Annotated in this window: 179 protein-coding genes, 1 tRNA gene, 2 pseudogenes and 3 riboswitches (1 of these 185 running past the window's edge); of the genes and pseudogenes, 101 read left to right on the forward strand and 81 right to left on the reverse strand. The window is 70.2% G+C overall.

The window, feature by feature from the left end; genetic code table 11:
* Positions 1-9: 9 nt before the first annotated feature.
* Genes AB0K60_RS20215 through AB0K60_RS20225 form a run of 3 tightly spaced genes read right to left on the reverse strand, consistent with a single transcriptional unit; the run spans position 10 to position 1,259 of the window.
* Positions 10-189: a DUF397 domain-containing protein gene (locus tag AB0K60_RS20215; RefSeq protein ID WP_364056835.1), complete on the reverse strand. Its 180-nt coding sequence runs from the start codon at positions 187-189 to the stop codon at positions 10-12.
* Positions 176-514: a DUF397 domain-containing protein gene (locus AB0K60_RS20220; RefSeq protein WP_364056838.1), complete on the reverse strand. Its 339-nt coding sequence runs from the start codon at positions 512-514 to the stop codon at positions 176-178. The genes AB0K60_RS20215 and AB0K60_RS20220 overlap by 14 nt, the downstream gene beginning before the upstream one ends.
* The gene (locus AB0K60_RS20225; RefSeq protein WP_364056841.1) at positions 405-1,259 is read right to left on the reverse strand and encodes a helix-turn-helix transcriptional regulator; all 855 of its coding nucleotides are present in this window, start codon (positions 1,257-1,259) and stop codon (positions 405-407) included. The genes AB0K60_RS20220 and AB0K60_RS20225 overlap by 110 nt, the downstream gene beginning before the upstream one ends.
* 438 nt (positions 1,260-1,697) lie before the next feature.
* Between AB0K60_RS20225 and AB0K60_RS20230 the strand changes: the two genes are divergently transcribed.
* Positions 1,698-1,961 (forward strand): hypothetical protein, encoded by a 264-nt coding sequence (locus tag AB0K60_RS20230; RefSeq protein ID WP_364056844.1) that lies wholly within the window; start codon positions 1,698-1,700, stop codon positions 1,959-1,961.
* Complete coding sequence (locus AB0K60_RS20235; protein ID WP_364056847.1) at positions 1,949-2,491, forward strand: ATP-binding protein; 543 nt, start codon at positions 1,949-1,951, stop codon at positions 2,489-2,491. Before AB0K60_RS20230 ends, AB0K60_RS20235 begins: the two co-directional genes overlap by 13 nt.
* A gap of 279 nt (positions 2,492-2,770) precedes the next feature.
* On the opposite strand, the gene AB0K60_RS20240 is transcribed toward AB0K60_RS20235, so the two are convergent.
* The 3 genes from AB0K60_RS20240 to AB0K60_RS20250 are packed head-to-tail and all read right to left on the reverse strand — an operon-like array spanning position 2,771 to position 8,834.
* Positions 2,771-3,877: an AAA family ATPase gene (locus tag AB0K60_RS20240; protein ID WP_364056850.1), complete on the reverse strand. Its 1,107-nt coding sequence runs from the start codon at positions 3,875-3,877 to the stop codon at positions 2,771-2,773.
* Positions 3,871-5,727 (reverse strand): DUF1998 domain-containing protein, encoded by a 1,857-nt coding sequence (locus AB0K60_RS20245; RefSeq protein ID WP_364056853.1) that lies wholly within the window; start codon positions 5,725-5,727, stop codon positions 3,871-3,873. The genes AB0K60_RS20240 and AB0K60_RS20245 overlap by 7 nt, the downstream gene beginning before the upstream one ends.
* Positions 5,724-8,834 carry a helicase-related protein gene (locus tag AB0K60_RS20250; protein ID WP_364056856.1) on the reverse strand — a complete coding sequence of 1,037 codons (3,111 nt, stop codon included), beginning with the start codon at positions 8,832-8,834 and terminating at the stop codon, positions 5,724-5,726. Before AB0K60_RS20250 ends, AB0K60_RS20245 begins: the two co-directional genes overlap by 4 nt.
* A gap of 113 nt (positions 8,835-8,947) precedes the next feature.
* Here AB0K60_RS20250 and AB0K60_RS20255 point away from each other — a divergent pair, with 113 nt between their 5' ends.
* The 4 genes from AB0K60_RS20255 to AB0K60_RS20270 all read left to right on the forward strand — a co-directional run bounded on the left by AB0K60_RS20255 (position 8,948) and on the right by AB0K60_RS20270 (position 12,920).
* Complete coding sequence (locus AB0K60_RS20255; RefSeq protein ID WP_364056859.1) at positions 8,948-10,411, forward strand: sigma-70 family RNA polymerase sigma factor; 1,464 nt, start codon at positions 8,948-8,950, stop codon at positions 10,409-10,411.
* A 373-nt stretch (positions 10,412-10,784) separates the two neighbouring features.
* The gene (locus AB0K60_RS20260) at positions 10,785-11,165 is read left to right on the forward strand and encodes a YciI family protein (protein WP_364056862.1); all 381 of its coding nucleotides are present in this window, start codon (positions 10,785-10,787) and stop codon (positions 11,163-11,165) included.
* Positions 11,147-12,388: a DUF6596 domain-containing protein gene (locus tag AB0K60_RS20265; protein ID WP_364056865.1), complete on the forward strand. Its 1,242-nt coding sequence runs from the start codon at positions 11,147-11,149 to the stop codon at positions 12,386-12,388. Before AB0K60_RS20260 ends, AB0K60_RS20265 begins: the two co-directional genes overlap by 19 nt.
* Before the next feature lie 154 nt (positions 12,389-12,542).
* Positions 12,543-12,920 carry a hypothetical protein gene (locus tag AB0K60_RS20270; protein WP_364056868.1) on the forward strand — a complete coding sequence of 126 codons (378 nt, stop codon included), beginning with the start codon at positions 12,543-12,545 and terminating at the stop codon, positions 12,918-12,920.
* A gap of 138 nt (positions 12,921-13,058) precedes the next feature.
* Here AB0K60_RS20270 and AB0K60_RS20275 read toward each other — a convergent pair whose 3' ends face one another.
* The 6 genes from AB0K60_RS20275 to AB0K60_RS20300 all read right to left on the reverse strand — a co-directional run bounded on the left by AB0K60_RS20275 (position 13,059) and on the right by AB0K60_RS20300 (position 18,016).
* Complete coding sequence (locus AB0K60_RS20275) at positions 13,059-13,490, reverse strand: PPOX class F420-dependent oxidoreductase (RefSeq protein WP_364056871.1); 432 nt, start codon at positions 13,488-13,490, stop codon at positions 13,059-13,061.
* A gap of 179 nt (positions 13,491-13,669) precedes the next feature.
* Positions 13,670-14,530: a zinc-binding dehydrogenase gene (locus tag AB0K60_RS20280; RefSeq protein WP_364056874.1), complete on the reverse strand. Its 861-nt coding sequence runs from the start codon at positions 14,528-14,530 to the stop codon at positions 13,670-13,672.
* An 80-nt stretch (positions 14,531-14,610) separates the two neighbouring features.
* Entirely contained in the window at positions 14,611-14,790 is a 180-nt protein-coding gene (locus tag AB0K60_RS20285; protein ID WP_364056877.1) for a hypothetical protein, read from the reverse strand.
* A 52-nt stretch (positions 14,791-14,842) separates the two neighbouring features.
* Positions 14,843-15,616 (reverse strand): 3-ketoacyl-ACP reductase, encoded by a 774-nt coding sequence (locus AB0K60_RS20290; protein WP_364056880.1) that lies wholly within the window; start codon positions 15,614-15,616, stop codon positions 14,843-14,845.
* Positions 15,613-17,085: an NAD(P)/FAD-dependent oxidoreductase gene (locus tag AB0K60_RS20295; RefSeq protein WP_364056883.1), complete on the reverse strand. Its 1,473-nt coding sequence runs from the start codon at positions 17,083-17,085 to the stop codon at positions 15,613-15,615. The genes AB0K60_RS20290 and AB0K60_RS20295 overlap by 4 nt, the downstream gene beginning before the upstream one ends.
* Positions 17,086-17,158: 73 nt before the next feature.
* A complete protein-coding gene (locus AB0K60_RS20300) occupies positions 17,159-18,016 on the reverse strand; it encodes an alpha/beta fold hydrolase (protein ID WP_364056886.1) in 858 nt (285 codons plus the stop codon).
* Positions 18,017-18,190: 174 nt separating this feature from the next.
* On the opposite strand from AB0K60_RS20300, the gene AB0K60_RS20305 reads away from it, so the two are divergent.
* The 9 genes from AB0K60_RS20305 (at position 18,191) to AB0K60_RS20345 (ending at position 30,688) form a co-directional block, all read left to right on the forward strand.
* Positions 18,191-19,039, forward strand: a complete 849-nt coding sequence (locus AB0K60_RS20305) for an IclR family transcriptional regulator C-terminal domain-containing protein (protein WP_364056889.1) — start codon at positions 18,191-18,193, stop codon at positions 19,037-19,039.
* A 283-nt stretch (positions 19,040-19,322) separates the two neighbouring features.
* Positions 19,323-21,095, forward strand: a complete 1,773-nt coding sequence (locus AB0K60_RS20310; RefSeq protein WP_364056892.1) for an iron ABC transporter permease — start codon at positions 19,323-19,325, stop codon at positions 21,093-21,095.
* Positions 21,096-21,126: 31 nt separating this feature from the next.
* Positions 21,127-22,242 (forward strand): extracellular solute-binding protein, encoded by a 1,116-nt coding sequence (locus tag AB0K60_RS20315; protein ID WP_364056895.1) that lies wholly within the window; start codon positions 21,127-21,129, stop codon positions 22,240-22,242.
* Between the two features lie 38 nt (positions 22,243-22,280).
* A complete protein-coding gene (locus AB0K60_RS20320) occupies positions 22,281-23,390 on the forward strand; it encodes an extracellular solute-binding protein (RefSeq protein WP_364056898.1) in 1,110 nt (369 codons plus the stop codon).
* A gap of 25 nt (positions 23,391-23,415) precedes the next feature.
* Positions 23,416-24,585: an ABC transporter ATP-binding protein gene (locus tag AB0K60_RS20325; RefSeq protein ID WP_364056901.1), complete on the forward strand. Its 1,170-nt coding sequence runs from the start codon at positions 23,416-23,418 to the stop codon at positions 24,583-24,585.
* Positions 24,586-24,969: 384 nt separating this feature from the next.
* Entirely contained in the window at positions 24,970-26,805 is a 1,836-nt protein-coding gene (locus AB0K60_RS20330; protein WP_364056904.1) for an NAD(P)/FAD-dependent oxidoreductase, read from the forward strand.
* Between the two features lie 29 nt (positions 26,806-26,834).
* Positions 26,835-28,274, forward strand: a complete 1,440-nt coding sequence (locus AB0K60_RS20335) for an aldehyde dehydrogenase family protein (protein WP_364056907.1) — start codon at positions 26,835-26,837, stop codon at positions 28,272-28,274.
* 106 nt (positions 28,275-28,380) lie between these two features.
* Positions 28,381-29,439: an alcohol dehydrogenase catalytic domain-containing protein gene (locus tag AB0K60_RS20340; protein ID WP_364056910.1), complete on the forward strand. Its 1,059-nt coding sequence runs from the start codon at positions 28,381-28,383 to the stop codon at positions 29,437-29,439.
* Between the two features lie 100 nt (positions 29,440-29,539).
* Entirely contained in the window at positions 29,540-30,688 is a 1,149-nt protein-coding gene (locus AB0K60_RS20345; protein ID WP_364056913.1) for a saccharopine dehydrogenase NADP-binding domain-containing protein, read from the forward strand.
* A gap of 26 nt (positions 30,689-30,714) precedes the next feature.
* Here the strand turns inward: AB0K60_RS20345 and AB0K60_RS20350 are convergent, their stop codons facing one another.
* A complete protein-coding gene (locus tag AB0K60_RS20350) occupies positions 30,715-31,881 on the reverse strand; it encodes a helix-turn-helix domain-containing protein (RefSeq protein ID WP_364056916.1) in 1,167 nt (388 codons plus the stop codon).
* Between the two features lie 211 nt (positions 31,882-32,092).
* On the opposite strand from AB0K60_RS20350, the gene AB0K60_RS20355 reads away from it, so the two are divergent.
* From AB0K60_RS20355 to AB0K60_RS20400, 10 genes are all read left to right on the forward strand, one after another.
* On the forward strand, positions 32,093-33,547 hold the full coding sequence (locus AB0K60_RS20355; RefSeq protein ID WP_364056919.1) for a 4-hydroxyphenylacetate 3-hydroxylase N-terminal domain-containing protein: 1,455 nt from the start codon (positions 32,093-32,095) through the stop codon (positions 33,545-33,547).
* Positions 33,548-33,579: 32 nt separating this feature from the next.
* On the forward strand, positions 33,580-34,587 hold the full coding sequence (locus AB0K60_RS20360) for an amidohydrolase family protein (protein ID WP_364056922.1): 1,008 nt from the start codon (positions 33,580-33,582) through the stop codon (positions 34,585-34,587).
* 34 nt (positions 34,588-34,621) lie between these two features.
* A complete protein-coding gene (locus AB0K60_RS20365; protein ID WP_364056925.1) occupies positions 34,622-35,638 on the forward strand; it encodes a hypothetical protein in 1,017 nt (338 codons plus the stop codon).
* The gene (locus AB0K60_RS20370; RefSeq protein WP_364056929.1) at positions 35,635-36,291 is read left to right on the forward strand and encodes a 4-carboxy-4-hydroxy-2-oxoadipate aldolase/oxaloacetate decarboxylase; all 657 of its coding nucleotides are present in this window, start codon (positions 35,635-35,637) and stop codon (positions 36,289-36,291) included. Before AB0K60_RS20365 ends, AB0K60_RS20370 begins: the two co-directional genes overlap by 4 nt.
* Before the next feature lie 9 nt (positions 36,292-36,300).
* The gene (locus AB0K60_RS20375) at positions 36,301-36,960 is read left to right on the forward strand and encodes an RraA family protein (RefSeq protein ID WP_364056932.1); all 660 of its coding nucleotides are present in this window, start codon (positions 36,301-36,303) and stop codon (positions 36,958-36,960) included.
* The gene (locus tag AB0K60_RS20380; protein WP_364056935.1) at positions 36,960-37,604 is read left to right on the forward strand and encodes a dimethylmenaquinone methyltransferase; all 645 of its coding nucleotides are present in this window, start codon (positions 36,960-36,962) and stop codon (positions 37,602-37,604) included. The genes AB0K60_RS20375 and AB0K60_RS20380 overlap by 1 nt, the downstream gene beginning before the upstream one ends.
* A gap of 33 nt (positions 37,605-37,637) precedes the next feature.
* Positions 37,638-38,696, forward strand: coding sequence for an alcohol dehydrogenase catalytic domain-containing protein (locus AB0K60_RS20385; protein WP_364056938.1), 1,059 nt, complete (start codon positions 37,638-37,640; stop codon positions 38,694-38,696).
* Between the two features lie 194 nt (positions 38,697-38,890).
* Positions 38,891-40,348, forward strand: coding sequence for an aldehyde dehydrogenase family protein (locus AB0K60_RS20390; RefSeq protein WP_364056940.1), 1,458 nt, complete (start codon positions 38,891-38,893; stop codon positions 40,346-40,348).
* A 55-nt stretch (positions 40,349-40,403) separates the two neighbouring features.
* The gene (locus AB0K60_RS20395; RefSeq protein ID WP_364056943.1) at positions 40,404-41,387 is read left to right on the forward strand and encodes a flavin reductase; all 984 of its coding nucleotides are present in this window, start codon (positions 40,404-40,406) and stop codon (positions 41,385-41,387) included.
* A gap of 32 nt (positions 41,388-41,419) precedes the next feature.
* Positions 41,420-43,123: an FAD-dependent oxidoreductase gene (locus AB0K60_RS20400; protein WP_364056946.1), complete on the forward strand. Its 1,704-nt coding sequence runs from the start codon at positions 41,420-41,422 to the stop codon at positions 43,121-43,123.
* 328 nt (positions 43,124-43,451) lie between these two features.
* Here the strand turns inward: AB0K60_RS20400 and AB0K60_RS20405 are convergent, their stop codons facing one another.
* The 8 genes from AB0K60_RS20405 to AB0K60_RS20440 all read right to left on the reverse strand — a co-directional run bounded on the left by AB0K60_RS20405 (position 43,452) and on the right by AB0K60_RS20440 (position 61,460).
* Complete coding sequence (locus tag AB0K60_RS20405) at positions 43,452-44,261, reverse strand: HpcH/HpaI aldolase/citrate lyase family protein (RefSeq protein WP_364056949.1); 810 nt, start codon at positions 44,259-44,261, stop codon at positions 43,452-43,454.
* Positions 44,246-45,031: a 2-oxo-hept-4-ene-1,7-dioate hydratase gene (gene hpaH, locus AB0K60_RS20410; RefSeq protein WP_364056952.1), complete on the reverse strand. Its 786-nt coding sequence runs from the start codon at positions 45,029-45,031 to the stop codon at positions 44,246-44,248. Before hpaH ends, AB0K60_RS20405 begins: the two co-directional genes overlap by 16 nt.
* 9 nt (positions 45,032-45,040) lie before the next feature.
* Positions 45,041-46,159: a 3,4-dihydroxyphenylacetate 2,3-dioxygenase gene (hpaD, locus tag AB0K60_RS20415; protein ID WP_364056955.1), complete on the reverse strand. Its 1,119-nt coding sequence runs from the start codon at positions 46,157-46,159 to the stop codon at positions 45,041-45,043.
* 62 nt (positions 46,160-46,221) lie between these two features.
* Complete coding sequence (hpaE, locus tag AB0K60_RS20420; RefSeq protein WP_364056958.1) at positions 46,222-47,754, reverse strand: 5-carboxymethyl-2-hydroxymuconate semialdehyde dehydrogenase; 1,533 nt, start codon at positions 47,752-47,754, stop codon at positions 46,222-46,224.
* Positions 47,751-48,491, reverse strand: coding sequence for a GntR family transcriptional regulator (locus AB0K60_RS20425; RefSeq protein ID WP_364056961.1), 741 nt, complete (start codon positions 48,489-48,491; stop codon positions 47,751-47,753). Before AB0K60_RS20425 ends, hpaE begins: the two co-directional genes overlap by 4 nt.
* A complete protein-coding gene (locus AB0K60_RS20430; protein ID WP_364056964.1) occupies positions 48,488-49,990 on the reverse strand; it encodes a fumarylacetoacetate hydrolase family protein in 1,503 nt (500 codons plus the stop codon). Before AB0K60_RS20430 ends, AB0K60_RS20425 begins: the two co-directional genes overlap by 4 nt.
* Positions 49,991-50,186: 196 nt before the next feature.
* Positions 50,187-53,258: a right-handed parallel beta-helix repeat-containing protein gene (locus tag AB0K60_RS20435; RefSeq protein ID WP_364056967.1), complete on the reverse strand. Its 3,072-nt coding sequence runs from the start codon at positions 53,256-53,258 to the stop codon at positions 50,187-50,189.
* A gap of 57 nt (positions 53,259-53,315) precedes the next feature.
* Positions 53,316-61,460, reverse strand: coding sequence for a putative T7SS-secreted protein (locus tag AB0K60_RS20440; protein ID WP_364056970.1), 8,145 nt, complete (start codon positions 61,458-61,460; stop codon positions 53,316-53,318).
* A gap of 223 nt (positions 61,461-61,683) precedes the next feature.
* Here AB0K60_RS20440 and AB0K60_RS20445 point away from each other — a divergent pair, with 223 nt between their 5' ends.
* Positions 61,684-62,514, forward strand: coding sequence for a hypothetical protein (locus AB0K60_RS20445; RefSeq protein ID WP_364056973.1), 831 nt, complete (start codon positions 61,684-61,686; stop codon positions 62,512-62,514).
* A gap of 148 nt (positions 62,515-62,662) precedes the next feature.
* Positions 62,663-62,968, forward strand: a complete 306-nt coding sequence (locus tag AB0K60_RS20450) for a hypothetical protein (RefSeq protein ID WP_364056976.1) — start codon at positions 62,663-62,665, stop codon at positions 62,966-62,968.
* A 259-nt stretch (positions 62,969-63,227) separates the two neighbouring features.
* Here AB0K60_RS20450 and AB0K60_RS20455 read toward each other — a convergent pair whose 3' ends face one another.
* The 3 genes from AB0K60_RS20455 to AB0K60_RS20465 form a co-directional block, all read right to left on the reverse strand.
* Positions 63,228-67,898, reverse strand: coding sequence for an FtsK/SpoIIIE domain-containing protein (locus AB0K60_RS20455; protein WP_364056983.1), 4,671 nt, complete (start codon positions 67,896-67,898; stop codon positions 63,228-63,230).
* A gap of 328 nt (positions 67,899-68,226) precedes the next feature.
* The gene (locus AB0K60_RS20460; protein ID WP_364056986.1) at positions 68,227-69,948 is read right to left on the reverse strand and encodes a hypothetical protein; all 1,722 of its coding nucleotides are present in this window, start codon (positions 69,946-69,948) and stop codon (positions 68,227-68,229) included.
* Positions 69,945-70,550, reverse strand: a complete 606-nt coding sequence (locus AB0K60_RS20465; RefSeq protein ID WP_364056989.1) for a sigma-70 family RNA polymerase sigma factor — start codon at positions 70,548-70,550, stop codon at positions 69,945-69,947. Before AB0K60_RS20465 ends, AB0K60_RS20460 begins: the two co-directional genes overlap by 4 nt.
* 291 nt (positions 70,551-70,841) lie before the next feature.
* On the opposite strand from AB0K60_RS20465, the gene AB0K60_RS20470 reads away from it, so the two are divergent.
* Positions 70,842-72,206, forward strand: coding sequence for an RICIN domain-containing protein (locus tag AB0K60_RS20470; RefSeq protein ID WP_364056992.1), 1,365 nt, complete (start codon positions 70,842-70,844; stop codon positions 72,204-72,206).
* A 743-nt stretch (positions 72,207-72,949) separates the two neighbouring features.
* Here AB0K60_RS20470 and AB0K60_RS20475 read toward each other — a convergent pair.
* Together AB0K60_RS20475 and AB0K60_RS20480 are read right to left on the reverse strand one after the other, a co-directional pair.
* Positions 72,950-73,084 (reverse strand): hypothetical protein, encoded by a 135-nt coding sequence (locus tag AB0K60_RS20475; RefSeq protein ID WP_364056995.1) that lies wholly within the window; start codon positions 73,082-73,084, stop codon positions 72,950-72,952.
* Positions 73,085-73,223: 139 nt separating this feature from the next.
* Positions 73,224-73,991 carry an IclR family transcriptional regulator gene (locus AB0K60_RS20480; RefSeq protein WP_364056998.1) on the reverse strand — a complete coding sequence of 256 codons (768 nt, stop codon included), beginning with the start codon at positions 73,989-73,991 and terminating at the stop codon, positions 73,224-73,226.
* Positions 73,992-74,096: 105 nt separating this feature from the next.
* Here AB0K60_RS20480 and AB0K60_RS20485 point away from each other — a divergent pair, with 105 nt between their 5' ends.
* The 14 genes from AB0K60_RS20485 (at position 74,097) to AB0K60_RS20550 (ending at position 87,569) form a co-directional block, all read left to right on the forward strand.
* A complete protein-coding gene (locus tag AB0K60_RS20485; RefSeq protein WP_364057001.1) occupies positions 74,097-74,744 on the forward strand; it encodes an ABC transporter permease in 648 nt (215 codons plus the stop codon).
* Complete coding sequence (locus AB0K60_RS20490) at positions 74,737-75,708, forward strand: ABC transporter ATP-binding protein (RefSeq protein WP_364057004.1); 972 nt, start codon at positions 74,737-74,739, stop codon at positions 75,706-75,708. The genes AB0K60_RS20485 and AB0K60_RS20490 overlap by 8 nt, the downstream gene beginning before the upstream one ends.
* Positions 75,698-76,426 (forward strand): ABC transporter permease, encoded by a 729-nt coding sequence (locus tag AB0K60_RS20495; protein ID WP_364057007.1) that lies wholly within the window; start codon positions 75,698-75,700, stop codon positions 76,424-76,426. Before AB0K60_RS20490 ends, AB0K60_RS20495 begins: the two co-directional genes overlap by 11 nt.
* A gap of 20 nt (positions 76,427-76,446) precedes the next feature.
* Positions 76,447-77,391: a glycine betaine ABC transporter substrate-binding protein gene (locus AB0K60_RS20500; protein ID WP_364057010.1), complete on the forward strand. Its 945-nt coding sequence runs from the start codon at positions 76,447-76,449 to the stop codon at positions 77,389-77,391.
* A 2-nt stretch (positions 77,392-77,393) separates the two neighbouring features.
* Positions 77,394-77,891: a formaldehyde-activating enzyme gene (gene fae / locus AB0K60_RS20505; RefSeq protein ID WP_364057623.1), complete on the forward strand. Its 498-nt coding sequence runs from the start codon at positions 77,394-77,396 to the stop codon at positions 77,889-77,891.
* The gene (locus AB0K60_RS20510; RefSeq protein WP_364057013.1) at positions 77,888-78,997 is read left to right on the forward strand and encodes a mandelate racemase/muconate lactonizing enzyme family protein; all 1,110 of its coding nucleotides are present in this window, start codon (positions 77,888-77,890) and stop codon (positions 78,995-78,997) included. Before fae ends, AB0K60_RS20510 begins: the two co-directional genes overlap by 4 nt.
* Positions 78,994-80,448 (forward strand): aldehyde dehydrogenase, encoded by a 1,455-nt coding sequence (locus AB0K60_RS20515; protein WP_364057016.1) that lies wholly within the window; start codon positions 78,994-78,996, stop codon positions 80,446-80,448. Before AB0K60_RS20510 ends, AB0K60_RS20515 begins: the two co-directional genes overlap by 4 nt.
* Positions 80,445-81,341: an NAD(P)-dependent oxidoreductase gene (locus AB0K60_RS20520; RefSeq protein ID WP_364057019.1), complete on the forward strand. Its 897-nt coding sequence runs from the start codon at positions 80,445-80,447 to the stop codon at positions 81,339-81,341. The genes AB0K60_RS20515 and AB0K60_RS20520 overlap by 4 nt, the downstream gene beginning before the upstream one ends.
* 17 nt (positions 81,342-81,358) lie before the next feature.
* Positions 81,359-82,465 (forward strand): iron-containing alcohol dehydrogenase, encoded by a 1,107-nt coding sequence (locus AB0K60_RS20525; protein ID WP_364057022.1) that lies wholly within the window; start codon positions 81,359-81,361, stop codon positions 82,463-82,465.
* Positions 82,459-83,820, forward strand: coding sequence for an NAD-dependent succinate-semialdehyde dehydrogenase (locus AB0K60_RS20530; RefSeq protein WP_364057025.1), 1,362 nt, complete (start codon positions 82,459-82,461; stop codon positions 83,818-83,820). The genes AB0K60_RS20525 and AB0K60_RS20530 overlap by 7 nt, the downstream gene beginning before the upstream one ends.
* A 412-nt stretch (positions 83,821-84,232) precedes the next feature.
* Complete coding sequence (locus AB0K60_RS20535) at positions 84,233-84,295, forward strand: putative leader peptide (protein WP_364057625.1); 63 nt, start codon at positions 84,233-84,235, stop codon at positions 84,293-84,295.
* Positions 84,296-84,373: 78 nt separating this feature from the next.
* On the forward strand, positions 84,374-85,660 hold the full coding sequence (locus tag AB0K60_RS20540) for a dicarboxylate/amino acid:cation symporter (RefSeq protein ID WP_364057028.1): 1,287 nt from the start codon (positions 84,374-84,376) through the stop codon (positions 85,658-85,660).
* Between the two features lie 260 nt (positions 85,661-85,920).
* Positions 85,921-86,622 carry a siderophore-interacting protein gene (locus tag AB0K60_RS20545; protein ID WP_364057031.1) on the forward strand — a complete coding sequence of 234 codons (702 nt, stop codon included), beginning with the start codon at positions 85,921-85,923 and terminating at the stop codon, positions 86,620-86,622.
* Between the two features lie 248 nt (positions 86,623-86,870).
* Positions 86,871-87,569, forward strand: a complete 699-nt coding sequence (locus AB0K60_RS20550) for a hypothetical protein (RefSeq protein WP_364057034.1) — start codon at positions 86,871-86,873, stop codon at positions 87,567-87,569.
* Positions 87,570-87,651: 82 nt separating this feature from the next.
* Here AB0K60_RS20550 and AB0K60_RS20555 read toward each other — a convergent pair whose 3' ends face one another.
* The 4 genes from AB0K60_RS20555 to AB0K60_RS20570 all read right to left on the reverse strand — a co-directional run bounded on the left by AB0K60_RS20555 (position 87,652) and on the right by AB0K60_RS20570 (position 90,579).
* Complete coding sequence (locus tag AB0K60_RS20555; protein ID WP_364057037.1) at positions 87,652-87,966, reverse strand: hypothetical protein; 315 nt, start codon at positions 87,964-87,966, stop codon at positions 87,652-87,654.
* Between the two features lie 132 nt (positions 87,967-88,098).
* The gene (locus AB0K60_RS20560; protein WP_364057040.1) at positions 88,099-89,289 is read right to left on the reverse strand and encodes a helix-turn-helix transcriptional regulator; all 1,191 of its coding nucleotides are present in this window, start codon (positions 89,287-89,289) and stop codon (positions 88,099-88,101) included.
* Positions 89,290-89,482: 193 nt separating this feature from the next.
* Positions 89,483-89,944: a VOC family protein gene (locus AB0K60_RS20565; protein ID WP_364057043.1), complete on the reverse strand. Its 462-nt coding sequence runs from the start codon at positions 89,942-89,944 to the stop codon at positions 89,483-89,485.
* Positions 89,941-90,579, reverse strand: a complete 639-nt coding sequence (locus AB0K60_RS20570; RefSeq protein WP_364057046.1) for a DinB family protein — start codon at positions 90,577-90,579, stop codon at positions 89,941-89,943. Before AB0K60_RS20570 ends, AB0K60_RS20565 begins: the two co-directional genes overlap by 4 nt.
* A gap of 59 nt (positions 90,580-90,638) precedes the next feature.
* Here AB0K60_RS20570 and AB0K60_RS20575 point away from each other — a divergent pair, with 59 nt between their 5' ends.
* From AB0K60_RS20575 to AB0K60_RS20585, 3 genes are all read left to right on the forward strand, one after another.
* A complete protein-coding gene (locus AB0K60_RS20575) occupies positions 90,639-91,640 on the forward strand; it encodes a YafY family protein (RefSeq protein ID WP_364057049.1) in 1,002 nt (333 codons plus the stop codon).
* A 388-nt stretch (positions 91,641-92,028) separates the two neighbouring features.
* Positions 92,029-93,333, forward strand: a complete 1,305-nt coding sequence (locus AB0K60_RS20580; protein ID WP_364057052.1) for a hypothetical protein — start codon at positions 92,029-92,031, stop codon at positions 93,331-93,333.
* Positions 93,330-94,319: a DUF6569 family protein gene (locus AB0K60_RS20585; RefSeq protein WP_364057055.1), complete on the forward strand. Its 990-nt coding sequence runs from the start codon at positions 93,330-93,332 to the stop codon at positions 94,317-94,319. Before AB0K60_RS20580 ends, AB0K60_RS20585 begins: the two co-directional genes overlap by 4 nt.
* Before the next feature lie 380 nt (positions 94,320-94,699).
* Here AB0K60_RS20585 and AB0K60_RS20590 read toward each other — a convergent pair whose 3' ends face one another.
* Genes AB0K60_RS20590 through AB0K60_RS20600 form a run of 3 tightly spaced genes read right to left on the reverse strand, consistent with a single transcriptional unit; the run spans position 94,700 to position 95,707 of the window.
* On the reverse strand, positions 94,700-95,026 hold the full coding sequence (locus AB0K60_RS20590) for a DUF1048 domain-containing protein (RefSeq protein WP_364057058.1): 327 nt from the start codon (positions 95,024-95,026) through the stop codon (positions 94,700-94,702).
* Between the two features lies 1 nt (position 95,027).
* A complete protein-coding gene (locus tag AB0K60_RS20595; protein ID WP_364057061.1) occupies positions 95,028-95,384 on the reverse strand; it encodes a DUF1048 domain-containing protein in 357 nt (118 codons plus the stop codon).
* A complete protein-coding gene (locus AB0K60_RS20600; RefSeq protein ID WP_364057064.1) occupies positions 95,381-95,707 on the reverse strand; it encodes a PadR family transcriptional regulator in 327 nt (108 codons plus the stop codon). Before AB0K60_RS20600 ends, AB0K60_RS20595 begins: the two co-directional genes overlap by 4 nt.
* A gap of 271 nt (positions 95,708-95,978) precedes the next feature.
* On the opposite strand from AB0K60_RS20600, the gene AB0K60_RS20605 reads away from it, so the two are divergent.
* The 4 genes from AB0K60_RS20605 (at position 95,979) to AB0K60_RS20620 (ending at position 98,665) form a co-directional block, all read left to right on the forward strand.
* Positions 95,979-96,395 (forward strand): DUF1048 domain-containing protein, encoded by a 417-nt coding sequence (locus AB0K60_RS20605; protein WP_364057067.1) that lies wholly within the window; start codon positions 95,979-95,981, stop codon positions 96,393-96,395.
* Positions 96,392-97,156 carry an ATP-binding cassette domain-containing protein gene (locus AB0K60_RS20610; protein ID WP_364057070.1) on the forward strand — a complete coding sequence of 255 codons (765 nt, stop codon included), beginning with the start codon at positions 96,392-96,394 and terminating at the stop codon, positions 97,154-97,156. The genes AB0K60_RS20605 and AB0K60_RS20610 overlap by 4 nt, the downstream gene beginning before the upstream one ends.
* 28 nt (positions 97,157-97,184) lie before the next feature.
* On the forward strand, positions 97,185-97,946 hold the full coding sequence (locus AB0K60_RS20615) for an ABC transporter permease (RefSeq protein WP_364057073.1): 762 nt from the start codon (positions 97,185-97,187) through the stop codon (positions 97,944-97,946).
* Positions 97,947-98,098: 152 nt separating this feature from the next.
* Positions 98,099-98,665: a dihydrofolate reductase family protein gene (locus AB0K60_RS20620; protein WP_364057076.1), complete on the forward strand. Its 567-nt coding sequence runs from the start codon at positions 98,099-98,101 to the stop codon at positions 98,663-98,665.
* A 350-nt stretch (positions 98,666-99,015) separates the two neighbouring features.
* Here AB0K60_RS20620 and AB0K60_RS20625 read toward each other — a convergent pair whose 3' ends face one another.
* Positions 99,016-100,740, reverse strand: coding sequence for a hypothetical protein (locus AB0K60_RS20625; protein WP_364057079.1), 1,725 nt, complete (start codon positions 100,738-100,740; stop codon positions 99,016-99,018).
* On the reverse strand, positions 100,697-102,262 hold the full coding sequence (locus AB0K60_RS20630; protein ID WP_364057082.1) for a BTAD domain-containing putative transcriptional regulator: 1,566 nt from the start codon (positions 102,260-102,262) through the stop codon (positions 100,697-100,699). The genes AB0K60_RS20625 and AB0K60_RS20630 overlap by 44 nt, the downstream gene beginning before the upstream one ends.
* A 266-nt stretch (positions 102,263-102,528) precedes the next feature.
* Between AB0K60_RS20630 and AB0K60_RS20635 the strand changes: the two genes are divergently transcribed.
* The 9 genes from AB0K60_RS20635 to AB0K60_RS20675 all read left to right on the forward strand — a co-directional run bounded on the left by AB0K60_RS20635 (position 102,529) and on the right by AB0K60_RS20675 (position 113,514).
* The gene (locus AB0K60_RS20635) at positions 102,529-102,921 is read left to right on the forward strand and encodes a metalloregulator ArsR/SmtB family transcription factor (protein ID WP_364057085.1); all 393 of its coding nucleotides are present in this window, start codon (positions 102,529-102,531) and stop codon (positions 102,919-102,921) included.
* Positions 102,896-103,375 (forward strand): SRPBCC family protein, encoded by a 480-nt coding sequence (locus AB0K60_RS20640; protein ID WP_364057088.1) that lies wholly within the window; start codon positions 102,896-102,898, stop codon positions 103,373-103,375. Before AB0K60_RS20635 ends, AB0K60_RS20640 begins: the two co-directional genes overlap by 26 nt.
* Positions 103,376-103,899: 524 nt before the next feature.
* Complete coding sequence (locus tag AB0K60_RS20645) at positions 103,900-104,916, forward strand: hypothetical protein (protein WP_364057091.1); 1,017 nt, start codon at positions 103,900-103,902, stop codon at positions 104,914-104,916.
* 53 nt (positions 104,917-104,969) lie between these two features.
* Positions 104,970-107,738, forward strand: coding sequence for a metallophosphoesterase (locus tag AB0K60_RS20650; protein ID WP_364057094.1), 2,769 nt, complete (start codon positions 104,970-104,972; stop codon positions 107,736-107,738).
* Between the two features lie 92 nt (positions 107,739-107,830).
* The gene (locus tag AB0K60_RS20655) at positions 107,831-108,334 is read left to right on the forward strand and encodes an NUDIX domain-containing protein (RefSeq protein ID WP_364057097.1); all 504 of its coding nucleotides are present in this window, start codon (positions 107,831-107,833) and stop codon (positions 108,332-108,334) included.
* Between the two features lie 9 nt (positions 108,335-108,343).
* Positions 108,344-109,576 carry an aminotransferase class III-fold pyridoxal phosphate-dependent enzyme gene (locus tag AB0K60_RS20660; protein WP_364057100.1) on the forward strand — a complete coding sequence of 411 codons (1,233 nt, stop codon included), beginning with the start codon at positions 108,344-108,346 and terminating at the stop codon, positions 109,574-109,576.
* Positions 109,577-109,710: 134 nt separating this feature from the next.
* Positions 109,711-111,372, forward strand: coding sequence for an NUDIX domain-containing protein (locus tag AB0K60_RS20665; RefSeq protein WP_364057103.1), 1,662 nt, complete (start codon positions 109,711-109,713; stop codon positions 111,370-111,372).
* A gap of 182 nt (positions 111,373-111,554) precedes the next feature.
* Entirely contained in the window at positions 111,555-112,910 is a 1,356-nt protein-coding gene (locus tag AB0K60_RS20670; protein WP_364057106.1) for an ATP-binding protein, read from the forward strand.
* The gene (locus AB0K60_RS20675; RefSeq protein ID WP_364057109.1) at positions 112,867-113,514 is read left to right on the forward strand and encodes an RloB family protein; all 648 of its coding nucleotides are present in this window, start codon (positions 112,867-112,869) and stop codon (positions 113,512-113,514) included. The genes AB0K60_RS20670 and AB0K60_RS20675 overlap by 44 nt, the downstream gene beginning before the upstream one ends.
* 86 nt (positions 113,515-113,600) lie before the next feature.
* Here the strand turns inward: AB0K60_RS20675 and AB0K60_RS20680 are convergent, their stop codons facing one another.
* The gene (locus tag AB0K60_RS20680; RefSeq protein WP_364057112.1) at positions 113,601-115,229 is read right to left on the reverse strand and encodes an MFS transporter; all 1,629 of its coding nucleotides are present in this window, start codon (positions 115,227-115,229) and stop codon (positions 113,601-113,603) included.
* Between the two features lie 302 nt (positions 115,230-115,531).
* Between AB0K60_RS20680 and AB0K60_RS20685 the strand changes: the two genes are divergently transcribed.
* Positions 115,532-116,677, forward strand: a complete 1,146-nt coding sequence (locus AB0K60_RS20685; RefSeq protein WP_364057115.1) for a TetR/AcrR family transcriptional regulator C-terminal domain-containing protein — start codon at positions 115,532-115,534, stop codon at positions 116,675-116,677.
* A gap of 110 nt (positions 116,678-116,787) precedes the next feature.
* On the opposite strand, the gene AB0K60_RS20690 is transcribed toward AB0K60_RS20685, so the two are convergent.
* Together AB0K60_RS20690 and AB0K60_RS20695 are read right to left on the reverse strand one after the other, a co-directional pair.
* Positions 116,788-117,051 (reverse strand): IPT/TIG domain-containing protein, encoded by a 264-nt coding sequence (locus AB0K60_RS20690; protein ID WP_364057118.1) that lies wholly within the window; start codon positions 117,049-117,051, stop codon positions 116,788-116,790.
* Between the two features lie 258 nt (positions 117,052-117,309).
* The gene (locus AB0K60_RS20695; RefSeq protein WP_364057121.1) at positions 117,310-117,705 is read right to left on the reverse strand and encodes a hypothetical protein; all 396 of its coding nucleotides are present in this window, start codon (positions 117,703-117,705) and stop codon (positions 117,310-117,312) included.
* A 586-nt stretch (positions 117,706-118,291) separates the two neighbouring features.
* On the opposite strand from AB0K60_RS20695, the gene AB0K60_RS20700 reads away from it, so the two are divergent.
* On the forward strand, positions 118,292-119,308 hold the full coding sequence (locus AB0K60_RS20700) for a hypothetical protein (RefSeq protein WP_364057124.1): 1,017 nt from the start codon (positions 118,292-118,294) through the stop codon (positions 119,306-119,308).
* Positions 119,309-119,390: 82 nt separating this feature from the next.
* Complete coding sequence (locus AB0K60_RS20705) at positions 119,391-119,714, forward strand: multidrug efflux SMR transporter (RefSeq protein WP_364057127.1); 324 nt, start codon at positions 119,391-119,393, stop codon at positions 119,712-119,714.
* Positions 119,715-119,754: 40 nt separating this feature from the next.
* On the opposite strand, the gene AB0K60_RS20710 is transcribed toward AB0K60_RS20705, so the two are convergent.
* Positions 119,755-121,293, reverse strand: a complete 1,539-nt coding sequence (locus AB0K60_RS20710; protein ID WP_364057130.1) for an ABC transporter substrate-binding protein — start codon at positions 121,291-121,293, stop codon at positions 119,755-119,757.
* A 217-nt stretch (positions 121,294-121,510) separates the two neighbouring features.
* Between AB0K60_RS20710 and AB0K60_RS20715 the strand changes: the two genes are divergently transcribed.
* Both AB0K60_RS20715 and AB0K60_RS20720 read left to right on the forward strand, forming a co-directional pair.
* Complete coding sequence (locus AB0K60_RS20715; RefSeq protein WP_364057133.1) at positions 121,511-123,484, forward strand: nitrate- and nitrite sensing domain-containing protein; 1,974 nt, start codon at positions 121,511-121,513, stop codon at positions 123,482-123,484.
* Positions 123,481-123,846 carry a DUF742 domain-containing protein gene (locus AB0K60_RS20720; RefSeq protein WP_364057136.1) on the forward strand — a complete coding sequence of 122 codons (366 nt, stop codon included), beginning with the start codon at positions 123,481-123,483 and terminating at the stop codon, positions 123,844-123,846. Before AB0K60_RS20715 ends, AB0K60_RS20720 begins: the two co-directional genes overlap by 4 nt.
* Here AB0K60_RS20720 and AB0K60_RS20725 read toward each other — a convergent pair.
* The 7 genes from AB0K60_RS20725 to AB0K60_RS20755 all read right to left on the reverse strand — a co-directional run bounded on the left by AB0K60_RS20725 (position 123,824) and on the right by AB0K60_RS20755 (position 131,906).
* Positions 123,824-124,858, reverse strand: a complete 1,035-nt coding sequence (locus tag AB0K60_RS20725; protein WP_364057139.1) for an ABC transporter ATP-binding protein — start codon at positions 124,856-124,858, stop codon at positions 123,824-123,826. The genes AB0K60_RS20720 and AB0K60_RS20725 overlap by 23 nt on opposite strands.
* On the reverse strand, positions 124,855-125,634 hold the full coding sequence (locus tag AB0K60_RS20730; protein WP_364057142.1) for an ABC transporter ATP-binding protein: 780 nt from the start codon (positions 125,632-125,634) through the stop codon (positions 124,855-124,857). The genes AB0K60_RS20725 and AB0K60_RS20730 overlap by 4 nt, the downstream gene beginning before the upstream one ends.
* The gene (locus AB0K60_RS20735) at positions 125,631-126,548 is read right to left on the reverse strand and encodes an ABC transporter permease (RefSeq protein WP_364057145.1); all 918 of its coding nucleotides are present in this window, start codon (positions 126,546-126,548) and stop codon (positions 125,631-125,633) included. Before AB0K60_RS20735 ends, AB0K60_RS20730 begins: the two co-directional genes overlap by 4 nt.
* Positions 126,545-127,573: an ABC transporter permease gene (locus tag AB0K60_RS20740; RefSeq protein WP_364057148.1), complete on the reverse strand. Its 1,029-nt coding sequence runs from the start codon at positions 127,571-127,573 to the stop codon at positions 126,545-126,547. Before AB0K60_RS20740 ends, AB0K60_RS20735 begins: the two co-directional genes overlap by 4 nt.
* Before the next feature lie 4 nt (positions 127,574-127,577).
* A complete protein-coding gene (locus AB0K60_RS20745) occupies positions 127,578-129,158 on the reverse strand; it encodes an ABC transporter substrate-binding protein (RefSeq protein ID WP_364057151.1) in 1,581 nt (526 codons plus the stop codon).
* 74 nt (positions 129,159-129,232) lie between these two features.
* The gene (locus tag AB0K60_RS20750; protein WP_364057154.1) at positions 129,233-130,816 is read right to left on the reverse strand and encodes a hydantoinase/oxoprolinase family protein; all 1,584 of its coding nucleotides are present in this window, start codon (positions 130,814-130,816) and stop codon (positions 129,233-129,235) included.
* The gene (locus AB0K60_RS20755; protein ID WP_364057157.1) at positions 130,809-131,906 is read right to left on the reverse strand and encodes a DUF917 domain-containing protein; all 1,098 of its coding nucleotides are present in this window, start codon (positions 131,904-131,906) and stop codon (positions 130,809-130,811) included. Before AB0K60_RS20755 ends, AB0K60_RS20750 begins: the two co-directional genes overlap by 8 nt.
* Before the next feature lie 150 nt (positions 131,907-132,056).
* Here AB0K60_RS20755 and fdhA point away from each other — a divergent pair, with 150 nt between their 5' ends.
* Together fdhA and AB0K60_RS20765 are read left to right on the forward strand one after the other, a co-directional pair.
* On the forward strand, positions 132,057-133,280 hold the full coding sequence (fdhA, locus tag AB0K60_RS20760) for a formaldehyde dehydrogenase, glutathione-independent (RefSeq protein ID WP_364057160.1): 1,224 nt from the start codon (positions 132,057-132,059) through the stop codon (positions 133,278-133,280).
* 583 nt (positions 133,281-133,863) lie between these two features.
* Complete coding sequence (locus AB0K60_RS20765) at positions 133,864-135,984, forward strand: tetratricopeptide repeat protein (protein WP_364057163.1); 2,121 nt, start codon at positions 133,864-133,866, stop codon at positions 135,982-135,984.
* On the opposite strand, the gene AB0K60_RS20770 is transcribed toward AB0K60_RS20765, so the two are convergent.
* Positions 135,899-136,348, reverse strand: a complete 450-nt coding sequence (locus AB0K60_RS20770) for a hypothetical protein (RefSeq protein WP_364057166.1) — start codon at positions 136,346-136,348, stop codon at positions 135,899-135,901. The genes AB0K60_RS20765 and AB0K60_RS20770 overlap by 86 nt on opposite strands.
* Positions 136,345-137,577 (reverse strand): hypothetical protein, encoded by a 1,233-nt coding sequence (locus tag AB0K60_RS20775; RefSeq protein ID WP_364057169.1) that lies wholly within the window; start codon positions 137,575-137,577, stop codon positions 136,345-136,347. Before AB0K60_RS20775 ends, AB0K60_RS20770 begins: the two co-directional genes overlap by 4 nt.
* 589 nt (positions 137,578-138,166) lie before the next feature.
* Here AB0K60_RS20775 and AB0K60_RS20780 point away from each other — a divergent pair.
* From AB0K60_RS20780 to AB0K60_RS20790, 3 genes are all read left to right on the forward strand, one after another.
* Complete coding sequence (locus AB0K60_RS20780; protein ID WP_364057172.1) at positions 138,167-141,262, forward strand: BTAD domain-containing putative transcriptional regulator; 3,096 nt, start codon at positions 138,167-138,169, stop codon at positions 141,260-141,262.
* Positions 141,263-141,405: 143 nt separating this feature from the next.
* A complete protein-coding gene (locus AB0K60_RS20785) occupies positions 141,406-142,125 on the forward strand; it encodes an HNH endonuclease family protein (RefSeq protein ID WP_364057175.1) in 720 nt (239 codons plus the stop codon).
* Positions 142,126-142,316: 191 nt separating this feature from the next.
* The gene (locus AB0K60_RS20790; protein ID WP_364057178.1) at positions 142,317-144,527 is read left to right on the forward strand and encodes a transglycosylase domain-containing protein; all 2,211 of its coding nucleotides are present in this window, start codon (positions 142,317-142,319) and stop codon (positions 144,525-144,527) included.
* Positions 144,528-144,842: 315 nt separating this feature from the next.
* Here the strand turns inward: AB0K60_RS20790 and AB0K60_RS20795 are convergent, their stop codons facing one another.
* From AB0K60_RS20795 to AB0K60_RS20825, 7 genes are all read right to left on the reverse strand, one after another.
* Positions 144,843-145,283, reverse strand: coding sequence for an SRPBCC family protein (locus tag AB0K60_RS20795; RefSeq protein ID WP_364057181.1), 441 nt, complete (start codon positions 145,281-145,283; stop codon positions 144,843-144,845).
* Positions 145,284-145,311: 28 nt separating this feature from the next.
* Positions 145,312-148,893 (reverse strand): UvrD-helicase domain-containing protein, encoded by a 3,582-nt coding sequence (locus AB0K60_RS20800; RefSeq protein ID WP_364057184.1) that lies wholly within the window; start codon positions 148,891-148,893, stop codon positions 145,312-145,314.
* Between the two features lie 44 nt (positions 148,894-148,937).
* On the reverse strand, positions 148,938-149,117 hold the full coding sequence (locus tag AB0K60_RS20805; RefSeq protein ID WP_364057187.1) for a hypothetical protein: 180 nt from the start codon (positions 149,115-149,117) through the stop codon (positions 148,938-148,940).
* Positions 149,118-149,426: 309 nt separating this feature from the next.
* Positions 149,427-150,653, reverse strand: coding sequence for an MFS transporter (locus AB0K60_RS20810; protein WP_364057190.1), 1,227 nt, complete (start codon positions 150,651-150,653; stop codon positions 149,427-149,429).
* Between the two features lie 140 nt (positions 150,654-150,793).
* Complete coding sequence (locus tag AB0K60_RS20815) at positions 150,794-151,456, reverse strand: protein-L-isoaspartate(D-aspartate) O-methyltransferase (protein ID WP_364057193.1); 663 nt, start codon at positions 151,454-151,456, stop codon at positions 150,794-150,796.
* Positions 151,446-152,552 (reverse strand): CapA family protein, encoded by a 1,107-nt coding sequence (locus tag AB0K60_RS20820; protein WP_364057196.1) that lies wholly within the window; start codon positions 152,550-152,552, stop codon positions 151,446-151,448. The genes AB0K60_RS20815 and AB0K60_RS20820 overlap by 11 nt, the downstream gene beginning before the upstream one ends.
* A 309-nt stretch (positions 152,553-152,861) precedes the next feature.
* On the reverse strand, positions 152,862-153,506 hold the full coding sequence (locus AB0K60_RS20825) for a hypothetical protein (RefSeq protein ID WP_364057639.1): 645 nt from the start codon (positions 153,504-153,506) through the stop codon (positions 152,862-152,864).
* A gap of 278 nt (positions 153,507-153,784) precedes the next feature.
* Here AB0K60_RS20825 and AB0K60_RS20830 point away from each other — a divergent pair, with 278 nt between their 5' ends.
* Both AB0K60_RS20830 and AB0K60_RS20835 read left to right on the forward strand, forming a co-directional pair.
* The gene (locus AB0K60_RS20830) at positions 153,785-154,324 is read left to right on the forward strand and encodes an ATP-binding protein (protein WP_364057199.1); all 540 of its coding nucleotides are present in this window, start codon (positions 153,785-153,787) and stop codon (positions 154,322-154,324) included.
* 199 nt (positions 154,325-154,523) lie between these two features.
* A tRNA-Lys gene (locus AB0K60_RS20835) sits at positions 154,524-154,598 on the forward strand.
* A gap of 63 nt (positions 154,599-154,661) precedes the next feature.
* On the opposite strand, the gene AB0K60_RS20840 is transcribed toward AB0K60_RS20835, so the two are convergent.
* Entirely contained in the window at positions 154,662-158,396 is a 3,735-nt protein-coding gene (locus AB0K60_RS20840) for an AAA domain-containing protein (protein ID WP_364057202.1), read from the reverse strand.
* The gene (locus tag AB0K60_RS20845; protein WP_364057205.1) at positions 158,393-158,905 is read right to left on the reverse strand and encodes a hypothetical protein; all 513 of its coding nucleotides are present in this window, start codon (positions 158,903-158,905) and stop codon (positions 158,393-158,395) included. The genes AB0K60_RS20840 and AB0K60_RS20845 overlap by 4 nt, the downstream gene beginning before the upstream one ends.
* A gap of 389 nt (positions 158,906-159,294) precedes the next feature.
* On the opposite strand from AB0K60_RS20845, the gene AB0K60_RS20850 reads away from it, so the two are divergent.
* Positions 159,295-161,640 (forward strand): SpoIIE family protein phosphatase, encoded by a 2,346-nt coding sequence (locus tag AB0K60_RS20850; RefSeq protein ID WP_364057207.1) that lies wholly within the window; start codon positions 159,295-159,297, stop codon positions 161,638-161,640.
* Between the two features lie 27 nt (positions 161,641-161,667).
* Here the strand turns inward: AB0K60_RS20850 and AB0K60_RS20855 are convergent, their stop codons facing one another.
* A complete protein-coding gene (locus tag AB0K60_RS20855; protein ID WP_364057210.1) occupies positions 161,668-164,040 on the reverse strand; it encodes a hypothetical protein in 2,373 nt (790 codons plus the stop codon).
* Between the two features lie 189 nt (positions 164,041-164,229).
* Here AB0K60_RS20855 and AB0K60_RS20860 point away from each other — a divergent pair, with 189 nt between their 5' ends.
* Positions 164,230-166,428, forward strand: a complete 2,199-nt coding sequence (locus AB0K60_RS20860) for a tetratricopeptide repeat protein (protein WP_364057213.1) — start codon at positions 164,230-164,232, stop codon at positions 166,426-166,428.
* Between the two features lie 185 nt (positions 166,429-166,613).
* Here the strand turns inward: AB0K60_RS20860 and AB0K60_RS20865 are convergent, their stop codons facing one another.
* Complete coding sequence (locus AB0K60_RS20865) at positions 166,614-167,183, reverse strand: SEFIR domain-containing protein (protein ID WP_364057216.1); 570 nt, start codon at positions 167,181-167,183, stop codon at positions 166,614-166,616.
* A gap of 158 nt (positions 167,184-167,341) precedes the next feature.
* On the opposite strand from AB0K60_RS20865, the gene AB0K60_RS20870 reads away from it, so the two are divergent.
* The 3 genes from AB0K60_RS20870 (at position 167,342) to prfH (ending at position 172,963) form a co-directional block, all read left to right on the forward strand.
* Positions 167,342-171,043, forward strand: a complete 3,702-nt coding sequence (locus AB0K60_RS20870) for an NB-ARC domain-containing protein (protein ID WP_364057219.1) — start codon at positions 167,342-167,344, stop codon at positions 171,041-171,043.
* A gap of 160 nt (positions 171,044-171,203) precedes the next feature.
* On the forward strand, positions 171,204-172,358 hold the full coding sequence (locus tag AB0K60_RS20875; protein ID WP_364057222.1) for an RNA ligase RtcB family protein: 1,155 nt from the start codon (positions 171,204-171,206) through the stop codon (positions 172,356-172,358).
* The gene (gene prfH, locus AB0K60_RS20880) at positions 172,355-172,963 is read left to right on the forward strand and encodes a peptide chain release factor H (protein WP_364057225.1); all 609 of its coding nucleotides are present in this window, start codon (positions 172,355-172,357) and stop codon (positions 172,961-172,963) included. Before AB0K60_RS20875 ends, prfH begins: the two co-directional genes overlap by 4 nt.
* Before the next feature lie 62 nt (positions 172,964-173,025).
* Here prfH and AB0K60_RS20885 read toward each other — a convergent pair whose 3' ends face one another.
* The 4 genes from AB0K60_RS20885 to kdpF are packed head-to-tail and all read right to left on the reverse strand — an operon-like array spanning position 173,026 to position 177,793.
* The gene (locus tag AB0K60_RS20885; RefSeq protein ID WP_364057228.1) at positions 173,026-173,904 is read right to left on the reverse strand and encodes a potassium-transporting ATPase subunit C; all 879 of its coding nucleotides are present in this window, start codon (positions 173,902-173,904) and stop codon (positions 173,026-173,028) included.
* Positions 173,905-173,907: 3 nt separating this feature from the next.
* Positions 173,908-175,983: a potassium-transporting ATPase subunit KdpB gene (kdpB, locus tag AB0K60_RS20890; RefSeq protein ID WP_364057627.1), complete on the reverse strand. Its 2,076-nt coding sequence runs from the start codon at positions 175,981-175,983 to the stop codon at positions 173,908-173,910.
* 59 nt (positions 175,984-176,042) lie between these two features.
* Entirely contained in the window at positions 176,043-177,704 is a 1,662-nt protein-coding gene (gene kdpA, locus AB0K60_RS20895) for a potassium-transporting ATPase subunit KdpA (RefSeq protein WP_364057231.1), read from the reverse strand.
* Positions 177,704-177,793, reverse strand: coding sequence for a K(+)-transporting ATPase subunit F (gene kdpF / locus AB0K60_RS20900; protein ID WP_364057234.1), 90 nt, complete (start codon positions 177,791-177,793; stop codon positions 177,704-177,706). The genes kdpA and kdpF overlap by 1 nt, the downstream gene beginning before the upstream one ends.
* A gap of 395 nt (positions 177,794-178,188) precedes the next feature.
* Between kdpF and AB0K60_RS20905 the strand changes: the two genes are divergently transcribed.
* From AB0K60_RS20905 to AB0K60_RS20920, 4 genes are all read left to right on the forward strand, one after another.
* Positions 178,189-180,765: an ATP-binding protein gene (locus AB0K60_RS20905; protein ID WP_364057629.1), complete on the forward strand. Its 2,577-nt coding sequence runs from the start codon at positions 178,189-178,191 to the stop codon at positions 180,763-180,765.
* Positions 180,762-181,430 (forward strand): response regulator, encoded by a 669-nt coding sequence (locus tag AB0K60_RS20910; protein ID WP_364057237.1) that lies wholly within the window; start codon positions 180,762-180,764, stop codon positions 181,428-181,430. The genes AB0K60_RS20905 and AB0K60_RS20910 overlap by 4 nt, the downstream gene beginning before the upstream one ends.
* A 102-nt stretch (positions 181,431-181,532) precedes the next feature.
* Positions 181,533-181,739, forward strand: a riboswitch (cobalamin riboswitch).
* A gap of 131 nt (positions 181,740-181,870) precedes the next feature.
* Positions 181,871-184,276, forward strand: a complete 2,406-nt coding sequence (locus AB0K60_RS20915) for a ribonucleoside-diphosphate reductase subunit alpha (RefSeq protein WP_364057240.1) — start codon at positions 181,871-181,873, stop codon at positions 184,274-184,276.
* 26 nt (positions 184,277-184,302) lie between these two features.
* Positions 184,303-185,298: a ribonucleotide-diphosphate reductase subunit beta gene (locus AB0K60_RS20920; protein ID WP_364057243.1), complete on the forward strand. Its 996-nt coding sequence runs from the start codon at positions 184,303-184,305 to the stop codon at positions 185,296-185,298.
* 207 nt (positions 185,299-185,505) lie between these two features.
* Here the strand turns inward: AB0K60_RS20920 and metE are convergent, their stop codons facing one another.
* The gene (metE, locus tag AB0K60_RS20925; RefSeq protein ID WP_364057246.1) at positions 185,506-187,731 is read right to left on the reverse strand and encodes a 5-methyltetrahydropteroyltriglutamate--homocysteine S-methyltransferase; all 2,226 of its coding nucleotides are present in this window, start codon (positions 187,729-187,731) and stop codon (positions 185,506-185,508) included.
* 116 nt (positions 187,732-187,847) lie between these two features.
* Positions 187,848-187,988, reverse strand: a riboswitch (cobalamin riboswitch).
* Between the two features lie 202 nt (positions 187,989-188,190).
* Positions 188,191-188,315: riboswitch (cobalamin riboswitch) on the forward strand.
* A gap of 202 nt (positions 188,316-188,517) precedes the next feature.
* Here metE and AB0K60_RS20930 point away from each other — a divergent pair.
* The 6 genes from AB0K60_RS20930 (at position 188,518) to AB0K60_RS20955 (ending at position 195,813) form a co-directional block, all read left to right on the forward strand.
* Complete coding sequence (locus AB0K60_RS20930; RefSeq protein WP_364057249.1) at positions 188,518-189,540, forward strand: ABC transporter substrate-binding protein; 1,023 nt, start codon at positions 188,518-188,520, stop codon at positions 189,538-189,540.
* Positions 189,537-190,625: an iron ABC transporter permease gene (locus AB0K60_RS20935; RefSeq protein ID WP_364057252.1), complete on the forward strand. Its 1,089-nt coding sequence runs from the start codon at positions 189,537-189,539 to the stop codon at positions 190,623-190,625. The genes AB0K60_RS20930 and AB0K60_RS20935 overlap by 4 nt, the downstream gene beginning before the upstream one ends.
* Complete coding sequence (locus AB0K60_RS20940; RefSeq protein WP_364057254.1) at positions 190,598-191,419, forward strand: ABC transporter ATP-binding protein; 822 nt, start codon at positions 190,598-190,600, stop codon at positions 191,417-191,419. The genes AB0K60_RS20935 and AB0K60_RS20940 overlap by 28 nt, the downstream gene beginning before the upstream one ends.
* A 673-nt stretch (positions 191,420-192,092) precedes the next feature.
* Positions 192,093-193,418 (forward strand): YcaO-like family protein, encoded by a 1,326-nt coding sequence (locus AB0K60_RS20945; protein ID WP_364057256.1) that lies wholly within the window; start codon positions 192,093-192,095, stop codon positions 193,416-193,418.
* Positions 193,419-193,456: 38 nt separating this feature from the next.
* Positions 193,457-194,479, forward strand: a complete 1,023-nt coding sequence (locus AB0K60_RS20950; protein ID WP_364057259.1) for an LLM class F420-dependent oxidoreductase — start codon at positions 193,457-193,459, stop codon at positions 194,477-194,479.
* On the forward strand, positions 194,476-195,813 hold the full coding sequence (locus tag AB0K60_RS20955) for an MATE family efflux transporter (RefSeq protein WP_364057262.1): 1,338 nt from the start codon (positions 194,476-194,478) through the stop codon (positions 195,811-195,813). The genes AB0K60_RS20950 and AB0K60_RS20955 overlap by 4 nt, the downstream gene beginning before the upstream one ends.
* A gap of 54 nt (positions 195,814-195,867) precedes the next feature.
* Here the strand turns inward: AB0K60_RS20955 and AB0K60_RS20960 are convergent, their stop codons facing one another.
* The 4 genes and pseudogenes from AB0K60_RS20960 to AB0K60_RS20975 all read right to left on the reverse strand — a co-directional run bounded on the left by AB0K60_RS20960 (position 195,868) and on the right by AB0K60_RS20975 (position 198,526).
* Positions 195,868-196,650 carry a MucR family transcriptional regulator gene (locus AB0K60_RS20960; RefSeq protein WP_364057265.1) on the reverse strand — a complete coding sequence of 261 codons (783 nt, stop codon included), beginning with the start codon at positions 196,648-196,650 and terminating at the stop codon, positions 195,868-195,870.
* A gap of 2 nt (positions 196,651-196,652) precedes the next feature.
* A pseudogene (gene tsaD, locus AB0K60_RS20965) lies at positions 196,653-197,456 on the reverse strand (tRNA (adenosine(37)-N6)-threonylcarbamoyltransferase complex transferase subunit TsaD); the annotation flags it as partial.
* A gap of 289 nt (positions 197,457-197,745) precedes the next feature.
* Positions 197,746-198,087, reverse strand: a pseudogene (locus AB0K60_RS20970) (NAD(P)-dependent oxidoreductase); the annotation flags it as partial.
* Between the two features lie 289 nt (positions 198,088-198,376).
* Positions 198,377-198,526 (reverse strand): hypothetical protein, encoded by a 150-nt coding sequence (locus AB0K60_RS20975; protein WP_364057268.1) that lies wholly within the window; start codon positions 198,524-198,526, stop codon positions 198,377-198,379.
* 132 nt (positions 198,527-198,658) lie between these two features.
* On the opposite strand from AB0K60_RS20975, the gene AB0K60_RS20980 reads away from it, so the two are divergent.
* Positions 198,659-200,152, forward strand: coding sequence for an aldehyde dehydrogenase family protein (locus AB0K60_RS20980; RefSeq protein ID WP_364057270.1), 1,494 nt, complete (start codon positions 198,659-198,661; stop codon positions 200,150-200,152).
* A gap of 148 nt (positions 200,153-200,300) precedes the next feature.
* On the opposite strand, the gene AB0K60_RS20985 is transcribed toward AB0K60_RS20980, so the two are convergent.
* Positions 200,301-201,221, reverse strand: a complete 921-nt coding sequence (locus AB0K60_RS20985) for a methyltransferase domain-containing protein (protein WP_364057273.1) — start codon at positions 201,219-201,221, stop codon at positions 200,301-200,303.
* A 109-nt stretch (positions 201,222-201,330) separates the two neighbouring features.
* Between AB0K60_RS20985 and AB0K60_RS20990 the strand changes: the two genes are divergently transcribed.
* Positions 201,331-201,537, forward strand: coding sequence for a TOBE domain-containing protein (locus tag AB0K60_RS20990; protein WP_364057276.1), 207 nt, complete (start codon positions 201,331-201,333; stop codon positions 201,535-201,537).
* Positions 201,538-201,943: 406 nt separating this feature from the next.
* Positions 201,944-202,198 carry a hypothetical protein gene (locus AB0K60_RS20995; RefSeq protein ID WP_364057279.1) on the forward strand — a complete coding sequence of 85 codons (255 nt, stop codon included), beginning with the start codon at positions 201,944-201,946 and terminating at the stop codon, positions 202,196-202,198.
* Between the two features lie 52 nt (positions 202,199-202,250).
* On the opposite strand, the gene AB0K60_RS21000 is transcribed toward AB0K60_RS20995, so the two are convergent.
* A complete protein-coding gene (locus tag AB0K60_RS21000) occupies positions 202,251-203,714 on the reverse strand; it encodes an aldehyde dehydrogenase family protein (protein WP_364057282.1) in 1,464 nt (487 codons plus the stop codon).
* Between the two features lie 246 nt (positions 203,715-203,960).
* On the opposite strand from AB0K60_RS21000, the gene AB0K60_RS21005 reads away from it, so the two are divergent.
* The gene (locus tag AB0K60_RS21005; RefSeq protein WP_364057285.1) at positions 203,961-204,488 is read left to right on the forward strand and encodes a PadR family transcriptional regulator; all 528 of its coding nucleotides are present in this window, start codon (positions 203,961-203,963) and stop codon (positions 204,486-204,488) included.
* A 105-nt stretch (positions 204,489-204,593) separates the two neighbouring features.
* On the opposite strand, the gene AB0K60_RS21010 is transcribed toward AB0K60_RS21005, so the two are convergent.
* Positions 204,594-205,463: a LysR substrate-binding domain-containing protein gene (locus tag AB0K60_RS21010; RefSeq protein WP_364057288.1), complete on the reverse strand. Its 870-nt coding sequence runs from the start codon at positions 205,461-205,463 to the stop codon at positions 204,594-204,596.
* Between the two features lie 73 nt (positions 205,464-205,536).
* On the opposite strand from AB0K60_RS21010, the gene AB0K60_RS21015 reads away from it, so the two are divergent.
* The 3 genes from AB0K60_RS21015 to AB0K60_RS21025 are packed head-to-tail and all read left to right on the forward strand — an operon-like array spanning position 205,537 to position 208,436.
* Positions 205,537-206,964 carry a form I ribulose bisphosphate carboxylase large subunit gene (locus tag AB0K60_RS21015; RefSeq protein ID WP_364057291.1) on the forward strand — a complete coding sequence of 476 codons (1,428 nt, stop codon included), beginning with the start codon at positions 205,537-205,539 and terminating at the stop codon, positions 206,962-206,964.
* A gap of 12 nt (positions 206,965-206,976) precedes the next feature.
* A complete protein-coding gene (locus AB0K60_RS21020; RefSeq protein ID WP_364057294.1) occupies positions 206,977-207,402 on the forward strand; it encodes a ribulose bisphosphate carboxylase small subunit in 426 nt (141 codons plus the stop codon).
* On the forward strand, positions 207,399-208,436 hold the full coding sequence (locus tag AB0K60_RS21025; protein WP_364057297.1) for an AAA family ATPase: 1,038 nt from the start codon (positions 207,399-207,401) through the stop codon (positions 208,434-208,436). Before AB0K60_RS21020 ends, AB0K60_RS21025 begins: the two co-directional genes overlap by 4 nt.
* Here the strand turns inward: AB0K60_RS21025 and AB0K60_RS21030 are convergent.
* The 4 genes from AB0K60_RS21030 to tkt all read right to left on the reverse strand — a co-directional run bounded on the left by AB0K60_RS21030 (position 208,363) and on the right by tkt (position 214,628).
* On the reverse strand, positions 208,363-208,683 hold the full coding sequence (locus AB0K60_RS21030) for a DUF5313 family protein (RefSeq protein ID WP_364057300.1): 321 nt from the start codon (positions 208,681-208,683) through the stop codon (positions 208,363-208,365). The two genes, AB0K60_RS21025 and AB0K60_RS21030, sit on opposite strands and share 74 nt — an antisense overlap.
* A gap of 23 nt (positions 208,684-208,706) precedes the next feature.
* Positions 208,707-211,316, reverse strand: coding sequence for an NADH-quinone oxidoreductase subunit G (locus AB0K60_RS21035; protein WP_364057303.1), 2,610 nt, complete (start codon positions 211,314-211,316; stop codon positions 208,707-208,709).
* Between the two features lie 343 nt (positions 211,317-211,659).
* Positions 211,660-212,610: a phosphoribulokinase gene (locus tag AB0K60_RS21040; RefSeq protein WP_364057306.1), complete on the reverse strand. Its 951-nt coding sequence runs from the start codon at positions 212,608-212,610 to the stop codon at positions 211,660-211,662.
* A 5-nt stretch (positions 212,611-212,615) separates the two neighbouring features.
* Positions 212,616-214,628, reverse strand: a complete 2,013-nt coding sequence (gene tkt, locus AB0K60_RS21045; protein ID WP_364057309.1) for a transketolase — start codon at positions 214,626-214,628, stop codon at positions 212,616-212,618.
* A gap of 124 nt (positions 214,629-214,752) precedes the next feature.
* Between tkt and AB0K60_RS21050 the strand changes: the two genes are divergently transcribed.
* The 4 genes from AB0K60_RS21050 to AB0K60_RS21065 all read left to right on the forward strand — a co-directional run bounded on the left by AB0K60_RS21050 (position 214,753) and on the right by AB0K60_RS21065 (position 219,027).
* On the forward strand, positions 214,753-215,415 hold the full coding sequence (locus AB0K60_RS21050) for a response regulator transcription factor (protein ID WP_364057312.1): 663 nt from the start codon (positions 214,753-214,755) through the stop codon (positions 215,413-215,415).
* Entirely contained in the window at positions 215,412-216,764 is a 1,353-nt protein-coding gene (locus tag AB0K60_RS21055) for a GAF domain-containing sensor histidine kinase (RefSeq protein ID WP_364057315.1), read from the forward strand. The genes AB0K60_RS21050 and AB0K60_RS21055 overlap by 4 nt, the downstream gene beginning before the upstream one ends.
* Before the next feature lie 269 nt (positions 216,765-217,033).
* On the forward strand, positions 217,034-217,996 hold the full coding sequence (gene glpX, locus AB0K60_RS21060; RefSeq protein WP_364057631.1) for a class II fructose-bisphosphatase: 963 nt from the start codon (positions 217,034-217,036) through the stop codon (positions 217,994-217,996).
* A gap of 5 nt (positions 217,997-218,001) precedes the next feature.
* Complete coding sequence (locus AB0K60_RS21065) at positions 218,002-219,027, forward strand: class I fructose-bisphosphate aldolase (protein WP_364057318.1); 1,026 nt, start codon at positions 218,002-218,004, stop codon at positions 219,025-219,027.
* Between the two features lie 11 nt (positions 219,028-219,038).
* Here AB0K60_RS21065 and AB0K60_RS21070 read toward each other — a convergent pair whose 3' ends face one another.
* The gene (locus AB0K60_RS21070) at positions 219,039-219,662 is read right to left on the reverse strand and encodes a MarR family transcriptional regulator (protein WP_364057321.1); all 624 of its coding nucleotides are present in this window, start codon (positions 219,660-219,662) and stop codon (positions 219,039-219,041) included.
* 491 nt (positions 219,663-220,153) lie between these two features.
* On the opposite strand from AB0K60_RS21070, the gene AB0K60_RS21075 reads away from it, so the two are divergent.
* The 5 genes from AB0K60_RS21075 to AB0K60_RS21095 all read left to right on the forward strand — a co-directional run bounded on the left by AB0K60_RS21075 (position 220,154) and on the right by AB0K60_RS21095 (position 225,276).
* Positions 220,154-220,303, forward strand: a complete 150-nt coding sequence (locus AB0K60_RS21075; protein WP_364057324.1) for a hypothetical protein — start codon at positions 220,154-220,156, stop codon at positions 220,301-220,303.
* Between the two features lie 199 nt (positions 220,304-220,502).
* Positions 220,503-221,132 (forward strand): DUF998 domain-containing protein, encoded by a 630-nt coding sequence (locus AB0K60_RS21080; protein ID WP_364057327.1) that lies wholly within the window; start codon positions 220,503-220,505, stop codon positions 221,130-221,132.
* An 877-nt stretch (positions 221,133-222,009) separates the two neighbouring features.
* On the forward strand, positions 222,010-223,239 hold the full coding sequence (locus AB0K60_RS21085; protein WP_364057330.1) for a glycosyltransferase: 1,230 nt from the start codon (positions 222,010-222,012) through the stop codon (positions 223,237-223,239).
* Complete coding sequence (locus AB0K60_RS21090; protein WP_364057333.1) at positions 223,211-223,915, forward strand: response regulator transcription factor; 705 nt, start codon at positions 223,211-223,213, stop codon at positions 223,913-223,915. Before AB0K60_RS21085 ends, AB0K60_RS21090 begins: the two co-directional genes overlap by 29 nt.
* Positions 223,916-223,965: 50 nt before the next feature.
* Complete coding sequence (locus AB0K60_RS21095) at positions 223,966-225,276, forward strand: HAMP domain-containing sensor histidine kinase (RefSeq protein WP_364057336.1); 1,311 nt, start codon at positions 223,966-223,968, stop codon at positions 225,274-225,276.
* Positions 225,277-225,295: 19 nt separating this feature from the next.
* Here the strand turns inward: AB0K60_RS21095 and AB0K60_RS21100 are convergent, their stop codons facing one another.
* The 5 genes from AB0K60_RS21100 to AB0K60_RS21120 form a co-directional block, all read right to left on the reverse strand.
* Positions 225,296-226,033: an XRE family transcriptional regulator gene (locus AB0K60_RS21100; protein WP_364057339.1), complete on the reverse strand. Its 738-nt coding sequence runs from the start codon at positions 226,031-226,033 to the stop codon at positions 225,296-225,298.
* Positions 226,034-226,102: 69 nt separating this feature from the next.
* Complete coding sequence (locus AB0K60_RS21105; RefSeq protein ID WP_364057342.1) at positions 226,103-226,858, reverse strand: glucose 1-dehydrogenase; 756 nt, start codon at positions 226,856-226,858, stop codon at positions 226,103-226,105.
* On the reverse strand, positions 226,855-228,855 hold the full coding sequence (locus AB0K60_RS21110) for a dehydrogenase E1 component subunit alpha/beta (RefSeq protein ID WP_364057345.1): 2,001 nt from the start codon (positions 228,853-228,855) through the stop codon (positions 226,855-226,857). The genes AB0K60_RS21105 and AB0K60_RS21110 overlap by 4 nt, the downstream gene beginning before the upstream one ends.
* The gene (locus tag AB0K60_RS21115; RefSeq protein WP_364057348.1) at positions 228,852-230,432 is read right to left on the reverse strand and encodes an AMP-binding protein; all 1,581 of its coding nucleotides are present in this window, start codon (positions 230,430-230,432) and stop codon (positions 228,852-228,854) included. Before AB0K60_RS21115 ends, AB0K60_RS21110 begins: the two co-directional genes overlap by 4 nt.
* A gap of 4 nt (positions 230,433-230,436) precedes the next feature.
* Positions 230,437-230,686, reverse strand: partial view of a mycofactocin-coupled SDR family oxidoreductase gene (locus AB0K60_RS21120; protein ID WP_364057351.1) — the end only. The gene runs 611 nt beyond the window's last position; only the last 250 of its 861 coding nucleotides appear in the window; its start codon lies off the right edge, out of view — the gene reads right to left on this strand; the stop codon is at positions 230,437-230,439.

Here is a 230,686-nt window from a genome sequence, read left to right on the forward strand (position 1 = left end):
GTGCTGCTCTTACGCCATCTCATCGGCGCGTACCTCAACGATGAACTGTCGCCAGGTGTGGTAACTGATCAGCAGTGTGGGTCCTGTGGGGTTCTTGGAGTCCCGTATGCCGATTCGACCGGAGGGGAAACGGGCGGCCTCGACGCAGTTACCCGTGTCGCCGCTGTAGCTGCTCTTACGCCATCTCATCGGCGCGTACCTCAACGATGAACTGTCGCCAGGTGTGGTAACTGATCAGCAGTGTGGGTCCTGTGGGGTTCTTGGAATCGCGTATGCCGACTCGACCGGAGGGGAAACGGGTGACTTCGACGCAGTCACCGTTGTCGCCGCTGTAGCTGCTCTTGCGCCACGAAGTAGAGGCGTGAGGATAGGGTATTGCATTAGTTTTGTGCATATTCAGCACTTTAGAGCCCCTTTGCAGTGGTAGCAATGAGCTCCATCGACTCCTTTGTCGGGAGGGCCGATGCCCGCAGGTGATTGAAGGCGAGAGCGTACTTGCGAACCGCGTCCGCATGCTCCAGGTACAGGCCTCCGGTCAGGTTCTCCAGGTAGATGACCTCGGAAACGCCAGGGCTCGGGAACTTCAGGGTCGTGAACGGACCGAACATGCCGGTGGTGGCCCCGGCGTTGAAGGGGAGGATCTGGATCGTGACGTGCGGCAGGGATGCCATCTCCATGAGGTGGTGGAGCTGGTCGCGCATCACCTTGGGACCGGCGACCTGCTGGCGGAGCACGGCCTCGCCGAGTATGGCCCACAAGCTCACGGGCTCGTCGCGCGTCAAGATGGCATGCCGCGCGGTTCTGATCTGGACGAACTTGTCCACCTCGTCGTGGTGCTCCCACACCTTGCTGGCACCGACCACCGCCTGGGCGTACTCCTTCGTCTGCAGGAGACCGGGGACGACCTGGTTCTGGAATGTGCAGATCTCCCGGGACGTCGTCTCCAACGTGACGAGGTCGGCGAACGGGTGGTTGAGGGTGGCTCCATAGGCGTGCCACCAACCGCGCTCCCGGGCGGTCTTGGCCAAGGTGATGATGGCCTTGCGCTGGTCGGGGTCGTGGAACTCGTACAGGTCGAGAAGGTCCTGGATGTCGCCCCAGTGGGCGCGGACCATGCCGTTCTCGATTCGACTGATCTTGGACTGGGGCCAGCGCATGCGCTCGCTCACGTCATCGATGGTGAGGCCGGCCTGCTTTCTGATCTTAAGCAGGGCGCTGCCGAGCCACTTGCTCCGAATTGTGTAGTAGGTCTTGGTCATCGGGCACTCCGGGGGTCTCTGTATCGGTCAACAAGGCTCCGAGCGAGCAAGGTTTGAGCGCAAAGGGCTTGCGGCGCTGGAAGCCTTCGGCCATTGTGGCAGATGTGCTCACTGATCGTGTCTGAATAAGCGCAGAACGTGAGTAACTTGTCCGGGTCTGGGCGGTAGACGACCGAAAACCGCGCCTCGGTAGCCGCGTGGCCAGGCCATCGATCAAATCGAGTGAAAGGCTCCGAGATAGTGCGAACCATGCGGGAGGCCGACGGCGTCTATGACGAGGCGCCTGTTGTTCGCCGCCGGGCGGTAGTGGCGGGGGAGTTCGCCGGGCGCGGGGTGCCTGCTCCCCTCGGTGGTGGCGGTTCCGAGGAGGCTACGCGAGGCTCCGGTGGTTATTCCGGGAGTGTTCGCGGCGGTGAGCCGGGGGCCCGCTCGCGCGAGATGGCGGAGCGGTTTCAGGACTGGATCGTCTGGTACGGCCGTTCCACCGGCAGATGGTGGGCCTTGCCGCCCACGTGGTGCTGGTACGCCAGAGGGCTCGTCGAGGCGGGCAGCCCCGAGGAGCTGGCCGACCGGATTCGCCAGGTCGAGCGGGCCCGGCCGCGGTTCGACCGGGGCAGGGGTCGGCCCTCGCGGAGGGTACGGCCCGGCGGCAGGCCGGCGAGGGGCGCGGGCCTGGAGGCGGACGGGCGGTGCTCGGCGTGAAGGGGGCGCTGGCGCAGGTGACGACGCGGGTGCGGGGGATGGGGCTGGCCGTCGAGGCGGTCGTGGCCCGGTTTCGGCGGGGGCGCGGGGACGTGGTGGGTACGGCGGTGCCGTACCGGCCAGGGAAGCCGGGGCGGGGGCCGTTGACGGTCAGTCAGGGGTTCGCGGCGGTGCCGGAGCAGGTCAAGGCGGCGCGGGAGTTCGTGCGGGACCTCGTCGGGGAGGCCCACCCGCGCGAGTACGACATCCTGCTGGTGACCAGCGAGCTCGCCGGCAACGCCGTCCAGCACGGCGGGCGGGGTGCGCTGGCCGGGCAGGAGTTCGTGGTGTCGGTGACGTTCGGCGATGGCGCGGTCGTCGTCGCGGTGCGGGACGGCGGGGTGACGGGCATCCCGCACGTGAAGGCGTACGATGAGGACTCGACCGGCGGGCGGGGGCTGGCGCTGGTGGAGATGGTGTCCCAGCGGTGGGGCTTCCAGCGGGACTCTACCGGCACGGTGGTATGGGCCGAACTGGACGAGCGGGATTGACATGAGCGGGGGCGGCGGTGGCAGTAAGGGGCCGCGGGTCATGCCGGCTCGGCTTCAGAGCTTACAGGCCAGCGCCGGGGCGGACCCTTGGCTGCTGTTCCCCATCGCGTACTGGACAGTGCCGAGCCGGTCGTCCCGTCCCAGGGATCATGGTGCTCGTGTCCAACTGGCAGTCGGTGGTGACGGGCGGCCCTCGCCTGGACCGTTTTCTCCGGCGGGCGTCACTGACGCCCGCCGGAGCTTCCTGCCGGGAGTCGGCCGGACGGTTCCCGCTGCGGCCTAACTAGACAAGATCTGGCGGGCGAGCGAATGCTCCGGTATCGGAGCGAACATCCGCGGTTCCTGGTCGCCGGCGTAACAGATGTAGAGCTCCCCGCGTGTCCTTGTGATGAGCACGTAGTACAACATCTTTAGCTCGACACTGGTCGGATCACCCGCGTCCAAATGTGCATCTGGGACGATCACACTGTCGAATTCCAGGCCCTTGACACTCGCTCGGTTTACCAGTCGAAGACCGGGGCGATCGTGGTCCACCTTCTTATACCGCGCGTCCCCCGCCGCGCCGACATAAATCTGCGGTCGCAGGCCGGGACGCATCCGCTCGAGCTCCGCTAGCAATTCCTTCTGCTCACGGGTGTACTTGGTTATCACGCCGATCTTGAACTTGGGGTGGTTCTCTGTATAGCGGGCGAGCCAGCGCGCGAACGGGCGGCGTGCTTCCGTGCGCTGCAGCAGTACTGGAACAGGTCCGTCCTGATGCGGCAGCGGCGGCTGGTGGAGTCCCGGGTAGAAGTGGCGGGCGAGCTCCGCGACTGGGCGAGGGTTCCGTAGATTGGCGCTGATCTCGAGCCGGCCGCATCCGCCAAGGGCCCTTTCGATCTCCTCTAGCGTTGATTGCGTACTGGTGATGCGCTGGTACTCGTCGGCGAACGCGGTCACGTCCATACCGAGAACCCTGCACAGACTGAAAAACTCCTGTGGGAGGTCCTGCGCCTCGTCGATGACAAGGACATGGCCACGTCGTCCGGTGTTGTGCACGGCAGCGGACATCAATCGGGACCAGTCGAAGGAACCAATCCTCGCTCCGCCGAGCGACTCACCCGTGGCCTGCCGGTACCAGGCATGCATCCACCCATGAAAGGTCATGATCGGTAATGATGCGCCGAGCCGTATTCCGATGGCATTCAGGAGTTGTTCGAGCAACTTCGAATGCGCGATCAGCGTCACGGGGCGGCCCACGATCTCTAACGCGGCGGCATGATGGATTGCTAGCAGGCTCTTGCCGGATCCAGGCGGTCCGCTCACCAGATGGTGGCCAGGCTCCGTGAGTCGGTCCAGCACGGCGGACTGCTCGGCGAACAGATTGAGATAGCCGGTGGTCACCATGCACCGACCTGGTGCGCCGCCTCTTCCCGAGCCGCCTGGATAACGGGTTCGAAGAATCCCGGAACCCCTGAGCCGCCGACTACCATCACCCGGTCGAGGAGGATGTTGCCCACCTCGCAGCTTGTCTCGGATATGAGCGTGCAGGAGTGGCAGGCGGCGCGGTTCAGGTTGCCGTACCCTTGGCCGCCGTGCTCTGAGCACAGCGGGTCGGCTGAGCACCAGGCGGCCTGCTCCAAGAGCCGCAGGAGAAGTTCGGGAAGTAGGTCGGGTTCCCCCTGGCGTGCAAGACCGCCCAGTGTGCCTGCCGCATCACCCGAGGCGGTGTAAATAAGCAGCCCATACTGATGGCTACCGCCGCTCGCCGCGGAACGTCCGTACACTCGCTCGCGCAGAGACGCGGCGCTGTACCCGGACTCGAAGGACAGTTGCCGGACGAGAAGATGCCCCAGTGTGTGCAGCAAAGGCAACCGGGGTAGCAGCCGGGGCCCGGAAAAGGTTCCAATTCGGTCCCGTTGGTAAGACTTCGCTAGATCCGCTTCCATACCCGCGGTGCGTGCACGAACCTCAGGATGGGCCTCCCACTGCCCAAGTAGTTCTTCATCCAAGGTCAGGAAGATTCCTTCGCCGAACACCTCAACGGCAGGCAGCCAGCGCCAGCGTCCCGAGGAGTCCACCGGAATCATACGGCCCTCTGGTGAGACCCTGCTGAAGCCCTGGAGCGCGCGGACCTCACGAAGTCGTTCGGCCACCACGACTCGTGAAAGCCTCGCCTCGAGCTCGCTCCACGGGGACCCTGGCGATGAGCCCATGCTGACCTCATGGATGACGAAATTCTCGCTGCGCGCGGCCTTGCCAGCAGTGAAAGCGGACCACTCGCCCCAGCTCAGGTCAGGCCCTTCTTCAATGGGTGCGGATTCGGCTGTAACGGTCTGACCGCTTTCTTCACCCATCAGTTGTCTGACGAGTGATGGATCGGCCTTGGCCACCTCCGCAATGATCAGGATTAGGTTATCCGCTCCAGGTGCGTCGGGCGATTGGCACAGCGTGCCGAAGAACGGATGTTCCCGGACTCGCCGCGTGACCTCGTCCTCGACTACCTCGGGCACAGGAGGGGCCGGAATGTCGAGCGCCGAATGGACGACCGGGTAGTAAACGTTACCCGCAGTTCGCTGCACGATCTGGATGCGCTCTCTGCAGTCCACCCGCTTGTTGAAGCGCTCCCAAGGATTACGGCCGCAGCAGCGCATCTTTTGCGTGCCGAGGATATCGAGGAGGTCCCTCTGCGCCGCCGTGCACTCCTCGTGTCGGCATCGCACCGTCAGAGCCTCAAGACCGGTCGCGTTCTCCCCGGCCTCAAAGCTCAGCGCCGTGGGCCCTGGGCACTTATTGCGTTCCTCCGTAGTGAGTTGGGAGTGCGCCCAGTACCACCAATCGACGTCGCCCAGATGCCCGGCTTCGCAGATCTGCACGAACCGCATCGGGGTGAGTTTGTGCCGAGGGCTGCAGAAAGCACAGTAGGGCGGATGCCCGAACCTCTCGTCCTGGACCCGCCAATGCGTCATTCGGCGGCACGATCCGCAGAAGAGCCAGGCTGGGAAGCGAACGAACGCGGGGCCGGACGCATCGGGGACGTCGTAGTCAGCGACCGGCGCTTGTAATGGCGCCCACAAGCCAGTGACCTTCAGCTTCCGTTCCAGCCGAGGCGCATGGATCCGTTCCAGGTTTCGTGGCGCCGGCCAGTCGGCGATCCCAGCCGCGACGAACGATTCGCCTTGGACGTCAAATATCGCGCCCACGCCGAAAGGTACGACCGTCTGAGCCTGGCGGACGCGTAGTTTACGGGTGCTCATTCCTCGACCCCCTTCACGATCACCTGGCACTCACGGTCAACGCTTCGCATGGAATGCTGTGCCTCCCACCTGCCGCCGGGCCGGTCGAAGTTCTTGAGCAGGCTCACCTGCGCCTTCCCTGCGGGCTTGTAGTGCAGGCGTTTGCCCGCCTGCCTCGCCTGCTCGGCCGCGTCCAACCATTCCCGGCGAAGTACGTCGAGGTCGGCCCGTACCTCGTCGGCGGCCGATGAATCCGCCCTGGCCACCCATCGGATGAGCCGGGACGTGATCTCGGCCAGTTCGTCGGCATGATGAAGGACGTCGCCGGCCTGGTCGTCCGCTGATAGGCCGAGGCCGTGCCGGACGAGAATCACCAACGCGGCATGCAGCGCCCGGCGACGGGATGGGATCGACCACGGCGTCACGCTGGTTGGTTCGACATGCTGGTAGAGCGCCTGGTGGTAGGTGCCGAATGTTTCGTAATGCGAGCGGTCACGTGATCGGGTCGCGTTGAGGAAGGTGACCACAAGTCCGGGGACCCCGTGCCGTCCAACACGGCTGCTCGCCTGGATGTACTCCGCGGTCGCCTTGGGTTGGCCGAGCATGAGCATCAGCGCGAGCCGCTTTACGTCCACCCCGACTGACAACATATTGGTACAGACGACCAAGGAAACGCTGTCAGGGTCTTCGAGACTCAGTTCGAGACGGTCCAATAGTTTGGGTTGCTCGGATCTGTCGAGGTTGCTGGACAGTTCTTCGACCTGGTGTTCAGGCAATTCACGGCGGCTTCCCGGCGAGCCGAGGCCGCGCAGATGAGCGGGGATCTCGTCTCCGGCAGCGGTACGGGTCCTACCGAGCTCCCGCATGCTGTGGTGGTAGGCGACAAGCGTCCAGTAGTCGTCCCGGTGCTCCTCTGGCAGTCGCATAGGAGCATGCAGCATGGTGGCTGCGGTCACCGCCGTTGCGCGGCCCGCCGTGTGACCCTGTGCCATGACGCCGACGTACTTGCGTCCCGGAACGGTGTCGTCCGGTTCGGCGAAGTAGGAGTAGCGGGCATCCAGTCCTGCGGAGGGGAACAGTTGGACGTCGCGACCGTAGAGCGCACGAATTTGTTCCCCCGCACGTCGGATCGTCGCGGTGGACGCGATGATTTTCGGCCCGCGGGTTCCTTGCCGTGAACACAGTTCGAGCACGGCCGCCTCATACAGGCCCATCGTGGTTCCGAGCGGGCCGGTGAGCAGGTGCAACTCGTCCTGAATCACCAGGGACGGTGGCAGGTGCTCGCCACCGAACAGTCGTCCCGCGTCAGGTTCCCAAGCTAGCCGGGCGAACTTGTCCACGGTGCCGAGGACGAACGTTGGCGGGTCTTCGTAAAGATGCTCGTCGACCACCGCCACCGGCAGCCCCCGTTGGTGGAAGCGGCACTCCTCCCTCGGGCACAGAAACTGGAAGGACGTGTTGGTGGTCCGTACCCCGTAGTCGCCAATGTGGGGGGACTTGGCAGTGGGCATGATTTGAGTACCGCACCATGGGCATCGGTCGAGGATGAAGACGTCCTTCGGCCTCGCGGCCTCGCGCTGCTGCCGGAACTCTTCGTGCGCGTTGGCGTACGTGTTGGCAGTGGTGCCGCTGCCGACCCATAGCCCGATGCTGAACCGGCCTCCCGGAATCGCCGGGTCTTCCTTCTCCCGGAGGTACTCCAGGGCACAGATCGTCGTCGCGGCGCGTTGAAACTGCTGAGTGGTCAGGAGGCTCAGCGTGTACCGGCTGATCACGGCGGTTCCACCGCCGTTGTCCCCGTGCCGCAGTCTGCGGAGGATCATCTCGAAGGCGGCTAGGAAGAGGTATGCCTCTGTCTTGCCACCGCCTGTGGGGAACCAGATCAGGTCCACAACGTCGCGGTCGGAGTGGGACTCGTCGATCAGCCCGCAGACCGACAGCAGGAAGAATCCGAGCTGAAACGGGTGCCATGCCGCATCAGGCGAGGGCTCCGGATCCAGGGGAACGGCCTCGGAACGCGAGCGTCGGCGGCCCCCCAGGTCCCGTGCCGAGTGTCGCATCTGGAGCGCCATCGCTCGGTTGGCTAGTCGGAAAGCGCGAAGCGCTTGGCCGGACGCGTCGGCGAACAATGCTTCCGCCCCAAGCTCCATCCTGCGGACGGCGGTGTCCAGCCTGTCGAGGATGCGCTCTGCCGCCTTCTTCGCCCCTGAGGGCACGTCAATCGTGCGCTGCGCCTGGCACCACTCCCGATAGCCGCCGATGAAGTCCATGATTTCGGCGCGCAGCTGGGACTTCGCCACACTTGGGTCGGAGAGGTGCGCGAGCTTCAGCACCGATAGCCCGGATGACCCGGCAGGTCTGATCGCCGGCACCTCGGCCTCCGGCATCATCTGAGTCCGAAGCCCGACCACCTGGCCGTGATCGACAATTTCATCTACCGCGCAGCTGTGGCCGACAGCGCGCGTCACCACATGCCTGTACTGCAGGCGCAGCTCCTGCTCTTCCAGGTCGCGGCTGGTCAGCCGGATGCTCGGGTACTGCAGGAGGTCGCCTCCGATCGGCCTGACCTCCAGGGAGACCTGGAAGAGCATGTCGTCCCATCGGGACTCGTGATCCTCTGTGGCCTTCCTGGCGTTGACCAGCGCGACGGTTACCAGCCGCTTGCCCGCGAACGAACGCCACCGCAAACGTATCTGCGCCCGGGCGTCCCAGATGTCCTCCTCGACCTGCCCGGGTTTGAAGGTCTTCTCGAAATCATCCAACGGGATGCGCTGCCACTTCCTGACCTTGCCTCGCCGTGTCTCGTAGCGAGCGCCCCGGCAGATCAGTGTCAGCTCATCGGCGTCGGTGTAGAAGGACATTCCCATCGAGGAGGGCAGCCAGGCGTTGGCGTCTGGGACGGTGTCCTCCGCGAAGCGTGTCTCCTCGGATGCCTCTTCCGGAGCAGCACCCGGCTCGGTCACCTCGGCGCCCCTGGTCAGGGTCTGCTGCCTATCGGTGTCCTGCGGATAAAGCGTGCCCATCAGGTAACGCCGGTTGGGTGGTTCCTCGATGAGTTCTGTGAGCCCTCCGACTGGTCCGATCAGCTGCTGCCGGAGGTATCCCAGTAGCTGCTCACGTGACGACATCCGGTCCCCTCCAACCTCATCCGGATAACCGGATGCTAACAGAGCTCACACAAGTGCTTGACGTGAAACGTGCGATCTCGTGAATGTCGGTGCGCTATGGCAGTGTCGTTGGTATGACCGTTGACATGCCATCGGTACGGCCGGGTGAGCCGGGTCTTCGCCGGGCCATGGCACGCGTCCTTGAGCAACTTCGAAGCAGCGCCGTAGACGGCGCTGTACCCTTTGGTGCCTTTGAGGTTGCCGCCGAGCAGATGAGGCTTACGCCGGAAGCGTGCGAGCGCTTCATCGCGGCGCTGGCGGATCTGGGCCTGCGGGTTGCCACTCCCAAATCCGCCGCCACGGTCGCGCAGCCCGACCGCTCGGAGCGCGCGCTGGCGCTGGTACGCCGCCATATCCGTACGGACCATGTAACCCGAGTGCAATTGGAACGTTTTGGCGCGCTGGCCGGCCTAGATGCCGAAGAGATCGCGTCACTGCCCAATCGTGCGAGGAAAGCCGGGATCGCCGTCCTGAGTGAGGAACCGGCCTCCGCACGGCAAGAACCCGTCATCACCACCGGATGCGGCCCCGAGCCCACCCCCCGCGAGCCCACCGGCCCCATACCCGACTTGCACCATGCTGTCGTGGCAGCGCGGCGCCTCATCAGCGGCGACCGGTTCCGCGCTAATCCCGGCAAGCGCCTCCTTAGCGCAATCGAAGAGGTTGGGCTAAGTGTCCTGCTACGCGGTGGCGTCGACCGCGCGGACGTCGAACCGACCGACGAAGAACTCGCAGCACTGCCCGCCAATGACCTTCGCCGGATCGCCCGCGACACCTTCGTCCTGCACAACACAAGGTTGGTGTACAGCCTGGCATCAAACTATCTCGGGCAAGGCCTTGAGGAGGCGGACCTTGTCCAGCACGGAATCCTCGGCCTCATCCGTGCCACCCGAAAGTTCGACCCATACTCGGGCAATAAGTTCTCCACCTACGCCACCTGGTGGATAAGGCAGGCGATCACCCGGGCGATCGCCGACGAGGGCACGGCCATCCGTATCCCCGTCCACATGTACGAAAAGATGCGCAAGGTTGCGGGTACGGAGTCAGCACTGCGGCGAGCTGGTAAGCCAGCCACTGCGGTTGATGTGGCGTTCGCCAGCGGCCTGGGCGTCCGCGAAGTAGACGAGGTGCGCGCCCTCAGCAGGGTCACCGACTCGTTGGACCGAATCATCGGAGACGGGGCACACCTGGGTGACTTTCTGTCCTGGTCCACCCCCACTCCGAGCCCAGAAGAAATCTTGGAAGGGATGTTCTCCAGAGAGGTTGTCAAGCAATGGCTGGCTCCTCTTTCTGACAAAGCGGCAGACATCCTTCGCCGGCGCTTTGGCCTCGACGGTGACGAACCTCAGACCCTTGAACAGATCGGTAACCATTACGGCGTGACCCGTGAGCGCATCCGGCAGTTGGAGGCAAAGGCCCTGGAGCAGATCCGTGAGCAACTGCCCGAGGAACTCAGCAACCGTCTGCCCGCTCACCTGCGCACAGATCCCAAGGAAAGGGCTCCGAAGGCTCGCAAAAACGCAGGTAGACCTAGGTAGGCCGCGTCAGCGCACGTCCCCGACGGGCTGCGCCACAGGTTCGATCAGGTGCCGCGCCGTCGGTCGGCCACCCCGGGTTTCGATGCCGTCGCCTGGCGAAGGTGCGTACAAATGGCGCGGCGGGTGTCTGTTCACCCATTCCTGACTCGTCATCATCATGCCGGGCGCGATGGCGGCCCGGTGGAGCGCGAGACAAGGGTACGAAAGTGGGCACGATTAGCGTTTTCGAGCGTCTGCCCGGTCCGACGGCATGCAGGCGCCGGGGCGGACGGGGCGAGGAGAACGCGTCGGCCTGACGCTCCAAGAGGCGATCACCCCCACGACCGGCGTGGTGATCGCGCTACCGGATGAACTGACGGGAAGGAGTCGGAACATGCGTTACATGCTGCTGTTTCATTACGGCGAGGAGAGCGAGGAGTCGATCGGGGCCGAGGCGATGGAGGCCGGGGCGCAGGCCATGTCGAGTTACGCCGCGACGCTGGAGCAGGCCGGGATCCTGGTGAGCGGCCAGATTCTGCAACCGTCGGCCGGCTCGACGACGCTCACGCTGGTCGACGGGGAGACGCGCATCCAGGACGGGCCGTTCGCCGACACCAAGGAGCAGCTCGGCGGCGTGATGGTCATCGACGTGCCGGATCTCGACGCCGCCCTGCACTGGGCCCGGCAGGCACCGCCGCTGACGTGGGGCGGCACCGTGGAGGTACGCCCCGGCGCCGTGCACATCAAGGGCGGGATGTGGGTTCCGTCGGCGTAACCGGCGGCGACGCCAACAAGGCCGCGAGCGTCGCCGAGCGCACCGCGCGGGCCTCGTACGGCCGGCTGGTCGCCCTGCTGGCCGCGCCGACCGGCGACCTCGAACTCGCCGAGGACACCCTGGCGCAGGCGTTCGAGCAGGCGCTGACCCTGTGGCCGCGCGACGGTGTGCCGGACAACCCAGAAGGCTGGCTGCTCACGGTCGCACGTAACCGGCAGCGGGACCTGTGGAAGTCCGCCGCACACCGTTGCAACCGGCCGCTGGAGGCGGTCGCCGACGACGCCGCACCGCCGCTGGACGAGCTCGACCCGGACCGCATCCCCGACCGGCGGCTGGCCTTGCTGTTCGTCTGCGCCCACCCGGCCATCGCCGCGAACGTGCGCACGCCGCTGATGCTGCAGGCCGTACTCGGGTTCGACTCGGAGCGGATCGCGCGGGCGTTCGCGGTGCCCGCGGGGGCGATGTCGCAGCGGCTGGTCCGGGCCAAACGGCGGATCAGGGACGCCAGGATCCCCTTCGTCGTGCCGGGGCGGCAGGCCATGGCCGAGCGGTTGCCGCCGGTGCTTGAGGCGGTGTACGGCTGCTACGCTCTGGCCGCGCCGGAGTGGGGGGACGGGGAGTCGCTCGCGGGCGAGGCCCGGTACCTGGCCGTCACGATCGCGACGCTGCTCGGCGACGAGCCCGAGGCGTGGGCGCTCGCGGCCCTGATCACCCTGGCCTCGGCACGCGCCGTGGCCTCCGGCGATCGCTACCTGCCGCTGCAGGACCAGGACCCGGGCGACTGGGATCGCCGCCTCATCGCGGAGGGCGAGACCTGTCTCCGCCGTGCCGAGCGGCCGGGCCGGGCGCCGGGGCGGTTCCAGCTTGAGGCGGCGATCCAGGCCGTGCACTGCGACCGGGCCCGGACCGGCGTCACCGACTGGGACGCGTTGCGCACCCTCTACACCGCCCTGGTCGCGATCGCGCCGAGCCTGGGCAGCCGGGTCGCCCACGCGGCCGTCATCGGCCGGACCGACTCCCCGGAGGCCGGGCTGTCGCTGCTGGAGGCGCTGCCGCCCGAGCGGGAGTGGTTCCAGCCGTATCACGCGACGCGCGGCGATCTGCTCGCCCGGCTCGGACGACGCCGGGACGCGGTGGCCGCCTACGGTCAGGCGTCCGGGCTCAGCACGGATCCGGCGGTCCGGGCCTTCCTGGTACGGCGGGCCGAGGAGCTGTCGCGCTGACCGGTGGCTATCGCGCGGTCGGTACGCGTCGCCCGTGACGTTGCGCGACGAGTCGCGGGCGACGGTACGCGGTCCGGCGTACCCGGGCCGCATCCGAGCGGGGAATGGTCGCCGGCGCCGGAATCGGCGGCCATTCCCCGCGTATCGTCCAGGTGTGGACACTAATTCGTCGCCGCGCGTCCTCGTCATCGGGCTCGACCCGTACCGCGTGCCCGGCCCGTGGGACACCGAGCCGGTGGCCAAGGCGATCGAGGCGGGACTGGCCAAGTTCGCCGAACATGGCGTGGGCGTCGAGACCTGCCTCATCGGCCTCGACGGCGGCGACGACGTGGAAACGGTCGTCGGTGACGCGCTGCGCGCCCACCCGTGGGAGTGCGTCGTCATCGGCGGCGGCCTGCGACACTCGGACGATCAGATCGAACTGCTCGAGCAGGTGATCAATCTGGTCCGGCGGCACGCGCCCGACGCGGCCATCGCGTTCAACAGCACCCCGGCCACCACATACGAGGCCGCCGCGCGTTGGCTCGGATGACCACGGCCGACGACGTGGTTCGACCATCATTCTCCGCGGATTAGGTGGCCGCACGCGCAGTCAGTTGACGGGGGGAGTTGACGGGCTGCTCTCGCTGAGCCCGACGCATCGCATCTCCCGCCTGGTCTCCGGCTCACGTCACCGGATCTTGGCGCCGTACACGTGGTCGACCGTCATTTTCATGAGCACCCTGCGGTCGGACACCATGACCGACCGGTACTCGTCCCAGTCCGGGTGCTCCCCGGCCGCCTTGCGGTAGTAGTCCACCAGGGCCTCGACCTCGGGGCCGTGCGGGTCGGTTCCCGGTCCGATGAGGGTCGCCGTGCCCTCGGCGGTGGCCCATGAATAGCCGTCGGGGCTGGTGACCTCCAGGGTGGCGCGCGGGTCACGGCGCAGGTTCGCCGTCTTGGCGCGGCCTTCGGTCATCGAGACGTAGAGGACCTCGGCGTCTCGGTCGTAGAAGGGCATGACGGGGGAGAGCTGGGGGCGGCCGTCCGATTTGATCGTGGCGAGGACGGCGAGACGGCTCTCCGCGAGCAGCGCGCGTGGGTCGAAAGATGCGTCGGTCATATCCGGTAGCAAGTACGGCCGGATGTCGGCTATTCCCTGCTCTCCGGCGCTGCCGTTGGGCCTGTCCGCATCAGGCCAGCGCCAGGCTGTGCCACGTCCATCGAATCACGGCCGCTCCCCGCGGAGAACTGCGGCGATGAGCCCGTATACGCTCCGTACGTCCTGTATCCGCCGTCGTGTCAGTCGCCGATGCGGGCGACCAGGCGGCCGTCCGCGGTTCCTTGGGAGAGCCGCGCGAGGCCCTCCGGGATTTCGGCGAACGAGATGGTGGTGATCTTCGGCGTGAGCCGGCCCGACGCCATGTGGTCGTACACCGCTTTCAGGTCCTCCATGGTCCCGCCGAGCGTGGGGATGAGGGAGACCTGGTTCATGATCATCGTCCAGATGCTGATCGTTGCTTGCTTCTTCGCCATGCCGGCCTGTACCACTCGCCCGCCGACGCGGACGGTCTCGATGGCCGCGGCGGTCGTCGTGCCGAAGCCTGCGAAGTCGACGATGACGTCGAGCTGCTCGTCGGCGAGCTCGGTGATGTCCTTGACGACCTTGATCGCTCCGAACGCGATGGCGAGTGGCCAGGTCTCTTCCTTGATCTCAGCGACGTAGACGTCGGCTCCGGCGAGCGCGGCGATGCGCGTGCCAATCTGCCCGAGCCCGCCGAACCCGAGGATCCCGATCTTCACGCCCGGACCGGCCTGGCCCACGGCGATCACGGCGTGATGCGCGGTCGCGCCTGCGTCGGCGGCCAAGGCCGCCTGCTCGAACGACAGGGCATCCGGCATACGCAGGAGCACGTCAGGGCGGGCGGTTATCTTGTAGGTGAAGCCGCCATCACGCATGATTCCCGGCACCGAGTCGCCGATGTTGGCGATGCCCACCCGATCGCCGACGCTCCATCCCTCCACGCCCTCGCCGATTTCGGCGATGACGCCGGCGACCTCGTGTCCCAGGGTCACCGGCGGCGGCGCGGGCAGGGGGTAATCGTCTTCCTCCAAGAAGCCGACGTCGGAGTGACACAGCCCCGCGGCCTTGATGTCCAGCACGACTTCTCCGGGCCCCGCCGTGGGCTCGGGGACCTCGTTGAGCATGAGCGGCTGGTGGGTTGCGACGAACTGCCAGGCCTTCATCGCGGCTGCTCCGTCGACGACGCGGCGACCGAGAGGCGGGAGCGGTGGTGCTGGTCGACCGGCTCGGCCGGGGCGTTGCGACTCGCCGCAGTGACCTCATGGCCACGGCCGGCGGCCGCGCGCGCGATGGCGGAGCCGACGTGGTCGGTCCCGCCGGGGAGGGTGACTGTGGTCATTCGTTCGTCTCCTTGTCTCGATCGGGAAAGTCGCCGTCACGTGTGCTGGGCATCAGCGGACCTGGGGGATGGTGACACCGCCGGCCACCCAGACGGACTCGCCGGTCGTATAGGGCAGGCCTCCGGTAGCGAGTGTGACGACTGCCTGCGCCACGTCCTCGGGCGTGCCCCAACGCTGCTGCGGCACCGCTTCGCGTACGATGTCGTCGATCCGCGTCGCGGCGCCCGCGGTCATGGGCGTGCGGATGAACCCCGGCTTCACCTCGTGAACGTGGATGCCATCACCCGCGAGTCGCGCGGCGTACAGCTGGGTCATTTTGCCGATCGCGGCCTTGCTGATCGCGTACTGCGCGCGATCGAAGGACGCGATGTGGCTTGCCATCGAGTTGATGCTCACGATGCTGCGGTAGTGCGGGGACGATCTGCAGATCATGTGCCGGGCGACCGCCTGTGTGAGAAAGAACGTGCCACGGAGATTCACCGAGAGCGATCGGTCGAAGTCGGCGGGCGCAACGTCCAGGATGTCGGTGGGCGGGCGTACGGCGATGCCGGCATTGTTCACGAGGGTGTCGATGCGTCCGAAGTCTGCGACGATTCGCTCGACGGCGGCCTCGTGGTCCTCCACCCGCGCGATGTCGAGTGTGTAGTAGCGGAAGCCGTCGGGCAGCCGACCGCCCGTCGTCCCGGCCTCCGTATCGGCCAGATCGACCACAGCCCCCACGAACCCCTGCGCATGCAACCGGTCGACGATCGCGCGCCCGATTCCCCGGAGGCCTCCGGTCACGAGCGCGACCGGAGGTCCGGCAGTCTGCGGGTCGGTGTTCACGCGGCGCCGCCTCGGGCCTCCACGCGCCCGTGAGCGGCAAGCTCGACATGGTACGGCTCGGGGTCGAAGGTGCCGTTCTCCTCGCGGAAAGCGTGCATGAAGTCCGGCCAGATCACCGTGAGCGCACCGGAGCGAGGGTCGACGTACCAGTTGTGGCAGCCGCCGTCGGTCCAGACCGTGCCCTCGCTGCGCCGCCTGACGTCGGCGACATAGGCCGACTCCGCCTCCTTGGTGACCTCGAGCACTTCCGCGCCGTGGGTGTGCGCGAACTCGAGCGCGCCCATGAAGTAGTTGATCTGCGACTCGATGATGTAGATGGCCGAAAGGTGGCCGCTGCTGGTGTTGGGGCCGTTCAGGATGAAGAGGTTCGGGAATCCGTGTGTCGTGTTCGACGCATAGGCAATCATGCCCTCGCACCACGAATCGGCGAGCGAGATCCCGTCGTGTCGGAACACATGGTTCGCGAAAAGCGGCTGGGCGGCCTCGAAGCCGGTCGCGAAGACGATCACGTCCACCTCGAAGGCGTTGCCGGCAGCGCTGATCGCCTGGCCGCCGTCGATCCGAGCGAGCGCCGACGTCTCCAGGATGACGTGATCCTCCTGCAGAGTTGCGTAGTACTCATCCGAATTGAGCAGCCGCTTGCAGCCGATCTCGTAGTCCGGAGTCAGCTTGGCCCGAAGCTCGGGGTCAGGAACGCTGCGCTCCAGATGATCGAGGGCCTTCTTCCGTGCGGCCTCCAGGTATGCCGGCACGCCGCGGCGAGCGGCGAAGTTCGCCTCCGCGAGCCAGAACATCTCCGTGCGAAGCTCACGCAGCGTCTCGGGGCTCCGCGACCACAGACGCTTCTCCGCCTCCGTGTAGACGGGGTTCGGCGCGGGGCTGATGTATGGAGGGGTGCGCTGGAAGACCACTACCTGCGACGCGACCTTCGCCAGTTCGGGAAGCAACTGGATTCCCGATGCGCCGGTGCCGATGAGTGCGATGCGCTTGCCCTCCAGCGGCACATCGTGGTTCCACCGTGCCGAGTGGAAGAAGTCGCCGGTGAAGGTCTCGATACCGGGGATGTCAGGGAGGCGTTCGTCCGCCAGGTGCCCACAGGCCAGCACGACGAAACGGGCCGAGTATGTCGCGCGAGGAGTCTCGACGATCCAGCGTTTGGCGACGTCGTCCCACGTCGCGCGCTCGAGGGCCTCGCCGAAGCGCAGGTGCGGATACAGTCCCTCCTCGCGCGCGGCCGTGACGAGGTACTCCTGAATCTCCCGGCCCGGCGCCCGGACGCGCGACCAGTCCGGGTTCAGCCGAAACGAGAACGAATATATGTGTGAGGGGACGTCGCAGGCGACCCCCGGGTAGGTGTTGTCGCGCCAGGTGCCGCCGACCTCGTCGGCGCGCTCGATGATCACAAAGTCCCCGATCCCCTTGCGCTTGAGCTGGATGCCCGTGCCGATTCCGGCGAACCCGGCGCCCACGATGAGGATCTCGGTGCTGATGGGAGTTGCTGTGGTGTTCGACATGGTCGTCTCTCCGATCGAATGGGCCGTGTCAGGGCTGAGCGGGAGGGATTTTGGTTCCCGCGGCATGCTTGTCGGGGTGCGCGAGGAAGTTGTTGACGACGCTGAGCAACTCGGCGGGTCGCTCGACGAGCACCGAGTGGCCTGAGGCGATCTCGGTGTAGCGTGCGTCGGGAATCGCGCCGAACAGCGCGAGGCTGTGATGACGCGGGACCATGAGGTCGTGCGTCCCCGCCACCACGAGCGTCTTCGCCGTGATGTTCCCGATGCGGTCGGAGATGTCGATGTTGCGATTCAGGTCCATCTGCATCGCGCCGAAGGCACTGGGCCTTCCGGGGGGAGCGACGGCGTCCATTTCGGCAGGCGACCGCTTGGCGAGGAATGGGACGCCGAAGGCGAACAGCCGGGAGTATGTCTTGAGAGCCTCGGGATCTCCTGCCTTCCGGAGGAACCGGTAGAGGTCGTTGCGCAGGAGCTGGTGGTGGTCCGTCTTGATCCAGCCGGCGACGAGCACGAGTCGCGTGACGCGTTCCGCGTGGTGTGCGGCGAAGGACGCGGCGATGACCGATCCGAGGGAGTATCCGAGAAGGGCGATCGGCCCCTCGGGGAGCACCGCGGCCACCACCGCGCTCAGTTGCCGCTCGAGGTGGTCGAGTGTGAGTTCGGTCACGCCCGCAGGCTCGGCGAAGTCGAACGAGACGACCTGCTGCCGTGCCGCGATCATGGGGAAGAGGAAGCCGAAGTGTCGCTCGGTGGATCCTCCGGTTCCATGGACGAGGACAAGCGGAGGGCGTGTCGGATGAGGTTCGCCCGAGATGAAATAGCGGACATCCGCGCCATCGATGCTGACCACGCCTTCATCGACGCGTGTTGTCAGGTGCACAGACATTCGCGCGCTCCTTATGCATGATGCGTCCACTCATTGGACAGGGGTCGCAACTTCGAGGTAGCGTCGCGCTGGTCCCGTATTTGCGAACGGCCACCGCGACCTTGTCCTCTAGATCACCATTTGCGCAGTTGCGTAAACGGTATGTTACCTAGGTAATCAGCATGTGACCATCGGGTGGCGGTCGATGTCAACAAGGGCGTCCACTCACCGGACGCACATGGGCGTGATGCCGTGATCTTGGGGGTGGGAGTGTCGGCACATTCGTCGTCAGACTTGACGCGCAAGGTCGTGAGGATTCTGAGCGCGCTGGCGCAGCGAGGCGAGCGGGGCGTAAGGCCGGTGGACATCGCGCGCGTCACGGGGATCCCGCGGCCGACGGTCTACCGCATTCTGCGCGAGCTCATGGATTCGGATTTCGTCGCCAAGGCGGAGTCCGGGACGTATGCGCTGGGGCCTGCCGTCTTCGAGCTCGCCCTCAGCGCCCCGACGCCGATCCTCGATATCTCGCGACTCCGGGACGTGGCGCAGTCGCTCGCCAATCGCTGTGGCGACACCGTGTACGTCGCGGTGCGGCAGTTCGACGGCGTGAACTACATCATTCGGGCCGAGGGCAGCTATCCACTGCAGACCCACGTCCCGGTAGGAACGAGTCGGGGGTTGGCGAACAGCTTCACCGGCATCGCGCTGCTGTCATCCGTCGACGCGGAGCGGCGCGAGCTCGCGATCGCTCGCCGTGTCGCGGGACTCGCGGACGATGAGGCCAGCGCCTTGCGAGCCCAGCTCGACGATCTCATCGGCCAGGTGAGGACGCGCGGATACTGCGCCGTACCGGAGATCGTGCTGGCCGGAGTGTCAGGAGTCGCCACTCCGATCCGCACTGGAGGCGGGTCTCCCTACGCTGCCGTATCGATATCGGCCGCGAGCGCGCGGATGCCACCGGAGCGTATCGAGTTACTCGGGCGCCTGCTGCTCGCAACCGAGAGAGAGATGCGGCCGTGCTTCGCCGCGGGCGGGCGGCCGTAGCCGGGACATGCGTCGTGTCGACGCGTTGCGCTCCGCGCTGTTCATCTCACGATCGGCGATGACGGCCTTCACCTGACCGACAGGCGGGACGAGGCCCGCCGGCCGAAACGGTGGCATCGGGGACCTAGGGATGCGACACCGTGTCGGAAAAGGGTGCGGGAAGGTTGAACGGCGGGCGGATACGTGTACCTGCGGCATCTTCATAGCATGAGCCGCCAAACAAGGCTGTTTACCGTGCGACCTGCGTGGATCGGCAGCCAGGTAGGACCAAGAGGTTGTTGACTTGAGCAGATCCGATTTCGCCGCGGACCGCGCATCGTCCATCCTGCGCAGGATCACGGGCAGATCGCTATGGAGCGTGTTCGTCATCGCTCTCGGGCTCGTCTTCGTGCTCCCTGTGTCGATGATCGTGATCGGTGCCTTTCGAGACGGGCTGCCGTCACAGAACATGCCCTTCACGGTCGACGGGCTCGTGCAGGCGTTCACCTCCGAGGCGACGTGGAGCACCTTCCTCAATTCTCTCATCCTCGTCGTGGTCTGTGGATCGATCTCGACGATCTTGGGCGCATTTTTCGCCTGGATCGCGGCGAATACGAACGTCCCCCTGCGCCGTTGGCTCACGCCCCTCATGGTGATCAATCTGTTCGTGCCGCCGTTGTTCTACACCTTCGGGTGGATCATGCTGGGCAACGCTCAGAACGGCCTCATCAACCAGTTCGCGCGCCTGCTCGGAGTTCAGGGGACGCTGATCGATATCCAGTCGTGGTTTGGCCTGTTCCTCACGATGTCGCTGGGATTCGTGCCGTTCGCCTATCTGCTGATGCAGGGTGCCTTCCTCAATCGTGACCAGTCGCTCGACGAGGCGGCGAGCATCAGCGGCGCCGGCGCCTTGCGCACCTTCTTCACGGTGACCGTGCCTTCCATCGCGCCCGCCGTCACCGGGGCCGCCACGCTCATCATGGTCTTGGTCTTCCAGGCATTCGAAGGTCCTCAGCTGCTCGGACGTCCGGCCAACATCTACGTCTTCTCGACACAGATCTACCGCTACATCCGCGACGAGACGCCGAGCAAATACACCGCCGCGTTCGCGCTCGCTCTCGTCGTGATCGCTCTGGTGATCATACTCTTCCTCGCACAGCGTTTGCTGCTGCGCGGCCGCAGCTTCACGACGCTCACGGGCAAGACGTCGCGGCGCGAGCCACACCAGTTCGGCCCGATCCGATGGGTCTTCACGGCCGTGATCGTCCTCTTCCTCGTCCTGAACCTCCTCCTGCCCCTAGGCGCGGTGGTCCTCGGGTCGCTGCAGCCGATCTTCGGCGTCTGGGGTCGCCTCAGCTTCGACAACTACGTGCATGTGCTCAGCGATCCACGGCTCAGCACCAGCCTCTCGCTCACCGCGTGGGTCGCGATCGGCGGCGGGCTGGTGTCGATGGCCGTCGCCACGCTGACCGCGTACGTGGTGCTCAGGCGTCGCGGATTCCTCAAGCACTACACGTCGTTCGCGGTTTGGATCCCCTGGGCGCTCCCCGGCATCGTCCTCGCGCTCGCATACCTCTTCACAGTCCTGACGGTTCCCGGCCTCGGTCAGCTCTACGGCACCTCGACCCTGATGACGGCGGTCCTCGTCATCGCGACCATCCCGCTCTGCAGCCGCGTCGCCGAAGGGGCGCTGGTGCAGCTTGCGCCGGAGCTCGAGGAAGCGGGCAAGATGTCCGGCTCCGGACCTCTGCGCGTCCTCGTCACGATCGTGTTGCGCCTGGTCATCCCGAGTTTTGTCGCCGGCTGGTTCCTCGCCGCTCTGTTCATATCCGGCAACCTGGCCATCCCCACGCTTCTGGCACCTCCTGGGGTCCAACCGGTGGCGCAAACGGCGTTCCAGCTGTTCCTGCTGGGTGATCTGGCATCGGGAGCCGCACTATTCATGATCATCCTTACCGCCGCGGTCGTCGTGGTCGCGATCGGTGGCGGGGCGATGGCCCTGGGGCGCCGTCTGGAGCGTCGCCGTGCCGCCGAGGAGCCCGTGCCAAGTGGCGCAGCGACGAAGAGCGTCGAGTAGTACCCCGCCCCACCAAGCGAGAGGAACAACAATGTTCACAGCACCCACCCGAACCCGCATAGGTGCGGGGCTGACCGGGCTGGCCGTTGCGGCGATGCTCGCCCTGAGCGGTTGCGCCTCGTCCGCCCCTGCCAACAGCGGCAAGCCCATCCAGTTGGCCGGAGCCAGCGCGGAGGTCAACACCTATATCAACGAGCTCTATCAGAAGGCCCTTGACTCCGGGAAGACGTCCATCGTCCTGTACGGCCCCGCGGTCAGCACCGACGCCGCGTTGTACGAGGCCTTCAGCAAGCGCTTCCCAGGCATCACCTTCGTGCCGCAGGATTCCCCCGACTCGCAGACCTTCACCAAGCTGCAGGTCGAGGCCGAGAGCGGCTCACGAGCGGCCGACCTGTTCGCCGGTGGTTCGTCGAGCATTGTCCAGTTCGTCCGTGAGAATCCGAACATCTGCAAGGTCCCGGATATCCGCACGGCAAGTGATGGACTCATCACATACTCCGACAAAACAGCGCTGCTGTATTACAAGCTCACCTCGTTCGTGTTCGTCTACAACACCAACCTGGTGTCGGAGGATGAAGCGCCGAAGTCGTGGAACGACCTCCTCGACCCGAAGTGGAAGGGCAAGCTGGAGATGGGCGACCCGACCGTTCCGAGCGGCGCCCGCCACATCCTCACTCAGCTACTCGTTCCGGAGTCGGCGGACAAGTGGGGCGAGGCCTATGTCGAGAAGCTCGCCACACAGGACGTCAACATCGCGGAGAGCGAACCGACGATCCCTGCCGACATCGCCTCCGGCCGCTTCCCCGTGGGCATCTTCGTGTACAGCGGGTTCTATGCCGCGCAGAAGGCGAAGGGCGCCCCGATCAAGGCGGTCTTCCCGCTCGAGGGCGGCGGGACCTATTTCGGCAATTCGGGCATCTGCACCATCACCGACTCGCCAAACGCCGATGCCGCGACGCTCTTCCTGAACTGGCTCTTCAGCAAGGAAGGGCAGGCCGCGCTCATCGCCGACCCCAACTCGTACTCGCATCTGATCAAGTACACGGGTGATCTGCCGCTGCCCCGCGAATTCGATCCCCTCCCGGACGGTGCCGACCCCGACGCGATCAAGAAGTACGGGCCGGTCATCGACCGCATCTTCCGATAACCCCCTTGTGCAGGGCACCATTCAGAGAGGAAGCCGGGATGCGACCTGACATTCGGCTGGCTACCGCCGTGATCGCGCTCGCGTCTGCCTTCGCGCTCGCGGGCTGCGCCGGCACCGGGCCGACCACAAGCGGCGCGCCCATCGAGGTGCCCGGCGCGTCGCGGGAGGGCAACGCCTTCATGAACGATCTGTACCGGCGCGCGACCGACTCGGGCGCGACACAGGTCGTGGTCTACGGAGCGTCGCAGAGCACATCGGCCGGCATGTTCGCGAAGTTCTCCGAGCGGTTCCCTGGCATCACCATCGTCCCGCAGGACGCAGCGGACTCGCAGACGCTCACCAAGCTGCAAATCGAGGCGGAGAGCGGCAACCGCCTGGCGGATCTGTACGCCGGCGGCATCAGCTCCGTGACGCGGGTCGCCGAGGTCCCGAATGTCTGCGCCAAGGCGGACGTGCGTACGGCACCGGCGGACTTCGAACTGCCGTACTCCAGCGGCGGTCGCGTCTTGGCGTACAACATGCGCTTCTTCGGTTTCGTCTACAACACCAAGCTCGTGGCGGAGAACGAGGTGCCGCGTACGTGGGCGGACCTGCTGGATCCCAGGTGGAAGGGAAAGCTCGTGATGGGCGATCCCACGGTGACCGGAGGCCTGCGCTACCTGCTTACCGGCCTCCTGGTCCCGGAATCCGCGGATAAATGGGGTGAGGAGTACCTTAAGAAGCTCGCGGCGCAGGAGCCGAACATCTCTCAGAACGAGCCGACGGTGCCGGCGGACGTGGCGTCCGGACGCTTTCCCGTGGGGGTCGGAGTCTACAGCGGCTACTACGAGGCGCAGAAGGCCAAGGGAGCGCCGATCGGCATCGTGTTCCCCCTCAAGGACGGAGGCAACTTCCTCAGCCGTTCGGGGCTGTGCGTCATCAAGGACGCTCCCCACGCCGACGCGGCGCTCCTCTACGTGAACTGGCTGTTCTCGCCTGAGGGCCAGCGGGTGCTGGCGGAGGTGGACAACGGCTACGGTCTGGTGCCGGGTTCGCCCGGGCCGTCGGGTGCGCCGCCGCTCGATGAGCTGGAGAAGCTGCCTCCCACGAACACCGATCCCGAATACAACGCGCCGTACTTCGCCATCATCGACCGACTGTTCCAGTAGCGCCGCACACGAAAGAGCTCTGCAGATGACCGACGTTCTCGTCTCCGGCCTCACGAAGTACTACGGCACCAAGCCGGCTCTTCGTAGCCTTGACCTCTCGATCGGATCGGGTGAGTTCGTGACTCTTCTCGGGCCTAGCGGGTGCGGCAAGACCACGACGCTGCGATGCCTCGCCGGCCTGGAACGACCCACCGCGGGCAAGATCACGCTGGGTGGGCGGGTCGTCGTCGACACTGACCGCTCCCTGTTCGTTCCGCCCGACAAGCGCCATGTCGGCATGGTGTTCCAGAGCTACGCACTCTGGCCGCACATGAACGTCGCGGAGAACATCGCCTACCCCCTCAAGGTGGCGCGGGTGCCACGGCCCGAACGCGTTTCGCGCGTTCGTGAGTTGCTCGAAGCGGTCGGCCTGACCGCATTCGAGCGACGCCAGGTCACCGCGCTCTCGGGCGGCCAGCAGCAGCGCGTCTCTCTCGCGCGAGCGCTCGCGGCTCGACCCGGAATCGTCTTCTACGACGAGCCGCTGTCCAACCTGGACACGAAGCTGCGCTATCAGATGGGGCAGCAGGTGCGTTCGCTGCACAATCAGTTCGAGACCACTTCGGTGTACGTCACGCACGACCAGGAGGAGGCGATCACGCTCTCCGATCGGATCATCGTGATGAACCATGGGTTGATCGAACAGGAGGGAACGCCGGAGGAGATCTACGATCGGCCACGTTCGGCCTATGTCGCCGACTTCATGGGATTCCAGAACATCGTGCGCGGCACAGTGATCGAACGCGGCGATGAGCGCGTGGGTGTGCGACTGCTCGACAGCGAGATCGTCCTCGGCGCCTATGCCGATGCGGACCTCTCCTTGCCCTTGGGCGCCGAGGTGACAGTGGCGTTCCGCGCGGAACACGTTCGCCTGGCTCCCGCGGGCTCGGTCGCCATCGGCCGTGTTCGCGGCACGATCAAGAGGACTACGTTTGTGGGCAGTGGCTACAACCTCCTGGTCGACGCACGCGGCACGACCATGCGTATTCGCATCGCGCGCAGCGAACTCGACAGCCACGACCTGTCCACCCCGGCGCCGGGGGAAGAGATCTCCTTCGACGTCAATCCCCGGCGAGCCCTCATCGTGGCGGATGAGGCGGGCATGAGCAGGCCCCACGCGACGCAAGCAGTCCGCCTACCCGCACCCATCCGCTAGCACCCTCGCGATACGACGCCGTGTCGGGGACACCGCGGGCACGAGCGTCGGCGATGCGTGAGCGCGGCGGGCGCTGCTTTCCGACACCGTGCAGGAACCGGCCCGCCAATCGTCGGACCTCTGTCTGAGGAACGCCACGTAGGCGCGGCCTACGCTGAAAGGAACGGACAATGTCGTCCTTTCTGTCCGGTCCCCATCCGGTTTAATGGCATCCCGCGTCGCGGGCATGTCTGTCTGCCATTCAGACTCGTCGGCGAGATCGACTGAGCGAACGCAGCCGGAGACGGGTGACGCGTGACCAGACGACCGTTCCACGATCGACGTCCATGAGTTCCGACGCCCCGCACAGCCCATAACAGACATCAAGCCAAGAGAGGAAAGCTCATGACGGAAGGCATCCCCGTCGGTGGTGGCAAGGAGCTCGGCTTCGACCCCGCATGGCTGCGGGAGAAGTACCGGGAGGAGCGCGCCAAGCGCATTCGTCGCGACGGGAACAGGCAGTACCAGAAACTTGAAGGAGAGCTCGCCCGCTTGAACTTCGACCCCTACGTCGAGCCCGGGTTCACGCGCGAGCCGATCGTCGACGCGGTCGACGTCGTGATCGTCGGCGGGGGGTACGGGGGCCTTCTGACCGGAGCCGCTCTTCGCCGAGCCGGGGTGGAGCGAATCAGGATCATCGAGCGCGCCGGCGACGTTGGCGGCACGTGGTACTGGAATCGATATCCCGGCGCGGCGTGCGACATCGAGAGCTACATCTATCTGCCGCTTCTCGAGGAGGTCGGCGGCATGCCGGCCAACAAGTACGCGACGGCTCCTGAGATCTGGGAGCACACCAAGAAGATCGCCCGGAAGTTTGATCTGTACCGCGATGCCCTGTTCCAGACCGGAGTGACCGAGGCGGTCTGGGACGAGGAGAGCGAGACCTACACGGTGCGGACGAACCGCAACGATGTGATCCAAACCCGGTATCTGATCACGGCCACCGGCTCGCTGGCTGAGCCGAAGCTACCGGGCATTCCCGGCATCGCCTCCTACAAGGGGCACATGATCCACAGCAGTCGCTGGGACTACGACTACACCGGCGGTGACCATACCGGCGGACTGAGCAAGCTGGCCGACAAGCGCGTGGCGGTCATCGGCACCGGAGCAACGGCCGTCCAGGTCATCCCGCACCTCGCCGAAGGCGCCCAGGAGCTGTTCGTCTTCCAGCGGACGCCTTCGTCGATCCACGTGAGGGCGGATCGCCCCACCGATGTGGAGTGGTTCAACAGTCTCCCCAAAGGCTGGCAGAAGGAGCGCATGGACAACTTCACCAAGGCGTTCCATGGCGTCCCCGTGGACGTTGACCTCGTGAACGACGGCTGGACGCAGTCGTTCTTCGACGCGGCCAGCGCCGCGGCGTACGGAGACATCACCCCGCATCAGCTGGCCAACTACATGAAGATGGAAGAGGCGCGCGCCCGCGTCGATGAGGTCGTCCGCGACCCGAGGACCGCGGAGGCGCTCAAGCCTTGGTACAACTTCTTCTGTAAGCGCCCGTGCTTCCACGACGGCTACTTGGACGTCTTCAACCGGGACAACGTGACCCTGGTCGATACGGACGGCCGCGGCGTCGAACGCATCGACGAGACCGGGCTCTGGTTCGGCGGCGTCCACTACGAGGTCGACTGCATCGTCTTCGCCACCGGGTTTGAGGTCGGCACGAGCTTCCGTTCTCGTACCGGCTTCGATGTTCGCGGCCGAGGCGGCGTGACACTCGACGAGTACTGGAAGGACGGATTCCGTTCGCTGCACGGGCTCGCCGTCCACAACTTCCCGAACTACTTCTTCGTCAACAGCCTGTCTCAGGCGGGGCTCACCGCCAACTTCGCTCACATGCTCAGCGTGCAAGCCGAGCACCTCGGCTACATCTTCAGCGAGGCGAACAAGGACTCGGTGAAGACGATCGAGGTGACCGAGGAGGCGGAGGAGGCGTGGGTCCAGGAGATCATCCGGGTGGCCACCGACAACGCCATCGGCGCGCAGAACCTGGCCTTCCAGGAAGAGTGCACGCCCAGCTACTACAACAACGAAGGTCAACTCTCCCTCCTCGCGGTTCAGAACGGGCCCTACGGTCTGGGGGCCGTCGCCTTCATCGACGTGCTGGAGGACTGGCGGCGGACCGGTGCCCTGCCGGGGCTTTCACTCACACCCGCTCCCGTCGTCGCGGCGGCGCCGTGAGCTGACCGCGACCACGAGACACGTACGGCATGAAGGAGATCGCGATGATTGAACGGAAGGCGTTCTACATCGGAGGAGCGTGGGTGCCGCCGATCGATGGCGGCGTCACCGAGGTGCGCAACCCCGCCACCGACGAGATCGTGGGGCTCTCTCCGTCGGGGACCGTGGCGGACGTGGACGCCGCGGTCGCCGCGGCGCGGGCGGCGTTCCCGGCTTGGGCTGCGACTCCGGCCACGGAAAGGATCGCCATTCTCGACCGCGTCCGAGACGGGCTGCGCGCGCGCAACGACGAGATCGCCGATCTGATCAGCGATGAGATGGGTGCGCCGAGAGCCTTCTCGCGCGGTGCGCATGTGAAGATGGCGGTGAGCAACTTCGACTTCGCGGCACGGGCGATGGAGGAGCTCCTCTCGGAGGGGGAGGAGGCGATTGGGCCGACCCTCGTCGTTCGCGACCCGGTCGGCGTGGTCGGTGCGATCACGCCGTGGAACTTCCCGCTGCATCAGATCTCGGCCAAGGTCGCGCCGGCGCTCGCGGCCGGTTGCACCGTGGTCCTCAAGCCGAGCGAGGTCGCACCGCTGAGCGCCTATGTGCTGGCCGACCTGTTCGCCGAGGCCGGTCTTCCCGGTGGGGTGTTCAACCTCGTCGGTGGCCCGGGCCGGGTTGTCGGTGAGCGCATCGTCACGCACCCCGACGTCGACATGGTCAGCTTCACGGGATCGACGCAGGCGGGCAGGCGGATCGCGGAGCTCGCGGCGCAGGGGCTGAAGAAGGTCGCGCTGGAGCTCGGCGGGAAGAGCGCCAACATCGTGCTCGAGGACGCCGACCTCTCGGTAGCGATACCCGCGGCGCTGAAGCAGTGCTATGCGAACACGGGGCAGGCGTGCGCGGCACTCAGCCGTCTCCTCGTGCCACGCTCCATGCTGGCAGAAGTGGAGCGACTCGCGGCGGAGGCCGCGGCGACATGGACCGTCGGATACCAGACCGACCCGTCGGCGAAGCTCGGTCCGGTGGCGTCGCCCGACCAGCAGAAGAGCGTCTTGGGCTTCATCGAGTCCGGTATCGCCGAGGGTGCCCGGCTCATAACCGGCGGCCCGACCCCGCCGATCGACACCGGCGCGTTCGTATCGGCGACGGTGTTCTCCGACGTCAGTCCCGACATGACCATCGCGCGCGAGGAGATCTTCGGCCCGGTGCTGTCCATTATGCCGTACGACACGGTGGACGAGGCGGTCGAGATCGCGAACTCCGTCCCCTACGGGCTCTCCGGCGGTGTCTGGTCCGCGGACCGCGACCGCGCGGTGGCCCTCGCTCGACGCCTCCGCACCGGGCAGGTCGTCATCAACGGCGAGCCGCTGAACCTGCGGGCACCGTTCGGCGGCTATGGACAATCCGGTCTCGGCCGCGAGTACGGCCGGTACGGGCTGGAGGAGTTCTTCGAAATCAAGTCCCTGCAGGGTGCTGTCTGAGCGGCGTACGGGCGGAGCCGCTCCGGTCCTGCGCCGCCGGAGGCGTGAGCGGGCTTCCGGAGCGTGGATTCCGGTGTCGTCGGATGTTGAGTGAAGGGAGCCGTTCATGCTGACGGCATGGTTCGCAGGCCCAGGCGAGATCGATGTGCGCGAGGTGGACGACCCGGTCATCCTCGATCCGCGGGACGCGATAGTGGACATCACGTACGCCGGCATCTGCGGTTCGGACCTATGGGGATATCGCGGGCTCCTGCCGCGACCGGCGGGGAGCATCGGGCACGAGTTCATCGGTCAGGTGCGCTCGGTGGGGGAGGACGTCCGCTCTGTCAGCCCCGGTGACAGCGTCATCGCTCCCTTCACGTACTCGGACGGTACCTGCTCCGAGTGCAGACGAGGGCTTCATCCGCATTGTGCGAATGGCGGGCGATGGGCAAAGGAGGTGCCCGGCGCTCAGGCCGAGCGCATCAGGGTGCCCTACGCAGAGGCCACGCTTGTGAAGCTTCCGTGGGATACCCCCAGCATCGACTCTGCCCTCGCCCGCAGGCTCCTTCCGCTCACCGACGTCTTCGCGACGGGAACCCACGGGGCTTCGCTTGCCAATGTCGGCGACGGCGATGTCGTCGCCGTCGTGGGTGACGGCGCGGTGGGGATCTCGGCCGCCATCGCATCCGCCCGACGGGGTGCCGCACGCGTCATCCTCTTCGGTGAGCAGGAATCCCGCCTCGCGGTCGCGGCCCGGGCCGGCATCGAGACCGTGCACATCACTCGGGGAGACAACGTGGCCGAACGGCTGCGCGCGCTCAACGACGGCGTCCTGGCCGACTGCGTCGTGGAGTGCGTCGGCCTCCAAGCGGCTTTCGACAGCGCGCTCAGCCTGGTGCGCCCCGGCGGGTCGATGGGTTTCGTCGGCGTACCGAACGGCGTGGATCGGCTGCAGCCGATGCGGATCTTCGACAACCAGACCCGACTCGCCGGCGGGGTCGCGCCCGCGCGACGCTACCTGCGGCAGTTCGTCGACGACACCGCGGCCGGGCGTCTCGACGTATCGTCGCTGGTCGACTCGGTGGTGCCGCTTGCGGAGATCGCCGCCGGCTACGAGGCGATGAGCGGCGGCACCTCGCTCAAGGTCATGGTCGACATCGCGTCGAGCGTGTCTGCGCAATGAACGATGCGGCCACGGACGCGGATTCGACCCGCGAGGTGCTCGTCGTCGGGGACAGGGATCCTGCGGTCGCGCGAACCTCTTTCCGCGAGAAGGCGATGTCATGAAGTTCGACATTGTGGTCTTCGGCGCCACCGGGTACACAGGCAGGCTGGTCGCCGAACACCTCGCGATGCGACACGCGTCAGGTGAGCAGTTCACCTTCGCACTGGCCGGGCGCTCCCTCGAAGCGCTCGAAGCCGCCCGCGAAGCGGCGGGCGCGCCGCCGGACACGCCGCTGCTCCTGGCCGACGCTGCGCGCCCGGCAACCCTGCACACCCTTGTCGCGAATACACGCTCGGTCATCACGACGGTAGGTCCGTATCAACTGTATGGCTCTGAACTCGTGGCGGCCTGCGTAGCGAGCGGGACCGACTACCTGGACCTGTGCGGCGAGCCTGGATGGATGCGGCAGATGATCCAGACCCATCACGAGAGCGCCGTTGCGACCGGCGCGCGCATCCTGTTCGCGTGCGGCTTCGACTCCGTCCCGTCCGAGATCGGGGTCTGGCTGTGTCAGCGGACCGCGCGCGACGTGCTGGGCGCGCCGGTGCCCAGGATCAAAGGCAGGGTGCGCAGATTCCACGGCGCACTGTCGGGCGGGACGGCCGCCACCATCCGGGCAACGATGAGCGCCATCGAGTCCGCCCCGTCGCTCGGCAGACTGCTGACCGACCCGTTCGCATTGACTCCCGGCTTCCAGGGGCCACCCCAGCCGACGGCCACCGAACACGAGGACGATTCTGATGTGGGGCCGACCGAGCCCTTCATGCTGGGCGCGATCAACCGCATGAGCGTCCACCGATCGAACCTTCTGCAGGGGCACGCTTACGGAACCGACTTCGTATACGACGAGATGGCTCTCGTGGGCGCGATTTCCTCCCCGGTCGAGGGCGTACCCTTCGCAGCGGGCGAGGGACCGACTCGACAGCAGCGCGACGAGGGCTCGTTCGATCTGCTCTTCATAGGAAAGGCTGCCGACGGAAGGCAGGTCCGGGTCTCTGTCAGCAGTGACAAGGACCCCGGCTACGGCTCAACGGCCCAGATCATCGGCGAGACCGCGCTGTGCTTGCTCCACGCGCCCGACGTCCCCGGCGGCATGTGGACACCTGTCGCCGCCCTTCAGGACCGTCTTCTGCGCCAACTGCGGCAGCACACCGCTCTTGTGTTTCGATGTCGAGCAGCCCTGGACGATATAAGCGTCCAGAGATGAGCGGCCGGCCTTCTTGGCGGTTGGTCTCAGCGGAGCCGTGCGAGCGTGGCGACACGGAGCGCCGTGTGAAGCTCTCGCCGAACCCGCCCGTCCGAGAGATCCGCCCCGACGATCTCACGGATCCGGTCCAGTCGGTAGTAGAGGGTGCTGCGATGGATGTGCAGGGTCCGTGCGGTCCGCTGTGCGTCGGCTCCGTTGTCGAGGTAGGCCTCCAGGGTCGCCGCCAGGTCGGCCCCGCTTGAGACGCGGAGCAGGTGCTGAATGCCATCGGGCAGATCCTTCATGGTCATCTGCTCAACCGGCAGCTGCGCCAGCAGGCGGTCGATGCCGAGGTCGTCCCAGACCGCTGTAGGCCCGTACCGCTGTGGATCAAGAGCGGCCGCTCGAAGGGCGATATGCGCCTCCCTCCGCGATTCGTGCACGTCCACGAGTCGGGCTCTCGGGGATCCGCCTCCTCCTCGCGCGCCGGGAAACCACAGACTGTTGATCAAATCCAGGAGCCGTTGTGAACTGACCTCGTCCGGAATGATGAGTACCCCGGTGCCGTCGATCACCGTCCTCAGCGACGTGCGCGAGGCGATCGACGAGATGCGGGAAAGCGCGCGTTCCACGATGAGGCGGGACGCCGCCGCATCGCGGCTTTCGAGGTCGCCGACGGCGAACACCATCACCGAATAGACGGTCGAGGAGGAGATGAGCCCGGATTTGAGGAGCCGGTCCGCGACCATCTCGCGCTGGTGCGCGTCGCCCTCCAGCAAGCGCGTCGTGAGTCGCGCGACGCGCTCGGCTCCGTCGCGTTCCTCCGCCGCGCGCGCGGCGAGATGCGCGCCAAGCTCGGCGCGGGCCTCCTGCACCGCGGGGGCGTCGCGGTCCTCGGCTCGTTCGTCGGCGTCGGGCACGTAGGACACGTAGCCCGTCACCTGACCCTGGTATCGCAGCGCGGCGACCACTCGCGGCGGCGCGCCGCCGATGACGGGGATGAGGACCGCTCCGGGCGCCCGGTCGGCGCCGTGCTCTTTGATCAGCGCCTTCGCCCGCTCGGAACCCTTCCGCGAGAGGATTATGGATAGCCGAGCGGTGTCGACCTCTCCCTCGTGCACGCTGAACGCGACCACATTGAAGTCGGCATCGAAGACGATCACCGGCCGTCCTATGCGATCGGCCAGATCCTGCACGCGGCCGTCAATGGTCATTTATCGACTCGCCTCCTCGGGCAGCCAGCCCGCGCATTCTACCTTCTCTCCGACACAGTGTCGGACGGACGTTCGCGAGCTTCGCGCACGCGCCCGATGATGCGCGGGGCGTCGGAGCCTAGCGTCATAGGCAACAAACGCCGCCGTGCCTGCGGCGCTGCAACAAGCGCCGCCGTGCCCGCGGCGCGACGACGTCACACAAGGGAGCACGATGGTCCTGCAGGCCACGACAGCTCAGGGGCTTCAGACCGGGGATCGCTATCGCGAAAGCCTGGATGACGGCCGCGAAGTATGGATCGACGGCACGCGAGTCGCGAACGTCGCCGATTATCCCGCCTTCAAACCGGCGGTGGATCTGTTCGCCGACCTCTTCGATCGACGGCGTGCGGATCCTGAGACGCTGGCGCTGAACACGTTTCGTTCGCCACAGACCGGCAACCTCATCAGCCAGTCGTACTCGCTGCCACGCAACGCTGAGGAACTGCGTGCGAAGTTCCGTGCGACCGAGTGGTGGATGCGGGAGAGCCTGGGTCAACTGGGGCGGTCGCCCGACTTCATGTCCAATGTCGTAGTCGGCATCTGGGACTACCACAAGGAGCTCGAGGGCAACCGCACGGGCTTCGGCGAGAACGCCAAGAACTATCACGCCTTCGCCAGCGAGAACGACCTGGTCCTTACCCACGCCCTCGGCGATCCCCAGATCGACCGCAGCGCCAGCCCGCTCGACGACCCGGATCTGGCGCTGCGCGTCGTGAAGGAGAAGGCCGACGGCATCGTCATCCGAGGCGCCAAGCAACTGGCGACCCTCGCACCGTTCTCGCACGAGGTACTCGTGTACCTCAATGCCGTGACGGCGCAGAGGGGCGCCGAGGAGTTCGTGCTGTGGTTCGCGCTGCCGCTCAACGCGCCGGGACTCACCATCCTGTGCCGGGAGCCGCTCGCACGGCCGGACCGCGCGAACATCCTCGCGGCGGCCTACGACGAGCAGGACGCGATGTTGATCTTCGACGACGTGCTCGTGCCGTGGGATCGCGTGTTCCTGCTCGGGGACGGCCTGCTCGCCGCCAAGGGCCTGACGCGGATCAACGCATGGAGCATCCAGTCGACGCACATCCGCTTCCATGAACGCCTGCGGCTCTTCGCGTCGGTCGCCGCGATGGTCGCGAACGCGATCGGCGTCGACTCGTTCCGTGGCATTCAGGAGGATCTCGGGGAGATCATCTCCTACGCCGAGACGCTGCGTCTCGCCATCGCCGGCGCGGAAGTGCTCGCCGTCCGGACGCCGTCGGGCCTTCTGGCGCCCACGGCGAGCCAAGGTCTGGGCTATTGGTCGGCCGAGATATCCGGCCGGGTCGTGGAGATCATCCGGCGCATCGGGGCGAGCGGATTCGTGATGCAGCCGTCCGAGCGCGATCTGGCGAGCCCCGAGCTGCGTCCGGCCCTCGACAAGTACATGCGAGGCCACGAGATCGGTGTCGCCGAGAAGTCGCGGCTGTTCCGCCTCGCCGCCGAGCTCGTGAATGACGGATTCGGGCTGCGGCAGGAGATGTACGAGTACCTCCATCGCGGCGACCCCGGAGCGGGGCGCACCCGCCTCCTGCGCGCGTACGACCGCAGCGAGGTGGACGAGAAGGTCCGCGAGATCATCTCCCGCCCCGTCACCTGAACGCGAGCGCGAAAGTCTCAAAGAGGAGCACCATGACGATTGTCGACATCCACGGACACGTCTCCGCGCCGGACAAACTGTACGCCTGGAAGGCGAATCTGCTGTCGCATCGCGGCGCGCACGGACTCAGGCCCCCCGCCCTGTCGGACGACGCGATCCGCGAGGCGTACCTCGCGCCGAACGACAGCTTCGGCAATATCTCGCACCTCGCGCATATCGACGGAGCCGGCGTCGATATCCAACTCCTCTCGCCGCGCCCCTATCAGGCGATGCATTCAGAGCGGCCGGCCGCGATCGTCCGCGCGTTCACGGAAGAGGTCAACAACGTCATCCACCGCTCCTGCGAGCTCTTCCCCGGCCGGTTCCGAGGCATCGCCGGTTTGCCGCAGAGCCCCGACCTCAAGGTCGAGGAATGGGTCGGCGAGTTGCGCCGAGCCGTCACCGAGCTCGGCTTCGTCGGCGCCAACCTCAACCCCGACCCGTACGAGGGTCTCCAGGTACCGCCGGCGCTCGGCGAGCGCTACTGGTATCCGCTGTACGAGGCACTCGTCGAACTGAACGTCCCGGCGATCATCCACTCGGCCGGTTGCCGTCCGCCGACGCGCGAACCGTACTCGCTGCACTTCATTCAGGAGGAGACGGTCGCGGTGTGGAGCCTGCTCTCCTCGAACGTGTTCAAGGACTTCCCCGACCTGAAGATCGTGGTGACGCACGGCGGCGGGGCCATCCCCTACCAGGTCGGCCGCTTCCTGCCGAGCGGAGTGCGCAGCGGCGCGACGCCGTACCTGGACAAGCTCCGCCTGCTCTACTTCGACACCTGCCTCTACACCCGCGACGCCATCGAACTGCTCCTCAAGACGGTCGGCGTCGACCGTGCCCTCTTCGGCACCGAGAAGCCGGGGACCGGGTCGCAGATCGATCCCGAGACCGGACGCTGGTTCGACGACATCCATCTGCTCATCGATGACATCGACTGGCTGACGACCGAGCAGCGGGAGGCGCTGCTGCACGGCAACGCCCAGTCGCTTTTCAAGCTCTGAGACACATTCGAGTCCTCCACGAAAGGAAACCATCGTGGCGCAGGTCGTCGGAGCCTTCGGCAGCTCCCACGGGCCACAGCTCAAGGTCTCGCCACCCGAGGAATGGCACCAGCGCGGCAAGGCGGACCGCCAGAACAAGGCGCTCTGGTATCGGGGCAAGACCTACGATTTCGAGTCGCTCAAGGCGGAGCGCGAGGACTTCTCTCGCGAGATCACCGACGAGGTCTTCGCCCGGCGATGGGATGCCACGCAGTCCGCGTTGGACGACCTCGGGCGCCACGTGGCCGAGTGCGAGTACGACGTCCTCGTCATCGTCTCCAGCGACCACAAGGAGATCTTCGGAGACGAACTGCTGCCGCCGTTCGCGATCTACTGGGGCGAGACGGTCGATCACGTGCCCTTCGACGAGGAACACCTGAGGTCCATGAGCCCGGGACTCGCGAAGGCGGCGCTCGGCGACGTGCCGGACAGGCGTATCACCCGGCCCGTCCACTCGAAGCTGGCCGCCCACCTCATCGGCTCGACGCTCGACCAGGGCTTCGACACGGCGGCATCGAAGGCGCTTCCCCCGGGACGCTACAAGAACTCGGGTCTTCCGCACGGCTGGGGCTTCATCTACCAGCGCATTCTCGGGCAGGAGTGCACCATCCCGCAGGTGCCCGTGTTCATCAACACGTTCTGGGAGCCGACCCCGCCGTCGGCCGCCCGCAGCTACGACTTCGGCGTGGCGCTGGGCAAGGCGATCCTCGACTACCCGGAGGACATCCGCGTCGGCCTCGTCGCCTCGGGCGGGCTCAGCCACTTCGTGATCGACGAGGAGCTCGACCGTGCCTTCCTCAAGGCGCTGGAGGAGCATGACGTCGATTACCTGCGCTCGCTCCCGGCGAACCTGCTCACCGCCGGAACCTCGGAGCTGCGCAACTGGATTGCCGTCGCGGGCGCCGCGAACGCCGTGGGGCTGAAAGTCGAGAACACCGTCTACGAGCCGGGCTACCGCACCGAGGCCGGAACCGGCAACGCGTTCGGCTTCGTCACCTGGGTCAAGGCATGACCGCGAGCATTCCCCAGAGGCTGGCGGCGCTCGACAGCTGCGCGATCTCCGACGCCCTCGACACGCTCGGCCTCCCAGGGGCCGTGACGGGCATCCACGGGATCACCCTGCCGGAGGCGACCTGTTTCGGGCGGGTGCGGACGGTCCAGGCCGGACCGCGTACGGCCGACGGGCCACAAGCGCACATCGCCGCCGCCCTCGTCGATGAGGCGGCCGAGTCCGATGTGATCGTCATCGCCAATGACGGGCGCACCGACGTGTCGTGCTGGGGCGGTCTGCTCGGCAAGGCGGCCGTGCGGCGTGGCGTCGCCGGGGTGATCGTGGACGGCGCTTTCCGAGACGTCCAGGAGAACGCCGACCTCGGCCTGCCGGTCTTCGCCAAGGCGGCCGTCGCCGTGAGCGCTCGCGGGCGCATCGTGCAGCACTCGATGGACGAGCGGGTCGCGATCGGGGGCGTCGTGGTCGAGTCCGGTGACTGGGTGATCGCGGATCGCAGCGGAATCGCGTTCATCCGCAGCATCGACGCCGAGCGCGTGGTCGCGCTCGCGGAGAAGATCGCCGGCCGCGAGGCGCGCATGCTCCTCGCGGTCACGAACGGCAGTCCGGTGGCCGAGGTCATGCACGACTCGAAGTTCCCGACAGCCGACGACTGAGGAAGGCCAGTGACCACGACAACGAAGCGCGAGGGCGTCTTCGCACCATCGACAGCGACGCTGTCGGACGCCCTCGACCGCCTGGGCCGAGACGGGAGCATCCTGGGGATCGGGCCCTTGACCAACGGGCAGCGACTCTACGGACGCGCCTACACCGTGAAGTACGTCCCTGCGGGACACCCGCCGGGAACGGTGGGCGACTATCTCGACGATGTCGGACCCGGTCAGGTCGTCGTGCTCGACAATGACGGCCGTGTCGACGCGACGGTATGGGGCGACATCCTCACGGCGCTGGCCCACGTCAAGGGGGTGTCCGGAACCGTCATCGACGGCGTGAACCGTGATGTCGCGAAGGCGCTCGAACTCGGCTACCCGGTGTACAGCCGCGGCCGGTACATGCGCACCGGGAAGGATCGGGTCGAGGTCGCCGCGGTACAGATCCCCGTGAACATCGGCGGGGTGAAGGTCAGCCCAGGTGATCTTCTTGTCGGCGATGACGACGGCGTCGTGCGTATCCCGCGCGACGTTGAGGACGAAGTCCTGCGACTCGCCGCGGAGATCGATGCGCGAGAGGACGCGATCCTCGCGGCGGTGCTCGCCGGAGCGAGCATCGCCGAGGCGCGGGAAGCCCATGGCTATCACACTCTTCAGCGTCGAGGCGGGCACTGATGGCGGACGAGGTCGACATCGTCCGGCTTCTCGAATGGGGGTCTGCGACTCTCCACGAGTCGTGCCCTGTTCCCAACGCCCTGCCCGCCACGATCCGGCCGGCCTGGCCCGGCGCTCGTGTCGCGGGGCGGGCCTTCCCGGTCACCGTGGCGCCGGGCGACAACCTGGCGCTCCATTGGGCGATCGTCCTCGCCGCGCCGGGTGACGTGATCGTCGCGGACGCTCACGACGCGGTGCACGGGCACTGGGGAGAGGTCATGGCGGTCGGCGCTCGGTCGCGGGGCATCGCCGGGCTCGTCATCGCCGGCGGGGTACGCGACACCCTGCGACAGGCCGAATTGGGGTTCCCGGTGTTCAGCAGTTCGGTCACTGTGCGCGGCACCGCCAAACGCTGGTCGGGGATCCAGGGGAAGCCCGTGGTATTGGGCGGCGTCCGCGTCTCCCGCGGCGACATCATCGTCGCCGACGCCGACGGGGTCGTCTCCATCCCGGAGTCGTCGTACCAGGAAACCGTCGAGCGCGCTTCGGCGCGCACGGCGAAGGAGTCTCAGATCATGGCCGCGCTTCGCGCGGGCTCGACGACCCTCGATGAGTATCGGCTTCGCGAGATCGACGACCGGTCGGCGACGCCCGAGTTGATGTGACGGCCGTCGCGGGACGATGAAAGGAATCCGCGCATGCTGGGAGTAGTCCTCAGAGCTCCGCATGAGATCGGTCTCGAACAGGTCGCAGACCCCGAGATCAAGTCGGACACCGACGCGATTCTCAGGGTGACGGCGACGGCGATCTGTACCAGCGACGTCCACTACGTCGAAGGCTTCTTGCCCATTGAGGCGCCTTTTCTCCTCGGTCATGAGTTCGTTGGGATGGTCGAGGAGGTCGGCAGCCGGGTACGCAGTATCAAGGTCGGAGACCGGGTCGCCGTCACTCCCTATGCCTGGTGCGGCGGATGCGAACTGTGTCGCAAGGGAATGGAGGCCTGGTGTCCGAACGGCGCCTTATTCGGCAGCGGGAAGGGCTGGGGCGATCTCGCGGGTGGGCTGTCCGAGTATGTACGGGTGATCAACGCCGACACCGCGTGCGTTCCGGTGCCGGCCGGAGTTCCTGACGAGCAAGCGGCTGTCGCCGTCGACGCGTTCGCAACCGGGCTCTTCGCGATCGAGCAGTGTGATCTGCGGCCGGGCCAGACCGTCGCCATCTTCGGGGCGGGGCCGATCGGCCTCAGCGCCGTCCAGGCCGCGGCATTGCACAGCCCTGCTCGCATCTTCCTCGTGGATCTCCTCGACAGCCGGTTGGAGCTGGGAGCGAAGATGGGCGCCACCGACGTCATCAACTCCGCACGGCTCGATCCCGTCGACGTGATCAGGACCGTGACCGACGCGGGTCACCCGTTCCTGAGCGGTGTGGATGCCGCCGCCGACTGTGTCGGTCTGGAGACGACGATCGACCAGGCCGCCAAGTCCATCACGAAGGGAGGAGTTCTCTCCATCGTGGGCGTGCCCAAGCCGGGGGCATGTGGCTTCGACCTGCAGTCGGCGCAGTTCGCGAACCTTACGATCAAGATCGGCATGACGGGGCAGCGCAATCTTCCAAGGATCCTCGGCCTTCTGGAGCGAGGGCAGATCGACCTCGCTCCGCTGGTGACCCACGTGCGGGATCTGAAGGACTTCGAGGATGCGTTCGCCATGTTCGCCAACCACGCCGACGGTTGCCTGAAGGTCGTGCTCAAGCCATGAGCCGCGGCACGTACTGCCGGCGGCGGGGAAGCCTTGCCGTCGACGACGCCACCGCGAAGATCGTCTGGGGTCGGGTCGTCCGACAGTGTGTCGGACAATCATGGAGGGGTTTCCGTTGATACGACGTTGGGGAGCCGGTGCCGCTCCGAGTACGTTTCAGCAGGCAGCACTGCGCTCTCAACGAGGAGGTCCCGATGACGTCACTCGGTGACACCGAGGTCCGATTCGGGCCTCTGCCGACCGAGGAGTGGGGCAACGGGTCCGGTTCGATCACACGAGTCGTCGACGCCGCCACGGGGGAGAGCATCGGCAGCGTCATCCTCGCGACCGAGGCCGACGTGGAAGCCGCGGGCAGGATCGGCGCGGCCGTGCAGCCCTCGTGGGCCGCGACATCGTTCCGGAGCCGCATCGAGATCCTTCGCCGCGCGGAACGCGTACTCGAGGATGTACGCACGGTTCTTCGGCCGCTGATGATGCGGGAGACCGGCGCCCTGCGCGGCAAGGCGGATCACGAGATCGACAAGACGCTCGACGAGTTGCGGGCCGCGGCGAACCTGCCGGACCTGCCCTACGGCGAACTGCTTCCGCACGACGATTCCTCGGTGCTCAGCATGGCCCGACGGGTTCCCGTTGGCGTCGTCGGTGTCATCGCTCCATGGAACGCGCCGCTCATGCTCGCGATGCGCTCGATCGCCCCCGCCCTCGCCCTCGGAAACGCGGTCATCCTCAAACCCGACGTGAAGACGGCGCTCAGCGGTGGAGCCGTGATCGACTACATCTTCCGGGAAGCAGGGCTCCCGGATGGAGTGCTCCAGATCATCCCCGGCGGCCCCGATATCGGGGAGGCGCTCGTACGGTCCCCCCACACGGACATGATCTCCTTCACCGGATCCTCAGCCGCCGGCCGCCAGGTCGGCGAGGTCGCCGGGGGACTCCTCAAGCGCGTCGTACTCGAACTCGGCGGGAACAACGCGTTCATCGTGCTCGATGATGCGGACCTGGACGACGCACTCGTCCATGCGCAGCGCGGCACCTTCTCGCATCAGGGGCAGATCTGCATGGCCACCGGCAGGCACCTCGTACACGAATCGATCGCCGACGAGTACGTCAGGCGCCTGACCCGGTACGCGGAGTCGCTCCGCGTCGGCGACCCGACGAGCCCGGGCGTGACCATGGGGCCACTGATCGACGTCCGCCAGGCGAATCGGGTTCAGGCGGTGATCGACGAAGCGATCGCCGACGGAGCGATGGTGAAGACAGGCGGACGCCATGATGGGCCGTTCTTCGCACCGACCGTCCTCGACAACGTCGGCGAGGCGAACGCCGCCTTCCAGGCGGAGATATTCGGACCCGTGGCCGCCATCACGCGCTTCGCCACCGATGACGAGGCGATCCGGCTAGCGGGCGCTTCGTCATACGGGCTCTCGGCTGCGATACATACCAGGGATCTCGGCCGAGCCCTGAGGATCGCCGGTCGGCTTCGTACCGGGATGATCCACATCAACGGCCAGACCATCAACGATGCGGCCCATGTCCCCATGGGCGGGATGGGACAGTCCGGCAACGGGGGCCGCTACGGCGGCCACTGGAACCTGGACGAGTTCACCTACTGGCAGTGGGTGACGTCCCGCACGCCGCCCGGAAATCACTAGGTTCGAGCGTCCCAGGCGATCAGTCCGCCGAACAATGAGTCACCGAGGGCAGACCATGTCACAGATTCAGGCGGCCGGCAATATCGATGACTTCCGGCAAGCCGCCGGCCGGTTCGCGTCCGGAGTAACGGTCGTCACGACCCGCAGCGGCCGCCTTCTCTATGGTGTGACGGCGACGTCGTTCGTTTCGCTGTCACTCAACCCGCTGCTCGTGTCGGTGTCGATCAACGTCAAGAGCCCCATTCTTCCCCATGTCGCCAACAGCGGTGTGTTCGCGATCAACGTCTTGGCGCGCGAGCAGGAAGCCGTGTCCCGCTACTTCGCGACCCGCGGGCGCGGGCACTCGCTCGATCGGTTCGACCACCTCGACTCCCATGCCGAGGCCACGGGCGCGCCCATCATCGACGGATCACTGAGTTGGTTCGATTGCAGCGTGTACGAAACCCTCCAGGGCGGCGATCACGTGATTCTCGTAGGGGAGGTCGCTGCGGCGGGGGGCACCAGCGGCGAGCCGCTACTGTACTGGTCGGGCGGCTACCGGGAACTCGATCGCGGCAGCGAGGCCCAGGCGACGACGTCGGACGAGCAAGGTATCGAGCGGTTCGCCGACGCGCTTTCCGTGCAGCTGCACATGCAGGGCATGAGCGTGCAGGACCTGCTGGAAGCGCAGGTTGCCGTGGAGCCCGCCGCCGCGGCGCTCGCCGCGCGCGTGCGTGACGACGAGCAGATCCGGGAGCTGCAGGCTCTCGTCGACAGTGCTTCTCAATGCCACGAAGACCCCGAGAAGTTCAACCCGATCTCGCTGGAGTTCCACTCGCGTATCGGACTCGTCAGCGGAAATGCCGCGATCGCCGCGTGCGTGCGGGCGCTCTCGCGACCACGGCACGCGGTCTACTCCGCGCGGACGACCGCCGACCGGGCACGTCGAATCACGCAGAAGCATCAGGAGATCGTGAACGCCATCAGGGACGGTGATGAGGAGCAGGCACGCCGGCTCATGCTGGAGCACCTGGGGACGATCGCGCGCGGGATCGCCTGAACGTCAGGCCCCGAGTCAGCATTGGAAGGACCATGACCGCACCGCTTGACACCGACATCATCATCGTCGGCGGCGGCCCCGTGGGGCTGACCGCCGCAATGGACCTGAACAGCCGAGGCGTGAGGTCCCTCGTGATCGAGTCACGCCGCTACCTCGAGGCCCCGAACGTGAAGTGCAATCACGTGGCCTCGCGGACGATGGAGCGATTGCGTCGCCTCGGCGTCGCGGACCAGGTACGGGCGGCGGGACTTCCGTCCGACTATCCGCAGGACATCGCCTTCCGGACAACGATGACCGGGATCGAGTTCGGCCGCATCCCGATCCCCTCGACCGCGCGGCGCCGCTCCGACCCGGTGGGACCGGACGCGGACTGGGCGACCCCCGAGCCGCCGCACCGCGTGAACCAGAAGTACCTGGAACCGGTCCTCATGGCGCACGCCGCGGGCCTTCCGCTGGTGACGCTGCTCAACGAGACCCGCTACCTCGACTTCGAGCAGGACGAGCACGGGGTCTCGGCACGGATCGTGGATCGCGATGGCGTGGAGCGGACGGTCCGCGGCCGCTTCCTCATCGGTGCCGATGGGGGGCGCTCAGCGGTGCGGAAGAAGATCGGCGCGACGTTCCGTGGCGACCCGGTGCTGCAGCGCGTGCAGTCGACCTGCATCCGCGCGTCGGGCCTGTACGAACTGATGCCGGGAGAACGCGCGTGGGGCTACTACATCTTCAATCCGCGACGCAACGGGCACGTCTACGCCATCGACGGCAAGGGGACATTCCTCGTCCACAACTACCTGACGCCCGAGGAGGACGACGGCTCGGGGGTCGACCGCGACGCCGCGATCCGCACGATTCTCGGAGTCGACTCGTCGTTCGACTACGACGTGGTGTCGAAGGAGGATTGGATCGCGCGCCGTCTGGTCGCTGACCGTCTGAGAGACCGCCGCGCGTTCATCGCCGGAGACGCCGCCCATCTCTGGGTGCCATATGCCGGGTACGGCATGAACGCTGGCATCGCGGACGTGCTTAACCTTACGTGGGTACTCAGTGCATACATCGCAGGCTGGGGCGACGAGGGCATCCTGGATGCGTATGAAGCGGAACGCCTGCCAATCACCGACCAGGTCTCGCGGTTCGCCATGGCGCACCAACGCAAGATCGCGCAGAGCGACGTCCCGCTCGAGATCGAAGACACGACGGTGGCCGGGCAGGTCGCTCGCCGACGTCTCGGCGAGCAGGCGTACGCGCTGAACGTGCAGCAGTTCGCGGCGGCCGGCCTCAACTACGGCTACTCGTATTCGCGTTCGCCGATCATCGCCTATGACGGCGAGTCCGCCCCCGCGTACACGATGGGGTCCTACACACCCTCGACGGTCCCCGGCTGCCGCGCGCCGCACTTCTGGCTGGCGGACGGGACGTCTCTGTACGACGAACTCGGGAAGGGCTACACCGTGTTGAGCCTCGGCGACCCCGCAGAGCTTCGGGGTCTCCTCGATGCCGCGGACGCTGTCGGTGTTCCGCTGAAGGTGATCGACATCGATCGAGCGCTCGCACCGGCCACGTACCGGCACAACTACCTCATCGTGCGCGACGACCAGCACGTGGCCTGGCGTGGCGATACGGCGCCGAAGGATCCCGGGGCCCTCCTCGACCGCCTTCGCGGTCGGCTTCCGGCGCCCGTCAGCGGGGAGCCCGGCGACATCGTGGCGGTCGACGCCGTCGCGGCCGGCACGGCTTAGGCTCGCGCGATCGCCGGGCACCACCATGGCCATTGAGGGCAGGGTCGAGTTCGAGCCGGTGGACCGGTGCTGTTCAGCGTGACGGTGCTCGCGCTGATGCCGCCCGTCCTGTTCACGATCGAAGCGCCCGACGACGACCCCGCCCCGATGCCGCGAACCCGGTGCCGGACCAGTTCCGCGATTTCGCCGTCTATCGGCATGTCCACGGGTGTGGCATGCCGGTAGACGGCGAGATCTTTTTCGCCCTCGTCGATCGCAATGCTCGTCGGCGTGGTGCGGTGGGGCGGCGGGAGGACGGTCTTCCTCGCGCCGCTATGGTGCGCGCGGGTCAGTAGCCCGCCCTGGATGGAGCGGGCGGCTTGGGAATGAACGCACTGCTGAGCGCCTCCGAACCGCGCGCCAGCAGTGACACATCAGCACCGACCAGGATGAACGACGCGCCGGCGTCGAGGTAGTCGCGGGCGGTCTCCGGGTCGAAGGCGTTCACGCCGACAGGCTTGCCCGCCTTGCGTACTGCCTCGAAGGTGCGCCGCACGGCGGCGGTCACGTCCGGATGGGTCTGTCGGCCGAGCACGCCCATCGACGCGGCGAGGTCGGAGGGGCCGACGAAGACGCCGTCGACGCCGTCGACGGCCGCGATCTCGGCGGCCGCTTCGACGCCTTCGATCGTCTCGATCTGCACGAACAGCGCGACCAGCTCGTTCGCGCGCTCGAGATATCCGTCGATGCGGCTCCAGCGTGCGGCGCGGGCAAGCGCGCTGCCCACGCCGCGGACGCCGTCGGGCGGATAGCGTACAGCGCGCACCAGTTCGGCCGCCTGGACGGCGCTGTTCACCATGGGGATCAAAAGGTTCTGCGCGCCGAGGTCGAGCAGCTGCTTGATGATGACGGTGTCGCCCACGGGCGCGCGCACGAGCGGGGTGACCGGGTAGGCGGCGATGGCCTGCAGCTGGGCGAGCGTCGACTCGAGCCCATTGGGGGAGTGTTCGGTGTCCACGAGCAGCCAGTCCAGCCCCGAGCCGGCGCAGATCTCGGCGACGAGCGGGCTGCCCGAGCAGATCCACATGCCGATCTGGGCCCGATCTGAGGTGGCCAGGCGATCCCGGAACGTGGGTGTCGGTGTCAGGTGAAACGGCATGCGATCGTCCCCAATGCCCCGTAGTCGGCGAGGACCGTGTCGCCGGGGTGAACCCACATGGGCCGGGTGAACGATCCCGCGAGGATGATCTCGCCGGCCTCCAGGCGGGTGCCGTGCTGCGCGAGCTTGTTCGCGAGCCAGGCCACACCGTTCGCGGGATGATTCAGCACCGCCGCCGCGACGCCGGACTCCTCGATCGTCTCGTTGCGGTACAGCAGGGCCGAGACCCACCGCAGATCGACCTGGCCGATGGCGACGGGGTTGCCGCCGTAGACCATCGCGCCCATCGCCGCATTGTCGCTGATCGTGTCGACGATGGTGCGCCCCTGCAGCTCGATGCGCGAGCTGAGGATCTCCAGCGCCGGGACGACGTACTCGGTCGCGCGCAGCACGTCGAACAGGGTCACCTGGGGTCCTTCGAGCGGGTCGGCGAGCACGAAGGCGAGCTCGACCTCGATGCGCACGTTGGAGAACCGCCCGTGCTCGATGACCGCGCCGTTCTCATAAACCATGTCGGCGAAGATCGCGCCGTAGTCGGGCTCGCTGATTCCGGTCGCCGCCTGCATGACCTTCGAGGTGAGGCCGATCTTGCGGCCGACGGGCCTTCGGCCGGCGGCGATGCCGCGCTCGCGCCAGATGTTCTGCACGGCGTAGGAGTCCTCGATGGTCATGTCGGGGTGCCGCGCCGTGAGCAGCGGCACGGTCGTGCGCTCCTCCTCCGCGCGTCGCAGCTCGTCGGCGATCGCCGTGAGCGTGCCGGTGTCGAGCATCCGCGTCTCCTAGAGCTGATGGCCGAGCTTGTACTCGCCCTGCTTCCAGCTCGGTAGCTGATCGGCCGCATCATCGGGACGGGTGTAAGAGAAGCCGTCGGCGCCGATCGTGACGGCCATCTCGCTGTCATCCGTGCGGGCGATGATGGGCTGGGGGTTGCCGTCGAGGTCGAGCACGGCGGACGCCTCGGTGTACCAGCTGGGCACGACCGGGTTGCCCCACCAGTCGCGGCGCTGGTTATCGTGCACGTCCCACGTCACGGTGGGATTGTCGGGATCGCCGGTGTAGTAGTCCTGCGTGTAGATCTCCACGCGGTGGCCGTCGGGGTCGCGCAGGTACAGATAGAACGCGTTCGACACGCCGTGACGTCCGGGGCCGCGCTCGATCGCGTCGGAGCGGCGCAGGGCGCCGAGCTTGTCGCAGACCGCGAGGATGTTGTGCTTCTCGTGCGTCGCGAACGCGACGTGGTGCATCCGCGGGCCGTCGCCGCCGGTGAACGCGGCGTCGTGCACGGTCGGCTTGCGCCGCATCCACGCCGCGTAGACGGTGCCCGCTTCGTCCTGGATGTCCTCGGTGACGCGGAAGCCGAGATCCTTCATGTAGGCCACGGCGCGCGGCACGTCCGGGGTCACCTGGTTGAAGTGATCCAGGCGCACGAGCGCACCCGGGGTGTAGAGGTCGTAGCGCCAGGTGAGGCGCTCGACGTGCTGCACATCGTGGAAGAACTCGTACGGGAAGCCCAGCGGGTCTTCCACGCGCACGGAGTCGCCGATCCCCTTCACGAAGCCCTCCGCGCGGCGCTCCACGCGGCATCCCAGCTCGGTGTAGAACGCTACGGCCTTGTCGAGGTCCTCCGGCGTGCGCACCCGGAACGAGAACGCGGCGACCGCCGGGATCGGGCCCTTGCGCAGCACGAGGTTGTGGTGGATGAACTCCTCGAAGCTGCGCAGGTAGATGGTGTTCTCGTCCTCCGCGGTGACGACGAGGTCGAGCACGTCGACGTAGAACTCGCGGCTCGCGGCAAGGTCGGTGACGACCAGTTCCATGTACGCGCAGCGCACGATGTCGGGCGGCGGCACGGTCGGGGTGGGGATCGGGTTGCCGGCGTGCTGGTTGATGGTGTTCATGTTCCGCGTCCTTGCATGTGTGGTGTCGGATGCGTGCGGGGTGTGTCAGTGGGCCGGGTGTGTCAGTGGGCCGAGGTGGCGGCCTTGCCGAAAGTGGGGTTGTGGGGCTTGCCCAGCGAGACGTGCACCGCCTGCTGGTGGGTGTAGAAGTCGATCGAGCGGTAGCCGCCCTCGTGTCCGAGGCCGGAGGCCTTGACGCCGCCGAACGGGGTGCGCAGGTCGCGCTCGTTGTTCGAGTTGAGCCAGACCATGCCGGCCTCGATGCTCTGCGCGAAGTTGTGCGCCCGGGTCAGATCGGTGGTCCACACGTAGGCGGCGAGCCCGTACTTCACGCCGTTCGCCAGCGCGAGCGCCTCCTCGTCGGTGTCGAACGGCGTGATCGCCACGACCGGGCCGAAGATCTCCTCCTGGAAGATGCGCGCCTCCGGCCGCACGTCCGCGAACACGGTCGGGGCGACGTAGTTCCCGGTCGGGAACCCCTCGGGGCGCCCTCCGCCGGCGACGAGGCGACCCTCGGTCTTGCCGATCTCGATGTAGCGCATGACCTTCTCGTAGTGCTCGGGATGCACCAGCGCCCCGACCTCGGTCTTCGGGTCCTGCGGGTCGCCGACCACGACCCGCGACGCCTGCGCGGCGTACCGCTCGACGAACTCGTCGTAGATCTCGCGCTGCACCAAAATCCGGCTGCCCGCCGTGCAGCGCTCGCCGTTGAGCGAGAATACCCCGAAGATGGTGGCATCGATCGCCGTGGCGAGGTCGGCGTCGGCGAACACGATCGCGGGCGACTTGCCGCCGAGCTCCATCGAGAGCCCCTTCAGATAGGGGGCGGCGTTGCCGAAGATGATCTGCCCGGTGCGGCTCTCCCCGGTGAAGGAGATGAGCGGCACGTCCGGGTGCTTCACGAGCGCGTCACCGGCCTCCTCGCCGAGGCCGTTGACGAGGTTGAAGACGCCCTGCGGTAGCCCCGCCTCCTCGAAGATGCCCGCCCACAGCTGCGCCGACAGCGGCGTGAACTCGGCGGGCTTGAGCACGACGGTGTTCCCGGTCGCGAGCGCGGGGGCCAGCTTCCACGACTCGAGCATGAACGGCGTGTTCCACGGCGTGATGAGCCCCGCGACGCCGATCGGCTTGCGGTTGACATAGTTGATCTGACGGCCCGGCACCTTGAACGCGTCGTCAACCTGGGCGACGATCAGGTCGGCGAAGAAGCGGAAGTTCTCGGCCGCCCGGCGTGCCTGCCCGAGGGCCTGGGTGATCGGCAGTCCGGAGTCGAAGCTCTCCAACTCGGCGAGGCGGGCGTCGCGCGACTCGACGATGTCGGCGATGCGGTGCAGCACGCGGGAGCGGTCCCGGGCCCGCAGCCGAGGCCACGCGCCGTCGGTGAAGGCACGGCGGGCCGCCGCGACCGCCGCATCGACGTCCGCCTGCTTGCCGGCCGCCGCGCTCAGGTAAGGCTCGTTGGTGGCCGGGTCGAGCACCTCGAACGTCCCGCCGCCGACCGAGTCGACGAAGGCGCCGTCGATGTAGTGCCGGATGCTTGTGGGGAGACCTTCGGGCACGCGACGTGTTGCGGCGGTGACGAAGGTGTCGGTCATGTCGTGCCTCCGGAGGCAGGTGGAGTGGATGAGGATGCCGCAGAGGCGCTATCGGGATTCTTGGCGGCGATGAAGGCGTCCAGCGTCGCCCAGCGGTGGCGGCGGGCGGCCAGCTCGATCTCAAGCGGATCGGCACCCTCGGCGATGAGCCGCAGGATGTGTTTGTGCTCCTCCACGGAGTGGTGGGCGCGTCCGGGCACGAACGCGAACGTCGAGTCGCGGATCCCTGACAGGCGCGACCAACCGCGGTGGACCAGATCGAGGATGTGCGGATTGGGGCAGGGCCCGTACAGAATCGAGTGAAACTCCTGGTTGAGCGCGGTGAACGTGCGCGCGTCGAAGTAATCCAGCAGGGCGATCATGCGGTCGTTCACCGCCCGCGCCCGGTCAAGGTGCTCCCCCGTCAGCAGCGGTGCCGAGAGCGCGGTGGCGACCCCCTCGATGACCCCTAGGGTCTGCATCGTGTGGATGTACTCGGTCTCGTCGACCAGGGCGACCTGTGCGCCGACGTTGCGCTCGAAGGTGACGAGCCGCTCGGCTTCGAGACGGCGGATCGCCTCGCGCACGGGCACGACGCTCATCTGCAGGTGCTCGGCGATCGTGGCGAGCACGAGCCGGTAGCCAGGCCCGTACTCATGCCGCGCGATGCGCTCGCGGATCCACTCGTATGCCCGCTGCGACTTGCTCTGCCCTGCCCCGGGGCCGCCCGCGGGCGGGGTCGCCTGCACGTCCGTCATGCGGGCCCCGCATTCTTCGCGGCGTCATAGGCGGCCCGCCACTGCGCGTTCAGGGGGAACAGGCCCTCGACGGGGTGGCCCGCCGCAACCTGCTCCGCGATCCAGGCGTCCTCGTCCTCCTGCGCCAGCGCGGCATCGGCGACCTCCGCGGCGAGACCGGGCGGGATGACGATCACACCGTCGGAGTCGCCGACGATCACATCCCCCGGTTGCACGGTTGCGCCGCCGCAGGCGATCGTTACATCGACGTCCCACGGCACGTGCTTGCGCCCTAGGACGGCCGGGTGCGCGCCTTGGGCGAAGACCGGTAGCCCGGTCTTGATGACCGCGTCGACGTCGCGAACGCTGCCGTCGGTGACGACGCCGGCGGCGCCGCGGGCGCGGGCTCGGAGCGCGAGGATGTCGCCGAGCGTTCCCGACCCGGACTCGCCGCGGGCTTCGATGACGATGACCTCCCCGTCGCTGACGGTGTCGAATGCCCGCTTTTGGGCGTTGTAGCCGCCGCCGTGGCTGCGGAACAGATCCTCGCGGCCGGGCACGAACCGCAGCGTCTTCGCGGTGCCGACCAGCCGAGTCCCGGGACGCAGGGCGTGCACGCCCTCGATCGAGACGGCGTTGAGTCCCCGCTTGCGCAATTGTGCGGACAGGCCGGCGACGGGCACGCGCAGCAGCTTTTGCCGGAGCTCGTCGCTCAGGCCGTCAGGGGAGCCCGGGGCGGTGGTCTCCGGGGTCGTCGGCTCTGGCGGAAGCCCGGCCGCTTCCCGCGAGCCCCACGCCTCGGCGCGCTGCAGGTCGTTGACGGTCGGCTGGAAGCCGATGCCGGTGAACGGGGTCTTGCCTTGGAGCACGGTCGTGACGAGCCGCCCCGACGACGGCGTGTCCGGCGCCGTTGGGGCGTCTACCTCCACTTCCACCACGTCACCGGGAAGGACCACGCTCGACCCGGCCGGGGTACCGGTGAGGATCACGTCGCCCGTTTCGAGCGTGAAGTGCTGTGAGAGATCCGCGACGAACTGGGCGAGCGGGAAGATCAGCCCCGCCGTGGTGTCGTCCTGCACGAGTTCGCCGTTGACCCAGGTGCGCACCCGCAATGCACCCGGATCGATCGTCTGCGCATCGATGAGGGCCGGGCCCAGCGGCGTGAACCCGTCCCCGCCCTTCGAGCGGACGTTCGAGCCCTTGTCCGCTTCACGCAGGTCGTAGAGACCGAAGTCGTTCGCCGCGGTGACGGCGGCCACATGTTCCCAGGCGCGCTCCAGCGGCACCCATCGCGCCGGCTTGCCGATGACGAGGGCGATCTCGCCCTCGAACGCGAGCAGCTCGGTGCCGGCCGGGCGTTCGATCGTCCCGCCTGAGACGCCCACAGAACTCGCGGGCTTGAAGAAGTAGGACGGAGACGCGGGACGGCGTCCACGCTGATCCGCGCGTGATGCATAGCTCAGGTGCACCGCAACGATCTTGCCCGGCCGCTGCGGCACCGTCGTCATGTCGAAACCCATCCGCACTCTCCGTAGATCATATCTGAAATCATATACGATTACAGAGCGAATGCAAGGAAGGACCTTGAACCTACACCCGCCTGCCCGCGCACCCCTCGACGCCCGCACGGTTCGGCGTGCCCTGGATGGTGAACATCGGGCAGCGGCGTAGCCGGTCTCGGCCGGCGCCGCCGCGCCGTACCCGCGGCCCGCCCGCTCAGGCGGGGGTGTCGAACGGCGGCAGGTCCTCGATCTCCAGTACGACCAGCTGCCCGGGGGTGGGGTCGGCCAGCTCGGCGACCCGCTGGGCCTGCCGTTCGGTCATCTCCTGGAAGACCTGGCGGGCGAACCGGCCGTTGCCGAAGCCCACGTCGCGCGGCATCCGCTCGAACAGGCCGAGCAGCTTCTCGCGTGCCGGATCGCTCAGCTCGTAGCGGTGCTGCTGCGCCTGGTGTTCCACGATCGCGACGAGGTCCTCGGACGCGTAGTCCTGGAAGAGCAGGGTGCGGGTGAAGCGGGAGGCGAGGCCGGGGTTGGCGGCGAGGAAGCGGTCCATGTCGCCCGGGTAGCCCGCGGCGATCACCACGAGGTCGTCGCGGTGATCCTCCATCATCTTCACCAGCGTCGCGATCGCCTCCAGGCCGAAGTCGTTGCCGACGCCGACGGGCACGAGCGAGTACGCCTCGTCGATGAAGAGCACCCCGCCGAGGGCGCGGTTGACCGCGGCGGCCGTCTTCGGCCCGGTGTGGCCCACGTACTCGCCGACCAGGTCGCGGCGGTCGACCTCCACCAGGTGCCCGCTGCGCAGCAGCTTCAGCGCCGTCAGGATCCTGCCGTACAGGCGGGCCACCGTCGTCTTCCCCGTGCCCGGGTTGCCGGCGAAGATCAGGTGACGGCTGAGCGGCGGGGCGGGCAGCCCCGCCTCCTTGCGGCGTTGCACCGCCTGCATCAGCTTCACCAGCGAGCTGACGTCGTGCTTCACCCGCTCCAGGCCGACCAGGCCGTCGAGCTCTTCGAGCAGCTCTTCCAGGGTCTCCTGCGGCGGCTCCGGCGGCGCGTCCGACCGGCTCCCCGCCCCCTGCGGTGGTACGGCGGGCCCACCCGGCGAAGGCACCGGCGAAGCCGTCGGCGTACCGGCGTCAGCGGCCGGGGCCGGAGCGGGCGGCGTCGGCGAGCCCGTGGCGGGCGCCGTGTCGGAGCCGAAGGTGCAGTCGTCGAAGGTCGGGATGGCGCCGTCGTCGCGGCCCACGGCCTCCGCGCAGTCGCGGACCCCGCAGCGGCGGAACACGGGGTCGGACCCGGCGCCGATGTGCAGCGCGGGATACTCGGCCCGCACCACGTCGCAGGAGGTGAACACGCCGCCCGCGCCGTGCGCGACATAGATGCCGTTCTTGGCGGGCCGTTCCACGCGCAGCCCGGTCACGGTGGGCCGGGCGTCCGTCCACACCACGAGGCCACAGCCCGCGCTGTCCGCCACGCTGCCGCCCTCGATCCGCGCGTCCGCCCTGGTGTTCACCACCACGCCCGCCGCCCCCGACCGCACCACCCGGATGCCGTCGAGCACGGCGCCGCCGCCCTCGGCGACCTCCACGCCCACGTGGCCGGCGTTCGTCACCGTGCAGTGCACGATCTGGGCGGTCCGCGGCGAGGCGAGCAGCAACCCGCTGCCGGAGTCGGCCACCCGGCAGCCCACCACCGTCGCGGTCGCCTGCTCGGTGACCGCGATCCCGCTCATCGCGACACCCGAGATGCCGCAGTCGCTCATCTCCAGGCGGGTTGAGCCGGTCAGGTGTACGCCGTGCTCGGCGCCGCCCCGCACCCGGCAGTCCGACAGTACGGCGACCGCCGTACCGGACAGGTGGACCGAGCTGTAGCCGCAGCGGTCCAGGCGACAGTCGACCAGCTCAACGCGGGCGGCGTCGGCGGCGAGCAGGCCGTTCGCCGACGCCGCGATGATCGCGCAGTCCCGGGCGGCGAGGCGCCCGCCGTCGCGTACCGCCAGGCCGGTGACGGTGCCGGTGACGCGGCAGTCGACCAGCTCGGCCTGTGCGTTGCCGGTGACGTGCACCCCGGCCTCGCCGACCGTGTCCAGGCGGACGTCGTCCGCCGCCGCCTGGGAGCCGTCCTCCAGCAGCAGGCCGGACCGCCCCGGCCGGTGCAGGATGGATGAGGCGAGCCGGAGCCGGGCGTTGCCGCGCAGCCGGATGCCGGAGCCGGTGGTGCCGTCGAGGCGCAGCCGTACCACGTCGAGCTGGGCGGTGCCGGACAGCACGATGCCCGTGCCCTCGACCGCGGTGATCGCCACGTCCTCCACCCGGGCCCGGGCTTCGCCGGTCAGGTAGAGCGCGGCCTGGCGGGCGCCTTCGAGGACGCAGCCGCGCAGCAGCGCGGCCGTGACCACGTGCGGCGAGCCGCCGGGCTCGGTGAGATCGTCCCAGGTGGGGAAGTTCGGGCCGGTCTGTGCGGCGCGGGGGGCGTCGACCGCGCTCGGCCCGGCTCCGGTCCGCGTGTCGGCCGGTCCGATTCCGTTCGGGTGAGCCATCCAGCCGGGTCCGGCTTGGCCGGTCGCGTCCGGTGCGGGTGGTGCGGGTGGATCGGCTCCTGGCCGTCCTGGATCGGCGTGGTCGGCGGCGTGCATGTTGGCGGCCTCGCCGGCGTGGGCGCCGAGCTGGGCTGCCGCTTTCGATTGGTCCGTGATGCTCGGTGCGGTTCCGAGGGGTGCGGTCGCGACCGGGTCCGCTCCAGGCCACCCGCCTCCCGCTCGGTCGCCCTGCCGGTTCCCGTCGTCGTTGCCGTTGTGAACGGCATTGGGCGACGGCGGTCCGGTTCGGTCGTCCGGGTTCGGGTCGGCTCCGGCGGGGGTGGCCGTGCCGTACCGGGTGGCCGGGTCGGGGGTCGGGGCGGGCGGCGGGGTGCGATGGCCTTGGATCTCGATTCGGCCGCCGCTCACCGTGCAGGCGGTCATCATCAGGCCCGCGCCGGGGGCGACCTGCACCGCCGGGCCGTCCGGGTCCGAGCCGCGTACCAGCAGCCCGTGCACCACGCACTCCCGACCCGTCGTCACCAGCGCGGGACCGCCCTCCGCCGGGGCGGTGAGGGTGACGCTGCCGGGGCCGTCCGCCGGGGCGAGGGCGATCCGCCGGTCCAGCACCACGGTCTCGGCGTAGTGCCCGGCCGCGACCAGCACCATGTCCCCGGGTGCGGCGGCGCGCACCGCGTCCGCGATCCGGCGATGGGCGCCGCGCCCTTTGGGGGCGACGGTGAGGGTGCGGGCTTGCGGAGATGCCATTGTCTTCCTTGCTGCTGTGGGGTTCTCGGGGCGCTGCTGTGGGTTGTCGGGGCGCGGTTACGCCGACGGCGGTGGCGGCGGGGGCGGGGCCGGCTGGAGCAGGTGCGGTATCCACGCCTGTCGTAGCGCCGGGGCCAGCCAGATGTTGCCGATGGCCTTCTCCAGGAGCTTGAAGGGCGCCTGCGCCAGGTAGTCGGTGAGGCCGTACCGGTGGATCTGCCGTCCGTTCGCGCCGTAGAGGACGGCGGTCTTGAGCGCGCCCGCGCCCGTCGCCACGGTCAGGCCGCTCAGCGCGTGGATGCCGCCGACGGCGAGCGCGTCCGCGCCGCTGAACACCTTGGATGTGCCGTTCGTGGAGACGCCCCACACGGCCGCGTTCATGGCGCCGTTGACGAAGTTGGTGATCGGGCTGAGCAGCGTGTTGAAGGTGTAGTCGTAGATGCCGCCGCGCCAGCGGGGCGGGGACTCGTTGCCGGCCCACTCGTTGTGCCAGTGCTTGTCGGAGTTGAACGGCCGCATGTTGGGGTGCTTGCCGCTGTCGATGTTGCCGAGGATTCCCTTGGTGCCCGGGCTCCAGGAGAACGGACGGTCGTTGAGCAGCGTGGTCGCGCCGGTCTTGATGCCGCTGGTGACCGCCGCGTTCGCGAGCGACTTGAGCGCGTCCTGGCCGGTGAACGGCTTGTTGTTGATCGCGGCGATGATGCCGTTGATGGCGAGGTTGATGCCGAACTCCAGCAGGAACTCCTGGCTGAACTCCAGCAGCATCTTCTTGCCCTGCACCTTCCAGTACGGCTCGTACGCGGCCTCGCCGAGGCCGACCTTGCCGCCCTGCGCGTTCGGGACCGGATGGACGCCGTCGATCGCGGCCTGGAACCGCGGCACTTCGACGGACGCGCTGCCCTGCCACGGCAGGCGTTCCAGTTCGCGAATCCGGCGGGCCCAGCCGCGGAACTCGGTGGCCCAGCCGCGGTAGTCGTACCCGTTGCCGACCAGGCGCAGGTTGTTCGGGCCCCCTTCGAAGATGAGGCCGTTCGCGGTCCGCTGGGCGGTGATGTTGCCGTTGCCGTCGTACACCCGCCACTGGCTCCGCCACGGCTCCTTCTCCAGGAACGTCCCGTCCGGCAGCCGGGTGCGCTCGCGGACCACCGCGTTCTGGTCGAACTCCTTCCAGGTGCCCGCCACGGGGGGCCTGCCCGGGTCGGTCCAGTACTCGCGGATGCGCAGCGGGCTGCCCGTCCAGTCCAGGTGCAGCGGCACCTCCCGGATGACCCGCTGCGGGCCGCCGTCCGCCGGCCGGAACACGTCCCGGTAGTGGTTGCCGTCCCCGACGTACCGGTCGTTCCAGGACCGGGTCTGCGGATCCCACCACTGCCGGACCTCGATGCCGTCGCCGTACGAGACCGGATTGCCGTTCCGGTTGAACTTCTGGACCCGCCAGGTCTCCTGCCCGGCCTCGTCGGTAATGCGCCAGTACCGCACCTGTTCGCCGTTCGCGAGCATGTCGATGCCGCGGATCGCCCGGTTGCCCTGGAAGTCGCGGAACGAGTCGTCCCAGCGGTGCAGTCGGGCGTCGGAGCCGCGGAAGGAGAAGCGCTCGCCGCTGACCGTACCGCCCTGGCCGTCGGGGGCCGTCCACCGCCACGAGCTGGAGTCGATCTTGCCGGTTCCGGTGACGGGCACGCCCCCGTCCGGCCAGATGTCCTGGCGGCCCACGATGCGGCCGTGGAAGTCGGTTTGCACCCAGCGGGTGTCGGGGTTCAGGTGCCCGCCGCCGGCCTGCCAGTTGTACGGCGTGTGGTGCTCGCGTACCGAGCCGTCGGCGAAGCCCTCGCGGGTCACCCGCCATCCGCCGTTCTCAAAGGACACATCCTGCCAGACCGGACCGCCGTTGCCGCCATCCCCCGGAATCCGGTAACCCCTCTGGTCGCTCGCCTGCCACGGGATCGCCCCTTGGACGGGCGCGTTCTGGGCGGGTGGGGCCACACCGTCGCCGACCTTCAGCTTGCCGCCGTCGTACAGCTTCATCTCGGCGTAGACGAAGGTGCCGTTGTTGCCGAGGTCGATCACGTTGCCGTTCTGGCTGTTGTAGCGGAAACCGTTGGTCGTGACGTTGCCGTGCGTCCTCTCCCAGGTGGAGATCTGCACGTGTGTGTCGTACTTGAGGTGGTGGTAGGCGCCCTGCGGCGTGTCAGCGCCGATGAGGTACTTCCGCACCGTGTACGGCGGGCGCTGTTCCGTCCAGCGCTCGACTTTGAGCACTGTGCCGCCCACCTGCTCGGTGGAGGCGGTCACCTTGCCCTGGGGTGAGTGCTGCGTCCAAGTGTCGCGCCTGCCCGCGGCGGGGTCCCAGTCGTACTCCCGGTAGTTGCCCACCTTGTCCGGCCCGTGGAACTTGCCCCACTGCTCCTGCACCACATTGCCGCCCAGGCGGTCGGTCCAACCGCCATCGGCATGCCAGGTGCGGGGGCCTTGCGCGAGCCTGCCGCCGGTGTGGTCGAAGCGGTGCCACGTCCAATTGCCGTCCGGGCCCTTGATCGCCAGGACATAGCCGGGATCCCTCCCCGTGATACCGACACGGAAGTGATGAACCTTCCGCTCGATCCCATGAACTCTCTGGAAGTCCGTCCACGAGAGGCCCGATTCGTCGAATCTGCGGACGCCGTGGCCGATCAGATCGCCGGCGTCGTTCCACGTGACCCACGTGGCTGCGCGGCTGGTGTGACCGAAACCGACGGTGTCCGTGCGGCGGAACGCGTCCAGCACCCCACCCCCACTGCCGTCCGGGAGGATCCGCCGCTCGAAGATCTCGATCTTGTTGTCCACGCTGCCGAGCAGGCGGATGTGCGTACCTTCGCCGGAGACCTTGACGATTCCCTTGTGGAACTGGCCGGACCCGGAAGGCGCCAATGTTCCGTCGTCGAGCATCTCCATGCGTTGCCAGGTGGCGGTGCCGTTCGGACCGGTGTAGTCGATTTCGTACATGAACCGGGTCGGCTTCCCGTCCTTGAGCACGTTGACGCCCAAACGCTCAAGCTCACCCGCGTTGTTGAAGATCATGTACTCCCTATTGCGCAACCCGTTCGTCGTAAAGGTGACCCTCATAGAGCCGCCCAGGTCGACGACACTCAGATGCGTCTGCGGTGTGCCAGTGGCGTCAACGACCCGCATACCCCCCTGCGGCGACCGCTGAATCCACAGGTCCCCCAGCCCGTTACCGCCCCTGATCTGGACGTTCTGCGGTACGGCGGCAACCACAACCTCATCCACGTCCGCATCATTGGCGCCAGGCGCGTCGTCCGCGGCGTGGCTGCCGTGGCTGCTGGGCGGCGGGTTGTCGGCGGGGCGGCTGCTGGACGGCTGGTTGTCGATTTGGACGGAGGGGCGTTCGCTGTCTGCTCCGCTTGCTGTGGGCAGGTCGGCGTCGTCGGCGACGGTGCCGGTGGGTGGTGGGTTGTCGGTGGGGTGGGTGGTGGTGTGGCTGGTGGATGGTGGGTTGTCGATTTGGACGGAGGGGCGTTCGCTGTCTGCTCCGCTTGCTGTGGGCACGTCGGCGTCGTCGGCGACGGTGCTGGGCGGGGGCTGCTCGGTGGTCTGGCCGGTGCTGGTTGCTGGCGGCGTGGTGTCCTCGGGGTGCCCGCCTGTGGTTGTGGGCGGCGTGGAGTCGCCGGTGGCAGGCGGTGCGGTCTCGGTGGTCCGGCCGGTGCTGGTGGCAGGTGGCGTGGTGTCGCCGGTGGCAGGGGGTGCCGTGTCGGTGGTCTGGCCGGTGCTGGTTGCTGGTGGCGTGGTGTCCTCGGGGTGCCCGCCGGTGGTTGTGGGCGGGGTGGTGTCGCCGGTGGCAGGGGGTGCGGTCTCGGTGATCTGGCTCGTCCCGGTGGCGGGCGGTGCGGTGTCGGTGACCTGGCCGGTGCCGGTGGCGGGAGGCGTGGTGTCGGTGGTCTGGCCGGTGCTGATTGCTGGTGGCGTGGTGTCCTCGGGGTGCCCGCCTGTGGTTGTGGGCGGCGTGGAGTCGCCGGTGGCAGGCGGTGCGGTCTCGGTGATCTGGCCGGTGCTGGTTGCTGGTGGCGTGGTGTCCTCGGGGTGCCCGCCGGTGGTTGTGGGCGGCGTGGTGTCGCCGGTGGCAGGGGGTGCGGTCTCGGTGATCTGGCTCGTCCCGGTGGCGGGCGGTGCGGTGTCGGTGACCTGGCCGGTGCCGGTGGCGGGAGGCGTGGTGTCGGTGGTCTGGCCGGTGCTGATTGCTGGTGGCGTGGTGTCCTCGGGGTGCCCGCCTGTGGTTGTGGGCGGAGTGGAGTCGCCGGTGGCAGGGGGTGCGGTCTCGGTGGTCTGGCCGGTGCCGGTTGCTGGTGGCGTGGTGTCGCCAGTGGCAGGCGGTGCGGTCTCGGTGGTCTGGCCGGTGCTGGTTGCTGGTGGCGTGGTGTCCTCGGGGTGCCCGCCTGTGGTTGTGGGCGGGGTGGTGTCGCCGGTGGCAGGGGGTGCGGTCTCGGTGACCTGGCCGGTGGCGGTGGCAGGCGGCGTGGTGTCGGTGACCGGGCCGGTGCCGCTGGTCGGGGCGGGGTCTGGGGTCGCGGGAGGGGTGGACACGGGCGAGGGCGATGGTGACGGGACGCTCGCCGCGTTGTCGGCCGCGTGCCCGACGTCGGCTGTGGAGCCTGCCACGTTGGGGGTGGTGACGTTCGTCCCTCGGCCACTGCCGCCGTTGTCGAGGAGGGAGAGGGCCGAGCTTACGGGGTCTGCCTGCGTTGCGGGCGGCGGGGTGTCGGTTTGGATGGAGGGGGGTTCGGTGCCCGTTCCGCTTCCTGCGGGCATGTTGGCGTCGTCGGTGAGGGTGCCGGTGGTGGTGCTGGGCGGGGGCGTTTCGGTGCCTATGTTGGTTCCGGTGCCGGCTGGTGCGCCGGTACCCGTTTCGGCCGTGGTGGAAGGGACGCTGGTCGGGGCGGGGTCTGGGGTCGCGGGAGGGGTGGACGCGGGCGAGGGCGATGGTGACGGGACGCTCGCCGCGTTGTCGGTCGCGTGCCCGACGTCGGCTGTGGAGCCTGCCACGTTGGGGGTGGTGACGTTCGTTCCTCGGCCGCTGCCGCCGTTGTCGAGGAGGGAGAGGGCCGAGCTTACGGGGTCTGCCTGCGTTGCGGGCGGCACGGTTGTGGAGGAGGGCGTCCCGGAAGGCACTTCGGTTGCAGGCGGTACAGAGGTCTGGGTCGCGGTTGTGCCGGGGGTTGGGGTGGGGGCGTTGTGCGTGATTGTCGATGTAGTGCCGGTGTTGCCGGGCTGGGGGATGTTCTGGGCTGCGGTTGGGGGCAAGTTGGGCGTAGTGGTGCCGGTCGGCGTGGGTGTGGGGTTGGTGGTGGCGGTTGTGCCTGGGGTTTGGGTGGGGGTGTTTGGCGTAGTTGTGGATGTAGTGCCGGTGCTGCCGGGGTGGGGCAGGTTATGGGCTGCGGTTGAGGGGGTGTAGGCGGCGCCTGTTGTGGTGTGAGCGGCGGGGTTGGTTCCGGGGTGGGGGATGTTGTGGGCCGCGGTTGACGGCAGGTAGGGGGTGGTGCCGGTCGGCGTAGGTGTGGGGTTGGCGGTGGCGGTTGTGCCCGGGGTTGGGGTGGAGGCGTTGTGCGTGATTGTGGCTGTAGTGCCGGTGTTGGTGCCGGTGTTGCCGGCCTGGGGGATGTTGTGGGTCGCGGTTGGCGGCAGGTTGGCGGCGGTGGTGCCGGTCGGCGTGGGTGTGGGGGTGGTGGTGGCGGTTGTGCCGGGGGTTGGGGTGGGGGCGTTGTTTAGGTGCGGGACGGTGCGTGCTGCGGTTGGCGGCAGGTTGGGGGCGGTGGTGCCGGTCAGCGTGGGTGCCGGGTTGGTGGTGCCGGTCGGCGTGGGTGCCGGGTTGGTGGTGCCGGTCGGCGTGGGTGTGGGGTTGGTGCCGGTGGTTGTGCCGGTGGGCGGGGTGAGGGTGTCCAGTTCCAGGTCGGTGCGAGCCGCCGATGACGGTGCGTAGGTGTCCAGGTGGAAATTGATTCGGTTGGCCGTGAGGACATTGGTTGTGGCGTCGGTGATGTTGCTGAGGGGCGGCGGGCTGGCGAGCAGGTTTAGGGCGGTCTGCGGGTTGGGGGTGAAGGCCAGGTTGAAGAGAGCGGCGGATGCGCCGCCGGGGACGGTCAGGTTGCCGGTGGCGTGAACGGGCGTGACCTGGGGCGGGGCGGCGGATGTCAGCAGGTTCGGGTCAAGGGTGCCGGGCGAGGTCGGGTTGGGTATGGCCAGGTCGGTCGTGACGTGTAAGGAGGTGACCTGGTTCAAGGGCTGCGATGACGTGGCGAGGTTGGCGATGTCAAGGCCGGTGGCCTGCGGTGTGCCGGCGAGCGCTGGAGCGTTGAGCGGGTTGGCGTTGGCGAGGGGCGTGTTCACGTTGAGGGCGGCCGGGTTGAGGCCGATGTCGCCATGTACGCCGGTCGACGTGAACGTGAGATTGCCCAGGTCGCCGGAGCGGATCGCGTTCAGTTCGCGGATCGGCATGTCGAGGAGCGCGTCCAGATTGCGGAGCGCTTCGGGCGCCATCGCCAGGTTGTCGGCCAAGGGGGTCGTCACGCTGGTGACGTTCGGCACGTTCGTGGCGAGGTCCGAGCTGCCGTACGAGTTGAACGTGGGGGTGTTCAGGGATGGCCCTGCGGACAGGTCGCCGAGGCCGGTGAACGACGGTCCGCTGGTGAGACCGCTTCCGTTGCCGAACTGGGGCCTGGGGATGTTGGTGGGCGGCCCGGCCCAGTCGCCCAGCCGGACGGTGGCGAGTTGGTGGCCGGGCATGTCGACGAGTGCGTTGATCTGGCCCGTCGCCAGCGGTGGCAGGGAGATCTGGGAGAGACCGCGGCCTCCGTTGATCTGACTCGCCGCCAGCGGCGGCAGGGAGATCTGGGAAAGACCGCGGCCTCCGTTGATCTGGCCCGACGCCGGCGGTGGCAGGGGGATCTGGGAGAGACCGCGGCCTGCGGCGGCCAGCAGCGGGGTGCCGTAGACGTTACGGCCGAACAGGCCGCGTTCCACGAAGCCGATCCGCAGCGCACCCCGGAGCCCATGGGCGCTGATTTCCCCGGCGTCGACCGGCAGCACCAGGCGTAGCCATCTGAAGCCGCCGAAATTGTTCACGGTGAAGTGCCACACCGTGCGTGCGCCGTTGGCGGTGAAGCCCGAAATCGCGCGTGCGGCGTTCAATGTGTACGACGGGAAGTTGCGGACGAGGCCGGGGACGGCCCGGAAGCCGTTGGCGATGAGGAAGCCGCCGGTGTGCAGGCCCGAGCCGATGGTGTTCGGCAGGTTGCTGAAGGTGCTCGGCAGGTTCTTGAAGGTGTTCACCACCCAGATCGGGCCCTGTCTGGTCCAGGTGCCGACGAACGACGCGAAGCCCCTCAGTTCAGGCAGGAATTGGAAGGAGCCCCTGCCGAGGTTGAAGATCAGGTTACGGCCGAAGTTGACGGCCGCGTTCCAGGCCTGCTTGGCGCCCTGCCAGGTGAGCTTGCCCGCCTTGCCGAGCAACTGAAAGATCGGAAACGCCCTCGTCGTCGGCGCGATGATCCCCAGGACGGAGAGGAAGAGGCCCAGCAGGTCGGCCTTGCCCTGGGCGAAGTCCACGGCCGTCTTGATGAGGAGCGTCAGGTTGACGCCGATCGCCAGCAGCGCGACCGGGCCACCGAAGATCAGCGCGGGCAGGATGAGGGCGATGGCGATCCACTGGAAGATCTCCCAGAACTTCTCGCAGTCGGAGACCGGCGGCTTGATGCTCCCCGCGGCATTGCGCACCGCCGTCGCGGCCGTCTTGGCCGCCTCCGCTTGGGACTCGCCGGCGCGCCTTGCGACGTCGGCCAGTTCATCCCGGCGTGTCTTGTCGTCCTGGCTGAGGCCGCGCCCCTCCGACAGCGCCTGATCGGCCCGGAACTGCTCGTCCTGCATGCGGTCGGCGTAGGTGCCGAGCGCCGTGGCCGCCGAATTGAAGGCCTGGCCGAAACTCTGCACGAACTCGCGCAACGGGCCGTTGATCTTCTCGCGCAGCGCATCCGCGGTCTTCCCGACCCAGGCGTCGTTTGTGTTGTTCAGTACGGCGGTGAGCGCCTCGTCGATTTCGGTGGCGACCCCGGCCAGGTCGCTCATGGCCTTCTTGAGCTCCCTGATCTTCTCGGGGTCACCCGGGGTCGGGTCACTGGTAAGACCGAGGACGTCCCAGTCGGTGGGACGAGGCATCCCGCTGCCCCTCCGTTCCCTTGTACGCAGGGCCGACGACCACTGGCCTTTGCCTGGCCTTTGTCCGCTTGCGTCAAGACCACGATCGAGGGGAGGGCCGGGTTCACTGAAACGTTCTGAAAACGCCAGTGAACCTAGGCCTCCGCACGATCGTGGACAGGTCGTACGTCACGTTCTGCCGGAACGCTGTCCGGCGGACGATCGCCGCGCTTCCGGAGGCATCGTGAGCAACTTCGCGCTCGACTACGGCACCCTGCACGAGGCGAGGAAGGACCTGCACGACCTGGCCAACCGCATCGGGCCGACGTTGAAGGACAGCGTGTTCGAGGACATGGGCTCCGGAACAAGCGACGTGGCGGGTGCCTTCGGCAACGATGAGCTGGACAGAGCCTTCCGCACTTTCTACCGCGTGGCCAGCGGCCCGATGAGCGACGCCGAGGACCGGCTCAGGAAGCTCGGTGACATGTTCGGCGGGGTCGCGGACAGCTTCTTCAACACCGACGCCGAGATCAGCCAGGGCTTGGGCGTGATGGGCGGCCGCCTGGGGCTCAGCGAGTGGCGGAGAAAGAAGGCCGCGTGGGACTTCCGCAACGCGAACAGCGACAAGTGCGTCCCCGACGCGAACGGGAAGATGCCGGACTTCTGCTCGGCGACGGACCCTGGTCCCCCTCCGACCACCTTCACCGTCAAGGGCGAGAACGGGCAAGTGGACACCGTGCTCACGCTCGACCAGAACAACAACGTCACCAAGGAGACGACGACCGTCACCCACGACAACCAGAAGTACACGTCCGTCACGACCTACAGCGAGGACGGCAAGTCGTACACGACGGTGACCACTTACGCGGACAACACCACGGCAACCTCCACCACGACGTACGGCGCCAACCCCGATTCCTACACCACCGAGACCGTCAACGGGGACGGCACCAAGAGCACCACCGTGGTGGAAGTCAAGGAGGACGGCAGCGGCACCATGACGGTCACCGACGCCGAGGGCAACAAGACCACATACCAGCGCAAGACCCGCTGGGAGCTGTGGACAAAGGTCTGACGCGAGGTCTCACGCGAGGTCTCACGCGAGGTCCGACGCGAGGTCTGATGCCGCCCACCTCGGCGCCGCCTCTTCCGTTCCCGGCGTACCGGGACGAGCCCGCAGAGCACTCTTCCTCCCCTCTGATAAATGCAAAGAAAGGTGAGTCATGGCCGATATCGCATTGGATTACGAGAAAATCGAGGCGACGTCGAAGGCGCTGGACGAAGCCGCCGACACCATCAACCCGATGCTCTCGACCCTCCAGACCAAGGTCTCCACGCTGCTCGAAGGCGGTCTCGTCTTCCGACAGTCGAGTCCGGCCATGGAGGAGGCGTACAACAAGTTCAACACCAACCTCACGGGCGCGATTGAAGGCATTAAGGGCTTCGCCAAGCAGTTCCGCGAAATCAAGTCCCAGTTGGACAACATGGACAGCGAGTGGGCGAAGAACATCCGCAGCTCCGGTAACTGAGCGGTAACCACATCGTCGAGCATGTACGGCGGGTGCGACCGGCCGCGGCGCCGGGTCGCACCCGCCGCTTGTCATGCGAACCGGCACCGGCCGCGAGTCGGGAAGGTGCTCCGCCTCGGCCCGCGCGAGCGCCACCGGGCGGGCGCGGGCCCTGTACGGCGGGGTACAGCGGGCTGTACGGGGGGCTCGGCGCGGGCTGTACGGGGGCCGTACGGGGCACGCTCCGCCTCGCGGCCGGTTCGTCGTGCCCCGCGGCGGCTCAGCCGGTGCGCAGGACCGTGAGCGGCACCTGGACCGCCATCAGCTCGCCGTCCGGAGAGGTCGTCCAGCCCCGGCCGGGGGGCGGCGTGGTGCGGATCAGGTGCCCCGGGATCCGCGCGCCGATCCACTCGCCCTCGGTGAAGGACTTCGGCGCGAGCAGCAGGCCGCGCCGGGCGCGTTTCGCCGCCGTCACCCAGCCGCCCATCGCCACCTGCATCGACTCCGTCGGCGCCGCGTACAGCAGGCCGAGGCCGCGGTCCCGGCCGGACACCGCGATCTCCTTCAGGAAGCGGTCGCAGTTGGGCATCGAAAGCAGGTCGGCGTCGTCGATCACGACGACGCGCGGCCCCGGCAGCGCCTCCAGCGCCTGCGCCACCTGCTCGTCGGACGGGTCCGGGTCGGTGAGCACGCGCGCCTGCGGGTGCCGGGCGAGGGACCGCAGCGGCGAGTCCCGGGGCGTCAGCACGACCAGCGACGTGCCGCCCGCGAGCAGCGAGACCGACAGCGCCCCCAGCGTGTTGCTCCGCCCCGTCCGGGGCGGCCCGAGCACGGCGAACACCGACCCCCAGCTCGCGAAGTCGACGCCGATCGGGCCCGCCTCGTCGCCGCCCATGCCGAGCAGCCCCCACATGGGCCGCCGCAGCTCCGCCGGGACGCGCTCGTACGCGACGGCGAAGTCCACCGACCGGGGCAGCGCCGTCACCTGGAACGGCCGCCGCTCCGCCGGCACCTTCGCGTCCCGCTGCGCCGCCTCGGCGCCGATCTCGCGCAGCGCCTCCACCTGCTCCTGCCCGGCGGTGCCGGGGGCGAGCAGCGCCACCTGCGTCTCGGTGCGGCTCAGCACGTGCCAGCCGCGGCCGGGCGGGATCGACGACGGCACCGCCGACGGCAGGAGGCCGATGACGGTGTAGTCGGACCGGTCGCCCTGCCGCAGCAGCAGCTTGTGGTCGTTGTGCGCGGCGAGCCGGCCGCCGAGCAGCGACCGCTCCGACGTCGCCACCACGTGCACGCCCATCGCCGCGCCCTCCCGCAGCAACCGGATGACCAGGTCCATCGGCCGGCCGTTGTCGTACTCCTCGAGCACTGCGGAGATCGCGTCCCACCCGTCGATCAGCACCAGGATGTGCGCGGGCCGCTCCCGGGGCGGCAGCGCCGCCCGCAGCTCGTTGAGCCCGGCGACGCCGCGCTCGCTGCACCGCTCCTGCCGCGCGGTGAGCTCGGCCGTCAGGCGGTTCAGCAGCCGCTCGACGCGCTCGGTGTCGTGCCGGGACACCACCGCGCCGCAGTGCGGCAGCGGCTCCAGCGCGGCGAGCCCGCCGCCGCCCGCGTCGATGCCGTAGATGTGCACGTCCGCGCTGCTCGTCGTACGGGCGGCCGATCCGGCGATGGTGCGCAGCACCTGGGTACGGCCCGCCCGCGGCGCCCCGATCACGTACAGGTGGCCGAACGTGGCGAGGTTCACGGTCGCCACCCGGCGTTGCTGCAGTTGCGGCACGTCCTCCAGCGCGTACGGGATCGGCCGTACGCCGCCGGCGGGAACCCGCTCGCCGACCGGCGGCAGGTCGTCGAGCAGCACCTGCTCGGCCAGCGGCGGCAGCCAGGGGCTCGGCTGCGGCACGAAGTCGTCGAGCCGCTCCGCCGCCTCGCGGATCGCCGCCACCAGCGCCTGCAGGTCGGTCGGCGGAAGCTCGGTCGGCACCGCCGGGTCCGGCGCCGGGGAGTTCGGGGCGGGCAGCGACGCCGGTCGGCCGAGGCCGCTCCAGGACAGCTCGGCCGCCCGCACGTCGGCGCGCCGGGTGGGCCGTTTTCGCCCGGCGGTGTCGGGGCGTTCCGCGCCGACCCACGCCGACTGGAACGGCATCGCGCTGCGGGGGCCGAGCCGTACCAGGGCGCGGCCCGGTGTGGTCGGCGAGATGTGCACGGCCTCGCTGGAGTCGATGATGTCCGTGCTCTCGGCGGAGTCCGTCACCCGCAGCGCGATGCGCAGGTTCGTGTTCGCGCGGATGTCGTTGGTGACCGCTCCGGCGGGCCGCTGCGTGGCGAGCACGAGGTGGATGCCGAGCGAGCGGCCCCGCTGCGCGATGCTGATGAGGCCGGGCACGAAGTCCGGCACCTCCCGTACCAGCGTGGCGAACTCGTCGATGACGAGGATGAGCCGCGGCAGCGGCGGCAGCGACGGGTCCATCGTCCGCTTGGCCTGGTAGTCGGGCAGGTCCTTGGCGGCGGTGTCGGCGAGCACGTGCTCGCGGCGGCGCAGCTCCGCCGCGAGCGACTCCAGCGCCCGCTTCACCAGGTGGGAGTCGAGGTCGGTGACCATGCCGAGGGTGTGCGGCAGCTCGGCGCACTCCCGGAACGCGCTGCCGCCCTTGTAGTCGACGAGCACGAAGGTCATCTCGTCGGGCCGGTTCGCGGCGGCGAGCGACGCCACGAACGTCTGCAGCAGTTCCGACTTGCCCGACCCGGTGGTGCCCGCCACCAGCCCGTGCGGGCCGTCCCGCACCAGGTCGAGCACGAGCGTGCCCTCGTACCCGGTGCCGATCGCGAAGGACGTGGTGCCGGGCCGCCGCCACCGCCGCAGCAGGGTCTCGGGCCTCGGTGGCTCCAGGTCGATCAGTTCGAGCAGCCGGACCTGGCGGGGCAGCCCGGTGTCGTGCTCCGGGCTCACGTCCCGGATCGGCGCGAGCGCCCGCGCCACCTGCTCGCACCAGGCGGGATCCACCAGATCGGCCCGTATGCCGGTGATGTCCGGGGCCCCGGTACGGCGCAGCGTCAGCCAATGCCTCTCGGCGAGCACGACCACGCCGCACTCCTCGGGGAGCAGGCGCTCCATTTCGTCCAGGCAGATGCTGAACACCCGCACCCGCGGCCCGTCGGTGAGGATCTGCACCATGCCGGGCACGTCGCGCAGCCGCCGCGCCCCGTCCATGATCACCAGCACGTCCGGGTCGGTGAACATCGCCTTGCCCATCGACGAGCCGAGCGCCCGGGCGCGCGCCTCGACCTGCGCCACCAGCTCGTTCACCCGGTTGGCCACCGACTCGGGGTCGTTGCCGACGGCCAGCACGGGGCCGCCGGGCGCGGTGGCCCGCAGGTGCGGCAGCCACCGCACCCACTGCCAGTCGTCGGCCCGGCTCGGCTCGGTGAGCACCACCACCCGTACGTCGCGCGGGCTGTGCAGGGCGGCGGCCTGCACCACCAGCCAGCGGGCGAGGGCCTGCACCTGGGCGCGGCCACCGGCGACGCCGAGGACGCCGTCCTCGGGGATCTCCACGCCGATCGGCACCTCGGGGATGTTCCAGCGCACCACCCGGTGGTTCTCGTCCCGGGCCGGATCATCGATCTCCTTCACCGACGGCTGGTCGACCGTGCCGAGCCGCAGCAGCAGGTGGTCGAGGTCGCCGCGGCGGCGCTCCCACAGCCTGCCGCCCGGACCGCACGCGGTGAGCGCCACCGTCGCCGGGTCGGGGCCGGCGATGCCGCGCACCCGCCGCTCCTCGGCCGCGGCCTCGCGCACCTCGATCTCCAGCGCGGCCCGCCGTCGCCGGTAGTCCGCCAGCGCCGTCTCGTACTGCTTGCGGTTGCCCCGCCGCCCGGCGATCCAGTTGGCGACCGCCATCATCGGGGTGAACAGGACGAACGTCAGGTAGAAGTACGACTGGAACACCCAGACCAGCACGAGGCCGAGCACCACGGGGGAGATCATCAGCAGCAGCGGGAACGGCTGCCGGTGCGACCGGGTCGGCGGCGAGGGCAGGCGCATCCGACCGGCGTCGAGGTGCGGCGCGATGCGGGGCGGTCGGTTGTAGTCCACGCCGATGCCGTCGGCGGAGGGCACCACGGCGGCGTCGGGCTCGACCGGCTCGGACAGGCGCAGCAGGGCGGTGCCGACGACGAGGTCCTCGCCCACGGGCCACTCGGTGGCGCCCGCCGGCAGCCACGGTTCGGCCCCGCCGTCGTCACCGCCCTCGATGCCGTCATCGGTGCCGCCGATGTCGCTACCGGTGCCGCCATTGATGTCGTCAGCGTCGGCGACGAGCCAGTGCCGGTCGGCCGCGGCGCGAGTGTCGGTGGGCGGGGACACCGCGCAGGACCGCACCACACCGGCCCACGTCTCGTCGTGGTCGCCGAAGTGGTGCCAGTACGCGGAGCCGTCCGGACGCACGGTCACCCACAGTCCGCCGGTGGGCACATCCTCGCCGCTGAGCCGGATGACACAGGACGGGTCCGAGCCGATCTCGTGGCCGCCCGGGGTGAGCCGCCACGTCCGCCCCGCGCCCGGACCCGCCACCACGTGGATCTCGGCCACGATCGGGGCACCGGCCGCCGCGCCGTTCTCCCGGACCCGGTCCGGTTGCTCGGCAGGTCCGCCGAGCCCGAGCACGGCCCCCGGGCGGATGCCCGACTCCGTCACGCGCGTGTCCGGAGCGAGCGGCCGCGACCCCAAATACAGGGTGCGGGGCGGGGCGGCGACGGAACCGGCACCCGGGCTCCCGGCGGTGCGCCCGGCGGCCCCGGCCAGCGCCGGGTCGCCCTCGGCGAGGCCGCGGTCGTCCGGCCTCCGCTCCAGGGCCGCGGCGAGCTCGGCGACGGTGGCCTGCGGGGGCAGCGAGAGCAGGTGGTCGCGGCGGCGACCGTCGCTGCTGTCGGTGGTGGTGACGGTGAGGTTCACCGAACTCCTCCACATGGGTCCGGTCCGTGGCCGGGCGTGACCGGCCGGTGGTGTGGTGGACGGCGTGCCACCCGCCTGGGTCGCGGCCGGGCGGGTGGCATGGGCTCATCTCGACGGGTTCGCTCCCGGGCGGCGGGGATGGCGAAGGATGCGGAACGGCCGAGAGCCGTGATCCGCAGCCCCCGGCCATCCGGTGGCGTACGGACCTGGAGCGGTAATCGAGCACACATCTGAATCCCTCCTCTGAGCTTCGCGGCCGGGGCACGGCGCCAGAGCCGGCCCGGCTCGCGGGGCGGGCGGTGTCGGGGCGCGAGCCGGGCCACCCCGATCAGGGGCCGGGATGCTGACCGCCGCCGCCGGAGGAGGACACCCCGGCGGGCCGGGCCGGCGCCCGCGTTTCACCGAGGTCGTCGTCGGCCGAGCCACCGGTCGCGGCGGCGCCACCGCCGTCGGGTGAGGTGCCTTTGGGCGCGGCCGTGCCTCCGCTGGCCGGGGGAGGTGGTGGCGCGGTGCCGGAGGGTGGGGGCAGTGCCGGGCCGCCGTTCGGTGCGGCCGGGTTGCTGCCGTCGGGTGAGGTGCCTTTCGGTACGGGCGTGCCTCCGCTGGCCGGGGGAGGCGGTGGTGCGGTGCCGGAGGGTGGGGGCAGTGTCGGGCCGCCGTTCGGTGTGGCCGGGTTGCTGCCGTCGGGTGGGGTGCCTTTGGGTATGGCGGTGCCTCCGCTGGCCGGGGGAGGCGGTGGTGCGGTGCCGGAGGGTGGGGGCAGTGCCGGGCCGCCGTTCGGTGCGGCGGAGGCGGAGGTCGGCCCGCCCGCGCGCTGCGCGCCGCGGATCGACGCGGCCAGGGTGGGTTCGGTCAGGTCGCCCTCGGCGCCCGGCGCGCGCCGGAACCCGGCGGCCGGTCTGGCGTTGCCACCGGGCGGGGCCGAGCCGTGGGGTACGGCGGAAGCGAAGATCGGCCCGGCGGCGGGTGGCGCGCCGAGGGCCGGTGCGGCGAGCCCCGGATGTCCCGGGGTCCAGTGGGGCGAGGGGGCCGGTCGTGCGGCCCGGCCGGGTGGGGCGAGGGCGGGTTCCACCAGGTCCCCGGCCGTGTGCTGCGGCGTCGGATACGGCGGCAGCTCGCCGAAGACCTCCGCCACGGCCTCGGGGAGGGCGAGGGTGTCGGCGTACAGGGGTATGCCGTGCACCAGCACCCCGCCGTCCCGAGCCGTCTCGACCAGCCGCGCGGTCCCGCGCGCCTCGCCGGCGATCAGCCGCGCGCCGCCCGTGGGGCGGCGGCCGGGCGGGGCGGCGGCGCACACGGCGAAGGCGGGCTCGCCGGGGGTGGCGCGGCGCTCGGCGGCGGCGAGGGCGGCGACCGGGTCGGGGCCGCCGTAGTGGTCGTGCACGCCGTCGGCGACGGTGAGCGCCCCCGCCGGGAGGCGGGCGTCGAGCTGGGCCGCGATCGACTGCAGCACGGCCCTGGCGATGCGCGGCTCGCCGCCGACCGACACGGTGGCGGGCCCGCGGATGAGGTCGAGCAGCGCGACCAGCACGCCGTACTCCAGGTCGACGCCGAGCGCCACCAGCAGCGGCGGCGCGGTCCGGGACGTGGCACCGTGCCTGGGCCCGGCGGCCCCGGGCACGTCCGCGCGGTCGATCCACCACAGCAGCGGGTCGAGCTCGTCCACCACCCACGGCTCGCCGGGCTGCGGCGGCTCGCCGGGCGCGCCGCCGACGAAGACGCCGACGACGTCGGCGCCGAGCAGCACCCCGTACGCCTCCAGCCCGGGTGCGACGGCCTCGGCGCGCAGCATCGCCTGCTCGGCGTCGGTCCACGCCTCCGGCTCGGTGAGCAGTTCGGTGAGCAGCCGAAGCTGCCGCCGGTGCCGCCTGCGGGTCCGGGCGGGCGCGGTGAGCGCGGCGACGGTGTGCCGGATCTCGCGGGCGACGGCGCGCCGCACCACTCGCCAGCCGCCGTAGCGGCGGACCGCGAGGTGCGTCAGCACGATCGCCAGGATCAGCAGGCCCAGCATGCCGAGGAGCGTGGGCAGCATCGGGCGCGCGGGGGTCACGCCGCGTCCCGGCGGGAGATCAGGCGCTGGCGGAGCATGCGCAGGCCGTGGTGGTTCCGGGACTTGATGGTCCCGCTGGGCACGCCGAGGGCGCGGGCGGCGTCGTCACCCGTCCAGTCGAGCAGGTGGACGTAGACCAGCGTGTCCCGGTGCGGTGCCGGCAGGGCGCGCAGCGCCTCGACCACGAGCCGCCGGTCGAGGGCGCGCGCGGCCTCGTCGGGAATGACCTGCAGGGCGGCGAGGTCAGCGGCGACGCCGACGGGTACGGCGCGGCTCCGCCGCCGGTCGTCGATTACGAGGTTGCGGGCGACCCGGAACAGCCACATCCGGATGGGCCGCTCCCGCCAGTCGAGGTGGTGCGCGGCCTGCCAGGCGCGCAGCAGGGTCTCCTGGACGACGTCCTCGACGAGGTGGGTGTCGTGTCCGGCGAGGCTCGCGACGAACCGGTGCAGGCTGTCGCGTTCCGCCAGGAGCAGACTCTCCCACCGCTCCGATGCCGGTGACTCGCCGTCGGCTCGTGGCCCTGGTGGGCCGTCACCGTCTCGGCCGTCGTCCGCAGGGCCGTACGGCTCACTGCTCCTGCCAGGCGCGTTCGTCGTCATGTACGCGACCCATCCCCCGCGGTGGACACATGTGGCATTGACTGCGAAACGGCGCTCAAAGTTAGGGTGATCAGTTTGCGCGAAGATCACTGGAAGGTGAACGGTTGGTGATCTTTGCGTCCCGGTCGCTCCGGTACGGCGCAGCGGAACGTTCCCAAATTGTCAAGGCGCGAGTAAACCCGGGTGTTCGTCATCGGTTAACCAAGACATTCACTGTTGTTCATGTGACGGAAGGGATCAATGAGACAAGGTTTCTCCCCGGCAACCTCAACTGATCGATTGGAGCTTCTCGTGCATCCGACCGGCTCCCGGAAACAGTCCGGCCTGCCGTCCGAGAAACACTCCCGCGGTCGCTTCGCCGAGACCTTCGCCAGGCACACCCCCGAACCGCCGCGTGGCACGGTCCCCGTGACCCGGATGTGGACCGTGATGGCGGGTGCGGCGACCCTGGCCCTGGCCATGTTCGTGGCCGGTTCCGTCGTCTCCGGCGGCATCACTCTGACCAGCGGAGTCTCCGCCACGGGGCAGGCGCCCGATCCCGGGCGGAACGCCGCCGCGGTCGGCGCCCCCGGCCAGGCCGGCCCCGCGTCCCAGAACCAGAGCGACCCGCGCGGTGCCCCCGCGTCCGTCCGTCCCACGTTCGGCACCGCCGCGCCCTCGGCCGGGACCACGACCGGGCCGTGGGCGGAGCAGCCGCTGATCGCGCTGCCGTCGGCGACCCCGTCGCCCGACGGCCGTTCGATCGGCCTGGGGCCGATGAACACGATCAACGTGCAGCCGCCCGTGGTCCGGACGGTCACGGCCACGCCCTCGACGGCGGCCACGACGGCCACAGCCACCGCCACCGCCACGGCCCCCGCCGCGGCCACCACCAAGGCCACGCCCGCCGCCAAGGCCGCCGCCCGGTCGACGTCGCCCGCGCTCAAGGTAGGCCCGGCGACGCCCACGGCCGCCGTGACATCACCCGTTCCCACGGCCACGGTGACCGTCACCTCGACCCCCACCCCCAGCGCCACCTCCGTCACCACGGTGACCACCACCGTGACCCCGACCCCGCGGCCCACGACGGAGCGGGACAGTGACGGGTCCCGCGAGCGGAGCGGGCAGGGGAACGGGGCCGAGCCGCAGGCGAAACCCTCCAGCGAGAAGCAAACCGATGAGCAGGGGAAGCCGTCGGGCGAGCAGGGGAAGTCGACCGGCGAGCAGGAGAAGCCGTCGGGCGACCAGGAGAAGAAGCCCGAGGGCCAGAACACCGGTAACGACAGCGGCAGGCCCTTCGTGAAGTCCGTCCATGGCGTGCGGCTGGTGAGCCTCGCCTCGAACCAATGCGTCGACGCAGGCCGAGGCACCGACGGCACCCCGCTCACCCTGCAGCCGTGCTCGGGCGCGGCCTCGCAGCGGTGGGTGTTCCACCAGGACGGCACGATCCGCAGCAGCTCCGGCCTGTGCATGGACGTGGCGATGGCCAACACCGCCGACGGCACCACCATCCAGGTCGCCAACTGCAACAACGGCCCGGCCCAGCGCTTCGCGATCCAGGACGGCAGGCTCCAGTACCCGGCCGCGAGCAAGTGCGTGGACGCCAGGGCGAACGCCGCGTCGCTGCAACTGTGGGGCTGCGCGGACAGCGCCACCCAGAAATGGCGCAAGGCGTGACCCACACGCCGTGGCGAATAACCGCTCGACCGGCGCCGGGCGTGCCGTGCCGCCGCGCTTCTCCGCAATGAACCGGGTGAATCCTCGCGCGGTGGCATCCGCCGCCGGAAAACGCCGACGCCGTGCGCCGGAAACCTCGGCGCACGGTGCCGGTGAATAGCGCGGTCAAAAAAGACAAAAGGGCCGCCCCGACGCCGAAAGGCGCGGGGCGGCCGCGGTCTGTGCGGGCGTGATTCTCTCCGGGGCGTGGTTCGGCGAGCCCGTCCCCGCGGTGGAGCCGACGCCTGTGGTGCCGTCGGCGTGCCGGGGGCGTGCCAGGTGGAGGTGAAGCCCGGCGCGGATCGGGCACGGCGAATAGGAGGGTGGGGTGTCCACCCTCCTCTCGGTGTCAGGTCAGGCCGCCGGGGTCAGGTTGCCGGTGTGGAGCAGGATGTTCGGCGAGCCGGAGCCCGGGGTGGAGCCGACGCCTGTGGTGCCGTCGGCGTGCCGGGTGGAGGTGAAGCCCCGCGCGGATTGGCCACGGCGAACAGGAGGGTGGGGTGTCCGCCCTCCTCTCGGTGTCAGGTCAGGCCGCCGGGGTCAGGTTGCCGGTGTGGAGCAGGATGTTTGGCGAGCCGGAGCCCGGGGTGGAGCCCACGACTGTGGTGCCGTCGGTGTGCCGGGGGCGTGCCGGGTGGAGGTGAAGCCCCGCGCGGATCGGGCACGGCGAAAAGGAGGGTGGGGTGCCCACCCTCCTCTCGGTGTCAGGTCAGGTTGCCGGTGTGGAGCAGGATGTTCGGCGAGTCGGAGCCCGCGGTGCAGACCACGCCCGTGGTGCCCTGGCCGACGATCGTGTCGCGGTCGACGCGGCAGGGTACGCGCACCGAAACCGGCGGCACCGGGCGATCCCCGTACGGCGCGGGCCCGCCAAGGTGGCTGTGCCGTAACAGACCGCCTTGGTGGGAGGCAGTCGCGGTCGGCGGGGCGAGTAGCCGGGGGTGGCTGTGCCGTGACAGACCGCCTGGGATGCCGCGCCGGTCAGCGGGGTGAGTAGCCGAGGGCGGTGGACAGTTCTCGGGCGATCGTGAGGGTGCGGCGGCCGGCCTCGTCCAGGTGGGGGCCGAGGCGGGCCTTCGGGGCCGAGACGTTGATGGCTGCGACGATGAGGCCGCGGAAGTCCCGTACGGGGGCGGATACGCCGACCAGGCCGACCTCGAACTCCTCGTCCACGGCGGCGAAGCCGCGGTTGCGGATGGCGGCGACCTGGGCGAGCAGGTGGTCGAGCAGGGCGGCGGGGCGGTTTGTCTCCTGCAGCCACGTGGTGGCCCACGCGCGCAGGGTGTCCGGGGCCCAGTCGGACACGAGCACCCGTCCGGCCGACGTGAGCGGGGCGGGCACCGTCACGCCCTCCCAGCCGAGGGCGCGGAAGGCGTGCGAGGGCGCGACCGACAGCAGCGTCAGGACGCCGGAGCCGCGCAGCACGCACAGGTGCGCGGTCTCGTTGAGCGACGCCACCAACCGGCGCAGGTACGGCGCGGCCACGTGGGTGAGCCTCGCCTCCGCGGTGCGTGCCGCCATGGCGTACAGCCGCCAGCCCAGCCGGTAGGCGAGCGACTCGGGGTCCCGCTCGACCATGCCCTCGGCCTCCAGGCCGCGCAGGGCGCGGGACACCTGGCTCTTCTCACGTCCGAGCAGTTCGGCGATGCGGGTGACGCCGAGCCCGCCGTGGGCGTGCTCGGGCTGGGCGAGTAAGTCGACGATCTCCAGGTCACGGCGTAGGCCCGCCGAGGCTTGGGGGGTGGTCAAGGCGCAGCTCCGACTCTTGTTGCGATAGTTGCAACACCTATTGCACTGGTAGAAACCCACTATTAACGTGCACTCACTCCATTCGCAACAAATCGGAGGCAGCTCGTGACTCTCTACGAGTACATCGAGTCGCGCCGGGACGAGTTGCTCCTGGCCGCCGCCGAACACGCCCTCGTCGTGGCGCTGTCGATCCTGATCGCGACGATCATCGGCGTGGGGATCGGCGTCGCGGTGCACCGCAGGCCACGGCTCGCCGCGATCGCCGTCGGCACGTCCGGCGGATTCCTCACGATCCCGTCGTTCGCGCTGCTCGGCCTGCTGATCCCGCTGCTCGGCCTGGGCTGGGGGCCGACCGTGGTCGCCCTGGTGCTGTACTCGCTCCTGCCGATCGTGCGCAACACGATCGTGGGCCTGAACGGCGTGGACGCCGCGGTCGTGGAGGCCGGGCGCGGCATGGGCATGAGCGCGCGGCGGGTGATGGCGCGGGTGCAGCTTCCGCTGGCCTGGCCGGTCATCCTGGCGGGGATCCGCGTCTCCACCCAGATGATCGTCGGCATCGCGGCGATCGCCGCCTACGTCGCCGGCCCGGGGCTGGGCAACCAGATCTTCGACGGCCTCGCCCGCCTCGGCTCGGTGAACTCGCTCAACGCCGCGCTGGCGGGCACGCTCGGCGTGGTCCTGCTCGCCCTCGCCTTCGACCTGTTCTACCTCGTCGTCCGGCTGGTCACGACCCCGGGAGGACTTCGTGCTTGACCACATGACCGGGGGAGCCCGGATCGAGCTCGACAACCTCACCAAACGCTATCCGGGCCAGGACGCCCCCGCCGTGGAGAACGTCTCCATGGAGATCCCGGCGGGCGAGCTGGTCGTCTTCGTCGGCCCCTCGGGGTGCGGCAAGACCACCACGATGAAGATGATCAACCGGCTGATCGAGCCGACCTCCGGCAGCATCCGGATCGGCGGCGAGGACGTGCTCGCGCTGCCGCCCGACGAGCTGCGCCGGCACATCGGGTACGTCATCCAGCAGATCGGCCTGTTCCCGCACCTGACGATCGCCGAGAACATCGCCCTCGTGCCGAACCTGCTGCGCTGGCCCAAGGCGAAGATCCAGGCTCGGGTCGACGAGCTGCTCACGCTCGTCGGGCTCGATGCGGGGACGTACGCGGGCCGGTACCCCAAGCAGCTGTCCGGCGGGCAGCAGCAGCGCGTCGGCGTGGCGCGGGCGCTCGCCGCCGACCCGCCCGTCATGCTCATGGACGAGCCGTTCGGCGCCACCGACCCGATCACCCGCGAGCGCCTGCAGAACGAGTTCCTCCGCCTGCAGCGCGAGCTGCGCAAGACGATCATCTTCGTCACCCACGACTTCGAGGAGGCGGTGAAGCTCGGCGACCGCATCGCCGTGCTGCGCGAGCGGTCGCGCATCGCCCAGTACGACACCCCGGCCCGGATCCTGGCGAATCCGGCCGACGACTACGTGGCGAGCTTCGTCGGCGGCGACGCCACGCTCAAGCGGCTCGCGCTCATCACCGTGGCCGAGCTGAGGCCGCGCCCGGGTGACGCCGCGGGGCTGCCCCACGTCCCGGGTACGGCCACGCTGCGCCAGGCGCTCGACGTGATGGTGGCGAACGCCGTACAGGAGGTGGCGTGCGACGGCGGGACGCTGACGTTCGCCGAGATCTGCGCCGCGGCCGGTCGGGCGGTGTCCGGTGTCCGCTGAACGCATCCGGCGCGTCGTGGCGATGCCCGTCGCGCTCGCCGCCGTGCTGGCGCTGCTGTACCTGTGGGTGAGCGGGCAGGAGCTCGACTCCATCGAGCTGCGCACGCTCAACTCCGAGTACCTCGCCGCGCGGGTCGCCGAGCACCTGCGGCTCACCGCGCTCGCCCTCCTGCTCGTCGTGATCATCGCCATCCCGCTCGGCGTGCTGCTGTCGCGGCCGGCGGCCCGGTGGCTGAGCCCGGTCGTGCTCGGGCTGGCCAATCTGGGGCAGGCCACGCCCGCGATCGGGCTGCTGGTGCTGCTCACCATCCTGTTCGGCGTCGGCTTCACGATCGCGATGATCGGCCTGGTCGCCTACGCCGTGCTGCCCGTGCTGCGCAACACGATCGTCGGCATCCGGCAGGTGGATCCCGCGCTCGTCGAGGCGGCGCGCGGGATGGGCATGACCCGCGGCCAGGTGCTGTGGCGGGTCGAGCTCAAGCTGGCGATCCCGGTCATCCTCGCCGGGCTGCGCACCGCGCTGATCATGGCGGTCGGCGTGGCCACCCTCGCGACGTTCGTCAACGCCGGCGGGCTCGGCGACATCATCGTCAACGGCATCAAGCTCAACCGTACGCCGGTGCTGATCACCGGCAGCGTCCTCACCGCGTGCATCGCGTTCCTCGTCGACTGGGTCGGCGGGGTGGCCGAGGACTTCCTCCGCCCGAAGGGCATCTGAAACACCCCCTGGAGTGCACCATGCTCAAACCACGCCATTTCGTCGTGGGCATCCTCGCCCTCGCGCTCACCGCCTGCGGATCCGGCGGCGGTCAGGCCGAGCAGGGCAGCCTCGGTAAGGAGCTGCAGGGCGCCACGTTCACCGTCGGCTCCAAGGACTTCTCCGAGTCGATCATCCTCGGCCACATCACCATGGAGATGCTGCGGGCGCACGGGGCCACGGTGAACGACAAGACCAACATCAAGGGCTCCACCAACACCCGTACCGCCATGACCTCGGGCAACATCGACATGTACTGGGAGTACACCGGCACCGGCTGGATCACCTACCTCAAGCAGACCCAGCCCATCCCGGACCCGCGGCAGCAGTACGACGCCGTCGCCAAGGAGGACCTGGCCTCCAACAAGGTCGTCTGGGGCAAGCCGGCGCCGCTCAACAACACCTACGCCTTCGCCGTACGCAAGGAGAAGGCCGCCGAACTCGGCGTGACCAAGCTCTCCGACCTCGCCGGCCTCGCCAAGAGCAAGCCGCAGGAGGCCACGTTCTGCATCGAGAGCGAGTTCTCCACCCGCGACGACGGCTGGCCCGGCCTGCTCAAGACGTACGGGATCGAGGTTCCCAAGGACAACGTGAAGATGGTCGACACCGGTGTGATCTACACCGAGACGCAGAAGGGGGAGACCTGCAACTTCGGCGAGGTCTTCGCCACCGACGGCCGCATCGCCTCGCTCGGCCTCACCGTCCTGCAGGACGACAAGCACTTCTTCCCCGTCTACAACGCCGCGCTCACCCTGCGGCAGGACACCGCGACCAAGTACCCGCAGGTGCTGCAGTACCTGGACCCGGTCGCGGCCAAGCTCACCGACGAGGTCATGCAGCAGCTCAACGCCCAGGTGGACGCCGAGGGCCAAAAGCCCGAGAAGGTCGCCCACGACTGGCTGGTCAAGGAGGGCTTCCTCAAGTGACGATGCGGATCGGGGAGAGTTTCATCGGCGAGGGGGCGGAGGCCGCGCACGTCAACACCGTGCTCGGCGCCCGCTCCGGCCCGGTCGGTACGGCCTGGGCCACCGCGCTGGCCACGCCGAGCGCGGGCCACGCCCCCTTCGTCGCGGTGGTGCGGCCCGGCGTACCGGCCCGGCCCGCCACCCTCTTCGTCAACAAGGCCGCGATCGAGTCGGACCGGCACGCCGAGCTGACCTGGGGCGCGGCCCAGGCGGGCGTCGCCGCGGGCGTGCTCGACGCGGTCGCCGAGGGCCTCGTGGCCGACCCCGACGACCTCGTGCTGATCGCGGCGGTCTGGGTGAACCCGAAGGCCGCCGACGCCGACCTCGTCTACGCCAACAACCGCGCGGCCACCCGCGAGGCCATCCGGGCGGGGGCGACGAACACCCCGTCCGTCGCCGACGCGCTCGCCGTACGGCACGCGCCGAGCAATCCGTTCTACACACCATCGGGGGACATGTGAAGATCACCGCCATCCGGCTCGACCGGATGCGCCTGCCGCTCGACCCGCCGTTCAACGCCGCCTGGGATCCCGTGCCGCGCACCTGGTTCGACGCGACCCTGGTGACGGTGGAGACCGACGAGGGCGTGACCGGGTACGGCTCCGGCGACACGATGGACGGCTTCGAGGCCTACGAGCACCTCTTCCTCGGCCGGGACCCGCTCGCCATCGTCAACCACGTCAAGACGCTGGAGACGGTGAACTTCCACGCCGGCCGGTACTGGCCGCTGGAGGCCGCGCTGTGGGACATCCTCGGCAAGGTGACCGGCCGGCCCGTCGCCGGGCTGTTCGGCGGCGCGACCGACCGGGTGTCCGCCTACGCCTCGTTCGGCGAGCTCAAGCCGCCCGCCGAGCGGGCCGAGGCGGCGCTCGCCGCCAAGGAGGCCGGATTCCGCGCCATGAAGATCCGCATCTCCCGGGACCGGCTCGCCCAGGGCGTGGAGACCGTACGCGCCACCCGCGAGGCCGTCGGCCCGGACATCGCGATCATGGTGGATCTCAACCAGTCCTGGCGCATGTCCGGCGACATCGAGCCCGCCCTCGACCTCGCCTCGGTCCGCCGGGTCGCCGTCGAGCTCGCCGAGCTCGACGTGCTGTGGCTGGAGGAGCCGCTGCCGCAGTACGACGTCGAAGGCGTGCGGACCGTGCGCGCCCAGACCGGCATCCGGGTCGCCGGCGGCGAGATGGTGCGAACCATGCCCGAGCTGCTGCACCTGCTGGAGTGCGACGCCCTCGACGTCTACCAGCCGGACGTGGTGCTGTCGGTCGGCATGCTGCGCGCCCGGACCATCGCCGAGCTCGCCTTCGTCAAGCACCGCTGGTTCACCCCGCACACCTGGAGCAACGGGCTGGGCGTGCTCGCCAACCTGCACGTGGTGGCCGGGGTCGGCGGCGGGCCGTACGTGGAGTTCCCCTACGACCCGCCCGGGTGGACGCCGCAGCGGCGCGACTTCTTCCTCGCGCAGCCGATCGAGGTCGACTCCGAGGGCTACCTCGCGGTGCCCGGCGTGCCGGGGCTCGGCGCCGAGATCGACCACGAGGCGGTACGGCGCTGGAGGATCGGATGAACCTCGATATCACCACCGGGCTGTTCATCGACGGCGACCACACGCCCGCGTCCGACGGCGGGGCCTTCCCCACCGTCAACCCCGCGAACGGCACCGAGATCGCCCGGGTCGCCGCCGGCACCGCCGAGGACGTGGACCGGGCGGTGCGCGCCGCCCGGGCCGCCTTCGACGACGGCCGCTGGTCCCGGGCGACGCCCCGGCACCGCAAGCAGGCGCTGCTGCGCTTGGCCGAGCTGGTGCGGGAGCACACCGAGCAGCTCGCCGAGCTGGAGACGCTCGATGTGGGCAAGCCGCTCGCCGAGTCGCGCCGCGTCGACGTCGCCGGCGCCGCGAACTGCCTGCAGTGGTACGGCGAGGCCGCCGACAAGACCTACGACGAGATCGCCCCGACCGGCCCGGGCGCGCTCGCCATGATCACCCGCGAGCCGCTCGGCGTCGTCGGCGCCGTGGTTCCGTGGAACTACCCGCTGATCATCACCGCGTGGAAGATCGCCCCGGCGCTGGCGACCGGCAACTCCGTGGTGCTCAAGCCCGCCGAGCAGTCCTCCCTGTCGGCGCTGCTGCTCGCCCGGCTCGCCGTCGAGGCCGGCATCCCCGCCGGGGTGCTCAACGTCGTCCCCGGGCTCGGCCAGGTCGCCGGTCAGGCGCTCGGCCTCCACCCGGACGTGGACAAGATCGCCTTCACCGGCTCGCCCGAGGTCGGCCGCAGGTTCCTGCAGTACGCCGGCCGGTCCAACGGCAAGCAGGTCTCCCTGGAGCTGGGCGGCAAGTCGCCGCAGGTCGTGCTCGCCGACTGCCCGGACCTGACCGCCGCGGCCGAGGCGATCGCGTGGGGCATCTTCTACAACGCCGGCCAGACCTGCAACGCGGGATCCCGGCTGCTCGTCGACTCCCGCGTGCACGACGAGCTGCTCGCCGAGGTGGTGAAGGTCGCCGAGTCGATCGTGGTCGGCGACCCGCTCGACCCGGCCACCCAGATGGGTCCGGTCGCCGACCAGGGCCAGCTCGACCGGGTGCTCGGCTACCTCGCCGAGCCCGCGGGCGACGTCGTCACCGGCGGCACCCGGATCCGGCCGGAGTCCGGCGGCTACTTCGTCGCCCCCACGGTGATCGACGGCGTCGACAACGCCTCCCGCATCGCCCAGGAGGAGGTCTTCGGCCCGGTCCTGGTGACCACCGTGTTCACCTCCGAGGACGAGGCGGTACGGCTCGCCAACCAGACCCGCTACGGCCTCGCCGCCGCCGTCTGGACCCGTGACCTCGGCAAGGCGCACCGGATCGCCCGCGAGCTGCGCGCCGGGACCGTGTGGGTGAACACCTTCGACGCCGGCGACGTGATGACCCCGTTCGGCGGGTTCAAGGACTCCGGCAGCGGCCGGGACAGGTCCCTGCACGCGCTCGACGCCTACACCGCACTCAAGACCACCTGGATCGACCTGGAGCGCTCGTGAGAATCGCGTTCATCGGCCTGGGCAACATGGGCGGGCCGATGGCCCGCAACCTGGTCGCCGCAGGATACGACCTCGCCGTACACGACATCCGGCCCGACGCCGCCATCGACGGCGCGACCTGGGCGGCGAGCCCCGCCGAGGCCGGCGCCGGCCGCGACGTGGCGATCACCATGCTGCCGACGCCCCGCCACGTGGAGGCCGTGCTCCTCGGGCCGGACGGCCTGCTCGACGCGCTCGCTCCGGGCGCGGTCTGGATCGACATGTCCACCTCGGTGCCCGAGGTCGCCGACCGGGTGCGCCGGGCGGCCGAGCCGCGCGGCGTGCATGTGCTCGACGCCCCCGTGTCCGGCATGGCGGTCGGCGCGAAGGCGGGAACGCTCCAGATCTTCGTCGGCGGCGACCCGGAGGTGTACGCGCGGGTGCGCCCGGTGCTGGAGGTGATGGGCGACCCCGAGCGCATCATGCGGGTCGGCGGCCACGGCGCGGGATACACCGTCAAACTGATGATCAATCTGTTGTGGTTCGCGCACTTGGTCGCCACCACCGAGGTGCTGGCGATCGGCACCAGCGCCGGCGTCGATCTCGCCGTGCTGCGCGACGCCCTGCAGGCGAGCCCCGCCGCCAGCAACTTCCTCGGCCGCGACGTGCTGTCGGTGCTGGAACGCGGCGACTACGACGAGTCCTTCGCGCTCGCCCTCGCCTGCAAGGACCTCGGCCTCGCCGTCGATCTCGCCCGCGAGGTCAAGGTGCCCGCCGAACTGTCCGCCCTGGTCGAGCAGGTGTTCCGGCGCGCCCGCCGCGCCTACGGGGACCGCGCCGGCGAGATGGCGCCGATGCGGCTCTGGGAGGACCTGCTCGACTCACCTCTTCGACTCACCACCCAGGGGGCCTGATGCTCACCCTCACACCGATGCCGATCGCCCACGTCGGGGCGGGCGCCGTACGCATGCTCGGCGAGCTCGCCGAGAACCGCCGGGTGCTCATCGTCACCGACCCGGGGATCGCGGCGACGCCGGTGCTGCCCGCCGTACAGGAGCAGGTGCCGCAGGCGGCGGCCTTCACCGGGGTGCACGCCAACCCGACCACCGACGACATCGCCGCGGGCGCGCAGGCGGCGCAGGAGTGCTCCGCCGAGCTGATCGTGGCGGTCGGCGGCGGCTCGTCGATCGATGCCGCCAAGGGCGTCGCGCTCGCCGCCGTCAACCCGCAGCGCGGCCGCGACCTCGACTACCGCAACGAGTACGGCGCGTCCGCCCTGCCGATCATCGCCGTGCCCACGACCGCCGGCACCGGGGCCGAGACCAACGCCTTCGGCGTCATCACCGACGTGGAGACCCACCGCAAGTTCTACGTCGGGCACGCCACGGCGCTGCCCCGGGCCGCGGTGCTCGACCCCGAGCTCACCCTCGGCCTGCCGCCGGGCCCGACCGCCGCGACCGGCATGGACGCGCTCACCCACGCCCTTGAGTCGTTCTCGTCGGTGCGCGCCAACCCCTGGTCGGACGGGATCGCGCTGCAGGTGATCCGGATGGTCTCGGCGAACCTGCCGCGGGCCGTCGCCGACGGCGCCGACCTGGAGGCGCGCGAGCGGATGCTGCTCGCCGCGCACATGGCCGGGGTCGGCATGGCCGCGACCGGGCTCGGCATCTGCCACGGCATCGGCCACCCGCTGGGCGGCCGGTTCGACATCGCGCACGGCGTCGCGCTCACGCTGCTGCTGCCGTACGTGCTCCGCTTCAACCTGGAGGTACGGCTGGCGCGCACCGCCCAGGTGGCGTTCGCGCTCGGCGTCGGCGACACCGCCAAGTCCGACGAGCGGAACGCCGAGGCGGCGATCGACGCGGTCGCGGCCCTCGCCGAGCGCGTCGGGCTCACCTCCCGCCTCGGCGACCACGGGGTCACGCCGGACGACTTCCCGATGCTCGCCAAGGACGCGCTCGACGACGAGGTGATGGCGAACACGCCGCGGTTCCCGACCGAGGAGGACATCGTCGGCATCCTGGCGGCGGCATGCTGACCGACCTGTTCATCGACGGCACCCCGGTCCCTGCGGCGCGGCGTTTCGAGGTGGAGAACCCGGCCACCGGCGCGGTGGTCGCCACCGTGTCCGACGCCACCGCCGCGGACGCGCTGCGGGCGCTCGACGCCGCCTGCGCCTCCTCATGGGCGTCGGTGCCGCCCCGCGAGCGGGGCGAGATCCTGCGCCGGGCGTACGAGCTGATGGTCGAGCGCGCCGACGAGCTGGCCGAGCTGGCCTCGCTGGAACTGGGCCGACCGATCGCCGAGTCGCGGGCCGAGGTGGCCTACGCCGCGGAGTTCCTGCGCTGGTTCGCCGAGGAGGCGGTGCGGATCACCGGCGACTACCGGCTCGCGCCGTCCGGGGATTACCGGATCGTGGTGACCGCCGAGCCCGTCGGCCCCTGCTACCTGATCACGCCGTGGAACTTCCCGCTCGCCATGGTCACCCGCAAGATCGGCCCCGCGCTCGCGGCGGGCTGCACGGTGGTGCTCAAGCCCGCCGAGGCCACCCCGCTGTGCGCGCTCGCCCTCGCCGACCTGCTCGCCGCGGCCGGGGTGCCCGCCGGAGCGGTGAACGTGCTGCCCTGCTCGTCCCCGGTGGAGGTCACCGCGGCGCTGCTCGGCGACGGGCGGCTGCGCAAGCTGTCCTTCACCGGCTCTACCGCCGTGGGCAAGACGCTGCTGCGGCAGAGCGCCGACGGGGTGCTGCGCACCTCGATGGAACTGGGCGGCAACGCGCCGTTCCTGGTGCTCGCCGACGCGTCGGTGCCGGACGCGATCGAGGGCGCGCTGGTGGCGAAGATGCGCAACTCCGGCCAGTCCTGCGTGGCGGCGAACCGGTTCCTCGTCTACGAGTCGGTGGCGGCCGAGTTCACCGAGGGCCTGGTCGCGCGGATGGCGGCGCTGACGGAGTACGGCCCGCTGGTGAGCGCGGCGGCCCGGGAGCGGGTGCACGGCCTGGTGGGGAGGTACAGCGGCAAGGTGCTGCTGGGCGGGGAGATCCCGGACGGGCCTGGATACTTCTACCCGCCCACGGTGATCGCGGACGCCCCGCCCGTCGACGAGGAGATCTTCGGCCCGGTCGCCCCGATCACGGTGTTCTCCGACGAGGACGCCATGATCGAGGCGGCCAACGCGACCCCGGCCGGCCTCGTGGCCTTCGTGTACACCCGCTCCCGCGGCCTGCAGGTCGCCGATGCCCTCCAGGCGGGCATGGTGGGCATCAACCGGGGCCTGGTGTCGAACCCGGCCGCTCCCTTCGGCGGGATCAAGGAGTCGGGTCTCGGCCGTGAGGGGGGTTTCGAGGGCATTCATGAGTATCTGGAGGTGAAGTACCTCGCCCTGGGGTCCTGACCTGGGGTGTGGCGGCCTCCGGCGTGGCGCCGGAGGCCGCCGCATCATTCATGGGGCCCGCGGTACGGCTCGTCGTGTGCCCGGTGGCGAGGCCGGGCCTGGCGGCCGGGACGTCGCCGCCGCCGGGGTCGACGAGGTGGATGAGATGGGGTGTTCGGCGGCCTCGGCGTCCTGGGCATCCTCGGCGGCGGGCCGATCCGGAGTTGGGCGGAGGGGCGTACGAGACAGCAGGGTGCCCGTCGGTCGTTGGTGGAGGCCGCGTCACCAGCGTTGATCGCCTCCCGCGCAGGCAGGCGTCGCACTTCCCGGTACTACCAGTAGGGAAGCTTGATTTTTCTGACAGATCGACCTTACTATCGCTACGCTGTACTATTTACAGTTAATCGGCCTATTTGTGAGGTATGTCGTGACTGTGTGGCTTGTTGCACGGCTGCACGTCGATCTTTGCCGCCTCACCAGCTCCCTCTGTAGCTGACCAGCGCTTCGAAGAACACCCAACCCCCTCACCCCATCCGCGTGCCTATTTCGGCATGCCGTCATTCGGAGCCTCGTCATGAAGAGATTCTCCTTCTCCCTGCAGTTGCTCCTGGGCCTGGTCGTGGGAGCGGCCCTCGGGTTCGTCGCCCGCGCCTGGGACATCAGCTGGCTCGCCGACACCCTCACCGAGGTCGGCACCATCTTCGTCCAGCTCCTCAAGCTGGCGGTGGCGCCGCTGGTCTTCACCGCCGTGGTGGTCAGCGTCGCCAACCTCGGCAACGTCACGGGCGCGGCCAGGCTCGCCGGCAAGACGCTGCTGTGGTTCATGGCCACCGCCCTGATCGCCGTCGTGATCGGCATCGCCCTCGGCCTGATCATCAACCCCGGCCAGGGCGTCACCCTCGACACGTCGCAGGCACGGGCGCCCGAGCACACCGGTAGCTGGGTCGACTTCCTCACCGGGATCATCCCGACGAACGTCGTCACCGCGTTCTCCGAGCTCAACGTCCTCCAGATCGTCTTCCTCGGCATCGTGCTCGGCGCGGCGGCCCTCGCGCTCGGCGAGAAGGCCGAGCCGTTCCTCAACCTCAGCCGGTCCGTCCTCGATCTGGTGCAGAAGGCGCTGTGGTGGGTGATCCGCCTCGCCCCGATCGGCACCGCCGGTCTCATCGGCAAGTCGGTCGCGACGTACGGGTGGGACCTGCTCGCGCCGCTGACCCGGCTCACCATCGGCGTCTACGTCGGCTGCCTCATCGTCCTGGTCGCCGTCTACCCGGCGCTGCTCGCCGGAGTCGGCAAGGTCAACCCGGTCACGTTCTACCGCAACGCCTGGCCCGCGATCGAGCTCGCCTTCGTCTCCCGCTCCTCGGTCGGCACGCTGCCGCTCACCCAGAAGGTCACGATCGAGCGCCTCGGCGTCGACCGCGACTACGCCTCCTTCGCCGTGCCGTTCGGCGCCACCACGAAGATGGACGGCTGCGCCTCGATCTACCCGGCACTCGCGGCGATCTTCGTGGCGCAGGTGTTCGACGTGCCGCTCGGGTTCGGCGACTACCTGCTGATCGCCTTCGTCTCGGTGGTCGGCTCGGCCGCGACCGCCGGCCTCACCGGCGCGATCGTCATGCTCACGCTGACGCTCACCACGCTCGGCCTGCCGCTGGAGGGCGTCGGCCTGCTGCTCGCCATCGACCCGATCCTCGACATGATCCGCACCGCGACCAACGTCACCGGGCAGATCGTGGTCCCGGTCCTCGTCGCCCGCAGCGAGCGCCGTCTCGACGACGCGGTGCTCAACACCCCGCCGCAGCCGCTCGACACCGCCCCGGCGCCCGCGCCGTCCCGGGTCGGCGAATCGGTCGCCTGACCACCTCGACACCGCGGCCGGGATCGCCCGCACAGGGCGACCCGGCCGCACGCATTTGTTCAGGTCCATTCGGTACGGAACCCATCTCCGGCTGAGGAGGAGGCCGTGCGCGCGGACCAGCGTTAGAACGAGATCGCTGTCGATGTGGATTTCCGCCGCCGCCAGATGGCCATAGGGGCACGGTAACGCGGGTGGCCGTGCAGACACGGCGTCGGCTTGTTAGTATCGAACAGTCTTAGATATATCGAGGAAGGATCGTCATGGCACGCGGCGCGTGGTTACTGGAACGGCTGCTGGTGCAGGGAACGGCCACCGCGGTCGAGGACATCGAAGGCCGATGGCGGCGCATCCGGCTGGAAGGGGTCGGCGGGCTCGACTGGGAACCGGGCCAACACGTGCGAGTACAGGTGGGGGAGCTGTCCTTACGGGCCGCTCGGGACATGCTGCGCACCTACACGGTCTGGGACTACGACGGCGACGCTCTGGAACTACGGGTGTTCGAGCACGGCGAAGGCCCAGGGGCACGGTGGGCCAGGGAGTTGGAGGTGGGCGCCCAGGTGATGTTCAGGGCCCCCGAAGGAGGGTTCACCGTACGGCAGGGCGCGGCAGGTCATGTGTTCGTCGGCGAGGAGACGGCGTCGGTGGCGTTCGGCGCCATGATGCGGTCCCTCAACGGACGGGCCCGGGCCATCGTGGAGGTGAGCGACCCCGCTGACCGGCTCCCGATCGGCGGCGACGTGCAATGGATCGACCGCGGCACCGAGTCCGCCTACGACTCCAAACGCCTGGTCGAGGCCGTCGCCGCACTGGAAGGACTCACCCCGGGCACCGTCGTCTACCTCGCCGGCGAGGCGAAGACCTGCCAGTCCGTCAAGCGCCACCTGCTGCACGACCGAAACTGGCCACGCCGCGACATCGTGGTCAAACCCTTCTGGACCCCGGGCCGACGCGGAATGGACTGACCCAACCGTATTCATGGTGTGCATTCATGATGTGCGCCGAAACCCGGTTGTGGGCTTCGCCGTCGCTCCTTACGGTCGGGACCGCTACCATCTCGACGCGCTGACCGGGCGGTTCGAGGCGCGGCGCACAGTAGTCCGGGACGGCCGCGCTCGGCGCGACGCTGCGTCGAGAGCCAGTCCACAACCGTGATCCTCTCTCGGGGATCCTCCTTCGGGAAAACGTCACTCCTGAGATCTATGCTGCAGCGATGAACCGCCGAGATCGGTACCAAGCGGAGTTGCGGGCACTCGACGGTGTGCGATGGCCGGGCTACCTGGCCGAGCACTCGGGGCTGCCGGGGTCGCGCGCAAACATAGAGCTGGCCCAGGCCGTCGCCGATGAGGGCGACCGGGGTCGCTTCGACGAGTTCATCGCCACCGGCGACGAGTACCTGGTGTTCTGCGGCGTTATCGGGCTCGGGAGGCTGCTGGCCGAGGGCGCGGGGCCGGAGGTGGAGGATCGGCTCCGGGAGCATGCAGCCGACGGGCGCTGGCGGGTGCGCGAGGCGGTGGCCATGGCGCTGCAGCGCCTCGGCGACGCGGACCTGCCGCGCCTCCTGAGCGTCGTCGACGGCTGGTCCGGCCAGGATGACCCGCTGGTCCAGCGGGCGGCCGTGGCCGGACTGTGCGAGCCTCGCCTGCTGAAAACGCCGGAGGCCGCGGAATGCGCCGTCGAGGTGTGCGCCCGGGTCACGCGGGCGCTCGCCGCACGGTCGGCGGACGAGCGGCGGGACCCGGGGGTGCGGGCGCTGCGGCAGGCGCTGGGCTACTGCTGGAGCGTCGCGGTGGCCGCCGATCCGGTGGTCGGCCTGCCCGCCTTCCGGACGCTGGCCGCCTCCACCGATGGTGACGTGCTCTGGATCGTCCGAGAGAACGGCAAGAAGGCGCGGCTCGCGAAACTGCTCTGACGGAGTGCCGCCTGCGTCTCCGGCGGGGATGCGCCGATAGCGTTCCACGTGAAACATGGTCAACGGATGATGCCGCGCCTGCTCATGAGGAGTCCGTGCCGCCGTCGTCGAGGACCAGGCGGCCGGTGTGGTCCCGCCGGGCACGGAACAGCACCGGGCCAAGGACGTACTGAGGGTCCCGGCCCCGCAGGTCGAGGCGGGCCGCGCGAATCTGCCCGGCGGCCCCTGCCTCCGGCATGGCGGTGACCGCGTCGAGCATCCGGCGGCGTGCCAGCCACGGGCCGCCGGTGACGCCGCACGAGGCGCGGCCGTGCCCGGAGTCGGCATCCCACAGGAACAGGGGCTTGGGTTCGCCGGGCAGGCCAGAGAGCCATCCGGCGGGGTCATGGCTACTCATGGGGGCGACCGTATGACTGTGGGTAACGGCACCCAAGGGACGTGATGTCCCATCCCATGGGCCGTCCGCGGCGAGGTCGAACAGCACGTCCTACCTCGCCGGGGCGGCGGCGCGGCGGTGGGACGTTGCGTCCTAGTTCAGGTTGACGGCTCTCGCCAGCGCGCGGATCCGGGGTGAGGGCCGGGTCTCGGCCTCACGGATGCTGTCCACGAGTTCGCGGGCGACGGCCTGATGCCGGAACCACACCGGGGATACGGCGTGGGCCTCGGTGAGCCGCTCGGTCGCGGCGGCGCGGTGCCGGGCGTCCAGGAGCGCCTGGGCGACGTCGAGGAGATGCCGGCCGTAGGAGATGCCGGTGAGGTCCTCCCGGGTGATCGCCTGTGACGCCTTGAGAGCCTTGTCCGGCTCGCGTCGTACGGCGTGGGCGTGCGTCGCCTGCATCGCGACGGTGGCCGGTCCGAAGGAGGTGTTGTAGATCTTGATTCGGTGCCCGATCCGCTCGGCGCCGGCGCGGGCCATGGCGATGTACTCGTCGACGTCGCGGCCTGCGGCGGCGGCCGGGGCGAGCGCGGTCATCAGCAGGTTGCCCCACGCGGCGACGGCGGTCGGCGGCGCCGAGAACGACGGTTCGATCCGGGCGGCCATGCCCGCGGCCAAGCGCTCGGCCTCGTCGAGGCGTGCCTGATGCAGCAGCGCCCAGGCGTAGGTGGCGTGCAGGGTCGCCCACAGCAGTTCATCGGCTCCGCCGTGCGCGACGGTCAGGGCTCGCTCGGCGCCGACGGCGGCCAGGTCCTCGCGGCCGAGATGCACCATGATGCTCGCGGCCAGGTCGTAGGCCATGGCCAGCGGGTACACCGCCCGCTCGCCTTCGGCGGCGTGCGTGAGCCGGGCCTCACCGATCAGCGCGGGCAGTCGCGCGATGAGGACGGCGAAGTCGCCCGCCCAGTACCGGCGGCATGCGTCGTCGACGGACCGGCGGACGTCGTCCAGTGGCGCGGGCTCCCCGTCGTCGCCGTCGTCGTCGTCGAGGCCGGGCAGGTGCGTCGGCGACAGCAGGGCATCGCGCAGCGCCAGGACGCTCGCGCCGTCGCGTCCGGCCGTTCCCATCCGCTCGCGTTTCCCGGTCAGTGCGCTCAGCTCAACGTCCAGAGCGGTCGCCAGCCTCATGAGGCTGGTCAGGCGTGCCGAGCGGCGCGCGCCCTGCTCCAACTTGGCGATCAGGTCCCGCGATACCCCGGCGCGTTCGGCCAGGCCCTCCTGGCTGAGTCCGCGCTCGTGACGGATTCGCCGGAGTTGGGCACCGATCGTGCTACCGTCGTCCATGGCTCTGCTCCTCTGAGACTCTCCCAAGGCTCAGTATGGATGCAGGGCCGTTCGTCGTTCCGGTCTCCTTCGCCGCCAGGTCCGCATCATCAACAACAAGTTGGTGTTCAGCCTGCCCAAGCGAGACAAGGTCCGCTCGGTGCCTCTCCCGGACGCGATCGAGATGCGGCTGTCGGGTGAAGGCGGTGTCCCCTTAGTCGAGACAGAATTCGTTGCCTTCCGGGTCGGTCATCACGATGTGGCCGGACTCCATCGGGGGAGCGGGCTCGTGGCGGCGGACCCGTTTCGCGCCCAGGGCGACGAGGCGGTCGCATTCGGCCTCCAGCGCCGCCATGCGGTCCTCGCCCTGGAGGCCGGGAGCGGCGCGGACGTCGAGGTGGACGCGGTTCTTGGCGACCTTGTCCTCCGGGACACGCTGAAAGAAGAGCCGGGGGCCGTGGCCCTGCGGGTCCTCGATGGCGGAGGCGGTGTTGCGCTGGTCCTCCGGTACGCCGATGCGGGCGAGGAAGTCGTCCCAGGCGGCGAGGGGGTCGGCGTCCTCGGGCAGGTCGATGCCGGGCGGGCCGGGGTGGATGTAGCCGAGGACGTCGCGCCAGAACATCGACAGGGCCCGCGGGTCGTGGGCGTCGAAGGTGATCTGGATATGGCGGCTCATGGTGTCGTTCCGGTCTTCGTGGCGGTGTTCGTGTGCAGGTTGGTGTGCAGGTTCGTGTGCAGGTAGGTGTGCAGGTTCGTGTGCAGGTAGAGGTCGCGTAGCAGGCAGACCTCGGACAGGTGGTGGATCAGCTCGCGGTGGATGTGCAGCACCAGGTCGGCCATGTGCAGTTCGGGATAGGGCTCCTTGTCGCCGACTCGCTCGCGGAGACCGGCCTCGCCGAGGTCGCGTACGCCGGTCAGCCAGATGTCGAGCTGGGTGGTGAGCTGGTCGAGCGCGGTGGCCGCGTCGCCCACGTACTCCCAGGTGTCGTACGACGCCGGCGGGGCGCCGAAGTGGGCCGCGTTGCGCATGGCCAGTACGCCGACGATGACGTGGCCGAGTTGCCAGGCGATCGTGGTGAACGGTGCGGGGACCGGCTCGGGGAAGGCGTAGTCGATCGTGAAGTCTCCGGTGCCGGCCTGTATGGGGGCCGTCGAGGTGCCGCGCGGCCGTATGCTCCAGGCGTCCGGAACCGGCGACCAGAGGTACTCCTCGTCGGTGAGGCCGTCGAGGCGGGCCTTGAGCTGGTTGTTCCAGTGCCACTCCCACTGTTCGCGTAGCGTACGGTTCAGGTCGAGTTCGTCTGCGTCCATAGGGCCAGGTTGGCACCGCTGGAGGACAGGATCGGTCCGCAATCTGGCAAGGTGGGGTCATGGTCGCGGTGGGCGGTGACGAGCGAGGGACGACCGAGCGGGTGCTGACGCTGCTCGGGTTGCTGCAGCGGCGCCGGGTGTGGACCGGGCCCGAGCTCGCCGAGCGGCTCGGGGTGACGGCGCGCACGGTGCGGCGGGACGTCGAGCGGCTGCGTGCGCTCGGGTATCCGGTGCATGCGGGCCAGGGCGTCGGCGGCGGCTACCGGCTCGGCCCGGGGCGGGACCTGCCGCCGCTGCTGCTCGACGACGAGGAGGCGATCGCGACCGCGGTGTCGCTGCTCGCCGGGGCGAGCGGCGCGGTGGCCGGGGCGGGTGACGCCGCGCTCCGGGCGCTGGCCAAGATCGACCGGGTGATGCCCGCCCGGCTGCGGCGTCAGGTGCGCGCCCTCGCCGACTCGGTGGAGTACTTCGGCGGCGGTCGCGAGCAGGTCGACGCCGAGGTGCTCATGACGCTCGCCCGTGCCTGCGGCGACGAGGTCGAGGTCGGCTTCGGTTATCCGTCCGGGGACGAGGTGCGACGGCGGAGGGCCGAGCCGTATCGGCTGGTCGCCTCCGATCGGCGCTGGTATCTGCTCGCCTACGATCTCGATCGTGACGATTGGCGCAGCTTTCGTGTCGATCGCATGACCGATGTTTCCGCACGTACCTGGCATTTCCGCCCGCGGGTTATGCCCGACGCGGCGGCGTACGTCCAGGAGGGGGTGGCGAGCCGGGTCTACCCGCATCAGGCGCGCTTCCTCGTGCACGCCCCGGCCGCGACGGTGCGGGCGCAGATCCCGGCGTCGGCGGCCGTCGTGCGGCCACGGGACGGCGAGCGCTGCGAGGTGGTGGCCGGCGCCGCCAATCTCGATATCGTGCTCATGCACATGGTTGTGCTGGGGCACGATTTCGAGGTGCTCGAACCGCCGGAACTCGCGGCGCGCTGTCGCGTGCTGGCGGAAAGACTGCTGTCGGTCGGCGCGAAGGCGGTTCCGGGGGCGCCGGGCGCACAGGAGTCGTGAGCCGCGTCCGTGGTGGCGCAGCGTTCCGCGTGGTATGGCCGCGGCCGGAGGAACGCCGTCATAAATGTGTTGCCGGGCGGGTCCCGGACGGGTTCAATGATCGGTGTGGGAACTGCGCCGGGCGTGGTGGGCAAGACCCTCATTCCAGATAAGGGAATGCTGCATGTTAGCGGCCTGATGTCCACCGAAGCGCCGGTCACCCGTCCCCCCTCCGCCGTCGTCCGAGTGGCCGTCACGGCGATGTGCACGTTTTCCCGTGAGGCGGACTGCCGGTGAATACGGCCCGGGGTCCGTGGCGCTGAATCTTTTTAATTTGGCCGTCGGTGATGGCGCGCCGGGCGCAATTAATCAGTTTCATGTGGCAAGATATATCCTTAAGATTCCGGATATGAATACGCCGGATCTGCTCACGCATCTTCGGACGCACGCCACGCCGCTGATTCTTTCGCGCGGCGGCGATCTGGCGTGGGACGATGCCGAAATTCACCGCGCCGCCTGGCTCGCGGACCCCGAGGAATACGTTCTGCTCGCGCTGGTCCCCGGCGTTCAGCCGTGGCAGCGCGCCCGGGTGCTGCTGCGCACGCTGACCGCCTCCTGGGTGGATTTGGCCGAGCCGACCCGCGACGTGCTGGGCAAGGCGATCCGGGCGTTGCTGTTCGGAGTGCCGCCGGCGCAGGTCATCACCGTGTTGCTCGCCGTACGGCGGATGCGGGCCAACCACAAGCACGTCACGCGGGCCGTGGTCGCGTTCGTCCTGGAGCACCCGGACGCCGACGAGCTCATCGAGGCGCGGCGGCCCGCCCTGGTCGACTGCCTGGAGCACGCGCTCGGCAAGGCGACGGCGCGCGCCTGCGCCCGGCTCGTCGCCGAGGGCGACACCGGCTCGCCGTACCTGCGTGACAGGCTGCTGCGGTTCACGACGGACCCGCAGGCGGCGATCCGGCGGCTGCGCGCCCTCCACGCCCCGGGCACGCACAACGCGGTCGCGCCGCACGACCCGCCCGCGCCGCTCGACCCGGTCCGGGAGGACCCGCAGGTCGTGACGCCGACGAACCGGGGCGACATCGCCGCGACGCTGGTCCACCTCTACCGCGGCGGGCCGGAGGCGGAGCTGCGGCCCGCGCTCGCCGGATACGTCGCCGAGGTGACGCGCGACCTGCCCCGCATGGCCGGGCACGTCGCCCTCGTGTTCGACGCGTCGGCGTCGATGCGCGGGTACGGCGACCGCGAGTGGGCGGTGATGTCGCAGGCGGCGGCGCTGCGCCAGGTGCTCGCGGCGATCTGCGACCGGCTCGACGTGATCGAGGTCGGCGGCGCCGAGGGGCGTCCCGAGGGCGCGACCGACCTGGCCACCGGCCTGCTCGACGCGATCGACACCAAGCCGGACCTGGTGGCGATCGTCACCGACGGGTACGAGAACACGTTCCCCGGCGACCTGGCCCGGGTGGCGGCCACCCTGCCGCGCGCCGGGGTGACCACGCCCGTGCTGCTCTGCCAGGCCATGTTCACCCGCAGCGACGACCTCACCTACCGCACCCCGGCGCCGGAGCTGCCGCGGTTCCGCTTCTGGCACCAGGACGACTTCGCCGAGCTGCTGACGTGGATGTTCGCCCACTGCGCGCCCGGCCGGGCCTGGATCCGGGCCGCCACGCTCAACGACCTGGAGGTCCGTCAGGGAGGAGTACGGACATGACACAACTCGACACGCTTGTTTCCGCGCCGCTCGGCCTGACCGGCTACCGCGTGGGCACGCCGCAGTGCGCGGGGGAGCTGACCATGGTGCCCGTCTGGGGTCCCGAGCACCGCGGGTTCGTGCCGCCGCGTTCGGGGCTGAAGCTCAACCGGGTCGTCGGCTACGGCAAGGTGGAGATGCACAACGGCGCCTCCGAGGGCGTGGCGATCGTGCCGCTGCACATCGGCTACATCCAGGACGCGGCGCAGAACCACGCCCTGTGCTCGGCGGCGCTGCTCGCCGCCGGTCAGACGCGGCTGTTCGACGACGCCTGCTGCGTGCAGTCCGGGCAGGGCGGCTTCCTGGAGGGCCGCGACCAGTGGTTCTTCGTGCTGCCCGTCGAGCTGCGGCTGCGGGCGCTTGAGCTGCGCAAGCGGCGCGACTACTCCAAGCTGTGGCCGGACATCTCCGACCTCAACCGCCGGTACGGCCTGCCGTCCCGGGGCCACCTGGAGCAGATCCTGTCGCGTGAGCGGGCGACGCTGACGCAGTTCCGCAGCCGGCTGGAGCTGCTGCCGGGGCAGCTTGGCGCGCTGTTCTTCGTCGGCGGGTCGTTCGTGGGGCTGGAGCTCGCGCCGGATCCGGTGTACTTCGCCGAGATGTGGATGGCTCTGGTGTGTTTCGCGTACGGTGTCGCCGCGTGGCAGGCCGAGACGAAGCGGGACGCGCAGCGGCAGGCCGAGGCGGGTCAGGTGGCGCGGGCCGAGCCGTACGAGGCCGACGGGCCGGCGGAGCTGCGCGCGGAGCTGGCGCGCGACCGGGCGGCCCGGATGGACGAGATCGCGTCCTGGATGGCCGTCCCCGCCAGTGGGACGTGGACGGTCCAGGAGGAGGAACGTTACCTCGACCTGCGGTTGTCCACCGTCACCGGCGACCACGTGGCCGGACAGGTGGTCACCGACGGCGAGCGGCTCGTCTACGCGTCGCTTTTCACGAACCGCCGGTGAAACCCGTTGCCGGGCGGGTGACGTGACGGATTAACCGATCATTCGGGCCGGGCGACCCGATCGCCATTGGTGAGCGAATCCGTCATTCCCGGCGCGGGGACGGGCGCCGTCGGCGCACTGAGAGTTCTGATCGTTGCGGAGGCGACGGGAACGCACGCGCTGCTGGGCGCGCGATCGCCGTACCCGTTCACGGCGTCCACCGTCTCCCGAGCACGCCGATACCGGCCGTTGCCGTGCTGACACGACACTTCGGCGGAATGTCCGCCACCCGGGCATCCGTACGGCATGGCCCGCTTTCCCACCGACGGTCCAGCGCCAACAGGACTCCCCTGGCGTGGCGCGGACCGGAGTTCAGTTCGCCGCCACCGGCACGGCCGCCGTCACCTCTCGGTCGTGCCGGTCGTGCCGCTGATGGACTCCTGGTAGACGTCCGTATAGGTCCGCGAGTCTTTGATCAGGTCGTCGCAGAAGGCGGCGACGTCGTCGCCGATGAGTTCCAGGACCCCCTTGCCGGCCGCGGCGCCCTCCTCGAAGAAGTCGAGGACCTGCGAGAGCAGGGGCCTGTCAAGCAGGTCGACCGGTCCCACCCTGAAGATGTACCGCTGAATCTCCTTATAGACGATCCGATAGTCCGGCGGGAGCGCCTTGACCCGCGCCACATGCGCCCGCCACCGCTTCTTGCCGTCGATGATGTCCCGGATGCGCACGTCAGCCTCCCAGCCGGCCCAGTTTCCTCGCGACGTTCCTGTTCAACCGCTCGCGCCACCGGTCGCGATGGCTTCGCGCGCCTTCTCCGCGGGCCAACGCCGCGCAGAAACCCGCGATGTCGTCGCCCAGCGCCTCGTGAACGCTCCGCCCGTCGGCCGCCGTCTCCTCGAGCAGTTCCAGAGCACCGCCGAGCATCGGGGTCAGCTTCCGGCCGGTGAAGTCCGAGTAGGGAAGAAGATGACCCTTGATCTCTTCCCATGCCGCCCGATGGCCGACCGGCAATGCCTCGGCCCGGGCTTGGAAGGCGTTCCATTCCCTGGTGAGATCGCTGCCTGTCATGGTCTCCCAGAGGCTCATCTCCGGCCCTCCTTGAGCTTCTCGAGGCGTGAGGCGATGTACTCCCACTTTGTCCAGAACGTCGCGAGCTCCTTGCGCCCCGCGTCGTTGAGCGCATAGAACTTGCGCGGCGGGCCCATCCCGGATGGTCGCTTGGTCACCTCGACGAGCCCGTTCTTCTCCAGCCGCAGCAGGATGGTGTAAACCGTCCCCTCGACGACATCCGTGAAGCCGAGCTCGTTGAGCCGACGCGTGATGGCGTACCCGTACGTCTCCTCGCTGCCGATGATCTCAAGCACGCAGCCCTCAAGCGTGCCCTTCAGCATCTCCGTCAGGCCGTCCATCGTGGTCCTCTTCGATCCTGGTACTTTGTATCACCTAGTACCACTATACAGTACCACGAAGTAGTGATCGGATGCGCGGACGGGCGGCGCTATTCGGTGTTGCTAGCTACCGGTAGTCGGTGTTACTTTGTACCGGTAGTCAGCAACACTAAGTAGGCGGCTCCTGCGGATGCCCTTAAGCACCAACGGCGGGGTAACCACGAAGAGTCCCGATGACCAGGAGCGTTCCGGCCGACCGGCTCGAACGGCTCCGCGAAGGAGGCGAGTGGACGTGACCACAGAATCGAACGAGCCGAAGAGCCGTTACCTGCAGTACCTGGAGGTCGTCACCGGATCGCTGCAGGACAAGAAGCGCTACCGGCAGTACAAGGCGCGCATCAAGCGGCTGCCCGAGAACTACCGCATCGCGGTCGAGGCAGTGGAGCGCTACCTGATGCACTTCGGCCCGGTCGACGGCGCCGACGCGTTGACGATGTACGAGGACCTCGCCGACCTGTTCGAGCAGAGCGCGGCCGACGCCACCCCGATCCGCGACATCTTCGGCGACGACCCCATCGAGTTCGTCGAGAGGTTCATGGCCAACTACCCCCTCGGCAAGTACCGGGCCCGCGAACGCGAGCGCTTCACCAGCGCCATCGCCCGCGCCGCCGGCGAATCCACCCCCGCGGAGAACAGGACGCAGCGATGACGGTGCAGCACAGCCCGGCGATCCAGGTGCACGGCCTGGAGAAGTCCTACAAGGAGCTGCGCGTGCTGCGCGGCGTGGACTTCGAGGTGGCGCGGGGCGGCATCTTCGCCCTGCTCGGCTCCAACGGAGCCGGCAAGACCACCCTGGTGAAGATCCTGTCCACGCTACTCAAGGCCGACGCGGGCACGGCCCGGGTGAACGGCTTCGACGTCGCCACGCAGGCCGCGAACGTACGCGAGTCGATCAGCCTCACCGGGCAGTTCGCCGCCGTGGACGAGATCCTCACCGGGCGGGAGAACCTGGCGCTGGTCGCCCGGCTGCGACACCTCAAGAACCCGGGCAGGATCGCCGACGACCTGCTGGAGCGGTTCTCGCTGACCGACGCGTGCGGGCGGCGGGCGGCGACGTACTCGGGAGGCATGCGCCGCCGCCTCGACATCGCGATGAGCCTGATCGGCGAGCCGCCGGTCATCTTCCTCGACGAGCCGACGACCGGCCTCGACCCCCAGGCCCGCATCGAGGTGTGGCAGGCCGTCAAGGAGCTCGCCGCGCGGGGCACGACGGTGCTGCTCACCACGCAGTACCTGGAGGAGGCCGAGCAGCTCGCCGACCGGATCGCGATCCTGCACGAGGGCCGGATCATCGTCAACGGCACCCTGGCCGAGCTCAAGCGACTGCTCCCGCCCGCCAAGGTCGAGTACGTCGAGAAGCAGCCGACCCTCGAGGACGTCTTCCTCACCCTCGTCGGCACGACGACATAGCCAACCACCACGACGTAAGGGACAAACAATGAGCAAGCATTTCTTCGGCGACACCGCCGTCCTACTGGGACGGTCCCTGCGCCACATAGCGCGCAGCCCGGACACCATCATCACGACCGCGATCATGCCGATCGCCATGATGCTGATGTTCGTCTACGTGTTCGGCGGCGCGATCAGCACCGGGTCGGACTCGTACGTGAACTACATGCTGCCCGGCATCCTGCTCATCACGGTCGCCTCGGGCATCGCCTACACCGCGTACCGGCTGTTCATGGACATGAAGGGCGGCATCGTCGAACGCTTCCAGTCGATGCCGACCGCGCGGTCGTCGGTGCTGTGGGCGCACGTGCTGACCTCGCTGGTCGCCAACCTGATCTCGCTCGGCGTGGTGATGCTCGTGGCCCTGCTGATCGGCTTCCGCTCGGGCGCGGGACTGTCGGCGTGGCTTGCGGTCGCCGGCATCCTGATCCTGTTCACCCTGGCGCTGACCTGGATCGCCGTCATCCCCGGCCTGTCGGCCACAACCCTGGAGGGCGCGAGCGCGTTCTCCTACCCGCTCCTGTTCCTGCCCTTCCTCAGCTCGGCCTTCGTGCCCACCGCCACCATGCCCGGCCCGGTCCGCGCCTTCGCCGAAAACCAGCCGGTGACCTCCATCGTCAACACCATCCGCGCCCTGTTCACCGGCCAACCGGTCGGCACCGACATCTGGGTCGCCCTCGCCTGGTGCGTCGGCATCCTCGTCATCGCGTACGCCTTCGCCATACGGACCTACCGCCGCAAGATCGCCTAAGTCGGCCATGTGTCCCCGTGACGTGCCCTTTCGACTGGGTACGGCGGGACGGTAGGGCGACCTGAAGGAAACCGTAAGGGGCACCCGGCAGGCTCTTGGTCATCGGAAAGGCGGCGCGAAGCCGCCGGCCACGGAGAACAAGGAGCACCGGAATGCGCAAGATCATTGAATCCACGTTCGTGTCGCTCGACGGCATCATCGACGACACCCGCCCGTCCACCGCCTCCCGGGCGGAACCGCACCGCTGGGGCCACCCGTACTGGGACGACCAGCACGCCGGCTACGCCGGCAAGCTGATGACCGAGGCGGACGCCATGCTGCTGGGCCGCGTGACCTACGAAGCGTTCGCGCAGTCGTGGGGCTCGCAGACCGGCCCCGAGGCCCAGCCGATGAACGACATGATCAAGTACGCGGCGTCGCGAACCCTCACCGAGACCACCTGGAACGCCACCTTGCTCAAGGGCGACGTGGCCGAGGAGGTGGCGAAGCTGAAGGAACAGCCGGGCGGCAACATCCTCAAGTGGGGCACCGGCGAACTGGACCGCACCCTGGTGCAGCACGGCCTGGTCGACGAGTTCCACTTCTGGTACTTCCCCGTGATCGTCGGCGCCGGCAAGCACCTCTTCGAGGGCGCCGGCTTCGACACCACCCACCTCAAGCTGGCCGACGTGGAGCGATTCGACTCCGGAATCGTCGTCCACATCTACGTCCCCAAGTAAACCCCGAACCGGGCACACGAGCCGACCCGCGCACAGGGGTCCCGCGCAGCGACCCCTGCCGCAGCGGTGGAATGGGCGGGGCGAACCCCGCCCAGTCGCTACAAAAACCTCGGGCCTGTAGTGGACGGCCCGCGTTCGTGGGCCTCGATGAGGTGGCCGGGTGCCGCCGCCCGTTGCCCGCCGGGGTCAGTCGCGTTCTGCGTCGAGGAGGAGGCGGGCCTGTTCGGGGGTGAGTTCGCCGCCCTGCGTGAAGAGGTCGGCGAAGTCGGATGTGGCGGACGGGTCGAGGCTGTCGTGGGTGGGGCCTTGACGAGAGGTGGCCGGGTGTCGCCGTCCGTTGCCCGCCGGGGTCAGTCGCGTTCTGCGTCGAGGAGGAGGCGGGCCTGTTCGGGAGTGAGTTCGCCGCCCTGTGCGAAGAGGTCGGCGAAGTCGGATGTGGCGGACCGGGCCGAGGCCGTGATCTGGGTTAACTGCGCGCGGTCCCAGTCGGACATCTCATGCCCGCTCGTCCGGCGCGCGGCTTCGGCCGCGCCGAGCAGGCGTGCGGCCAGGTCCGGCCGCCCGTTCGGCACCAGCGCGGCGGCGATGGCCGTTAGCGCCCACGCCATCTCGGGCGCCGAGCCGAAGGTCCGGGCCACGTCGAAGGCCTCCCGCAGCCGGGTCAGCGCCCCCGCCGGGTCGCCCCGCTCGACGTCCAGCAGCCCCAGCTCGACCAGGACCATCGCCAGATACGGCGGATGGCCCTCGCCGGACCGCTGCCGCCGGGCGGAGGCGAGCAGCCAGCGCAGATGCCCCTCGGCCGCGTCCGTGTCGCCGGAGCGGCGGGCGGCGGCGGCCAGGCTGAGGACGGCGAACACCTCCCCGGAGCGCAGACCCTGCTGGGCGGCGAGCCGCCGCGACCGCTCGCCGTACTCTCTGGCGAGCGGATAGTCCCCCTCCTGTACGGAGAGCCAGGCGAGCCAGCCCAGCCGCCCGGCCACGTCGGACCACAGCCCCAGGTCCTCGGCGACGCGCAGCCCGTCGCGGCTGAGCCGTGCCGCCTCGGCCCGGTCCCCGGTGAGGTCGGCGAGGCCGATGAGCCAGTCGGTGGCCTGCAGCATCCCCCAGTCGTCACCGAGCTCGCCGAACAGCTCGGCCCCGCGCCGGGCGTCGTGCTCCAGCGCGGCCAGGTCGTGCCGTATGTGGGCGAGCATGGCGCGGGTGCTCAGCGCGGCCGCCTCTCCCCACCGGTCGCCTGCCGCCCGGCAGGTGTCCAGCGCCCGTCGCAGCAGCTCCCCGGCGGCCGCCTCATCGCCGACGTGGCTGATCGCGGCGGCGAGGAACCATTCGGCCCGGGCCCGGGCGACCGGCTCGGCCACCTTCTCGTACGCGGCGAGCACCTCGGCGACCCGCTCCGGTCCGGCCTGCCCTTGCAAGATCTCCAGCCCGGTGCGCCAGACCTCGGTCTCCGCCCGCGCCACATCGGTGGCCTCACCGGGCACGTCGAGCGCCGCGTCCAGCGCGCGGCGCGCCTCGGTGAACCGGCCCCGCAGGAACCAGTACCAGGTCAACGCCAGGGCCAGCCGCAGCGCCGGCCCGGCCGCGCCGTCGCGCCGGAAGGTCTCCAGCGCCGCCCGCAGGTTCGCGGCCTCGGCGTCGAGGCGCCGCAGCCACTCCCGCTGGCCGGGGCCGCGCAGCAGCGGCTCGGCCCGCTCGGCGAGGGCCAGGTAGTGCTCGGCGTGCCGCCGCCGCAGCGCCGCCTCCTCGCCGGATTCGCGCAGCCGGTCCAGACAGTACGCGGACACCGACTCCAGCAGCCGGAACCGGGACCCGTCGCCGCGTACGACCAGCGACCGGTCCACCAGCCCGACGAGCAGGTCCAGCACCTCCCCGGCCGCGACCCCGTCCCCGGCGCACACCGCCTCGGCCGCGTCCAGAGTGCAGCCGCCCGAATGTATGGCCAGTCGGCGCAGCACGGCCCGTTCGCCCTCGGTCAGCAGCCGCCAGCTCCAGTCGATCACCGCGGCGAGCGTGCGCTGCCGGGCGGGCGCGTCACGCGGCCCGGATCCCAGCAGCCCGAACCGGTCCCGCGGCACCCCGCAGCCGCGCCGCCAGCTCGGTCACGCCCAGCGCCGGCGCCCGGGTGGCCGCCAGCTCCAGCGCGAGCGGGATGCCGTCCAGCCGCCTGCACACCTCGGCCACCGCGCCGATCGTCTCCGGGTCGGCGACCAGCCCCGACCTGGCCAGGAACAGCCGTACGGCGGAGCACCGCGCCAGCCGTTCCACGTCGTCGGTGTCGGGGACGTCGAGCGGCGGCAGCTCCCAGCGGGCCTCGCCGCGCAGCCGCAGCGGCTCGCGGCCGGTGGCCAGCACCCGCAGGCCGGGCGCGGCGGGCAGCAGCGCCGCGACCAGGTCGGCCACCGGTTCGATCACGTGCTCGCAGTTGTCGAGCACCAGCAGCGTCCGCCGCTCGCGCAGGGCGTCCGCCAGCCGCTCACCCGGAGGGCGGGTGTCGCCCGGCGTCTCCGGGATGGACAACACGGAAAGAACCGGTTCGGCGGCATCGCCGGACCCGTCCCAGACGGTCAGATCGACCAGCCACACGCCGTCCGGATACGTCTCGGCGGAAGCGAGGGCGCGGGCGGCGGCGAGGGCGACGCTGGTCTTTCCCACCCCGCCGGGTCCGGTGAGCGTCACCAGCCGCCCCGCCGCCAGCAGTTCCCGCACCCGCGGCACGTCGTGGTCCCGCCCGACCAGGTCGGTCACCGGCGCGGGCAGGTTCCCGAGCGGCCTGGCCGGACGCGTGACCGGCGCCGGCGCGTCCTCGGCCGGATCCCCGGCGAGGATGGCCCGATGCAGCGCGGTGAGCTCCGGCCCCGGATCCAGGCCCAGCTCGTCGGCGAGCAGCCGCCGCAGCTCCTGGAAACCGTCGAGCGCCTCACCCGTCCGCCCCGACCGGTGCAGCGCGCGCAGGTGGGCGGCCCGCAGCCGCTCCCGGTACGGATGCCGGGCCACCCGCTCGCCCAGCTCCCCGACCAGCTCGTGATGCTCGCCCAGCTCCAGCCGGGCCTCGGCCCACGCCTCCACGGCGGCCAGCCGCCGCTCCTCCCAGTGCGCGGCGACCGCGCGCACGAACTCGTCGTCGGCGAAGTCGGCCAGGTACGGCCCGCGCCACAACTCCAGCGCCTCGCCCAGCAACGCGGCCCGCGTCCGCGCGTCCGCAACCTGCTGCGCCCGCCCGACGAGGTCGGCAAACCTGTTCGCGTCCACCCCGCCAACAAACCCGCCAACAAACCCGCTGGCCACCCCGCCAATCACCCCGTCGGCACCAACCCGCACCGCGTACCCAGGCGCCTGCGACACCACCAGCTCACGCCCGCCCGGCTCGCCGCCCTCCAGCGCCCGACGCAACTGCGACACCCGCACGTGCAGTGCCGCCGTCGGGTCGGCGGGCGCGGCCTCCCCCCACAGGTCCTCGACGAGCCGATCCACCGGCACCGCACGCCCCTCGTGCACGAGCAGGTCGGCCAGGAGCGCGCGCACCTTGCGCCCGGGAACCGTCACCGGCTCCCCATGATCCGTCCAGACCGCCAGCGGCCCCAGCACCCCGAATCGCACCACCCCAGAGTACGGACGCCGACCGACATTCGGTGACCGGATCATGACGGGCCGGACTCGCGACCCGTTTTCCTTCGGCAACCGGCTGCGCCGACCCTTGAGCCGGCGTTTCCGCCGGTCATGGCCGGTGAATGGATCCGCGCCGGTGCGACTGCGGCGGCCGGGTCGGTCTGCTGTGCGGCCCGTACCGGAGAGGGGTTGACAGGGAGACCGTCCACGGCTCATATTTAACCTACTCGTTCTAAAACAAGTTGGTTATGGAAGAGATGGCCACAGACCGGATCAGCCTCGTGTTCGGGGCGCTCGCCGATCCGATCAGGCGCGCGATCCTGACGCGGCTGATGGAAGGGGACGCCACCGTCGCCGAACTGGCGGCGCCGTTCAACGTGTCCCAGCCGGCGATCTCCCGTCACCTCAAGGTGCTGGAGAACGCCGGGCTCATCTCGCGCAACCGGCGGCGTACCGCCCGGCTCAGCCACCTGGAGCCGGAGCCGCTGCGCGAGGTGACCGACTGGCTCGCCCGTTACCAGCGGTTCTGGGACGAGAGCCACGAGCGTCTCGAAGAGTTGCTCGCCGCTCTGCAGGCCGAGGGCGACACCGACAACCCCCACGAAAGAGAAAGAGGAGACGAAGATGAGCAAGGTCCAGATCACCGCTGAGCCCGGCATGCCGCACATCGTCATCACCCAGGAGTTCGACGCGCCGCGCGAGCTGGTGTTCCGCGCCTACACCGACCCCGACCTGCTCGTCCGCTGGCTCGGCCCGCGCGAGCAGAAGATGACCATCGACCGCTTCGAGCCCCGCGACGGCGGACGATGGCGCTACACCTCGGTGGGCCCGGACGGCGTCGAGCACGGCTTCCGCGGCGTCTTCCACGGTGACCCCACCGTCGACGGCATCCTGCAGACCTTCGAGTACGAGGGCATGCCCGGCCACGTCTCCCTGGAGAAGACCGTCTTCGAGGAGCACGACGGCCGCACGCTGGTGCGTGGCCTCGCCGTCTACCAGTCCCTGGAGGACCGCGACGGCATGGTCGCAAGCGGCATGGAGTCCGGCGTCCGCGACGGCGACGAGCGCCTCACCGAACTCCTCGCCGAACTCGTATCCCGCTGATGTCCGTGGGACCGTGCCCGGGCGGAGTCCACGTCCGGGCACGGTCCCGGCCAGCGCGGTCCGACGGTGTCCGCCGCCGAGGTGGCCGAGTACCGGGGTGACCGGCCGGGCGCGCCCGCTCGCCGGCGTGTGAGGGAACGATGGCCGTGCGGGGGCGAGACCCTCAAATTCCTCAGGCATTTCTCGCTGCGCCGATAATCCGGAATGAGCCTCATGACCTGCTGGAGGCACTCGTCGCAGACTTTTCGTTGGCTCACCTGATGTGTCGGAACATGAATAGGGCAACCGAAACCTCAGATATCGGTTCGGGTCGTCCGGTGATCGGCCCTGCTCTGCGCGCCCTCGAACCGGTAAGATCTGCCGAAATCGGCATAAAGGCCGCCTATTGGATCTTCGGGATGATGTGGTGCAGGCTGTGGTTTGGCCCGCGTTCGATGACTATCCTGTAGTCCCGGAGTGCTCTAATTACCGCCGCCAACGGCGTGTGAATTCAACCCCGAGGGTTCGGAACTGCGATCGTGCCGATGGCTGGCGTACGACTCAAGCGTTGGGATAATGTTCGTATCCTGACCGAAGAGCCGAAGGGCACGCCAATGGGCCGGCGGGAAGTCAGCCTGGATAAGGGACAACTCTTATCATGGGATAGGGGACGTGTCTTTCTCGATATCGCCCGGCGTGGTTGTGGAAGTGCCTGTCGATACTGCTATATCTCCGCCCCCGAGGCGCCACAGGAGCCGGCCACCCCCGATGACGTGCTCGATGCGGCGGAACGACTGACCAAGGATGATCGTTATCAAGCCGGCGCGCGAGGCACGGTCATCTCGCTCTCACCCAACAGCGAACCATTCAGATCCGCCGCCTCGACCCTCCTCGTGATGACGGCCCTGAGCCGCTTGCTGGTGAATGGGAACCCCATACAAATTCCCACCAAAGAATCCGTTCCGGCAGAGCTTCTTCGGCTCGTCGACGCCGAGGCGAAATCGGACGACCAGGTGGTGTTCTTCATCTCCCTCGCCACCATGAATCGAGCGGAGTCCCTCGAACCGGGCGCCGCCGCGATCGAGGACAGGCTGGCGAACGCCGCACGTCTCCGTCGGCACCGCTGTCGTAGCTGCGCGTATATCAAGCCTTTTCTGAAGGCTGCGATCCACGAGCTCGGTGACTTCGCGGCGCGACTCCGCGCCGCGCGTTTCGACTGCGTCTGCGTGGGCATGCGGTATCGGGCCCGGCTGCGAACCACGGCCGACGTGGTCGTGCCCGTCGCGCATGTCGCGGATCGAGGAGGTACTTCCCCGGCGTACGAAACATACAGTCGCCCGCACCCGGTCCACTCCGGCTATGTCGCGGAGAGGATAGGGCCGGACCTGCGTGACTTCTACGAGACCCTGCGAACGGCGTGCGCGCCCACGCCGGTGTTTTTGACGTCGACCTGTGTGAGCTCATTCCTGCTCGACCGTGAACCACCTCTGCCCGTCTGGCGTGAACTGCCGCAGTTGTGCGTGAACTGCCGATCGTGCGGGCAGGGGGTGGGGCACCGATGATGGGACCACGCTATCGGCGGAGGGTCCTGCGAACCATCTCCGCGCTTCGCCCGGTGCCCGCAGCCTGGGGCGACAAGGACCTGATTCTCTATGGGACCGTCGGCACGGAGGTCGAACTGTACGATGTACGGCGAAACCAGGCGCTGATGCCCGTCTCCCTGAGCGCCCCCGTGCGGACGCTGCTGCCGGGGCCACGTCCCGGCGAGATCGTCGGACTGCTCGAATGGGACATCGTGCTGATCAACGCGCAGAACGCGATCAGCATCTCCAGCATCGGCATGCCGACCGCCGCTCCTCTTCGGCACCTCGCCGTGAGCCATCCGGTCCGGGCCTTGATCGCGATCGACGCCGAGGGGCAGGTGGCCACCTGGACTCCGGACGACGACTGGGTCCTCGGCGTGCGATCCCCTGTGGAGCAGGTGACGGCGGCCTGCCGGCTCTCCTCCGGTCCGCTGGTGCTCGGCTCGGCCCTAGGTGAGATCGTTATCGCGGACCATGGCGGCACCCGTTCGGATCACTCCCTCAGAGCGCATGGGGACCAGGTCACCGACCTGGCCGTCACCGACGACGATCGCTTCATCTCCATCTCCCGTGACGGGACCGTCGCCATGTGGGAGATCCTCGGGCGAGGCGTCAGGGAGATATGGCGTCAGTCCCTGCGCGGAAGGCATTTTCTGAACCGCATCTCCTTGTACAAGGATCAGATAGCGATCGGGACCGCCGCAGGAGTGATCGCCCTGCTCGACATTCGCAGGGGAGAACTGCGACTCGAGGCCAATGTGCACAGCGACTCGATACGTACGCTCGCGCACAGCCCGGATGGACGGAATCTGGTCTCGTCAGGAGACGAGGGAGCGCTCATCGTCACCGCTTGCGAAGACCTCCAAGAAGTCGGCAGGTTACGTGGCGAGACGCCGTACATCCGCGCCGCGGGACTGGTCGAGGACGGAGACGGTGCCCTGCTGGCCTACGGCGGCACGGACGGGCGCATCCACCTGCTGTCGCTCAGGGACAACAGCTCGGTCGAGGGCGCTTCGGGGCCGCCGGTCCGCGCGTTGCATCCGACCCTCGACGGTTACCTGGTGGTCGGTCGTGAGGACGGCACCGTACAGGAGCTCACGCTCCCCGAACTCGCCGAGCGATGGAGCCTGCGAGCCGATGAGGCGATCTATTCGCTCGCCACCTCCCCAGCGGGGGAGTCGGTGTACGCCGGAACGAGATCGGGTTTCCTGCTGAGGATCAGTCGCCGTGGCGAGCTCCTGTCGCAGGAGCACCTCCACCGCTCGATTGTCGGTGACATCCAGAATTCACCGCCCTACATCATCACCTGCTCGGACGACCGCAGCCTCAAGGTGACCCACGGCACGACGAACACACTGGTCACGCAGTTTGTGCACAACGGGTTGGCGCTCAACAACATCGTCGTGCTCTCGAACGGCAACATCTTCACCTCTTCGGACGACGGATCGGTGGTCGCGCTCACGCATGCCGCCGGAACGAAGGCCGTCTACCATCACCACAACGCTCCGGTACGCGCCATCACGCAATTGCGTGACCGCATGATCGTCTCCGGTGACCGCAGCGGAGAGGTGGTCTTCTGGAGACCGGACGATAACGCCCCGGTCCTGCGCCTTCCGCTTGGTAACCGAGTCATCCACCTGCAGCCCGCCGGACCCGTCGCGGACATCGTCGCGGTGACGGAGAACGAGGTCTCACTCATCGACATCGGCGCCGACCGGCTACCGGACGGTGGCATCCGGCGGTCGGGATCCGAAGCCGGTGCTGCGGTCGCGCGAAGCGGGATGTCCGCGAGGGAGAAAAGGGCGATGACGCACATTCTCCATCTGTCCGATCTGCATTTCCACGGTGGTGAGGACGCGGTGTCATGGGTGACGCCGCTCGTCGCGGACCTGAACGAGATCGACGTCTTCGAACTGGGGGCGATCGTCGTGTCGGGCGACATCGCCTCGACCGCCGCCGCCCAGGAATACGCGGCGGCCGGCGAGTTCTTCGAATTTCTCCGTGCGGAGTTCAACCATCCAGCGATCATCATGGCGCCGGGCAACCACGATCTGGACTGGGCGGTTTCCCGCAGCGCCTACCAGCCCAAGCGCAGAAGGGATGTCGCAGGGCTCCTATCCGGCGTTCGTGTCATAGACGCGAACCAGGACTACGTGGAGGTCGCCGACGCCGCGATATTCACGACAAGATTTGACGCATTTGCTCGTTTCTGCTCTTCGGTCACCGGGGAGACGTACCCGCTTGAGGTGCGTGAACAGGTCAGCGAACTGCTCCTTCCGAACGGGCGTATCGCGATGTACAGCCTTAATTCGAGCTGGGATATCGACCATCATTACACCGCCAGGGCCTCGATCAATGAGGGAGGACTGGCCAGGCTGCTGAGCCGGGCACGGGACCTCCCCGACTCGCCTCTGTGGTTCAAGATCGTAGTGTGGCACCATCCGCCTACGGCCTCCTCCGAAGTCTGCATCGCCAACGCCGAGGTTCTGGAGCAATTGAGCAAAGCGGGGTTCCGCATTCTCCTTCACGGCCATGTGCATCGCCCGATGCGGTCGGTGTACGAATACGATGCCTCCGGCGATAGGGGACTCACCGTGGTGGGCGCGGGGGCATTCGGCGCACTTCCCCGAGAATGGGCGCCGGGAGTTCCGCTCGGCTACAACATCATGAGCGTCCACCCGGACAAGGTGGTCGTGCGCAGCCGTAAGCGGGAAGCCATTGGAGGCGCCTGGATGCCGGATGCCCGCTGGCTGATCGGCCCGAATCGGGACCCCGTTTCATGGTTCTCAATCAGTAGATAGGAGTTATCTCGTGAATATGGAGGCGGCTTATGGCCCACTTACTGGACAGTGAGGCCCGGAATCTGGAGGAGCTTAGGATCAGGCTGTCGCGTATGGGTTTTGACCAGCCGTATTCGGTGGCGGTCGAAGGGCTCGTCTTCGACGCCGACCTCAACTGGATACTCATGCGTCGAGGTAAACAGGCCAGTGACGAAGTGGGCAAGCTTGAGGGGATCGGTGGGCGGGTCGAGGATCCGCTGGCATGCCTCCGCGACGAGTTACGCCGCGAGATCGTGGAAGAGGTCGGGCCGGAGGCCGACATCGAGATACTCGAGTTCCTGGAAGTGAAGTCCGATCGGGTGCGCAAGGTGGACAGCCGCGGCCGGGAGACCTTCAAGACCTGGGTCATCGTGTCCTTCGCCTGCCTTCATCGTTCCGGTGGGCTGCTGATCCAGGAACCGGAGAAGAACGAAGGATTCGAGTACGTTCAGGATCTGAAGGTGGCGCCGGAGCGGCTGAGTTCGTCGTGCCGGCAGTCTCTGGTCATGCTGCAGAAGGCATGGCCCCGTATCTCCACCAGGATCAAGCGGGAGCTCACCGTCAATTCGCCGGCGTGAATCATGCGGGTGGCGGAGAGGGAAATCGCGACCTTTCACGTAGGCGGCGAACGCGAGGCGCTGGCCTTCGACGGCGGCGAGGGCGCGTACGTTTATGACACCCATGGCCGCTCCTACCTGGATTTCGTGTGCGGCTACGGGCCGGTGGTACTTGGGCACGCGGATCCGGAGTTCCAGCGATCAGTGAACGCGTTCTTGAGCCGTGGCCTGCACTTTCCCGGATACTCGCGGTCACACTCCGACTATGCAGCGGTTCTTCCGGACTGGGGCGGGGACGCGGCCGTGGCGTTCTTCAAGACGTCGTCCGAGGCGATGTCCGCCGCATTGCGGCTGGGCGCGATGCGCAGCGGGCGGCGGGGGGTGGTTAGATGCGGTTTCCTAGGCTGGCATGACGCGCTCTTCTCTCAGGAGACGGCGTGGCATGAACGGCTGGGATCGCCTCTGCGCCGGAAGGGGTCGCCGGGCCTGCCGTTGCGCGGCGCTTCCGGCGACGAAGCCGTGTTCGACTGGCGGGACCTCGACCTCGGCGGACTTGAGACGCTGCTGAGGGACTCCACCGACGTCGTCGGCACCGCCGCCTTGGACGTGTATCAGGAGGACGTCGCCGGATCGCCGCTCGCGGAGGAGTTCCTCCGGCTGTGCGCGCGGTACGGGGTGGTCTCCGTGCTCGATGAGACCAAATCCGCCGGGCGGATCGCCGAGTTCGGCATCACCCAGACCCGATCGCTGCGGCCCGATTTCGCGGTCTTCGGCAAGGCCCTGGCGAACGGCGCGCCGCACAGCCTGCTGGTCATCAAGGAGTTCGACCCGGGAGAGTTCAAGCGGGCCCGGGTGGGCGGCACCTACTCCAAGGAGTGTTCCGGCGTCGCCGCCGCCGTCGCCACCCGCGAACTGATGTTCCGTCGTGACGGCCATCGGGTGCTGCGGACGCAGACGAGCCGTGTCTGCTCGCTGCTCAACGCCGCCTGCGCCGACGCCGGCGTTTCGCCGTACCTGCGGTTCGTGCCCGTGTTGGACGGGACCGCGTTCGACCTCATACTCCATGACGACGTGGTCGGCGAAACCTTCGCGCGGGAGGAGGCCAAGAGGAGTTTCCTGGCCGGCGGGATCCTGCTCCTGGTCGGCCATCCCAATTTCGTCTGCCTCGCCCATGCCGACGTGCCCGGTGAGCTGATCTACGAGCGGGCCTGCGAGGGTGCGCGCGCCTGGCGCGAACGTGTGGGTTCGAGGCTTTTCCGGTGACATGTGTTGGCGGGGTTCGCCGCATGTCGCGGGTGCTCTGCGGGCCTCATCGGCGCGGTGCCGTACCTCGGAACGAATATGGAAGTTCGCAGGCAGGGGACCGCGGCGAGGAGAACCCACGACAGGATGGCGGCATGCACGATGCCACGCGGGAGAAACTGGTCCGGGACAGGATCCCCGAGTTGTATCCGGACGGGACGTATCGGGTCGCGGAGCCCGGCGAGTACGGCGCCCTGTTGTGCGCCAAGCTCGTCGAGGAGACCGATGAGTATCTGGCCGACCGGAATCCCGAGGAGCTGGCGGACGTCCTGGAGGTGGTGCGGGCGCTCGCCGGGGAGCACGGCCTCGATCTCGCGGACCTGGAGCGGATTCGGGCGGGCAAGGCGGCACGGCGCGGCGGATTCGCCGCGAGGATCGTGCTGCGCGAGTCGGCGGAGGATGATCGGCCGGTACGGCGTAGCGTCCGGGCCATCCTGCTCGACGGCGACGATCTGATCCTCTTTCGCCGGGTACGGCCGGGGCGGCCCGAGCCGTACCATCTCACCCCGGGTGGGGCGATCGAGCCCGGCGACGCCTCTCCCGAGGCGGCGCTGCGCCGCGAACTGTACGAGGAACTGGGCGCGACCGCCGGTCCCGCCGTGCCGCTGCCCGCCATCGTCGAGCCCGGCGCACACCACACGATCTTCGCCTGCCGCCTGCGCACGCTCGACCTCACCCGGCGAAGCGCGACCGAGTTCGGCGACCCAAAGTTCAGCGACCCAACGTTCGGCGACCCGGCCATGGGTAGCTACGAGGTCGTCCGGATCCCCTGCACGGCGGAGGGTGTCCGCTCGGCCAATCTGCTGCCCGCCGGGCTCGCGGACTTCATCGCGGCCAACGCGGCCATCCTGCCGCGACTGGTGGACGAGGTGACGTACGCGCCGGGCCGATACCGGCCGGTCGTGGACGTTCACCTGGTGATCATGAGTGACGGCAAGGTTCTGCTGGGGCGACGCCAGGGCACCGGCTACGCCGACGGCGAATGGCAGATCATGCCCTCCGGCCACCTCGAACAGGGCGAGTCGGTGATCGACGCCACGGTCAGGGAGGCCAAGGAGGAGCTCGGCCTCGACCTCGATCCCGCCGACATCGAGGCCGCGCACGTCATGCACCACCGCAACCCCGGCGGCACGGCGCGCATCGGGATGTTTTTCGTCGCCCGCGGACGGCTCGGCGAGCCGGTCAACAGGGAGCCGCACAAGTGCGCCGAACTCGCCTGGTTCCCGGTGGACGACCTCCCGGAGGACACCGTGCCCTACTCTGCGGCGGGCATCCGAGCCGTGCTCGACGGAGGCCGCTTCTCACTGCACGGCTGGGACGTTCCGGACGCGGCCGCGTTGGCGGCGGAGGCCGTACGGGCTGGATATGCAGAAATGTCCGTCGCCGTGATCGCCCACCGCGATGACGCCGTCCTTGTCCTCTCGGACAAGGAATGCGACCACCTGCCGGAGGACCGGGTACGGCCCGGCGAGTCCCTGGAGCAGGCCGCGGCCCGGCTGCTGCCCGGCCCGGCCCGCTACGTCGCAGCCGAGGACTACGTGTCGGCGGCCGGAACGTCGGCACGCCGCTTCGCCTTCGCCGTCCCCCTGCCGGACGACGCGCCGCTCCCGCCGAACGGCCGTCTGCTCCCCGCCCACCCTGGCACGCCCAGCAGCCTTCCCGTCGCCCAGCTTCGTTTCGTCTCCGTGTGGAGGGCTCTGGGGCGACCGCTCTCGTCCGGATCGACGACCGGTCGCTGGACCGCCACAAGCCCTTGACCAGCGCGCCCAGGCTCGGCCAGGGACGGCGGCGATGACCTTGCCAGTCAAGTTTTGCCCTCTGAGGGCGTTAGTGGCCTATACGAGGGTGGGTCTATGCGTCATACTCGTCAAGTAGTGACGCACAGCGTCCTTCGAGGCGTACTTGCCGTAGCATTGATTCCGACCGACAGGGAGCCAAGGTGCTTCTCCGCTTCCGCGTCGCCAACTTCGCTTCTCTGCGAGACGAGCAGGAACTCAGTCTCGTAGCGCTGGACGAGCATGACGATCTGGCGGTGCGTCGGCCCATCCCCGAGGACGTGGCGGTATTGCCTGCGGCGGCGATCTTCGGAGGCAACGCGTCGGGCAAGTCCAACCTGCTCGAGGCCGTGCGTTTCATGGCGCTCGCCGTCGCGAACTCGCATCAACGCTGGAAGCCCGGGGCACCGATTGCGAGAAACGCCTTCCGGTTCGACAAGAGTGCCGGTGACAGGCCGTCAGAGTTCTGCGTCGACGTGGCGCTCGATGGGGTGCACTACGAATACGGCTTCTCCGTAGACGATCAGGTGGTCTGCGGCGAGTGGCTGTACAGCTTCACTCGGCGGCAGCGGCGGGTCCGGCGGGTCCTTTTCGAGCGGTCGGGTCCCGGTGGCGACTCGATCCGCTTCAGCGAGCACCTCAAGGGGCAGAAAAGGGCCATCGCCGATCTGGTACGGCCGAACAGTCTTTACCTTTCGGCCGCGGCTGCCAACAATCATCCCCAACTCACACGTTTGTACCAGTGGTTCGAGCGTGAACTGATCTACGTCGACGCGGGCAACCCCCCTCTTCACCTGGCTCAGACGCTGCATGCGATATCTGCAGGTGACCGCGAAAGCGTCATGAGCCTGCTCAACTACGCCGATCTCGGCATCACGGATGTCCGGCATGAGACGCGGCCCATGGACCGGGAAGCCCGGGAGCGGTTGATCGCCTTCATACAGGCGATCAACCCGGAAGCGCCCATCCCCGATGAGAACTCGGAGGTCCTGGGGCCACCGAAGGTCGATTTCGTTCACCAGGTCGGCGGCAAGGAGTACAGTCTGCCGCTGCGTTACGAGTCGAGCGGCACCGCGAGCTGGTTCGCCCTGCTGGGGCCGATCATGCACGCGCTGCAGAAGGGCAAGCTGCTCGTCGTCGACGAACTCAACGCATTCCTGCACCCCTTGCTGGCGAGCGAGCTGGTGCGGCTCTTCCAGGAGCCACAGTTCAACCGACAGGGTGCACAAATCATATTCAATACCCACGATGTCACGCTTTTGTCCAAATTGTCCGGCGGGCGACTGCGGCGTGATCAGGTTTGGCTAACTGACCGCGGCGGCGACGGCGCGACCGAACTTCATCCGCTGACGCAGTACCGCATAAGAGAGGGCTTGGACAACGTTTTCCGCGGCTACCTCCTTGGCCGCTATCGAGGCGTCCCCATCTTCGACGACTTCCTCCTGGCTGAGGCTCTTACACGGCAGACTGAATCGCATGTCGCGCCGAAGCCGCCGCAGCAGCAAGCCTCTTGTACGTGATCAAGGAAATCGGCAGGAACAGAAACGCTTCCTTATCTACTGCGAGGGTAGAGTAACGGAACGTATCTACTTGAGTACGCTCAGGCGTGAGCTCAGAATCCCGGGAGTGCAGTTCGGCACCGTCTTCGGCGAGCCCCTGGGTCTGGTCAAAGCCGCTATATCCCATAAGGAGCGAGCACCACGGTCGGCGGCGGACAAGTGCACGCCGTATGACGAGGTCTGGTGCGTACTCGATGTCGAGGCGCCGTCTCCGCACCCCTCGCTTGAGCGGGCTCTGAGCTTGGCTGCTCAGCAAGGGGTGAGGTGCGCGATTTCGAATCCCTGCTTCGAGCTATGGCTTATCCTCCATGTGCAGAACGAGCGTCGTCCTCTCACCACGGATGAGGCATGCAGGATCCTGGAGAGGCACGGCGGGTGCTCCTACACGCGAGACGGCAAGAGCTTCCGCCCCGAAGCGCTCATGGACAACCACGAAGTGGCCCGCAAGCGCGCCCAAGTGCTTGCCGAGGCGCACGGTGAGGGGCGTCGGCCCGCCGACTGCAATCCGTTCACCTCGGTCTGGGAACTGGTCGACGCCATGCGGGCCACCGTTGTGGAGCCGTAGTAGCGGTGAGGCGGCGATTCGCCTGTGAGCGGTATGGCGGATGTCGGGGTGCATGCCGCTTCAGTGGTGCCGGTCCGGGCGGGCGGTCAACGGTAGTACGCCTGCTGTGAGGGAATCGAGGCTACTTCAGGGGACGTGCCGTCGGGTGCGGGCGGGGCGATGTGTGCTCGACGGAGGAAGGTAAGGGAGAGCAAGGCCGCGGCGGCCATGATGGCGGAGGCGGCCAGGGCCGTGGCGTGCATGCCGTCGGTGAAGGCGTGGCGGGCGGCGGTGAGGACCGCTTCGCCGAGTTGGTTGGGGAGTTGGTTGGGGAGTTGGTTGGGGAGGTGGTCGGCGACGACGGTGGCGCCGGCGAGGGTTTCTGTGGCGGCGTCCGCCGCCTGCTGGGGGAGTCCTGTGGGGAGCGTGTCGGCGATCTGGCGGACGTAGATCGCGTTGCCGATGCTGCCGAGGATCGCCATGCCGAGCGCGCCGCCGAACTCGGTGTTGCACTCCAGCAGGGCCGAGACCGCGCCCGCTCGGTCCGGTGGGGTGACGCCCATGACCATCTCGTTGCTCTGGGTCATCACGACGACCAGTCCGACGGCGTACAGGCTTGCGATCAGCAGCAGGCCCCACAGCGGCGAGTCCACGCGGATCTGGGTCATGGCCGCGAAGCCGGCGGTGGCGACGAGGAATCCGGCGCCGACGATGTAGGAACGGTGGACGCGCTGGGTGAGTGCCATGCTCGCCGGGGCGGCCGCGGCGACCGCGACCGAGGGGAGCACGCTCCACAGCGCGGCCTGCAGCGGGCTCAGACCGAGCACGGACTGCAGGAACTGGGTGGTCTGGATGGCGAAACCGATCATCGCGAACATCGCGAGCAGGGCGATCAGCAACGACCCGCCGAACGCTCGTCGGCGGAACAGGCTTAGGTCGATCATGGGGTACGCGAGCCGGGTCTGGCGGCGTAGGAAAAGGGCGGCGACGGTGAGACCGGCCACGATGGCCAGCGTCGGGAGCGGGCGGTAGCCGTCATTGGCCAGCTCCTTGATTCCGTAGATGATCGGGAGCACGGCGGCGAGCGACAGCGCGGCGCTGAGCAGGTCGAAGCGGGCCGACTCGGGGGCCTTGAACTCGGGCACCAGCATGGGAGCGAGCACCAGCAGCAGCGCCATCACCGGCGTGTTGATCAGGAAGACCGAGCCCCACCAGAAGTGTTCGAGCAGGAAGCCGCTCAGCACCGGCCCCACCGCCACGCCCGCGCTCAGCACGGCCGTCCAGATCGCGATCGCGGTGCCGCGCTGCCGGGGGTCGTGGAACATGTTGCGGACGAGCGCGAGCGTCGAGGGCATCAGCGTCGCGCCGCCGATGCCGAGCAGGGCGCGGGCGGCGATGAGCGCCTCGGCGCTCGGGGCGTAGGCGGCGAACAGCGACGCCGCGCCGAACGCCGTCGCGCCCATCAGCAGCAGGCGGCGGCGGCCGATTCGGTCGCCGAGCGCGCCCATCGTGATGAGCAGGCCGGCCAGCACGAAGCCGTAGATGTCGAAGATCCACAGTTGCTGGGTGGCGGTCGGGGCCAGTTCCCTGCTGATGAACGGTACGGCGAAGTAGAGGACGGAGACGTCCATCGAGACCAGGAGCAGGGGCAGCAGCAGCACCGTCAGGGCGATCCACTCACGTCGGCCCGCTCGGGGCTCGGTCCCGCCCGCGAGGGGGTTGTCCGTACTGGTCATTGCGTTCTCTCCATGTGATGAGCGAATGAATCACGTACGCCTGTGGCGCGGCCGCGCTTATATACACTGTACATATGGATGCGTACATGGCAAGCGTGTTGTGAAGATGTTGTTGAGCAGGCATTTTTGAGAACGCGCCGGGGTTGGTGTACTAGTACGATAGTCGGGTTCGATAGGTGTCCCATTCGCTCGCGTCGCCCCGATTTACGGGTCTGACGTGCTGGAATTCGGGGACCTGGCCGGAGCGATGGTGTACTAGTACGTTAGGAACCGCGAATGCCTTCAGGAAAGGGGAAGGCGGAGTGACCGAATCGGCCGTGAGGCGCGAGCCGCCGTATGTCCGGATTGTTGCTGAGATTCGCCGCCGCATCGAGGCGGGCGAGTTGCGCGAGGGCGACCGCGTCCCGTCCGCCCGCCAGATCACCAAGGAGTGGGGCGTGGCGATCGCCACCGCGACCAAGGTCCTGGCCGCTCTGCGTCAGGAGGGCCTGGCCCACCCGCGTCCCGGCGTCGGCACCGTCGTCGCCGCCAAGCCCGTCGTCAAGCCCGTCGTCGAGCCCGCCGCCAAGCCCGCCGTACCGACATCCGCACGAACCGCCGCCCTGCCGGCCGCGCAGCCGGCCGAGACGCCGTCGGCGGCACCGGGCGTGTCCGCGCATCCTCCCGGCCATGCCGCCGCGGTGGAATCCAAGACACCAAGACCCGCCACCTCACCCCGGCCCGCCCGCTCTCCCGAGCGTGAGCTGACCCGTGAGCGTATCCTCGCCGTGGCCATCGAGATCGCCGACACCGAGGGCCTGGCCGCGCTCTCCATGCGCCGCATCGCCACCGAGCTCGGCGTCGCCACCATGTCCCTCTACCGCCACGTGCCGAGCAAGGACGAACTGATCGTCCTGATGTACAACGTCGTCTTCGGCACCACCGCCTACCCCGACCCGCCACCGGAGCACTGGCGGGAATGCGTCGAGATCGGCGCCCGCACCCAGTGGTCGATCTACCGGCGGCACCCGTGGGTCGCCCAGGCGATCTCCTTCACCCGCCCCATCCCCGCCCCAGACGCCGTCGTCCACACCGAATGGCTGCTCCGCGCACTGGACGGCAGGGGCCTCACCGACGAGCAGCTTTTCCACTTCGCCGTCACGGTCGCCAACCACGTCCGCGGCACTGCGGTGAACTTCGAGATGGAGGCTCAGGCCCGCCGCGACACCGGCCTCACCGACGAACAGTGGATGCAGGAGCAGGACGCCACGTTCAGCGAGGTCTTCAGCGACGGGCGCTACCCGATCCTGGGCAGGCTCGCCACGCGGTGCGACGTCGACCTCACCCTCGACAGCCTCTTCGAGTTCGGCCTCACCCGCCTCCTCGACGGCATCGAGGTCCTTTTGAGCAGGAACGAGGCCGCCCGGCAGGGCCGCCGATCCGGTGTCTGTGAACGTTCACCCGGCTGACGCGCCGTACACCTGCGCGCGGCTGCAGGGCGGTCATCGCACTGGAACGCGTGCGGCCCGATGTCTCGTGGACCGCACGCGTGCGCGGATCGGCCGGTACGCCCGGCCGATCAGTCGAAGTAGCTGTAGCGCAGGCTGTTGCTGCGGTTGCCGTCCTGGTCGATGACGTAGACGTCCACCTCGCCGGAGCCCGGCGGCGTCCAGATGGTGAGCCGGGTGTCGCCCTCCTCCTCGAACTCGGCGGGCTCGGAGCCGAACCAGACCTGCTCGGTCGTCGCCAGCCCCGAGCCGATCAGCTCGACCTGGTCGTCGCCCTCGCTCGGCCCGGAGTTGGGCCGCAGCTCCTTGAGCTGGATTGTCTGCACGTGTGTCATGGCGTCCCCTCGAAGACGGTCACAGGTAGAACCACGCGCTTAGTTACCCATTCCACATGTGCGGACACGGAGGGCGATGGGAGGCTTTTCCCTTTGATCGGCCAACCGTGGTCATGGTGTGGCGTCACATCACGCAGTGCCATGGCCGTATTGCCGCGCCGGGTACGGCACTCGCCGGTGCCGGTGGGCGGTGCCCGGTCCGGGGGAGGTTCGCGCCGGCCCGCGATAACCGGGACGACTGCGGGGTGGACCCTGGCCTTACTTCCCGGTGCGCTTGCCGTCGTCCTCGCCCGGGCGGTCGGTGGGGGTGTCCTTGCCGGGCGGATCCTGAACGATCTCGCCCTCGATGGTGCGGCCCTGGCCCTGGAGGTCCTTCCCGAGTTCCAAGGCGGTGAGGTCCACCGCGCACAGGGTGAGGATGTTGGCGACCCTGGCCGTGGGCAGGCCCGCGTCGGTGAGCTGGGTGACGGCGACGGCGGCACGCAGCAGCACCCGGCCGATCGTCACCTCGTCCACGTCGTCCAGATCGGCCCGCCACAGGTCGGCGAACTGCTGGCCGAGCCTGCGGTCGCCGTCGATGCGGGGATCGTTCAGCTCCGGGCTGGAGACTATGCGAGCCAGGTCTTCACGCTCGTCATTGGTGAGCTTGCTCATCGGCTCGTCCCTCGTCTTCCGCCGGATCCTGCAGGAGCACGCACTTGCAAAGAATCGTAGGGCTCGAGGCGCGGGAGTGCGGACATAGAGTGCCAGTCGGCATTCCACCTTCGCCGACCTCGGCCCCGCTCGGCCCCGCTCGGCCCCGCTCGAACGCGCTCGGAACCGATTCAGCCCGGCATGGCGCCGGGCTTCGGGCGGTTCTGGGCGGGCCCAGCCGCGGCCGGAGGGGCGTCAAACCCTGGAGTTGTTCATCCTTACTTGCATATCGACGGTAAAGTGCGCAATTGCACACTTTTGCGTGCCCGGCTACGGCGGAGGCCGGACGCCCGGACCGGCGAGGGACATCTCGCGGGTGACCCGGAGTCTCCGCAGGCCGTCCCTGGCCGCGTCCGCCCGTCCCTGCGCAGGCGCCGACGACGACATCACAGGTGAGGCCGGAACGCGAGGTCATCAGGACGCAGTGACCGGGTCACGCATGTCCGTCGCCAGGAAATCCGGACGGATACGGCGGACTTGACACTCCGGACCTAGCGACGCGAGAGCATGGATGTTGGCCTTTTTCGGGGGCCTGGGAGGAGTTGCCGTGAGTGAGCTGACGCCTGAGCAGCAGGCCGAACTCGCCCTCGTGCGCGCCATCGCGGACAGCCTTCGCCGGCGCATGCCGGACCTCGGCGACCGCACGTTGGGACGGGTCGCCTTCCACATCGCCGACCTGCTCAACGGCGTGGCCGTGGTGCTGACCGCCGACGCCGACGCCGCCATGCCGGCCAACTGGGAGGCCCCGCGTCCGCAGCCGATCGACTCCACCCAGCCCATGTCCCGGCCGCCCGCCCAGCGGTCGCCGTACGTCCCGGGGCAGCAGCCGGCCACCGGGGAGTTCCCGGTCCAGCCCCGGCTGCCGGCGACAGGCGAGTTCCCCGTCCAGCGTCCGGTGCAACCCACCGGGGAGTTTCCCGCGGTGCAGGCCACCGGCGAATTCCCCGCCATCCAGGCGACCAGCGAGTTCCCTGCCGTGCGTCCGACCGGCGAGTTCCCGACCGTGCGTCCCACGGGCGAGTTTCCGACCGTGCGTCCCACGGGCGAGTTCCCGGCCGTCCGCCCTACGGGGGAATTCCCGGCGGTGCGTCCGACCGGCGAGTTCCCCGCCGTCCGTCCCACGGGCGAGTACCGTGGCGCTCGCGGCTCGGGCGAGTTCCCCACCCAGCCGCCCACCACGCCCCCGGCACCCGGAAAGCCGCGCATCCGGTTCCCGGAGCGGCCCGCACGGCAGGCGCCCCAGCCGTTCACGCCGCCGAGGGAGCCGCGTACGCAGCCCAACCCGCTGGCCGCCGATCCCTTGGCCGCGGACGCGCTGGCCGGTGACCGCCTGGCGGAGATGCCGACCGGGCCCTGGATCGCCGACTTCTACCAGCAGGACGGCTCGCTGCTGGAGCAGGCCCAGTGGTCCGACCGGAGCCAGGCGTTACGCGGCGTGGCGGGCCGGGTGAGCTGGCTCGCCTTCGACGGCACCGACGTCACCGTACGGCTGCGCGGCCCCGGCGGCATCGACATGGACCATGAGGCCGTCTTCGCCGCCATCGAACGCCTCCGCCGCGGCTGACCCGCCCGAACCCACCCAAACAGCCCATAAGACAATTCACCCATAACCATAGATTGGGCCTTCCGAAAACCTGGAGCGTGTCATGGTATGGGTGCTGCTGGTGGGCGCGATCCTCTGCGAGGTGACGGGCACGATCGCGCTTCGCCTGTCGGACGGGTTCACCAAGCCGATCCCCGCGGCCGTCGTCGTGGTCACCTACCTCGCCTCGTTCGTCCTGCTCGCCCAGGTTCTCAAGCGCGGCATGGCCGTCGGCGTCGTCTACGGCGTGTGGGCCGCGATCGGCATCGCCCTGGTCGCGCTGATCGGGGCCGCCTTCCTCGGCGACAGCCTCACCTGGGTGCAGATCGGCGGCCTCGGCCTGGTCATCGTCGGCGTCGTGGCCCTGGAGGCAGGCGGCGCCCACTGACACGGCCGCCGCGAGGACGGACTCGGGCGGGCGGCCCTTGTCAGCCGTGCGGCTCCAGGTTGTGGACGAACACGACGTTGGGATAGGCCGGGTTGTCGGCGTAGCCCTGCACCCCGCCGACGTAGGCGCGCTGGTAGTTGACGACCCACGGCACGGCGACGACGGCGAGGTCGTCGATGAGCCGATCCTGCAGCCGGGCGTACGCCTTCTGGGCGGCGATCCGGTCGGTCGCGAGGATGTTCGGCAGCGCCTCGATTTGCTCATCCGTCTTCTTGTCGTTCAGGTATGTCAAGTTGAACGACGGCGGGTCTTCGCTGTGGAATAGGTTCAGGTACCAGGAGTACGCGTCGGCGTAGTCGGGCCACCAATACATCACGAAGATGTCCTGGCGCTTGGTCGGGTCCTTCGACTTGCCGCGGGCCCACTGGGCGGTCCATTTCATCGCCTGCGCGTCGAGGATGACGTTGAGCGGGCGCAGCGTCTCGGCGAGCCGCGTGACCAGGACCCGCTCGTCGTTGTCGCCCTCGGCGTAGGTGAGGGTGAGCCGCAGCGGCCGGCCGGCCGGCCCGTAGCCGGCCTCGGTGAGCAGCCGGACGGTCTCCGCCAGGTCCTGGTGGGGGCGGCGGTCCGGCGTGTAGCCGATCAGGCCCTCGGGCACCAGGCCGGAGGCCGGCTCGCCCGCGCCGCGCAACGCGCGGATCACGCCGTCGTAGTCGATGGCCTTCTGTACGGCCTTGCGCAGCCGGATGTCGCGCATCGGCCCGCTCGCGGTGTTGAACAGCACGAGCATGTTCTGGAAGGACGGCACCTGCAGGCTGCGTACCCCCGGCGTGTTCTCGGCCTGGCGGTAGAGCTTGGGGTTGAGCCGGGCCACGAAGGTCGCCTTGCCGTCGAGGAGCTGCCGCCAGGCGGCGTTGAGGTTGGGTTCGACGCGGAAGACCACGTTGCGGTAGCGGGGGCCGTCCCAGCCGCCCCAATAGCCGTCGAACGCTTTTAGGGTCAGCTCGGTGGCCTTGCCCTTCTGCCAGCGGTCGACCGTGTAGGGGCCCGAGCCCGCGTCGTGGCCCGCCGCGAACCACTTCTTCAGGTCGCCGCCGCCGGCCGCCTCGGTGTCGTAGATGTAGGCGGCGTAGCTGGAGGAGGCGATCAGGTCCAGCGGGGCCGGGTACTTCAGGTGGAACACCACGGTCGTGGGGTCCTTGGCCTCGATGCGGTCGACCGACTCCCAGATGTAGGAGGGGTCGCCCTTCAGCGACTTGGTCCGCTCGATCGAGGACTTCACCGCGGCGGCGTCGAGGGGCCGGCCTGTGTGAAATCTCACACCAGGGCGCAGCCGGAAGGTCCAGGTACGGCCGTCGGACGAGGAGTTCCACGCGATGGCCAGGCGCGGTGCGGCCTTCTTGGCCACCGGGTTGTAGAGGGTGAGCGACTCGTAGATGTTCTGCAGCGCGTGGATCTCGTTGGAGTACGAGGTGGCGGGGTCCCAGTCGGTGACGATGTCCAGGTGGGCCAGGTAGACGAAGGTCGCCTCCTTGACCTGCACGATCGGCGAGCTGCTGGGACGTATGGCGTTGCTCACACCCCCGCTCGAGCACGCGGCGAGGGTCAACGTGGCGATGACCGCGCACGCTGCTGTTATCCGCGAAGACCGGCGCACGAGGTCCGAACTTACTGCACGCGTCCCCGCTTGGGGAGCATGCCTTGATATTTGTGGCTATGTCGCGGCTCAATGTCAAATGCTGCTACTGCTGCTAATCTCATCAATTGTCTCCTTGGCCCTATCGCGATGAGGTGTGATGGGAGTGCCCGGTCGCATCCGGCGCAGGACGATCAGATTCAAGATCTTCGGCCTGCTGCTGGTGCCGGTTGCCTCCATGATGGTGCTGTGGGTGGTCATCGTCGCGGTCACCACCAACGACAGCCTCCAACTGCGGGCGTACGGCACGATCTGGTCGACCCTGCGCGTGCCCGCCGACGAGCTCATCGTGGAGCTGCAGCAGGAGCGGCTGGCGGCCGCGCGCTTCCTGGGCGAGCCGCGCAGCCGCAGGGAGATGGTCGAGCAGCGGCCGCACACCGACCGGGCCGTCGCGACCTTCCGCAGGCTCGCGCAGGAGCAGGAGGCCGCCGGGACCGTCACCCCGGCGATGCGCAAGCAGCTCGACGACCTACTCAACCGGGTGAGCCAGCTCGGCGTGATCCGCGCGGACATCGACGCCGGATTGACGTCGAGAATTCGGGCAATTGAGGCATATAACGCTATCTCCGACGCGGCTTTCCGGATGCACCGGAGCCTGGCCCTCATCAATGACCTGCCCATTTATCAGCAGTCCCTGGTCGTCATCGATTTGGCGTACTCGAAGGAACTGCTCACCCGGGAGCAGGCGCTCGCGGCGGGCATGCTGCCCAGCGGGCAGGCGATTCAGGCGGAGCGGCGGCTGTTCACCCAGATCGTCGGCAACCGCCGCTTCTTGATCGACAAGTCGCTCGCCGAACTCGACCCCGAGCTGCGCGCGTACCACGTCAACCTGATCACCTCGCCGGAGTACCAGCGGCTGCGCATCCTCGAAGAGGCGGTCATCGCGGGCCGGACGCCGTCGTTCACCCAATGGCATCCCATCTCCGACGAGCTCGCCCGCGCCTTCCAGCAGGCCCAGGAGCAGGCGGGCGCCCGCCTCGCCGAGCGGGCGGTGCCGATCGCCGACGACGTGCTCGCCCGCGCCGTGCTGCTCGCCGGCGTCGGCCTCGGGGTGGTGGTCATCACCATCCTGATCACGCTGCGGCTGGGCTCCCGGCTGTCGGACGAGCTGGCCGCGCTGCGGCGGGCCGCCCAGGAGCTCGCCCAGGTACGGCTGCCGAACGTGATGCAGAAGCTGCGGCGCGGCGAGCGGGTGGACGTCGAGGTCGAGGCGCCGCCGATCAGCACGAAGGGCAGCACCGCCGAGGTCAAGGACGTGGAGGAGGCGTTCTCCGCCGTCCAGCACACCGCGATCGAGGCCGCGGTCGGCCAGGCCGAGCTGCGCGCCGGCGTCAACCAGGTCTTCCTCAACCTGGCGCGGCGCAGCCAGGCGCTGCTGCACCGGCAGCGCATCCAGCTCGACGGCATGCAGCGCCGGGCCACCGACCCGGGCGCGCTGGACGACCTGTTCCGCCTGGACCACCTCACCACCCGCATGCGCCGGCACGCCGAGGGCCTGATCATCCTGTCCGGCGCGGTGCCGGGCCGCGGCTGGCGCAAGCCGATCCCGATGCTGGACGTGGTGCGCGGCGCCGCCGCCGAGGTCGAGGACTACGCCCGGGTGAACGTGCAGCCGATGTCCGACCACGCCCTGATCGGCGCGGCCGTCGGCGACGTCATCCACCTCATCGCCGAGCTGATCGAGAACGCCACCGTCTACTCCCCGCCGCACACCTCGGTGACCGTACGCGGCGAGATGGTGGGCAACGGCTTCGCCGTCGAAGTGGAGGACCGCGGGCTCGGGCTGCCCCCCGAGGTCCTCGCCGAGTTCAACGAACGCCTCGCCAACCCGCCGGAGTTCGATCTCGCCGACAGCGACAGGCTCGGGCTTTTCGTCGTCGGACGGCTCGCGGCACGGCACAATATCCGGGTCACCTTGCGCCCCTCGCCGTACGGCGGGACGACCGCGATCGTGCTGATCCCCATCGACCTGGTCAGCATGCCCGAGGCGCCCGACTCACCCGACGGGCTCGCACCGGTGACGCTGATCCCCGTGGACAACGACGCGAATTCCGGAGAGGAGGGCGACCGATGACGCACGAACGCTGGCTGGACGAAGAGGCCGGCCCGGTAGTGCCCGCCTACCTCCTGACCCGGGGCCGGACCGAGTCGTCCAGCAAGGAGATCGACCTTGTCGCCGTCATCGTCACCGAAGGCGGCATGACCCCACCCGCCGGACTCGGCCCGGAGCATCTGATCATTCTGCACCGGTGCACGCGGCCCACCGCCCTGGTGGACGTGGCCGCCGAGCTGGACCTGCCCATCGGCGTCGTGCGCGTCCTCGTCGGGGACCTGCACGAGAAGAAGCTGGTGCGAGTGCGCCGACCTTCCCCGGCCGCCCGCACCCCCAACGAGGGGATCCTCCGAGAGGTGATCAACGGCCTCCGCGCCCTGTGAGCTCGCTGCGGTGGCAGGCGACCCGCCTGCCGCCGCCGATCTCGCGGAGCGTGGGGGCCTCGCGGCAGACCTCGGCCGCGATGGGGCAGCGGGTGCGGAACGGGCAGCCGGTGGCCGCGGGCAGCCCCTCGGTCCGGGCCTTGGGCGCCGGGGGCTCGCCGTTCAGACGGGGGACCGCGTCCCGCAACGCCAGCGTGTAGGGGTGGGCGGGGGCGCTCAGCAGCTCGGCCGTCGGGCCGCTCTCCACCACCCGGCCCGCGAACATCACATGAGCGCTGCGGCACAGCCGCTCGACCACGGCCAGGTTGTGCGTGATGAGCAGGTGGCCGAGGCCGTGCTCGCGGCCGAGCCGTTCCAGCAGCTCCAGGATGCGCGCCTGCACGGTGACGTCGAGCGCGCTGGTGGGCTCGTCGAGGATGAGCAGGCGCGGCCGTACGGCGAGGGCGCGGGCGATCACGGCGCGCTGCCGCTGGCCGCCGGAGATCTGGTGCGGGCGGCGCGACGCGAGCGCCGGGTCGAGGCCCACGTCCGTCAGCAGCTCCGCGACCCGGTCGGCGCGTTCGGCCCGGCCCATGCGGTGGTGGGTGGTGAGCGCCTCCTCGATCGACGCGCCGACGCTCATCCGCGGGTCGAGCGCCTCGCCCTGGAACACCGGCTGCACCCGCCGCCGGTACTCCCGCAGCCCGTCGCGCCCGAGCGTGGCCAGATCGCGGCCCTCGTAGCTGATGTGCCCGCTTCTGGGCCGCAGCAGGCCGAGGAGGGCGCGGGCCAGCGTCGTCTTGCCCGAGCCGCTCTCCCCGATCAGCCCGACGCCGCCCTCGTCGATCGCCAGGCTCACCTCGTGCACGACGGCGGTCCCGCCGTACGCGAGCGTCACCCGCTCGGCGCTCAGCCGGGGGAGCGGCTCGGCGGCGGTGCGGGCGGGTGGCGATTCGGGGGCGCCGGTGGTGCCGGGGGAGGCAGCCAGGGGCTCCTGGGCACGCGGAGCCGGGGAAGCCGGGGAATCCGTCACGGCAGGGACTCCAGGAGTTCGCGGGTGTAGGCGTGGGCCGGTGCGGTGAAGACCTCGGCGGCCGGTCCGCTCTCCACCACCCGGCCGTCCTTCATGATCAGGACGTGGTCGGCGATGGTGGAGACCAGGGCGAGGTCGTGGGAGACGAGCAGGACGGCCAGGCCGCGTTCGTCGCGCAGGCGGCGCAGCACGGCGATCACCTCGGCCTGTACGGTGACGTCGAGGGCGCTGGTGGGCTCGTCGGCGAGGATCACCTCGGCGCCGAGGGCGAGGGCGAGGGCGATCGCGAAGCGCTGGGCCTGGCCGCCGGAGACCTGGTGCGGGTAGCGGCGCAGGATGGCCGGGTCGAGCAGCACGGCCTCCACGGCCTCGCGGGCGCGGTCCCTGTGGTCGGGGAGGCCGTGCAGGCGCAGGGCGCGGCGCATCAGCGTGCCCAGGCGCATCGTCGGGTTGAGGGCCGCCTGGGCGTCCTGCATCACCAGGGCCGCGCGGGACCCCCGTACGGCGCGCAGCTCGCGTGGGCCGGCCGCGAGCACATCGGTGCCGCAGACCCTGATATTTCCGGATACGTCAGGCACCAGGCCGAGCGTGGCCAGCAGCGTGCTGGTCTTGCCCGAGCCGCTCTCGCCGACGATCGCCACGCACTCGCCCGCGCGCACGTCCAGCTCGGGCACGCGGGCGACGACGCGCTCGCCGTACCGGACCTCCAGATCGCGCACCTCGACCAGCGGGGCGGCCGGGATCGGGGACGGGGACGATGTCCGCTCGGTCGTCATCGGGTGATCCTCCTCGGGTCGAGGGCGGCCCGCAGCCCCTCGCCGAGCACGTTGAACGCGAACGCGGCGATCATGATGGCGAGGCCGGGGAAGGTGACCACCCACCAGTTCGTGGTGAACAGCGTCTGGCCCTGCTCCACCATCAGCCCCCATTCGGCCGTCGGCTCGCGCGCCCCGAGCCCCAGGTACGACAGCGCGGCGGAGGTGAGGATCACGCCGCCCGCGTCGAGGGAGAGCTGCACCAGCACGGGCGTGAGCGAGTTCGGCAGCACGTGCCTGAAGACGATCACGGGGGCGGGCACGCCCAGGCAGCGCGCCGCGTCCACGAAGCCGCGGGCGGCGACCGAGGAGGCCACCGACGCGGTGAGCCGGGCGTACCAGGGCCACCAGGTCGCGGCGATCGCGACGATGACCGTGGTGATGCCCGGGCTGAGCACGACGGCGAGCGCGAGCGACAGCAGCAGCGCGGGGAAGGCGAGGAAGACGTCGGTGATCCGCATGATCACATCGCGGACGAGGCCGCCCGCGTACCCGGCCACCACGCCCAGCGTCACCCCGATCGCCGCGGCCACGGCGAGCACGGCGACCGCGATGAACAACGAGGTCCGCGCGCCGTACATGACCCGGGTGAGCAGGTCCCGGCCGACCTCGTCGGTGCCGAACCAGTGCGCGCCGCTGGGCGGCAGCAGCGCCTCCAGCGGGTGGGTCGCGTCGGTCCCGTCGGCCGGGTACGGCGCGATCCACGGCGCGAGCAGCGCCACCAGCACGATCAGCCCGAGCAGCGCCGCGCCCACGGGGGCCGGTGTGTCGGCGCGTGCGAGTTGGCCGAGGACGCCGAACCTTCCGCCCTCGCGACGCCGGGCCGCCGGGAGCGGATCGGTGCCGTCGGCCGTGGAGTGTTTGTGACCGCTCATCGGGTCCTCACCCGAGGGTCGATGACGCTTTGCAGGAGATCGACCGCGAGGTTCGCCAGCACGTAGACGATCGCGACCAGCAGCGTGACCCCCGCGATGGCCGGGGTGTCCAGGGAGCGGATGGAGTCCACCGCGTAGCGTCCCAGGCCCGGCCAGTTGAAGATGGATTCCACCAGAAACCCGTTGACCAGCGCGTATGCGAAGACCAGGGCGATCAGCGAGAGCACCGGGTTGAGGGCGGGGCGCAGGGCGAAGCGGGTGAGGATCGCGGTCTCGCCGAAGCCGAGGGCGCGTTCCAGGCGGGCGTGGTCCTGGCCGGCCTCCTCGACGAGGGCGGCGCGGGTCATCTGGGCGATCACCCCGGCCGGGTACGCGGCGACCACGATCGCCGGGAGCACCAGGTGGTGGAGCGTGCTGGTGAAGATCGGCCAGTTGCCGGTGATCAACGCGTCCACGATGGTGATGTTGGTGTAGAGGTGCAGCGGGCTGATGGTGTCGAGCCGGTAGTCGTACTCCCCGGCGACGGGGAACCAGCCGAGGTCGCCCGCGAACACCTTCTGCAGCGCGAGTGCCAGCCAGAACACGGGGACGGACACGGCCAGCATCGAGGTCAGCCGTACTGAAAAATCCGGAAGTTTCCGGTTGAAGCGGGCGGCGAGCATCCCGAGCGGGATGCCCACCGCCACGCCGAGGATCAGCGCCGCGCCGACCAGCTCAAGCGACGCGGGGAACGCCAGCAGCAGGTCGTCGCGCACCGGCTGCCGGGTGTGCAGGCTGACGCCCCAGTCCCCGAGCAGCAGGTCGCGCACGTAATTCCACAGTTGCACCGGGATCGGCTCGTCCAGCCCGAATTGCCGCCGCGCCTCCGCGAGCTGCTCCGGCGTGGCCTTGGGCCCGGCGTACGCGACGGCGGGATCGCCCGGGACCAGCCGCATCACGGCGAAGGTGAGCGCGACCACGCCGCCCACGACCAGGAGGGCCTGGCCGAGGCGGCGGGCCAGATAACGCGCCAGGTGCCCCGGCATCGGGCTACGCGGCGGGCTGGAGGTCGTACACGAACACGACGTTCGGGTACGCGGGATTGTCGACGTAGCCGCCGGCGTTGGCGGAGAAGGCGCGCTGGTAGTTCTGCACGTACGGCACCGCCACCGCCGCCTGCGTGCCGATGATCTTCGTCTGCAGGTCGGCGTACGCCTTCTGCGCAGCCTCGCGGTCGGTCGCGGTCAGCTCAGGCAGCCCGTCGATCGCCTTGTCGATGTCCTTGTCCTTCAGGTAGCTGAGGTTGAACGAGATCGGGTCGGCGCTGCGGAAGATGTTCACGAACCACGAGTACGGGTCGGCGTAGTCGGGCCACCAGTACATGACGAAGATGTCCTGGCGCTTGGACGCGTCCTTCGACTTGCCCTGGTCCCACTGCGTCTCCCAGGCCAGCGGCTTGGCGTCGAGGGTGACGTTGAGGCTCTTCAGCGTCGAGGTGAGCAGGGTGACCAGCAGCTTCTGGTCGTCGTCGCCCTGGGCGTAGGTGAGCTTGAGCTCCAGCTCCTTGCCGCCGGGGCCGTACCCGGCCCGCTTGAGCAGCTCGGTCGCGCCCGCGAGGTCCTGCTTGGGCTGCTGCGCCGGGTCGTGCCCGAGCAGGCCCTGCGGCACCAGGCCGCTCGCCTTCACCGCCGCGCCCTTCAGCGCGGCCACCAGGCCGTCGTAGTCGATCGCCTTCTGCAGCGCCTGCCGTACCCGCACGTCCTTGGCCGGGCCGTCGGCGGTGTTGAACAGCAGCATCAGGTTCTGGAACGACGGCGCCTGCGAGGTCTTCACCCCCGCCGTGTTGCCCGCCTGCGCGAACAACTGCGGGTTGAGCCGCGGCACGAACGTCACCTCGCCGCGCTGCAGCAACTGCCAGGCCGTGGTCAGCTCGGGCGTCACCCGGTAGGTGATCTTCTTGTAGTGCGGGCCGTTCCAGCCGCCCCAGTACTCGTCGAACGCCTTGAGGGTGAGCTCGGCCTCCTTGCCCTTCTCCCAGGTGTCGATCGTGTACGGACCCGAGCCGGCGTCCTTGCCCGAGGCGAACCACTCCTTCAGATCGCCGTCGGTCGCCTTGACGTCATAGATGTAGGCGGCGTACCCGGAGGAGGCGATCAGGTCGAGCGGCGCGGCGTGCTTCAACGTGAACACCAGCGTCGTCGGATCCTTGGCCTCGATCGTGTCGACCGAGCCCCAGATGTAGCCCGCCCCCTGGTTGATCTTCATGGTGCGCTCGATCGCGGCCTTCGCCGCCTCCGCGTCGAGCGGGTTGCCGGTGTGGAACTTCACACCGGAGCGCAGCGTGAAGGTCCACGTCTTGCCGTCCGGGGTGGACTCCCACGCGGTGGCCAGGCGGGGCTCCGGCTTCTGGGTCTGCGGGTTGTACCTGGTCAGCGACTCGTAGACGTTCTGCATGGCGATGATCTCGTTGGAGTACGAGCTCGCCGGATCCCAGTCGGTGACCACTTCCAGATGCGGGGCGTACACGAACGTCGCGTCGCCGGCGGGCTGCGTCGCCGCCGAGCCGCTCGGCTGCGGGGCGGTGCTCTGGGAGCCGCGGACCTGGCCGCCCGCGCACGCGGACGCGCTCACGGCCAGGACTCCTGCGGCTGTCAGGAGAAACAGACGCTTATGCCAACGCATTGTGGGGGATGTCCTCTCGTGGGTCAGTGTGACAGCGGCCCGGCCGCCTTGACGTGGGCGCGGACGGCGGGCTGCGGGAGGTAGCTGAGCGGCACCTCGACGAGTTCCACGATCTCGACGGTCGCCGGGTCGGCCCCGGCGGCCACGGCACGCTCGACGGCCTGAAGTTTCGCCCGTTCCAAGGCACGCGCCCGGCCGCCACCCGTTGGCAAGATCGTATCCACTCTGCCGCTCGCATAGGCGATCGCGGCCCCCACGGCGTTGGCGACGTCGGCGTCCGCGGGCCGGATCACCCGGCTCACGCCCGGGATGCCGTCGGGCAGCAGGAAGGCCCCGCCGCCCACCGCGACCAGCGGCCGGCCCGTCCGCCCGAGCGACATCCGGTCCACCGCGTCGGCCACCATCGCGTCGGCCGCGGCCAGCGCCGCCGCGAGCTCGGCCCGCCGTACCTCCGGCACCGCGAAGGCGCCCACCACGCCGCGCCCGGCCGCCACCGCCGCGTCGGTCATCGTCGGCGTGCCGCCGCCGAACACCAGCGCCTCCCGCGCGATGCGGTACCCCACCGACTCCGGGCCGAGTTTCCCCGCCGCGCCCACGACCGTGCCGCCGCCGAGCGCCAGGGACAGGATGTCGGGCATGCGGAAGTTCGTCACCACGCCGCCGATCTCCGCCGCCGCCGCGGACTCGCGCGGGAACCCGCCCGCCAGCACGCCCAGATCGGTGGACGTTCCACCCACGTCGGCGACGATCGCGTCCTCGACGCCGGACAGGAAGGCCGCGCCGCGCAGCGAGTTCGCCGGGCCGGACCCGATCGTCAGCACCGGGTGGCGGACCGCGTGCTCCACCGTCATCAGCGTGCCGTCGTTCTGCGCCAGGTACGGCCGCGCCGACACGCCGCGTTCCCGCGTCGCCGCCACCAGCGCGTCGGCCACGTCGCGCACCACGCCGTACAGGGCGGCGTTGAGCACGGTGGCGTTCTCGCGTTCGAGCAGGCCGAGGCTGCCGACCTGGTGGCTGAGCGAGATCGGCAACTCGCCCAGCTCCTCGCGGACGATCTCGGCGACCCGGTTCTCCTGGTCGCCGGAGGCCGGGCTGAACACGCCGGTCACCGCGACCGCGTCCACCCCGTCCATGCCGTCCCGGAGGCCGCCGAGGAAGCGGCGGATGGCGTCCTCGCCGAGCGGCACGATCGCCCGCCCGTCCACGAAATGACCGCCCGGCACGATCGCCACCCCGGCCGCGACCACCTTGCGCAGATCCTCCGGCCAGTCGGTCAGCGGCGGGATCACGGTCGTGGCGGGCGCGCCCACCCGCAGCACGGCGACCCGGCCGAGCGCCCGGCGCTCCAGGATCGCGTTGGTGGCGTGCGTCGTGCCGAGCATCACCCGGTTGATCCGTTGACGTACGCCGGCGTCCTCGCCCAGCTCCGCCAGCACGGCGTCCAGGGCCGCGCGCAGCCCCTCGGTCACGTCCGGCGTGGTGGGCCGCTTCGCCTTGGCGATCACGCGGTCGTCCGCGTCCAGCACGACGGCGTCGGTGTTGGTCCCCCCGACGTCGATCCCCACGCGCAACGGCCCGCCGTCCGCGGGCTTCACCCCGTCAGGCACCCGCCACCTCCTCGAACAGGGTCTCCACGGGCCGGTAGTCGAGGTCGTAGCCGAACGCCCGCGGCCCGGCCGTCTCCAGTCCCTTGGGGGTGCGCCACAGCGGGTCGCACGGCCAGGCCAGCACGGTCACCCGCTGGCCGTACACGAGCCCCTCGGTCCCCACCGCGGTGGCGGTCTGGGTGTCCACCACGGTGATCAGGTCGGGGACCATCGCCAGCACCCGGTCGCCCTGCTCGGCCACCTGCTTGGCCACGAGGTTCTCGTTCTGGATCTCCAGGGTGAGGGTGCGGCCCCGGTCGTCCCCGGTGCCCTCGATCACGGCGGTGCCGCGGGCGAAGCCGCCGGTGGTGCGCCGCTCGACGTCCACGAGCTTGCCGGTGATCAGCCGGGCCGCGCCCAGCTCGGCCTGCAGCGTGGCGAGCGGGTCGGCGGCCCCCTCGGTGGCCCGGCCGATGGCGATCGCCCTGCTCACCGTGCCCTCGATCACCGCCCCGCGCGCCTGCCGGGCGGTCAGCACGTAGTCGGCCATGAGCGCGGCCGAGCCCGACGCGACGCAGACGGCGCGGGCGAGCGCCTCGGACCACAGCCCGTCCACCGGGCGGATCGTCACCACGTTGCCCACCACGTCGGTGAGGATGACGAGCTCGGCCGGGAGCCCCGCCACGTACATCGAGACCATCTGCACCTCGGGGAAGGCGCGGCCCATGCCGTCGGCGTCGAGCAGCGGCAGGCCGAGCTGCGCGGCCCAGGCCACCGGGTAGACGCCGTTCGAGCCGCCGATCTCCGACGGCATGATCGCCGACGGCCGCCGCCCGAAGAGCCGCTCGATCTCGTCGGCGATGCGCGGCGGCTCGTCGGCGCTCTGGATCATCTCGAAGCCCACGGTGGGGGCCCCGATGCCGGACAGCGGCACCACGAGGGCGTCGTCCGGCAGCGCGGACAGCTTGATGAGCGGCACCTCGCCGTGCTCGCGCAGTGCCCGTTTCGCCGCTAAGGCCCCGGTGCGTACGTTTCCTCCGCCGCCGGTGCCGAGGACGGCGCAGCCGCGGGCGAGGGCGTCCACGTCGTCGAGAGTGATCCTTGATGGCACGTCGCGAGCCTCCATCAATCGGCCAGTCCGCTTCAACCCCGGACGTACGACATCATTCCGCTTTTGATTGCTCGAAGACGACATGGGCGGTAGGCGTGCGGGTAGGGCCCGAGTGATTAGGGGTGTTTTGAGCGGTTTGGGGGGATCGCGATGCCCGGCAACAAGGCCGTCGTCTACGAGGGACCGGGAAGGGTTCAGGTCGAGGAGACCGAGTATCCCGAGTTCGAGGTGAAGGACGGTCCCGGGGTGAACCCGGCCAACATCGGACGCAAGGTGCAGCACGGCGCGATCGTCAAGGCGATCGCGACCAACATCTGCGGCAGCGACCAGCACATGGTGCGCGGCCGTACGACCGCGCCCGCGGGGCTCATCCTCGGCCACGAGATCACCGGCGAGGTGGTCGAGACCGGCCGGGACGTGGAGTTCATCAAGGTCGGCGACCTGGTGTCGGTGCCGTTCAACATCGCCTGCGGCCGCTGCCGCAACTGCAAGGAGGGCAAGACCGGCGTCTGCGAGAACGTCAACCCCGAACGCGCCGGGTCCGCGTACGGATACGTGGACATGGGCGGCTGGGTGGGCGGCCAGGCCCAGTACGTGCTGGTGCCGTACGCGGACTGGAACCTGTTGAAGTTCCCGGACCGCGACCGGGCGATGGAGAAGATCCTCGACTTGGCGATGCTCGCCGACATCTTCCCCACCGGCTACCACGGCTGCGTCACCGCCGGCGTCGGGACCGGCTCCACCGTCTACATCGCCGGCGCCGGACCGGTCGGCCTCGCCGCCGCCGCCTCGGCGTTCCTGCTCGGCGCCGCCGTCGTGATCGTCGGCGACCTGAACAAGGACCGCCTCGCGCAGGCGAGGAGCTTCGGCTGCGAGACCGTGGACGTGTCCGTGGGCGAGCCGAAGGACCAGATCGAGCAGATCCTCGGCACCCCCGAGGTGGACTGCGCCGTCGACGCCGTCGGCTTCGAGGCCCGCGGCCACGGCGAGGAGGCTCGGCGCGAGCACCCCGCCACCGTGCTCAACACGCTCATGGACGTCACCCGCGCGGGCGGCGCGCTCGGCATCCCCGGCCTCTACGTCACCGGCGACCCGGGCGGCGTCGACGAGGCCGCCAAGCACGGCTCGCTGTCCATTCGCATCGGCCTCGGCTGGGCGAAGTCCCACTCCTTCACCACCGGCCAGTGCCCGATCATGCGCTACAACCGGCAACTCATGATGGCGATCCTGCACGACCGCGTGCAGATCGCCAAGGCGGTGCACGCCACGACGATCCCGCTTGAGGACGCCCCGCGCGGCTACGAGGACTTCGACCACGGCGCCGCCCGCAAGTACGTCCTCGACCCGCACGGCATGCTGCCCAAGGCCGCCTGACGCGGCCGCCGGAGTCACCGGCATTAACCGCTCGGCGGAGTGTGGTAGATCGCGGTGACGACGAGGCCTCACCCGGGGCATGATCGAGCCCCGGGTGAGGCATATTGCGGCGTTCTACCGTGTCGTGGACGCCTCGCGAGTTAAAGGCCGCCGGACATTTCGGTTCCGAGCCACCCGAATCATTTTCGGGTGGCTCGGAATCCGACTAGATCCAAAAGACCGGCGGGAACTTCTTCCGCTGCTTCATGGCCGCATACCTCCTCTTGACGTGCAAAAATATCGAGTGGGCCCGGGGAATGCGCCCCTTCATGACGATCACTCTACTTGAGTTGAGGCTCCAACTGCTCCTGTTTCGCGGCTTTTTTCGCGACCTCAATGTCCTCCATTTTGAACCGAATTCTATTCAAGTAAGGTGAGTGCGATTGGCCATATAAATCACCATTGATGCTTGGCATGGCGGGTTGTCGTTGAATGTGCGAGGCAAGTTACTCATGTCCTTGTTGTTGACATCTGTCCGCTTCTGCTGCCGTGCCTGATCGTTGTTGGGAGGTGAATATTGAAAGACCAAGAGAAAGGATCGCAAGTGCCCGGGGCGTCGGTGCGGAACGAGATGAGCGGAGGGGTGGGGGGCACGGCCATCCAGGCCGGGAGCATCCACGGAGGCGTACAGATCTCCGTCGGCGGCCGGGTGTCCGCTCCGGCGCCGGCTCAGCTCCCGCCCGTGCCCGCGGTGTTCGTCGGCCGCGAGGCGGAATTGCGAGAGCTGGATGAACGGCTGGGCCGGGCGATGGAGGCGTCGCAGACGCCCGCGCTCATCGTGATCAGCGGGCTGGGCGGAGTGGGCAAGAGCTCCTTGGCGCTGCGCTGGCTGCACGGCGTACGGGACCGTTTCGCCGACGGGCAGCTCTATGCCGACCTGCGAGGCTTCACGCCGGGCGGGGCGGCGTCGGTCGAAGAGGTGCTTGAACGCTTTCTGCGGGCCTTGGGCATCGCCCCCGATCACGTACCCGCGGCGTTGGACGAGCAGGTGACGCTTTTCCGCTCGGCGACGGCGGGACGGCGTCTGATCATCATGCTCGACAATGCGATCTCGGCCGCTCAGGTCCGGTCCTTCCTGCCCTCCTCCGGAGGCAGCCTGGTGCTCGTGACCACTCGCCACCGGCTCCCCGGTCTGATCGTCAATGGGGCCCACTTCGTGGAGTTGCGTCCCCTCCGTCACGAGGCGGGGGTCGAACTGCTCGGTCGAGTCCTGGGGCGGGACCGGATCCGCGCGGAGGCCGAGGCGGCATCCACCCTGGTGAACCTGTGCGGCAGCCTCCCCATCGCCGTCTGCGCCTCGGCCGCCCGGCTCGCGCTGCGCCCACGCTGGTCGGTCGGGCGTCTGGTCCGCGAGCTCGATGACGCCAAACGGCGGCTGCCCGTGCTCAGCAGTGACGCCGACATCTCGACCCAGGCGGTGTTCGACGTCTCGTACGCCGCGCTGTCCGCCGACGAGGCGTTCCTGTACCGGTTGCTCGGCCTGCACCCCGGTCCCACGTTCGGCGCCGGAGTCGCCGCCGCGGCGGCCGAACTCGACGAGGGGCGCGCGGCCGAACTGCTGGACGAACTGGCGGGGGCCAGCCTCGTGCAGGAGGAGGGCGAGGAACGCTACCGATTTCATGACCTGCTCAGGCTGCACGCGTACGCCAAGGCGATGGAGATCGACGCGCCCGAGGAGCACCGCGCCGCCGAGGTGCGGATGGCGAAGTGGTTCCTGCGCGCGGCGGCGGCGGCCGATCTCGTGGTGATTCCCGGCCGCTGGCACCTCGGCCCGGTCTATGAGGCCGTGCGCGCCGAGCCGCCGGCCTTCGACGACCCGGCCGCGGCCCTCGACTGGCTGGAGGAGGAGCTCCCGAACCTGTGCGCGGTGCTGCAACTCGCCTACGACCGTGGCCGGTACGACATCACGTGGGAGCTGTGCGAGTCGCTCTGGGGTCTGTTTTACTTCCGCAAGCATTACCAGCAGTGGCTCTCGACGCACGAGCTGGCCGTGACCGCGGCTCAGGAGTCGGGCAATCCCCTCGCCGAGTCGCGGATGTCGATGGCGCTGGCCTACGCGTACCGGGACCTCAACCGCTACTCCGACGCCGCGGATCTCTATCGGCGTGCCGTCGAGTTGGAACGTGCGAACGACCACCCGGTGGGCGAGGCTGCGGCGCTGAGCGGGCTGGGATCGACGTGCCTGGCGCTCGGCCGGGCCGAGGAGGCCATCGGCCACTTCGAGCAGGCCCGCGCCATTCACGAGCGTCTGGGCCGTCCCCGTGGCGTCACCCGGATGCTGCGGCGGCTCGGCGAGGCCTACCGTGACGCGGGGCGGTTCGACGAGGCGGTGGACACCCTGACCAGAACGTATGAGCTCTTCGCCGGGCTGGGCGAGACCTTCGAGCAGGCCCGTACCTTGACCGATCTGGGGCTGACCTGGCTGCGGGCCGGCCGGCCCGGCTCGGCGATCGGCCCGCTCCGCAGGGCGCACCTGCTGGCCGAGCGCCTCGGCGCCCGGCACGAGCAGGCGAAAACGAGCATGTACCTCGCGGACGCCCTGGTGGCGACGGGAGACGTGGCGGGCGCACGCGATCACCTCACCCGGGCGCTGGAGATCTTCGTCGATCTCGTCGCGCCGCAGGCCGAAGTGGTCCGGGCGAAGCTGGCGGAGCTGACCTCGTGATGGTCGCCCGGATCAGCGCGCCCCTCAGCTCGTCGAGCCGCCCGCCGCTCAGCGTCCAGGCGTGTGCGATCGAGCCGAGGGTCGCGGGGTCGGCGCCGCGGAAGACGGACAGCTGCCCGTCGCGCGTGCCGACCACGCAACCTCCGTCGGGCGCGCCCACGGCCACGACCAGGGAGCCCGGGTACGCGGCCAGGAGCGCGTGGACGTCCTCGGCGGGGCGCCGCGAGGGCTCGGAACAGATGATCACGTCGGCGGCGGGCAGCCACCTCGCTTCGTGACCGGCGACGGCGAGATGCTCGTCCGCGGCCGACGTGATCGTTCGGTCGCGCAGCCGTACGCGGATGTGCACGCGGGTGAGGTTCACCGGGCGGCTGATTCGAGCGGGAGAGGCGCGGGGACGGGCTCGGCGAGGGGCGCGACGGCGGGCTCCGCCAGGCCGAGCAGGTGGTAGATCTTCCCCCGCGTGATCGCGGCGGCCTGGCCGGGCACGGAGGTGAGCGCGCTGCGCAACGCGGCGGCGTCCGCGGCGGTCCACGCGCGTTCGGCCGCGTCGAGCTGCGCCGCCGGCGGGGCGGCGAAGTCGATCCGGGGGGCGATCTCGTTGAGCAGGGCGAACTGGGTGCCGGGAATGACCCGGTCGGCGGCGCAGGGGGCGAGGAGGACCGGGAGGCCGAGCGCCGCGCCGTACCGGGTGACCGATCCCCGGTCGCCGATCAGCAGGTCGGCCGCGATCAGCGCGGCGCGCCAGCCCTCCTCCGGCGGCAGCAGGACGATCCCGGAGCGGGTCGCCTCGGTCAGCCAGGCGTGGACCTGGCGGCGTCCGTGCCACACCCACACGTGCGGGTGCACGATGGCCGCGATGCGGAAGTCCTCGGCGGGCAGGCTCGCGGCGAGGTCGCGCAGCAGGTCGGGGCGCTGGTGGAAGAGCGAGCCCTTGCCCCAGTGCGACGTCACCACCAGCACCTTGTGCGCCGGTCCCGCGCCGAGCGCGTTGCGATAGGCCGTCCGGTACGGCCGGCTCGCCAGCAGGCGGTCGAAGCACAGGTCACCGGCGACGACCGTGGCGGGGACGGCCTCCGGGCACTCCTCGGCGAGCAGGCGGCGGTGCTCCTCGTGCGCCAGCATGATCGCCGAGGGGACGACGCGTCCGCGTACGACCAGTCCGCGCAGGCCGAGGCCGTTCATCCGGCGCGGCGCGGCCGGGCCGTCTCCCGGCAGCCGGCGGGAGTAGGTGGTCGGTCCCGCGCCGTGCGGGAACATCATGATCGGGCCGTGCAGGTGCTCCAGCAGCCCTTGGCCCGCCGCCAGGATCAGGTCGAAGCGTCGCTGGGTCGCCTGCCACCAGGGGATCACCAGGGCCCCGGTGTCGCGGAGGTAGTCGTGCGCTCCTCGCGAGAAGATCGAGGCCGGGGGGACGGTGTAGACGACCTGGACGCGGTGATCGGATTCGATCAGCGGCAGGATGTCCATCAGGCGGGTGGCGGCGGTGAAGTAGTGGACCACCACCAGCACGGTGCGTTCGGGCTCTCGCGTGTTTCCGCGGGCCGCTTCCTGGGAGATGGGCCCTACGGCGATCTGTTGCTCACATGTCACGACGGCCTCCATGCGCGTCCTGTCGGACCCCGGGCGGGATCGCAGGGCGAGCATGCGGGCGGGAGGCGGATGGTTTGCCCCCGAAAAGGAGGACGATTTGCCGGACAAGCGGTAAATTGGTCGTCGGTTGCCGGGGTGATCCGCGATCGAATGTGAGAGCTTCTCGGTTTCGCCGGGAAATGTGATCTTCGGTCGGCCCGGCGCGCATGGGTCGCGGCGGCGCTGCGTGCGGCGATGGCGACGAGTGCGCGCACGGTTACCCGGATGAGCCCGCGAGCGCCTTCCGCGCGGGACATCCTCGGCTCCTCGCCGGGTGCACGGCGATGTACCTCTCTAGAGAGGTTTGGCCCGAGACGATCATGGCCGCGCTCGGCCCGTGCCGGTTATCAGCGTGCGGCTTACGCCGATTCCTCCCTCGCCGAAATCATTTCCGTCGGCATGAAAAACGCTTTGCGGGCCGACGAGGGTTGCCGTGCGGTGACGGATCACGGCGCTACGTATATCAATGCGGTCTTTGTAGTTCCGCAGGAGAAGGCGAGAAACTTTTCACACACAAGAAATCCGCACGTGGGAGTGTGTGAAACACCGGATGAACGGGGTCATCTTCCGGCTCCTCACGAGGGGGCCGGGCCTTTGGCTTGACGTCGGGGGACGCGAGCAGACAGCCGGCACACCCAAGGAACAGTGTCTACTGGCGATCTTATTGATGTCGCCGAACCAGGCTGTCTCCGTAGAAAAAATCAGCGATCGCATATGGGGAGAGCCCCCGTCCGACACGACCCGCCGAACGATCGACAGATACGTCACGAAGATTCGTCGCCAGTTGCGTCCGCTCGCCGATCGCGTGCGAATCATCGGGAAGCAGGGGACGTACACGATACTGGTCGATCCCGAGAGCATCGACGTGTGCCGATTCAACCGGCTGCATATCGAGGCGGACGCGGCGGCTCAGCAGGATGCCCTGGAACGTGCCATCGAGCTGTATCGAGCGGCCGAGAGCCTTTGCGGCGGCGATCCACTCGCCGGGCTGCCGGGAACGTGGGCCCGGGCGATGGGGCGGGTTCTGGCCGACAAGCTCTTTGAGATCCGCCGAGCACGCATCGCTCTGGAGGTGCGTCTAGGGCGGTATACGAAGGCCCTCAACGAGCTGCCCGGCATGGTCGAGCAGCGCCCGGACGATGAGATTCTCGCCGCTCACCTCATGACGGCTCTGGCCGCGAGCGGTCGGCGGACGGAGGCGCTCGCCGTCTACCGCACGACACGCGCGTACGTCGTCGAGACCACCGGGCTCGAACCTGGACGGCACCTGGTCAAACTGCATCAACGGCTGCTTCGCGCCGACGATGAGCTCACCGATGAACCGCTCGGTGACGTTCCCCGCCTCAATCCGTTCCCCGACGACGTCCCCCACTTCGTCGGGCGGGAACGTGAGATGGAGTTGATCGCCGCCGTACGAGCCGATCGCAAGGGCGCCGGGCTGGTGGTCATCGAAGGGATGCCGGGCGTCGGGAAAACGGCATTGGCGGTGCACGCCGCGCACCACCTCGCGGACGGTTACCCGCAAGGCCGGCTGTACTTGGATCTGAAGGCCCACGACCCGGAGCAGCCGCCACTCGACGCGCGAACGGCGCTCGCCGAACTCCTCCGGATGACCGGCGTTCCGCCGTCCCGGATCCCGGCCACGCTCGACGAGCGTTCGGCGATGTGGCGGAAGCGGGCCGCGACCCTGCGCGCCATCGTGATCCTCGACGACGCGGACGGATTGGAGCACATTCGGCCGCTTCTTCCCGGCGACCCGGACCAGATGAGCGGGCTCATGCTGGTCACCAGTCGCGTCCGGGTGGACCTCATCCCCGGAATGCGGCGCGTTCCCCTTCGAGAGCTCACCGAGCGTGACTCGGCCACGCTGTGGTCGAGGCTGACCGACGACGGCCCGCCTCCCGTCGCGACCCGGCGGATGCTGCGGATCTGTGCCGGGCTCCCGCTCGCCATCCACGAACTGGCGCTGCGGCTACGAGAGCCCGGGGGAAACCCGCTGATCCGGCGGGTCCCCAAGATCACGGAGGCGGTGCGGCTCTCCTACCGTCGCCTGCCCGCCGAGCGGCAACGGGCGTTCCGCCGCCTCGGTCTGTACCCCGGCGAGGATATGACCGTGGACGTGGTGAGCGTGCTCACCGGCATGGCCCGGGACGCTGCGGAGGAACTCGTTGACGCGCTGCTCCGCCGTCACCTGATCGAGGAGGGCGAGCACGGTCGCTACCGGCTCCACCGCCTCGTGCGCGGCGTCGCCCGCGACCTCGCCCGGCAGGACGATCCCGCGCGGGACAATCGCGCCGCCGAACGACGGCTCCTCTGCCACTACATCCAGGCCGTCGACGCCGCCGACCGGGCGCTGTTCCCGAACCGCTGGAAGACGTTCACGGTGCCCGAGAACGACGGCCGGGAACCCCTTGACTCCGCGACCGCGCAGGCGTGGTTCGACGCCGAGTGGCGCAACGTCCTGAAACTGGCGCGGTACGCGGCCGAGCACGAGTGGCAGGCACAGTGCGCCCAGCTCACGCATCTGATGGCCGAGTACCTCGACTTCCAGCATCTGTACGCCGAGGCCGCGCAGGCGCACACGTTGGCCGTGCGGGCGTGCGGCGACACCGGCGACCGTCTGGCGATGGCGCGGGCGGCGCTCGACCTCGGTCTCGTCCGGTTCCGGACCGCGTTCTACGACGAATCGATACACCAGGTCGAGAAGGCACGGGGGATATACGAGGCGCATGGGTGCCTTCGGGAGAAGGCCAAGTGTCTCGAATGGCTGGGCCTGGCCCACTACGGAAAGGACAGGCGCAGGAAGGCGTTGGCCGTCTGGGGGGAGGCGGCGGACATCTACCGGGATCTCGGCGACAAGAAGGGCACCGCCGACGTGCTCCGATATGGGGCGATGGCGAGGTGGGGCCTGGGTCGCTTCGCGGATTCGGATCGGTTGTTCGACGAGGCGCTGCGGATCTATCGGGAGATCGGCGACCGGTACAGCGAAATAAAGACCCTGAACAACAAAGGGCATGTCGCGCAGAGCACGGCACGCCACAGGGAGGCGGACAGGCTGTATCGCCAGGCGCTGGTCATCCTCAAGAACCTGACCGGGCAGGACAATCACGCAATTCTCGACCACAATCAGGGCGATCTACACAAGTACCGGAAGCAGTACGAGACCGCGCTGGAGTGCTACGGGAGGGCCCTCGCGGCGTACCAGGAGTCCGGTGACCGGCAGAACCAGATCGATGTGCTCAACGGGATCGCCGAGGTGTACCTGGACATGGCGCGGCCGGAGGTCGCCTTCCGCCATTTCCAGGAGGCGAAAATCATGGCGGAGGACGTCGGCTGCCGCTCGCAGGAGGCACGCGCGCTCGCGGGGATCGCCGCCACGCGGCGCGACCTGGACCATCACGAATTCGCCCTGAGGCTCTACGACGAGGCGCTCGCGATGGTGAGGGAAATCGATGATCCACTGCAGCAGGCGAAGATCCTCGACGGGCAGGCGCTGACGCTGCTCCGATCCGGTGACCGCGACGGGGCGCGCATGGCCTGGCGTGAGGCGCGCGGGCTGTACGAGGACATGGGCCTGAGTGAGTTCGCCGAGGCGATCACCTTGCACCTGCAGACGCACGGTGGGATTTCTGGGCATGCAGACTGAAACGCCCCTGTTTCGGCCGCCGTAATCGGTGGGCTCGTCGCCGCACAACGTGTTGACCAGGTCTTCGGCGGGAATTCACCCGGCAAAGCGGTTGGCGGCGGCGGGCGGTCGGGGGCAGTCGGGGGGCAGTCGGGGGGGGCGCGGTGCGGGCGGCTGAGGTGGCTGTGGTGGTGGCCGCGGCGCTGCTGATCGTGTCGCAGGCCGTACCGGAGGGGGAGCCGGCGGCGCGGGCGGAGAGGGCGGCGCCGCTGGAGAACGCGGACGGGACGCGGCCGGGGCTGGCGCCCGTTTCGGGGGCGCGGAAGCGGGCGGCGGCGGTGCGGCTCATCAAGCGGGTGCGGGTCGGGGCGATGGGGGCGAAGGCCGGGTATCGCCGTGAGCGGTACGGCGAGAACTGGGCGGACACGGCCAAGGGGGTGCCGTACGCGGGGAACGGGTGCCGGACTCGGGATGATCTGCTGGCCCGGGACGGGGAGGAGATCAGGTATCGGCGGGGGTCGGCGTGTGTGGTCGTGGCGATGATGCTGCGGGATCCGTACACGGGGTGGAGAATCGAGTGGCGGAAGCGGGAGCACGACCGGGTGCAGGTCGATCACGTGGTGCCGCTGTCGTACGGCTGGCGGATGGGGGCGTCGCGGTGGTCGCGGGCGAAACGATTACGGATCGCGAACGATCCGCTGAATCTGATGCCGGTGTACGGGCCGGTCAACGAGGAGAAGGGGGGCGCGGGGCCGGCGACGTGGCTGCCGCCGGACCGCAAGATCCGTTGCGCTTATGTGGTGCGATTCGCCCAGGTAGCGCTAAAGTACGATCTACCGGTGACGAGGGCCGACAAGATCGCCATGCTCGGGCAGTGCCGATGAGGTCGGCGGTGACGAGACGACCGGGCCGGGAGCGGCGGCTCACTTCCGTTGGGCGTCTGTGTCCTTTTACGTCCCGCGAACCCCGCGAGACGCAATAACCTTGCCGTATGCCAAATCGGGGAAAAGTTCCGGCTTGGGCTGGGTCAACGATAGCGAGTCTGCTGGGGGCGGGCGCGGTCGCGGGGCTGCTGGTGGCGGCCATCGCGTTTCCGGCCGTGGGCGGGGCCGGGCTGGGGATCCGGACCGCCGCGAACGAGTTGAACCTGAAGCCGGAAGAGCTGAAGGAACCTCCGCTCGCGGAGAAGACCACGGTTCTGGACGCCAACGGCAACCAGATCGCGCAGTTCTACGAGCAGTACCGCGAGGTGGTGCCACTCAGCAAGGTCGCGGACGTCATGAAGACCGCGATCATCTCGATTGAGGACTACCGCTTCTACCAGCACGGCGCCGTCGACCCCGAGGGCTTGCTGCGCGCGCTCGCCGCGAACCTGCGGTCGGGCGGGGTGAGCCAGGGCGGCTCCAGCATCACCCAGCAGTACGTCAAGCAGGTGCTGCTCAACCAGGCCGAGACCGAGGAAGAGCGCAACAAGGCGATCGCGCCCAGCTACGCGCGCAAGCTCAACGAGCTGCGGTACGCGATGGCGGTCGAGCAGAAGTACACCAAGGACGAGATCCTGGAGAAGTACCTCAACATCGCCTACTTCGGCGCGGGCGCCAACGGCATCGAGGCGGCGGCCAAGCGCTTCTTCGGCAAGTCGGCCTCCGAGCTCGACCTGGCGGAGGCGGCGACGCTGGCGGGAGCCGTACAGGAGCCGATCAGCACGGACCCGGAACTCGGCAAGGCGCATCGCGAGCGGCTGCTGGCACGGCGCAACGTCGTGCTCACCCGCATGCGGGAACTCGGGAAGATCACTCGGGAGCAGGAGGCCGCGGCCAAGGCCCGCAAGCTCGGGTACAAGGGGACGGACCTGCCCGGCGGGTGCGAAGCCAGCAAGTATCCGTACTTCTGCTTGTACGTCCGGTACGAGATCCTGAACAACCCCGAATTCGGCAAGACCCCGAAGAGTCGGCTGCGCTTCCTCAACCGCGGCGGGCTGACGATCAAGACGACGATCGACCCGAAGATGCAGGCGGCGGCGGACAAGGCCATCCGCAAGTTCGTGTACGCCACCGACAAGCCCGTCGCGTCCGAGGCCCTGGTCGAGCCGGGCACGGGGGCGATCAAGGCGATGGCGGCGAGCCGCAAGTACGGCACCAGCAAGCGCAGGAACGAGATGTCGTACAACGTGGTCGCCGACGCCGCGCACGGCGGCGGCACCGGCTTCCAGGCGGGCTCCACGTTCAAGGTATTCACCCTGATCACGGCCCTCAAGGAGGGCATGAAGGTCAACGACGGGCTGAGCACCGGCTCGGGCTACCGGGCGCCCGGCTACTACGCGTTCAAGAACTGCAAGGGCGAGAACATCGGCGACCCGAGCCACACCGTCACCAACGCCGAAGGCGGCGGCGGTGGCTTCCGCACCCTGCAGACGGGCACCTGGGGATCGGTCAACACCTTCTTCATGGCGCTGGAGCAGAAGGTGGGCCTGTGCGACGTCATCCAGACGGCCAAGTCGCTGGGCATCAAGCGCTCCGACGGGCAGAAGCTGCTGGAGTTCTCGACGTTCACGCTCGGCACCAATGAGATGGACCCGGTGACCGTGGCGAGCGCGTACGCGGCGATCGGCGCCCGGGGCAAGTACTGCCAGCCGATGGCGATCACCGAGATCACCGACCGGGACGGCAAGACCACCAAGTACCGTCCCAAGTGCCGGCAGGCGCTCGACCCCGAGGTCGCGGACGCCACCGCGTCCATCCTCCAGGGCGTGTTCACCAAGGGCACGATGCGCGGCGTCGGCGGCATCGGCCGTGACGTAGCGGGCAAGACCGGCACCACCGACGACCAGGCCAGTGCCTGGTTCGCCGGATTCACCCCGAACATCGCCGCCGCGGTGAGCATCGGCGACCCGCGGGGCTCGATCAAGTACAAGCTGAACAACGTCACCATCGGCGGGCGGTACTACCCCTCGGTCTTCGGGGCGACGCTGCCGGGGCCGATCTTCAAGGAGACGATGCTCGCCGCGCTGAAGGGCGTGCCGGCCGAGTCCTTCACGCCGATCAACACGGCCCGGTTCGGCGGCTGCAGCGCGAGCTGCGCCCCCGTCTCCCGAGGCGACGACGGCGGTGACGGCGGTGATGGCGGTGACGGCGGCGGCGACGACCTCGGCGGCGGCGGTGGAAACGACGGCCGCGGCAACGGCGGAGGCGGCGGCAACGGTGGTGGCAACGGCAACGGCAACGGCGGCGGCGGTGGAAACGGCGGCGGCGGTGACGGCGGACCGCGGTTCGAGGAGAACGGCTGATCCCGCCCAGCTTCACGTTTAGGTGCATCCCCGCGCTCAGGCCCACCCCCGAGTGGGCCTGAGCGCCGCCGTGACGTTCTACGGCGACAACAGGCCTGGCAACGCCGTCGTCGCCGCCCCATGCCGCGACGAGCGCGAGCTGTGGAAGAACGAGCTCCGATCCGACTCGGGACCGGGCATCGTCCGCTGCGACGCCCGTGCGGGTCCACCGAGGTCGGGCGGCCGTTCCTGGGGCGACGGTCCGCGCCGTGGGTCGGCACGCCCTGGCCGCGCCTGGAAGGGCGAACCCGGCGCAGCGGCGAGGCGGTCACGGCGCTAGCGGTTCTCGCTCAACCGGGCCAGCCGCCGCAGCGACCACCGCAGGAAGACCGCGCTGATCGGCCCGGCCGCCAGCCAGCCCAGGTGGCCGGCCGGGCCGAACGGCAGGTCCAGGTGCTCCTGCCACCGGATCGTGCTGCCGCCCTGAGGGCGGGGCCGTACCTGGAAGACGCCGGTGCCCCGGACCAGCCGCCCGGTGTGCCGCACCTCCACGATACGCGGCGGATCCCACCGGGTGATCTCCATCGTGTCGAGGAAGCCCAGCGGCCCGACCCCGGTGAACGCGGCCAGGCCGCTGCCCGCGCTGTGCCCGTCCCCGCGCACCACGCGCGCCCGCGTCAGGAACATCCACTCGCCGTGCCGGTCCCAGTCGGTCAGCACGGCGAAGACCCGCTCGGGGGCGGCGTCGGCGTCCACGGTCACAGCGACTTCGGCCATGTCCGCGTCCTTCCCCGTACGCGCCGATCTAGAGCAGCCGGAGCTGGATCTCCCGGGGCTTGCGACGCGGTACGGCCTCGCCGACGACCTGGCAGGCGGCGGTGTCGAGGTCGTTGAGGAACGGAGAGCGGCCGGTGGCGCGGGCGGCGCCCTGGCGGACGCGTTCGGCGGCGTGGCTGATGTAGAGGTGCCGTTCGGCGCGGGTCATGCCGACGAACAGCAGGCGGCGTTCCTCGTTGACGTGGTCCTCCTCAAGGTCCTCGGGCCGGATGCCGGGCGGGCGCAGGGGCAGCAGGCCGTCCTCGCATCCGACCAGGAAGACCACCGGGAACTCCAGGCCCTTGGAGGCGTGCAGCGTCAGCAGGGAGATGCGGTCGGCGCGGGGGTCCCAGGTGTCCACCTCGACGCCGAGGGCCAGCTCGGTGCGGAACCGCTCCATGTCGTCGCCGCAGCGTTCGGCGAGCGGTTTGAGCAGGTCGAGGGCGGTGTTGAGCTGGGCAGGGAGGTCATCGGCCGACTCGTCGTCCGCGGGGCCCGCCGGGAGCCGGTCGAGCAGGGCGTCGGCGGCCACGCGCAGGCGTTTCACGATGGGCACGCCCGCCGTCTCGCCGCTCTCCGGCGCGTACGCCAGCTCGGCGAGGAGCCGCTCGACGCCGGGCCGGTCGGCGAGCCGGTCGTGGGAGCGCTTCTGGAACGGAAGCCCGGCGTTGGTCAGCGCCGCCATCACCGCGCGTGCCTGCCGGTCGGTCCGGTACAGCACGGCGAAGTCTGAGAAGCCGAGGCCGCCCGCGCCGTCGGAGTCCACCCGGCCGCTGTCGAACGAATGGAACGACGCCCCGCCCAGCAACTGCTCGATGGTACGGGCGACGAACGACGCCTCGGCCTGCTCGGTGACCGCCCGGTGCAGCCCCACCGGGACGTCCGGGTGCGCGCCCATCGGGTGGAGTTCGCGGCCGGGGACCAGGGTCGTGGGGGAGATCACCTGGAGGGCGGCGGTGAGGATGGGCGCGGCGGAGCGGTAGTTGCGCGTCAGCCGTACCGTGCGGGCGGTGGGGAAGTCCTGCTGAAAACGCAGGAAGAAGCCGACGTCGGCGCCGCGGAAACGGTAGATCGCCTGGTCGGGGTCGCCGATCGCGGTCAGGTTGCCATCCGGCGGGGCGAGCTGGCGGAGCAGGCGATACTGCTGGTCGTCAACGTCCTGGTACTCGTCGACGGAGATCCACCGGTAGCGGTCCCGGTAGTGCGCGGCCAGGTCCGGGTCGTCCTCCAGCAGGGCGACCGGCAGCGCGATCAGATCGTCGAAGTCGACCAGATCGCGCTGCCGCAGCGTCGCGAGGTAGCGGTCGGCGAGGTCGGGGCGTGCGTCCGGCGTGCCGCCGGTGCGGCGCCAGTTCGACAGGTCGGTGAGCAGGCGACGGGCGGAGCGGTCGTCGCCGGTGAACTCGGCGGCGATGGCGAGTCGCATGGCCTGGTCGGCGATGCCGAAACGGGGGCCGAGTCCCGCGCGCTCGTGCTGCTCGCGCAGGATGCGCACGCCAAGTGAGTGGAAGGTGGCGGTGGTCAGGCGGGGCGCGTGCGCGGGGGCGAGGGCGGCGAGTCGTTCGGCCATCTCCTCAGCGGCCCGGCGCGTGAACGTGATCGCCAGGCAGTGCTCGGGAGGTACGCCGCCCGCAGTGACCAGGTGGGCGAGGCGATGGGTGAGCGTGCGCGTCTTGCCGGTGCCCGGTCCTGCGATGATCAGCAACGGGCCTTCGGTGATCTCGGCCGCCGCGCGCTGCTCGGGGTCGAGGCCGTCGAGCAGCGATGTCGCGGCGGCGGGTACGGCGGGGCTCCCCGCTCGGCTGGACGAGTGGGGTTCCGCGTCTTGGTCCTCGCTGGATGTGGGTGGCCGCCGTGTCGTGTTGGCCGAGGTTTCCGGTTGGCCGGACGTGCGAGATCCCGCGTCTTGGTTCTCGCTGGATGTGGGTGGCCGCCGCGTCGTGTTGAGCGAGCCTTCCGGTTGGCCGGACGCGCGGGACCCCGCGTCTTGGTCCTTGCCGGACGCAGGTGGCCGCCGCGTTGCATCGGCCGAGCTCCCCGGATGGCCGGATGGGCGGGACTCCCCGCCCTGATCCCCATCGGACGCCGGTGGCCGCTGTGTCGCCGGCCGTACGGCGGGATCGTCGGAGCCGTTGATCACGGCCAGAGCTTCGCGGTCGTCCGCCGCGCCGTCACGCGCGGGGGACGCGGCCGGTTGCCCGTCGTTGGAGGCTCCGGCGCGGCCCTTCCGACCCTGCCGGGGGCTGGGCTTGGCCGGGGCGACGGGCAGGTCGAACAGGGAATCGTCGAACAGGGACGGGGTGGCGGCGGCGCTCGCGCGGGCCAACTCGCCCGGCTCGAACAGGCGGATCACGCCGTACTCGCCGTCGTACCCGGCCTCGCGAATCACCTCGCCGCGGCGTAACCGCCGCAGCGCCTCGGCGAGTTGCGGCGAATAGGTCTCGACCTCCTCGACCGGCACATCTTGGAGGATCTTCAGTTCGGGACCGAGCGCGGCGGTGAGCTTGTTGATCTCGCCGACGACCCGCTTGCTCTTCGGCCCGACGCCCAGGATCTCGCTCATGATCTCCGGCAGCGGCACAAGGCTGCGGAAGTCAGCCGCGCCCTCCGGCCGGAAACCCTCGGGCCGGTCGGCCAGCTCCTCCACGCGGCTCAGCACGCCCACCGTGAGCGGTTTGCCGCATTCGGGGCAGAGGCCGTTGTGCGCGCGGGTCTCCTGCGGCTCCATGCGGACATCGCACTTGCGATGCCCGTCGACGTGGTACTTGCCCTCCTCGGGGAAGAACTCCAGCGACCCGGCGTGCCCCTCCCCGGTGCGCAGCGCCCGCAGTACCGCGAAATAGTCCAAATCCGTGTCGAAGAGCGTCGCCTCCCGCCCGAGGATCGGCGGCGAGTGCGCGTCGGAGTTGCTGACCAGGCGGTACCGGTCCAGGCCCGACACCCGCCAGTTCATCGCCGGATCGCTGGACAGGCCGGTCTCCAGCGCGAAGATGTGGTCGGCCAGGTCCACGTAGCACTCTTCGATGGCGTCGAAGCCGGACTTGGAGCCGAAAACGGCGAACCACGGCGTCCACACGTGCGCCGGGACGAGGTAGGAGCCCTCGCCGGACTCCAGCGTGATCTCCAGCAGGTCGCGCGAGTCGAGCCCGAGGATCGGGCGGCCGTCCGACCCCAGGTTGCCGATGCGGCCAAGGCGGGCGTTGAAGCGCTCGGCCTCCTCGAAGCCCGGCACGTACACCAGGTGGTGGACCTTGCGGGTGCGTTCGCCCCGCTTGTAGATCGTCGAGATCTCGACCGAGAGCATGAACCTGACCGGCTCGGCGGCGAGGACCGGCGGCAGCGTACGGGCGATCTCCCGATCCAGGTCGTCGCGCAGCCGGAACAGGCCCGGCTCGGCCGGGACAAGCGTCTCCCGCAGATGGTCAAACCACGCCGGATGGGTGAAATCACCCGTCCCCACGAGCGTGACGCCCTTGCGCCTGGCCCACCAGGTCAGATGTTCCAGATCGCAGTCTTTGCTGCAGGCCCTGGAGTATTTCGAATGAATATGCAGGTCGGCGGTGAAACGCACCCGCGAATTCTGCCACAGCCCGGTCGGTGCGCGCGGCCGAACGATTACCCGGCGGCGTTCCCGCACGTATCCACCGGTTCCGGAATGGCGTCCCGGCCCAGCCGGTAGAGGTGCCAGCCCACGGCGATGAACCAGACAAACAGTAGGAAACCATACACCGAATAGCCCATGCCAATGACGTGCCGGAACAATTCGGACGCGATGCCGAGAACGCCGGTGAGCACGCCCAGGTAGGCGACCCAGGGGGAAGACGCCTTTCAGATCACGTTACAGACCGGCCCCGGAGGGGGTCAGGCCCGGCCGGAGCGTGGCGGGTCGGGTTGCGGGTTGCGCCCGATGTCGTCGTGCCGACTCCTTCAGCGCCGGGTGGTGGCCGCCCGCCTCACTGCTGGGCGCCCGCGAATGCCGGTCGGCGCGTGTGGCCCGGTCCGCCACGTCTGTACGGCCGTCGCCCCCAAGAGAACGTGCCGGGGTGGGGACGCCAGGAGACGAAGGAAGGTCCTTCCTCGGGCCGCTGTTGGTCCCGCTTTGCCTCAGATCGTCTGGTGCTGCTTCTGAGCGGCGTGGCCGCGTTCGGCGAGCCGTACGGCGGGGCCGACGGCCAGGCCCGCGAGCAGGAACAGGGCGCCCAGGACGAGCCAGCCGGGAGTGCCCCAGCCGATCAGCAGGGTGGTCACCAGGACCGGGCCGAGCATGCGGGCGATTTGCGGGGCCATGCCGTAGAAGCCCTGGTACTGGCCCTGCTTGCCGTCCGGGGCGAGGGCGAAGCTCAGCTCCCAGCCGCTCGCCCCCTGCATCATCTCGCCGAACACCTGGATCGCCGCCGCGACGAGCAGGACCGCGATCGCGCCCCAGACGCCGATGTGCCCGCTGGACAGCGCGTACACCAGGCAGGCGATGAGCATGAGCACGCCGCCGCGAGCGCTCGTCCGGGCGGCGGTGCGCAGGTCGGTCACCTGCCGGGCCACTCGGACCTGGAACAGCGCCACGCTCAGCATGTTGACGATGAGCAGGGCGGCGGCCATCGGCTTGGGCGCGTCGGTGTACGTCACGATCCACAGCGGCAGGGCGAGGCTGAGCACCGGCATGTTCAGGTACATGATCGCGTTGAGGAAGGTGATCAGCGCGTACGGCCGGTCCCGCAGCACCGCCAGGCGCGGCCCGCCGTCCTCGGCCGCCGGAACGGGCGGCACCTCGGGCAGCCGCCGCAGCACCAGCGCGGCGGCCAGGAAGCTCGCCGCGTCCATGGCGAAGACGGCGAGGTACGCGGGCGCGGTGTCGACATACAGCGCGAGACCGCCGAGCCCGGCCCCGACCGCGAGGCCCGCGTTCAACGTCGCCTGCAGGTGGGCCCGGGTGCGGGTGCGCAGCTCCGGCGCGACGAGCCCGGCGAGCAGGGCCTGCCGCGCCGAGGTGAGGCCGCCCTGGCAGCACGCGTACAGGCACACCGCGATGACGAACAGCGGGTAGGCGCGCACCCACAGGAAGGTGCTCAACATCGCCGCCGTCGCCAGCGCCAGCGTCAGAGTGGTACGGCGCGGGCCCCATCGGTCGGCCAGATACCCCAGCGGCACCCCGGCGAGCATGCCCGTCGCCCAGCCCACCGTGAGCGCGGCGCCCACCTGCACGGCGGACAGGCCGACGATCCGGGTGAAGAACAGCGCCGAGCAGGCATAGAACGCGCCGTCGCCCAGCGAGTTCGCGAGCTGGGCCGCGGCGAGGACCCGTGGCGGGCCGGCGGGCGGGAGGATCCGAGACATGGGCGTGCTCCGCTCGAGGTCAGGGAAGGGGGGAACCGTGCCGGGGCCGTTCGTCTCCCGGCCGTCAAGACCATTCAACCGTCGCCGTTTGTCCTGCGGAAGCGCCAATTCTCGGGAGAATGCCTGGGCCAATTCGCCCGTCAGTCGGAGAAGCCGTGGACTCCGCGGAGCCGTACGAACCAGGCCGGTGTGATCACGCGTCGGCGTTCCAGTCGGTCGTCGGTGCGGTGGAACAGTACGACCTGGTCGTGGCCGCCCGGACCGATCGGCTGCACGAGCCGCCCGCCGGGCCGGAGCTGCTCGGCCAGCGGCGGCGGCACCGTGGGGTAGGCGGCCGACACGATGATCGCGTCGTACGGCGCGCGCTCCGGCACGCCCGCGCTGCCGTCGCCGACCCGCGACTCCACGTTGCGGACGCCGCGCCGGTCGAGATTGCGCCGCGCCTGCTCGGCCAGATCGGCCCAGATGTCGATGGTCACCACGTCGGCGGCGAGCGCGGCCAGCAACGCGGTCTGGAAGCCCAGGCCCGTGCCGACCTCCAGCACATGCTCGGTGCCGGTCAGCTCCAGGCTCTCGACCATCGCCGCCGACAGCGACGGCTGAGTGGTCACCTGATCGTGCCCGATCGGGATCGGCTGGTCGAAGTAGGCGAGCGAGACGGCGGAGGCGGGCACGAAATCGGCGCGGGGCGTGGCCCGGATCGCTCGCAGCAGGCGCTCGTCGGTGATTCCGGCCTGCCGTACCACCTCGGCCAGGTCGTCGGGGCCGTGCCCGGACTCGTCCACAGGCCGCTCACCCCGCACGCAGGGTCAGCATGTCGTCGGGGCCGAGCGCGACGCGCGAGCCCAGACGCTTCCCGGTCCGGTCGAGCACGGCGGCGAGCCACGCCGCGTCCTCGTGCCCGGCCCGCTCCAGGCGCATCCGGCGGGCACGCAGCGGCGCCATCCGCAGGTCGGCGGGCTCGCCGGGCCGGAGCGTGACGAAATAGAGCAGCCGCAGCTCGTCGCGGTACTCCGCATAGCCCGATATGCCCTCGTAGTCGTCGATGAGGTCGCCGCAGCCGTACAGCACCAGCCCGTTCCGGTACCGCTCCACCGGGCGCGGATGATGTGAGGAATGCCCGTGCACCACATCCACCCCCGAATTGATCAGAATGTGGGCGAAGCGCATCTGGTCGCGGGAGATGTCGTACCCCCAGTTCGACCCCCAGTGCACGGAGGCGATCACCACGTCCCCCGGCCGCTTCGTCCGCCGTACCCGCTCGCCGATCGCCGCCGCCTGCCTCGGCGACGGCTGCGGCACGTAGGCGACCCCCGGCCGGTCGTCCGTCGCCGCCCAGCCCGGCGGGATACCACTGGACGGCATGCCGAAGGAGAACACCAGCACCCGCCCGCCCCCCGGCAGGTCGATGATCGCGGGACGCCAGGCCTCCTCCTCGTCCCGCCCGGCCCCGGCGGTCCGCAGACCCGCTTTCGCCAGCGCGTCGAGCGTCTCCTCCAGGCCGCGCCTGCCGAAGTCGAGGACGTGGTTGTTCGCCAGCACGCACACGTCCGGCCGCGTCACCACCAGGCTCTCCAGATTCTCCGGATTCATCCGATAGTGGACGGCCTTGCCGGGCGCGAAGTCGCCGCTCCGCGTCACCCCGGTCTCCAGATTCACCACCCACGCGTCGGGCGCGGCCTCCTCCAGCACCCGCAGCGCCTCACCCCACGGCCACCGGTAGTCCACCGGCATGGGGATCTCCCCGCTCGCCTCCTCCGCCAGCACCACATAGCTGCGCGCATCCCCGACGTACGGCTCGCGCAACTCCGGATCCCCCGGGTGCGGCAGGATCTGATCGACGCCCCGGCCCAGCATGACGTCGCCACAGAGGGCGAGTTTCAGCAGGTCAGCCCCCATGTCTCCATGCTAGGCCGACCTCGCCGGACCACGCGGAGTGGCCCGTGCCAGCGGAACCGCCGCGCACGCGGTGAGCATGCGTGTGCCGCCGCGCGCAGAAGACTCAGAGCTGTACGAAAGCCGAATCGCTGACAACGCCCTCAACCGTCGGCGCCACCGGCGTCAGCCAGGGGCGCTGGCTCGCCGCGGCCACCGACGCGGCCGCGGGCGGCGGCGTCCGCGGCACGGGCCTCGGGCTCGCCGCGCTCGTCGGCGCTACCGGCGTCGATGAGGCGCGGCGGCAGGTGGATATGTGCCTGGACGCCGGGATCAACCCCATCGACACCGCCGACGTGTACTCCGAGGGCATGTCGGAGGCAACGAGCGAATCACCCTGCCGATTGTCACACCGTGACGCTGAGCATCCTCTCGTCGAGGTTCCGCACATGCGTCGGCGGCCGCCATGTCCTCGGCGGCGTCGCGGGCGGCGTCCTGGCGCGGTCGTACCGGGTGTGCCTCGTCCATGCTGACACGCTGTCGCGGGATAGAGCAGGGCGTAGCGGGCTGAAAGGCGTCAAGGTGACGGAAGTCTGCCCGATCGATCACATCCCGGTGATAGGCGCTGTAGCTGGCGAACACCTCCTCCGACACCAGATTGCGCGCCCGCGTCTGATAGATCCGCGCCAGCACCGCCAGCACGCGGGAGGTGGGCCTGCGCCCGTGGGCCGGCCACGCCTCGAAGTCGTACAGCCGGGCCTCGCGCAGCGACGCCGTACCGGCCGGATCCAGGTCATTGAAGGCGTTGACCACATCGGTGGCGGTACGGCCGTGCGCCAGCCGATAGCACCGCAGCGGGCTGACCTGCTCGACGAGCGCCACCACCTCGGCGATCTGCTCCCAGGTGAACCGCTTGACCCGCAAGGTGTCGCTCCAGGAACGGCAGCGCAGCAGGATCCGAGTGCCCTCGCCGGACATCAACGACCCCCTCCCACCCGCCACGACCGGCGGGATCGAGCCCGCCATGACCAGCGGGAATGAACGGATCGTATATCTCTCGTCACCTTCTGCATGCACGGATCGGAGAATCCGCCGAACCTCCGGGGAGATGTTCACATCGGCCCAAATCGGCGTCCGCGCACTTCATGACCATCGCCGACCGGGGATGTCGGCCCCAGACCGTGGTAGTCCTTCCGCCCGCGTCCGCACGCCACCTTGTGAGTCGGCACCATCCCGCCGACTCCCAAGGAGCGTCCATGACCTCTCTCCCCGCCCGCCCCGACGACGCGCCTTACCGGGCAAGCCTCCCCGAGCCACACCCTGACAACGCGCCCTACCGGGCAGAACTCCCCGAGCCGCGCCCCAACCTCATCTGGGCCGCCGCCCGTCACCCCCGCGACGCCATCACCTGGCGCAAGATCTTCCCCGGCACCACCGAGCACGTGGCCGACGCCCGCCGTCTCGCCGGCCTGTTCCTCAACGACACCCCACACGCCGACGACGCCGCCTGGATCGTCGGCGAACTCGCCGCGAACGCCGTACTCCACAGCGCCTCCGGCGCCCCCGGCGGCCACTACGTCCTCGAACTCCTCCGCACGCCCCGCCTCGCCCGCCTCCTCGTCTGCGACCTCGGCGGCGGCAGCAGACCCACCTTCACCCAGGCCATCACCGCCCCGCCCGCCCTCCCCGAAGGCGGCTACGGTCTGCGCACGATCCTCCGGCTCGCCATCCACGCCGGCGTACGCGGCACCCCCGCCACCGGCCACGCGGTCTGGGCCGACCTCCCCCTGACCTGACCACCGCAACCATGATCAGGTCCCGGTCGGCCCAGGACGCTCTAGCCGGAGATTCGGCGTTTTCGGCTATCCTGAGTCGCGGAAGCGATCGCCGGGGTCCACCCCAACCGATCGACATCCTCGACGAGGCACCTGCCGCGGGTCCCATGGCAAGAACTTCGTCGCACAGGGCAGGGCACGCTCGCTATCCTTGCCCCAAGGGGCGTTAGCTCAATGGTAGAGCTGCAGACTTTTAATCTGTAGGTTCAGGGTTCGAGCCCCTGGCGCCCCACCACCTCAAGCCGCTGAATGCGGCTTTTCGTTGCCCTCTGCGCCTTTTGCGTCACCACGGAGAGCCCTACAGGGGGCGGCCGAGGAGATCGTGCAGAGCCTGCCGGTCATAAAGGCACCAGACCGGAAGCCGGACGGCGTCATGGGGATTTCGCAGAAGTTGGCAACGGCGGAGCATCAGGCGCATGTGCCGTGACTCCTTGCCGGGTCGGGCGGTGTCGGCGTCGGGTCCGTGGTCGAGGAGGACGGCGGTGGTCGTTCCATTGAGCGCGACCAGTGCATCGGCGGTGTGGCCGTGTACGGGCACCTTGAGGTCGACGGTCGCGCCGGGGAGGGACTCGAGGCCGCTCAGCAGACGGGGGAGGAGGGCGGCGTCGCGGGGGTCGCCGGACTCGCCGTCGCTCTGCCGCTCAGCCTGGGCGGCGTGCCAGAGGTGGGCTCCGACGCCGCCGTACTTACGCCAGATGACAGGGTCGCCGACCACGATGAGATGCGAGCGGGCGCGGGTGATGGCGACGTTCCACAGGTTCAATTGGAGGCCAACCCAGTCGATGGTGCCCGGTTCCATTCCGGGGGCGGCGACGAGCGAGAGGATCATCACGTCTCGCTCGCTTCCTTGGAAGGTATGGACGGTGCCCACCTGTACGCGATCCCCGTAGCGAGTTAGGCGCCCGGCAAGCTTGCGTTGCTGGGCGGCGAAAGGAGTGACCACGCCGATCGTCGCCTCTGCGGGGAGGTGCTTGTGCGCGTACTCGACCCAGCCGAGCACCTTATTGATCTCTGCTTCGTTTACCCAGGAGGACCCGGGGATGCGCTGCGCCTGACCGTGCGCCTCCGCCCATATGATCGCGGGCAGGTCCAGCATCGGTCGCGATCGGATGTCGGTGAGCACGATCAGTTGGCCGCCGTAGAACAGGTCGTTGGAGACGGCCGCGATGTCGGGGTGGCACCGGTAGTGCTCGTCGAGCAGGATGCTTCCGCCCGCCGCGTGCTCGGCGGCGTGGAAGGCGGAGTGACGGCGGTAGCCCATTCGGTGCTTCTCCATTACGTCGGCGCGCAGGCCGGCGTCCCTGCGCGCTGACGCCTCGTACTCGCCGGGCAGTTTGGAGATGTGGGTGAGTTGCATGACGTCGCCGATCACCAGTGCCCGGCGGGCGCGGAACAGCAGCGGGATCACCTGCGGGATCGAGCACTGGCTCGCCTCATCAATGATCACCAGATCGAACAGCGCGGGGTTGGGCGGGTATCGGCGCGCGGACAGGCTGGTCACCGCCCAGCCGCGCAAATAGGCGAGCAGCCTCGCCACCTCGCCCCAGTCCGACTCTCTCTGCTGCTGCTTTTGGAGCACCTTGAGGATGCTCTGCCGCCCGCGATGAGCGCCGCTGTTCACGGCGTGTTCGAGCATCCGCGTCGACAGTTCCTGGGCCTGCTCCTCCATCTCGTCGATGTGTGCGGTGAGCCGGACGTCATCGGGCATTTCGCTTAGGCGACGGCGGGACAGGCGCCAGCGGTGCTCGGCGTCGGCGAAGTCGGCGAGAGCCGTACAGGTGGCTGCGGCGTCAGGGTCATCGGCCGGGGTGGGAAGGCCGAGGCGGCGCAGCAGCCTGGTACGGCGCCAAGGGCCGAACAGGCGTGCGGTCGCGGCGCGGCGGGCTCTTCCCCTCCAGTGGACGACGTCGTCGGCGGAGCCGAGTCGCCCGGCGAGCTTGGCGATGGATCCGCCGAGGCGTGCGGCCTGGGACTCCCGCTGCTCTCCCGCCTGGCGCAGCTTGAGATCCAGGCGGCTGATCTCGGACAGTTCCTTACGCCGCGCGAGCAGGTCATCGGTCAGGAGCCTGAGCCGGGTCCTCAAGGTTGTCGCGCTTCCCGGAGGCGGGCCGGCGCGCTTGAGCAGGTCCTGTAGCGCGGGGACCTCCTGCTTCTGCTGGTACTCCCGCGAGCCGGTCCGGATGAGGCTTCCCGGAACCAGTTGCTCGCAACGCTGCCACACCTCGTCCACGGCACGGTTGTTGGTGGAGGCGACGAGCACGCTGCGGCCGTTCGCGACGGCGGTGGCGACCACGTTGGCGACGAGCTGGCTCTTGCCGGTGCCAGGAGGACCGGTGGCGACGGTGAGGCGGCGGCGGAAGACGGAGTCGAGCACGGCGAGTTGCGCGTCGTTGGCGGCGAGGGGCGTGATCGGCTGGATGGCGGGGGGAGCGTCCTGGGGCGGTTCCTCGTGGCCGGGGAGGAGAGCCGCGAGAGCGGTCTCGGGGATTTGTGAAGCCTTGCCGGAGATGTCGGCGAGGTCTTCCAGCAGCCTTTTCGTCGCGATGGCGTCGGGCTTGGCGATGAAGAGCACCTCGGTGTTGCGCGCCCCTTCGGCCGGTGTGCGGATGTCGATGCGAGGGGTCAGGTTCTCCGGACGAAGTTCCTCGATCTGGGGCCGCCCGAGATCGTTGCGGAGCAGGCTGGCCATGTCGGCGGCCATGCGGTCGTGCTGGCCGGCATGCCAGGAGGGTAGGTAGGTCTCGTGGAGCAGGCGAGCCTCGTCCTGGGGCAGGAAGATGCCGGTCAAGCGCTGGTTCGGCGTGACCGGACCGTACGGTTTCAGCCGGATGTCGCCGTTACCGTCCACCACTTCCACCCGCCGGATCAGGAGCGGGGCGAACTGGGGTGTGGTCCTGGCCTGGAGTTCGTTCGGCGGCGTGAACAGGACCACCGGATATCCCGCCCATAGCTCCGCGCCCTCCTTTGCCGCCTTCGCGACGAGAGCGGCGGCACCGGGCGGAACCTCGGCACAGCCGTTCTCATCCAGGTCGCCGGACAGGAAACGTTCGGAGCCGGTGACGCAGGCGTACGTCGTTCCCTCGTCGCGGACCTTCAGCAGCGGAAGGTCCGCTCCGTCGGAGAGCACGCACTGCCGGTAATAGTCGAGCAATCGCTCCCAGGAGGGAGTCGTGGCGGCGGCTTTGGCGGTCACGGACGTGGCAGGGGCGGTGGCCGCGGATTTCGCGGCCTTTGTGATTGGAGCCAGGACGGGGGGACGTCCCTGGGGGCAATCGGCCAGGATGATGCGGGTATTAACGTGCAAGGCCGATTTCACGGGGATCTGACCGTGACGTTGGCGCATCTGCCGGTTGACGTACTCGAAGAGGTCGTCTACGGAGACGTGCCCGCTTCCGTCTTTCGCGGCCTTTCCGCTGAGGAGGGTGCGCACCACCTCGCCCGTGAACAGGGACGGCTGGGGAGCCCCGGGGGTCTGCGGTCCGGCGAAGGAGTCTTCGCCCGCCCCAGAGGAGGAAATTACATAGACTCCTCGCCCTGTCAGCGGCGCGGGCTGCGCGGCGCCTTTGGCGACTCGGTGATCGTGCACGTCGCTGGTGCGCCAGCCGAGGGCGAATCCTCCGCTGCGGCAGCAATCGAGCAATACCACCTTCTGGGCGGCCAGGCAGTTCTCCAGTTGTTCGTTGACGTAGTCGGCACTCACTCCGGTCTCGTCGACCTGGTCGAAATTGGTGTCGGTCGCGACGAAGTAGAACTCGCCGGTCGAACGCGAGAGCCGGGTGCCGTGTCCGGTGACGTACAGCAGGGCGAGTTCATCGGCGTCGAACGATTCCAGGAATTCGGCGATCTCCGCGCGCATGTCGTCGGCGGTCAGATCGGTGAGCACTCGAACCGGCTCGAATCCGCCTATTCTCCGGTTCTCCAGGACCTGCTGCATTTGACTGAGGTCGACCGGGGTGGAGGGCAGCGTCGCGTACCGGCTGTCGCGATGGGATTCCGTGCCGATGAGCAATGCACGTCGACGCGCGGGTCTCATTGATCCTGCGCCTTCGTGTCCTGATCCAGGAACTCATTCAGGAACTCGCGGACCAGTCGCTCCTGACCCGCGTCCGGACGTCCCGTGATCTCAAGCGACCGATCGCCGTCGGTGATGACGACCTTGCGGTGGCGTTCCTTCGCGCACCACTCCCTGATCAAGGTGGTCAGCATCTGAAACGCGGGGCGTGCGGTCGCCGCCGCGAGGGAGACGGCTATGAACAGGTCACCGGTGAGCGCGCCCTTGCGCCCCTCGCCTGGAGGGCCGGCTGATTCGGCGAGTTCCGCGGCGGCTCCGTCGATGACCGAGATGTCCCTGTGCAGCAGACGCGTGAGGCGCTCACGCCGAAGGGTGTCGCCACCCGTGACCACGTCCAACCGCAACGTCACGCCGTTCATCTGGGGCTCCTGGCCGGTCATTCTCGTTCGGGTTGGATTTGCCCGGAAAACACTGCGGGGATTGGCGACAGAGTAGCACTTGGTCATCGTATTGATATGTCGATCGATCACTTCCTTGTGGGCTCCGGAAATCCGTTGGTTTAGTAGTCCGAAACTCGGCGATCGGTTCCATATTGTCCCTAACGCTCATATATCAGGTTATTAGGTCTTCCTGATTTGGTGTCAGAGTGACTAATGTTGTTGGTTGAGAAGATCCTCTGGTGACCGGTCGGCCAGGGAGCCGCCCCGGAGCTTGGCGCCCTGCCGCAGCGCCCGCGTGACCGGCGTACGGTATATGCCCAGGTGAGGGGAAGGATCGGGACTATAACCGCGAAGGCGGGCTGTTGTAGTTGGGGACGGATGCGGTTGTGTGTCACCTTTCGTCGACGCCTGCGGCCGATGGAGGCGACATGGGACACTCGCCGGGCGAGGCGCGTCCAGCATCCGGCGAGGGGGTGGGCATGAGCGACCGACGGGCCGAGCGACGGCCCCCCGAGCTTGATCGGCCGGGCGGTGAGCGAATGCGCATGCTCGCCGCGGCCGGTGACGAACTGCAGGGCGACGAACTGCTGCGCTTGGCGCTTGAGCATGCCGTGGCGGGCCTGGGCGGGCTCGGGGGCATGGTGCATCTGTGCGAGAACGGGCACGCCGTACTGTGCCTGGCCGCCAGCAGCGGGCTTCCTCCCGGTCTTACCCGGGAGTGGCGGCGGATCGGGTGGGATGATCATGCGGCTCCGATGCGCGCGGTGCGCGAGGGCGGGGTCGTGTGGCAGACCGCCGATGGTGGGCCCGACGTTCGATCGGGGAGCGGGTCACGAGCGTGGAACTTTCCCGTCGGCGGCGGCATTCTGGCCGTACCGCTGATCGCGTCGAGCGGGGCGGTGGGGACGCTGTGCGTGCTGACGGCGGGTCCGGGCGAGCCCTCGGCCGAGGGGCGGGCGTTCCTGCGCATGCTGGTCGAATGGCTCGTCGAGCGGCTGGAGGTCTCCGGGGCCCTGGTCGCCGTCGGGCAGAAGGAGGAGATCGCCGCCCGTAGCCGGGGGAAGGCCGGGCGGATGGTGTCCGCGGCCTGGCAGAGCTGGGACAACACGCCTGTCACCAACCAGCCGGCGGTGTCCTGGGCGACGGCGGCCGGCGAGCGGGCCGCGGCCAGGCGGACCGCCCGGATGCGGGAGCTGACCGCGGCGCTCGCTGAGGCGATCACCGTGCAGGATGTCGTGAACGCCGTCGCGGATCGGGTGCTGCCGCCCTTCGGCGCCACCGGCCTGATCATTCTTTTCGTCGAAGGGGACCACCTGCGACCGGCGGGGGCGATCGGATACGACCCGGATTTCATCGACGACATCTGCCACTTTCCGATGACGGACAAGTATCCGATCCCGCTTACCATCCGGGAACGCGCCCCCCTCTTCATCAGCTCGACGGCGGAGTATCTCGGATACTTCCCCCACCTGGCCGATGTGCCGGTGCGTGGGCGCAAGAACGCGTGGGCGCTCCTGCCGCTGATCGTTTCGGGCCATGCCTTCGGCGTCTGTGTCATCTCCTTCGACCAGGCCCGTGAGTTCTCCGGCGAGGAGCGCAGCCTGCTCACCGCGCTGAGCGGGCTGCTCGCCCAGACGCTGGAACGTGCTCGCCTCTTCGACGCCGAGCACAACCGCGCCCAGGAACTCCAGCACGCGTTGCTCCCTCGCACCCTGCCATCGGTGCCTGCCGTCACGGCCGCCGCCCGCTACCTGCCCGCGGGCAAGGACATGGAGGTGGGCGGCGACTGGTACGACGTCATCCCCCTGTCCAGCGAGCGTGTCGCGTTGGTCATCGGGGACGTCATGGGCCACGGCTTCACCGAGGCCGCCATGATGGGGCGGCTGCGTACGGCGGTGCACACCCTGGCCGACCTCGAACTGCCGCCCGACGAACTGCTCACCCACCTCAACGATCTGGTCATCGACCTCGGCGACGACTTCTACGCCACCTGCCTGTACGCCGTCTATGACCCCACCACCCGGGTCTGCGCCTTCTCCACCGCCGGGCACCCGCCGCCGCTCATCGTGCATCCGGACGGCACCGTCCGGGTCGTCCAGGCTCGGCCCAACCCCCTGTTGGGCGCGGCGACCCCGCCCTTCGACGTGGTCGAGACGCAGGTGCCCGAGGGAACCCTCCTGGCCCTCTACACCGACGGCCTGGTCGAAGCCCCCGGCCGGGACATCGACCAGGGCATCGCCTGTCTGGCGGAGATCCTGGCCGACGGCGCTCGCCGTGCGCCGGGTCGGCATCGTGATCCGTCGCGTACGCGCCGGGGCGACGGCGACCCGGCCCGGCAGGACGACTTCCTGGAGTCGCTGTGCGATGCCGTGACCGCCGCCCTGATGCCGCCCGGGCACGCCAGCCCCGACGACGCCGCGCTGCTGGTCGCCCGTACCAACGTGCTCGACGACGACGTCGCCTCCTGGGACCTGCCCGAGGATCCCCGGGCGGCGGGTCAGGCGCGTTCGCTGGTCCGTGAGCAACTGGCGGCCTGGGATCTGGACGGCCTCGCCATGACGACCGAGCTGCTGGTCAGCGAACTGATCGGCAACGTCGTCCGGCACGCCAGAGGGCCCATACAGCTGCGCCTGCTGCGCAGCCGCTGCCTCATCTGCGAGGTCTCCGACGGAAGTCTCACCGTGCCGCGCATCCGCCGCGCCTCCGACACCGACGAGGGCGGGCGGGGACTCCAGCTCGTCGCCGCGCTCTCCCAGCGCTGGGGCACCCGCTACACGGCCACCGGCAAATGCATCTGGACCGAGCAGAGCCTGTCCGCCTTGTGATCGGACGGCCGCGGCACGAGCCGCCGTTCAGCCGACCGCGTCGTCGTCGGTGACGACCAGGCGGGCGAAGCCGTCCCCGATGGTGGCGTTCGCGGAGACGCCCGCGATCACCGGGTAGGACTGGATCGCCGTCGCCGGGGCGGTGTTGCCGGTCAGCGGTACGGTGAAGACGCCGTCGGTGTGCCCGGGCGGGATCGTCACGGTGGCCGCGACCTGCGTGATCACCGGGTCGGCGCCGGCGGGGAGTGCCTGGACGGAGACCGTCACCGGCGCGCTCGACGGCTTGGACAGGATCAGCGGGATCCGTGCCTCGCCGGGGCCGTCGCCCTCGGGGACGGTGAGGTCGCCGACCCACACCTGCGGCAGGTCCGCGATGCTCTCCTCGCCGACCTGGGGCCGGGTGAAGGCGAGGTCGGCCAGGTAGACGCCGCCGGTGTCGGACGCCCCGGCGAGCGTCACCTCCTTGATGTCGCTCGTTTCGAGGTCGTTGAGGCCGCTCAGCGGCAGCTGGACGGTCCGCAGCCAGGTTTTCGACAGCGGGGGGAGGGTGCCGGGCAGGGGGGTCAGCGCGGGGCTGAGCGTCGACACCGGCACGGTGACGCTGTGGCCGCGCCCGTCGACCAGGGTGATGGTCATGTCGAGCGGGGCGGACGCCGGGACGTTCTCGTCGCGGGCGACGCGGAAGCTGAGCATCGTGGCCGTGGAGACGTCCCGCGAGCCCGGCCGGAGGGGCACGGTCAGTTTTCCCGAGCGGTCCCGCCAGGTGAAGCGCATCACCGGGGTGGCGACGGCGTTCGGCAGGTACGCCGCCGGGGCCCAGGACGGCGCCTGCGCGGTGGTCAGCCGGGTCGCGCAGGACGGCAGGCCGCTCTGCGGCGAGTGGCCGAGCATGCTCGCGCAGATGGCGCCGGTGGCGTTCCCGGACACGATGGCGCGGGAGGAGCCGGCGAAGGTCGCCACGTCGATCCGGCTGGAGGCCGGGGGCTGGGCGACGGCGTACACGACGGCGCGGCCGGTCGAGGCGACGGTCTTGCCGCTGCCGTCGAACAGCGGCAGCAGCGCGGTCTCCCGGCCCAGGACCAGGCGGAAGAACCCGGCGATTAAGGCGGTGCCGACGGCGTACTGCTCGGCCGCGCTCAGCCGGGGCGGCGCCTGGCTGCCGCAGACCGGGTCGTTGTCGTTCGACCAGTCGTCGGACGCGGGCGCGGCCGCCAGGCCGGGGGTCCACTCGGTGTTGAAAAAGTTGTGGTTGGCGCCCATCACCAGCAGCGCCGACCGGAACGCGGGGTCGCCGGGCATGGCGTACCGCGAGTCGTCGTAGAAGTGCTGGCCCTGCTGGTTGGAGACGTCACCGTCGCAGTACGGCAGCAGCGTCGCGGTCGGGATGCCCGGCAGGGACGCGCGGGCGAGGTTGGTCGGCGCGATTGGCAGCAGCGCGCGGATGCCGTACGGCCTGGGTCGGCCGGAGTTCATGAGCACCGCCTTGGCGACGCCCTCGCCGCCGCGCGAGTGCCCCATCAGGCCGATGTTGCCCATGTCGATCCGGTCCCGGAACAGCGCGACCAGCGCGAGATCGCCCCTGCCGGCCGCGGCGTCGTTGATCAGGTCGAGGTGGCGCAGGATGAGCTCGCCGCGGGCCGCCGCGCCCCGGTCCTCGGAGAAGTTGGCGTCGAAGGCGTTGACGGCGTTGGCGCTCACCGACACGACCGCGTACCCGTGGCTCGCCAGCGCGCGGGCCGGGCCTTTGAAACCGGCGAAGCTCTCGACCGGCCGCTGCCCGGTGCGGCATGGCCAGGGGCTCGCGCTGGTCTGCCGGGTGACCGGGTCGTAGCAGGGGGCGTGGCGGCCATGCAGGAAGAGCACGAGCGGCAGGCGTCCGGGGACGCCCTTGGGCAGGTAGACCTCGGCGCGCAGTTCGCCGCGCCGGCCGCTGAGGCCTCTCAGGCTGATCGCGGTGTCGCCCAGGTCGTAGCGGCTCTCCTCGACCTCGTACGGCCCGGCCACCCCCGGATCGGTGTCGATCGTGGACGGCCGCGGGTCCGCCGGAGGGATGTAAACGGCCGCGGGCGTGGTGGGGGATTCGACGACGCCGTTCCAGGCCACCTCGACGCTCCGGGCGGCGGCCGCCCGGGGGTCGGAGGTGACCAAGGTGAGCGTGCGGCCGTCGTCGCTCTCGGTGGCGAGGCCGAGCGACCGGCCGTTGACCGCCAGTTCGGGCGCGGCATTTCGGACAGGTAATGGTTTTTCACGGCGTAACGTCACTCGAAATCCATCGCCGACCGGTACGACCGACCAGGTGTCGGCGGCGGCCGCGGGCGCGGGGATCGCGACGGCCACGGTCGCCGTCGCCACGATCAAGGCGGTGAGGCCGCGCAAGCGCGCGGCCACGGGTAGCCTCATGACGTCCCTTCCATGCAAGCCCTGCGAGGCTCACAAATCCGCGCCAACGAGAACGTTTAGGCTTTTTCACTGCATCAGCCCGTTTTGCGGACACGTTACGGATCACCCGCCCGCAGCCGGGGCGGTCGCGTCTGCCGACGACGCCGTCGGCGCATACTGGTCCGAGGGAGCGAGCCAGGGGGGTGCGCGATGACCGAGCCGCGGCCGAGCTTCGGGCAGGAGCTGCGCCGCCGTCGGCTGGAGCGGGGACTTTCGCTGAACGACCTGGCTCGCATCGCCTACTACAGCAAGGGCCACCTGAGCAAGATCGAGAACGGGCGCGCCCTGCCGCCGTTCGACCAGGCGTGGCATCTCGACAGCGTCCTGGCGGCGGACGGCGAGCTGGCCCGGCTGCTGTCGGGGACGCCGCCCGCCATGCCCGCCGCCGCCCCGTCGGGGCTGCCCAACGGACCCCAGTCGTTCGTCGGCCGCGGGGAGGAACTCGCCACGCTGGTCTCCCGGCTGTCCGCGCCCTCCGGCGACCCCGGCGGCGAGCCGGTCTGCGTGATCGACGGAATGGCCGGAGTGGGCAAGACCGCGCTGGCGATCAATGTCGCGCGGGCGCTCGCCGGACGCTTCCCCGACGGCTGCCTCTTCCTCGACCTGCGCGGCTACACCGGAAACGTGCCCCCGCTGACGGCCGCGGAGGCGCTCGACCGATTACTGCGCCGCCTCGACCTGCCCGTGCCCGCCGACCCGGACGAGCGCTCGGCACGCTTCCGCGCCCACCTCGCCCGCCGGCGCGTCCTGCTCGTGCTCGACAACGCGATCCACTCCGACCAGGTCCGGCCGCTGATCCCGGCCCTGTCCGCCTCCCGGATCCTGGTGACCAGCCGGGGCCGGCTGAGCTCGCTCGACGAGGCCTTCCACCTGGGGCTCGACCCGCTGCCGCAGGAGGAGGGCGTGCGGTTCTTCCGGGCCATCCTCGACACCGAGGCGGAGCAGGAGCACGTCGAGCGCATCGTCCGCCTGTGCGACGGCCTGCCGCTCGCCCTCGTCATCATGGCGGCCCGGTCGCGGCTCTCGCCGATCGAGGAGCTCGCCTCGTCCGCGGCGGAGACCGGCGACCGCCTCGCCGAGATCGAGGACGGGGAGCGCAGCGTCCGCTCCGCGTTCGAGGTCTCCTACCGGGCGCTGCCGGGACACCTGCGGGAGATCCTCGGGCTGCTCGGCCTCCTGCCCGGCGCCGACTGGACCGCGCACCACCTCGCCGCCCTCGCGGGCTGCGACCTCGCCTCCGCCCGCCGGTACCTGGAGCGTCTGGTCGGCGCGCGGCTCGTCGAGCGGAACTCCGACTGGCGTTTTGAGTTTCACGACCTCATCGGCGACTTCGCCCGCCATAAGGCGCACTCGATCCTGCCGGAGCCGGTCCGTGAGGCGGCCCGGAGCAGGCTGGTCGCCTGGTCGCTGGACATGACGGCGCGCGCGGACGCGCAGATCACGCCGGAGCGCTACCGGCCGCCGGTCGAGCCGACCGGGCACCGCGCTCCGTTCGCGGACGAGACCTCGGCGTACGCGTGGCTCACGGCCGAGCAGCGCAACCTCGTGGCGACCTGCAGGCTGGCGTACGAGATCGGCGACGACTCCGCCTGCTGGCGGCTGGCGGCCCTGCTGCGCGGCCATTTCTTCCTCACCAAGCAGTGGGACGACTGGCTGGCCACGCACACCTGGGCGCTCGCCGCCGCGGAACGCGCGCGGGATCCCGACGGGGAGGCGATGACGCGGAACAACCTCGGCCTGGCGCTCATGGAGATCGGCCGGCTGGACGAGGCGGACGCGCAGTTCCGCGTCGTCATGGACCGCCTGCCCGCCGCCGGGAACGGGCACGCCCGCGCGAACGCCCTCGCCAACCACGCCGGCATCGCCTACCTGCGCGGCGACCACGAGGAGTCGCTGCGGCTCAACGAGGAGGCCCTGGCCTTCTACACCGAGCACCGCAAGGAGCGCAACCGGGCGATCACGCTGCGCAGCATCGGCCTGGTGGAGCTCGAACTGGGCCGGTACGACCAGGCGATCGCCCACATGACGATGGCGTACGAGGCGTTCCGCGACCCGCCGCGGCAACCGTCGATCGACGCCGTGATGGCCGTGAACTGCCTCGGCGAGGCGTGGCTGCGCGCCGGCGACCTGGACCGGGCCGAGTCCTGGCTGGCCCGCGGCGTCAAGGACGGCCGCGACTGCCACAGCCCGTACGAGGAGGCGCGGGCGCTGCGCGGCCTCGGCGAGGTGGCGTTCGCCCGTGGGCGGCGGGAGGAGGCGGAGGAGCACTGGCGGGCCGCGCTCGCCCAGTTCCGCAGGCTCGGCGCGCCCGAGGCGGCGGCGGTCGCCGACCGGATCGCCGCCTTATAGCCCCCAAATAGCCCCCTCGTGGCCTGGGTTTCGGGTTTCCTTAACGCGCAACAGGCAACCCGTTGCCCCCGGCCGCGGGGTGGGCCACGTTGGGTCGAGAGCCCCGGAACGGGCCGCCGATGCGGAAGGTGAGGGATGGCCGAAAGGCCGCGCCGTACCGAAAGGCCCGTCCGGGCGCCACCGCGCTACCCGAGCCGGAGCCGGTGCGGCGTCGGCGGCGAGCACGACGGCGTGCCGTGCAGGATCCGGAGGAGATCGTCGGCCCCCTCCGGGGTGAAGGACGTGACCACGTAATGATCCGCGGTCCGAGGCTGGAGGAACAGCGGGATCTCGTGGACGCCGCGGCCGGGGAGGATCACCGGCAGGACGCGCCGCGTCCACGTGTCGGGGTCGGCATGGTAGAGCTCGCGCAGCAGCCGCATCTCCGACCGGAGGCCGAGGCGGCCGTGCACCGGGCCCGTCCCGTCCCCGGCCTGTCGGCACTGCTCGGACGCGACGACGAGGACGAAGTCGGCGTCGAGGATCTGCCTGGTCGCCCACACCTGCCAGTCCCGCCGGACCTCCAGGTACCAGCGGTCCACGTGCACGTCCACCCCGCAGGAGACGAGCAGGACGCACAGCGACAGGACCGCCCTCCGGTGGTCGTCGGACTCGTGGGCGTAGGACACGAAGACGCGGGGCCGCGCGGGCGGCCTCGGGTTGGCGCGTTCCGATGGGCCGTTTCGTCCGGTGATGGTGTAATCATTCTGGCTCATGTTCACGCTCTCTTGGGATCGGAGGCTGAGCCATCAGTTCGCCGGACGCCGGGGGTGTACGGCAGCCCCGCCGTACAGCCGCCGTACAGAGTGCCGTACAGAGCGCCGCCGTGACCTGGGCAGGGCAGAGCAGACGGATGACGACGCACCGTACACCGGTGAACGGTGTGGATCCCGCCGAGGTGCGGACGCGGGCCGAATTGCGCGCCTGCCTGGCGGAGGTGAAACGGCGCGCCGGGCTCTCCCTGGCCGGGATCGAGTACAGATCCGACGAACTGGTGCGGGGCATGCGCGGACGGCGCATCAGCGGGACCGGATGGCCGCCGATGCGGCTGACCCGGAGCAACATCAGCGGTTTCACCGGCGGCGGCAGGCCGCAACTGCCCAGCGAGCAGGCGCTGGTCACGTTCCTGGTGGTGTGCGGCGTCGCCCCGGCGCGGCTGCAGGGCTGGCTGGCCGCGCTGCGCAGGGCGCGGGCCTCGTACGAGCACAAGGAGCACGGGCCGCCGCCCCTGCTGCCCCGGCTGCCCGATCACTTCGTGCCGCGCGAGGCCGAGCGGCGGCACGTCGTCGAGGAGCTGGAGGCGCTCACGGCGTGCGGCGGGGGAGCGGTCGGCCTGGCCTCGACGGCGGCGCTGCACGGCACGGGCGGGTTCGGCAAGACGACGCTGGCGCTGGACGTGTGCCGGCTGGACCGGGTCAGGGCGCTGTTCCCCGACGGGATCGTGTGGCTGGAGGTCGGGCAGAACCCGGTGCTCACGACGCTGCTCGCCGACGCGGCGGCCCGCGTCACCGGCCGTCCGCCCGCCCGGTTCGGCTCGGTGGACGCCGCCGCGGCCGGGCTCGGCGAGGCGCTGGAGGGCCGCCGGGTCCTGCTCGTCCTCGACAACGTGTGGAGCCCCGGCGACCTCGAACCGTTCCTGCGCGGGGGATCGGGCTGCGTGCGCCTGGTGACGAGCCGCCGGGCCGACGTGCTGCCGCGAGAGGCGCGGGTCATCCCCGTCGAGCGGATGAGCCCCCGGCAGGCGATCGACCTGCTCGGCAAGGACGTGCCCGGCGCGTCGCGGTCCCTGCTGTTCCCGCTGTACGAACGCAGCCACCGCTGGCCGGTCGTGCTCGGCATCCTCAACGGCGTGCTGCGCGCCCGGACCGTTCGCGCGGCCGGGATGCCGCTGGAGCGGGTCGTCGCCGACCTCGTCCGCCGGCTGGACGCCCGGGGGCTCACCGGGGCCGACGACCTCGCCGACGTCGAGTCGCGCACCGTCCGCGAGGTGCTGGAGATCGGCGTGCAGGACCTGGCCGCCGACCCCCGCGGGCAGCGGCTGCGCGAGCGGTTCCTGAGCCTTGGCGCGTTCCCGCCCGATCAGACGATCGGGTTCGACGCGCTCGCCGAGCTGTGGGAATGCGACGATCTTGAGGTTCGGTCCGTGTGCGACCGCCTCGCCGACCGCTCGCTGCTCGGGTCCGCGGAGGCGAGCGGCGTACGGCTGCACGATGTGATCCGCGACCATGTGCTGTCCGCGCACCGGCCGTACGTCGAGGAGTGGGCGGCGCGGCTGCTCGCCGTCTCCCGGAGCCACTGCGCGCAGGGCCGCTGGGATCTGATCGACGACGCGTACGCGGGCGACCTGGACCGCCTGGCGTACCTGCTGATGTTCACCGGCGGGGCGGATCACCTGCGCGAGCTCCTGTTCGACCTGCGGTTCATGGTGCGCAGGACGCTGCAGGGCGGCGTCGCGGGCCTCGCCGCCGACGTCGCCGTGCTGCGCGCCGCGGACGAGGACGACCCGCGTACGGCGGCGCTGTCCCGCGTCGTCGATTTGGAGGGCCATCTCGCGATGCGCGTCGAGGACCCGGTGGGGGTCGCAGCGACGCTCTGGGCGCGGCTGTCCGGCGATCCCCTGACCCGCCGCTCGGTCGCCTTCCGGGACGAGGCGCTGGCGGAGGCGCTGGTCGCCACGGGTCCGATGCCGGACCGGCCGGACGGCCGCCAGATGCGGGTGCTCACCGGGCATCTGGACCGGGTCATCTCGCTGAGCTGGCAGCCGGACGGGGCGAAGCTGGCGGCGGGCGCGGCCGACGGCGTGATCCGCGTCTGGGGCGAGGCGGGCGGCGCGCTGCGGGTGATCGAACTGGAGGCCGCCGTCAACGCGCTGGCCTGGGCGCCCGACCGGGTCCACCTCGCCGCCCTCGTGGGCGAGTCCACCGTGTGCCTCGTCGAGCCCATCTTCGGGGAGGTCTCGGACCGCTACGACGCGGACGTCGAGCTGACCTGCCTGGCGTGGACCCCGTCGGGTCTCGCCATCGGCCGGGCCGACGGCGACGTCGTGATCTGGGACGTCGAGCGGGGCGCGGAGCAGGGCGCGGAGCGGGGCGCCACCAGGATCCAGGCCACGGGTTCCCGGTCGGCGATTCGGGCGATGCAGTGGGCGGCCGGCGTCGGCCTGGTCCTGGTCCACGGCGACGGCACGGCCGCGGTCCTCGCCGGCGACCCGGCATCCGGCGTGACGACCGGGCTCAACTCGCCGCGCGGGCTGACCGTGCGTCCCGGCGGCGCGCAGGTCGTCATCGGGGGCGCGTCGCACGGGCTCGCCCTGGCCGACTTCGGCCGACGGCCCCCGGACCTCGTCGGCACCAGTGAAAAGGTCGGCTGGGTCACCTCGGTCGACTGGAGCCATGACGGCGCGTGGCTCGCCGCCGGGCTTCAGGATGGGGCCGTGGCGCTCTGGTCCGCCGACGGCGGCGAATCCGGGCCCGGCGCGTCCGATGATCCGCGCGACCCGGACGACCCGGACGATCCGCGGGATCGGCACGACCCGCCGGAGCGGACGGGGTGGCGGCGCACCTTCTCGGCCCGCCCCCGGCTGGACTACAACGGCCAGCGGGTCGCGGCCGTGTCATGGCATCCGCGGCGTGCCCTGCTGGCGGTCGCCGCGCAGAACGACGCGCGGATCTTCAACCTGGAGGAGCCCTCCGCGACGGTGCGGCGTTTCGGGGTGAACTGCCTGCGCTGCCACCCGTACCGCGGTGTCATCGCCGGAGGCGGGGTGGACGGCCGCTTGATCCTGGTGGACACCGCGCGGCCGGACGCCCCGCGGGTCCTCGACGCGCACCGGGAGGGCGTGCGGGCCTTGGCGTACTCTCCCGACGGCTCTCGCCTGCTCACCGTCGCGGAGCACGGCCCGCTTCTGCTCTGGGACGTACGGGAGCTGGAGTCCGGCCGGGAGCCGAGACCCGTCGCCGTCCGCTCTCCCGTGCAGCTGCCGGGCGCGGTGGCCTGGTCGCCCGACGGCTCCTCGGTGGCGGTCGCCGGGAACAAGGAGATCGCCGTCATGGAGAGCCGGGATCTCGCCGTGACGCGCCTGCTCGAAGCCCCCGATCTGGCGAACGGCCTGGACTTCGACCCCACCGGCCGGTGGCTGGCGCTGGCCACGACCGGCTCCGCGATCGGCGTGTACGCCGTGGACGGCCGCGCGGTCCGCTGGCTCACGGGCCACAAGAGCAGCGTCGGCGCGATCCGCTGGATCGACGAGTCGCGTGTGGTCTCGGCGGGGTACGACGGGCAGGCGGTGGTCTGGTCCCCCTGGGAGACGGGCGAGAGCGTGATGACGCGGACCATCGACGGCGGCGGGGGCGCGGTCTGGGACGTTACCGCCACCCCCTCCTGGGTCGGCACCGTCACCTCGGCCGGCTTCGTGGGTCTCCGCTCGCTGGACCCGGCAGGGCCATCCTGCGTACTGGCCCTCGACACCGCGCTCAGCTCCTGCGAAGTCACCTCCGATGGAACGGCGATGGCCGTCGGAGGCGCGGCCGGAGTGGCCCTGTTCGACCTTCCGGCATGGGCGCGCACCGGCCTGTGACATCAGCCTGCCGAAAATCGCTTGCCTCGTCCCAACGGGCTCTAGGAACGTGGTGTCCCGTGATGTTCTGACGACCAGCGCGGCGCCGTTCGCGATACCAGGGCGCAGGCGCGCGTCGGAGCGCCGTCCCCGCATGCCCTCCACAGCGAAGCGAGCGTTCTTGTCCACAGTCACCGTGTTCGCGTCACCGACAAGCTGGATCGAGTCCGACGCCGTCGCGCAGTGCCACCAGGTGGCCGCCCTCGACGGCATGGTGCACGTCGCCGGCATGCCGGACCTGCATCCCGGCAAGGGCGCCCCCATCGGCGCGGCCATGACGTCGACCGTGCTGTACCCGTTCCTGGTGGGCTCCGACATCGGCTGCGGCATCGCCGTCTTCCCCATCAAGCTCAAGCGCGCCGTACCGGAGAAGCTCGCCGCCCGGTTCCCCGACCTGGACCGTGCGCTGGACCCCGAGGACGACGACCCGGCGTGGAGCGTCCTGAAGGGCGACATCCCCGCCGGGTACGTCGAGGGCCTCGGGACGGTCGGACGGGGCAACCACTTCGTCGAGCTGGCGCGCATCGGCACCGTCTTCGAGCCGGAGCACGCGAGCCGCCTCGGGCTCGCCGCTGGCGACCTGGTCCTCGTCGTCCACAGCGGCTCCCGGGGACTTGGCGAACGCATCCTGCGGGCGCACACCGAGGTCCACGGCGCGGGCCCGGCCCAGGATCCCGCCGCCTACCTGGCAGCGCACGACGACGCCGTGCGCTGGGGATCGCTCAACCGGCGGCTGCTCGCCGCCCGGGTCGCCTACGCCCTGGGCGCGGAGCCCACCGAGCCGCTCGTCGACCAGTGCCACAACCTGGTCGAGGTCCGTGACGGCGTTTACCTGCACCGCAAGGGGGCGGCGCCGGGCGACGGACGCGACGTCCTGATCGCCGGCACCCGCGGCACCCCCTCCTACCTCGTGGCCGCCCACGCCGGACCGGAGGCCAACCACTCGGTGGCGCACGGCGCGGGCCGCAAGATGTCACGCGCCGACGCCCTGCGCCGGGGCCGGGCCAAGCACACGGTGGAGGAGCTGCGCCGTACGCCGGTGGGCTCGCTGGTGGTGTGCGGCGACCGCCAGCTGCTCTTCGAGGAGGCGCCGTCGGCGTACAAGCGCATCGAGCAGGTCATCGACGACCTCGTCGAGCACGACCTGGCCACCCCCGTGGCCACCACGGTTCCCCTGGTCACCTACAAGACGGCCGAGCTCGCCGACACGCCCCGGCGCGACCACCGGGGCCACCGGGACCACCGGGACCAGCGCCGCGGTCGGGGGCGGCCGTGAGCGTCCACCTGCTGTTGTCGGCGGGGCGCGGCCCGCAGGAGTGCGCCTGGGCGCTGGCCCGGCTGCTGCGCCGCCTGGAAGCCGACGCCAACCGGCGGAAGCTGAACGTCCGCCGAATCGAGACCGTCCCGGCGGACCGCCCCGGCACCTACCGCTCGGTCCTGATCGAGATCACCGGAGAGGCCGCCGAGCCGTTCGCCGCCTCGTGGACCGGCACGCTGTGCTGGCAGGCCCCCAGCCCCTACCGGTCGAGCACCGGCCGGAAGAACTGGTACATCATCGCCCAGCCCTGCCAGATCGACGCCCCGCGCACGACCTTCTCGGAAGCGGATGTCGACGTCGTCGCCTGCCGCACCGGCGGCCCCGGCGGCCAACACCGAAACAAGGCCAGTACGGCGGCGCGGGCGACCCACCGTCCCTCGGGCATCGTCGTCGTGGTCGACACCGAACGGCAGTTCAGCCTCAACCGCCGCATCGCCCTGCGCCTGCTGCGCGAGCGCGTCGAACGCGACAACGAGGCGGCCGAGCGCGCCGTCACCACCACCCGCTGGCGCATCCACGACGACCTCATCCGCGGCAACCCCACCCGCGTCGAACGCCCGTAGCCCGAAGCCGTTCCATCCCGCGTACCCGGGAGCCGCCGTGCGGCGGACCGCGCCTGCGCCGGTCAGTCCTTGGCGCCGTCCAGGGCGAGGTTGAGACGCAGGACGTCAACCGCGGGCTCGCCCATGAAGCCCAGGGTGCGGCCGGTCGTGTTGTCCCTGATCAGGGCCTTGACCCGGTCGAGTGGCAGGCCGCGTTCGCGGGCGACGCGGGGGGCCTGCAGGTCTGCGTAGGCGACGGAGATGTGCGGGTCCAGGCCGGAGCCGGAGGCGGTGACCGCGTCGGGGGGCACTACGGCGGTCGCCGTGCCGCGTACCGGCACCGTTCGCCCGGCCGAGTAGTCTTCGCCGGGTTTGCCGCACTCTACGGTCACGCCCTGGTAGGTGGCGATGAACGGGGTGGCCGGGCAGGCCTGGTTGACGCTGACCGCTCGGGCGGGGGTGCCGACGGCGGGGAAGACCTTCAGCACCGCCCCCACGCCGTCGGGGGTGCAGTACGGCCGGGCGCCCGAGACGCCCTCCAGTTCCCCGATGGCCTTGGAGCGGGCGCAGACCTGGGTGAGCAGCGACTTTTTGCCCTTGTCGGGGTTGCCCTCGTCGTCGGTGGCGCCGGGCACCGGCAGGGTGTCCACGACGTCCTCGGGGCCGAGGTTGCTCGCGGCGGTGGAGAGCATGTCGTAGCCGTCGCCGGCCGCCGAGGGGCGGCTCTGGAAGTAGGTTCTGACGGGGTTGCCCCCGGAGTCGGTGAAGGGCTGGCCGACCAGCGCGCTGCCCACGGTCCTGCCGTCCTTGCCGACGGGTGAGCCGTTGGCCTTGTCGTGGAACACCACCTGTGCCACCGCGGTGACGAGCAGCGGGTACGCCACGCCGGTGATCACGGTGAGGACGAGGAGCGCGCGCAGCGCGGCCAGGTGCAGGCGGATCCAGCTTGGCAGACGGTGCATCGTTCACATTCCCGGAAGGAACTGGATGACCAGGTCGATGATCTTGATGCCGAGGAAGGGGGTGATGATGCCGCCCAGCCCGTAGAGGTACAGGTTGCGCGACAGCAGCCTGGCGGCGCCGGAGGGCCGGTAGCGCACGCCGCGCAGCGCCAGCGGGATCAGCGCGACGATGACGATCGCGTTGAAGATGACCGCGGAGAGGATCGCGGACTGCGGGCTGGTGAGGCGCATGATGTTGAGCGTGTCCAGGCCCGGATAGACCGCGGCGAACATCGCCGGGATGATCGCGAAGTACTTGGCGATGTCGTTGGCGATGGAGAAGGTGGTCAGCGCGCCGCGGGTGATGAGGAGCTGTTTGCCGATCCTTACGATCTCGATGAGCTTGGTCGGGTTGGAGTCGAGGTCGACCATGTTCCCGGCCTCCTTGGCGGCGGAGGTGCCGGTGTTCATGGCGACGCCGACGTCGGCCTGGGCCAGGGCGGGGGCGTCGTTGGTGCCGTCGCCGGTCATCGCGACCAGCCGGCCGCCCTCCTGCTCCCGCTTGATGAGGGCGAGCTTGTCCTCGGGAGTGGCCTCGGCGAGGAAGTCGTCCACGCCGGCCTCCTGGGCGATGGCCTTCGCGGTGGCCGGGTTGTCCCCGGTGATCATGACGGTGCGGATGCCCATGCGGCGCATCTCGTCGAAGCGCTCGCGCATGCCCGCCTTGACCACGTCCTTGAGGTGGATCACGCCCAGCACCCGGGCGACGCCGCCGTCGATCTCGCCGACCACCAGGGGGGTGCCGCCGGAGGCGGAGATGCCGTCGACCAGGTGGCCGACGTCGTCGGTGGGGTGGCCGCCGCGGTCGCGTACCCACTTCATCACCGCCGTGGCCGCCCCCTTGCGCACCTGACGGCCGTCCACGTCGACGCCGCTCATCCGGGTCTGCGCGGTGAAGGGCACCCAGGTGGCCCGGGACAGTTCGCCCGGCTCGCGTTCGCGCAGGCCGTAGGCCTGTTTGGCGTACACGACGATGGAGCGGCCCTCGGGGGTCTCGTCGGCCAGGCTCGACAACTGGGCGGCTCGGGCCAGTTCCATCGCCGGGACGCCGGGGACGGGGAGGAACTCCGACGCCTGACGGTTGCCGAGCGTGATGGTGCCGGTCTTGTCCAGCAGCAGCGTGTTGACGTCGCCGGCGGCCTCGACCGCGCGGCCGGACATGGCCAGCACGTTGCGCTGGACCAGGCGGTCCATGCCGGCGATGCCGATCGCGCTCAGCAGCGCGCCGATCGTGGTCGGGATCAGACACACCAGAAGCGACACCAGGACGATGCCCGTGACGCCGTCGGCGGTGAGGGCGAGCGAGTCCGGTACGCCGGGATTGGTGGCCTTGGCGTAGACGGCCGGCGGCTGCATGGTCGCCGTCGTCACCAGGAAGATGATCGTCAGGGCGGCGAGCAGGATGTTCAGCGCGATCTCGTTGGGGGTCTTCTGCCGGTTCGCGCCCTCGACCAGCGAGATCATCCGGTCGATGAAGCTCTCGCCGGGCTTCTGGGTGATCCGGACGACGATCCGGTCCGAGAGCACCTTGGTACCGCCGGTGACGGCGGAGCGGTCGCCGCCGGACTCGCGGATGACCGGGGCGGACTCGCCGGTGATGGCGGATTCGTCCACGCTGGCGATGCCGTCGACCACATCACCGTCACCGGGGATGATCTCCCCCGCCGTGACCACGACGACGTCGCCCTGACGCAGTTCGGTCGCGCCGACCTCCTCCCACCGATCCGGGTCGTCGCGGCTGAGCAGCCGGCGGGCGACGGTGTCGCGCTTGGCCGCGCGCAGCGTGGCGGCCTGGGCCTTGCCCCGGCCCTCGGCGACCGCCTCGGCGAGGTTGGCGAAGATCACGGTCAGCCAGAGCCAGACCACGAGCGCCCAGGCGAAGAACGACGGGTCGGCGATCGCGAGCACGGTGGTGAACGCCGCGCCGACCTCCACGACCAGCATGACCGGATTACGCCACAGCGTGACGGGATTGAGCTTGCGCACCGCGTCGGGAAGCGAGCGGACGAGCTGCCGGGGATCGAGGAGGCCGCCGCCCATCCGCTGGACCCGCTGGGCCGCGCGCCGGGCCGGAGCCTCCTGCACGGGTGTGGACATTGTCACAGGAGCCCTTCTGCGAGCGGGCCCAGCGCCAGGGCCGGGAGGAAGGTGAGCGCGACCAGGATCACGGTCACGCCGATCACCATGCCGACGAACTGCGGCCGGTGGGTGGGCAGCGTGCCCGCCGACGCCGGTACCGGTGCCTGGCGGGCCAGCGAGCCGGCCAGCGCGAGCACCAGGACGATGGGCAGGAAGCGGCCGAAGGCCATGCACAGGCCGAGCGCGGTGTCGTACCAGGGGGTGTTGACGGTGATGCCGGCGAAGGCCGAGCCGTTGTTGTTGGAGGCGCTGGTGAAGGCGTACAGGACCTCCGAGAAGCCGTGCGGGCCGGAGTTGAGCATGCCGGCGCGCTGCTCCGGCGAGCCCATGGCCAGCGCGGTGCCGGTGAGCACCAGGGCCGGAGTGACCAGGAAGTACAGCGAGGCGAGCTTGATCTCGCGGGCGCCGATCTTCTTGCCCAGGTACTCGGGGGTGCGGCCGACCATCAGCCCGGCCACGAAGACCGTGATCACGGCCAGGACCAGCATGCCGTACAGGCCCGCGCCGGCGCCGCCGGGTGCGACCTCGCCCAGCATCATGTTGACCATCGCCACCATGCCGCCCAGGGCGGTGAAGGAGTCGTGGAAGGAGTTCACCGCGCCGGTGCTCGTCAGGGTGGTGGAGGCGGCGAACGTGGCCGAGTCGGGCACGCCGAAGCGCACCTCCTTGCCTTCCATCGCCGCGCCGACCGCCTGCGGCACGGTGCCGCCGTGCGCGATCTCCAGGGCGGTCAGTACGGCGATGCCGGTGAAGGCGAGCACGCCCATGATCGCGACGATCGCGTACCCCTGCCGCCGGTCGCCCACCATGCGCCCGAAGGTGCGCGGCAACGCGATGGGGATGAGCAGGATGAGGAGGATCTCGAACCAGTTGGTCCAGTTGGTGGCGTTCTCGAATGGATGGGCGGAGTTGGTGTTGTAGAAGCCGCCACCGTTGTTGCCGAGTTCCTTGATGACCTCCTGGCCGGCCACGGGCCCGCCGGTCATGTTCTGGGTGCCGCCGGTGAGCGTGGTGATCTCGTGCGGGCCGGTGAAGTTCTGCACCAGGCCGCCGGCGACCAGGATGAGGGCGCCGGCGAAGGCGATGGGCAGCAGAACGCGCACGGTGCCGCGGACCAGGTCGACCCAGAAGTTGCCCAGCTCATCGGTGCGGCTGCGGGCGAAGCCCCGCACCAGCGCGATCGCCACCGCGATGCCGACGGAGGCGGAGACGAAGTTCTGCACCGCCAGGCCGGCCATCTGCACCAGGTGGCCCATGGTGGACTCGCCGGAGTAGGCCTGCCAGTTGGTGTTGGTGACGAAGCTGACGGCCGTGTTCCAGGCGATGTGGTCGGTCACCGGGGGAAATCCCAGGCTGAGGATCAGCTTGTCCTGCAGCCGCTGGAAGGCGTAAAGGAACAGGATGGAGATCGCGGAGAAGGCCAGCACGCTGCGCGCGTACCCGCTCCAGCGTTGTTCGGCGTCCGGCCGCACCCCGATGAGACGGTAGATCACCCGCTCGGCGGCGAGGTGCCGGGTTCCGGTGTAGACGCGGTACATGTAGTCCCCCAGTGGCCGGTGCGTGGCCGCCAGGGCGAGGATGAGGGAGGCGATGAACAGCAGTCCCGCCGTCGTCGAGCTCATCAGAAACGCTCCGGGAACAGCAGGGCGGCGACCATGAAGATCACCAACAACACGACCACGATCAGGCCGACGGCGTTGACGGCGCTCATAGCCGCTCCACCGCCCGTACGGCGAGGCTCAGGATCACGAAGATCGCGATTGTCAGGGCGACGAAGATGACGTCGGCCATCCCCACTCCTCACGTTCTGCCGTCACCGGCGGATTCGCCGGCCGTCGAAAAGATGAAATACGGCCTGAGTGGTGATGTGGGGGATCTTGACGGGTTCTCTACGGTGATGGAGCGAATTTTGACGCCGCCCATACACGGCCGACGCACGCCGTCGGTCCAGCGGAGGGCGTATGGAAGACGTAAAAATCAGGGTGATAGGCGTAGAGAACGCGTCAAGAATGTCCTGAACGGTCGGCTCCCGGATTTCCTGGTCATATACCACTGTTCCAACGGTCAGTGGATGGCGAGGTGCCGGGCTGGAAGCTGGTGATCGCGTTGGCGCGCGGGCGGTTGCGGATATATCTGGGGGCCGCGCCCGGAGTGGGCAAGACCTACGCGATGCTGAGCGAGGGCCGCAGGGCCCTGCGCCGGGGCCGGGACGTCGTGGCCGGGTTCGTGGAGACGCACGGACGGGCGAACACCGCCGCCCTGCTGGAGGGCATCGAGACCATCCCACGCAGACGCATGGTCCACCGGGGCGCCACCTTCACCGAACTCGACCTCGACGCGGTGATCGCCCGCCGGCCCAGGATCGCGCTGATCGACGAGCTGGCGCACACCAACGTGCCCGGCGCGCGCAACGCCAAGCGATGGCAGGACGTGGAGGAGATCCTGGACGCCGGCATCGACGTCATCTCCACCGTCAACGTCCAGCACCTGGAGTCGGTCAACGACGTCGTGGAACGGATCACCGGGGTGCCGCAGCGCGAGACGGTGCCGGACGAGGTGGTGCGCCGCGCCGATCAGATCGAGCTGGTGGACATGTCGCCCGAGGCGCTGCGCAGGCGGCTGGCGCACGGCAACGTGTACACGCCGGAGAAGGTGGACGCCGCCCTGTCGAACTACTTCCGGGTGGGAAACCTGACCGCGTTGCGCGAGCTGGCCCTGCTGTGGGTCGCGGGAAGAGTCGACGAGCAGCTCGAACGCTACCGGGCCGAGCACGGCATCGGCGGCACCTGGGAGGCCCGCGAGCGGGTGGTGGTGGCGCTGACCGGCGGGCCGGAAAGCGACATCCTGATCCGTCGCGCGGCGCGGATCGCCGCGCGCACCAAGGGGGCCGACCTGCTGGCCGTACACGTCACCCGATCCGACGGCCTGTCCGGCGGAGGGGACGGCGCCGACCTGGCCCGCCAGCGCACCCTGGTGGAGAGCCTGGGCGGCACCTACCACCAGGTCGTCGGCGACGACGTCCCGGACGCCCTGCTGGACTTCGCCCGCGGAGTCAACGCCACCCAGCTCGTGCTGGGCGCCTCCCGGCGCGGCCGGTTCGCCCAGGTGCTCGCCCCGGGCGTGGGTGTGGAGACGACGGCCAGATCCGGGCCCATCGACGTGCACATGGTCACGCATCCCGAGGCGCGGCAGGGACGGCGCAGGCGGTCCCGCTCGCGCGCCGCGCTGACGCGCAAGCGGCGCGCCGTCGGCTGGGCGGTGGCGTTGGCGGGCGCCCCGGCGCTGACGGCCACGCTCCTGCCGTTCCGGGACGTGCTCGCGCTGCCGAGCGAGATCCTGATGTTCCTGCTGCTCGTGGTCGGCGTCGCACTGGCCGGCGGGCTGTGGCCGGCGCTGACCGCCGCGATCGGAGGCTCACTGCTGCTGAACTACTTCTTCACCATGCCGTTGCACGAGTTCACCATCGCCGCCCCGGACAACCTCTTCGCGCTGATCGTGTTCGTGGTGGTGGCCGCGGCGGTGAGCGCGATCGTGGATCTGGCCGCCCGGCGTACCCGGGAGGCGGCGCACGCCACCGCCGACGCCGAACTGCTGTCCACCCTGGCCGGGCACGTGCTGCGCGGCGAGGCGGCCCTGTCCTCGCTGCTGGACCGGATGCGCGAGACGTTCAACCTGGCCTCGGTGACGCTGCTGGAGCGCAGGCCCGGCACGGTGCAGGGGCCGGACGACCAGTCCGACCCCGACGCGTGGCGGATCGTGGCCACGTCCGGCGGCCCCCCGTGCACGTCCCCCGGAGCGGGCGACACCGACGTGGTCATCGACGACAATCTGATGCTGGCCGCGCGGGGGCGGCTGCTGGCGGCGTCGGACCGGCGGGTGCTGGAGGCGTTCGCCGCCGAGGCGGCCGTGGCCCTGCGCCAGGAACGCCTCGCCCGGGAGGCCGAGCAGGCCCGGCCGCTGGCCGAGGCGGACAAGATGCGCACGGCGCTGCTTGCCGCGGTCAGCCACGACCTGCGTACGCCGCTGGCCTCGGCCAAAGCCGCCGTGGAGAGCCTGCGCGCCCGCGATGTCGACTGGTCGCCCGACGACCGGGAGGAACTGCTCGCGACGGCCGACGAGTCGCTGGGCCGGCTGGACCGGCTGGTCGCGAACCTGCTGGACATGAGCCGGTTGCAGGCCGGCGTGCTCGGAGCGGCCCGGCAGCCGGTGGCGCTTGAGGAGGTCGTGCCGCGCGCGGCGGACGATCTGGGCACGGCGCGGGGGAGGATTCTGACCGAGGTCTCGATGGACCTGCCCGAGGTGCTGGCCGACCCGGTGCTGCTGGAGCGAGTGCTGGTCAACCTGATGTCCAACGCCGTGCGTTACTCGCCGCAGGACACCCGCATCCTGGTCACCGCGAGCCGGCACGGCGCCCACCTGGAGATCCGGATCATCGATCGCGGACCGGGCGTCCCACCGGAGGCGCACGAGCGGATCTTCCTGCCGTTCCAGCGGCTCGGCGACCGGGACACCCATGTGGGCGTGGGCCTGGGCCTGGCGCTCTCCCGCGGGCTGACCGAGGCGATGGGCGGCACACTGGTGCCGGAGGAGACCCCTGGCGGAGGGCTGACGATGATCCTCACCTTGCCGATCGCCGACGAGGCGGTCGCCGAAGAGGCGGAGCGGGGGCGGACGTCCGCGTGACCCGCATCCTGATCGTGGACGACGAGCCGCAGATCCTGCGGGCGCTGCGGATCAACCTCGCCGCCCGGCACTACGAGGTGGAGGTGGCCGCCGACGGCGCCGCGGCGCTGCGCAAGGCCGCCGACACCCACCCCGACCTCGTGCTGCTCGACCTCGGCCTTCCCGACATGGACGGCGTGGACGTCATCCACGGGCTGCGCGGCTGGAGCACCGTCCCCATCGTCGTGCTCTCCGGCCGCGCGGGCAGCCAGGACAAGGTGGACGCCCTGGACGCCGGCGCCGACGACTACGTCACCAAGCCGTTCGGCATCGACGAACTCCTGGCCCGCGTGCGCGCGGTGTCCCGCCGCGCCGCCATGACCGAGGCCGAGACGGCGCGGGTCCAGATCGGCGACCACCTGGTGGACCTGGTGGCCAAGTCGGTCTCCGGCGGCGTACGGCTGACGCCCACCGAGTGGCACATGCTCGAACTGCTGATCCGCAACCCGGGCAAGCTGATCAGCCAGCGGCAGATGCTGACCGAGGTATGGGGAGCGCAGTACGTCCGCCAGTCGCACTACCTGCGGCAGTACATGGCCCAGCTCCGGCGCAAGCTGGAGCGGGATCCGGCCCGTCCCCGTCATCTCATCACCGAGCCGGGAATGGGGTACCGATTCCTTCCCTGAGCTCCCCGCTCGGCTCCGCTGTCGGCTCCGCCGGACGACACCGTGTGTGACACGCTTCGCACCACGAGATGTTGGGTGTGACTTTTCAGATCAGCTCTATATATGGTGTTCCCTGCAGCCGGTTCGGTTACCCAGCCAGGGTGGCCGAGGCAAGAGGGAACCCGGTGGAAATCCGGGACTGCCCCGCAGCGGTGAGTGGGAACGACCGCCGTCAAACGCACTGGGCCAAGGGCCTGGGAAGCGACGGCCAGTAGGCAGCGAGCAGCACGCCCACGAGTCCGAAGACCTGCCGGCCGCGGCCGTACACGATCCACCGTGTGCGGTGGCTCCGAGGCCGCGCGGGACGGCCGACGGCACCGGGCGCGAGGGCTGTGCGGTCCCTTGCCGGAGCCTCCTGCGCGTGTTCTCGGTCATGACCGAGTTCACGAGGGGAGAGCGCAGTGACGGTCACCGGGGATCCGACCACCGACCCGGCCGAGGCGACGCCGGAGAATCCCGCCGCGCCCGCGCCGCGGCGGGTCCAGATGCACGTGCGCAAGCGCAACGGCACGACCGAGCCGGTCGACGTCAACAAGATCGTACGTGCGGTGGGACGCTGGGCCGACGATCTGACCGACATCGACCCGATGCGGGTGGCCACCAAGACGATCAGCGGCCTGTACGACGGGGCCACCACCGCCGAGCTGGACCGGCTGTCGATCCAGACGGCCGCCGAGTTGATCGGCGAGGAACCGCAGTACTCGCGCCTGGCCGCGCGGCTGCTGTCCGGCTACATCGACAAGGAGGTCCGCGGCCAGGGGGTGGCCTCCTTCAGCCAGTCGATCCGGCTGGGCCACGCCGAGGGGCTCATCGGCGACGAGACCGCGACGTTCGTCGCCGCCAACGCGCGTAAGCTCGACGACGCCATCGACCTCTCCGCCGACCTGCGGTTCGAGTACTTCGGGCTGCGCACGGTCTACGACCGCTACCTGCTGCGGCATCCGTCCACCCGGCTGGTGGTGGAGACGCCGCAGTACTGGCTGCTGCGCGTGGCGTGCGGGCTGGCCGAGACGCCCGCCGAGGCCATCGGCTTCTACCGGCTGATGTCGTCGCTGGCCTACCTGCCGAGCTCCCCGACGTTGTTCAACTCCGGCACGCGACACACCCAGATGTCGTCCTGCTACCTGGTCGACTCGCCCCGTGACGAGATCGGCTCCATCTACGAGCGCTACGCGCAGGTGGCGCAACTGTCGAAGTTCGCCGGCGGGATCGGCATCGCCTGGTCCCGGGTCCGTTCCCGGGGCGCGCTGATCCGCGGCACCAACGGCCACTCCAACGGCATCGTCCCGTGGCTGCGCACCCTCGACGCCTCCGTGGCCGCCGTCAACCAGGGCGGGCGCCGCAAGGGCGCGGCCTGCGTCTACCTGGAGCCCTGGCACCCGGACGTGGAGGAGTTCCTGGAGCTTCGCGACAACACCGGCGAGGACGCCCGCCGTACCCACAACCTCAACCTGGCCAACTGGATCCCCGACGAGTTCATGCGCCGCGTCGAGGCCGACGGCGTGTGGTCGCTGTTCGACCCCGACGAGCTCCCCGAACTGCCCGACCTCTGGGGTGAGGCGTTCGACGAGGCCTACCGCGCCGCCGAGCAGGCGGGACGGTACGTCCGGCAGGTCAGGGCCCGCGACCTGTACGCCAGGATGATGCGCACCCTCGCCCAGACCGGCAACGGCTGGATGACCTTCAAGGACGCCGCCAACCGCCTGTGCAACCAGGCGGCCGAGCCCGGCAACGTGGTGCACCTGTCCAACCTGTGCACCGAGATCATCGAAGTGTCCAGCGACGCCGAGACCGCGGTCTGCAACCTCGGCTCGGTCAACCTCGCCGCGCACCTGACCGTCGGCTCCGGGACGGCGGGCGTCGACTGGGAGCGGCTGCGCGCCACCGTCCGCACCGCGGTCACCTTCCTGGACCGCGTGATCGACATCAACTACTACCCCAGCGAGCAGGCGGCGGCGTCCAACCCGCGCTGGCGGCCGGTCGGGCTTGGCGTGATGGGCCTGCAGGACGTCTTCTTCGCGCTGCGCCTGCCCTTCGACTCGCCCGAGGCCAAGGAATTGTCCACCCGCGTCTCCGAGGAGATCTACCTGTCGGCGCTGGAGACCTCCGCCGCCCTGGCCGAGCGTTTCGGCGCCCACCCCGCCTACGACCAGACGTGGGCGGCGCGCGGCCGGCTCCACCACGACCTTTGGGGTGAGAGCGGCACCCAGACCGAGCGCTGGAACGCGGTGCGCGAGCGGATCGCCGCCCACGGCCTGCGCAACTCGCTGCTGATCGCGATCGCTCCCACCGCCACCATCGCCTCGATCGTCGGCGCCTACGAGTGCATCGAGCCGCAGGTGTCCAACCTCTTCAAACGTGAGACCCTCAGCGGCGAGTTCCTGCAGATCAACAACGCGCTGGTGGCCGAGCTCAAGACGCGCGGCCTGTGGAACGAGCGCGTCCGAGCGGCCATCAAGCAGGCCGAGGGCTCGGTGCAGGGCATCGCCGAGCTCCCGGAGGACGTGCGCCGGTTGTTCCGCACCGCGTGGGAGCTGCCGCAGCGCGCGCTGATCGACATGGCCGCCGCGCGTGCGCCGTACATCGACCAGAGCCAGTCGCTCAACCTCTTCATGAGCGCCCCGACGATCGACAAGCTCTCCTCGATGTACCTGTACGCCTGGAAGTCCGGGCTGAAGACCACCTACTACCTGCGCTCGCGCCCGGCCACCCGCATTCAGCAGGCCACCGTCCCCGTCGCGAACAAGTCCGAGGACGCCCTCGCCTGCTCGCTGGAGAACCCCGAGTCCTGCGAAGCCTGCCAGTAACCCGCCGCGACCGTTCGGAGACCCTGATGCTGCTCGATCCTGGCATGAGCCTGACCCTGCGCCCCATGCGCTACCCGCTGTTCTTCGACCGCTACCGCGACGCGATCAAGAACACCTGGACCGTGGAGGAGGTGGACCTGTACTCCGACCTCAAGGACCTGCCGAAACTGTCACCGGCCGAACGCCACCTGGTCAGCCGCCTGGTCGCCTTCTTCGCCACCGGCGACACGATCGTCGCCAACAACCTGGTGCTCAACCTCTACCAGCACATCAACGCCCCCGAGGCACGCCTGTACCTGTCGCGGCAGCTCTTCGAGGAGGCCGTGCACGTCCAGTTCTACCTGAACCTGCTCGACACCTACGTCCCCGACGAGCGGGAGCGCTTCGAGGCGTTCGCGGCCGTGGAGAACATCCCCTCCATCCGGCGCAAGGCCGAGTTCTGCTTCCGCTGGATCGACTCCATCGGCGACCTGCGGCGGCTGGAGACCCGCGACGACCGCCGCGCCTTCCTGCTCAACCTCATCTGCTTCGCCGCCTGCATCGAGGGCCTGTTCTTCTACGGCGCCTTCGCCTACGTCTACTTCCTGCGCTCCCGCGGCCTGCTGAACGGGCTGGCCTCGGGCACCAACTGGGTCTTCCGCGACGAGTCCATGCACATGGCCTTCGCCTTCGACGTGGTCGACGTCGTACGCCAGGAGGAGCCGGACCTCTTCGACGAGAAGATGGCCGGCCAGGTCAGACAGATGCTCGCCGAGGCGGTGGCGTGCGAGGCCCAGTTCGCCGAGGACCTGCTCGGCCAGGGCGTTCCGGGCATGTCGATCGCGGACATGCGCTCCTACCTGGAGCATGTGGCCGACCGCCGACTGGCCCAGCTCGACATCGAGCCGCTGTACGGGTCGAAGAACCCGTTCGCCTTCATGGAACTGCAGGACGTCCAGGAGCTGTCGAACTTCTTCGAACGCCGCGTCTCGGCGTACCAGGTGGGGGTGACCGGCTCGGTCAGCTTCGACTCCGACTTCTGATATCACGGGGCGGGCCCCGGGCCGGCGCGGCCCGGGGCCCGCGTCCCGCCGATCGCCATGGCTCGGCGTGTGCCGCTGAGCACGGCCCGGCTGGAGCGAGGTCACAGAGGATGACATGGAGGGTTTTCCTCTTCTCCTCCGCCGAACGGCATGGGATGGGGGGCCGTACGGCCGCGGCTCGGGTCGCCGCGGCCGTACGCCGGAGGCTCAGCGGATCTCGGCGCGCAGGCGGCGGGCTACATCGACCATGGTGCGCAGGGCGGCCTCGGTCTCGGCGTAGCCGCGGGTTTTCAGGCCGCAGTCGGGGTTGACCCACAGCAGGCCGGGGTCCACCGAGGCGACGGCGGTGCGCAGCGCGGCCTCGATCTCCTCGGCCGTCGGCACCTGGGGGGAGTGGATGTCGTACACCCCCGGCCCGATGCCGCGCCGATAGCCGGCAGAGCGCAGCTCGTCCAGCAGTTCCATGCGGGAGCGGGCCGCCTCGACGCTGGTGACGTCGGCGTCGAGCTCGCCGATGGCGTCGATGATCTCGCCGAACTCGGCGTAGCACATGTGGGTGTGGATCTGGGTGGTGTCGGCGACGCCTCCGGTGGCCAGCCGGAACGCGCCGATGGCCCAGGCGAGGTAGTCCCGGTGGGCGGCCCGGCGCAGCGGGAGCAGCTCGCGCAGCGCGGGCTCGTCGACCTGGATGATGCGGATCCCGGCGGCCTCCAGGTCGCGGATCTCGTCGCGTAGCGCCAGCGCGACCTGCCGCGCGGTGTCGGCCCGTGGCTGGTCGTCGCGGACGAACGACCACGCCAGCATGGTCACCGGGCCGGTCAGGATGCCCTTGACCGGTCGTTTCGTACGGGACTGCGCATAGGTGACCCACTTCACCGTCATGGGCGCGGGCCGGGAGACGTCGCCGTGCAGGATCGGCGGGCGCACGTACCGGGTGCCGTAGGACTGCACCCAGCCGTGCTCGGTGGTCGCGTAGCCGTCGAGCAACTCGGCGAAGTACTGCACCATGTCGTTGCGTTCCGGCTCGCCGTGCACCAGCACGTCCAGACCCACGTCCTCCTGAAGGGCGATCACCCGGTCGATCTCGGCGCGCATCCGCCGCTCGTACTCGGCCTGGTCGATCGTTCCGGCCCGCAGCTCGGCGCGGGCCCGCCGGACGTCGCCGGTCTGCGGGAACGACCCGATGGTCGTGGTGGCCAGGACGGGCAGGCCCAGACCGGCCCGCTGCGCGGCACGGCGACGTTCGAACGGGGAGCGCGACGTGCCCTGTCCCAGCGCCTCCAGCCGAGCCCGCACCCGCGCGTCCACGACGCGCTTCACCCGCGTCGCGGGTCTCGTTCTGTGCCCTTCGCGCAGCGCCCGGCCGATCGCCGTCACCTCGGCGGTCTTCTGCCGGGCGAAGGCCAGCCTCTCCCGTAGACGCGGGTCCAGGCCCGTCTCGGCGTCCAGGTCCAGCGGGACGTGCATCAGCGAGCAGGAGGTGCTCACCACCAGCCGGTCGGTGAGCCCGAGCAGGGTCGCGCACAACGACACCGCCCTGTCGACGTCGGCCCGCCACACGTTGCGGCCGTCCACGACCCCGGCGACCAGCGTCTTGCCCGGCAGGCCGCCCGCCGCGGCCAGCGTCTCAAGGTTGCCCGGCCCCGCCACGAAGTCCAGGCCGATCGACTCCACCCGGGTTCTCGCCAGCACCTCCAGCGCGTCGCCGATCTCGCCGAAGTATGTCGCCACCAGCAGCCGTGGCCGGCTGGGCAGCGCCCCCAGGCGCCGGTAGACGCGCCGCAGCGCGGCCAGTTCCCCGGCGGTACGGTCGGCGGCCAGCACCGGCTCGTCCAGTTGCACCTCGGCCACGCCGGCGCCGGACATCCGCTCCAGCAGCTCGGCGTACACCTCCGTCAGCTCGTCCACCAGTTCCAGCGGGGCGAATCCCGGCACGGCCGGCTTGGCCAGCAGCAGGTAGGTCAGCGGGCCGACCAGCACCGGGCGGGTCCGGATCCCCAGCGCGGCGGCCTCGGCGTACTCGCTCAGCGGTTTGCGCCAGTCCGGCCGGAACCGGGTGGCAGGCCCCAGCTCAGGGACCAGATAGTGGTAGTTGGTGTCGAACCATTTGGTCATCTCCAGCGGCGGCACCCCGTCTGTCCCTCGCGCCATCGCGAAGTACGGGTCGTCCAGGCCGGCGAACCGCTCAGGTGTCGCGCCCAGCATGACGGTGGTGTCCAGCACGTGGTCGTACAGCGAGAAGACGTTGGACGGGACGGCGTCCAGCCCGGCTTCGGCCATCTGTCGCCACATCTGCCGCCGCACCTCGGCGGCGACCTCCTCCAGCCGACCGGCGTCGGCGCGACCGGCCCAGTGATCCTCGATCGCCCGCTTCAGCTCCCGGCCGGTGCCGATGCGGGGATACCCCAAAACGGTCGTGGTGACCTGACTCATGGCGTCCTTCCCTCGACTGTGCCATGCCGGTCCACAGGCATCGGGAAAGGCCGCCACCGGTCCTCCCGCGAGACCATGGACCACCGCGCGCCACACGGGACGCACGGGCGGCGGGCAGGTCTTCGGACTCGTGGGCGTCGTGCTCGTTCCTACTGGCCGTCGCTTCCCAGACGGACATCCCGTCCAGTGCTCATGACGGCGGTCGTTCCCACTCACCGCTGCGGGGCAGTCCCGGAATTCCACCGGGTTCCCTCTTACGACGCCCGCCGCCGCACGGCGCCGGGCGAACCAACCGCGCCGCCAGCATAACCCCCCGATTCGGCCCGGCGACATCGGCCTGGCCCGAAGCGCCGCCTGATCGCCGCCGCGCGACAGGGCCGCCGGCCCCGGACCGGACGGCCGATCCGCCGCTGGTGGCGGAAGGGCCCTCGTGTCATGATGGCGCAAAGGCGAGCGCGGACGAGGAAGCCGGTGTGAGACCGGCGCGGTCCCGCCACTGTGATCGGCGAGCGGATCCCCACTGAGCCACTGCCCCTGGGGGTGGGAAGGCGGGGACGAGCATCGACCCGAGAGCCAGGAGACTCACGCGGTCGCCTCCTCAATGAACTGGGGCGGATCTCCCCGGAGAGGAGCGGATCGGCGTGCCCGACGAGCCGAGGGAACGTGCCATGTGCCCGTGGCGCGCGGTTGCCGCATGGGCGGGCGCCCGGTGGCCTTCGTCGTGCGACTCCCCCCGCATGCCGGTAGTGCCGCCCCGTTGTGCACATCCCGTGAGAGGAACCGTCCATGACGGGCAGACGTCCCCTGTCCCTGCTGCTCGCCCTGCTGTCCGCTCTCATCTCCGCCGCGCTGGTCGCCGCCTGCGGAGCCGCTCCCACTGATGACGCGACCACCGGCCGGGCGACCGCCCCGGCCACGGACTCCGCGCCTGCCGCGGGATTCCCGGTCACCATCGACAACTGCGGTGTCACCACAACGTACGAGAGTCCGCCGCGGCGGGCGGTGTCGATCAACCAGCACGCCACCGAGGTGATGCTCGCGCTCGGCCTGGAGCAGTCGATGATCGGCACCGCCTACCTCGACGACAAAATTCTGCCCGAGTACCAGGCGGCGTACGACGGCGTGAAGGTGCTGGCCAAGGAGAACCCCTCCTACGAGGCGCTGCTGGCCGAGGAGCCCGACTTCGTGTACGGCGGCTTCGCCAGCGCCTTCGACGCGAAGGAGGGCCGCGCTCGTGACGCGCTGGGCAAGGCCGGCATCAAGACCTACCTGAACATCGAGGAGTGCCCGAGCGGCCCGGTGACCATGCCCATGATGGACCAGGAGATCCGCAACGTCGCCAAGATCTTCGGCGTGCCGGATCGGGCCGAGAAGCTCATCGCACGACTGCGCGCCCCCTTGAGCGAGGTCCAGGAGAAGCTCGCCGGAGTGACGCCGGTCAAGCTGTTCGTTTACGACAGCGGTGATAAGACCGCGTTCACCGCCGGCGGCAAGGGCATCGGCAACGAGATCATCAAGGCGGCGGGCGCCGAGAACGTGTTCGCCGACGTGGATAAGGCGTGGGGCGACGTGTCGTTCGAGCAGGTGGCCGAGCGGGCGCCCGAGTGGATCGTCATCTACGACTACGGCGACCAGCCGGTGGCCGACAAGAAGAAGTTCCTCTTGTCGAATCCGGCGCTCGCGGACGTACCGGCGATCAAGGAGGAGCGGTTCGCGGTGCTGCCGCTGTCGTCGGCGGTGCTCGGCGTGCGGGTGCCGTCGGCGGTGGACTCGCTGGCCCGCCAGATCCACGCGGACAAGTTCAAGTGAGTGAGCTTACCGAGGCGGCGCGGGGCGTCGACGCGCCGGCCGCCGTCGCGCTGCCGCCGCGGCGGCCGGGGCCGCCGTATCCGCTCGTGATCGGGCTGCTCGTGCTGCTGCTGGCCGCGGCGGGCACGGCGGGCATCGCGGCCGGGTCGATCAGCCTGCCGGCCGGGCAGGTGTGGGGGATTTTGCTGCACCGTATCCATCCGGCGCTGGCCGACCAGGTCTGGACCCCGGTGCGGGAGACCATCGTCATGGACGTGCGGCTGCCGCGCGTGCTGCTGTGCGGGGTCATCGGGGCGGGCCTGTCGGTCTGCGGGATGGCGCTGCAGGCCCTGGTGCGCAACCCGCTGGCCGATCCGATGTTGCTGGGCGTCTCCTCGGGCGCCAGCGTCGGTGCGGTGGGCGTGGTGGTGTTCAACCTGACGCTGTTCGGGGCGTTCTCGCTGCCGTTCGCCGCGTTCGCCGGGGCGCTGGCCGCGCTGGTCGCCGTCTACTTCCTGGCCAGGTCGGGCGGGCGGATGACGACGGTGCGGCTGGTGCTCGCCGGGGTGGCGACCGCCGAGGTGCTGTCGGCCGTCGCCAGCTTCCTGGTGGTGACCTCCGGCGATCCGCACAAGGCGCAGTCGGCGGTGCGCTGGATGCTCGGGGGCCTGGCGGGCACCACCTGGGCGATGGTGGGCGTGCCCGCTGCGGCCGTCCTGCTGGGCACCGCCGTGCTCCTCGGCGTCAGCCGTCCGCTGAACCTGCTGCTGGCCGGGGAGGAGGCGGCCGCCTCGCTGGGACTGGACGTGCACCGCTTCCGGGCGGCGTTGTTCGTGCTGGTCGCCATGGTGATCGGGACCGTCGTCGCGGTTAGCGGGACCATCGGGTTCGTCGGGCTGATCATGCCCCATGTGGTGCGGTTGCTCGTCGGCGCCGACCATCGGCGGGCGCTGCCGGCCACCGCGCTGCTCGGGGCGGCGTTCCTCATCCTGGCGGATCTGTTCGCGCGGACTCTGATCACGCCCGAGGAGATCCCGGTGGGGATCGTCACGGCCCTGGTCGGCGGGCCGTTCTTCCTATGGCTGATGAGGAGGCGGGCGCGGTGACGGCGCGGGCGGCCGAGCTGGCCGTACGAGAGGTGTCGGTGCGCGTCGGCGGCAAGGATCTCGTGCGCGGGGTGAGCCTGGACGTGGCGCCTGGTGAGGTGCTCGGGCTGGTTGGTCCCAATGGCGCGGGCAAGTCGACTCTGTTGCGCACGCTCTACCGGGCCCGGCGGCCCACCTCCGGCCGGGTGCTGCTCGACGGGCAGGACGTGTGGCGGATGCCGGGCAGGTGGCTGGCCCGGCGGCTGGCCGCGGTCCTGCAGGAGACCGGCGGCGACTTCGACCTGACCGTCTACGACGTGGTGGCCATGGGTCGCACCCCGCACAAGCGGGCGTTCGCCGGCGACGACGCCGACGACCGGACGATCATCGCCGAGGCCCTGGAACGGCTCGACGTGGCCGGGCTGGCCTATGCGCCCTTCGACCGGTTGTCGGGCGGCGAGAAGCAGCGGGTGCTGATCGCGCGGGCGCTGGCGCAGCGGCCGGGCACGATGGTGCTGGACGAGCCGACCAACCATCTGGACCTGCGCCACCAGTTCGACGCGCTGCGTCTGGTGCGCGGGCTCGGGGTCACCACGGTGGTCGCGTTGCACGATCTCAACCTCGCCGCCGCGTTCTGCGACCGGATCTGCGTGATGCACGGCGGCGAGGTGGTGGCGCTTGGCACCCCGCGCCAGGTGCTGACGCCCGCCCTGCTCGCGGACGTCTACCGGGTCGAGGCCGAGGTCACCCCGCATCCGGAGACCGGCATCCCCCATGTGATTGTGAAAACCGGAGGGGGTGACGCCGCGAACTGAAGACCCCGCGCGATTGGCCGGACGCCGTCCCGGTGTTGTCGTCACGCGCTTCAAAGGAATTGGAGTCCCGCGACCAGGTAATGGTTTCGACCGGCGCCTCCGGAAACGATCGCCGCATCCTTTGGCGATTTGGCCGCATTCGGGTCATTCATTACTGTTCATGGCGGCGGCGCGAGCGGCCGGCGCAACGTGAACTCCGGGTACGGACGAGCGGGCTGCTCGGCCGCAGCGGGCCGGCCGAAAAGGGTACGCTCGCCGAGCCGAAACTGGCATTTCGGCGCACCACATGCTGCCTTCATCGCCGGGTGCCTGACGGGATCAAATGCGACTACTGCGCAGCGCTTCCAAAATCAATTCCTTGAAGTCGCGACGCTTCCGTGCTTCAGTAGTTGCCATAGACTAGCAACTGCATATCACTTGCAGTAGTGCGTGATATGCACGGCCGAAGGAGGACACACATGAGGCACGCCGGTTTCGCCGAGCCCGAGGACCTGCAGTCCTGCGTGAAGTCCCACACCCCCGCGGTGGACGCGCCGTTCGAGTGGCGTGAGGAAGAGGACGACGAGTAGCCGCCGTCGGCGGTACGGCCGGGGCCCTCGCCGGTCCCGGCCCCCGGGGGAACGACGGCCGGCCATGACGGCCGTCCACGATGGCCACAGGTGAGAGGAGCCGCGTGCGACGACCCCGCCCACTGGTAGACGAGGAACTCGGGCTGATCAGCAGGATCCGGCGGGATCGGCCGCGCGCCCCGGTCGTCCCGAGCATGATCTCCTACTCCGCCTACCCGGCGAGCCACCCGGATACGGCGTCCGTCCACCAGGTGACCGGCGGTGCGAGCCTGGGCGACGACGACGCGGCGCGCAAGGCCGCGATCGGCGAGGCGGTCGAACGCCACTGCGCCGACCACGTCCCCGATGGGCTGATCCGTGCCGGGTTCCGCACGCTGGCCGAGCCCGCCGTCGATCCCCGGACGTTCGCCCTCTACTCCAAGGGCCAGTACGAGGCGCGGGGCTTCCCGTTCACGCCGATGACGGCGGATCTGGAGATCGCCTGGACCGCCGCCGAGGACCTGGACGGCGGACGCGTCCTGGTGCCCGCCTCGCTGACGTACGTCAACTACTTCCGCGGCCCGCGCCGGGAGGAGCCGCCGACGAACTACCCCGTGCTGGCCGGGACGGCGGCCGCCGACTCGCCGGAGCGGGCGCGCGAGGCCGCGCTGCGGGAGGTGCTGGAACGCGACGCGGTGACCTTGTGGTGGCACAGCGGCGCCCCGGCCTCCCCGCTTCCGGCGCCGGCCGAGGGCCCCTTGGCGACGGGGTTGCGGGAGGCCGCCGAGGCCGGGCTCGCGGTGTCGCTGCTGCGGGTGCCCTCGACGTTCGACGCGATGGTGGCCGCGGTCTTCGTGGAGGACCGGCGGCGCCGGGTCGTGGGGTTCGGCAGCGCCTGCCGGGCCACCGCCGAGGAGGCCGCCGCCAAGGCGTTCACCGAGGCGATCGGCACCTACGAGACCGGGCTCGAACTGCTCGACGGCGACGGCCCCTTCTGGCGCGGGGTCCGGTGCGGCGCGATCACCCGGCGGCCCTACCTGCCGTACCGCGAGGACCGGGCCTACCTGGACGATCTGCGGCACGGCTGGCGCGACCTGAACGACGTGCGCATGCACGTCCAGGTGTATCTCGACGAACGCCTGCAGGACGCCGTACTGGACCGGCTGCGCGTGCCGTCCGGGCCGCCGCTCCCGCCCGAAACCGTCGGACCGCTGCGGTCGCTCGCCGAGCAGGGGCTGCGCGTGTACGCGGTGGACCTGACGACGCGGGACGTGCGGGCGGCGGGGCTGAGCGTGGTCCGGGTGCTGGTGCCGGGCCTGTACGGCAGCGCCCCGGCGGCTTTCCCGCTCCTCGGCGGAAACCGGCTGGCGGCCGAGCCCGTCGCGCGTGGCTGGGTGCCGGGGCCGCTCACCGAGGACGCCCTTGTGCTGCGGCCCCTGCCGTTCGCCTGATGACCGAGAGCACCACGAGCCGAACCGAAGGAGGGCGCATGCGGCTGGGACTGGCCATGGGCTACGGGGGTGAACCCATTGAGCAAATGCTCCCGGTGATCCGGCATGCCGAGCGGATCGGCGTCGACTCGGTGTGGAGCGTGGAGGAGTACGGCCCGGACGCCGTCAGCGTGCTGGGCTACCTGGCGGCCGTCACCGAACGCATTGAGCTGGGTACCGCGATCATGCAGATCCCGGCACGCACCCCCGCCGCGACGGCGATGACCGCGATGACTCTGGACGTGCTGTCGCACGGCCGGTTCCGGCTCGGGCTCGGGCTGTCGGTGCCCTGGATCGTCGAGGGCTGGCACGGCCTGCCGTACGAGCGCCCGCTCCGGCGTACCCGCGAGTACGTCGAGATCGTGCGCAAGGCCATCGCGCACGAGGAACGCGTACGGTACGAGGGCGAGATCTACACCCTCCCGTACACCGGGCCGGGGTCGACCGGCCGGGCCAGGCCGATCCGCTCGGAGATGACGCCGCTGCGCCCGCACGTGCCCGTCTACCTGGCCGCCATCGGTCCCCGCAATCTCGCCCTCACCGGTGAGATCGCCGACGGCTGGCTGGCGGGCATGTACGCCCCCGAGCATGAGACCGCCATTCTGGCCCCGCTGGAGGAGGGCATCGCGCGGGCGGGACGCTCCCCGGGCGAGGTGAGGATCTGCCCCATCGTCTACGTGGCCCGCGCCCGCACCGTCCAGGAGGGGCGGGACGGGCTGCGCCCGCTGTTCGCCCACCTGATCGGCGCGGCCGCCCCGGGCGTGCGCAACACCTACACCGACGTCGTCGCTCAGATGGGCTACGAAGGCGCGGCGCACGACGTACGCAAGCACTTCGCGGACGGCGACAAGGCGGCGGCCGCGGCGGCGGTGCCCGACCGGCTGCTGGACGAGGTGGCGCTGCTCGGCCCGATCGAGGCGATCGTCGAGCGGCTCGCGGCCTGGCGCGAGTCCCGGGTGGACACGCTCATCCTGCTCAGCCGGGACACCGAACTGCTGGAAGCCGCGCGGGCCGCCCTGTGAGCGAACCGGCGGCGGTCGGTGCGGCGCCGTCGGTGCGGCGGCTGTGGGCGCTCGCGGCGCCGCTGCTGGTGGCCGGGCTGACGCAGATCGTCGTCAACGTCGTCGACACGGTCCTGCTGGCCCGGTGGTCCGCCCAAGCGCTGGCCGCGTTCGCGCTGGCCGCCCCCGCCTATCTGATCGCCCTGGTGATCGTGCGGGGATGGGCGACGGCCGTACAGGTCAAGGTCGCCCACGCGCACGGAGCCGGGACGCCCGCGGCGGTGACCCGGGTGGCACGGGTGGGGCTGGCCGCCTCGATCGTCGCCGGGGCGATCATCGGCGCGGTCCTGTACGTCATCGCCGGACCGGTGCTGACGGTGCTGGGCGCGTCGGCCGAGCTCGCCGGGCCGGGCACGGCGTATCTGCGGGTGCTCGCCTTCGCGGTGCCGTTCGCCGCCGCGTCGTTCACGCTGCAGAGCGCCTGCGCGGGCGTCGGGGTGACGCGGGCCGCCATGTACAACGCGCTGCTGGTCAACGCGGTGAACCTGCCGCTGGGCCTACTACTGATCTTCGCGGCCGGGCTGGGCGTCGTCGGCGCGGCGATCGCCACCCTCGCGGCCACCGCGGCCGGCGCCGCGTTCCTGCTGGTACACGCCCGCGTCCGCCTGCCGCGCGTTCCCGCGGGCGGTGCCGGAACCGGCCGCGTGCTCCGCGGCCTGTGGGCCATCGGCTGGCCGGAGATGAGCGCGATGGGCGTCGGCTACGTCAACGAGGCGCTGCTCGCGGGCTTCGCGGCGCGGATGGGCACCTCCGAGCTGGCCGCCTACCGAATCGTGGACAACCTCCTGCTCATCGTCTTCACCGCGATGAACTCGGCCGCCGCCCCCATCACCATCCTCGCCGGGCACGAGCTGGGGGCGGGTGACCCGGCGCGGGCCGAGCTGTGGCGGCGCACCGGGGTCCGGCTGCTGCTGATCGTGTACGCGGTCCCGGCCGGCGGCATGCTGCCGCTGGGCCGTCCGCTGCTGTCGCTGGTCACCGAGAACGCCGAGATCGGCGCCCTGGCCTGGCAGGCGGTGCCGCTCGCCCTGCTGAGCATGGCGCCGATGGTGCTCGCCATGTCCTACGGCTGCCTCCTGCGTGCCAGGGGGGACACCCGGTCCGTGATGATCGCGAGCGTCGCGGGCGACTATCTGGTGCTCATCCCGCTGGCGTGGTTCCTCGGCGTACCGGGCGGGCTGGGGCTGCCGGGCCTCTATCTGGCATGGACCGCGTTCACCGTCGTGCTGGCCGCGCTGCTACGGCTTCGCGCCCGCCCTCGATCACGTCGCGAGCCGGCCGTACGCGCGGGATGACGCCCATCGCCCTGTCCGGGGCATGACGCCGTCCCTACGCACGCCGCGTCGGCCTCAGGATTCGCCGTCGGCCAACCGGGCCCGGATCCAGGGCACGCTCCGATCGAGGTGCCTGGCCAGACGCCTCAGGCTCCAACCTTCCGCTCGCCGCTCCCGGAGCCACTGACGCAGATCCGGGGTGCCGACCCGGTCGGCCGTTCGAGCGATGTTCGTGGCGACGCGCGATCGGCGTCCCGCGTCGGTGTTGACGCCCGATCCTCGCAGCGGCACACCGTGCTCGGTCAGCGCGCGGCGGAGGGTGGCTCTGCCCACGCCGAGCCGGCGTGCCAGTGCTTCCATGCTGCTCTGACGCTCGCCGTACAACGTGGCCAGGCCCTCCCCGACGTCGGAATAGCCCAGTTCGCGCAGCGCCTCCCGGAGGTTTTCACGTGCGGCGCGGGTACGGGTGGCCCTACCGGCTCGCAGTTCGTCCAACTGGGCGGCACGGCGCTGCGGGCTCGTCCGGCGGGCGAGTGTGTTGAGCACGCCGGTGCCGGCCAGTCGACGACCGGGTGCGAGGTTGTCGCGGGTGTGAGGTGAACTCTGGTAAACACGCCGTTGCGTGGCACTGCGCGCGCTGGAGTACTCGTACGACGACAGCGCCTTGGTGGCGAACAGGCCGAAGGCGGCGCGATAGTCGTCCGCGGTCAGGCCGTGAACCCGGACATGGCTGCCCAGCGCCCGGAACCAGCGCCCGCAGATATGGCACAGGACTCTGTCCGCCACCTCGTCGCGCACAAGTTGCCCCACAGGCGCGTGAAGCTTGGCGTTCACCTTGGGCTGCTGTTGCATACTCATGTGCCGACGATCACCAGCGTGCCGACGCCGTGTTCCTGGCAGGCGGCGACGGCCTTACGGGTGAGGACGTCGACCACGGCCTCCTGGAAGGAGGCGGCGACGTCCGGGACGGACAGGTCCGGATCCTGCTCGACCTGACGGGCGACGGCGCTCTTGAGCCCGGAGAAGGAGAAGTCGAGGCCCTGGCCGAGCATGGCGCGGGGAAAGGCGAACGCGTCGCGGTTCCCCTCGGCGGCCGCGCGACCGACCGCGGGACCGCCCGGATAAGCCAGGCCGAGGAGGCGTGCGACCTTGTCGAACGCCTCTCCCGCCGCGTCGTCGCGGGTTTCGCCCAGGTGCACGATCGGGTCGCGGGCCAGGTCGTTGAGCAGCAGCAGCGAGGTGTGGCCGCCGGAGACGATCAGCGTGACGGAGCGGGCCGGCGGTGGGCCGTGCTCCAGGGTGTCCGCGGCGACGTGCCCGGCCAGGTGGTGCACGCCGTACAGCGGCTTGCCCCAGCCGAACGCGAGTGCCTTGGCCGCGGCGAGCCCCGTTTGCAGCGCGGTCGACAGCCCCGGGCCGGCGGTGACCGCGATCGCGTCGATCTCGCCGGGCTCGATCCGTGCCTGCTCCATGGCCGAGCGCAGGCAGGGCACCAACGATTCCAGGTGCGCCCTGGCGGCGATCTCCGGCACGACGCCGCCGAACCGGGCGTGCTCCTCCATCGAACTGGCCAGCGCCGCGCCCAGAATGCGCCCATCGGCGACGATGCCGACGCCGGTCTCGTCGCACGAGGTCTCGATCCCCAGGACGGTGGCCACGTCCACTCCTTATCGCGAGTTTATTGCAACTACAAATGATAGGCGAGAACGGCCCAGCTTCCCGGCATGGGCGGTGACAGCTTCCGGACTCGCCCAGGGCCACCGCCCGCGGAGATGTGGCCCACCCGCCGCGGCATGCGCCGGACAAGCCGCGGCGTTGCCGATTAGGCCCCGCCGAATGGAGGGTCACGACCGCCCAGCCGATTGTCGCGGTAGTAGCGTTGTTACGCATAGCTTGCAATGTCCGCCAGGGGTGGTCGGGCACGGCGGGCTGGGGGAACCACACGTCGCCCGCGTATCCGGCGAGCTGCCCGCTTTCCAGGGCGCGCACGATCGCGTCGCGGTCGCAGATCTTGGCGCGGGCGGTGTTGATCAGGTAGGCGCCGCGTTTCACGGTCGCGATGAGCTTGTCGTCGAACATTCCTTCGGTCTCGGGGTGCGGGGGGCGTTGATGGTGACGACGTCGCAGTGCGGGACCATGTCGGCGGTGCTGGGGTGGAAGGTCAGGTTGAGTTGTTCCTCGGTCTCGCCGGGGGAGCCGCCGGCGGTCGGTGTAGTGCAGGTGTACGTCGAAGGGGTGCAGGCGGCGCAGTACGGCCAGGCCGATCCGCCCGGCGGCGACGGTGCCGAAGTGCATGCCCTCCAGGTCGTAGGAGCGCGCCTGGGGGTGGGCAGGGTCTGGCCGCCGGGATAGCGGTCCAGGGTGGGCAGGTCGTCGCGGGCGTAGGAAGCCGGGTATCCGTCGACCAGGTCGTCGTACAGCACGCACAGCACTTTCGCCATGCTCTTGGCCCTCTCGCCGGTGATCGGTCAGGTGCCCTCACTGTGTGCGGGAGCCGGAGTGAGCGTCAAAGCGAAAGCTTCTATCGCCGGATAGGCGGCGGCTATGTGCCGATGTGGCGTTCGTCACGGGCCGGAGGCGGCGGTCAGGGCAGGTGCTCGTTTAGTAGCCGGTCCAGGCGGCCGGGCAGGTCGCGGCCGCGGGCGACGTCGAGCAGCGCCCAGGCGAGCACGGGCTCCGGGGAACGGTCGGCGATCACCAGGCCCACCCGGGGCGTCAGCGCGGGTGCCCGCACGCGGAGCGGAGTTTCCTCTTGTCTTATCACTCCACAAGTAGTCTCATTGTGACTACATTTGGTCCGGGCGGCCTCAGGGTCGCGGCAGGACGGGCGTATGGGCCCGATCGAGTGGAAGGGAGCCGAACGCCGATGACGGTGACCCTGGAGAAGAGCGTCGAGGACTTCATCGCCACGCCGCGCCGGTTGTTCATCGACGGGCAGTGGGTGGAGGCCGCCTCGGGGAAGGTCTTCGCCACTCCCAACCCCGCCACGGGGGAGACCCTGGCCCAGGTCGCCGAGGCCGACGCCGAGGACGTCGACCGGGCGGTGCGGGCGGCTCGGCGGGCCTTCGAGGGGCCGTGGTCGCGGATGACCGCCTCGCAGCGGGGGCGGATCATCTGGCGGATCGGCGATCTGATCGAGGAGCACGCCGAGGAGCTGGCCCAGCTTGAGTCGCTGGACAACGGCAAGCCGCTGTCGGTGGCGCGGGTCGCCGACATTCCGCTGGCGGCCGAGCTGTTCCGGTACATGGCGGGCTGGGCGACCAAGATCGAGGGAAACACGATCACCCTGTCGCCGCCGTTCGCGCCCGATGCCGCCTTCCACGCCTACACGCTACGCGAGCCGGTCGGCGTGGTCGGCCAGATCATTCCGTGGAACTTCCCGCTGCTGATGGCCGCCTGGAAGCTGGGCCCGGCGCTGGCCACGGGCAACACGATCGTGCTCAAGCCGGCCGAGCAGACCCCGCTGTCGGCGCTGCGGCTGGCCGAGCTGATGGCCGAGGCCGGGCTGCCCGACGGGGTGGTGAACGTGCTGCCCGGGTACGGCGAGACCGCTGGCGCGGCGCTGGCCGCCCACGACGGCGTGAACAAGATCGCCTTCACCGGGTCCACCGAGGTCGGCAAGCTGATCGTGCACGCCGCGGCGGGCAATCTGAAGAAGGTCACCCTGGAGCTGGGCGGCAAGAGCCCCAACATCGTCTTCGACGACGCCGATCCCGAGCTGGCGATCCCGGGCGCGGCCAACGCCATCTTCTTCAACCATGGGCAGTGCTGTGTGGCAGGGTCGCGGCTGTTCGTGCACGAGAGCAGGTTCGAGCAGGTGGTCGCCGGTGTCGCCGACATCGCCCGCGGCATCACGCTCGGCCCGGGACTGCACCCTGACACCCAGATGGGGCCGCTGGTCTCCGACGAGCAGCTCCGGCGGGTGACCGGCTACCTGGACTCCGGCCGCGAGGAGGGCGCGCGGACGGTGGCCGGGGGTAGCCGGTACGGCGAGCGCGGCTACTTCGTCGAGCCCACGGTGCTGGTGGACACCCGCCCGGACATGGCGGTGGTGCGTGAGGAGATCTTCGGGCCGGTGGTGGTGGCCTCGCCGTTCGCCGACCTGGACGAGATCGCCGCGCAGGCCAACGACACCGCGTACGGGCTCGGAGCGGGCATCTGGACCCGCGACATCTCCAAGGCGCACGCGCTGGCCCGCAAGATCCGGGCGGGCACGGTGTGGATCAACTGCTACAACGTGTTCGACGCGGCCCTGCCGTTCGGGGGCTACAAGCAGTCGGGCTGGGGCCGGGAGATGGGGCATGAGGTCCTTGAGGCCTACACCGAGGTGAAGGCGGTCTGCGCGCAGCTGCACACCTGAGTTCACAAGAGCTCACACAAGCTCCCGTGAGGTGGAACCGCACCCCACCGTCGCGGGGGATCTGGGGTGGGGCGCGGCCAGGCGATCCCGTCGAGCGGCTCTCGGCGGCGGCCGCGCCCCCCTTCTTTTCCGGTCCCGTCCGGCGGGATCAGGCGGGGGTGCGTACGGCGAGCGCCAGGTAGCGATCGTCCTCGTCGTGGCAGGCGGTCAACGCCCACCCCGTACGGCCGAGCAGCGGGGTCAGGTTCTCCCGCGCCCGCAGGTCGCCCGGGGTGAGCCGGCGGCCGTGCCGGGCGGCGAGGACGGCACGGCCGACCGGGTGGAACAGCGCCAGCCGGCCACCGGGGCGGGTGACGCGGGCCAGTTCGGTGAGCATGGCGGCCGCGTCGGGAAGGTGGGAGATCAGCCCGGCGGCGAACACCGCGTCCACGGCCGCCTCGGGCAGCGGCAGCCGCGCCACGTCGGCGATCAGCAGCGGGCCGTAGGCGCCGCGCCCGCGCTCGCGGGCGGAGTAGATCATCTCCGGGGTCAGGTCGATGCCGATCACCCGCCCGTCGGGGCCGACCGCATCTCGCAGCAGGGGCATGGCCCGGCCGGTCCCGCATCCGGCGTCGAGCACGATCGAACCCCGCCCCGGCGCCAGCTCGGCGATCGCCGCGGCGAAGACGGGGCCGTCGTCGGGAAACTTCTTCTCCCAAGTGGCCGCGCGCGCCGCGAAGAAGGCACGGACGCCGCGTACGGAACGGTAGGCCGGTGAGTTGGCCGCGAGTTCGGCGAACGCCGCCGCCTGCGCCCCGTCGAAGCCCGCCGGGACGTCCAGGATGGGCATGGCGGCGGCTTGGGCCTGCTCGCGCAGGTGTGAGCCGGGCGGACGTTCCTCGGCGCGTCCGGGGTCGCCGATGACGATCAGGGCGCGGAAGCCGTCCAGGTCGGGGGGCGGGCTCTCTCCCGCGTAGAGGCGGCACTCCTGGAAAGCGAGGTTGTGCGCGCGCAGCGCGTCGAGCACGGGCTCCGGCCAGGGGTCGGGGCCGTAGCGAAAAATCAGCACATCAGCCGGAATGTCACTCATTTTCCAAGTCTTTCGTCACGCTTCGACTCTTGTGTCACGGGGGTGTCGTCGGCGTACCCGGGTAACAGAGGTGAGACGAAAACCATTCGACCATAAGGGAAGGCCTGACATGCGGTTGAGTGCGCGCAATCAGATTCCGGCACGGGTGACGGCCATCACGAGAGGTGAGGCGACGGCCAACGTCGAGCTCGACGCGGCCGGGATCCGCCTGGTGGCCGCGATCACGGTCGAAGCCGCCGACGAACTCGGCCTGACGGAGGGCAGCGAGGTCGTCGCCGTGATCAAAGCCTCCGAGGTGATGATCGGTGTGAAATGACCGAGCGATCCCTGGAGCGCTCCGCCCCGCCGCGACCATGGCGGGCGCCGTCCGCGGCGCTCGGCCGGAGCGCGAGGGGTGGGGGTGCCCGCTCGTCAGTCCGGGCAGGCAAGTAGTCTCATTGTGACTACCGAGTCGCTCGATTGACCGGGCGGCATGGGTTCGGCTGACGTCAACCGGCGATGGAACGCCGCACCGCCGGGAGGAACGCCCGCAGAGCGGAAGGTGGCTGATGCTGGATGACGGCGATCGAAAAGGGCGCCGACCATGTCATCGCGCTCCTCCCCCGGCCGCTCGTTCCCGGGCGCCAGAGGGACGCGGCCCTCAGCAGGAGGTCCACCGCGTCCCATCCGGTCCCCGGGCACGTGCGGGCGCAGGCCGTCCAGGGAGGTGACGTCGATCAGGGATGAAACCCGCGCCGAACGCGATCTGCCTGGGCGGGCCCTGCCACGGCATGCTCACCCACATCCGCCAGGACGTCGGCGTTCTGGACATCCCGCTCCCGACCCGTCCGTCGGATGACCCGGAGGAGACCGCCCGTTACCGGATCACCGTCGGGCGGGTGCACCACCCTTCCTCCGCCGAGCCGTTCATCATCCTGCGATGGGCCGATTCCCCGCCGGGCCGTGGATTCTCCAGCGGCCCGGCGGGGCGGCGATGACCTGCCGGGCAGGCCCACTCACGCCGGAGCCCTCGTACGGTGGCCCGCCGTGCTACGCCGGAAAGCCGACGGAATGGGTGTCCATGAAGTCGCGGATTCCCTCAATGCCCATCTCGCGGCCCATGCCGCTGCCGTTGAAACCTCCGAAGGGCGCCCGCTCGTCCAGGTGGGCGGCGCCGTGGGTGTTGACGAAGGTGTAGCCGGTGCGCAGCCGGGCGGCGATTTCGGCGGCGCGGTCCTCGCTGCCGGTCCAGACCGAGGAGCACAGCCCGGACCAGGTGTCGTTGGCGCGGGCGACGGCGTCGTCCACGTCATCGAAGGGCAGGATCGGCACGGTGGGGCCGAACTGCTCCTCGGTGACGACGCGCAGGTCGTCGGCGGGGTCGAGGACCAGCGACGGCCGCAGGAAGTTGCCCCGGGACAGATCGGTGCCCTCGGCCGCCTCGCCGTACTCGCGGACCTCGGCCCCCGCCTCGCGCGCCTGGTCGAGCAGCTCTCGCACGTAGGCGAGCTGCCGGGGGCTGTGCAGGGGGCCCATCGTCACGTTCTGGTCCAGGCCGTGGCCGAGCCGGGTGTCGGCCAGGAGCCCGGACAGGCCCTCCACCACCTCCTCGTACCGTGACCGGTGCACGTAGACGCGTTTGACGGCCATGCAGATCTGGCCGGTGGAGTCGAACGTGCCGGTGAACAGCCGCCGCATCGCCTCCGGGCCGAGGTCGGCGTCGTCGAGGATGATGGCGGGGTCGTTGCCGCCCAGTTCCAGGGTCACCCGGGTGAGCGACCCGGCCGCCATCGCCAGGATCCGGCGGCCGCCGGCCGGGCTGCCGGTGAAGCAGACCTTGCGCACCCGCTCGTCCTGGATCAGCGCAGGCCCGATCTCGGCGTCGGCGCCGGTCACCACGTTCAGCACCCCCGGCGGCAGGGCCTGGGCCACCTGCTCGACCGTGCGTACGAGGGCCAGCGGCGCGGTTGGCGGCGGCTTGACGATGACGGTGTTGCCGGCCAGCAGCGCCTGCGGCAGCGAGGCCGCCGCGATCGCCAGCGGCCAGTTGAACGGCACAATGATCGTCACCACGCCCAGCGGCAGGTAAGAGACCTCGGTCCGGTACGGCGGGGCCGCCAGCGTCGTCACCTGCTCGACCTGGTCGGCCAGGTCGATGGCGAGCCGGAAGCGGTGCTCGAACACGATGGAGTCGATCACCGACTCCATGAGGATCTTGCCGTTCTCCCGGGTGAGCACCTGTGCCGTGGCCTCCCGGTCGGCCTCCAGCGGCTTCAACGCGGCCAGCAGCATCGCGGCACGCGCCCGCGCGCTGCAGGCGGCCCAGTCCGGGAACGCCCGCTGCGCCGCGGCGACCGCCGCCGTGGCCTGCTTGGCGTCCGCGGCGGCCGCGTACCCCACCACCGAGACGCCGTCGGCCGGATCGATGACCCGCAAGGCGTCATCGGCCCCGCGGGTCTCGCCGTCGATGAACAGCTCGGTTGTGATCTCGGGGAGTGGACGGGGTGATGTCATCGGCTACCACCTTCGAGTCGTTGCGGGAGCTCCGGCCCTGCCCGTGCCCCGGTCGTCAGGCCCGCCCGTCGAGCGGGATCGGACGAGAGCCGGGTCGTCGTACGGGTTCCCGGCGGGCCGGGTGCCGGGCGGGAAGTTCGGCTCACAGAGGTTGTTGGGAGGCGGTGTCGGCCCGTCGAGCTAGTAGTCACAATAAGACTACTTTGCGGCAGGGATGCACAAGAGGACACCGGTAGGCTTGTGTGCATGGAGCCGCCGTCGCTATCGCTCACCGAATGGGTGGTGCTGGCCCTGGTCGCCGAGGGCACCACGCACGGTTTCGCGATCGCCCGGCTGACCGACGCCTCGGGGCCGCTGGGCGAGATCTGGCAGATCCCCCGGCCGGTGGTCTACCGCGCGCTGGACCGGCTGTGCGAGCTTGGGCTGCTCCGGCCCGCCGGCACCGAACCCGGCAGTGGCGGCCCGCGCCGTGTCCTGCTCGCCATCACCCCCGCCGGGCTCGACCTGGTGACGGCGTGGCGGCTGCATCCGGTCGCCCACGTCCGCGACATCCGCACCGAACTGCTGGTCAAGCTCGCGCTGCTCGACCGGGCCGGCCTGGACCCCAAGCCCCTGCTGGAGGCCCAGCGCGAGCGCCTGCTCCCGATCCTCGCCGCCCTGCGGCGGCGCCGCGACCAGGCCTCGGGCTTCGACCGCACCCTGGCGGCGTGGCGATTGCAGACCGCACAGGCGAGCATGAGCTTCCTGGAGGCCGTCGAGGCTCCGGCGGAGTGAGGCCGGTATCGCCTCCAGCGGGGCACGGCCGTCCCTCTTGTTATCCGGTCCGGTAAGTAGTCTCATTGTGACTACTTGCGGCTACTCGGTTGCCTGGTCTCGCCGTCAGGCGGCGGGGCGCCAGTCGGGGTCGGTGAGGAGGTGGGCGACGAAGAGGCGGGTGGTGGCGGTGGGGGTGGCGCCCGCAACGGCGTGCCAGTCACGGCGGAGGGGGGTGCCGGGGGCGTTGACGATGACGAGGGAGCCGTCGCGTAGTTTGTCGCGGACCGCGTCGCGGGAGACCATGGCGGCGCCGAGGCCGGCGGCGGCGCCCGCGATGACCGCGCCGTTGGAACCCAGCACCAGCCACGGCGGTCGCACGTCGCGCTCGGCGAGGTACGCCTCCGCCGTCAGCCGGGTGCCCGAGCCGGGCTCGCGCATCACCCACGGCGTGGTCGGCAGCGAGAAGGCCGCCGCGACCTCGGGGGAGGCGACCACGATCAGGTCGTTCGGCCGGGTCGCGAGCACCGTCGACGCGATGCCCTCGGGTGGGCGGCCGCCGAGCACGAGATCGGCCTCGTGCGTCGCCAGGCGGCGCCAGATCGTGTCGCTCGGGCCGGCCTCCAGTTCCAGGCCGACCTCCGGCCAGCGCGCCCGGAAGCTCGCGAGCAGCGTGGGCAGCAGGTGGTCGGCCGCGGTGGTCACCGCCGCGAGCCGCAGCCGCCCCCGACCCGGATCGGCCTCGCCGCGGGCCGCGGCCCGGCCCTCGTCCAGCAGCCCCAGCACCCGGCGCGCGTACTCGGCGTAGATCGTGCCCGCGGGCGTCAGCACGACGCCGCGGCCGGCCCGTTCCACCAGCGGCACCCCGAGGTCCCGGGCGAGCGCCGCCACCGCGGCCGACACCGCCGACTCGGTGACGAACAGCCGCCCGGCGGCCGCGCGTACCGAGCCGGTGTCGGCGAGCGCCACGAAGGAACGCAGACGAGACTCGGTCACTTGAGCATTCGTTTCACTATCACACGGGAATTCTCGATAGACGATACAAGTATCCGTGCCGCACGCTCACCATATGACGAACCGATGGTCAGCCGGAGTCATCCCGTACGCGGAGATGGGCTACTGGCAGCCGGATTACCAGCCGAAACCCAGCGACGTGCTCGCGGCGTTCCGGATCACGCCGCAGCCCGGGGTCCCGCCGGAGGAGGCGGGCGCCGCGGTGGCGGGCGAGTCCTCCACGGCGACCTGGACCGTGGTGTGGACCGACCGCCTCACCAGTTACGAGAACTACCAGGCCAAGTGCTACCGGGTGGATCCGGTGCCCGGCGCGGGCGACCAGTACATCGCCTCCATCGCCTACGGGCTCGACCTCTTCGAGGAGGGGTCGATCGCCAACCTGACCTCCTCCATCATCGGCAACGTGTTCGGCTTCAAGGCGCTGCGGGCGCTGCGCCTTGAGGACATGCGCATCCCGCCGCACTACGTGAAGACCTTCCAGGGGCCGGCGCACGGCATCGTGATGGAGCGCGAGTATCTGGACAAGTACGGCAGGCCGCTGCTCGGCGCCACCGTCAAGCCGAAGCTCGGTCTGTCCGCGCGCAACTACGGCCGCGTCGTGTACGAGGCGCTGCGCGGCGGCCTGGACTTCACCAAGGACGACGAGAACATCAACTCCCAGCCGTTCATGCGCTGGCGCGACCGGTTCCTGTTCTGCATGGAGGCCGTCGCCAAGGCGCAGGCCGACACCGGTGAGATCAAGGGCCACTACCTCAACGTCACCGCCGCGACCATGGAGGACATGTACGAGCGGGCCGAGTTCGCCCGCGAGCTCGGCAGCGTGATCGTCATGATCGACCTCACCATCGGCTACACGGCGATCCAGTCGATGGCCCGCTGGGCGCGGCGCAACGGGGTGCTCCTGCACCTGCACCGGGCCGGGCATTCCACCTACACCCGGCAGAAGACCCACGGCGTGAGCTTCCGGGTACTGGCCAAGTGGATGCGCCTGGCCGGGGTGGACCACATCCACGCGGGCACCGTGGTGGGCAAGCTGGAGGGGGACCCGAACGCGGTGGCCGGGTTCTACGACACGCTGCGGCTGGACCACGTCCCCGCCGACCCGGTGAAGGGGCTGTACTTCGACCAGGACTGGGCGTCCATGCCGGGAGTCATGCCGGTCGCCTCCGGCGGCATCCACGCCGGGCAGATGCACCAGCTCCTGCACCACCTCGGCGAGGACGTGGTGCTGCAGTTCGGCGGCGGCACCATCGGCCATCCGATGGGCATCGCGGCCGGCGCGACCGCGAACCGGGTCGCGCTGGAGGCGATGATCAAGGCGCGGAACGAGGGCCGCGACTACCTCGCGGAGGGCCCCGACATTCTGCGGGCCGCCGCCAAACGCAGTCGTGAACTCGACATCGCCCTGTCCACCTGGGGTGACATCAGCTTCACGTACGAGTCCACGGACACCCCGGACGTCGTCCCGACCCCCACCTTCTGAGGACCCGAGCCCATGCGCATCACCCAAGGCACGTTCTCGTTCCTGCCCGACCTGACCGACGAGGAGATCACCGCGCAGATCGCCTACGCCCTCGGCAACGGCTGGCCCTGCTCGGTGGAGTTCACCGACGAGCCGCATCCTCGCAACGTCCTGTGGGACATGTGGGGCCTGCCGATGTTCGACTCCGCCGACCCCGCCGCGATCCTGCACGAGATCAACGAGTGCCGCCGAGCCTACCCGGACCGCTACATCCGGCTCAACGCGTACGACTCCTCCTATGGCCGCCAGACGACGGCGTTGTCGTTCATCGTGCAGCGGCCGGCCGAGGAGCCGGGTTTCCGGCTCGACCGGGAGGAGGCCGGCGATCGGCGGATTCGCTACCGTACGCACCCGTACGCGCTGGACCGGCCGGCCGGGGAGAGGTATGGCGGGCGGTGAGCGAACGGCCCGGTTTCGGCATGCACCGGCCGCACCCCGGGATGCCCCAAGAATCGACCGGTTCGGCGGGAGCGGCGCCGCCCGCGCCGCTCCCGCCGCTTCCGCCCGACGCCACCGTCGACCTGGAGCGAGAGCGGTCGCGATCGGGAATCGACGAGGTGCTGGCCGGCCTGGACGACGAACTGGTCGGGCTCGCCACCGTGAAGGCCCGCGTCCGGGAGATCGCGGCGGTGCTGCTGATCGACCGGATGCGCGCCCGGTTCGGGCTGCCCACCACCCGTCCGAACCTGCACATGTGCTTCACCGGAAGCCCGGGAACGGGCAAGACGACGGTCGCGGTGCGACTGGCCGGGCTGCTGCACCGGCTGGGCTACCTGCGCCGCGGCCACCTCGTCACGGCCACCCGGGACGATCTGATCGGCCAGTACGTCGGTCACACCGCCCCCAAGACCAAGGAAGTGCTCAAGCGCGCGATGGGCGGCGTGCTCTTCATCGACGAGGCGTACCACCTGTACCGGGTCGGCAACGAGCGCGACTACGGGCAGGAGGCGATCGAGATCCTGCTTCAGGTGATGGAGAACCATCGTGATGACCTGGTGGTGATGCTCGCCGGGTACGCGGACCGGATGGAGGCGTTCTTCTCCGCCAACCCCGGCATGAGCTCGCGTGTCGGCCACCACATCGACTTCCCCGACTACACGGGGGACGAGCTGGAAGCGATCGGCGCGCTGATGCTGCGGCGCGACGGCTACGAACTCGCCCCCGAGGCCGGGCCGGTGTTCCGCGACTACCTGGACCGGCGACGCGTCCAGCCCCGGTTCGCCAACGCCCGCAGCGTGCGCAACGCGCTGGAGCGCGCCCGGCTGCGGCACGCGTACCGGCTGGTCATGACCGGCGGTGAGATCGGCAGGGCGGAGCTGACCACGCTGCGTCCCGAAGACTTTCTCGCCAGCCGGGTCTTCACCGATGCCAGCGCTCGTCCGGCTCGATCCCGTGCCGCCGCAAACGGTGATGCCGCAGAACGTTCGCGTTGACCGACACCACGAACACGCTGCCGGCCACGACCATCGCCACGGTCATCGCGCGGATCCACCACTCGCCCGGCAGGAACGCGAGAACCGCGCAGACCGGCATCACCACGACGGCGAGGTGACCCCCCAGGATGCGGCCCCGCCACCCGGTGGCGGTCAGGTCGCGCCACACCCAGCCCTGATGCTCGGCGGGCAGGCGGAACCCCAGGGCGTACCGGATCCGGCGCCAGGGGCCGGGCACGTTGATCACCAGAAATCCTTGGGCGTCGCGGATCATCGCCCGCCTCCGGCGATGACGACGGGCGGGTCGGCCCGGCGGATGTGGACGAACGCGCCGGCAGTCACGCCGAGCGTGCTGCGTACGGCCGAGCCCGGCGAGTTCGCGGGCACCCAGACGACCCGGTCCGGCATGTCCGTGACCGCCAGCGGCAGGGTGATCGCGCCCTCTCCGGCGGAGACCGTGATCGGGTCCCCGTCCACGGCGCCGAGCTCGGCGGCGGTGGCGGCGGAGAGCCGCGCGACCGGGCGGGGCGCCGTGGCGGCGAGGCTGTCCGCGCCGTCCTGGGATCGGCCGCTGTCCAGCAGCAGCCGCCAGGTGGTCAGCACCGCCTCGACGCAGAGCGTCGGCGAGGAGGTCGGGCGGGGCAGGCGCGGCGGAGGGGTGGTCGTCGGCCCGGAGGGCCGGTGGCGGGGTCGCGCCCCGGCCCAGCCGCCCAGGGCGGCGAGCTCCGCGCGGGCGGCGGCGGGGTGCGGCAGTCCCAGGTGGACGCCCAGCTCGGCGGCGATCGCGTCGAGCACCCGCAGGTCGCTCAGAACCGGCGTGCCGGGCAGGGCGGCCTCGAACGGGCGTGATCTGCCCTCCCAGTTGACAAACGTGCCCGCCTTCTCGGCCACGGCGGCAACCGGCAGGACGACGTCGGCACGCTCGGTCACCGCGCTCGGCCGCAGCTCCAGACTCAGCAGGAACGGCACGCGTTCCAGCGCCCGCAGCGCCGCCCGGGGGTGACTCAAGTCCTCGATCTCCAGGCCCGCGACGACCAGCGCGCCGATCCGCCCGTTCGCGGCGTCCGCCAGGATCCGGTCGGTGTCCCGACCCGGCGTGGCCGGAAGGTCCGCGACATCCCAGCACGCGGCCACCTCGGCGCGGGCGCGCCCGTCGGCCACCGGCCGCCCCCCGGGAAGCAGCGTGGGAAACGCGCCCGCCTCCAGCGCGCCCCGCTCACCGGCCCGCCGCGGCACCCAGCCGAGCGCGGCACCGGTACTCGCGGCGAGCTCGGCCGCCGCCGTCAGCCCGCCGGGCACCTCCGCCAGCCGTTCGCCGACCAGGATCAGCGCCCCCGGCAGCCGCAGCAGCCGCGCCACCTCCGGCGCGTGCGTCCCGCCCCACCCGGCCGCGGCGTCCGATGGTTTCGCGATGCCCGGCCTGTGCGGTGGAATGTCCGCCCGGCGTTCGACCGTGGCGAGGTCCGCCAAGGGGTCCGCCAAGGGGTCCGCGGGGAGGTCCGTCAAGATGTCCGCCATGAGGTCCGCCAACACGTACGGCTCCGCGCCTGGCGCGGCCCGCAGCAGACGGCCCGGCACCCGGGCGAGCCCGGAGGAGGCGAAGGGCGCGATCGAGACCACGGCCGTGCCGCCGCGGCGCGCGGCCTTGCGTAGCCGCAGGTGCAGGATGGGGGCCTCCTGCTCCGGCTCCAAGGCGACGAGCAGCACCACCGGGGCGCGTTCCACGTCCGCGTACGTGGGGCCCAGCGGCCGTCCCGCCACGTAAGCGGCGAGAAAGCGGCTCTCCTCCGCCGACATCGGCCTGGCCCGGAAGTCCACGTCGTTCGTGCGGAGCACGATCCGCGCGAACTTCGCGTACCCGTACGCGTCCTCGACGGTGAGCCGCCCGCCGGTGAGCACCGCCGCGCCTCCGGGTGCGCCGACATGCGCGTCGGTGAGGCCGCGCGCAGCGGCGCGCAACGCCTCCGGCCACGACGAAACCACCTGCCCGCCGGTCCGGTCGCGCACGAGCGGACGGTCGAGCCGGTCGCCCACCGTCGCACCGTGGAAGGCCCATCTGCCCTTGTCGCAGTTCCATTCCTCGTTCACCGCCGGATCTTCGGCGGCCTGGCGGCGCACGACTCCGCCTCGCCGTACATCCACCCGAAGGGCGCAGCCGGCGGCGCAGTGCTCGCACACCCCCGGCGTGGAGACCAGGTCGAACGGGCGGGCACGGAACCGGTACGACACGCTGGTCAGCGCCCCGACCGGGCAGATCTGCACGGTGTTGCCCGAGAAGTACGAGTCGAACGGCCTGCCGTCGGCGGTGGCCACCCGCTGCGCGGCCCCGCGCTCGCTCAGTTCGATCAGCGGATCGCCCGCGATCTGATCGGCGAACCGGGTGCAGCGCGCGCACTGCACGCACCGCTCCCGGTCGAGCAGCACCTGGGCGGAGAGCGCGACCGGCTTGCGGAAGGCGCGTTTGGGCTCCTGGAACCGGGACTCGCCCCGGCCGGTGGACATCGCCTGGTTCTGCAGCGGACATTCACCGCCCTTGTCGCATACCGGGCAGTCGAGCGGGTGATTGACCAGCAGCAGTTCCATCACCCCGCGCTGCGCGGCGGCGACCTGCGGCGAGGAGGCCCCCGTCCGCACCACCATGCCGGGCATGGCCTCGATGGCGCAGGCGGGCAGCAGCCTGCGCTCCCCGGCGACCTCGACCAGGCATTGACGGCACGCGCCCACCGGGTCGAGCAGGGGGTGGTCGCAGAACCGTGGGATCTCGATGCCGACGGTCTCGGCCGCCCGGATCACGTGTGTCCCCGCCGGGACGGCGACCCGGATCCCGTCGATCAGCAGGGTGACGAGGCCCGCACCCCGATCACCGCCGTCCCGTGCCACATCGCTCTTGGGTTCGTCTCGACTTGGCTCGTCCCGGGTTTCGCTGTTCCTGGTTCGGGTGTCGTGGGCCGTGCCGGTGTGGATCCGCCCGCCCCGGCCCCCGCCGTCCCCTGCCACATCGCTCTTGGGTTCGTCTCGGGTTGGCTCGTCCCGGGTTTCGCTGTTCCTGGTTCGGGTGTCGTGGGCCGTGCCGGTGTGGATCCGCCCGCCCCGGCCCCCGCCGTCCCCTGCCTCGCCCGTCCGGTGACGGTCGCCGATACCGGGGCCGAATCGCGTGCCCCCCTCGTTCGATCTGCTGGACATCTGCCACCTCTCGGCCGGTCGGAAGGAGGAGGAACGCCGGTCACCTGCTGGCGGCCACCAGGTGATAGAGCAGGAGAAGCTGGGTGATGGCCAGCGGCTCGCTGTGCCCGCCCTCGCCCAGCGCGCCCAAGGTCTCGGGCGGGTCGCCCGCGTCCACGCCGAGATCCGACCAGATGGCCTTGCGTACGACGTGGCTCTCCTCGGGCGGCGCGTACCCGTGGATGTGCAGGGCGTCGACCGGTCGGCCGTCCTCGTCCCGGCTCAGCCGCAGGTGGATGGCGTGCTGCTCGCTGTCCGCGAGGATGCGGCTGAGGTCCGGGTGCCTGATGGTCGGCCGCAGCACCAACTCGGCCGAGAGCGGGGTCTCCGGCGGGTCGTGCCGTTCGGGCACCGGCGCGAAACGCACGATGATGTCGGCGAACCGCCGCTGCGGGCGGATGAACCGCTCCGACTCCGGTTCCCGGCGCTCCAGCTCGGCGACCACCTGCTCGACGGAGTAGCCCCGCTTCGTGGTGTCCCGGGCGATCTTCCACTGCTTGCGGATGGGCTCGGGCGGGTCCAGGTAGACGGTGATGTCGAAGCACGCCCGGCTCAACTTGGTGTGCAGCGGCAGCAGGCCCTCGACGATGACGAACTCGCGGGGCTCGACCAGGCGCGGCCGGGTGAGCAGGCCGGTGCCGTGGTCGTACACCGGCTTGAGGATCGGCTGGCCCATCGCGAGCAACTGCAGATGCTGCTCCATGATCTCGATGTGGTTGCAGTCCGGGTGCAACGCCGTGAACGGCAGCGATTTGCGCTCCTCACGGTCGTAGCGGTGGTAGTCGTCCGCCCCGATCACGGTCACCCGCTCGGGCCCGAGCGACTGCGCCAGCCCGCGGGTGAGCGTGGTCTTGCCCGCGGCGCTGTCGCCGGCCACGGCGACCATGACCGGCCGGCGGGTCGACGACGGTGAGCCGTCGACCCGCCGCATCCGCACCAGCTTGTCCGGCATATTTGCTACCCCTCTGCTCGGCTCGGAAGATGTGCCAGGGCGGCCCGTACGACGGAGTCGACGCTGAAGCCGTACTCGCGGTAGACGACCTGGCCGGGCCCGCTCGCCCCGAAGCCGCGCAGCCCGAGGACCGTGTCGCCGGGCCGGGCCAGCGCCCGCCACCCGTGCGGCACGCCCGCCTCGATCCACACGGCCGGGCAGTCGGGCGGCAACGTCCACCCGGCGGCCAGGGCCTGCTCGAAGCGTTCCCGCCACGGCACCGACAGGACCCGGGCCGACACGCCCCGGTCCGCCAGTTCCTCGGCGGCGGCCAAGGCGAGGGACACCTCGGACCCGGTGGCGATGAGGGAGACGTCCGGTACGGCGGCGCCCTCGCGGACCACCCACGCCCCGTACAGGTCGAGCGTTTCGGCGGGCGCCGGAGGGAGCACGGGGAGGTCCTGTCGCGTGAGGATCAGGGCGGCCGGGCCGTCCATGTGGAGCGCCAGCCGCCAGCAGGCGGCGGTCTCGTTGGCGTCGGCGGGCCGCAGCACGGTCAGGCCGGGGATGAGCCGCAGCGACTCCACCTGCTCGACCGGCTGGTGCGTCGGGCCGTCCTCGCCGACCGCGATCGAGTCGTGCGTGAGGATGAACACCACGGGCAGCCGCATCATGGCCGCCAGCCGGATCGCCGGGCGCATGTAGTCGGAGAACACCAGGAAGGTGCTGCCGAAGGGGCGCAGGCCGCCGTGCAGCGCGAGGCCGTTGAGCGCGGCGGCCATGCCGTGCTCGCGCACGCCGAAGCGCAGGACACGGCCGCCGTAGTCGCCGCGCCGTACGTCGCGGGCCCCGGGGATGGCGGTGCCGGTCGATGCCGCCAGGTCCGCCGAGCCGCCGACGAGCCTCGGGTACGCCGGTGCGATCGCGGCGAGCACCGCGGCGGACGCCTTCCGGGTGGCCATCGCGCCGCCCGGCTCGAAGACCGGCAGCAGGCCGGCGAGTTCGGCGGGCGGGGCGGCGGAGGCCGACGGCTCCCACTCGGCCGCGAGCCCGGGATTGGCCAGGGCCCATTCCCGGTGTTCACGCTCCCACTCCAGCCGGGCGGCCCTGCCCTTGGCCGCCAGTTCGCGGCAGCGCCCGGCGACCTCGTCCGGCACGTGGAAGCGTTCCTCGGGCCAGGCGAAGGCCGCGCGGGTGGCCGTCAGCTCGGCCTCGCCCAAGGGGGCGCCGTGCGCGGCGCTGGTGCCGGCCAGGGTCGGCGCGCCGTAGGCGATCGTGGTACGGACCGCGATCAGGGTGGGGTGGTCGTCGTCGGCCGTCGCCGCGGCGAGCGCGTCGGCCACCGCGTCGGCGTCGTTGCCGTCCTCGACGCGCAACGTCTGCCAGCCGTACGCGGCGAACCGCGCCAGGGCGTCGTCGGCGCAGCTCTCCCGGGCCGACCCGTCGATGGTGATGTCGTTGTCGTCGTAGATGACGATCAGGCGGCCGAGGCCGAGGTGCCCGGCGAGCGACGCCGCCTCGTGGCTGATGCCCTCCATGAGGTCGCCGTCGCCGGCCAGCACCCAGGTGCGGTGGCCGACCACGGTGTGCTCGGCGGTGTTGAGCCGGTCGGCGAGCATGCGCTCGGCCAGCGCCATGCCGACCGCGTTGGCCAGCCCCTGGCCGAGCGGCCCGGTGGTGGTCTCCACGCCCGGCGTGTGCCCGTACTCCGGGTGACCGGGGGTCTTCGACCCCCACTGACGGAAGCGCCGCAGCTCGTCCAGGGGCAGGTCGTATCCGGTCAGGTGCAGCAGCGCGTAGAGCAGCATCGAGCCGTGCCCGGCGGACAGCACGAACCGGTCGCGGTCCGGCCAGCCGGGTTCGGCGGGATCGTGCCGCAGAAACCTCGACCACAGCACCCAGGCGGGCACCGCGGCGCCCATGGGAAGGCCGGGATGCCCGCTGTCGGCGGCCTGCACGGCGTCCGCGGCGAGCATGCGAATCGTGGTGACCGCGAGCGCGTCAACGTGATCGGCGCCGCCTGTGGAGGTGGTGTGCATGGTCGTGACGGTAGATACCGACGATGAGGCGAAAACCCCCCACATGGGGGGTTGTAAGGGGGAAACGGCAATTTGCCTGGTTCGGGGGCACCCTTGACGCAGCGAAAACACTTACCCTCACTTCATGGTGAACCAGCCCCTCCGTCTTGTCTTGGTGGACGATCACGAGATGGTGATCGAAGGGCTCAAGGCTCTGCTCGCACGCTTCCGCGGGCGGGTCCGGGTCGTCGGGCAGGCCGTCAGCGCCGACGCCGCGGAGCCCCTCGTCGCCGCGCTCGACCCCGACATCGTCGTGACCGACGTACGGCTGCGCGGCTCCGTCAGCGGTCTGGACCTGTGCCGTCGCCTCGTCGAGGCCAACCCCGACCGGCGGGTCGTGCTGCTCAGCGCGTACGACGACGAGCAGTACCTGTTCCAGGCGCTGCGCGCGGGCGCGGCCGGCTACCTGCTGAAGTCGGTCGACGGCGAGGGGCTGGTGCGGCACCTGGAACTGGTCGCGAGCGGTGAGACCGCCCTCGATCCGACGATGGCCGGCCGCGCCGTGGCGTCCGCCGCGCGACTGCAGGCCGGGGAGTTCTGGCCCGGCGCCAGGTTCAGCCTCACCCAGCGGGAGAGCGAGGTCCTGAAGTTCCTGGTCGCCGGCCTGTCCAATCGGGCGATCGCCGGGAAGCTCGTGCTCGGTGAAGAGACGGTGAAGAGCCACGTGCGCGCCATCTTCCGCAAGCTGGAGGTCAACGACCGCGCCAGCGCGGTGGCGGTCGCCCTCCGTGAGGGGATCTTCCTGTGACCGGCGGCGACGCCGTCCGTCCGGCGGACCGGCGGCCTGGCGAGCGACTCGGCCGGTCCCCCGGGCAGGGGCTCGGGCTCGCCGACCCCGAGCGGGAGAACGCGCTGCTGGTCGCGATCATCGAGGCGATCTCGGCCGGGCCCGAACTGGAGGCGCTCGCGGCCAGCGTGGTGCGCCTGATCGTGGACGCCACCGCCACCGACGTCTGCTTCCTGCACGTGCTCGACGACAGCGGCCGGTCACTGACCCTGGTGGGCGCGACCCCGCCGTTCGACCGGGAGGTCGGGCGGATCCGGCTGCCCCTCGGCGAGGGGGTGGCCGGGTGGACGGCGAGCCACCGTACGCCGGTGGTGATCGTCGAGCACAAGGAGAACGACCCGCGGTACCGGTACTTCCCGCAGCTGCGGGGCGAGGACTACACCTCCATGGCCTCGGTGCCGATGGCCAGCGGCCCGGCCGGGCTGGTCGGCGTGCTGAACGTGCACACCCGCGCCCGCCGCGACTTCAACGAACGCGACGTCCGGCTGCTCACCTCGATCGGCAGCCTGATCGCCGGCGCCGTCCACCAGGCCCGCCTGCACCGCCGCCTGGCCGCCCGCGAGCGTGCCCACGAGCGGTTCACCGAGCAGGTCATCGCCGCCCAGGAGGCCGAGCGCCGCCGCCTGGCCGCCGACATCCACGACGGCATCACGCAACGGCTGTGCAGCCTCCGCTTCCACCTGAACGCGGCCGCCGAGTCGCTCGGCGACGTACCCAAATTTGCCCCTGAGCCGGCCACCGAGTACGCCGCCGAGTTCGCCGCCGGGCCGGCCCCAGAGTTCGCTCCGGCGTTCGTCGCCGAGCAACTGGACCGGGCCCGGCAGATCGCCGACCTGACCTTCGACGAGGCCCGTGCCGCGATCAACGGCCTGCGCCCGCCCGTCCTGGACGACCTCGGCCTCGCCGACAGCCTGGCGAGCCTCGCCCGCTCGATCGGCGAGGTCGAGGTAGTCGTCGAGGCCGAGGAGTGCGCGCTGCCGGAACACGTCGAGATCGCCCTTTACCGCATCGCCCAGGAGGCCCTCCAGAACGTCGTCAAACACGCCGGCGCGGAGAGCGTCTCCCTGCGCCTTCGCCGCGACGCCGAGCAGGTGATCCTCCAGATCAGCGACGACGGCCGCGGCATCACCGCCGACGCGCCCCCTGCGGACGAACCGTCCTGGCGAGGCTACGGCATGGGCAGCATGACCGAGCGTGCCGAACTCATCGGTGGCCGGTTGGAGGTTCACTCCCGCCCTGGCCAGGGGACGACGGTGACGGCTCTGGTGCCCGTCCCGCCGGTCGTCGCCGAGCCTGCGGCCGTGTCGTAGATCGCCGCTCGCGCCGCGGTGTCACCGCCCGCCGACGCGTGCCCCGTGGATGAAGCGTCCGGATTCACCAGCGTGCTCCACCGGTTGGGGGACGTCCGCGCGGGGCGGCCGCGGCTACCGTCCCGGCAGGAGACGCGGCCGGTCAGGCGGCGTCGGACCAGGGGAGGTGGCTCGTGGCGCAGACGCATGCCGGTGTCGGGGATCGGGAAGCCGGTCGAGCCGTACCGGATCGGGACCCGAACCGAGAGGACCCCCACCAGGACACAGATCTGGACCTGTGCCTGAGCCTGGTACGGGTCACCGAGGCCGCCGCGGTCGCCGCCGGACGGTGGGTGGGGCGGGGCAGCAAGCACGGAGCCGACCGGGCGGCCGTGGACGCGATGCGCGCGGCGGCGCGGACCCTGCCGCTGCGCGGGGTCGTGGTCATCGGCGAGGGGGAGAAGGACGAGGCCCCCATGCTGTTCAACGGTGAGGTCATCGGCACCGGCAGGGGGCCCGAGTACGACGTGGCCGTTGACCCCATCGACGGCACCACGCTCACGGCGAAGGGGATGAACAACGCGATATCCGTCATCGCGGTGAGCCCGCGCGGCTCCATGTTCGACCCGTCCGCCGTGTTCTACATGGACAAGCTCGTCACCGGCCCCGAGGCGGCCGGTGCCGTGGACCTCCTCGCCCCCGTCGCCGACAACGTGCGCGCGGTCGCCAAGGCGAAGGGCGGCACACCGCACGACGTCACCGTCTGCGTGCTGGACCGGCCCCGGCACACGCGGCTGGTCGCCGAGGTGCGCGCGACCGGGGCCCGGATCAAGTTCATCTCGGACGGGGACGTCGCGGGCGCGGTGCTGGCCGCCCGCGACGGCACCGGGGTGGACCTGCTGCTCGGCGTCGGCGGTACGCCGGAGGGCGTCGTCGCCGCCTGCGCCGTCACCTGCCTGGGCGGAACGCTCCAGGCCCGCCTGGCCCCGCGCGACGACGCGGAGCGGCGGCGGGCCCTGGACGCGGGCCACGACCTGGACCGGGTGCTCACCGCCGCCGACCTCGTCTCCGCCGACGCCTACTTCGCCGCGACCGGCGTCACCGACGGCGAGTTGCTGCGCGGCGTGCGGTACGGCCCCGGCCGCGTCGCCACCGAATCGCTGGTCATGAGCGCTCGCGACGGCACCGTGCGGGTCGTGTCCGCCGAGCACCGCCTTGACCGGGCCGACGGCCCCCTCCCCGGAAAGGAATGATCGACATGACCGACACGACCGACATGAACGACATCGCCCGCGTCGCCGCCGCGATGGTGGCCCCGCCCAAGGGAATCCTCGCCGCGGACGAGAGCATCCGCACCATGTCCGACCGGCTGCTCAAGGCCGGCGTGGCGCCGACCGAGGAGAACCGCCGCGACTACCGGGAACTGCTGGTGACCACGCCCGGCCTGAGCGAGGGCGTCAGCGGCGTGATCCTCTGCGACGAGACCTTCAACCAGAGGCTCTCCGACGGGCGTACGTTCCCCGAGGCGATCGCCGAGGCGGGCATGCTGCCCGGCATCAAGGTGGACACCGGCGCCAAGCCGCTCGCCAACGCCCCCGGCGAGACCGTGACCGAGGGCCTGGACGGGCTGCGCGAGAGGCTCGTCCGGTACGCCGCCCTCGGCGCCCGCTTTGCCAAGTGGCGTGCCGTGTTCAGCATCGGCGACGGCATCCCCAGCCGCCTGGCGCGGCGGGCCAACGCGCACGCCCTCGCCCGCTACGCCGCGCTCTGCCAGGAGGCGGGCGTCGTGCCCATCGTGGAGCCCGAGGTGCTCATGGACGGGCGGCATCCGATGAGCCGCTGCGCCTCCGCGACCTCCGTGGTGCTGCTGGAGGTCTTCGCCGAGCTGATGGACGCCGAGGTCCGCCTCGACGCCATCGTGCTCAAGCCCAACATGGTGCTGCCCGGCAAGGACTGGGGCGGCGCCGTCACCGCCGAGGGCGTGGCCCGCTCCACGGTCAGCACCCTGCGCAACGTCGTCCCCGAGGAGGTGGCCGGCGTCGCCTTCCTGTCCGGCGGACAGACGCCGGCCGAGGCCACGGCGAACCTCGCGGCGATCCGGAAGTGCACCGCCCCCTGGCCGTTGACCTTCTCCTTCGGCCGCGCCCTCGTGGATCCGGCCCTCGCCGCCTGGTCCGGCCGCCAAGACCGCGTGCCCGACGCCCAGCGCGCCCTCGCCAAGCGCGTGGCCCTCAACTCCGGCGCGCTCACCGGGGCGGTCCCGGCGGAGGCCGTACGGGACTGACCCGCCCGTGCTCACCCACCCTGCGGGGGTGCCGGACCGAGTTCAGGTACGGCTTGTCGGTGCCGTGCTCTTTCGTCGGCTCCTTCGCCGTGCTCCTTCGCCGTGCTCCTTCGTCGGCTCCAGGACGAAGTGATCTGACCGTCCTCTTTCTTCTCCGCCTCGTCCTTGTCCACGGCGGACATGGCGAGCATGCTGTCCACGCACCTGCGCATCAGCCGCTCGAACTGGACGAGGTCCTCGTCGTTCCAGTCGGCGAACGCGCGGCCGATGAGCCGGTGCCGGGCCGCTTCGAGCGCGTCCGTGACGCGACGCCCCGCATCGGTGATCACGGCCTCCTTGACGCGTCGGTCCGCCGGGCTCGGACGCCGCTCGACCAGGCCGAGCTCTGCGAGCTTGGCCACCTGCCGGCTGATGGTGGTGTGATCGCGTCCTGCCCGTTCGGCGAGCTCGACCACGCCGATCGGCCCGAACCGCTGGACGCCGACGATCACTCTGAACAACGCGAGGTCGAGATCGACGCCCGCCTCGACCAGGAGTTCCTGGTCGAGCGCCGGCAGGTTCAAGAGCGTCATCATGTCGACGAACGATTCGTACAGGTGCCGGAACGCCACGTGCCGGCGGTTTCGGGAAGCCATGCTCGCCACCGATGCCTAGATGCCCATGCGGACGTACGGGGAGGTTCCCGGGCGAGGATACCGGCGAACTCCGGCGGGTCGGCGGCACCCGGGGCGGACGCCGCCCGCGCAGGGCGGGGACGCGGGTGACGGGGCGTGGCCGGGGGCCACGCCGCTCCCGCGTGACGGCGGACCGGTCACCTCATGCCCGGCGTGGGGACGGATCATGGTCACCTCCGAGGGTAGATGCGATCATCATACACATAAATCTCATGCTTGTCCGATGCGCTTGCGGCGCCTCGACGAAGATTTTTTCTCGCGGTGATCGTACACGAGAAGCCAGTTCAGAAGGTTTGATGTAGTGCCCGATGGGTGCCGGAGCGAGGTGTCGGCCGCGCGGAAGGGCTTGACGGCCTCTTCGGCAACATCACATACTCCGTGCTGAATACACACAATGCCGGGCCGGGCGGAAGAGGCCGCCCGGCCCGCCGTCAGCAACGGAGAGGTGAACCGTGACACGCAAGGAAGACCTTCACGTGATCATCCGTGGCGCTGGCGCGCTGATCCGGCCGAACGGACACGTCGCGGCCATCGTCGACACCGCCGCCCTCGGCGCGACCGAGGCCTACCTTGACGGCGGCGGCGTCCGCCGCGTGCGGTGACATGTCCCCGCAGGGCCGAGCGCCGACGAGCATGAGCCCGTACGACGAGATCACCGGCGGAGGCGGCGGGTGGTGGCGAGCCATCACCCGGAAACGACCCAAACGCTTCACGGAAGCTTCACGATCTCGCCCGTACGGGCTACACGACCCACGGCTTTCCTACCGAGGTATGAACACCTCACACCTCACACGGAGGCTCGTGGCCGCGGCCCACACCGGCCTGGCCGGATCCCTGATCGGGGTCACCGCCCTGCACATCGGGTGGGCGAAGCAGGTGGACACCGTACGGCACGCGGTGAGCGACTACGCGCTGAGCAAGGGGGCGGACCGGATCTTCGCCGGGACCGTGGCCAGCCTCGCGGCGGGCTCGGCGGCGCTGCTCGCCGGCCTCCTCAAGTCCAAGGCCCCGGTCGGGGCGTCGGCGACCACGCTGCTCGGCGCATGGTGCGGCGGGATGGCGCTCACCGGCATCTTCCGGACCGACCCGCTGGGGGGCGCCCCCACGCCCGCCGGCCTGACCCACCGGTACGCGGCGGGCGGTGCCATCGCGACGCTCCCGGCCGTCGGGCTGCTGAGCGCCCGGCGACTGCGCCAACTGCCCGGATGGGAGAGAAAGGCGCAGGCGATGCGCCTGACCTCCTGGGCGAGCGCCGCCGGCTGCCTCGGCTTCTTCACCGCGCACCTGTGCGTCACCGCCGCCAGACCCACCCCGGCGACCCGCGCGGTCGGCAACCTGCTCGGCCTGACCGAGCGGGTGACCCTCGCCCTGGAGCTGGCCCTGCTGTTCCAGCTGACCAACGCGGTGCAGGCGAGCAGGAATGAGCGGTGACCTGGCTCGCCATCGGCCTGGCGCTGCTGAACGCGTGCTGCTTCACCGTCGGGACCTGGCTGCAGCACAGCGCCTCCGGGGACGCGCCGTCCCTGCTGTCGGCGGCGCGGCGGCCCCGCTGGCTGGCCGGGCTGGCGCTGCTGGCGACCGGGGCGGCGTTCCAGGTCGTCGCGCTGCGGCTGGCCCCGGTGACCGTGGTCGAGCCGGCGGGCGTGATCGGGATCGTGGCGGGCGTGCTGCTCGGCCTGCGGACGCGCGGCGACCGGCTGCGCCTGAGCACCGCGTGCGCGCTGGCGGCGATCCTCGCGGGGACGGCGGCGTTCGCGGTGCTCGCCGCGCTGAACACCGTGCCCGTTCCGATCAGCACGGGGGCGTTGATCGGAACGGGCGCGGTGGTCGCCGTCCCGGTGGCGATCTGCGTGCCGGCCGCCCGCCGGCTCGGCGGCCGGGCCCGCTTCCTCGCGCTGGGCGTGGGCGGCGGCACCGCCTACGGCTGCACCTCCACCCTCGTCCGCGCCGCGGTCGAGCGATACGCGACCCACGGCATCGGCCTTGAACTGCTCGGCGTGCTCGTCGCCCTCGCGGCGGCGATCCTCACCGGCTTCTGGCTGGTGCAGCGCGCCCACGCCGAGGGGCCGCCCGAGGGCACGATGGCGATCCTCACCGTTACGGACCCGCTGGTCGCCGTCGGCATCGGCATCGGCGTACTCGGCGAGGCCCCAGGCCTGACCTGGCCGATCGCCGGTCTGGGGCTGTCCTTCGCCGCCGTGGCGATCGGCGGGGTCGTCCTGCTCTCCCGCGACCTCCCCATCGGCCGGGACTCCACCCGCACACCGCCGCCCTCTTCCTCCTCTTCCTCCCACGACAGGAGCGTCACATGCTCGGCGTCACCCCTCAGCGCGTCGTCATCGGCGCGGACACCTACCCTCCCGATGTCAACGGCGCGGCGAACTTCGCCTACCGGCTGGCCGCAGGGCTCGCCGAGCGCGGCCATGACGTCCACGTCATCTGCCCCGCCCCGCAGGACGCCGGCGCCGACCCCGGCACGCCCGGCGGTCCTACCGTCCACCGCCTGACCTCGTACGGCACGCCGTTCCACCCCACCTTCCGGTTCAGCGTGCCCTGGCGGATCCGCGGCTCGGTGACCCGGCTGTTGGACCGCCTCGCCCCCGATGTGGTGCACGTGCAGTCCCACTTCGGCGTGGGCAGGACGCTGACCGCCGCCGCGCGGCGCCGGGGCGTCCCGGTGCTGGCGACCAACCACTTCATGCCGGAGAACCTCATCGGTTACGCCCCGTTGCCCGACCGGCTCGCCGAGGCGTTCTGCCGGCTCGCCTGGCGCGACTGCCTGCGGGTCTTCCGCCGCGCCGACATCGTCACCGCGCCCACCCCGCGCGCCGTACGGCTGCTGCGCGACCAGGGACTGAACGGTACGATCCTTCCGGTGTCCTGCGGACTGGATCTACGCCGTTTCGCGCAACCCCCGGCGACGAGAACGGACGAGAGCCCGCGCCTGCTGTTCGTCGGCCGGCTGGACGCGGAGAAGAACGTGGACGTCCTCCTGCGCGCCCTGGCGCTGCTGCCCCCGAGGCCCCCGGTCACGGCCGAGATCGTCGGGGACGGCTCCCGCCGCGCCGACCTGGAGGAGCTCGCCCGCGCGCTCGGCGTCGCCGACCGCGTCGTCTTCCACGGCCTCGTCACCGACCAGGAGGTCCTGGACGCCTACGCCCGCTGCGACGTGTTCTGCATGCCCGGTACGGCCGAGCTGCAGAGCCTGGCCACCATGGAGGCCATGGCCGCCGGGAAGCCCGTCGTCGCCGCGGACGCCATGGCCCTGCCCCACCTGGTACGCCCCGGGGTCAACGGGCTGCTCTTCCCGCCCGGCGACGTCACCGCCCTGGCCGCGGCCCTCGGCCTGATCCTCGCCGACCCCGAGACCAGGGCGCGCATGGGCGAGGCCAGCCGTGAGATCGTCGCCCGCCACGACATCGCGGCCACCCTGGACATCTTCGAATCCCTCTACCAGGAAGCCGCCCAGACGGCCCAGCGCCTCCAGGGCGTCGCCAGCGGAGACAGGCATGAGCAGCCAGCGCATTCTGGTCGTTGACGACGAGCCCAAGATCCGGATGACGGTGCGGGGCTATCTTGAGGCGGACGGCTTCGAGGTCCTGGAGGCCGCGGACGGCCCCTCGGGCCTCGCCGCCGTCGCCCGGGAGCACCCCGACCTGGTGGTGCTCGACGTGATGCTGCCCGGACTCGACGGGTTCGAGGTCCTGCGCCGCATCCGTACCACGAGCCAGGTGCCGGTGATCCTGCTCACGGCGCGGGCGGAGGAGGTGGATCGCGTCATCGGCTTCACGGCGGGCAGCGACGACTACGTCACCAAGCCGTTCAGCGCCCGTGAGCTCGCCCTGCGGGCGCGGGCGATCCTGCGCCGCGCGGACGGCGCGAACCCGGCGGCGGAGGACCGCACCCTGCGCTTCGACGGGCTGGTCATCGACCCCGACGCGCGGACCGTCGTCGCCGAGGACGGCCGCACGGTGGAGCTGTCCGCGCTCGACTTCGACCTGCTGGTGGTCCTGGCCCGCGCGCCGGGCCGGGTGTTCACCCGCCGGGGGCTGATCGACCACGTGTGGGGCCGCGACTTCTTCGGCGACGAGCGCGTGGTGGACGTGCACGTCCGCACGCTGCGGCGCGCGCTCGGCGACGACGCGAACGCGCCCCGGTTCGTGGGCACGGTGCGGGCCATCGGCTACCGCTTCCTCGCCCGGCCCGTCGGATGAGGCGCCGCCGCTATCGTCACGGCCGCGGGAGAACGGGGTGGGCCGTGGCGATGGCCGTGCCGGTCGAGGCGGCGCGGGGGCTGACGTCGGCCGTCCGCGCGGCGCGGTCCCGCGCGGCGATGGCGATCGCGAGGGCGTGGCGGCGGCTTCCGGCCCCCGTACGCCTGGCGGCGGCCCGCGCGGTGAAGCCGATCGTGGCGGTGTGGCGGTGGCTGCCGCCGCTGCCGCTGACCGTCCGCCTGGCGTTGTCCCATGTGGCGGTGCTCGTGGTGACGCTCATGACGGTGAACATCGCCGCCGACGCCCTCGCCGGCATCGACGACTACCGCGAGATCCGCCAGAGGTTCTCCAGTCTCGAATCGGCGGTGGTCGAGCTGCTCGCCCGAGGCATCCAGGAGAAGGTCGGCGTCGGCCTGGTCTGGCCCGCGCTCACCGTCGGCCTGGTCGCGGCGCTGGTGTTCTCCGTGACCTTCTCCCGGTTCCTGCTGCGGCCGTTGCGCCAGGTCGGCGCCGCGACCCATCGGCTCGCCGAAGGGCACTACGACGCCGTACTCGAGGTCCCTCGCGAGCCGGGGCTCGCCGCCCTGGTCGAGGACGTCAACCGGCTGGCGGCGGCGCTCGCCGACATGGAACGCCGCCGCGCCCGCCTGGTCTCGGAGATCGCCCACGAGATGCGCACCCCGCTCACCATCCTCAGCGGCCAGATCGAGGGCATGGCCGACGGCATCTTCGTCCCCGACGACCTCATGTTCGCCTCCCTCGCCGACGACCTCACCCGGCTGCGCCGCCTCGCGGACGACCTGTCGAACCTCTCCCGCGTCGAGGAGGGCGCGTTCGTCCTGAACCGCACGCCCACCGACGTGACCGCGCTGGCGGCGAGCACCGCCGACCGGCTGCGGCCCCAGTTCGAGGACGGCGAGGTCACGCTCATCGCGGCCCCGGCCCCGCCGGTCATCGCCGTGATCGACGCGGTCCGCGTCACCCAGGTGCTGGTCAACCTCCTGGGCAACGCCCTGGCCGCCTGCGACCCCGGCGATCGGGTCACGGTGACCGTGGACGTCCTGCACACCCTGGAGCCGCAGGTCGAGATCCGCGTCACGGACACCGGCATCGGCATCGCCGCCCACGACCTCAACCGGATCTTCACCCGCTTCGAACGCGTCCAGCACCCGGGACGCCCGGCCCCCGCCGGAGGCAGCGGCATCGGCCTGACCATCGCCCGCGGCCTCGTCCACGCCCACGGCGGCGACCTCACCGCCGCCTCGCGGGGCCTCGGCATGGGCGCGACCTTCATCGTCCGCCTACCGCTGCGGCCCAAGCAAGCGCACGGCACCGCAGGCCAGGGGGCTCCGCCCGCCTGAACTCAGAGAACCCTGGAACTCAGAGAACGGGGGTGCCCCCGCGCCCGACGACCATCCATATCGACACCGAGTCCTCGTCGTACGGGTTGTGCAGCCGATGCGGCGTCATCGAGTCGAAGCGGATCGAGTCCCCGGCGTTGAGCTCGTAGTGGGCGAAACCCACCTGGACGTGCAGCCTGCCGGAGATGACGTAGCCGTACTCCAGGCCCCGGTGGTGGATCAGCGCGTCGGGCGGGCAGGACTGGCCGCCGGGAGGGTAGACGACGTGCAGGAAGTCGTTCTCCGGGTCGTGATCGACGGTCAGCCTGCCCCACACCGCCTTTTCCATGCGCAGCTCGTGCCTGCGGTCGCCGCGCTGCACCGGGGACGCGGGGTCGTCGTCCGCGGACGGTGCAGATGGCACAGGGGACGCAGGGGACGCAGAGGGCACGGACGGCGCGGACAGGCCGCGCTGGACGAGCTGAAGCCGCTGCCCCTCCGGCTGCGCCGCCGGCTCGGCGGGAGCCGGGGAGGCCAGGGGCATCAGGTCGTCCAGCGGCACGCCCAACTCGGTGGCCATCGAGTACAGCGTGCCCACCGAGGGCTTCGTACGCCCGAGCTCGACCTGGGACACGAAACTCGGCGACACATCGACCCGCCTGGCCATCTCGCGTACGGACATCCCCGCGGCCAGCCGCGCTCGCCGCAGCTTCTGCCCCACGGCGTCGAGGGGCGAGACGGGTGCGGGGCTGTCGACAGGTTCGCTCGATGTGGTCATGGGGCCGCCGTTCATGTGGTCACCGGTTCGCGTCAGCAAGGATTTTCTGTCGAGTGCCGTGCTGTCATGTCATGGCAGAAGCCACCCGCCGTCAACCGCGAAGGCCGCGCCGTGGATGAAGTCGGCCTCGTCGCCGGCGAGGAAGAGCGCCATGTGCGCGATCTCCTCCGGCTTGCCCCACCGGCCCGCGGGCGTGGCCGCGATGGCCGCGTCCACGTGCGGGTTGCGGCCCTCCGGCGTGAGCAGGTGCCCGGTCATCCCCGTCTGGATCGCGCCGGGGCAGATGGCGTTCACGCGGATGCCGTGCTTGCCGTAGTCGAAGGCGAGCTGCCGGGTGAGGCCGAGCACCGCGTGCTTCGACGAGGTGTACGCCGCCCCGCCGCCGCCCGCCACGAACGAGGAGATCGAGGCGGTGTTGATGATGACGCCCTTGCGCCGCGCCAGCATCGGCGTGAGCACGGCCCGGGAGAACAGGAACGGGCCGGTGATGTTGACGCCCATGATCCGGTTCCACAGCTCGTCGGTCGTCTCGTGCGCCGGGGTGTAGTCGTCGAGCACGCCCGCGTTGTTGCAGAGGATGTCGACGCGGCCGAACCGCTCCAGCGTCCGGGCGACGACGCGATCCACGTCCGCGCGGACGGAGACGTCGGCCGTCTCGGCGACGCTGCGGCCGTCGTCGAGCAGCTTGACGGTCTCAAGCACGGGCTCGTCGCGCACGTCGACGGCGACGACGGTCGCCCCGTTCGCGCTGAACTCCTGTGCCATGGCCCGCCCCATGCCGGATCCGGCGCCCGTGATGATCGCGATTCGCTTGTCCAGTTTCATGATGCTCTCCTACGAGGGTAGGGGTCCTGCATGAGCCGCCGTGCGGCGGTGACGATGTCGTTCACGTCCGGGATCCACGCCCGTTCGAGAGCGGGGGAGTACGGCGTCGGCGCGCTCGGGGCGCCGACCCGCAGGACGGGGGCGTCCAGGGACCAGAAGCCCTCGTTCACGGCCAGCGCGGCCAGCTCGGCCCCGGCGCCGAACTCGGTGACCGCCTCGTGCGCGATCAGCAGCCGGTTGGTCCGCGCCAGGGAGTCAAGGACCGTGCGCCGGTCGAGCGGGGTGACGGTGCGCAGGTCGATGACCTCGGCGTCGATGCCCTCGGCCGCGAGGACCTGCGCGGCCTCCAGCGCCAGGAGCGCCATCCGGGACCACGACACGATCGTCAGGTCGGTGCCGGGGCGCGCGATCCTGGCCTCGCCGAGCGGCACCCGGTGGCCGGGCGGCGGCATCGTGCCCTTGCGCTCGTACAGCAGCCGGTTCTCAATGAAGATCACCGGGTTGTCGTCCTCGATGGCGGCGCGGAGCAGGCCGTACGCGTCCTGCGGGGTGCTCGGCATCACCACGGTGAGGCCGGGCAGGTGCGCGAGCAGCGCCTCCAGGCTCTGCGAATGCTGGCTGCCCGAGGAGCGCCCGGAGCCGAACTGGGTGCGCACCACCAGCGGCACCGTCACCGCGCCGCCGGTCATGAACCGCAGCTTGGCGGCCTGGTTCATCAACTGGTCCAGGCAGGTGCCGAGGAAGTCCAGGTACATGAGCTCGACCACCGGCCGCAGCCCGGCCATCGCCGCACCCACGCCGAGGCCCATGATCGCCGTCTCGGAGATCGGGGTGTCGAGCACCCGCCCCGGGAAGCGCTCCGCGAGCCCCCGGGTGAGGCCGAAGACGTTGCCGCCCCCGACGTCGATGCCCGCGAGGAACACCCGCGGATCGTCCGCGAGCGCGTCGTGCATGGCCTGGCGGAGGATGCGCGACGTGGACACCGGTTTCTCGCCGGGGTCCGGATCCGGCCGCGCGGCCCGCGTCGGCGGGCGCGGACGGGCGGCGGGGCGCGGGCTGTACACGAAGTCCAGGGCCGTCTCCGGCGCGGGCTCGGGTGAGGCGATCGCGAACCTCTCCGCCTCGGCGACCGTCCGGGTCACCTCGTCGTCGATCAGGTCCAGCTCCTCGTCGCGCACACCCAGCTCGGCGAGACGGGCGCGGGCGCGCACCAGCGGATCCACGGGCGCGTCGCCGGGCGGACCGGCCGCGCGGTACCGCTGCTGGTCGCCCTCGTAGTGCCCGCGCACCCGCAACGTCACCGCCTCCACCAGGTACGGCCCGCCGCCCCCGCGAACCTCGTCGAACACCGCGCTCAGCGCCCCCTCCACCGCCTCGACGTCGTTGCCGTCCACCCGCCGGAACGGCACGCCGTACCCGGCGGCCCGCGCGGACAGCGGGACGACGTGCTGGTCGCTCGTCCGGGAGAACTCCGAGAAGCCGTTGTTCTCACAGACGAAGACGATCGGCAGCCGCCACAGCGCGGCGAGGTTGACCGACTCGTGGAACGCGCCGGTGGCCACCGCGCCGTCGCCGAAGAACGCGATCGCGAGCGCGCCGGAGCCGCGCACGCGCAGCGCGTGCGCGGCCCCGGCCGCGATCGGCAGACCGGCCCCGACGATGCCGTTCGCGCCGAGGATGCCGAGCGCCGGGTCGGCCACGTGCATGGAGCCGCCGCGGCCACGGCAGGCTCCGGTCTCCTTGCCCATCAGCTCGGCGAACATGCCCGCCGGGTCGAGCCCCTTGGCGAGCACGTGCCCGTGCCCCCGGTGCGTGGAGGTGATGACGTCGTCGGCGCGGGCGCGGAACAGCGTGCCGACGGCGACCGCCTCCTGACCGACGGACAGGTGCACGAAACCCGGGATGACGCCCTGGCCGTAGAGCACCGCGACGCGTTCCTCGGTCCTGCGGATCAGCAGCATCCGCCGGTACGCGGTGCGCAGTTCGTCGCGGTTCACCGGCGCTCGCCCCGGCCCGCGCCGAGCTCGCGGACGGCCGTCTCCCGCAGCAGGAACTTCTGGATCTTGCCGCTCTCGGTGCGCGGCAGCCGGTCGGTCACCAGCAGGTACTCCGGCAGCTTGTGCTTGGCGATCTCGAAGCCGAGCAGGAACTCGGTGAGCTCGCGCAGCGTCGGCGGCGGCGCGGACTCCGCGGCCACGACGAACGCGCAGGCCCGTTCGCCGAGGACGTCGTCCGGCACGCCGACGACCGCGACGTCCGCCACCGCCGGATGGTCGAGCAGGTAGTGCTCGATCTCCTTGACGCCGATGTTCTCGCCGCCGCGCACGATGATGTCCTTCGCCCGCCCGGCGATCGTGATCCCGCCGTCGGGCGAGATCGTCGCCAGGTCCCCGGTGCGGAACCAGCCGTCGGCGGTGAACGCCTCGGCGGTGTGCGCCGGGTCGAGATAGCCGAGGCACAGCTCGGGGCCGCGCACCTCCAGCTCGCCGACGCCGTTCACCGGGCTCGCCAGGCGGGCCTGCGAGGAGCCGGTGAGGCGGCCGTCGGTGTCCTGCCGGATGTGGTCCGGGTCGTCCGGGCCGCCGCAGGTCACGGTGGGCATCTCGGTCAGCCCGTACGCGCGGACCACCACGGCGTCGAGCACCTCGGCGGCCCGCCGTACCAGGGCTGGCGGCACGTCCGCGCCGCCGCAGACGAACCCGGTGAGCGAGGAGGCGACGCCGCGCCGGGCGTACTCGTCGCAGAGCCCGCGCAGGAACGGCGTGGCGCCCACGCTGAACGTGCACGCGTTCGCCTCGACGATGTCGACGCCCGCCGCCGCGTCCCACTCCGCCTGCAGCACCACCGAGCCGTCGATCAGCAGCGGCATCATCACCCCGTAGACCAGCCCGGTGATGTGGCCGAGCGGGGACGGCATGTAGACGCGGTCGCCGTCGAGCCGGAACAGCCGCGCGATCGACCACGCGTCGGCGAGCAGCGTGCGGTGGCTGTGCAGCACCCCCTTCGGGGTCCCGGTCGTGCCGGAGGTGAACATCAGCACGCACACGTCGTCGAGACCGGCGTCGAGCTCCGGCTCGGCGGCGGCGCGGGGCGCGGGGGCGGCGGCGTCCGGATCCCGGACGGTCAGGACCGGCACGTCGGCCCCAGCCCGCTCGGCCGCGGCCCGGATCATCTCCGGGTGGCGCGTCCCGCGGTGGCGGGCCGGGGCGACGACGGCGGCGAGGTCGCAGGCCGCGAGGATCCGGGCCAGCTCCGCCGTACGGTGGTTGCTCGGAATCGGGCACACCACCGCGCCCATGCCCCACAAAGCGTGAAACGTCGCCACCGCCTCCCACCAGTTCGGCAGTTGCACGCCGACGACGTCGCCGCGCCGTACCCCCGCCGCCCGCAGCCGGGCCTGCTGCGCGGCCACCGCCGCCAGCAGCCCGTCCGTGTCCAGCAGCGTCGTGCCGTCGACCACCCGCGGGCGCGTCCCCTCCGCGCGCCCGCGGTCCGCGAGCAGGGCGGGTGTGGCGGTGGTCAGGGCCTCGGCCTCGGGAAAGCGCACGGTCGGCGCCCAGGTGCGGGTGAGCATGCGATCAGAGCTCGCGGATCGGGTTCGGGTTGCTGCCGGGGAGGACCGCGTGCCCGCCGTCGACGGGCAGGGCCACGCCGGTGATGTCGCGGGCGTCGTCGGAGGCGAGGAAGACGACCGAGCGGCTGACCGTCGCCGGGTCGAGCAGGCCCCGGCCCGCCAGCGCCGACCAGCCGTAGGCGTTGTCCCGCCGGTCCTGCGGCGTGCCGCCCGGGCCGCCGGCCATCATGTCGTACGCGCCCTGCCAGTCGTTC

Origin of the sequence: Thermopolyspora sp. NPDC052614 (assembly GCF_040678635.1) — a bacterium.
Classification (GTDB): domain Bacteria; phylum Actinomycetota; class Actinomycetes; order Streptosporangiales; family Streptosporangiaceae; genus Thermopolyspora.

Coding starts and splice junctions, on each gene's coding strand:
- AB0K60_RS20860 (WP_364057213.1), top strand. CDS start 164,230: ATGACCGAGCCGCGGCCGAGCTTCGGGCAGGAGCTGCGCCGCCGTCGG.
- AB0K60_RS20380 (WP_364056935.1), top strand. CDS start 36,960: ATGGCGGACGAGGTCGACATCGTCCGGCTTCTCGAATGGGGGTCTGCG.
- AB0K60_RS20240 (WP_364056850.1), bottom strand. CDS start 3,877: ATGGTGACCACCGGCTATCTCAATCTGTTCGCCGAGCAGTCCGCCGTG.
- AB0K60_RS20620 (WP_364057076.1), top strand. CDS start 98,099: ATGCGCAAGATCATTGAATCCACGTTCGTGTCGCTCGACGGCATCATC.
- AB0K60_RS20570 (WP_364057046.1), bottom strand. CDS start 90,579: ATGGACGCAGACGAACTCGACCTGAACCGTACGCTACGCGAACAGTGG.
- AB0K60_RS21015 (WP_364057291.1), top strand. CDS start 205,537: ATGACGAACCGATGGTCAGCCGGAGTCATCCCGTACGCGGAGATGGGC.
- AB0K60_RS20355 (WP_364056919.1), top strand. CDS start 32,093: ATGGTCCTGCAGGCCACGACAGCTCAGGGGCTTCAGACCGGGGATCGC.
- AB0K60_RS20885 (WP_364057228.1), bottom strand. CDS start 173,904: ATGCACCGTCTGCCAAGCTGGATCCGCCTGCACCTGGCCGCGCTGCGC.
- AB0K60_RS20690 (WP_364057118.1), bottom strand. CDS start 117,051: ATGACACACGTGCAGACAATCCAGCTCAAGGAGCTGCGGCCCAACTCC.
- AB0K60_RS20645 (WP_364057091.1), top strand. CDS start 103,900: ATGGCTGGCGTACGACTCAAGCGTTGGGATAATGTTCGTATCCTGACC.
- AB0K60_RS20920 (WP_364057243.1), top strand. CDS start 184,303: ATGCTGCTCGATCCTGGCATGAGCCTGACCCTGCGCCCCATGCGCTAC.
- AB0K60_RS20850 (WP_364057207.1), top strand. CDS start 159,295: ATGAGCGACCGACGGGCCGAGCGACGGCCCCCCGAGCTTGATCGGCCG.
- AB0K60_RS20950 (WP_364057259.1), top strand. CDS start 193,457: ATGCGGCTGGGACTGGCCATGGGCTACGGGGGTGAACCCATTGAGCAA.
- AB0K60_RS20635 (WP_364057085.1), top strand. CDS start 102,529: ATGGCCACAGACCGGATCAGCCTCGTGTTCGGGGCGCTCGCCGATCCG.
- AB0K60_RS20465 (WP_364056989.1), bottom strand. CDS start 70,550: ATGACGACGAACGCGCCTGGCAGGAGCAGTGAGCCGTACGGCCCTGCG.
- AB0K60_RS20615 (WP_364057073.1), top strand. CDS start 97,185: ATGAGCAAGCATTTCTTCGGCGACACCGCCGTCCTACTGGGACGGTCC.
- AB0K60_RS20720 (WP_364057136.1), top strand. CDS start 123,481: ATGACGCACGAACGCTGGCTGGACGAAGAGGCCGGCCCGGTAGTGCCC.
- AB0K60_RS21100 (WP_364057339.1), bottom strand. CDS start 226,033: ATGACCACATCGAGCGAACCTGTCGACAGCCCCGCACCCGTCTCGCCC.
- AB0K60_RS20525 (WP_364057022.1), top strand. CDS start 81,359: ATGCCGATCGCCCACGTCGGGGCGGGCGCCGTACGCATGCTCGGCGAG.
- AB0K60_RS20810 (WP_364057190.1), bottom strand. CDS start 150,653: ATGTCTCGGATCCTCCCGCCCGCCGGCCCGCCACGGGTCCTCGCCGCG.
- AB0K60_RS21105 (WP_364057342.1), bottom strand. CDS start 226,858: ATGAAACTGGACAAGCGAATCGCGATCATCACGGGCGCCGGATCCGGC.
- AB0K60_RS20345 (WP_364056913.1), top strand. CDS start 29,540: ATGAAGTTCGACATTGTGGTCTTCGGCGCCACCGGGTACACAGGCAGG.
- AB0K60_RS20255 (WP_364056859.1), top strand. CDS start 8,948: ATGACCGTTGACATGCCATCGGTACGGCCGGGTGAGCCGGGTCTTCGC.
- AB0K60_RS20340 (WP_364056910.1), top strand. CDS start 28,381: ATGCTGACGGCATGGTTCGCAGGCCCAGGCGAGATCGATGTGCGCGAG.
- AB0K60_RS20335 (WP_364056907.1), top strand. CDS start 26,835: ATGAAGGAGATCGCGATGATTGAACGGAAGGCGTTCTACATCGGAGGA.
- hpaH (WP_364056952.1), bottom strand. CDS start 45,031: ATGCTCGACACCGGCACGCTCACGGCGATCGCCGACGAGCTGCGACGC.
- AB0K60_RS20435 (WP_364056967.1), bottom strand. CDS start 53,258: ATGGCATCTCCGCAAGCCCGCACCCTCACCGTCGCCCCCAAAGGGCGC.
- AB0K60_RS20840 (WP_364057202.1), bottom strand. CDS start 158,396: ATGAGACCCGCGCGTCGACGTGCATTGCTCATCGGCACGGAATCCCAT.
- AB0K60_RS20715 (WP_364057133.1), top strand. CDS start 121,511: ATGGGAGTGCCCGGTCGCATCCGGCGCAGGACGATCAGATTCAAGATC.
- AB0K60_RS20730 (WP_364057142.1), bottom strand. CDS start 125,634: ATGACGACCGAGCGGACATCGTCCCCGTCCCCGATCCCGGCCGCCCCG.
- AB0K60_RS20960 (WP_364057265.1), bottom strand. CDS start 196,650: ATGAGTATGCAACAGCAGCCCAAGGTGAACGCCAAGCTTCACGCGCCT.
- AB0K60_RS20610 (WP_364057070.1), top strand. CDS start 96,392: ATGACGGTGCAGCACAGCCCGGCGATCCAGGTGCACGGCCTGGAGAAG.
- AB0K60_RS21095 (WP_364057336.1), top strand. CDS start 223,966: ATGGCCGTGCCGGTCGAGGCGGCGCGGGGGCTGACGTCGGCCGTCCGC.
- AB0K60_RS21090 (WP_364057333.1), top strand. CDS start 223,211: ATGAGCAGCCAGCGCATTCTGGTCGTTGACGACGAGCCCAAGATCCGG.
- AB0K60_RS20825 (WP_364057639.1), bottom strand. CDS start 153,506: ATGTCCGGCGAGGGCACTCGGATCCTGCTGCGCTGCCGTTCCTGGAGC.
- AB0K60_RS20930 (WP_364057249.1), top strand. CDS start 188,518: ATGACGGGCAGACGTCCCCTGTCCCTGCTGCTCGCCCTGCTGTCCGCT.
- AB0K60_RS20795 (WP_364057181.1), bottom strand. CDS start 145,283: ATGGCCGAAGTCGCTGTGACCGTGGACGCCGACGCCGCCCCCGAGCGG.
- AB0K60_RS20865 (WP_364057216.1), bottom strand. CDS start 167,183: ATGAGCCAGAATGATTACACCATCACCGGACGAAACGGCCCATCGGAA.
- AB0K60_RS20320 (WP_364056898.1), top strand. CDS start 22,281: ATGCGACCTGACATTCGGCTGGCTACCGCCGTGATCGCGCTCGCGTCT.
- AB0K60_RS20250 (WP_364056856.1), bottom strand. CDS start 8,834: ATGTCGTCACGTGAGCAGCTACTGGGATACCTCCGGCAGCAGCTGATC.
- AB0K60_RS20995 (WP_364057279.1), top strand. CDS start 201,944: ATGAAACCCGCGCCGAACGCGATCTGCCTGGGCGGGCCCTGCCACGGC.
- AB0K60_RS20215 (WP_364056835.1), bottom strand. CDS start 189: ATGAGATGGCGTAAGAGCAGCTACAGCGGCGACACGGGTAACTGCGTC.
- hpaD (WP_364056955.1), bottom strand. CDS start 46,159: ATGAACACCATCAACCAGCACGCCGGCAACCCGATCCCCACCCCGACC.
- AB0K60_RS20820 (WP_364057196.1), bottom strand. CDS start 152,552: ATGGGGGCTGACCTGCTGAAACTCGCCCTCTGTGGCGACGTCATGCTG.
- AB0K60_RS20230 (WP_364056844.1), top strand. CDS start 1,698: ATGGCGGAGCGGTTTCAGGACTGGATCGTCTGGTACGGCCGTTCCACC.
- AB0K60_RS20540 (WP_364057028.1), top strand. CDS start 84,374: ATGAAGAGATTCTCCTTCTCCCTGCAGTTGCTCCTGGGCCTGGTCGTG.
- tkt (WP_364057309.1), bottom strand. CDS start 214,628: ATGCACACCACCTCCACAGGCGGCGCCGATCACGTTGACGCGCTCGCG.
- AB0K60_RS20545 (WP_364057031.1), top strand. CDS start 85,921: ATGGCACGCGGCGCGTGGTTACTGGAACGGCTGCTGGTGCAGGGAACG.
- fdhA (WP_364057160.1), top strand. CDS start 132,057: ATGCCCGGCAACAAGGCCGTCGTCTACGAGGGACCGGGAAGGGTTCAG.
- AB0K60_RS20985 (WP_364057273.1), bottom strand. CDS start 201,221: ATGAGTGACATTCCGGCTGATGTGCTGATTTTTCGCTACGGCCCCGAC.
- AB0K60_RS20440 (WP_364056970.1), bottom strand. CDS start 61,460: ATGCCTCGTCCCACCGACTGGGACGTCCTCGGTCTTACCAGTGACCCG.
- AB0K60_RS20395 (WP_364056943.1), top strand. CDS start 40,404: ATGTCACAGATTCAGGCGGCCGGCAATATCGATGACTTCCGGCAAGCC.
- AB0K60_RS20225 (WP_364056841.1), bottom strand. CDS start 1,259: ATGACCAAGACCTACTACACAATTCGGAGCAAGTGGCTCGGCAGCGCC.
- AB0K60_RS20705 (WP_364057127.1), top strand. CDS start 119,391: ATGGTATGGGTGCTGCTGGTGGGCGCGATCCTCTGCGAGGTGACGGGC.
- AB0K60_RS20595 (WP_364057061.1), bottom strand. CDS start 95,384: ATGAGCCTCTGGGAGACCATGACAGGCAGCGATCTCACCAGGGAATGG.
- kdpF (WP_364057234.1), bottom strand. CDS start 177,793: ATGAGCGCCGTCAACGCCGTCGGCCTGATCGTGGTCGTGTTGTTGGTG.
- AB0K60_RS20600 (WP_364057064.1), bottom strand. CDS start 95,707: ATGGACGGCCTGACGGAGATGCTGAAGGGCACGCTTGAGGGCTGCGTG.
- kdpB (WP_364057627.1), bottom strand. CDS start 175,983: ATGGGCGGCGGCCTCCTCGATCCCCGGCAGCTCGTCCGCTCGCTTCCC.
- AB0K60_RS20450 (WP_364056976.1), top strand. CDS start 62,663: ATGGCCGATATCGCATTGGATTACGAGAAAATCGAGGCGACGTCGAAG.
- kdpA (WP_364057231.1), bottom strand. CDS start 177,704: ATGAGCTCGACGACGGCGGGACTGCTGTTCATCGCCTCCCTCATCCTC.
- AB0K60_RS20350 (WP_364056916.1), bottom strand. CDS start 31,881: ATGACCATTGACGGCCGCGTGCAGGATCTGGCCGATCGCATAGGACGG.
- AB0K60_RS20655 (WP_364057097.1), top strand. CDS start 107,831: ATGGGTTTTGACCAGCCGTATTCGGTGGCGGTCGAAGGGCTCGTCTTC.
- AB0K60_RS20325 (WP_364056901.1), top strand. CDS start 23,416: ATGACCGACGTTCTCGTCTCCGGCCTCACGAAGTACTACGGCACCAAG.
- AB0K60_RS20675 (WP_364057109.1), top strand. CDS start 112,867: ATGTCGCGCCGAAGCCGCCGCAGCAGCAAGCCTCTTGTACGTGATCAA.
- AB0K60_RS20830 (WP_364057199.1), top strand. CDS start 153,785: ATGACCTCTCTCCCCGCCCGCCCCGACGACGCGCCTTACCGGGCAAGC.
- AB0K60_RS21000 (WP_364057282.1), bottom strand. CDS start 203,714: ATGACATCACCCCGTCCACTCCCCGAGATCACAACCGAGCTGTTCATC.
- AB0K60_RS21040 (WP_364057306.1), bottom strand. CDS start 212,610: ATGCCGGACAAGCTGGTGCGGATGCGGCGGGTCGACGGCTCACCGTCG.
- AB0K60_RS20560 (WP_364057040.1), bottom strand. CDS start 89,289: ATGGACGACGGTAGCACGATCGGTGCCCAACTCCGGCGAATCCGTCAC.
- AB0K60_RS20665 (WP_364057103.1), top strand. CDS start 109,711: ATGCACGATGCCACGCGGGAGAAACTGGTCCGGGACAGGATCCCCGAG.
- hpaE (WP_364056958.1), bottom strand. CDS start 47,754: ATGACCGACACCTTCGTCACCGCCGCAACACGTCGCGTGCCCGAAGGT.
- AB0K60_RS21050 (WP_364057312.1), top strand. CDS start 214,753: ATGGTGAACCAGCCCCTCCGTCTTGTCTTGGTGGACGATCACGAGATG.
- AB0K60_RS20315 (WP_364056895.1), top strand. CDS start 21,127: ATGTTCACAGCACCCACCCGAACCCGCATAGGTGCGGGGCTGACCGGG.
- AB0K60_RS20330 (WP_364056904.1), top strand. CDS start 24,970: ATGACGGAAGGCATCCCCGTCGGTGGTGGCAAGGAGCTCGGCTTCGAC.
- AB0K60_RS20425 (WP_364056961.1), bottom strand. CDS start 48,491: ATGACGGACGTGCAGGCGACCCCGCCCGCGGGCGGCCCCGGGGCAGGG.
- AB0K60_RS20220 (WP_364056838.1), bottom strand. CDS start 514: ATGCGGACGCGGTTCGCAAGTACGCTCTCGCCTTCAATCACCTGCGGG.
- AB0K60_RS20575 (WP_364057049.1), top strand. CDS start 90,639: ATGGTCGCGGTGGGCGGTGACGAGCGAGGGACGACCGAGCGGGTGCTG.
- AB0K60_RS20385 (WP_364056938.1), top strand. CDS start 37,638: ATGCTGGGAGTAGTCCTCAGAGCTCCGCATGAGATCGGTCTCGAACAG.
- AB0K60_RS20580 (WP_364057052.1), top strand. CDS start 92,029: ATGAATACGCCGGATCTGCTCACGCATCTTCGGACGCACGCCACGCCG.
- AB0K60_RS21085 (WP_364057330.1), top strand. CDS start 222,010: ATGCTCGGCGTCACCCCTCAGCGCGTCGTCATCGGCGCGGACACCTAC.
- AB0K60_RS20555 (WP_364057037.1), bottom strand. CDS start 87,966: ATGAGTAGCCATGACCCCGCCGGATGGCTCTCTGGCCTGCCCGGCGAA.
- AB0K60_RS20855 (WP_364057210.1), bottom strand. CDS start 164,040: ATGAGGCTACCCGTGGCCGCGCGCTTGCGCGGCCTCACCGCCTTGATC.
- AB0K60_RS20680 (WP_364057112.1), bottom strand. CDS start 115,229: ATGACCAGTACGGACAACCCCCTCGCGGGCGGGACCGAGCCCCGAGCG.
- AB0K60_RS20740 (WP_364057148.1), bottom strand. CDS start 127,573: ATGCCGGGGCACCTGGCGCGTTATCTGGCCCGCCGCCTCGGCCAGGCC.
- AB0K60_RS20940 (WP_364057254.1), top strand. CDS start 190,598: ATGGCTGATGAGGAGGCGGGCGCGGTGACGGCGCGGGCGGCCGAGCTG.
- AB0K60_RS20565 (WP_364057043.1), bottom strand. CDS start 89,944: ATGAGCCGCCATATCCAGATCACCTTCGACGCCCACGACCCGCGGGCC.
- AB0K60_RS21065 (WP_364057318.1), top strand. CDS start 218,002: ATGACCGACACGACCGACATGAACGACATCGCCCGCGTCGCCGCCGCG.
- AB0K60_RS20390 (WP_364056940.1), top strand. CDS start 38,891: ATGACGTCACTCGGTGACACCGAGGTCCGATTCGGGCCTCTGCCGACC.
- AB0K60_RS20530 (WP_364057025.1), top strand. CDS start 82,459: ATGCTGACCGACCTGTTCATCGACGGCACCCCGGTCCCTGCGGCGCGG.
- AB0K60_RS20275 (WP_364056871.1), bottom strand. CDS start 13,490: ATGACCGACGCATCTTTCGACCCACGCGCGCTGCTCGCGGAGAGCCGT.
- AB0K60_RS20990 (WP_364057276.1), top strand. CDS start 201,331: ATGCGGTTGAGTGCGCGCAATCAGATTCCGGCACGGGTGACGGCCATC.
- metE (WP_364057246.1), bottom strand. CDS start 187,731: ATGAGTCAGGTCACCACGACCGTTTTGGGGTATCCCCGCATCGGCACC.
- AB0K60_RS20370 (WP_364056929.1), top strand. CDS start 35,635: ATGACCGCGAGCATTCCCCAGAGGCTGGCGGCGCTCGACAGCTGCGCG.
- AB0K60_RS21005 (WP_364057285.1), top strand. CDS start 203,961: ATGGAGCCGCCGTCGCTATCGCTCACCGAATGGGTGGTGCTGGCCCTG.
- AB0K60_RS20360 (WP_364056922.1), top strand. CDS start 33,580: ATGACGATTGTCGACATCCACGGACACGTCTCCGCGCCGGACAAACTG.
- AB0K60_RS20400 (WP_364056946.1), top strand. CDS start 41,420: ATGACCGCACCGCTTGACACCGACATCATCATCGTCGGCGGCGGCCCC.
- AB0K60_RS20550 (WP_364057034.1), top strand. CDS start 86,871: ATGAACCGCCGAGATCGGTACCAAGCGGAGTTGCGGGCACTCGACGGT.
- AB0K60_RS20245 (WP_364056853.1), bottom strand. CDS start 5,727: ATGAGCACCCGTAAACTACGCGTCCGCCAGGCTCAGACGGTCGTACCT.
- AB0K60_RS20735 (WP_364057145.1), bottom strand. CDS start 126,548: ATGAGCGGTCACAAACACTCCACGGCCGACGGCACCGATCCGCTCCCG.
- AB0K60_RS21070 (WP_364057321.1), bottom strand. CDS start 219,662: ATGGCTTCCCGAAACCGCCGGCACGTGGCGTTCCGGCACCTGTACGAA.
- AB0K60_RS20260 (WP_364056862.1), top strand. CDS start 10,785: ATGCGTTACATGCTGCTGTTTCATTACGGCGAGGAGAGCGAGGAGTCG.
- AB0K60_RS20285 (WP_364056877.1), bottom strand. CDS start 14,790: ATGACCACAGTCACCCTCCCCGGCGGGACCGACCACGTCGGCTCCGCC.
- AB0K60_RS20515 (WP_364057016.1), top strand. CDS start 78,994: ATGAACCTCGATATCACCACCGGGCTGTTCATCGACGGCGACCACACG.
- AB0K60_RS20300 (WP_364056886.1), bottom strand. CDS start 18,016: ATGTCTGTGCACCTGACAACACGCGTCGATGAAGGCGTGGTCAGCATC.
- AB0K60_RS20695 (WP_364057121.1), bottom strand. CDS start 117,705: ATGAGCAAGCTCACCAATGACGAGCGTGAAGACCTGGCTCGCATAGTC.
- fae (WP_364057623.1), top strand. CDS start 77,394: ATGCGGATCGGGGAGAGTTTCATCGGCGAGGGGGCGGAGGCCGCGCAC.
- AB0K60_RS20640 (WP_364057088.1), top strand. CDS start 102,896: ATGAGCAAGGTCCAGATCACCGCTGAGCCCGGCATGCCGCACATCGTC.
- AB0K60_RS21115 (WP_364057348.1), bottom strand. CDS start 230,432: ATGCTCACCCGCACCTGGGCGCCGACCGTGCGCTTTCCCGAGGCCGAG.
- AB0K60_RS20980 (WP_364057270.1), top strand. CDS start 198,659: ATGACGGTGACCCTGGAGAAGAGCGTCGAGGACTTCATCGCCACGCCG.
- AB0K60_RS20780 (WP_364057172.1), top strand. CDS start 138,167: ATGAACGGGGTCATCTTCCGGCTCCTCACGAGGGGGCCGGGCCTTTGG.
- AB0K60_RS20500 (WP_364057010.1), top strand. CDS start 76,447: ATGCTCAAACCACGCCATTTCGTCGTGGGCATCCTCGCCCTCGCGCTC.
- AB0K60_RS21020 (WP_364057294.1), top strand. CDS start 206,977: ATGCGCATCACCCAAGGCACGTTCTCGTTCCTGCCCGACCTGACCGAC.
- AB0K60_RS20405 (WP_364056949.1), bottom strand. CDS start 44,261: ATGCCGTTTCACCTGACACCGACACCCACGTTCCGGGATCGCCTGGCC.
- AB0K60_RS20430 (WP_364056964.1), bottom strand. CDS start 49,990: ATGGGTTTCGACATGACGACGGTGCCGCAGCGGCCGGGCAAGATCGTT.
- AB0K60_RS20585 (WP_364057055.1), top strand. CDS start 93,330: ATGACACAACTCGACACGCTTGTTTCCGCGCCGCTCGGCCTGACCGGC.